Source organism: Hydrogenophaga palleronii (assembly GCF_031457455.1).
In the GTDB taxonomy this organism is placed as follows: domain Bacteria; phylum Pseudomonadota; class Gammaproteobacteria; order Burkholderiales; family Burkholderiaceae_C; genus Hydrogenophaga; species Hydrogenophaga palleronii_A.
In genome coordinates this window covers 160,001-378,934 of the sequence record NZ_JAVDWU010000005.1, presented here as the reverse complement: position 1 = coordinate 378,934, position 218,934 = coordinate 160,001, and the positions used below count along the sequence as shown (strand labels likewise).

General features: G+C 64.2%; 212 protein-coding genes, 2 rRNA genes and 1 pseudogene. 93 read left to right on the top strand and 122 right to left on the bottom strand.

Features of this window, described 5'->3' with window-relative positions; all coding sequences use genetic code 11:
- The 5 genes from J2W49_RS14435 to J2W49_RS14415 form a co-directional block, all read left to right on the top strand.
- Positions 1–431, top strand: a 431-nt coding sequence (locus J2W49_RS14435; protein WP_310317311.1) for a hypothetical protein, incomplete at its 5' end; no start/stop codon positions are given.
- A 2-nt stretch (positions 432–433) separates the two neighbouring features.
- Positions 434–1,636, top strand: a complete 1,203-nt coding sequence (locus tag J2W49_RS14430; protein WP_310317308.1) for a flagellin — start codon at positions 434–436, stop codon at positions 1,634–1,636.
- A 167-nt stretch (positions 1,637–1,803) separates the two neighbouring features.
- Entirely contained in the window at positions 1,804–3,219 is a 1,416-nt protein-coding gene (fliD, locus tag J2W49_RS14425) for a flagellar filament capping protein FliD (protein WP_310317305.1), read from the top strand.
- Between the two features lie 268 nt (positions 3,220–3,487).
- Positions 3,488–3,913 (top strand): flagellar export chaperone FliS, encoded by a 426-nt coding sequence (gene fliS / locus J2W49_RS14420; RefSeq protein ID WP_310317302.1) that lies wholly within the window; start codon positions 3,488–3,490, stop codon positions 3,911–3,913.
- 2 nt (positions 3,914–3,915) lie between these two features.
- Positions 3,916–4,206, top strand: coding sequence for a flagellar protein FliT (locus J2W49_RS14415; protein WP_310317299.1), 291 nt, complete (start codon positions 3,916–3,918; stop codon positions 4,204–4,206).
- A 300-nt stretch (positions 4,207–4,506) separates the two neighbouring features.
- Here J2W49_RS14415 and fliE read toward each other — a convergent pair whose 3' ends face one another.
- Positions 4,507–4,821: a flagellar hook-basal body complex protein FliE gene (gene fliE, locus J2W49_RS14410; protein ID WP_310317296.1), complete on the bottom strand. Its 315-nt coding sequence runs from the start codon at positions 4,819–4,821 to the stop codon at positions 4,507–4,509.
- 187 nt (positions 4,822–5,008) lie between these two features.
- Between fliE and fliF the strand changes: the two genes are divergently transcribed.
- From fliF to fliR, 13 genes are all read left to right on the top strand, one after another.
- Positions 5,009–6,682 (top strand): flagellar basal-body MS-ring/collar protein FliF, encoded by a 1,674-nt coding sequence (gene fliF, locus J2W49_RS14405; RefSeq protein ID WP_310317293.1) that lies wholly within the window; start codon positions 5,009–5,011, stop codon positions 6,680–6,682.
- A 170-nt stretch (positions 6,683–6,852) separates the two neighbouring features.
- Positions 6,853–7,848, top strand: a complete 996-nt coding sequence (fliG, locus tag J2W49_RS14400) for a flagellar motor switch protein FliG (RefSeq protein WP_310317290.1) — start codon at positions 6,853–6,855, stop codon at positions 7,846–7,848.
- A 173-nt stretch (positions 7,849–8,021) separates the two neighbouring features.
- Entirely contained in the window at positions 8,022–8,720 is a 699-nt protein-coding gene (locus tag J2W49_RS14395) for a FliH/SctL family protein (RefSeq protein ID WP_310317287.1), read from the top strand.
- 189 nt (positions 8,721–8,909) lie between these two features.
- Complete coding sequence (fliI, locus tag J2W49_RS14390) at positions 8,910–10,379, top strand: flagellar protein export ATPase FliI (protein ID WP_405001026.1); 1,470 nt, start codon at positions 8,910–8,912, stop codon at positions 10,377–10,379.
- A 62-nt stretch (positions 10,380–10,441) separates the two neighbouring features.
- The gene (gene fliJ / locus J2W49_RS14385) at positions 10,442–10,918 is read left to right on the top strand and encodes a flagellar export protein FliJ (protein ID WP_310317285.1); all 477 of its coding nucleotides are present in this window, start codon (positions 10,442–10,444) and stop codon (positions 10,916–10,918) included.
- 56 nt (positions 10,919–10,974) lie between these two features.
- Positions 10,975–12,342, top strand: a complete 1,368-nt coding sequence (locus J2W49_RS14380; protein WP_310317282.1) for a flagellar hook-length control protein FliK — start codon at positions 10,975–10,977, stop codon at positions 12,340–12,342.
- Between the two features lie 314 nt (positions 12,343–12,656).
- Positions 12,657–13,235 (top strand): flagellar basal body-associated FliL family protein, encoded by a 579-nt coding sequence (locus J2W49_RS14375; RefSeq protein ID WP_310317279.1) that lies wholly within the window; start codon positions 12,657–12,659, stop codon positions 13,233–13,235.
- Between the two features lie 44 nt (positions 13,236–13,279).
- A complete protein-coding gene (gene fliM / locus J2W49_RS14370) occupies positions 13,280–14,284 on the top strand; it encodes a flagellar motor switch protein FliM (RefSeq protein WP_310317276.1) in 1,005 nt (334 codons plus the stop codon).
- Complete coding sequence (gene fliN, locus J2W49_RS14365) at positions 14,274–14,711, top strand: flagellar motor switch protein FliN (RefSeq protein ID WP_310317273.1); 438 nt, start codon at positions 14,274–14,276, stop codon at positions 14,709–14,711. Before fliM ends, fliN begins: the two co-directional genes overlap by 11 nt.
- 179 nt (positions 14,712–14,890) lie before the next feature.
- Entirely contained in the window at positions 14,891–15,241 is a 351-nt protein-coding gene (locus tag J2W49_RS14360; RefSeq protein ID WP_310317270.1) for a FliO/MopB family protein, read from the top strand.
- 125 nt (positions 15,242–15,366) lie between these two features.
- Positions 15,367–16,221: a flagellar type III secretion system pore protein FliP gene (fliP, locus tag J2W49_RS14355; protein ID WP_405001030.1), complete on the top strand. Its 855-nt coding sequence runs from the start codon at positions 15,367–15,369 to the stop codon at positions 16,219–16,221.
- An 8-nt stretch (positions 16,222–16,229) separates the two neighbouring features.
- Positions 16,230–16,499, top strand: a complete 270-nt coding sequence (gene fliQ / locus J2W49_RS14350) for a flagellar biosynthesis protein FliQ (protein ID WP_304914015.1) — start codon at positions 16,230–16,232, stop codon at positions 16,497–16,499.
- Between the two features lie 206 nt (positions 16,500–16,705).
- Positions 16,706–17,473 (top strand): flagellar biosynthetic protein FliR, encoded by a 768-nt coding sequence (fliR, locus tag J2W49_RS14345; protein WP_310317266.1) that lies wholly within the window; start codon positions 16,706–16,708, stop codon positions 17,471–17,473.
- Positions 17,474–17,495: 22 nt separating this feature from the next.
- On the opposite strand, the gene J2W49_RS14340 is transcribed toward fliR, so the two are convergent.
- The 4 genes and pseudogenes from J2W49_RS14340 to J2W49_RS14325 all read right to left on the bottom strand — a co-directional run bounded on the left by J2W49_RS14340 (position 17,496) and on the right by J2W49_RS14325 (position 20,482).
- Positions 17,496–18,077 carry a hypothetical protein gene (locus tag J2W49_RS14340; protein ID WP_310317263.1) on the bottom strand — a complete coding sequence of 194 codons (582 nt, stop codon included), beginning with the start codon at positions 18,075–18,077 and terminating at the stop codon, positions 17,496–17,498.
- An 85-nt stretch (positions 18,078–18,162) separates the two neighbouring features.
- The gene (locus J2W49_RS14335; protein ID WP_310317259.1) at positions 18,163–19,074 is read right to left on the bottom strand and encodes a fatty acid desaturase; all 912 of its coding nucleotides are present in this window, start codon (positions 19,072–19,074) and stop codon (positions 18,163–18,165) included.
- 406 nt (positions 19,075–19,480) lie between these two features.
- Positions 19,481–20,020 (bottom strand): annotated as a pseudogene (locus J2W49_RS14330) (sulfite exporter TauE/SafE family protein); the annotation flags it as partial.
- Positions 20,021–20,029: 9 nt separating this feature from the next.
- On the bottom strand, positions 20,030–20,482 hold the full coding sequence (locus J2W49_RS14325) for a hypothetical protein (protein ID WP_310317253.1): 453 nt from the start codon (positions 20,480–20,482) through the stop codon (positions 20,030–20,032).
- 209 nt (positions 20,483–20,691) lie between these two features.
- On the opposite strand from J2W49_RS14325, the gene J2W49_RS14320 reads away from it, so the two are divergent.
- A complete protein-coding gene (locus J2W49_RS14320) occupies positions 20,692–22,242 on the top strand; it encodes a class I adenylate-forming enzyme family protein (RefSeq protein WP_310317249.1) in 1,551 nt (516 codons plus the stop codon).
- An 856-nt stretch (positions 22,243–23,098) separates the two neighbouring features.
- The gene (locus J2W49_RS14315; RefSeq protein WP_310317367.1) at positions 23,099–24,172 is read left to right on the top strand and encodes an ABC transporter substrate-binding protein; all 1,074 of its coding nucleotides are present in this window, start codon (positions 23,099–23,101) and stop codon (positions 24,170–24,172) included.
- Positions 24,173–24,344: 172 nt separating this feature from the next.
- Here the strand turns inward: J2W49_RS14315 and J2W49_RS14310 are convergent, their stop codons facing one another.
- Complete coding sequence (locus tag J2W49_RS14310; protein ID WP_310317247.1) at positions 24,345–24,917, bottom strand: LuxR C-terminal-related transcriptional regulator; 573 nt, start codon at positions 24,915–24,917, stop codon at positions 24,345–24,347.
- Between the two features lie 119 nt (positions 24,918–25,036).
- Between J2W49_RS14310 and J2W49_RS14305 the strand changes: the two genes are divergently transcribed.
- On the top strand, positions 25,037–25,846 hold the full coding sequence (locus tag J2W49_RS14305) for a 3-hydroxybutyrate dehydrogenase (protein WP_310317245.1): 810 nt from the start codon (positions 25,037–25,039) through the stop codon (positions 25,844–25,846).
- Positions 25,847–25,971: 125 nt separating this feature from the next.
- On the opposite strand, the gene J2W49_RS14300 is transcribed toward J2W49_RS14305, so the two are convergent.
- The 8 genes from J2W49_RS14300 to J2W49_RS14265 all read right to left on the bottom strand — a co-directional run bounded on the left by J2W49_RS14300 (position 25,972) and on the right by J2W49_RS14265 (position 30,052).
- The gene (locus J2W49_RS14300; RefSeq protein WP_405001025.1) at positions 25,972–26,451 is read right to left on the bottom strand and encodes a low molecular weight protein tyrosine phosphatase family protein; all 480 of its coding nucleotides are present in this window, start codon (positions 26,449–26,451) and stop codon (positions 25,972–25,974) included.
- A gap of 103 nt (positions 26,452–26,554) precedes the next feature.
- Positions 26,555–27,034: a HugZ family pyridoxamine 5'-phosphate oxidase gene (locus tag J2W49_RS14295; protein ID WP_310317359.1), complete on the bottom strand. Its 480-nt coding sequence runs from the start codon at positions 27,032–27,034 to the stop codon at positions 26,555–26,557.
- 2 nt (positions 27,035–27,036) lie between these two features.
- Positions 27,037–27,351, bottom strand: a complete 315-nt coding sequence (locus tag J2W49_RS14290; RefSeq protein WP_310317242.1) for a VOC family protein — start codon at positions 27,349–27,351, stop codon at positions 27,037–27,039.
- A gap of 20 nt (positions 27,352–27,371) precedes the next feature.
- Positions 27,372–27,677, bottom strand: coding sequence for a hypothetical protein (locus tag J2W49_RS14285; RefSeq protein WP_310317240.1), 306 nt, complete (start codon positions 27,675–27,677; stop codon positions 27,372–27,374).
- A 143-nt stretch (positions 27,678–27,820) separates the two neighbouring features.
- The gene (locus J2W49_RS14280) at positions 27,821–28,147 is read right to left on the bottom strand and encodes an excalibur calcium-binding domain-containing protein (protein ID WP_310317356.1); all 327 of its coding nucleotides are present in this window, start codon (positions 28,145–28,147) and stop codon (positions 27,821–27,823) included.
- 179 nt (positions 28,148–28,326) lie between these two features.
- Entirely contained in the window at positions 28,327–28,743 is a 417-nt protein-coding gene (locus J2W49_RS14275; protein ID WP_310317237.1) for a DUF1579 family protein, read from the bottom strand.
- Between the two features lie 117 nt (positions 28,744–28,860).
- Positions 28,861–29,442 carry a dihydrofolate reductase family protein gene (locus tag J2W49_RS14270; protein WP_310317234.1) on the bottom strand — a complete coding sequence of 194 codons (582 nt, stop codon included), beginning with the start codon at positions 29,440–29,442 and terminating at the stop codon, positions 28,861–28,863.
- A gap of 133 nt (positions 29,443–29,575) precedes the next feature.
- On the bottom strand, positions 29,576–30,052 hold the full coding sequence (locus J2W49_RS14265) for a GNAT family N-acetyltransferase (RefSeq protein WP_310317232.1): 477 nt from the start codon (positions 30,050–30,052) through the stop codon (positions 29,576–29,578).
- A gap of 348 nt (positions 30,053–30,400) precedes the next feature.
- Between J2W49_RS14265 and J2W49_RS14260 the strand changes: the two genes are divergently transcribed.
- Both J2W49_RS14260 and J2W49_RS14255 read left to right on the top strand, forming a co-directional pair.
- Entirely contained in the window at positions 30,401–31,303 is a 903-nt protein-coding gene (locus J2W49_RS14260; protein WP_310317229.1) for a CPBP family intramembrane glutamic endopeptidase, read from the top strand.
- Entirely contained in the window at positions 31,291–32,178 is an 888-nt protein-coding gene (locus J2W49_RS14255) for a DUF6920 family protein (protein WP_310317226.1), read from the top strand. Before J2W49_RS14260 ends, J2W49_RS14255 begins: the two co-directional genes overlap by 13 nt.
- Positions 32,179–32,191: 13 nt before the next feature.
- Here J2W49_RS14255 and J2W49_RS14250 read toward each other — a convergent pair whose 3' ends face one another.
- Positions 32,192–32,893 (bottom strand): hypothetical protein, encoded by a 702-nt coding sequence (locus tag J2W49_RS14250; RefSeq protein WP_310317223.1) that lies wholly within the window; start codon positions 32,891–32,893, stop codon positions 32,192–32,194.
- A 214-nt stretch (positions 32,894–33,107) separates the two neighbouring features.
- On the opposite strand from J2W49_RS14250, the gene J2W49_RS14245 reads away from it, so the two are divergent.
- The 4 genes from J2W49_RS14245 (at position 33,108) to J2W49_RS14230 (ending at position 36,206) form a co-directional block, all read left to right on the top strand.
- Positions 33,108–33,461, top strand: a complete 354-nt coding sequence (locus J2W49_RS14245) for a hypothetical protein (protein ID WP_310317220.1) — start codon at positions 33,108–33,110, stop codon at positions 33,459–33,461.
- Between the two features lie 232 nt (positions 33,462–33,693).
- Positions 33,694–34,533, top strand: a complete 840-nt coding sequence (locus J2W49_RS14240) for an undecaprenyl-diphosphate phosphatase (RefSeq protein ID WP_310317217.1) — start codon at positions 33,694–33,696, stop codon at positions 34,531–34,533.
- Between the two features lie 45 nt (positions 34,534–34,578).
- Positions 34,579–35,904 carry a hemolysin family protein gene (locus tag J2W49_RS14235; RefSeq protein ID WP_310317214.1) on the top strand — a complete coding sequence of 442 codons (1,326 nt, stop codon included), beginning with the start codon at positions 34,579–34,581 and terminating at the stop codon, positions 35,902–35,904.
- Positions 35,901–36,206, top strand: coding sequence for a hypothetical protein (locus J2W49_RS14230; protein WP_310317212.1), 306 nt, complete (start codon positions 35,901–35,903; stop codon positions 36,204–36,206). The genes J2W49_RS14235 and J2W49_RS14230 overlap by 4 nt, the downstream gene beginning before the upstream one ends.
- A gap of 21 nt (positions 36,207–36,227) precedes the next feature.
- Here the strand turns inward: J2W49_RS14230 and J2W49_RS14225 are convergent, their stop codons facing one another.
- From J2W49_RS14225 to J2W49_RS14215, 3 genes are all read right to left on the bottom strand, one after another.
- Positions 36,228–37,826: an MFS transporter gene (locus J2W49_RS14225; protein ID WP_405001029.1), complete on the bottom strand. Its 1,599-nt coding sequence runs from the start codon at positions 37,824–37,826 to the stop codon at positions 36,228–36,230.
- 127 nt (positions 37,827–37,953) lie between these two features.
- Positions 37,954–38,583 carry a response regulator transcription factor gene (locus J2W49_RS14220; RefSeq protein WP_310317207.1) on the bottom strand — a complete coding sequence of 210 codons (630 nt, stop codon included), beginning with the start codon at positions 38,581–38,583 and terminating at the stop codon, positions 37,954–37,956.
- Complete coding sequence (locus J2W49_RS14215) at positions 38,561–39,700, bottom strand: hybrid sensor histidine kinase/response regulator (RefSeq protein ID WP_310317204.1); 1,140 nt, start codon at positions 39,698–39,700, stop codon at positions 38,561–38,563. Before J2W49_RS14215 ends, J2W49_RS14220 begins: the two co-directional genes overlap by 23 nt.
- 155 nt (positions 39,701–39,855) lie before the next feature.
- Between J2W49_RS14215 and J2W49_RS14210 the strand changes: the two genes are divergently transcribed.
- From J2W49_RS14210 to J2W49_RS14165, 10 genes are all read left to right on the top strand, one after another.
- Positions 39,856–40,326 carry a hypothetical protein gene (locus J2W49_RS14210; protein WP_405001024.1) on the top strand — a complete coding sequence of 157 codons (471 nt, stop codon included), beginning with the start codon at positions 39,856–39,858 and terminating at the stop codon, positions 40,324–40,326.
- 60 nt (positions 40,327–40,386) lie between these two features.
- Complete coding sequence (locus J2W49_RS14205) at positions 40,387–40,749, top strand: response regulator (RefSeq protein ID WP_304914627.1); 363 nt, start codon at positions 40,387–40,389, stop codon at positions 40,747–40,749.
- A 135-nt stretch (positions 40,750–40,884) separates the two neighbouring features.
- Positions 40,885–42,993: a chemotaxis protein CheA gene (locus tag J2W49_RS14200; RefSeq protein WP_310317201.1), complete on the top strand. Its 2,109-nt coding sequence runs from the start codon at positions 40,885–40,887 to the stop codon at positions 42,991–42,993.
- A gap of 81 nt (positions 42,994–43,074) precedes the next feature.
- Entirely contained in the window at positions 43,075–43,956 is an 882-nt protein-coding gene (locus tag J2W49_RS14195; RefSeq protein ID WP_405001028.1) for a CheR family methyltransferase, read from the top strand.
- Positions 43,957–43,996: 40 nt separating this feature from the next.
- Positions 43,997–44,629 (top strand): chemoreceptor glutamine deamidase CheD, encoded by a 633-nt coding sequence (gene cheD, locus J2W49_RS14190; protein ID WP_405001027.1) that lies wholly within the window; start codon positions 43,997–43,999, stop codon positions 44,627–44,629.
- Positions 44,630–44,647: 18 nt separating this feature from the next.
- On the top strand, positions 44,648–45,751 hold the full coding sequence (locus J2W49_RS14185) for a protein-glutamate methylesterase/protein-glutamine glutaminase (protein ID WP_310317193.1): 1,104 nt from the start codon (positions 44,648–44,650) through the stop codon (positions 45,749–45,751).
- A 183-nt stretch (positions 45,752–45,934) separates the two neighbouring features.
- A complete protein-coding gene (locus tag J2W49_RS14180) occupies positions 45,935–46,447 on the top strand; it encodes a putative pterin-binding protein (RefSeq protein ID WP_310317190.1) in 513 nt (170 codons plus the stop codon).
- Positions 46,444–48,729, top strand: a complete 2,286-nt coding sequence (locus tag J2W49_RS14175) for an ATP-binding protein (RefSeq protein WP_310317187.1) — start codon at positions 46,444–46,446, stop codon at positions 48,727–48,729. The genes J2W49_RS14180 and J2W49_RS14175 overlap by 4 nt, the downstream gene beginning before the upstream one ends.
- 336 nt (positions 48,730–49,065) lie before the next feature.
- The gene (locus J2W49_RS14170) at positions 49,066–50,973 is read left to right on the top strand and encodes a sensor histidine kinase (protein WP_310317184.1); all 1,908 of its coding nucleotides are present in this window, start codon (positions 49,066–49,068) and stop codon (positions 50,971–50,973) included.
- Between the two features lie 299 nt (positions 50,974–51,272).
- Positions 51,273–52,841 carry a methyl-accepting chemotaxis protein gene (locus J2W49_RS14165; RefSeq protein WP_310317181.1) on the top strand — a complete coding sequence of 523 codons (1,569 nt, stop codon included), beginning with the start codon at positions 51,273–51,275 and terminating at the stop codon, positions 52,839–52,841.
- A 153-nt stretch (positions 52,842–52,994) separates the two neighbouring features.
- On the opposite strand, the gene J2W49_RS14160 is transcribed toward J2W49_RS14165, so the two are convergent.
- The 9 genes from J2W49_RS14160 to J2W49_RS14120 all read right to left on the bottom strand — a co-directional run bounded on the left by J2W49_RS14160 (position 52,995) and on the right by J2W49_RS14120 (position 62,745).
- Complete coding sequence (locus tag J2W49_RS14160; RefSeq protein ID WP_310317178.1) at positions 52,995–53,645, bottom strand: hypothetical protein; 651 nt, start codon at positions 53,643–53,645, stop codon at positions 52,995–52,997.
- A 112-nt stretch (positions 53,646–53,757) separates the two neighbouring features.
- Positions 53,758–54,294, bottom strand: a complete 537-nt coding sequence (locus J2W49_RS14155; protein WP_310317175.1) for a VOC family protein — start codon at positions 54,292–54,294, stop codon at positions 53,758–53,760.
- A gap of 25 nt (positions 54,295–54,319) precedes the next feature.
- Positions 54,320–54,544, bottom strand: a complete 225-nt coding sequence (locus tag J2W49_RS14150) for a DUF2783 domain-containing protein (protein WP_310317172.1) — start codon at positions 54,542–54,544, stop codon at positions 54,320–54,322.
- 23 nt (positions 54,545–54,567) lie between these two features.
- Positions 54,568–56,280: an FAD-dependent oxidoreductase gene (locus J2W49_RS14145; protein WP_310317169.1), complete on the bottom strand. Its 1,713-nt coding sequence runs from the start codon at positions 56,278–56,280 to the stop codon at positions 54,568–54,570.
- Positions 56,281–56,473: 193 nt separating this feature from the next.
- Complete coding sequence (locus tag J2W49_RS14140; protein WP_310317164.1) at positions 56,474–56,917, bottom strand: universal stress protein; 444 nt, start codon at positions 56,915–56,917, stop codon at positions 56,474–56,476.
- A 322-nt stretch (positions 56,918–57,239) separates the two neighbouring features.
- The gene (locus J2W49_RS14135; RefSeq protein ID WP_310317163.1) at positions 57,240–57,671 is read right to left on the bottom strand and encodes a response regulator; all 432 of its coding nucleotides are present in this window, start codon (positions 57,669–57,671) and stop codon (positions 57,240–57,242) included.
- Positions 57,668–60,316, bottom strand: a complete 2,649-nt coding sequence (locus J2W49_RS14130) for a PAS domain-containing protein (protein ID WP_310317160.1) — start codon at positions 60,314–60,316, stop codon at positions 57,668–57,670. The genes J2W49_RS14135 and J2W49_RS14130 overlap by 4 nt, the downstream gene beginning before the upstream one ends.
- Entirely contained in the window at positions 60,313–61,386 is a 1,074-nt protein-coding gene (locus J2W49_RS14125; RefSeq protein WP_310317158.1) for an ABC transporter substrate-binding protein, read from the bottom strand. The genes J2W49_RS14130 and J2W49_RS14125 overlap by 4 nt, the downstream gene beginning before the upstream one ends.
- Positions 61,387–61,623: 237 nt before the next feature.
- Complete coding sequence (locus J2W49_RS14120; RefSeq protein WP_310317155.1) at positions 61,624–62,745, bottom strand: ornithine cyclodeaminase; 1,122 nt, start codon at positions 62,743–62,745, stop codon at positions 61,624–61,626.
- 174 nt (positions 62,746–62,919) lie between these two features.
- On the opposite strand from J2W49_RS14120, the gene J2W49_RS14115 reads away from it, so the two are divergent.
- Entirely contained in the window at positions 62,920–63,339 is a 420-nt protein-coding gene (locus J2W49_RS14115; RefSeq protein WP_310317153.1) for an Lrp/AsnC family transcriptional regulator, read from the top strand.
- Between the two features lie 40 nt (positions 63,340–63,379).
- On the opposite strand, the gene J2W49_RS14110 is transcribed toward J2W49_RS14115, so the two are convergent.
- Both J2W49_RS14110 and J2W49_RS14105 read right to left on the bottom strand, forming a co-directional pair.
- Positions 63,380–64,507: a sensor histidine kinase gene (locus tag J2W49_RS14110; RefSeq protein WP_310317147.1), complete on the bottom strand. Its 1,128-nt coding sequence runs from the start codon at positions 64,505–64,507 to the stop codon at positions 63,380–63,382.
- A gap of 217 nt (positions 64,508–64,724) precedes the next feature.
- The gene (locus J2W49_RS14105) at positions 64,725–66,437 is read right to left on the bottom strand and encodes a long-chain fatty acid--CoA ligase (protein WP_310317144.1); all 1,713 of its coding nucleotides are present in this window, start codon (positions 66,435–66,437) and stop codon (positions 64,725–64,727) included.
- A gap of 102 nt (positions 66,438–66,539) precedes the next feature.
- Between J2W49_RS14105 and J2W49_RS14100 the strand changes: the two genes are divergently transcribed.
- Entirely contained in the window at positions 66,540–67,022 is a 483-nt protein-coding gene (locus J2W49_RS14100; protein ID WP_310317141.1) for an acyl-CoA thioesterase, read from the top strand.
- Between the two features lie 300 nt (positions 67,023–67,322).
- Here the strand turns inward: J2W49_RS14100 and J2W49_RS14095 are convergent, their stop codons facing one another.
- From J2W49_RS14095 to J2W49_RS14085, 3 genes are all read right to left on the bottom strand, one after another.
- Positions 67,323–68,174, bottom strand: a complete 852-nt coding sequence (locus tag J2W49_RS14095; RefSeq protein ID WP_310317138.1) for a hypothetical protein — start codon at positions 68,172–68,174, stop codon at positions 67,323–67,325.
- Positions 68,175–68,374: 200 nt separating this feature from the next.
- The gene (locus tag J2W49_RS14090; protein WP_310317136.1) at positions 68,375–69,124 is read right to left on the bottom strand and encodes an SDR family oxidoreductase; all 750 of its coding nucleotides are present in this window, start codon (positions 69,122–69,124) and stop codon (positions 68,375–68,377) included.
- Between the two features lie 69 nt (positions 69,125–69,193).
- The gene (locus J2W49_RS14085) at positions 69,194–69,985 is read right to left on the bottom strand and encodes an IclR family transcriptional regulator (protein ID WP_310317133.1); all 792 of its coding nucleotides are present in this window, start codon (positions 69,983–69,985) and stop codon (positions 69,194–69,196) included.
- Between the two features lie 194 nt (positions 69,986–70,179).
- On the opposite strand from J2W49_RS14085, the gene J2W49_RS14080 reads away from it, so the two are divergent.
- Both J2W49_RS14080 and dctP read left to right on the top strand, forming a co-directional pair.
- Positions 70,180–70,638 carry a type II 3-dehydroquinate dehydratase gene (locus J2W49_RS14080; RefSeq protein WP_310317129.1) on the top strand — a complete coding sequence of 153 codons (459 nt, stop codon included), beginning with the start codon at positions 70,180–70,182 and terminating at the stop codon, positions 70,636–70,638.
- A 47-nt stretch (positions 70,639–70,685) separates the two neighbouring features.
- Positions 70,686–71,675: a TRAP transporter substrate-binding protein DctP gene (gene dctP, locus J2W49_RS14075; RefSeq protein ID WP_310317126.1), complete on the top strand. Its 990-nt coding sequence runs from the start codon at positions 70,686–70,688 to the stop codon at positions 71,673–71,675.
- A gap of 17 nt (positions 71,676–71,692) precedes the next feature.
- Here the strand turns inward: dctP and J2W49_RS14070 are convergent, their stop codons facing one another.
- Both J2W49_RS14070 and J2W49_RS14065 read right to left on the bottom strand, forming a co-directional pair.
- A complete protein-coding gene (locus J2W49_RS14070) occupies positions 71,693–73,267 on the bottom strand; it encodes a hypothetical protein (RefSeq protein ID WP_310317124.1) in 1,575 nt (524 codons plus the stop codon).
- Positions 73,268–73,293: 26 nt separating this feature from the next.
- On the bottom strand, positions 73,294–74,637 hold the full coding sequence (locus J2W49_RS14065) for an SPFH domain-containing protein (RefSeq protein WP_310317122.1): 1,344 nt from the start codon (positions 74,635–74,637) through the stop codon (positions 73,294–73,296).
- A gap of 165 nt (positions 74,638–74,802) precedes the next feature.
- Here J2W49_RS14065 and J2W49_RS14060 point away from each other — a divergent pair, with 165 nt between their 5' ends.
- From J2W49_RS14060 to J2W49_RS14035, 6 genes are all read left to right on the top strand, one after another.
- The gene (locus J2W49_RS14060; RefSeq protein WP_310317119.1) at positions 74,803–75,492 is read left to right on the top strand and encodes a response regulator transcription factor; all 690 of its coding nucleotides are present in this window, start codon (positions 74,803–74,805) and stop codon (positions 75,490–75,492) included.
- A gap of 187 nt (positions 75,493–75,679) precedes the next feature.
- Positions 75,680–77,824: a sensor histidine kinase gene (locus tag J2W49_RS14055; protein WP_310317116.1), complete on the top strand. Its 2,145-nt coding sequence runs from the start codon at positions 75,680–75,682 to the stop codon at positions 77,822–77,824.
- 92 nt (positions 77,825–77,916) lie between these two features.
- Positions 77,917–78,351, top strand: a complete 435-nt coding sequence (locus J2W49_RS14050) for an FKBP-type peptidyl-prolyl cis-trans isomerase (RefSeq protein WP_310317114.1) — start codon at positions 77,917–77,919, stop codon at positions 78,349–78,351.
- Between the two features lie 3 nt (positions 78,352–78,354).
- Entirely contained in the window at positions 78,355–78,831 is a 477-nt protein-coding gene (locus tag J2W49_RS14045; RefSeq protein ID WP_310317110.1) for a hypothetical protein, read from the top strand.
- A 66-nt stretch (positions 78,832–78,897) separates the two neighbouring features.
- On the top strand, positions 78,898–79,242 hold the full coding sequence (locus J2W49_RS14040; protein ID WP_310317106.1) for a single-stranded DNA-binding protein: 345 nt from the start codon (positions 78,898–78,900) through the stop codon (positions 79,240–79,242).
- Between the two features lie 424 nt (positions 79,243–79,666).
- On the top strand, positions 79,667–81,187 hold the full coding sequence (locus J2W49_RS14035) for a peroxidase family protein (RefSeq protein ID WP_310317105.1): 1,521 nt from the start codon (positions 79,667–79,669) through the stop codon (positions 81,185–81,187).
- Between the two features lie 391 nt (positions 81,188–81,578).
- Here the strand turns inward: J2W49_RS14035 and petA are convergent, their stop codons facing one another.
- Positions 81,579–82,190 (bottom strand): ubiquinol-cytochrome c reductase iron-sulfur subunit, encoded by a 612-nt coding sequence (petA, locus tag J2W49_RS14030; protein WP_310317103.1) that lies wholly within the window; start codon positions 82,188–82,190, stop codon positions 81,579–81,581.
- Between the two features lie 337 nt (positions 82,191–82,527).
- On the opposite strand from petA, the gene J2W49_RS14025 reads away from it, so the two are divergent.
- Positions 82,528–83,883: a sigma-54 interaction domain-containing protein gene (locus J2W49_RS14025; RefSeq protein ID WP_310317100.1), complete on the top strand. Its 1,356-nt coding sequence runs from the start codon at positions 82,528–82,530 to the stop codon at positions 83,881–83,883.
- Positions 83,884–83,918: 35 nt separating this feature from the next.
- Here J2W49_RS14025 and J2W49_RS14020 read toward each other — a convergent pair whose 3' ends face one another.
- Genes J2W49_RS14020 through J2W49_RS14005 form a run of 4 tightly spaced genes read right to left on the bottom strand, consistent with a single transcriptional unit; the run spans position 83,919 to position 86,882 of the window.
- Positions 83,919–84,632 carry a Crp/Fnr family transcriptional regulator gene (locus tag J2W49_RS14020; protein WP_310317096.1) on the bottom strand — a complete coding sequence of 238 codons (714 nt, stop codon included), beginning with the start codon at positions 84,630–84,632 and terminating at the stop codon, positions 83,919–83,921.
- Between the two features lie 37 nt (positions 84,633–84,669).
- Positions 84,670–85,497: a TlpA disulfide reductase family protein gene (locus tag J2W49_RS14015; RefSeq protein ID WP_310317093.1), complete on the bottom strand. Its 828-nt coding sequence runs from the start codon at positions 85,495–85,497 to the stop codon at positions 84,670–84,672.
- Between the two features lie 28 nt (positions 85,498–85,525).
- Positions 85,526–85,975, bottom strand: a complete 450-nt coding sequence (locus J2W49_RS14010) for an OsmC family protein (RefSeq protein ID WP_310317090.1) — start codon at positions 85,973–85,975, stop codon at positions 85,526–85,528.
- Between the two features lie 31 nt (positions 85,976–86,006).
- On the bottom strand, positions 86,007–86,882 hold the full coding sequence (locus tag J2W49_RS14005; protein WP_310317346.1) for an MBL fold metallo-hydrolase: 876 nt from the start codon (positions 86,880–86,882) through the stop codon (positions 86,007–86,009).
- 98 nt (positions 86,883–86,980) lie between these two features.
- Here J2W49_RS14005 and J2W49_RS14000 point away from each other — a divergent pair, with 98 nt between their 5' ends.
- From J2W49_RS14000 to J2W49_RS13990, 3 genes are all read left to right on the top strand, one after another.
- Positions 86,981–87,313 (top strand): ArsR/SmtB family transcription factor, encoded by a 333-nt coding sequence (locus tag J2W49_RS14000; RefSeq protein ID WP_310317087.1) that lies wholly within the window; start codon positions 86,981–86,983, stop codon positions 87,311–87,313.
- 175 nt (positions 87,314–87,488) lie between these two features.
- Positions 87,489–88,139: a hypothetical protein gene (locus J2W49_RS13995; RefSeq protein WP_310317084.1), complete on the top strand. Its 651-nt coding sequence runs from the start codon at positions 87,489–87,491 to the stop codon at positions 88,137–88,139.
- 72 nt (positions 88,140–88,211) lie between these two features.
- Positions 88,212–89,057 carry a protein NO VEIN domain-containing protein gene (locus J2W49_RS13990; RefSeq protein ID WP_310317081.1) on the top strand — a complete coding sequence of 282 codons (846 nt, stop codon included), beginning with the start codon at positions 88,212–88,214 and terminating at the stop codon, positions 89,055–89,057.
- 113 nt (positions 89,058–89,170) lie between these two features.
- Here J2W49_RS13990 and J2W49_RS13985 read toward each other — a convergent pair whose 3' ends face one another.
- The 14 genes from J2W49_RS13985 to J2W49_RS13920 all read right to left on the bottom strand — a co-directional run bounded on the left by J2W49_RS13985 (position 89,171) and on the right by J2W49_RS13920 (position 102,912).
- Positions 89,171–89,692 (bottom strand): hypothetical protein, encoded by a 522-nt coding sequence (locus tag J2W49_RS13985; protein ID WP_310317078.1) that lies wholly within the window; start codon positions 89,690–89,692, stop codon positions 89,171–89,173.
- A 110-nt stretch (positions 89,693–89,802) separates the two neighbouring features.
- On the bottom strand, positions 89,803–90,285 hold the full coding sequence (locus J2W49_RS13980; RefSeq protein ID WP_310317073.1) for a thioesterase family protein: 483 nt from the start codon (positions 90,283–90,285) through the stop codon (positions 89,803–89,805).
- 50 nt (positions 90,286–90,335) lie between these two features.
- A complete protein-coding gene (locus tag J2W49_RS13975) occupies positions 90,336–91,499 on the bottom strand; it encodes an acyl-CoA dehydrogenase family protein (protein ID WP_310317070.1) in 1,164 nt (387 codons plus the stop codon).
- A gap of 1 nt (position 91,500) precedes the next feature.
- Positions 91,501–93,456 carry an acetyl/propionyl/methylcrotonyl-CoA carboxylase subunit alpha gene (locus J2W49_RS13970; RefSeq protein WP_310317068.1) on the bottom strand — a complete coding sequence of 652 codons (1,956 nt, stop codon included), beginning with the start codon at positions 93,454–93,456 and terminating at the stop codon, positions 91,501–91,503.
- 14 nt (positions 93,457–93,470) lie between these two features.
- The gene (locus tag J2W49_RS13965) at positions 93,471–93,596 is read right to left on the bottom strand and encodes a hypothetical protein (RefSeq protein ID WP_310317064.1); all 126 of its coding nucleotides are present in this window, start codon (positions 93,594–93,596) and stop codon (positions 93,471–93,473) included.
- Positions 93,593–94,390, bottom strand: a complete 798-nt coding sequence (locus J2W49_RS13960; RefSeq protein ID WP_310317061.1) for an enoyl-CoA hydratase/isomerase family protein — start codon at positions 94,388–94,390, stop codon at positions 93,593–93,595. Before J2W49_RS13960 ends, J2W49_RS13965 begins: the two co-directional genes overlap by 4 nt.
- Before the next feature lie 175 nt (positions 94,391–94,565).
- Positions 94,566–95,738, bottom strand: a complete 1,173-nt coding sequence (locus J2W49_RS13955) for an acyl-CoA dehydrogenase family protein (RefSeq protein WP_310317057.1) — start codon at positions 95,736–95,738, stop codon at positions 94,566–94,568.
- Positions 95,739–95,760: 22 nt separating this feature from the next.
- Complete coding sequence (locus J2W49_RS13950) at positions 95,761–97,431, bottom strand: acyl-CoA carboxylase subunit beta (protein WP_310317054.1); 1,671 nt, start codon at positions 97,429–97,431, stop codon at positions 95,761–95,763.
- Positions 97,428–98,333 (bottom strand): SDR family oxidoreductase, encoded by a 906-nt coding sequence (locus J2W49_RS13945; RefSeq protein WP_310317051.1) that lies wholly within the window; start codon positions 98,331–98,333, stop codon positions 97,428–97,430. Before J2W49_RS13945 ends, J2W49_RS13950 begins: the two co-directional genes overlap by 4 nt.
- 56 nt (positions 98,334–98,389) lie before the next feature.
- Positions 98,390–99,076: a TetR/AcrR family transcriptional regulator gene (locus tag J2W49_RS13940; protein WP_310317048.1), complete on the bottom strand. Its 687-nt coding sequence runs from the start codon at positions 99,074–99,076 to the stop codon at positions 98,390–98,392.
- 246 nt (positions 99,077–99,322) lie between these two features.
- Entirely contained in the window at positions 99,323–100,834 is a 1,512-nt protein-coding gene (locus tag J2W49_RS13935; RefSeq protein WP_310317045.1) for an amidase, read from the bottom strand.
- Positions 100,835–101,860, bottom strand: coding sequence for a Bug family tripartite tricarboxylate transporter substrate binding protein (locus J2W49_RS13930; protein ID WP_310317042.1), 1,026 nt, complete (start codon positions 101,858–101,860; stop codon positions 100,835–100,837).
- Entirely contained in the window at positions 101,857–102,519 is a 663-nt protein-coding gene (locus J2W49_RS13925) for a TetR/AcrR family transcriptional regulator (protein ID WP_310317041.1), read from the bottom strand. Before J2W49_RS13925 ends, J2W49_RS13930 begins: the two co-directional genes overlap by 4 nt.
- A 123-nt stretch (positions 102,520–102,642) precedes the next feature.
- Positions 102,643–102,912 (bottom strand): hypothetical protein, encoded by a 270-nt coding sequence (locus tag J2W49_RS13920; protein WP_310317039.1) that lies wholly within the window; start codon positions 102,910–102,912, stop codon positions 102,643–102,645.
- A 16-nt stretch (positions 102,913–102,928) separates the two neighbouring features.
- Between J2W49_RS13920 and J2W49_RS13915 the strand changes: the two genes are divergently transcribed.
- Entirely contained in the window at positions 102,929–103,078 is a 150-nt protein-coding gene (locus J2W49_RS13915; protein WP_310317037.1) for a hypothetical protein, read from the top strand.
- A gap of 84 nt (positions 103,079–103,162) precedes the next feature.
- Here J2W49_RS13915 and J2W49_RS13910 read toward each other — a convergent pair whose 3' ends face one another.
- Positions 103,163–104,698 (bottom strand): hypothetical protein, encoded by a 1,536-nt coding sequence (locus J2W49_RS13910; RefSeq protein WP_310317034.1) that lies wholly within the window; start codon positions 104,696–104,698, stop codon positions 103,163–103,165.
- Positions 104,699–104,947: 249 nt separating this feature from the next.
- Here J2W49_RS13910 and J2W49_RS13905 point away from each other — a divergent pair, with 249 nt between their 5' ends.
- Positions 104,948–108,136, top strand: a complete 3,189-nt coding sequence (locus J2W49_RS13905) for an AfsR/SARP family transcriptional regulator (protein WP_310317030.1) — start codon at positions 104,948–104,950, stop codon at positions 108,134–108,136.
- Positions 108,137–108,166: 30 nt separating this feature from the next.
- On the opposite strand, the gene J2W49_RS13900 is transcribed toward J2W49_RS13905, so the two are convergent.
- The 5 genes from J2W49_RS13900 to J2W49_RS13880 form a co-directional block, all read right to left on the bottom strand.
- Positions 108,167–108,682 (bottom strand): YqhA family protein, encoded by a 516-nt coding sequence (locus tag J2W49_RS13900; protein ID WP_310317028.1) that lies wholly within the window; start codon positions 108,680–108,682, stop codon positions 108,167–108,169.
- Positions 108,683–108,792: 110 nt separating this feature from the next.
- Positions 108,793–109,359 carry a DUF1569 domain-containing protein gene (locus J2W49_RS13895; RefSeq protein ID WP_310317025.1) on the bottom strand — a complete coding sequence of 189 codons (567 nt, stop codon included), beginning with the start codon at positions 109,357–109,359 and terminating at the stop codon, positions 108,793–108,795.
- 148 nt (positions 109,360–109,507) lie between these two features.
- Entirely contained in the window at positions 109,508–111,049 is a 1,542-nt protein-coding gene (locus tag J2W49_RS13890) for a tripartite tricarboxylate transporter permease (RefSeq protein ID WP_310317022.1), read from the bottom strand.
- A gap of 22 nt (positions 111,050–111,071) precedes the next feature.
- On the bottom strand, positions 111,072–111,503 hold the full coding sequence (locus tag J2W49_RS13885) for a tripartite tricarboxylate transporter TctB family protein (RefSeq protein WP_310317020.1): 432 nt from the start codon (positions 111,501–111,503) through the stop codon (positions 111,072–111,074).
- Positions 111,504–111,618: 115 nt separating this feature from the next.
- Positions 111,619–112,611, bottom strand: coding sequence for a Bug family tripartite tricarboxylate transporter substrate binding protein (locus J2W49_RS13880; RefSeq protein ID WP_310317017.1), 993 nt, complete (start codon positions 112,609–112,611; stop codon positions 111,619–111,621).
- Between the two features lie 190 nt (positions 112,612–112,801).
- Between J2W49_RS13880 and J2W49_RS13875 the strand changes: the two genes are divergently transcribed.
- Positions 112,802–113,503 carry a response regulator gene (locus J2W49_RS13875; protein WP_310317014.1) on the top strand — a complete coding sequence of 234 codons (702 nt, stop codon included), beginning with the start codon at positions 112,802–112,804 and terminating at the stop codon, positions 113,501–113,503.
- Complete coding sequence (locus J2W49_RS13870) at positions 113,500–114,948, top strand: sensor histidine kinase (RefSeq protein ID WP_310317010.1); 1,449 nt, start codon at positions 113,500–113,502, stop codon at positions 114,946–114,948. Before J2W49_RS13875 ends, J2W49_RS13870 begins: the two co-directional genes overlap by 4 nt.
- A gap of 255 nt (positions 114,949–115,203) precedes the next feature.
- Here J2W49_RS13870 and J2W49_RS13865 read toward each other — a convergent pair whose 3' ends face one another.
- Entirely contained in the window at positions 115,204–116,163 is a 960-nt protein-coding gene (locus J2W49_RS13865) for a Bug family tripartite tricarboxylate transporter substrate binding protein (RefSeq protein WP_310317007.1), read from the bottom strand.
- A 119-nt stretch (positions 116,164–116,282) separates the two neighbouring features.
- Between J2W49_RS13865 and J2W49_RS13860 the strand changes: the two genes are divergently transcribed.
- Entirely contained in the window at positions 116,283–117,530 is a 1,248-nt protein-coding gene (locus J2W49_RS13860; protein WP_310317005.1) for a saccharopine dehydrogenase family protein, read from the top strand.
- 138 nt (positions 117,531–117,668) lie between these two features.
- Here J2W49_RS13860 and J2W49_RS13855 read toward each other — a convergent pair whose 3' ends face one another.
- Positions 117,669–119,222: a methyl-accepting chemotaxis protein gene (locus J2W49_RS13855; RefSeq protein WP_310317002.1), complete on the bottom strand. Its 1,554-nt coding sequence runs from the start codon at positions 119,220–119,222 to the stop codon at positions 117,669–117,671.
- A 197-nt stretch (positions 119,223–119,419) separates the two neighbouring features.
- On the opposite strand from J2W49_RS13855, the gene atzF reads away from it, so the two are divergent.
- From atzF to J2W49_RS13780, 15 genes are all read left to right on the top strand, one after another.
- Positions 119,420–121,183 carry an allophanate hydrolase gene (atzF, locus tag J2W49_RS13850; protein ID WP_310316998.1) on the top strand — a complete coding sequence of 588 codons (1,764 nt, stop codon included), beginning with the start codon at positions 119,420–119,422 and terminating at the stop codon, positions 121,181–121,183.
- Between the two features lie 70 nt (positions 121,184–121,253).
- Positions 121,254–122,282 (top strand): ABC transporter substrate-binding protein, encoded by a 1,029-nt coding sequence (locus tag J2W49_RS13845; RefSeq protein ID WP_310316994.1) that lies wholly within the window; start codon positions 121,254–121,256, stop codon positions 122,280–122,282.
- 132 nt (positions 122,283–122,414) lie between these two features.
- Positions 122,415–123,251 (top strand): ABC transporter permease, encoded by an 837-nt coding sequence (locus tag J2W49_RS13840; RefSeq protein WP_310316991.1) that lies wholly within the window; start codon positions 122,415–122,417, stop codon positions 123,249–123,251.
- Complete coding sequence (locus tag J2W49_RS13835; protein ID WP_310316988.1) at positions 123,248–124,072, top strand: ABC transporter ATP-binding protein; 825 nt, start codon at positions 123,248–123,250, stop codon at positions 124,070–124,072. The genes J2W49_RS13840 and J2W49_RS13835 overlap by 4 nt, the downstream gene beginning before the upstream one ends.
- Positions 124,073–124,082: 10 nt before the next feature.
- Positions 124,083–124,286 carry a DUF4089 domain-containing protein gene (locus J2W49_RS13830; protein ID WP_310316984.1) on the top strand — a complete coding sequence of 68 codons (204 nt, stop codon included), beginning with the start codon at positions 124,083–124,085 and terminating at the stop codon, positions 124,284–124,286.
- A 14-nt stretch (positions 124,287–124,300) separates the two neighbouring features.
- Positions 124,301–125,704: an AtzE family amidohydrolase gene (locus J2W49_RS13825; protein ID WP_310316981.1), complete on the top strand. Its 1,404-nt coding sequence runs from the start codon at positions 124,301–124,303 to the stop codon at positions 125,702–125,704.
- A complete protein-coding gene (gene hpxZ, locus J2W49_RS13820) occupies positions 125,701–126,087 on the top strand; it encodes an oxalurate catabolism protein HpxZ (protein ID WP_310316978.1) in 387 nt (128 codons plus the stop codon). The genes J2W49_RS13825 and hpxZ overlap by 4 nt, the downstream gene beginning before the upstream one ends.
- 45 nt (positions 126,088–126,132) lie before the next feature.
- Positions 126,133–127,239, top strand: coding sequence for a BMP family ABC transporter substrate-binding protein (locus J2W49_RS13815; protein ID WP_310316975.1), 1,107 nt, complete (start codon positions 126,133–126,135; stop codon positions 127,237–127,239).
- A gap of 13 nt (positions 127,240–127,252) precedes the next feature.
- Positions 127,253–128,323: an ABC transporter permease gene (locus J2W49_RS13810; RefSeq protein ID WP_310316972.1), complete on the top strand. Its 1,071-nt coding sequence runs from the start codon at positions 127,253–127,255 to the stop codon at positions 128,321–128,323.
- Positions 128,324–128,384: 61 nt separating this feature from the next.
- Entirely contained in the window at positions 128,385–129,305 is a 921-nt protein-coding gene (locus J2W49_RS13805; RefSeq protein WP_310316969.1) for an ABC transporter permease, read from the top strand.
- Positions 129,306–129,314: 9 nt separating this feature from the next.
- The gene (locus tag J2W49_RS13800) at positions 129,315–130,358 is read left to right on the top strand and encodes a formamidase (RefSeq protein ID WP_310316966.1); all 1,044 of its coding nucleotides are present in this window, start codon (positions 129,315–129,317) and stop codon (positions 130,356–130,358) included.
- Positions 130,359–130,362: 4 nt separating this feature from the next.
- A complete protein-coding gene (gene biuH, locus J2W49_RS13795; protein WP_310316963.1) occupies positions 130,363–131,052 on the top strand; it encodes a biuret amidohydrolase in 690 nt (229 codons plus the stop codon).
- Positions 131,049–132,611: an ABC transporter ATP-binding protein gene (locus tag J2W49_RS13790; protein WP_310316960.1), complete on the top strand. Its 1,563-nt coding sequence runs from the start codon at positions 131,049–131,051 to the stop codon at positions 132,609–132,611. The genes biuH and J2W49_RS13790 overlap by 4 nt, the downstream gene beginning before the upstream one ends.
- Positions 132,612–132,613: 2 nt before the next feature.
- On the top strand, positions 132,614–133,294 hold the full coding sequence (locus J2W49_RS13785; RefSeq protein ID WP_310316957.1) for a cysteine hydrolase family protein: 681 nt from the start codon (positions 132,614–132,616) through the stop codon (positions 133,292–133,294).
- A gap of 54 nt (positions 133,295–133,348) precedes the next feature.
- Complete coding sequence (locus J2W49_RS13780; RefSeq protein WP_310317342.1) at positions 133,349–134,014, top strand: GntR family transcriptional regulator; 666 nt, start codon at positions 133,349–133,351, stop codon at positions 134,012–134,014.
- Between the two features lie 129 nt (positions 134,015–134,143).
- Here J2W49_RS13780 and J2W49_RS13775 read toward each other — a convergent pair whose 3' ends face one another.
- Complete coding sequence (locus J2W49_RS13775; RefSeq protein ID WP_310316954.1) at positions 134,144–135,439, bottom strand: tetratricopeptide repeat protein; 1,296 nt, start codon at positions 135,437–135,439, stop codon at positions 134,144–134,146.
- A gap of 158 nt (positions 135,440–135,597) precedes the next feature.
- Between J2W49_RS13775 and J2W49_RS13770 the strand changes: the two genes are divergently transcribed.
- Complete coding sequence (locus J2W49_RS13770; protein WP_310316951.1) at positions 135,598–136,650, top strand: GlxA family transcriptional regulator; 1,053 nt, start codon at positions 135,598–135,600, stop codon at positions 136,648–136,650.
- 31 nt (positions 136,651–136,681) lie between these two features.
- On the opposite strand, the gene J2W49_RS13765 is transcribed toward J2W49_RS13770, so the two are convergent.
- Complete coding sequence (locus tag J2W49_RS13765) at positions 136,682–137,152, bottom strand: DM13 domain-containing protein (protein ID WP_310316948.1); 471 nt, start codon at positions 137,150–137,152, stop codon at positions 136,682–136,684.
- 220 nt (positions 137,153–137,372) lie between these two features.
- On the opposite strand from J2W49_RS13765, the gene J2W49_RS13760 reads away from it, so the two are divergent.
- Positions 137,373–139,319: an ATP-binding protein gene (locus tag J2W49_RS13760; RefSeq protein ID WP_310316945.1), complete on the top strand. Its 1,947-nt coding sequence runs from the start codon at positions 137,373–137,375 to the stop codon at positions 139,317–139,319.
- Between the two features lie 58 nt (positions 139,320–139,377).
- Here the strand turns inward: J2W49_RS13760 and J2W49_RS13755 are convergent, their stop codons facing one another.
- The 9 genes from J2W49_RS13755 to J2W49_RS13715 form a co-directional block, all read right to left on the bottom strand.
- Positions 139,378–140,145 carry an alpha/beta hydrolase gene (locus J2W49_RS13755; protein ID WP_310316942.1) on the bottom strand — a complete coding sequence of 256 codons (768 nt, stop codon included), beginning with the start codon at positions 140,143–140,145 and terminating at the stop codon, positions 139,378–139,380.
- A 170-nt stretch (positions 140,146–140,315) separates the two neighbouring features.
- On the bottom strand, positions 140,316–141,578 hold the full coding sequence (locus tag J2W49_RS13750) for an RNA polymerase sigma factor (RefSeq protein ID WP_310316940.1): 1,263 nt from the start codon (positions 141,576–141,578) through the stop codon (positions 140,316–140,318).
- An 87-nt stretch (positions 141,579–141,665) separates the two neighbouring features.
- On the bottom strand, positions 141,666–142,076 hold the full coding sequence (locus J2W49_RS13745) for a VOC family protein (RefSeq protein ID WP_310316937.1): 411 nt from the start codon (positions 142,074–142,076) through the stop codon (positions 141,666–141,668).
- Positions 142,077–142,106: 30 nt separating this feature from the next.
- The gene (locus J2W49_RS13740) at positions 142,107–142,544 is read right to left on the bottom strand and encodes a YciI family protein (RefSeq protein ID WP_310316934.1); all 438 of its coding nucleotides are present in this window, start codon (positions 142,542–142,544) and stop codon (positions 142,107–142,109) included.
- A gap of 33 nt (positions 142,545–142,577) precedes the next feature.
- The gene (locus J2W49_RS13735; protein WP_310316932.1) at positions 142,578–143,093 is read right to left on the bottom strand and encodes a VOC family protein; all 516 of its coding nucleotides are present in this window, start codon (positions 143,091–143,093) and stop codon (positions 142,578–142,580) included.
- A gap of 127 nt (positions 143,094–143,220) precedes the next feature.
- A complete protein-coding gene (locus tag J2W49_RS13730) occupies positions 143,221–143,667 on the bottom strand; it encodes an SRPBCC family protein (protein WP_310316930.1) in 447 nt (148 codons plus the stop codon).
- Positions 143,668–143,937: 270 nt separating this feature from the next.
- The gene (locus J2W49_RS13725; RefSeq protein WP_310316928.1) at positions 143,938–144,240 is read right to left on the bottom strand and encodes a DUF6958 family protein; all 303 of its coding nucleotides are present in this window, start codon (positions 144,238–144,240) and stop codon (positions 143,938–143,940) included.
- The gene (locus J2W49_RS13720; protein WP_310316925.1) at positions 144,230–144,796 is read right to left on the bottom strand and encodes a GFA family protein; all 567 of its coding nucleotides are present in this window, start codon (positions 144,794–144,796) and stop codon (positions 144,230–144,232) included. Before J2W49_RS13720 ends, J2W49_RS13725 begins: the two co-directional genes overlap by 11 nt.
- Positions 144,797–145,290: 494 nt before the next feature.
- Positions 145,291–145,644 (bottom strand): YciI family protein, encoded by a 354-nt coding sequence (locus J2W49_RS13715; protein WP_310316922.1) that lies wholly within the window; start codon positions 145,642–145,644, stop codon positions 145,291–145,293.
- Positions 145,645–145,770: 126 nt separating this feature from the next.
- On the opposite strand from J2W49_RS13715, the gene J2W49_RS13710 reads away from it, so the two are divergent.
- Both J2W49_RS13710 and J2W49_RS13705 read left to right on the top strand, forming a co-directional pair.
- Complete coding sequence (locus tag J2W49_RS13710; protein ID WP_310316920.1) at positions 145,771–146,376, top strand: hypothetical protein; 606 nt, start codon at positions 145,771–145,773, stop codon at positions 146,374–146,376.
- A gap of 8 nt (positions 146,377–146,384) precedes the next feature.
- Entirely contained in the window at positions 146,385–147,053 is a 669-nt protein-coding gene (locus tag J2W49_RS13705; protein WP_310316917.1) for a glutathione S-transferase, read from the top strand.
- 27 nt (positions 147,054–147,080) lie between these two features.
- On the opposite strand, the gene J2W49_RS13700 is transcribed toward J2W49_RS13705, so the two are convergent.
- The 6 genes from J2W49_RS13700 to J2W49_RS13675 form a co-directional block, all read right to left on the bottom strand.
- Positions 147,081–148,280 carry a tetratricopeptide repeat protein gene (locus tag J2W49_RS13700; protein WP_310316915.1) on the bottom strand — a complete coding sequence of 400 codons (1,200 nt, stop codon included), beginning with the start codon at positions 148,278–148,280 and terminating at the stop codon, positions 147,081–147,083.
- A 75-nt stretch (positions 148,281–148,355) separates the two neighbouring features.
- Complete coding sequence (locus J2W49_RS13695; protein ID WP_310316910.1) at positions 148,356–149,585, bottom strand: Tm-1-like ATP-binding domain-containing protein; 1,230 nt, start codon at positions 149,583–149,585, stop codon at positions 148,356–148,358.
- Positions 149,582–150,025 (bottom strand): SRPBCC family protein, encoded by a 444-nt coding sequence (locus J2W49_RS13690; protein WP_310316907.1) that lies wholly within the window; start codon positions 150,023–150,025, stop codon positions 149,582–149,584. Before J2W49_RS13690 ends, J2W49_RS13695 begins: the two co-directional genes overlap by 4 nt.
- A gap of 26 nt (positions 150,026–150,051) precedes the next feature.
- On the bottom strand, positions 150,052–150,882 hold the full coding sequence (locus J2W49_RS13685; RefSeq protein ID WP_310316904.1) for a phosphoenolpyruvate hydrolase family protein: 831 nt from the start codon (positions 150,880–150,882) through the stop codon (positions 150,052–150,054).
- A gap of 40 nt (positions 150,883–150,922) precedes the next feature.
- Positions 150,923–151,876: a branched-chain amino acid ABC transporter permease gene (locus J2W49_RS13680; RefSeq protein ID WP_310316902.1), complete on the bottom strand. Its 954-nt coding sequence runs from the start codon at positions 151,874–151,876 to the stop codon at positions 150,923–150,925.
- Complete coding sequence (locus J2W49_RS13675) at positions 151,873–152,766, bottom strand: branched-chain amino acid ABC transporter permease (protein WP_310316898.1); 894 nt, start codon at positions 152,764–152,766, stop codon at positions 151,873–151,875. Before J2W49_RS13675 ends, J2W49_RS13680 begins: the two co-directional genes overlap by 4 nt.
- Positions 152,767–152,789: 23 nt before the next feature.
- Here J2W49_RS13675 and J2W49_RS13670 point away from each other — a divergent pair, with 23 nt between their 5' ends.
- Positions 152,790–153,638 (top strand): helix-turn-helix transcriptional regulator, encoded by an 849-nt coding sequence (locus J2W49_RS13670; RefSeq protein ID WP_310316894.1) that lies wholly within the window; start codon positions 152,790–152,792, stop codon positions 153,636–153,638.
- 116 nt (positions 153,639–153,754) lie between these two features.
- Here the strand turns inward: J2W49_RS13670 and J2W49_RS13665 are convergent, their stop codons facing one another.
- From J2W49_RS13665 to J2W49_RS13655, 3 genes are all read right to left on the bottom strand, one after another.
- Positions 153,755–154,447: an ABC transporter ATP-binding protein gene (locus tag J2W49_RS13665; protein WP_310316891.1), complete on the bottom strand. Its 693-nt coding sequence runs from the start codon at positions 154,445–154,447 to the stop codon at positions 153,755–153,757.
- Between the two features lie 109 nt (positions 154,448–154,556).
- Positions 154,557–155,354: an ABC transporter ATP-binding protein gene (locus J2W49_RS13660; protein ID WP_310316887.1), complete on the bottom strand. Its 798-nt coding sequence runs from the start codon at positions 155,352–155,354 to the stop codon at positions 154,557–154,559.
- Between the two features lie 139 nt (positions 155,355–155,493).
- Positions 155,494–156,717 (bottom strand): ABC transporter substrate-binding protein, encoded by a 1,224-nt coding sequence (locus J2W49_RS13655; protein WP_310316885.1) that lies wholly within the window; start codon positions 156,715–156,717, stop codon positions 155,494–155,496.
- A 220-nt stretch (positions 156,718–156,937) separates the two neighbouring features.
- Between J2W49_RS13655 and J2W49_RS13650 the strand changes: the two genes are divergently transcribed.
- The 4 genes from J2W49_RS13650 (at position 156,938) to fusA (ending at position 161,760) form a co-directional block, all read left to right on the top strand.
- The gene (locus J2W49_RS13650; RefSeq protein WP_310316882.1) at positions 156,938–157,729 is read left to right on the top strand and encodes a helix-turn-helix transcriptional regulator; all 792 of its coding nucleotides are present in this window, start codon (positions 156,938–156,940) and stop codon (positions 157,727–157,729) included.
- Between the two features lie 21 nt (positions 157,730–157,750).
- The gene (locus tag J2W49_RS13645; RefSeq protein ID WP_310316880.1) at positions 157,751–158,650 is read left to right on the top strand and encodes an EamA family transporter; all 900 of its coding nucleotides are present in this window, start codon (positions 157,751–157,753) and stop codon (positions 158,648–158,650) included.
- 111 nt (positions 158,651–158,761) lie between these two features.
- A complete protein-coding gene (locus tag J2W49_RS13640; protein ID WP_310316877.1) occupies positions 158,762–159,271 on the top strand; it encodes a DUF1993 domain-containing protein in 510 nt (169 codons plus the stop codon).
- Between the two features lie 428 nt (positions 159,272–159,699).
- On the top strand, positions 159,700–161,760 hold the full coding sequence (gene fusA / locus J2W49_RS13635) for an elongation factor G (RefSeq protein ID WP_310316874.1): 2,061 nt from the start codon (positions 159,700–159,702) through the stop codon (positions 161,758–161,760).
- Between the two features lie 760 nt (positions 161,761–162,520).
- Here fusA and J2W49_RS13630 read toward each other — a convergent pair.
- From J2W49_RS13630 to J2W49_RS13610, 5 genes are all read right to left on the bottom strand, one after another.
- Positions 162,521–162,613, bottom strand: coding sequence for a DUF4113 domain-containing protein (locus tag J2W49_RS13630; RefSeq protein WP_310316871.1), 93 nt, complete (start codon positions 162,611–162,613; stop codon positions 162,521–162,523).
- Positions 162,614–162,658: 45 nt separating this feature from the next.
- Positions 162,659–163,387, bottom strand: a complete 729-nt coding sequence (gene traT / locus J2W49_RS13625) for a complement resistance protein TraT (RefSeq protein WP_310316869.1) — start codon at positions 163,385–163,387, stop codon at positions 162,659–162,661.
- 1 nt (position 163,388) lies between these two features.
- Positions 163,389–165,602, bottom strand: a complete 2,214-nt coding sequence (locus J2W49_RS13620) for a S1C family serine protease (protein ID WP_310316866.1) — start codon at positions 165,600–165,602, stop codon at positions 163,389–163,391.
- Between the two features lie 545 nt (positions 165,603–166,147).
- Entirely contained in the window at positions 166,148–166,678 is a 531-nt protein-coding gene (locus tag J2W49_RS13615) for a DUF6933 domain-containing protein (RefSeq protein ID WP_310316863.1), read from the bottom strand.
- An 89-nt stretch (positions 166,679–166,767) separates the two neighbouring features.
- A complete protein-coding gene (locus J2W49_RS13610) occupies positions 166,768–168,333 on the bottom strand; it encodes a sensor histidine kinase (protein ID WP_310316860.1) in 1,566 nt (521 codons plus the stop codon).
- Positions 168,334–168,723: 390 nt separating this feature from the next.
- Between J2W49_RS13610 and J2W49_RS13605 the strand changes: the two genes are divergently transcribed.
- The 3 genes from J2W49_RS13605 to J2W49_RS13595 all read left to right on the top strand — a co-directional run bounded on the left by J2W49_RS13605 (position 168,724) and on the right by J2W49_RS13595 (position 171,840).
- Positions 168,724–169,362: a Crp/Fnr family transcriptional regulator gene (locus tag J2W49_RS13605; protein WP_310316857.1), complete on the top strand. Its 639-nt coding sequence runs from the start codon at positions 168,724–168,726 to the stop codon at positions 169,360–169,362.
- Between the two features lie 288 nt (positions 169,363–169,650).
- The gene (locus J2W49_RS13600) at positions 169,651–171,216 is read left to right on the top strand and encodes a methyl-accepting chemotaxis protein (RefSeq protein WP_310316854.1); all 1,566 of its coding nucleotides are present in this window, start codon (positions 169,651–169,653) and stop codon (positions 171,214–171,216) included.
- Between the two features lie 135 nt (positions 171,217–171,351).
- On the top strand, positions 171,352–171,840 hold the full coding sequence (locus tag J2W49_RS13595) for a GNAT family N-acetyltransferase (protein ID WP_310316851.1): 489 nt from the start codon (positions 171,352–171,354) through the stop codon (positions 171,838–171,840).
- Positions 171,841–171,854: 14 nt separating this feature from the next.
- Here J2W49_RS13595 and J2W49_RS13590 read toward each other — a convergent pair whose 3' ends face one another.
- Positions 171,855–172,763, bottom strand: coding sequence for an AraC family transcriptional regulator (locus tag J2W49_RS13590; RefSeq protein WP_310316848.1), 909 nt, complete (start codon positions 172,761–172,763; stop codon positions 171,855–171,857).
- A 116-nt stretch (positions 172,764–172,879) separates the two neighbouring features.
- Between J2W49_RS13590 and J2W49_RS13585 the strand changes: the two genes are divergently transcribed.
- On the top strand, positions 172,880–173,665 hold the full coding sequence (locus tag J2W49_RS13585) for an SDR family oxidoreductase (protein WP_310316846.1): 786 nt from the start codon (positions 172,880–172,882) through the stop codon (positions 173,663–173,665).
- A gap of 17 nt (positions 173,666–173,682) precedes the next feature.
- Positions 173,683–174,600: a patatin-like phospholipase family protein gene (locus J2W49_RS13580; RefSeq protein ID WP_310316842.1), complete on the top strand. Its 918-nt coding sequence runs from the start codon at positions 173,683–173,685 to the stop codon at positions 174,598–174,600.
- Positions 174,601–174,644: 44 nt separating this feature from the next.
- Here J2W49_RS13580 and J2W49_RS13575 read toward each other — a convergent pair whose 3' ends face one another.
- The 20 genes from J2W49_RS13575 to J2W49_RS13480 form a co-directional block, all read right to left on the bottom strand.
- On the bottom strand, positions 174,645–174,986 hold the full coding sequence (locus tag J2W49_RS13575; RefSeq protein ID WP_310316839.1) for a bacteriocin: 342 nt from the start codon (positions 174,984–174,986) through the stop codon (positions 174,645–174,647).
- 179 nt (positions 174,987–175,165) lie between these two features.
- Positions 175,166–175,930 (bottom strand): enoyl-CoA hydratase, encoded by a 765-nt coding sequence (locus J2W49_RS13570; RefSeq protein ID WP_310316836.1) that lies wholly within the window; start codon positions 175,928–175,930, stop codon positions 175,166–175,168.
- A 256-nt stretch (positions 175,931–176,186) separates the two neighbouring features.
- Complete coding sequence (locus J2W49_RS13565) at positions 176,187–177,395, bottom strand: acetyl-CoA C-acyltransferase (RefSeq protein ID WP_310316833.1); 1,209 nt, start codon at positions 177,393–177,395, stop codon at positions 176,187–176,189.
- 8 nt (positions 177,396–177,403) lie between these two features.
- Positions 177,404–177,847 carry an endonuclease domain-containing protein gene (locus J2W49_RS13560; protein ID WP_310316830.1) on the bottom strand — a complete coding sequence of 148 codons (444 nt, stop codon included), beginning with the start codon at positions 177,845–177,847 and terminating at the stop codon, positions 177,404–177,406.
- A gap of 4 nt (positions 177,848–177,851) precedes the next feature.
- Positions 177,852–180,251: a 3-hydroxyacyl-CoA dehydrogenase/enoyl-CoA hydratase family protein gene (locus tag J2W49_RS13555; protein ID WP_310316827.1), complete on the bottom strand. Its 2,400-nt coding sequence runs from the start codon at positions 180,249–180,251 to the stop codon at positions 177,852–177,854.
- A 31-nt stretch (positions 180,252–180,282) separates the two neighbouring features.
- Entirely contained in the window at positions 180,283–180,711 is a 429-nt protein-coding gene (locus J2W49_RS13550) for a DUF2147 domain-containing protein (RefSeq protein ID WP_310316825.1), read from the bottom strand.
- Between the two features lie 109 nt (positions 180,712–180,820).
- Positions 180,821–182,617, bottom strand: coding sequence for an acyl-CoA dehydrogenase C-terminal domain-containing protein (locus J2W49_RS13545; protein ID WP_310316823.1), 1,797 nt, complete (start codon positions 182,615–182,617; stop codon positions 180,821–180,823).
- Between the two features lie 42 nt (positions 182,618–182,659).
- The gene (locus tag J2W49_RS13540) at positions 182,660–183,370 is read right to left on the bottom strand and encodes a TetR/AcrR family transcriptional regulator (RefSeq protein WP_310316821.1); all 711 of its coding nucleotides are present in this window, start codon (positions 183,368–183,370) and stop codon (positions 182,660–182,662) included.
- A gap of 174 nt (positions 183,371–183,544) precedes the next feature.
- Entirely contained in the window at positions 183,545–184,198 is a 654-nt protein-coding gene (slmA, locus tag J2W49_RS13535) for a nucleoid occlusion factor SlmA (protein WP_310317339.1), read from the bottom strand.
- 138 nt (positions 184,199–184,336) lie between these two features.
- Complete coding sequence (locus J2W49_RS13530; RefSeq protein ID WP_405001023.1) at positions 184,337–185,824, bottom strand: ATP-binding protein; 1,488 nt, start codon at positions 185,822–185,824, stop codon at positions 184,337–184,339.
- Positions 185,808–186,500 carry a response regulator gene (locus J2W49_RS13525; RefSeq protein ID WP_310316818.1) on the bottom strand — a complete coding sequence of 231 codons (693 nt, stop codon included), beginning with the start codon at positions 186,498–186,500 and terminating at the stop codon, positions 185,808–185,810. Before J2W49_RS13525 ends, J2W49_RS13530 begins: the two co-directional genes overlap by 17 nt.
- Positions 186,501–186,630: 130 nt before the next feature.
- Positions 186,631–187,536 (bottom strand): acetylglutamate kinase, encoded by a 906-nt coding sequence (gene argB / locus J2W49_RS13520; protein ID WP_310316816.1) that lies wholly within the window; start codon positions 187,534–187,536, stop codon positions 186,631–186,633.
- A 138-nt stretch (positions 187,537–187,674) separates the two neighbouring features.
- A complete protein-coding gene (locus J2W49_RS13515) occupies positions 187,675–188,802 on the bottom strand; it encodes an acyl-CoA dehydrogenase family protein (protein WP_310316814.1) in 1,128 nt (375 codons plus the stop codon).
- 19 nt (positions 188,803–188,821) lie between these two features.
- Positions 188,822–189,490 (bottom strand): SDR family oxidoreductase, encoded by a 669-nt coding sequence (locus J2W49_RS13510; protein WP_310316812.1) that lies wholly within the window; start codon positions 189,488–189,490, stop codon positions 188,822–188,824.
- A complete protein-coding gene (locus tag J2W49_RS13505) occupies positions 189,487–189,879 on the bottom strand; it encodes a VOC family protein (protein ID WP_310316808.1) in 393 nt (130 codons plus the stop codon). Before J2W49_RS13505 ends, J2W49_RS13510 begins: the two co-directional genes overlap by 4 nt.
- 16 nt (positions 189,880–189,895) lie before the next feature.
- A complete protein-coding gene (locus tag J2W49_RS13500) occupies positions 189,896–191,086 on the bottom strand; it encodes an acetyl-CoA C-acyltransferase (protein WP_310316805.1) in 1,191 nt (396 codons plus the stop codon).
- A gap of 37 nt (positions 191,087–191,123) precedes the next feature.
- Positions 191,124–192,935, bottom strand: a complete 1,812-nt coding sequence (gene aceK / locus J2W49_RS13495; protein WP_310316802.1) for a bifunctional isocitrate dehydrogenase kinase/phosphatase — start codon at positions 192,933–192,935, stop codon at positions 191,124–191,126.
- Positions 192,936–192,967: 32 nt separating this feature from the next.
- Positions 192,968–193,627: a carbonate dehydratase gene (gene can, locus J2W49_RS13490; protein WP_310316798.1), complete on the bottom strand. Its 660-nt coding sequence runs from the start codon at positions 193,625–193,627 to the stop codon at positions 192,968–192,970.
- A gap of 114 nt (positions 193,628–193,741) precedes the next feature.
- Positions 193,742–194,923, bottom strand: coding sequence for an isovaleryl-CoA dehydrogenase (locus tag J2W49_RS13485; protein WP_310316794.1), 1,182 nt, complete (start codon positions 194,921–194,923; stop codon positions 193,742–193,744).
- A 33-nt stretch (positions 194,924–194,956) separates the two neighbouring features.
- The gene (locus J2W49_RS13480; protein WP_310316791.1) at positions 194,957–195,418 is read right to left on the bottom strand and encodes a PaaI family thioesterase; all 462 of its coding nucleotides are present in this window, start codon (positions 195,416–195,418) and stop codon (positions 194,957–194,959) included.
- Positions 195,419–195,580: 162 nt separating this feature from the next.
- Here J2W49_RS13480 and J2W49_RS13475 point away from each other — a divergent pair, with 162 nt between their 5' ends.
- Entirely contained in the window at positions 195,581–195,913 is a 333-nt protein-coding gene (locus J2W49_RS13475) for a YciI family protein (RefSeq protein WP_310316789.1), read from the top strand.
- A gap of 28 nt (positions 195,914–195,941) precedes the next feature.
- Entirely contained in the window at positions 195,942–196,559 is a 618-nt protein-coding gene (locus J2W49_RS13470; RefSeq protein ID WP_310316787.1) for an IMPACT family protein, read from the top strand.
- On the opposite strand, the gene J2W49_RS13465 is transcribed toward J2W49_RS13470, so the two are convergent.
- The gene (locus J2W49_RS13465) at positions 196,542–197,138 is read right to left on the bottom strand and encodes a TetR family transcriptional regulator (RefSeq protein ID WP_310316784.1); all 597 of its coding nucleotides are present in this window, start codon (positions 197,136–197,138) and stop codon (positions 196,542–196,544) included. The genes J2W49_RS13470 and J2W49_RS13465 overlap by 18 nt on opposite strands.
- 66 nt (positions 197,139–197,204) lie before the next feature.
- Here J2W49_RS13465 and J2W49_RS13460 point away from each other — a divergent pair, with 66 nt between their 5' ends.
- Complete coding sequence (locus tag J2W49_RS13460) at positions 197,205–197,633, top strand: VOC family protein (RefSeq protein ID WP_310316781.1); 429 nt, start codon at positions 197,205–197,207, stop codon at positions 197,631–197,633.
- 17 nt (positions 197,634–197,650) lie between these two features.
- On the opposite strand, the gene J2W49_RS13455 is transcribed toward J2W49_RS13460, so the two are convergent.
- Complete coding sequence (locus tag J2W49_RS13455) at positions 197,651–198,016, bottom strand: DUF1304 domain-containing protein (protein WP_310316777.1); 366 nt, start codon at positions 198,014–198,016, stop codon at positions 197,651–197,653.
- Between the two features lie 53 nt (positions 198,017–198,069).
- Positions 198,070–198,489 carry a MerR family transcriptional regulator gene (locus tag J2W49_RS13450; protein ID WP_310316775.1) on the bottom strand — a complete coding sequence of 140 codons (420 nt, stop codon included), beginning with the start codon at positions 198,487–198,489 and terminating at the stop codon, positions 198,070–198,072.
- A gap of 125 nt (positions 198,490–198,614) precedes the next feature.
- Between J2W49_RS13450 and J2W49_RS13445 the strand changes: the two genes are divergently transcribed.
- Entirely contained in the window at positions 198,615–199,724 is a 1,110-nt protein-coding gene (locus J2W49_RS13445) for an MBL fold metallo-hydrolase (RefSeq protein ID WP_310316772.1), read from the top strand.
- A gap of 27 nt (positions 199,725–199,751) precedes the next feature.
- On the opposite strand, the gene J2W49_RS13440 is transcribed toward J2W49_RS13445, so the two are convergent.
- The 9 genes from J2W49_RS13440 to J2W49_RS13400 all read right to left on the bottom strand — a co-directional run bounded on the left by J2W49_RS13440 (position 199,752) and on the right by J2W49_RS13400 (position 209,592).
- Positions 199,752–200,777, bottom strand: a complete 1,026-nt coding sequence (locus tag J2W49_RS13440; RefSeq protein WP_310316770.1) for a M48 family metallopeptidase — start codon at positions 200,775–200,777, stop codon at positions 199,752–199,754.
- A gap of 115 nt (positions 200,778–200,892) precedes the next feature.
- Positions 200,893–201,627 carry a lysophospholipid acyltransferase family protein gene (locus tag J2W49_RS13435; RefSeq protein WP_310316767.1) on the bottom strand — a complete coding sequence of 245 codons (735 nt, stop codon included), beginning with the start codon at positions 201,625–201,627 and terminating at the stop codon, positions 200,893–200,895.
- 6 nt (positions 201,628–201,633) lie between these two features.
- Entirely contained in the window at positions 201,634–202,248 is a 615-nt protein-coding gene (gene gmhB / locus J2W49_RS13430; protein WP_310316764.1) for a D-glycero-beta-D-manno-heptose 1,7-bisphosphate 7-phosphatase, read from the bottom strand.
- Between the two features lie 45 nt (positions 202,249–202,293).
- A complete protein-coding gene (glyS, locus tag J2W49_RS13425) occupies positions 202,294–204,426 on the bottom strand; it encodes a glycine--tRNA ligase subunit beta (RefSeq protein ID WP_310316761.1) in 2,133 nt (710 codons plus the stop codon).
- A 16-nt stretch (positions 204,427–204,442) separates the two neighbouring features.
- Positions 204,443–205,357 (bottom strand): glycine--tRNA ligase subunit alpha, encoded by a 915-nt coding sequence (gene glyQ / locus J2W49_RS13420; RefSeq protein ID WP_310316758.1) that lies wholly within the window; start codon positions 205,355–205,357, stop codon positions 204,443–204,445.
- A gap of 90 nt (positions 205,358–205,447) precedes the next feature.
- Complete coding sequence (gene lnt, locus J2W49_RS13415) at positions 205,448–207,229, bottom strand: apolipoprotein N-acyltransferase (RefSeq protein WP_310316755.1); 1,782 nt, start codon at positions 207,227–207,229, stop codon at positions 205,448–205,450.
- A gap of 118 nt (positions 207,230–207,347) precedes the next feature.
- Positions 207,348–208,214, bottom strand: coding sequence for an HlyC/CorC family transporter (locus tag J2W49_RS13410; protein ID WP_310316752.1), 867 nt, complete (start codon positions 208,212–208,214; stop codon positions 207,348–207,350).
- Positions 208,215–208,305: 91 nt separating this feature from the next.
- Positions 208,306–209,016, bottom strand: a complete 711-nt coding sequence (locus J2W49_RS13405) for a GNAT family N-acetyltransferase (protein WP_310316749.1) — start codon at positions 209,014–209,016, stop codon at positions 208,306–208,308.
- Between the two features lie 102 nt (positions 209,017–209,118).
- On the bottom strand, positions 209,119–209,592 hold the full coding sequence (locus J2W49_RS13400; protein WP_310316746.1) for an Lrp/AsnC family transcriptional regulator: 474 nt from the start codon (positions 209,590–209,592) through the stop codon (positions 209,119–209,121).
- Positions 209,593–209,709: 117 nt separating this feature from the next.
- On the opposite strand from J2W49_RS13400, the gene hppD reads away from it, so the two are divergent.
- The gene (gene hppD, locus J2W49_RS13395) at positions 209,710–210,846 is read left to right on the top strand and encodes a 4-hydroxyphenylpyruvate dioxygenase (protein ID WP_310316743.1); all 1,137 of its coding nucleotides are present in this window, start codon (positions 209,710–209,712) and stop codon (positions 210,844–210,846) included.
- A gap of 44 nt (positions 210,847–210,890) precedes the next feature.
- Here hppD and J2W49_RS13390 read toward each other — a convergent pair whose 3' ends face one another.
- Positions 210,891–211,796, bottom strand: a complete 906-nt coding sequence (locus tag J2W49_RS13390) for an esterase/lipase family protein (protein WP_310316741.1) — start codon at positions 211,794–211,796, stop codon at positions 210,891–210,893.
- Positions 211,797–211,945: 149 nt separating this feature from the next.
- Here J2W49_RS13390 and J2W49_RS13385 point away from each other — a divergent pair, with 149 nt between their 5' ends.
- The 3 genes from J2W49_RS13385 (at position 211,946) to J2W49_RS13375 (ending at position 215,475) form a co-directional block, all read left to right on the top strand.
- Positions 211,946–212,686, top strand: a complete 741-nt coding sequence (locus J2W49_RS13385; RefSeq protein ID WP_310316738.1) for an FFLEELY motif protein — start codon at positions 211,946–211,948, stop codon at positions 212,684–212,686.
- A gap of 111 nt (positions 212,687–212,797) precedes the next feature.
- Positions 212,798–214,492: an AMP-binding protein gene (locus J2W49_RS13380; protein WP_310316733.1), complete on the top strand. Its 1,695-nt coding sequence runs from the start codon at positions 212,798–212,800 to the stop codon at positions 214,490–214,492.
- Positions 214,493–214,530: 38 nt separating this feature from the next.
- Positions 214,531–215,475, top strand: coding sequence for an MBL fold metallo-hydrolase (locus J2W49_RS13375; protein ID WP_310316731.1), 945 nt, complete (start codon positions 214,531–214,533; stop codon positions 215,473–215,475).
- A gap of 118 nt (positions 215,476–215,593) precedes the next feature.
- Here J2W49_RS13375 and rrf read toward each other — a convergent pair.
- A 5S ribosomal RNA gene (gene rrf / locus J2W49_RS13370) occupies positions 215,594–215,706 on the bottom strand.
- A gap of 165 nt (positions 215,707–215,871) precedes the next feature.
- Positions 215,872–218,750, bottom strand: a 23S ribosomal RNA gene (locus J2W49_RS13365).
- Between the last annotated feature and the right edge of the window lie 184 nt (positions 218,751–218,934).

The following is a 218,934-nucleotide window of genomic DNA, read 5'->3' as shown; positions in this document are numbered from 1 at the left end:
CAGGCCAACCAGATCCCGCAGGGCGTGCTCTCCCTGCTGCGCTGATCGAAGCAAGAAGACAACCCCAGCATGCGCTGCACCCACGGGTGTGGCGCCTCAGGCGGCGAAAGCGGCAGAAGCGGTGGACAACCGCTTCTGCCGCTTTTTTTTGTTCCCTGGCCTTGCAATCCCTGAAACAGCACCCGGGAAGCCCGCCTTTTCCGGGCGATGAAAAACGGGGTGGCGTTGAAGAATACGCCAGGGCCACCGAAATCGAACTCAACGGACTTCTAAAAAAGGTTCGTCGTCCGGCAAGTGAATGCGGCGAGACGGTCAAAGCCCCAGGGCCCAGCCGGCGCGAGCATTCCTGCCCCGGTCATGGCAGCCGGCCGTTGTGGCCGGTGTCGAGATTGGCAGCGATGCCGGATTGCCTTTTTATTTTTAGGAGTTAGTCATGACCACCATCAACACCAACGTGATGTCGATGAACGCACAGCGCAACCTGCAATCCTCGCAGGGCTCGCTGGCCACTTCCATGCAGCGCCTGTCTTCGGGCCTGCGCGTCAACAGCGCCAAGGACGACGCCGCCGGCCTGGCCATTGCAGAGCGCATGAACGCTCAGATCAAGGGTCTGAGCGTGGCCGCCCGCAACGCCAACGACGGCATCTCGCTGGCGCAGACCGCTGAAGGCGCGCTGGGCAAAGTCGGCGACATGCTGCAGCGCATGCGCGAACTGTCCGTGCAGTCGGCCAACGCCACCAACAGTGCCGACGACCGCAAGGCCCTGCAGGCCGAAGTCAAGCAGCTCACCGACGAGATCGACCGCGTCTCGCAGCAGACCTCGTTCAACGGCAAGAAGATCCTGGACGGCTCCTTTACCGCCGCCACCTTCCAGGTCGGCGCCAACGCCGGTGACAACATCACCATCGGTTCGCTGGCCAACACCACGGCAGCCAACCTCAGCACCGTGGCCTACGCCGAGCTGACCGAAACGGTGGACCCTGCCGACATCACGGACTATGCAACCGAGATCGACGCCGGCACGCTGACCATCGCGGTGGGCGCAGGCGACGACGTCGATCTGGGCGCCATCGGTGCGGCCAGCTCCGAGACCGCGCGCCTGGGCCAGGTCATTGAAGCCATCAACCGCAAGACAGGTGAGACCGGTGTGTCCGCCTACCTGGTGACCAACAACGACGGCACCTTCGACGTGGAGATCCTCTCATCCAGGCTGGATGAAGACGGTGAACCTGAAACCATCACCCTCACCGGTTTCAGCGCCGCCACCACCGGCATTGCCGACGACGGCAGCGGCATCGTCGCCGCCACCGATGACCTCACCGGCATCTCCAGCGTGGACGTGACCAGCGAAAAGGGTGCCTACATCGCCATCAAGAAGATCGATGACGCCCTGGACCAGGTCAACGGCGCCCGCGCCACCCTGGGTGCGGTGCAGAGCCGTTTTGAGAGCGCCGTGGCCAACATCCAGATCGGTGTGGAGAATCTCTCTGCTTCGCGTGGCCGCATCATGGACGCCGACTTCGCCAAGGAAACCGCCAACCTCTCGCGTGCACAGATCCTGCAGCAGGCCGGCACCGCCATGGTGGCCCAGGCCAATCAGGTGCCGCAGGGCGTTCTGTCACTCCTTAAAGGTTGACGGTTTCTTGCCGATAGAACCTTCATACCCGTCTGCCTGACGGGTCTCTGAAGGCGTCACACCCGAGCGGCCAAGGCGGTTCACAGCCCCTGCCGCTGCGGGTCTTGTGGAATGCGCACAGTGCATGCAAGCCGCGTGCGCTGCGCACATCCCGGAAAGGACATCCCATGGCCATTTCATCGCCAGGCCTTGCCAGTGGCATCGACATCCAGGGCATCGTGTCCAAACTGGTGGCGCTCGAACAAGCGCCGCTGATCCCGCTACAGCAGAAAGCCGCCTCCCTCCAGAGCAAGCTCTCTATCTACGGCAGCATCAAGTCCATGGTCTCCGGTCTGGCCGACGCGGCAGCCAAGCTCTCAGCTCCCAGCGCCTGGACCAGCGTGCGTGGCATGACCTCCATGCCCGACGCAGTGAACATCAGCGTGGCCCCCGGCACCGCCGCCACCTCCATGGCCATTGAAGTGCAGAGCCTGGCCAAGGCCCAGTCGGTGGCCTCCGGTGCCGTGCCTGTAGGCACCGCCATGGGCGGCGGCAGCCTGAGTATCCAGATCGGCAACTGGTCCGGTGGCAGCTTCGCACCCGGCAGTGCGACCGCCGTGCCCGTGGACATTGCACCCGGCGATACGCTCAGCCAGATTGCCACCAAGATCAACGCAGCCGGCGCGGGCGTGAACGCCACCGTGTTGCGCGACGCTTCCGGCGAGCGGCTGCTGGTGCGATCCAACACCACCGGTGAGGTCAACGGCTTCCGGATTCAGGCCACCGACGACGATGGGGACGACACCGATGCGGATGGGCTCTCGCGCCTCGCATTTGATCCCGGCACCGCCAGTGGCATGACGCAGAGTCAGGCCGGATCGAACGCACAGGCCACGGTCAACAATGTGCCCATCACATCGGCCACCAACACGATCACCGACGCCCTGCCCGGTATCACGCTCACACTGTCCAAGGCCACAACCGGTCCGGCAGAAGTGTCGGTGGGGGTGGACAGGGAGTCGATGCGCAAGAACATCCAGGCCTTCGTCGACGCGTACAACACCATCAACAACATGCTGGCCACGGCCACCAAATACGACCCCGACACCAAGGTGGCGGGCTCCCTGCAGGGCGACAGCACGGCCGTAGGCCTGCAGAACGCGCTGCGCGGCATGATGCGCTCGGTCACGGCCAGCGAACCATATTCGCGCCTGATGGACGTGGGCATCGAGATGAAGACCGGCGGTGTGATGTCCATCAACACATCCAAGCTCGATGCCGCACTGCAAAGACCCCAAGCCCTGCAGTCACTGTTCGCCCAAACCAGCAGCGTGGCCACCGAGCGCGGTTTTGGCCTGAAGGTGAAAGCGTTTGCCGATGGCCTGCTGTCCGTCAACGGTCTGGTGAGCACGCGCACCGAAGCCCTCAAGAGCGCCGGAACGCGCAACACCAAGGAAATGGAGAAGGTGAGCGACCGCGCGGCGCGTGCCGAGGTTCGCTACCTGGCGCAATACAACGCGATGGACGCCGCGGTGGGCCAGCTCAGTGGGCTCAATGCCTTCGTGACGCAGCAGATCACGTTGTGGAACAACATCAAGCGCTGATACAGCCCCTTTTCCCCCTGACCCGACCGATGCAAGGGACTGCCGGGGAACGCCTTTATTGCCGCCGGGCCGCCCAGGCAAAGCACCCATCAGGGGACAGCGACCCGCGCAGCGGTGGAGCACGGGGGGCATTCTTCGGGGCGCGCGCTGCATCAACATTCAGGAGGAAAAGAGCATGGCATTTCCAACCCAAACAGATGAACGGATACCTACAGTCCCTGGCACATATGCCGATAAAAAAAGGCATCAGGTACAAGGAAACCAAGCCATGTTCACACCCGTCAGCACCCGCGCAGCATCTGCCTACAAAACCGTCGCAGCCGAAACCGGCGTGCAGGGTGCCGATCCGCACCAGCTCGTCAACCTTCTGTTCGATGCACTGTTGCAAGCCATGAATCAGGCGCGTGGCGCTTTGGAGCGCGGCGACCTGGAAACCAAAGCCAAGGCACTCAGCAAGGCCGTGCGCATTCTGGAAGAAGGCCTCAGAGTGGGGCTCAACCTGCAGGAAGGTGGCGAGCTCGCACATCGCCTGCAGGCCGTCTACGCCTACAGCGTGCAACGTCTGACCATCGCCAACATGCGCAACGATGGCACCCTCATCACCGAGGTGACAGACCTGATTGAACCGGTGGCGCAATCATGGAAAGACATCCGCGCCACCGCCCTGCAGCCCGCAACGGGCCCTGGAGCCTGATCATGGAGCACACCTTGCTGGACTACTACCGCGCCATCGACGACGCCAGCCAGAAGATGCTGCAGGCTGCGCAAAGCGAAAACTGGGACCAGGTGGTCCGCCTGGAAGGCGCCTGCGCCGTGCTGATCGCCCAGCTGCGCAGCAAATCACGCACCGACCAACTCGCCCCCGCCGAGCGCAAGGAAAAGACCAAGATCATGCAACGCATCCTGCGCGCCGACGCCGAAATCCGTTGCCTGGCCGAACCCTGGCTGAACGATCTGGAAGTGCTCATGGAGACGAAGGTCCATTGACCCCCCCGCGCCGCGCCAGAGGCGCGTCACCCCCCAGGGGGCGATACCAGCCGTCCGGCAAAGCCGGCCCGGCGGTATCACTGGAATGAGACACGCACTCCGGAAGCGCGGGAGAAAAACGAGATACGAAGAGACAGCAGGAGGGGAGCGCAAGCAAGCCAGCGCAGCGAAGATCAAAAGCGAGCGGCGAAGCAGTCCAGGGATGTCGAAGATCCGGCTTTGCCGGTCAGAGACATCGCCCCCCTGGGGGGGTGACGCCGAAGGCGGCGCGGGGGGGAGCAGTGATGAACAGGAACGTCGTCAGACGTTCATGTTCATCACATCCGTATAAGCCTGGACCATCCGGTTGCGCACATGCAGGGTGGCCTGGAAGCCGATCTGGGACTTCTGCATGGCCAGCATGGTTTCTTCCAGGCTGACGTTGGGATTGCCCAGTTGAACCTGGGTCTGCAGGCGGGAGGCTTCGTTCTGGCTGGCACTGACCGATTGCAGGGCGCTCTTGAAGCTGTCGGTGATGCCCGGGCCTGCGGCGGCGCCGGCGCCAGGACGCTTCAAGGCGTTGGCACCCACGCCGGTGAGGGCTTGACTGGTCAGGGGGCTGATGCGCATGTCCATGGCGGTGTCCTTCAACTTCAAATGATCACATCCCAATGCTAGGGAGGGTGCTTCGGGGCCGCTGGGGAATAAGGGGGACAAACCCGGTCCTTTTCGTCGGTATGGCGCAGACGCCGGACCCGAATAATCGGTCGCAACAGGGGGCCTTTCCCCTGCCAGACATCCCTTATTCGACCCACCTCGACCCATGAGCACCTCTGTCGCCGAACTGGATCTGCAACCCGTGCGTCGCCCCAATGCGCTGGCCGATGGCTTTGCGCGCATGGACCCGGCGCAGAAGATCAAGCTGGGTCTGGGCATGCTGGCCCTGCTGGGCATCGTGGCTGCGTTCTTCTTCATGGGGCGCCAGGCCGAATGGCGGGTGCTGTATTCGAACCTGAGCGACCGCGACGGCGGCGCCATCGTGGCCCAGCTCACGCAGATGAACGTGCCCTACAAGCACACCGAAGGCGGCATGGCCATCATGGTGCCGGCCGACAAAGTGCACGACACGCGCTTGCGCCTGGCTTCACAAGGCCTGCCCAAGGGTTCGGTGGCCGGCTTCGAGCTGATGGAGTCCAACCGCTTCGGCATGACCCAGTTCCAGGAACGCCTGACCTTCCAGCGCGGTCTGGAAGGCGAGCTCACCCGTTCCATCCAGTCGCTCTCTTCAGTGCAGAGCGCGCGTATTCACCTGGCGCTGCCCAACCAGAACGGCTTCTTCCGCGAACAGCAAAAGCCCAGTGCCTCGGTGCTGCTCACCCTGCACCCCGGGCGCGTGCTCGACCGGGCGCAGGTGGCCGGCATTGTGCATCTGGTGGCCTCCAGCGTGCCGGAAATGAATCCCAAGGCGGTCAGTGTGGTCGACGACGCCGGCTCCCTGCTCTCCAGCAACACCGACGGCCCCTCGCAGGGTGCAGACACCCAGAAACTGCAGTACGTCCAGCAAATGGAACAGGTCTACACCCGGCGCATCCTGGACATGCTGGAGCCGCTGGTCGGTGTGGGCAACGTGAAGGCACAGGTCAGCGCTGACGTGGACTTCTCGCTGGTGGAATCCACATCCGAACAGCACCGCCCGAACCAGAGCGGCGAACCGGTGACCATCCGAAGCCAGCAGACCGTGGAAGACGGCGCAGGCCCGACCACCCAGCCCGCAGGCGTGCCTGGCGCAGTGACCAATCAGCCGCCCGCCGTGGGCCAGGCGCCCATCAACGGCGACCCCGGCCAGCTGGGCGTCGCAGGGGCGGCCGAGAAGGCCGGTGCCATGCGCCGCGAATCGGTGGTGAACTACGAAGTCGACAAGACCGTGAAGGTGGTACGCGAAGCCAGTGGCCAGGTGCGTCGCCTCAGCGCGGCCGTGGTCATCAACCATCGCACCAGTTTGGACCGTTCCGGCAAAGAAACCTCCACCCCGATTCCGCCCGAACAGATCGAGCAGATGACGGCGCTGGTGCGCGAGACCATTGGCTTCAACCAGGGTCGCGGCGACTCGGTCAATCTGGTGAACGTGGCCTTCAACACAGTCAAACCGCCCGAAGAAGCACCCGTGGCCTGGTGGAAGCAGGTGGAGAACCACGAGCTTGCCCGCTCGCTGGCCTGGCCCTTGGGCATGGTGATGCTGGGCCTGCTGGTGGTGCTGGGCATGGTGCGCCCCGGCCTGAAGCTGATGCGCTCACCTGCGACCGAAACCCGCAAGGTGCAACCCCTCAACGCCCTGGTCAACGAAACACCTGAGCGCCCCGGCCTGCCCATGCCGAGCCCGCAAGAGATCACGGCCGAACAGACCCGCATGTCGGACGCCAAACGCCTTGCGCTGGAGAACCCGGTGGCGGTGGCGAACATCGTCAAGGGGTGGGTGAATGGTGAGTCTCCAGCATGACTGTGAAGCACCCCCTGCGCCGCTTCGCGGCTTCCCCCTCTCTCGCCTTCGGCGGCAGGGGGACGGCACCTGAGGCCCGGCAAAGCCGGCTCCTCGGTGCCCCTGGACTGAGGCATCGCGCTCCGGTGTGTGCCTTTTGTTTCGCATAGAGATAGTCAAGGAAGAAGAACATGGAAGACCAGGGCATACACGACGCGGCGATTTTTTTGATGTCGCTGGGTGAAGAAGAAGCGGCCGAGGTGTTCAAGCATCTCAGCCCGAAGGAAGTGCAGAAGCTGGGCGAGACCATCGCCAAGACGCGCTCGGTCTCGCACGAGCGGGTGGATCAGGTGATGCAGAAGTTCACCAGCGCTGCCGCGTCCCAAAGCCTGCTGGTCTCCGACACCGACAACTATGTGCGTGCCGTGCTCAAGCGTGCGCTGGGCGACGACAAGGCCGCGCTGCTGATCGACCGCATCCTGCAAGGCGGCGATGTGTCCGGCATTGAAAGCCTGAAGTGGATGGACCCGTTCTCCATCGCCGAGCTGCTGCGCAACGAGCACCCCCAGATCGTGGCGGCCATTCTGGTGCACCTCGAGGCCGACCAGACCGCTGCCGTGCTGAAGAACTTCACCGAGCGCACACGCAACGAGGTCATGTTGCGCATCGCCACCCTCGAGGGCATTCAACCCACGGCCTTGAAAGACCTCAACGAAGTGCTGTTCAAGGTGCTCGCCGGTGGCGACAAGATCCGCAAGACCTCGATGGGTGGCGTGAAGACGGCCGCCGAGATCATCAACATGATGGGCACCCAGATCGAGAACACGGTGATCGAGTCGATCCGCGAGTTCGATGCCGAACTGGCGCAGAAGATCATGGACAAGATGTTCGTCTTCGAAGACCTGCTCAAGCTGGATCCGAAGTCGGTGCAGATGGTGCTCAAGGAAGTGTCTTCCGATTCGCTGGTGATCGCGCTCAAGGGCTCCACCAACGATCTGCGCGAGCTGGTGCTGGCCAACATGTCCACGCGTGCCGCCGAGGCCCTGCGCGAAGACCTGGAGTCGCGCGGACCGATCCGCCTGTCCGAGGTCGAGAACCAGCAGAAGGAGATTCTGAAGATCGTGCGACGCCTGTCTGACGAAGGCCAGATCGTGATCGGGGGAGCGGAGGATGAAAGCTTTGTCTGAACACGACTACCCCCCGCGCCGCAGGAAGGTAACCCCCCCCGCGCCGCTTCGCGTCACCCCCCCAAAGGGGGGCGATACCTTGGACCGGCAAAGCCGGATCTTCGGTATCCCTGGATGGGGACACGCGCTCCGGTTCAGCCTGTGGTTTCCCGCACCTCTGCAGGGAGCGTCGCATGGTCAATAAGAACAACCCCCATTCCCGCTTTGTCCCGCGCGAGGAGATCGACGGTGTGTCTGCCTGGCAATTTTCTGCGGTGGACGGCAGTGAAGACCATGTGACGCTGGGGAGTGACGGCGATGCGGCGCCGCTGATCGATGAAGCCGCATTGAAGCAGGCGGCTGAGGAGGCTTATGCCGAGGGTTATGCCCACGGTCGTGAAGCGGGCGGCCGTGAAGTGCGTGATGCGCTGGAGGCCACGGTGCGCAAGGCGGCCGAAGAGACGGCTGTTCGCATGGCGCAACTGCTGCACAACACCCGCGACCATCTGCAAAAGAGTGAAGACCAAATTTCTCGCCACATTCTGGAGCTGGCCTGCGACCTGGCGCGCCAGGTGGTGCGTCAGGAGCTGCACAGCGATCCTGGGCACCTCAAGCCTGTGATCGCCGAGGCGCTGGCTCAGTTGGTTGAAGACGGCCTGCCCGCCACCGTGCGCATGAACCCTTCTGACCTGGCGCTGATGCAGGGTGCATTGAACGAGAACATCGGCAAGTCGCCACCGACCTTCGTGGCCGACCCCAACATCACGCCGGGCGGCTGCATGGTCGAATCGCCCAGCACCTCGGTGGACGCCACGATCGAGAAGCGCTGGGCCCGTGCGGTGGGCAACCTGGGCATGGAAGTTGAATGGAATCCGGGGAATGCTGATGTGTGACTTTGAAGCACCCCCCGCGCCGCAGGGCTGGGATTCACCCCCCGCGCCGCTTCGCGTCACCCCCCTCAAGGGGGGCGATACCAGAGGCCCGGCGAAGCCGGTTCCTCGGTATCTCTGGAACAAGTCACTTCACTCCGGAGCTGGGCTTGTGTACTCCTTGCAAAACTGCATGCACATGAGGACCACACCATGAACGACAGCACCTTCGAGGGCGCCAGCCGCTGGGGGCATTTCATGGAAGACCTGCGGGAGAACGCCGCTGTGCACACGCCGCTGGAGGTGAGGGGCACGCTGACGCGGCTGGCGGGGCTGGTGCTGGAAGCCGTGGGGTTGAAGGTGCCGGTGGGGTCTCAGTGTCTGATTGGCAATGGTCCCAAGGACCCTGTGCTGGCGGAGGTGGTGGGTTTCTCGGGTGACCGGGCTTACTTGATGCCGGCTGGCGACACGCATGGGCTGTCGAGCGGTGCCAGTGTCACGCCGCTGGCGCCTTACCGGCCGGTGCCTCGCATGGGCCAGGCGAACAAGCCGCCTTCGCCTGACGACCGGGGCGCGCTGCGTTTGCCGCTGGGTGCCGGGCTGCTGGGCCGGGTGGTGGATTCGCATGGTCACCCGCTGGATCACCAGGGGCCCATCATCAATGTGGACATGGCGCCGATGGACCGCCAGCCCATCAATGCCATGGACCGCGACCCGGTTCGTGAACCGCTGGACACCGGCGTGCGTGCGATCAATGCCTTGCTGACGGTGGGGCGCGGCCAGCGCATCGGCCTGTTTGCCGGCTCCGGCGTGGGCAAGAGCGTGCTGCTGGGCATGATGGCGCGTTACACCCGGGCCGATGTGATCGTGGTGGGCCTGATTGGCGAGCGCGGTCGCGAGGTGAAGGAATTCATCGAGGACATCCTCGGCCCCGAAGGGCGCCAGCGCTCGGTGGTGGTGGCCGCTCCGGCCGATGCACCGCCGCTGGTGCGCATGCAGGGCGCCAGCTACGCCACGGCGATTGCCGAACGTTTTCGCGACGACGGCCTGGACGTGCTGTTGCTCATGGACTCGCTCACCCGCTACGCCATGGCGCAGCGCGAGATCGCACTGGCCATTGGCGAACCACCGGCCACCAAGGGCTACCCGCCGTCGTGCTTTGCCAAGCTGCCGCAGTTGGTGGAGCGCAGCGGGAACGGTCTGAACGGCGTGGGATCGATCACCGCCTTCTACACCGTGCTCTCTGAGGGTGACGACCAGCAGGACCCGATCGCCGATGCCGCGCGTGCCATTCTGGATGGCCACATCGTGCTGTCGCGCTCGCTGGCCGAATCGGGCCACTTTCCGGCCATCGACGTGGAGGCATCGGCCTCACGCGTGATGCAGAACGTGGCCAAGCCGGCGCATCTGGAACTCGCGCGGCGCTTCCGTGCGCTGTATTCACGTTTCATGAAGAGCCGCGACCTGATCCAGCTCGGTGCCTACATGGCCGGCAGCGACCCGGAGACCGACCGCGCGATCGCACTGTACCCGGCGCTGCAGCGCTTCCTGATGCAGGGCATGTTCGATGCCTCCACCATGGAGGCCAGCCTGACCGAACTCGAAGCCGCCCTGCAGGACGAAGGCAAGCCCGCACCCGCAGCGCAAGGCCGCCCGCAGCGCGCACCGAACCGCCATGTCTGAACGCGCAGCATCACGATCGTCCACCCCTTCTCCAGTGAAAACCAACCCAAAGAGGCCCACGCATGACCACCATTCAGACCTTGAACAAAGTGGTGGAGATCGCCGAACGCCGACGCGATGTGGCGCTGGCGGCCCTTGCCCAGTTGCAGCGTGAAATGCAGATCGCCCAGGACCAGATGGATCAGCTCGAAGCCTATGCGCGGGAAGCACAACAACGCTGGAGCGCGCGCAGCAGCACCGGCATCGACGCCGCGCTGCTGCACCACCACCGCCACTTCCTGCAGAAAATCGAACACGCCATCGAGTTCCAGCGCGGCGTGCTGAGCAGCCGCGAGGACATGATCGCCCAGCACCAGGAACAGGTGCGCGTGGCCGAGCGCGATGTGGCCGGCCTGCGCAAGTTCACCGAGAAAAAAATCCAGGCACAGGCCCAGGTGATGGAACGCAGGGAACAGAAGCACACCGACGAAATGGCCCTGACCATCCACTTGCGCCAGCGACTGGCGCAGGCGCAGGCACACGCGCGCTCCGGCGCCTGACCCGCCCCTGCGTCGACCTCGCCCCCTCTTCCGAACGACCCCAGGACACGCCCCCCATGAGCTCCACTTCCGCACCCGCCTCCCAGACGGCGTCGTCATCCACCAGCCAGACCGCTCAGGCCAACCGCGCAGGTCAGCCCGGTGCTCGCCGGGCGACCGAACCCGGTGCCGACAACAGCCTGTTCGCCAACCTGCTTTCCCTGCTGGCCGACACCCACGAACAGGCCCTGCCCGAGCTCGGTGCCGAGCTCACCACTGGCGCGGAAGAAGACCCGTCGCTGCCGGGCGCCGAGGAGGCACTCGAAGACAATCCGTTGGCTGCCCTGGCCGGCTGGCCGGGGTCGCCGGTGCCGGCCGAGACAGGCCACGTGGCCTCTTCGGAAGCACAGCGGGTCGACGCCCCGATCGACACAGCAGCCGACGTCGATCCATCGATGCAGGCCGTCGATGAGCCCGCCCCCGAAATCGACATGGCCACCGATCGTGCGGCCCACGAATCGCCTCAGGATCCGGCCGCCGCCAACCAGCGGCCACAGGCCTCACAAAAAGGCCTTTCCGCCACGGCCCTGGCCCAGGCACAGCCCATCAAGACTGGCACTGCAGCCCACGCAGCCGCTGCGGCCGTGCAGCGACCGGACGGCAACGGCATGGTGTGGCGGCGCACGGGCGGCGGTGCGGCCGAAGGCATGCCCCTGTCGGGCACCGCGCAACTGGCAGGCGTGCGCAGCACCGTCACCCTCAACGACCGCTTTGGCCACCACCTGGCGGGTCAGGGTTTGAGCCCCGTCGTGGCACGCGAGGCCGTTGCCACCGGGTTCGCGTCGGTTCAGGCCAGCAGCGGCACGAATGGCACCACCGGCGTGGTCTCGGTTTCGGGCGCGGTGGGCGGCGCAGATGCCAGCCTGGCCGCAGGCAGCGCCAGCGGTGCAGACACCGCCGGTGGCGGTGACCATGCCGATGACGCACACAACGCCGAAACGGACAGCCAGAACCCGGATGCCTCCGAGGCGTTCACCGAAGCCGAAGGCCAGCAGATCAGCCACTGGGGCACGCAGAACCTGCGCCACGCCAGCCTGCGGGTGGGCCAGGGTGGACAGGATGCCATCGACATCCAGCTGTCGGTCAAGGGCCAGGAAGTGCAAGTGGATTTCCGAACCGACAACACCGACGCCCAGGCCTCGCTGAAGAACAGCGCCGACGAATCGCTGGCCGAGATGCTGCAACGCAGCGGCATTCACCTCGCTGGGGTGTCGGTGGGCGCGCAGGGTCAAGGATCCGAGCGCAAGGCATCGACGAGCGAGTCCGGACCAGCGCGTGCCAACCGCGCACCTCAGCGGGTGGACGACACGCCCATGACACCCGTGGTACCACGCAGCGCGCCGCTGCGGCCCGACGGCAGCCGCCCGCTCGATCTTTTCGTTTGACGGGGTACACCCCCCTGCGCCGCTGCGCGGCTTCCCCCCCTCTGTGGCGCGCCTGCGGCGCTTCGAGGGGGGACGCACCCTGTGGCCCGGCGAAGCCGGTTCCACGGGTGCCCTGGAATTGGACACTTCGCTCCGGAGGGCAAAGCACTCCCCTGCGCTGCTTTACGTGGGTCTGAGTCCCGCGAATAAGCAGCTTTTCCGGTGCTTTTCTGCCGAACGGTGGCAGGGGTGGCGCTCAATAATTCCTCCGAACCGACACGCTTTTGGGGCGTGTCCAGCGCCCCAATCCCGGGGCGGACCCACAGAGGAATTCCATGTCAGCTGCCGCCGCCGCCGCCACCGCCCCCGAAGCCGCCGCTCCTGCGAAGCCCAAGAGCCGAAAGCTGCTGTACATCCTGCTCGGGGTGGTCGTCATGGGCCTGCTCGCTGCGGGCGGCGCGCTCTATCTGCTGAAAAAGAACACCGCCGATGACGAGCTCTACGACGACGAAGAGATCGTTGAGTCGACGCCGGCACGCCCGGAGACCCCACCCGTGTTCCTTCCCCTGGAAAACATGGTGGTCAACCTGGCCGACCCCGGTGGCAACCGCTTCGTTCAGATCGGCATCTCGCTGCAGATCCAGGACAAGAAGACCGGAGAAGAAATGCAGGCATACATGCCGAGCATTCGCAGCAGCGTGCTGTTGCTGATTTCCCAGCGCACCTCCGAGGAGCTGCTGCAGCTGGCCGGCAAAGAGAAACTCGCCAACGACATCGTGGCCAACATCTCCCGGATCATGGGCTACCGCCTGCCCGAAGCCGCACCGGTCAAAGGTGAACAACCCAAGCGCAAGTCCCAGCTGCCGCCCAACCCGGTGCAGGCGGTGCTGTTCTCCAGTTTCATCGTGCAGTGACCGCTGCGCACTGAACGACCACCCTCCGCAGACAGGCCCACACCATGTCCGATTCGTTTCTCTCCCAGGAAGAAATCGACGCCCTGCTCGAAGGCGTCACCGGCGAAAGCCAGAAGCTCGAAAAGGAAGACACGCCCAAAGGCGGGGTGCGCGATTACAACCTCTCCAGCCAGGAGCGCATTGTGCGCGGGCGCATGCCCACCATGGAAATCGTCAACGAGCGGTTTTCGCGCAACCTGCGCCTGGGCCTGTTCAACTTCATCCGCCGCAGCCCTGAGATATCGGTGGGCGCGGTCCAGGTGCAGAAATACAGCGCCTTCCTGCGCGAGCTGGTGGTGCCCACCAACTTCAACATCATGGCGATCCGCCCGCTGCGCGGCAACGGCCTGGTGGTGTGTGAGCCCACGCTGCTGTTCGGCGTGATCGACAGTCTGTTCGGCGGCACCGGCAAGTTCCACACCCGCATCGAAGGGCGTGACTTCTCACCGACCGAGCAGCGCGTGATCAACCGCCTGGTGGACGTGGTGGCCGAGGAGTACAAGAAGGCCTGGCGCGGCGTGTACCCGATCGAGCTGTCGTACCAGCGTTCGGAAATGCAGCCGCAATTCGCCACCATTGCCACCCCCAGCGAGATCGTGGTGTCGACCAGCTTCACGCTGGAGATAGGCGACATCACCGGCTCACTGCATCTGTGCATTCCCTATGCCACGCTGGAGCCGATCCGCGATGTGCTGTATTCCAGCGTGCAGGGCGACGCCATCGAGGTGGACCGCCGCTGGATCAAGCTGCTGAGCCACGAGATCCAGGCCGCCGAGGTCACGCTGGTGGCCGAACTGGCCAAGACCGATGCCACGGTGGAACAGTTGCTGGCCATGCAGGTCGGCGACTTCATCGAACTCGACCGCAACCCGGCGATCCAGGCCCACGTGGACGGGGTACCGATCGTTGAGTGCCAGTACGGCACCCACAAAGGCAAGTACGCCCTGCGCGTGGATCGCAACCTGCGCGGACCCGATACGACCTGGCTTGGAGATTCCTATGTCCACTGAGAGCACCGACACCATGAACGATTCCGTGAGCGACGACTGGGCACAGGCCCTCGAAGAACAAGCCAGCGCCGAACAGGCCGACAGTGCACCTGCCTTCGACAGCAATGCCGCACCGCTGACGACCCCGCCCAGCGGTGGCGCTGGTGCCGCAGGCGCGCCGGTGCAGGACATCCAGATGGTGCTGGACATTCCGGTGCAGCTCTCGGTGGAACTGGGCCGCACCCGTGTGCCCATCAAGTACATCCTGCAGCTGGCCCAGGGCTCCATCGTCGAACTCGATGCCCTCGCCGGTGAGCCCATGGACGTATTAATCAACGGCTACCTGATCGCCCAGGGTGAGGTGGTGGTGGTGAACGACAAGTTCGGTATTCGGTTGACGGACATCGTGACGCCTTCTGAACGCATGAGAAGGGTAAGCCGTACCTGAGGTACGGCACCCCCCCGCGCCGCCTTCGGCGTCGCCCCCCTGGAAGGGGGGCGATACCAGAGGCCCGGCAAAGCCGGTTCCTCGGTATCTCTGGATTGACTTCCCCTCGTTCGTTGCATCTGTTCTTTTTCCGCTTCACTTTTTTGTTCTCACTTCCCTACCGCTTCGGCTGACCCCTCATGCTTCAAAACGCTGCCCCCGCCATTGCGCTGCTGGTCATCATGGTCGTGATGGCTCTGGTGTTGCAGCGTTTCCGCCGCCACATCCCGGGTGCGGCCTTGCACGGTGGCCCGAAGCTGCAGGTGCTGTCTTCGTTGTCGCTGGGTCCTCAGCAGCGGGTGGTCACGGTGCAGGTGGGTCAGGGTGATGATGCGGTGTGTCTGGTGCTGGGCGTGGCTGCCGGCGCTGTGCAGGCGCTGCACCAGATGCCGCTGCCGCCCGAGGCGTTGAACCCCACTGAGACCGCTGCGCCCACCGGCTTTGCTGCCCGACTGGCCCAGCTGGCACAACCGCACAAGGTCACCAAATGATGGACTTGACCCACCCCCGCCGCGATACGCGCGTGCCCCTTGAAGGGGGCGGCGGCAGCGGTGCGACCATGACCGTTTCGCGTCGCACCTGGAACAATCCGCCCTTCGTGAGCGATGAGGAACTCATGTCCCGCCCGCGCCGCACCGCGCGCGTCGCCCCTCAACGTGGCGGGTTTGCACACCGCCTGTGGCACCTGTTGACCACCCATGGCGCGGGCAGCTTCGTCCGGCTGGTGCTGGCCGCCAGTGTGTTGCTGCTGGCCACGGACGTCTGGGCCCAGGCCGCAGCAACGCCCGGTGCCACTGGTCCCTCTCTGCCCCTGATGGTGGGCCAGGGTCCGAACGGCAACTCGTACTCGGTGCCGATCCAGACGCTGCTGTTCTTCACCGCGCTGTCGTTCCTGCCGGCCATGCTGCTGCTCATGACCGGCTTCACCCGCATCGTCATCGTGTTGTCACTGATGCGCCAGGCGCTGGGCACCCAGTCGGCGCCGCCCAACCAGGTGGTGGTGGGTCTGTCGCTGTTCCTCACCTTCTTCGTGATGGGCCCCACGCTCGACAAGGTCTACCAGGACGCCTACGCTCCCTATTCGCAGAACGCCATCAGCTTCGAAGTGGCGCTCGAGCGCGGCCAGGCGCCCATGCGCGCCTTCATGCTCAAGCAGACACGGCAATCTGACTTCGAACTCTTTGCCAACCTGGCCCGCCTGCCCAACGACGTGACCGCCGAGACCGCACCCTTTCGCGTGCTGGTGCCAGCTTTCGTCACCAGCGAACTCAAGACGGCCTTTCAGATCGGGTTCATGATCTTCATTCCCTTCCTGGTGATCGACATGGTGGTAGCCAGCGTGTTGATGTCGCTGGGCATGATGATGCTGTCGCCGGTGCTGGTGGCGCTGCCGTTCAAGCTGATGCTGTTCGTTCTTGCGGACGGCTGGAATCTGTTGATCGGCTCTTTGGCCGCATCATTCGCCCAGTAGGAGAAAACATGGATCCCCAAGCCGCCCTCACGATGGGGCAGAACGCCCTCTTCCTGCTGCTCATGGTGGCCGCGCCCGTGCTGGCCACGGTGCTGGGTGTGGGTCTGACGGTGAGTCTGTTCCAGGCCATCACGCAGATCCACGAAGCCACGCTGTCTTTTGTGCCCAAGCTGATCGCGGCCATTGCGGTTTTCGCGATTGCCGGCCCCTGGATGATGACGACGATGGTGGAGTTCATCCGCAACACCATCTTGTCGATCCCCAATTTCGCTGTATGAGGCCCCCCCCCCCTGCGCCGCTGACGCGGCTTCCCCCCTCTCTGGCGCGCCTGCGGCGCTTGGAGGGGGGACCGCAGCTTGGGCCGGCAAAGCCGGACCCTCGTTGCCCCTGGTCCTGGCTCCCCCTCGGTGACAGATTTGACCGTTCATTCAGCTTCGCCGCGATTCAGCGCGTCTCGACTGCACGGGTATTGGGGGCGTAGACCATGCCCACCTTCACCGAAGCCGACATCATGGCCTGGGTCATGCCGGTGTTCTGGCCGTTTCTGCGCATCCTGGCGGTGTTTTCGAGTGCGCCGATCTTTTCTTCCCGCTCGGTGCCGGTGCGCACGCGGGTGGGGCTGGCGTTCGTTGTGGCGGTGTGTGCGCAGGCCGGTTTGCCGCCGCAGCCGCTGATCGGGCTGACCGATCCCATGGCTTTTCAGGTGGTGTTGCAGCAGGTGGTGCTGGGTGTGGCCATAGGCCTGGCGGTGCGCATCGTGTTTGCTTCTGTGGAGCTGGCGGGTGAGTTGATCGGCCTGCAGATGGGCCTGAACTTCGCGGGCTTCTTTGACCCCACGACCAACTCGCAGACCAGCACGGTGGGCCGCTTCTTCGGCAACATGACCATGCTGCTGTTCGTGGTGCTGGGTGGGCACCTCATGCTGCTACAGGTGGTGGTGGCCAGTTTCGAGACCTTCCCCGTGGGTGGCAACGCGTTCGAGTCGATCAACCGCCTGCGCCTGCACGAACTCGGCGCGGTGATGTTCCGCTATGGGCTGTGGATCGCGCTGCCCATGATCGGCATGCTACTGTTCATCAACATCGTGCTGGGTATCGTCTCGCGCATCGCGCCCCAGATGAATGCCTTTGCTATCGGCTTTCCACTCACCCTCTCGGCCGGCCTGCTGGGCATTGCCTTTACCCTGCCCATGCTGGACACGCCGGTCATCGCATTGATGCGCCTGGCCACCAGCATCTTCACGGGCGGGTGAACGGCGCTGCGCACCTTCAGGCTCACAGGAGCTGCGACACGCTCTTCAACAGCGGCAGCGGGGTGGCGCGCCAGAGAGCCCCGAAGCGCGCCAGCGGAATCTGGCCGCGCAGGATGACGCCGTAGTTGAGTGACGGCACGTGGGGAAAATAATCCCTCTGTATGGAGACAATCTGGCGGAATCCCTTGCGGTGGTAATAAGCAAGCTGCGGGTCGGTCGGCTCGCCGCTGCGCCGCCTGCGTCTGGCATGCACATACGACCAAATGGGCATGCCAGCATTCTTTTCCAAGGCTTTGCGAAGACCCGGGATGGGTGATCCCAGATAGATGTCCCGCCATCCACCTTTGAGCAAGTACGGATACAGGAAGGCGAACATCGCTTCGACCGCCTGGGGCTGGATGCTGCTCAGGCTCACGCCGAACAGCGAGCGTGTGGGTTGCTCAGGGGCCACGTCCACGGCGGCGCAATCCTGCCATTGCACCGGTGCGGTGAACATCGCAGGCGCGACCGGGCGCAGAAAGAGTGACGCCAGCGCGCGGCCCGAATCGACGCAGAAGGCGCCAACGCTCAGTGAAGGATGGGCGGCGATCCGGCGCTTGAGCATGTCTGCACTCGCTGCCTGACCGGGCTCCCACTTCGCTCGTTCGAGAGCGAGCAAGGCAGGGACGTCGTCCGCCGTCAGGAAGCGGCTAGACAGCATGGGTGACAGCGGTGGCTTGGGGCTTGGGCCCGCTGACCTCATCGATCAGGCCCGACAGGTAGCCCCGCGTGATCACGGCATGCTCGCTGTAGGCCTGGAGAGGCAGGAGGAGCCGGTGCAGCCGCTTCAAACGGAAGAACGGAACCGCAGGAAAAAGATGGTGCTCGGCATGAAAGTTGACACCGTTCTGCGCGATAAGAAGGCGCTCCACCCATCCGGCCAGAACGGTGCGCGACCCGAGGATGCCCGCCGCAGGCATACCGTAGTGTTCGCCAATGTCACGCAAGTACAGAATCGCCATCAGGAAGGTCGCCAACGGCAGCAACCAGTAGAGCAACATCGCCACCCAAAGATCGAAATACGTGGCCAGGCCGGCCACTGCGATCCAGAACAAGGCGCGCGTGATGCGCACGGCTCGTGGCAACTCAACGGCCATGCCGGCGTCGACCGTGTAGCGCTTCAATTCCGCCAAGGTATAGAAGCCGATGCAATGCTTCAGCACCTCGACCCACACCTGCGTCCGCGACATGGGGAACTGGTAGCGCGCTCTCTTCAGCGATGACACCCAGTTGGGGTCGAGGTCCGTGGCCACATGGGCGTGGTGCTGAAAGTGGTTTCGGCGAAAACCATGCACCGTGATGAAAAAAGGCAGCGCCGTGAGCACATCGCCCAGCACATCGTTGAGCGCGCGTCGTTGGCGGCTGAACTGATGATGCGAAAAGTCGTGCATCAGCGTGAGCAGGGCATGCTGCCGCGTCGCGATAAGCAGCATGCAGGCCACGCTGACGGGAACACTGGCGATCTCCATGGCCACGCCAGCCAGCGCGAAGATGCACAACCACTCCAGCAGCGTCTGCAACAACAAGCGCAGCGGCGCCGGCCGCACAAGCCGTGCGAGCACCTCTCGGTCAAGTTGAATGCCCTGTGGGCGTCGTTCCCAACACGTGGGACGTACATCGCTCATGAACTGCCCTCTTGGTTACAAAGGCGGCGATGCTAGAGAACGAATGTGGCAACCGCGTGACACCGCCATGCCATGGCAACGACGATGGCATTCGCGCCTGGGGCAAGGTGCGCACCGCAGCCACCACCGCGCCGTTCATGATCAACCCGCAATCGAGCGCTCCAGGAGCCTGCGCAGCCTTCACTCCCCCTTCTGGTCGTAGCGCTTTCACGCCCAATCAAATACGAACCCAAGAGGGTGAGATGACGAGGGCGCTACAAGCACACGCGTATCAGTCCACCAGTCCGTGTTGGAACCTGGCGAATCACAACCTAGCCAGCAATTGCGGCACCGCCGCCACCAGCATGGTGAACGACAGGGCCGCGAGGTTGAAGTTCTGCACGATGGCGCGATGCGCATCCTTCTCCATGCCGCGCAGCGTGCACCACAGCGTGGGCACCACGCCGGTGAAGCCCCCGATGCCGCCCATGAAGCCCCCTGCCCCGCCGGCCACGCCATCGGCCAGACGCCCTCCGCGCGTCACCCGGGGCAAACGCGACGACACCAGCATGGCCGGGCACCAAACCACCAGCACGCAACCCAGTGTCAGCTTGAAGAGATCGGCATTGAGGTGCGGCAGCACCGCGACGCCAACGGGAACGCCCACCGCTCCACCGGCCAGAAAGGGCCACAGCGCCGGCCAGCGAAAGCCCCGCCGGGTAGTGAATACGGCCACCAGTTGCCCCGTGAGCGAACCGAACACCGCCAACACCGCAGCCACGCGCGGCTCAATGCCCCAGACCCAGAACGACATGGCCACCATGCTGAAGGCAAAACCCGAGAGGCCCTGCACGAAACCGGCCACGACCGCGCCGACCACGATCAACCAGAGTTCAGGTGTCATCTCAACCACTCATTCCCACTTCAGGTCGTAGAGCTTCCAATCGTCGTCCACCAGCCGCCATTCCATGCGCACGGTGTAGGGCGAAGCGCGTTCGGGGATCAGGCCCTGGGCACCGGTCACCAGCACCTGTGCGTCGGTGTAGCCCGTCAGCTTCGATGCCGGGTCGATGCGGGTCTGGTGGCCCACGGCAAACACCTTGATGTTGGCGTAGCGGTAGAAGATGGCCATCATCGTCTTGCGCGCCAGCTCGGCGTCCAGATCGCCCTGCATGCGAAACCGCGTGTCCACCAGGTCCATCACAGCCCCTGCGTCCTTGGCCTCAATGCTTGCCTGAAGCTGGCGCACGGTGGCTTCCAGCCGGGCCTGCGGATCGGACTTGCTGCAGGCACCCAGCAGCAAGGCCGTGCCCATGACCCAGGCCATCAGCCCACGCATCACCCATCCAGATTTGTTCAGAACCACCGGGCACTCCCCATCAGAAGAAGCTGCCACTGTAATCGCCCCTGCCGCGCGGGCATTGGCGCCTCAAGGGTATTCCCATGGGTACTTCTACCGTATAGGCAAAGGGCAATGCACCCACTATCTTTCGGCTGCGAAAGTCTTCCTCGCCAAACGACGAGGCGGGCCTGCCTGCGCTTCCCATTCCATTCCAAGAAAGCGTCACTCCCGTCATGAGCCTGGTCCACCTGCTGCTGAGACACGCCACCCTCCACCCCGAACGACCCGCCATCCTGTACGGCACCGAGCACTGGGTCAGCTACGGGCAGTGGACCGCTCGCAGCGCCGGCCTGGCGCAGCGCATGCAGGCCGCCGGGCTGGTGCCGGGCGACCGCGTGCTGATCTTCATGCGCAACCAGCCACGCTACCTGGAGATTCTTTGGGCGGCCTGGTGGGCCGGGCTGGTGGTGGTACCGGTCAACGCCAAGCTGCATCCGCGCGAAGTCGAGTGGATTGCGGCCGACGCGCAAGCCCGCTGGGCCTTTGTGACGCACGACGTCGCGGTCGCGCCGCTGGCCGGTCTGGAACGCCAGATCGACGTGGAATCGGACGCCTGCGACGAGCTGCTGGCGCCGGTGAGCGATGCCCTGGCCGTGCCAGTGGTGGAGCGCGATCCGAATGACCTGGCTTGGCTCTTCTACACCAGCGGGACCACCGGCCGCCCCAAGGGCGTGATGCTCACGCACCGCAACCTCATGACCATGGGCCTGACCTATTTCATCGACGTGGACCCGGTGGCCGCCGTTGACGCCATCGTCTACGCCGCGCCCATGTCGCATGGGGCCGGCCTGTACGCCATACCCCATGTGATGGCCGGCGCCCGGCATGTGATCCCCGCCTCCGGGGGTGTGGAGCCGGTCGAGCTGTTTGAGCTGGGGTGGCAGGTCGGTCCGCTGTCAACCTTCGCCGCACCCACCATCGTCAAACGCCTGGTGGACCATGCCGAACACCACGGCATCGACACATCACGTTCCGCGCAGGCCTTCAAGACCATCGTGTACGGCGGCGCGCCCATGTACGCGGCCGACATCCGGCGCGCCCTGCAGGTGATGGGGCCGCGCTTCGTGCAGATCTACGGACAGGGTGAAACCCCCATGGTGGCGACCGCCCTGTCGCGCGCGCAGCTGAGCGACACCACCCATCCGCGCTGGCTGGAGCGCATCGCGTCGGTGGGCGTGGCACAAACACCGGTGCAGCTGCGCGTGGCCGACGCTGAGGGCCAGCCGCTGCCCACCGGCGAAGTGGGCGAGGTGCTGGTCAAAGGCGACAGCGTGATGGCCGGCTACTGGAACAACCCATCGGCCACGGCCGCTGCGGTGCGCGACGGCTGGCTGTTCACCGGCGACACGGGCTGCCTGGACGCCGACGGCTTCCTGACATTGAAGGACCGCAGCAAGGACCTGATCATCAGCGGCGGCTCCAACATCTACCCGCGCGAAGTGGAAGAGGTGCTGTTGACCCTGCCCGGCGTCAACGAAGTGGCGGTGGTGGGCACGCCCGATCCGGAATGGGGTGAATCGGTGGTGGCCTTCGTGGTGCTGCAGCCTGGCGCAAGCGTCACGGTCGACGCACTGGACCAGCACTGCCTGGCCCGGATGGCCCGGTTCAAGCGGCCCAAGCGCTACGAGCTGGTGAGCGAACTGCCCAAGAACAACTACGGCAAGGTGCTCAAGACCGCGCTGCGCGAGAGACTGCGCGACGCACCGACGCTGCCAGCAGCCTGAGGGGCGTGCCGGGCGGTGCCGAAAGCTGTCGAAAGGCTGACACCTCCCCGTGTGATACGTCACGAAAGACACCAGAACAGACCCTCACTGAATCTTCAACCGGGCAGCCACCTTGCCTGCAGGTGATGGGGTTCATGCAGGCCAGAACGTCGAAGTGCACGGCCCTTCTGATCGGCGGCGCGCAGCGCTCCAGTCGCCTTGAACAAGACTCCACCGGATTTCCCAGTGGTTGATTCCGTCAGCCAGAAGCCGCCATGCCACTGGCGAACGTGCTGCAAATTCAGGAACAGAACCGACGGTGCCGTCAGCAAAAAGAGGCGTCAACGCACAGCCTTTGGACGGGCTTCAGCGGTGTCTCCATCGCATGCCGTGCGGCATGCAAAGGGTTCATGTCGTCCGTGGCCAGCCCTCTCAAAGGGCCGCCCTTGCCGGCCTGTAGCGTAGAAATACCTCATGGATTGCCCGGCTGCTTCGCCAGCCGGCCCACCCCACCATTGCGCCTCCTACTAGGGCCTGTTCACACCATTTTTCCAAGTGCGAATGGATTGAAAACAGCGCCAATCTAGGCGCGCGACTACGGCCAGACTGGATGTCTGGCCTAGGAGTGCAACAACGAGTGGCGCTGTTTTCAACCCATTCCCTTCGGGTTGCGGCCAAAAAGGCCATGCGCCGTGTTGCGAAGCCTTGCCGGGGGGCGACCCCGGCGGCGTTTCGCGCCTTGCGCATGGCCTTTTTGATCCGCAACGCATCTTGGAAAAATGGTGTGAACAGGCCCTAGCTTCCCAAAACAACGGAGATCCGCATGAACACCTTCAAACAATCCCTCTGCACGCTGACCCTTCTCTGCCTGCACGGCATGACCTCGGCCAACGACATCGTCATCAGCCAGATCGCGCCCCTGACCGGCGTGCTGGCCAGCACCGGCAAACAGATGGTGGTGGGTGGGCAGATCTACTTTGACCACATCAACGCCACGGGTGGCGTCAATGGCCAGCAGATCCGGCTGGAGGTGGCCGACGACGGCTACAAGGTCGATGAGACCGTGCGCCTCACCAAGGAAGCGCTGGCCAACCCGGCCGTGGTGGCCCTGTTCGGGTTCGCCGGCACGGCCAATGTGGGCAAGCTGCTCACCGACGGCGTTCTGACCCAGGGCGGCGCCGCGCTGGTGGCGCCCTACACCGGTAGCGAACCCCTGCGCACACCGTTCAACCCCTGGATCTTTCACGTGCGTGCCGGCTACGGCGACGAGACCGAACACATGGTGCAGCAGGTCACCACACTGGGCATGAAGCGCGTGGCCGTGATGTACCAGGACGACGGCTTCGGTAAGGCCGGCCTGCAGGGCGTGGAGCGCGCACTGGCCAAACGCGGGTTGACGCTGTCTGCCGCCGCACCCTACGAGCGCAACACCGACCAGGTGGACGAAGCCGTGAAAACCATCCGCGCCTCCGACGCGCAGGCGGTGATCATGATCTCGGTGAACCGGCCCACCTCGGCCTTCATCCAGCGCTACCGCGAAGCCGGCGGGGGCGCGCAGCTCTACAACATCTCTGTGGTCGACCCGGCAGAGATCGTCAAGCTCGCCGGGCTCAAACACGCGCACGGCCTGGGTGTGAGCCAGGTGGTGCCCTACCCCTTCATGCCGGCCATGCCCGTGGTGCGTGAGTACCAGCAACTGCTGAAGAAATACGCGCCCAGTGAACTGGTGAACTACACCAGCTTCGAGCAGTTCCTGGGCGCCAAGGTGCTGGTTGAAGGCCTCCGCCGTTCCGGCCCCAAACCCACGCGGGCCGGGGTGATCAAGGCACTGGAGACCATGGGCAACTTTGACCTGGGCGGCACCGTGGTTCGCTACGCACCCGACAACCGCATTGGTTCGCGCTACGTTGAAGTGACGGTGATCGGCGGTAACGGAAAACTCTTGAAATGAAGAGGTAAAGAATCACCCCCTGCGCCGCTTACGCGTCTTCCCCCTCTCTGGTGCCTTCGGCTTGGAAGGGGACGGCGCCTTGGGCCGGCGGAGCCGGACCCTTGTCGCCCCTGGTCGGGGGATCTTCCGTTTGTTGTGTCGCGCACACCGGCTACATGCCCATGAACCAGCCTCAGACATGCCCCAGCAGCTTCGCCACCAACTCACCCTGCGTGGCCGCCTTGTGCTTCGTCATCAGGCGCGCGCGGTGGGCCTCCACCGTGCGTGGGCTGAGGTCCAGCACGCGTGCGATCTGCTTGCTGGTGAGCCCTGCCACCAGGTGCTTGGCCACCTCGCGCTCGCGCGGGGTCAGTGGCGTGGTCACCGGTCGGCGCTGCGAGATGTCTTCAAACATCCACACCGCACAGGCAAACGGGTCGGCGCGGTCGCTGGCCCGGCCCGACGCGTGGCACCAGAACAAGGAGCCGTCGCGCCGCCGCATGATGCGCTCGTCACTGTACAAGCCGGTCTCGCGCATCACGGCCTCGCCCTGTTCGCCAATGTTGGCGAACTCGTCCGGCGTGGGGTACAGCATCGCAAACGGTGCGCCCAGCAGATCCGGCACCTCGTACCCGAACTGCCTCGCAAACACGTCGTTGCAGAACACCACCACGCGGTGGCGGGACACACACAGCCCCACCGGCGCCAGGTCAAAAGCCATCTGCATCGCTTGCAGCGATTCGGTTTCGGTCACGGTATGGGGCATGGCCCCGCATTGTGGCGGCGAGGCCAGATGCCTGTGAGCGTGAAGACTCTCTTGACAGGTCGGCCGCCGCTCGCCTTCCCCCCTCAACATTCCCAACCCCACCTCAGGAGCTTTACCCCATGACAACCCCTCCCCTGCACAACCGTCGCGCCCTGGTCACCGGTTCGGTGCAAGGCATTGGCCTGGCCATGGCACAGGAGCTGGCACGCGCCGGTGCCCAGGTGGTGCTGCATGGCCTACCCGACGACGCCGTGCACGCCGCTGCCCGTGAAGCCCTCAGTGCCATCACGGCCCAGCCCGTGGTGTCGCTCTCGCACGACCTGGCCGACCCGGCGCAGGTGGCCCGCATGATGGAAGAAGTGCTGGCCACTGGCCCGCTCGACATTCTGGTCAACAACGCCGGCATCCAGCACACGGCCGCCCTGCAGGACATGCCGCGCGCCCGCTGGGACGCCATCCTGGCCATCAACCTCTCGGCCGCTTTCGACACCATGCGCCTGGCCCTGCCCGGCATGGTTGAGCGGGGCTACGGCCGCATCATCAACATCGCATCCGTGCACGGGCTGGTGGCGTCAGTGAACAAGGCGCCCTATGTGGCGGCCAAGTTTGGCCTGGTGGGACTCACGCGCGTGGCGGCACTGGAGGCCGCGCAGGCCGGGAGCCGCGCCAGCGGCGGCGTGACCGCCAACTGCATCTGCCCAGGCTGGACCGAAACCGCCATCATCGAACCACAAATCCTCGCCCGCGCTGAACAGTTCGGCGGCGACCGTGAGGCTGGCATCCGCGACCTGCTGAAGGAAAAACAACCCACCGGCCGCACATCCCTGCCTGAAGAAATTGCCCGCACCCTGGTCTGGCTCTGTGACCCGGCGGCCCACAACCTCACCGGCGCGGCCATTCCCATCGACGGGGGGTGGACAGCGCAGTGATTGAGGTGGTACCCAACACTGCGCGATGAGCATCCACGATATCCCGGGCACCGCAGGCTACGGCGCCCGCGTCCCTCTTCAGAGAAACGCCTGGGACTTATCTACACCAACCAGTGTCGTGACGGCTATTCAAGGCGAAGAATGGCTCCTACAGAATCGCGAAGCAGGTCAACCAACTCAGGCGCCATGTACTTGTAATCGTCCGGAATATCGAGAACGTGAATTGTCTTGTTCTCGATCACTCGCCTGTATTCGGCGAGCAGGCGGGATTTGTGCTTCTCTTCCATAACGAAGATGACCTGTGCCCAATGCAGATCGTTTACAGAGACGCGGTGTCTTGCATTCGGGCTGGTTCCCTCTGAGCGGACGGACAGAGCGGGGTGTTTCCGCCAAACCTGCTCTGCTGTCGGGCTGCGCCATTGATTTCGGCTACAGACGAACAGGACATTTGTTTGACTTGGCTTCGGCAAGTCCTCTGGCTCCTGCGTGAGTTGGGCTTCAGTGACCCGCGGGTATTCGACCCCGAGTTGCCTTGCGCGGGCGAGCTTGACTGACCTCGTGTAGAGGTGCTTCCAGTTCTTTTCGCGTTTCGGTTCGGTTGGCATGACTTGTAGAGTGATTAACCCATCATGAGTTGGGCGTTCAGAACCGGTGAGACGATATGGCGGTGGTGGGCAGATCGAGCTGCGGGCCTTGGCTTCGCGCTCCTCACTCCGCGCCCTTCATGATAGACACGAACTCACCGGCCAGAATGGAAGTGGCGCGCGCAAAGCCGCCAACAAACCGAACGGAGCGTGGTTCGATGACGAAAAGTTTGAAGTCAGAGAACGAGAATGTCTGCTCGCTGGCGGGAAACCGGGCCACGTAGAGCGCTTTGGCGTTTGCGTACTCAGCAGACTCAGGCGGTAACTGCCTGGCCCAGCCCTGCACACTGGCGCGTACCAGCTCCTGTGGCGATGCCGCTGAGCCTGCGGGTGCAACCACGAGCAGGCTCACGGCTGGGTTGGCCAGCATGTCTGCTGTGTGCACGGCGAGGCGGCTGACGTGAATGACGAAACCTTGGCCCTCTGGCAAAAGGGCGTAAGGCACCATGGAGAGCGCTGGTTCACCCTTGTGGAGGGTGGCCAGTGCGGCCGTCTGTTGCTCAAGAAGCAGCGACCGCAAGGTGGCAGCGAGGTCGGGCTTCATGCTCACGGAGATCGCGGTGTGTGAGTGTGCGCTGCCTGCGGCAGCTGCCGCTCGAGGTGAGCCGTCCACGACAGGTACTCGACCACACCCACCCGAAGTGCGACAGTCGATCGACAGGGCTGCGCGTGTCGTTCGAACAGCGCGAGATGCACGCTGCCTGACCCGTTCTGAAGGGTCAGCGGCCCGCCGTCTTTGGCCCAGAACGCAAGTGCCTCGCATCGGAACAAGCCGAGAACCTTGCTGTACCAGCTTTCCGCCTTGTCTCGGTCCGGGACATAGACATGGACATGATCGATTGCCTGTAGCTCAGGGAGCATGACATCTGCTCCGTCAGGTATCAAAGATCGCGCCACAAGGCAATGAGACCATAGGCGTGCACCAAGCCAATGCAGCCGCAGATACCAGATGAAACCCACCAGAAGGTGTTTGAGTTCTCCGGGAATGCTGGCTTGAGTAAAGGAAAGGCAACCGCTCTGGCGAGATAGATGGCGCAGATGAGAACCAGCGCCAGCTTGGTAAGGGGAAGAAGATCAATGACGCCGGCCCCGGAGAGCGCATAAGCCGACCAGATCAACAACACGCCAGAGATGGCCAGCGTGACCAGCGTGGGGCGAAGCTTGCCGGCCTCAACGGCACGGGCCATGCGCTCACCAGCACCCATGAGCCGGTATGCCGGTGCTCCTGCGAAGATGCAAACCAGATGTGCTGCGGCAGCCACCGCACTGAGCAATGCACCGATGATGAGAGCTTGAGCGCCTGTGAGCATGAGGCTTCCTGAAGTTGGTGCTAGCGAGAGCACCATTGTTCCTCGCAAGGAATCCCATCCCTGTCACCGTCCATCTTGACGTCGGGACAATTGGCGAGGAAGTAGTGGGCCTCTTTGCATGACCTCATTTGAGAGCAGTGCTGCCGTCCATCACAGCTGAAGCCGCTGGACGCGGCAGTTGGCGAACGAGCAGCTTCCCTGGGGGCCGCCGCAGCGGGAGCGGCAGCAGGACGTCGCTTCTTCTCCGCGGCGTTCAGTTCTTCGATCGTGGGATCTTTTCGAACCTGATTCGAAGGGCAGGGAGCCTGTTGATACGTGACAGTGCCGTCCACGACACATTTGTTCATCGGTGCAGCCTCGACTGCAGAGACGGCGCCCAAGAGAGCCACAGCCGCGATGAAGGTTGGTGATATGTTGCGCATGGTGGTGGAGCCTGATGTTTGACCTGCGGGAGGCCGCGCGACACAGCCCTTGGACGCCCTCTCGGTGGAAGGATCAGGGGCCGATGTTGCCCGAACCCCGCTATTCATGCTCGAACCAGTTTGAGCTTGATCCAGGGCTGCCAACCTGCTTTGCCTGCCTTGAGCTCCCACAACCCCGTGAGGCAATTTTTCTCAGCGTCAAACCTCCCGTTGAATCGGACTGTTTTTCCCTCGATGCTGAAGCGACGCCCTTTGAGTTCCAGTACAAAGGCTTCAGTTGAACCTTGATCGTCATACGACCTGGCGAAGTGCTGCTGCTTGGTGCTATCGAATCCCAATACTTCCATGGATCTCGCGGGTTGTCCATCAAAGCGGGCATCCACGCTATGAACGATGAAGTGCTTTCCCGGAAGCCATTGGTAGGTGTCCGTTGCAGACAGGGTGCCCGCCGGACTGGTTTGCGTTTCAAGCACTTCGCCAGTCGTGTTCCATACCCCGATAAAGACTTCGAACTTTGACATTCGGTTTGCTGGCAAGGCGTTCTCCTGTATTTGACGGCATACCGACTTGGCGGCGCCTGACATCCGCGCTCACCGGCAGGCCAAGGAACACGAGGCCCTTCCGAATGCAGCGCGCTGTCAGGCAACACGACCCATCTCCGAGTCAGCGCGCGCGCCGGTAGTGCATGGCGACCGCGCCGCAGCGGAGCGGCTTCGCCGAAACAAGTTCGAGCCGTCGCGGCTGGGCAGCCCGCTCTGGTACAGCGTCGGGCCATGGCCGGCGATCCTGGGGTGGACGAGCAGTTTGTACTCGTCGATCAGATCCAGCCGGTCCAGCTCGGTCGCGAGCTTGCCGCTACCGAGAAGCACGCCGGCAGGCGTCGCGTCCTTCAGCTTCTGCACGCCCGCGCGCAGGTCGCCGGCGATGTGGTGGCTGTTGGTCCACGGGAGGTCCTTTCGCGTCGCGGGAACCACGTACTTTGGCTTGGCCTCCAGCTTGACCGCCCACTCGCGCATCGCCGGCGGTGCCTCCGCGTCGCCGCGGGCGACCGCTGGCCAGTGGCTCTCCATCATCTCGTAGGTGACACGGCCCCACAGCATCGCCCCGCTCTCGTCCATGAGGCGGGTGAAGAAGGCATGTGTCTCGTCGTCCGCGACTCCTTCCTGATGGTCGACGCAGCCGTCCAAGGTGACATTGATACTGAAGATCAAGAGTCCCATGGCGGCGCGTCTACTCCTAATTGAGGGTGACCAATGAACTGTCGCTTGGCGAAGAGTACCTCGGAGCGGCTAGCGTTTGACATGAGGAACGTCCAAGGGCGGTAGCCCTTGGACGTTCCTCCCGTTGGAAGGGCTAGGCGTCACTGGCTGCTGGGCACTGCAATGCGAGCTCTCTCAACTTTTGCTCTGAAAGCCTAAAGCTGAGCCGCTCAACCACCTGCTCCGCGCCAACGCCTTTGTAGAAAGCAATGCCCTTCGCATTCGATGCCTTTACTGGCCAGTCGATCCGGTGGCACCCGTTCTCCGCAGCATGACGCGCTACCCAAGACATCAACGATCGCCCGGCCCCTTTACTTCGCATCGATGATCGGACGTACAACTCTTTCAATTGGCAGTGTTTGCGCTTTTCAGGGGCGAAGTCAACCAGCGAGTAAACCATTGTGATTGCAGCGAACCCTATGACGATGCCGTGATCGAGAGAGCAAACCACCAATTGATGCGGTGAACTCGGCGACAACAAGTTTTCAACCAGGTGCTCTCGAATTACTTCTCGGGAGATCGCTGCCCCCTCTGTGTAGTAGGCGTGAATATCGGCAAGAAGATCGATCATCGACTCGTGCTGATCTTCACGTAGTAGCTGTACTCGCATAGATGGTGAATTGGTGACGCCTAACGAATGAAAGGGACTTTCCCGTCCCGAGTGATCCGCGCAGTTGCGAGATACGGCAGCGAAGCGCCACGATGGGCAGTGCGATCTCTCATCAACTCACTCTATTTTTGGAAGGGGAAGTCCATGGCAATCGTATCCGTTGGCATCGATCTGGCAAAGAACGTTATTGCCCTCCAACCTGCCCCTTCCTTACATGCCAGCGGCGACGCATGAGACATGACACACGTCAACCCCGGCCCTTCCCGCATGTCCTAATGTGAGCGTTTGTGGACAACGCGAAGGCAAGTCATGCAAACCGGTTCCGCACGAGCAGCGCAAAGGCGCATGCCGTCATCGGCGCTGTGGCCCTTCCTCCTGATCGCTTTCGGCTGGGCATGGGGTTTGATCGCCCTGTTTGTCTTTCTCCCCAACCAGATGACACGGTGGTTCGGCCCGCTCACCGGTCACCATCCCTTGTTCATCCTGGCGGTGTATGCACCGGCGATGGCGGCGCTGGTCGTCGTCGGGTACCACGTGGGTTGGATCGGTGTTCGGCGCTATCTCTCGCGGCTGCTGTTGTGGCGCTGCCCTCCGGCCTGGATGGCCTTCATTCTGTTGGGTATGCCTCTGCTGTTTTATGCGGGCGCTGCGGTGAAAGGCGATCTCTTCCAGGAACCGTTTCCCTTTGATGGCCTGGCGCCGATGCTGGGTGCGCTGGCACTGACGCTGGTGATCGGCCCGGTGGAGGAGCTTGGCTGGCGCGGGTTGGCGTTGCCACTGCTGCAGCGGCATCTGGCGCCACTGTGGGCCGGCCTGCTTCTGGGCCTGGTGTGGAGTGTGTGGCACGTCCCCGCCTTTCTCCTGAGTGGCACGCCGCAGGGGGCCTGGTCGTTCATGCCGTTTCTGGTCGGCGCCACCGCCATCAGCGTGATCGTCACGCCCTTGTTCAACACTTCACGCGGCAGCATCCTGTTGCCGGCGCTGATTCACTTCCAGGCCAACAACCCGCTGTGGCCAGACGCTCACCCCTACGACACCTGCTTCTTCGTGGTGGCTGCATTGCTGGTGGTCTGGCTCAATCGGCAGACCATGTTCACCCGGCACGGAGCGGTGACCATGGTCGTGCCAGTCATCGAAGACGAGGCCACCAAGGTGCTGCCTCGTCCGCCTTCCACCGCAACGCATAGTGAGAAACAGCCATGGGATTCTTGAAGATCGCATTGGGCATCCTGCTGATCAGCGCGCTGGCATTTGTCGCGCTCACGGTGTTCGGCGAGTGGAAATGGCGTGGCTTGACCGAGTCCCTGATGGATCGGCTGGAGGTGGCAAAGCTGGCGCCCAATGCCGCGCGATTCGATGCGCAAGAGATCCAGAACCTGCCACCGGTGGTGCAACGCTACTTCCGTGCTGCACTGCGCGACGGTGTGCCCATCGTCACGGCCGCGTCGGTGGATCACACCGGCATGTTCAACATGGGTGAGAGCGTCGACAACTGGAAGCCGTTCACATCCCTTCAGCGCGTGGTGACACGGCGGCCGGGCTTTGTGTGGGATGCCCACATCAAGGTGTTGCCGGGACTGGGCGTGCGGGTGCACGACGCCTACATTGCCGGCGAAGGCATTCTGCATCCCGCCATGCTCGGCCTGTTCACACTGCTGGACTTGCGCGGTACAGGTGAGGTGGCTGAAGGCGAGCTGATGCGCTTCTTTGCCGAAGCGGCCTGGTACCCCACCGCCCTGCTGCCGAGCCAGGGCGTGTTGTGGGAAGCGGTAGACGAACAATCTGCCAGAGCTACCCTGACCGACGGCGCGCTGGCGCTCACGCTGACTTTCACCTTCAATGCACAAGGTTTGATCGAATCGGTGCGGTCAGAAGCACGCGGACGAACGGTGGGCGGGAAGATCGACATGCGACCGTGGGAAGGCCGATGGTCAAACTACCAGGAGCGTGACGGCATGCAGATTCCCCTGACGGGTGAAGTGGCCTGGCTGCTGCCGCCTGAAGAAGGCGGTCGTAAACCTTACTGGCGCGGAACGATCCAGTCGCTGACCTACGAGTTCACTTCGGTGCGCCAGCTTCCCCGTTGAAGCGATTCAAGTTTCAGCTCGTGTCGCCCACCCGGCTGGTGCCTGCTGCCGACGCAGCACCCTCGGTGCCCACGCCCACACCGATCCCCATGCCGGCACCACCTCCACCAGCACCCCCGCCACCTCGCCCGCCGCGTGCTTCGGCACCTCCACCGCGCCGGGCGCTACCCCCGCCTGCATTCACTCGCAATGGCCCCTGGTTGGGAACCACAGTGCCAGGCGGCACAGGGGTCAGATCAAGGGCCTGGCGGATGAAATCCCGGAGTGAGACCACCAGCGCAGCCACCTCAACATTGCGCCCCATCACCATTTCGTTGGCGGCATGTGCTGCAAGCTGCACCTGTTCTTCGGTGCCCAGCAGGATGACATCAGAGAGCGCTGCCTCGACCGAATCGCGTATGCGTCTGCGGCGTTCTGACGCGCTGGCGATGGTGTCCAGATCCGTCCCGTCGTCCGGGGCAACACCTTGTCGCAGGTCCCGCAGGTGCGCCGGATCCACCGTCAAGACACCGGTGAACGATCCACCCAGGGTCTTGTAGGCAGCGATCAGCACCTTCAGACGCTCGTTGATCTGGCGGTTCTCGCGTTCGCGGCGACGTTGAAACGTCTGCATGAACAAGAGGCGAATGCCAACAAACACAAGGGACACCAGCACAAGGCTGAGCACCGTGGTCAGCACAGTGGACCACGAACTGAAATCGAGCATGCCGCGCATGGGGTACCTCTGAGAGTGGTCGATGACGGGCCAGTATGGCACCCCTCAACGCCTGAAACTCCCGGCCCACTGTTGATGCAAATCGCACCACCAGCCACCCTGCAGGCACCCCAGTGCACACATCGCTCTGCCAAAAGGGGAGCAGGGCAAGCTGCAATCGTTCTGTCGGCCTGCAACGCGCGGCCCAGGGGGCCTTGGCTATACTGCAACAACCATGCACCGCTGGCTCATTGCGTTCTTCGCGCTCCATTTCGTTCTGAATGTGAGCGCGTTTTCTTTGGGCGAAGCTGCCCCGCAGGCAACAGCGCAGGCCACATGGATCGCTGCGTCGTCGTCTGCGTTGGCACCGGAATTCTGCAGCGGCGCCCATGCTTCGACATCTGCTCCGCTGCCATTCACGCATGGGCTGATGGATGATCTGCCCGATCTGCCCGACACCCTTCCCCGTCTGGTGTCGGTCCTGCGCCAGCCGGTAGAGCCTGGGCGCGCCATCCAGTATCTGGCTGCGCACAGGGCGCCCCCTTCGCTGGACACCCCATTGCGGCCACCCAGGGCAACCGGCGCCTAAACGCTTGCACGCGCCCTGCCCCGTAGGGCGCCACTGCCACCTGGCCACACCACCGAGCCGACCAGCTCACGCGGCCGGTGCCCCAGAGCAGACGCGATGGCACCTCGTTCCTTTCCTTGTCCAGCCATTCCTCGCAACCCACCATGAAGCCACCCCGAACACGCACCAGGTTCCACCTGCTCGCACCGCCTGAACCCATACACTGTGTCCTCCCAACGGCACCGCTTGTGCCATGAGCGGCCTACAAGCATGGGCAGAAGCGGCCTTTCTGGGGTTGATCCAGGGCCTGACGGAGTTCCTGCCGATCTCTTCCAGCGCGCACCTGCGCATCATTGGCCCGCTGCTGCCCTCAGGCGGCGATCCCGGCGCCGCTTTCACCGCCATCACACAGATCGGCACGGAAGCGGCGGTGCTGCTGTACTTCCGCCACGACATCGTGCGCATCTTCCTGGCCTGGTGGCGTTCGCTCACACAGACCCGGGGGCCGCGAGACCCGGATGCCCGCATGGGCTGGCTGATCATCGTCGGCACGCTGCCCATTGCGGTGCTGGGGCTGGTGTTCAAGGATGCGATCGAAACCCACCTTCGCAACCTGTACATCACCGCGGCCATGCTGATCGGCTTCGGGCTCATCCTCGGCCTGGCCGACCGTTTCAGCGCGCGCGAACGGCATTTGAATCAGCTCACCTGGGGTCATGGCCTGCTGTTCGGCCTGGCACAGGCCATGGCGCTGATTCCGGGCGTTTCCAGGTCTGGCGGCACCATCACGGCCGGCCTGCTCATGGGCTACACCCGCGAGGCGGCCGCACGCTACTCGTTCCTGCTGGCCATCCCCGCCGTGCTGGCATCGGGCTTCTACCAGCTCTACCGCAGTTGGGAACACGGCAGCCCCATCGCCCCCGGGCCCACCGCGCTGGCCACGGTGGTGGCATTCGTTGTCGGCTATGGCGTCATCGTCTGGTTCCTCAAGCTGGTGTCCACACGCAGCTACATGCCCTTCGTGGTCTATCGCATTGCGCTCGGTCTGCTGGTATTCGGGTTGCTGGGCGCGGGCATCCTCAGCCCGGTCTGACCACCTTTCATCGCCATATTCACCTGCTCACTCACCCTCACCATCATGGAAATTGCCATACTGTTCGCGCTGATTCTGCTCAATGGCCTGTTCGCCATGTCGGAGTTGGCGCTGGTTTCCGCCCGCAAGGTGCGCCTGCAAAAACTTGTTGACGAAGGCGACAAGTCGGCCGTGGCCGCCGTCAAGCTCGGCGAAGACCCGACGCGTTTTCTCTCCACCATCCAGATCGGCATCACCTCCATCGGTGTGCTCAACGGCATCGTGGGAGAGGCGGCGCTGGCCGCACCGCTGGCCACGTGGCTGACCGTCATCGGCGTCCCCACTCCGTACAGCGCCTACGCCGCCACCGGCCTGGTGGTGGTGGTGATCACCTACTTCTCCATCGTGGTGGGTGAACTGGTGCCCAAGCGCATCGGCCAGTCGCACCCGGAGACGCTGGCCCGTTGGGTGGCCCGGCCCATCGACTGGCTGGCCATTGCCACCAAACCCTTTGTGCTGCTGCTCTCGATCTCCACCAAAGGTTTGTTGCGCCTGCTCGGTGTGAAGGAATCAAGCGGCAGCGCTGTCACGGAAGAAGAGATCCACGCCATGCTCGCCGAAGGCACCACCGCCGGCGTGATCGAGTCGCACGAACACACCATGGTGCGCAATGTGTTCCGCCTGGACGACCGGCAGATCGGCTCGCTGATGGTGCCGCGCAGCGACGTGGTCTTGCTGGATCTCGACGAGACGTTCGAGGTCAACATGGCCCGCGTGGAAGCTTCGGACCATGCGCGGTTCCCGGTGGTTCGTGGCGACATGAACAACCTCACGGGCGTGGTCAATGCCAGAAAGTGGCTGTCCCAGGCGCTGCGCGGCGGCTCACGGGACCTCTCTGACCAGCCCCTGCAACCGCCACTATACGTACCCGAGACCATCACGGGCATGGAGTTGCTGGACAACTTCCGTCAGTCCGACGTGCACATGGCGTTCGTGATCGACGAGTACGGCGAGGTTCAGGGCATCGTCACGTTGCAGGACCTGATCGAAGCCATCACCGGCGAGTTCAGCCCCCGCGACCCGGAAACCTCCTGGGCGATGCAGCGCGAAGATGGCAGTTGGCTGCTCGACGGCCACATTCCCGTGCCCGAACTCAAAGACCGCCTGATGCTGGACGCGGTGCCCGACGAAGAGCGTGGCCGCTACCACACCCTCAGCGGCATGATGATGCTGCTCACCGGGCGCCTGCCCAAGGTCACCGACACGGTCACCTGGGAAGGCTGGCGGCTGGAGATCGTGGACATGGATGGTCGCACCATCGACAAGGTGCTGGCCACACCGCTGGCATCGGTGGAAGACCAGATAGACACCAGGGATCACAACGCGCCGTGAGCACCGCTCCCGCACCATCGATGGCGGCGTTCGTGCAAGATCTTTGGCACGCGCGCGTGCCGCTGCGCGTCTTGCTGTGGCGTCACGTGCTCGTCATCGGTTCGCTACTCAACCTGCTGGGCAGCCTGGGCGCACTGGCGCTGCTGGCCATGGGCGTGAGTGCGGTCTGGGCCGTGGCCGTGCACTTTGCCCCACTGCCCTGGAACTGTCTGCTGCTGGCGGCGGTGTGGCGCCATCCAGAGAGTTCTCCGGGATGGAAGGTGGTGACGCTGGCCTGGTTTGTGGGGATGCTGGTGCTCTGAGGCCCCGCCCCCACACTGTCGTCAGCGCTCGGCCACGTAGTGCGACATCAGCGCCCGCTCGCCGGGTGCCAAAAAGGCGCGAACGTCCAGCTCGATGGCGCGGTCAGCCATGGTGGCGCGGGCGCGCTGGTGAAGGTAGTCGGCCCAGGAAGTGACGATGAAGCGCTCCACGTAGCGCGAGGGTTCGCCCAGGTCTTTGTAAACACGCCAGAAGGTGGCGCCGTCGCGCCGCCGTGGCGCTTTCATCCGGGCGATGGTGTCCAGGAAGGCTTTGTCTTCGCCCGGGCGGATGCGGTAGCCCACCTCCACCGCCACAGGGCCGGCCTCGGGGCTGGGTTCGGCTTCCAGGAACAGCTCGTCCCAGGGCGTGCCCTGGGTCACTTCATGGTCGGCCCCCACGCGCAGCGGAAACGGCCGCACCAGCAGCAGGCCGGCGGCCATGAGCACGCCGGCGATCACCAAGGCCGGTGTCAGGCCGACGATGTCGGACACCGCGCCCCAGAACGCCGAGCCGATGGCGAATGCGCCGAGCGCCGAGACGATGTGCAGCGCCACCGCGCGCGAACGCACCCACGGTGGCGCGCTGGCCTGCGTGGCCGTGTTGAAGGTGGACATGGTGGCCATCCACGCCGCACCGCCCACAGCCATGGCTACGTACACCAGCCAGGGCAGGCTGACGAACGCGGCCACCCCCATCACGGACGCGAACGCCACGCAGCTGCTGGCCACGATGCTGTCCAGCGAGAAGCGCGCACGCAACCGGCCAATCACCAGACCGGAGGCCACCGCGCCGGTGCCCAGGCAGCCCATGAGCAGGCCGAAACCTTCGGCCCCGGTGCCCAGCTGGCGCTGCGCGATCACCGGCAGCAGCGCCCACAGGGCCGAGCCGGCGGCGCTGAACGCCATCACCCGCACCAGTTGCGCCAGGATGATGCGCGAGTGCCAGGCAAACCGCAGGCCGCTGAGCGTGCCACCCCACAGGCGTTCGGGTGGCAAGGTGGATGGTGGGTGCGCCTTGGGCGGCCAGCGCCGGATCGACTCCCACATCACCAGCGTGGTGAACACCGTCACCATGAACACCCAGCCGGCACCCAACCGCGCAAACAGCAGACCGGCCAGCGTGGGGCCGATGGCGCGGGCCGCGTTGTAGGCGATACCGATGGCGGTGATGGCCTGCGGCCATTCAGCGCGAGGCACCGGGTCCACCACCGAAGAATTCCACGCCGGCGTGATGGCCGCCGTGCAGCAGCCACAGACGAACACCAGAAACAGCACCGAAGCCGGCCCGCCCCAGCCGGCCAGCACCAGGATCGCCAGCAGGGCACAGGCCGCCACTTGTGCCAGCAAGGCGCCGGAAATCAGCCGCCGCCGATCGGTGGTGTCGGCCAGCACACCGGCGGGCAGCGCCAGCAGGAACATGGGCAAAAACACCGCCGTCTGCACCAGTGCGGCCAGGAAGGAAGACCCCGTGAGTTCGACCATGAGCCACGCAGCCGCCATGGTCTGCATACCCGCCCCGATGAAGAACACCGCCCCACAAAGCCACAGCCCGCGAAAGGCGGGCTGTCGAAGGGGGCTCCAGATCGATTGGGAAGAAGACATCGCCTGATTATTGAGCAGGTGCTGTCTTCTTGCCGGGCGGCGCCTACAGGCGTTGAAGTTGCCACCTCGCTGGCGGGCCCCTCACCCCCGCCCTCTCCCCAAAGGGGCGAGGGAGCAAGACCCGGCCACTAGCGAGGGGGAGTTCTTAGACAATTCCGTTGCGGATGGCATAAACCGTCAGCTCGGCGTTGTTCGCCAGGTGCAGTTTTTCCAGCACGCGGGCGCGGTAGACGCTGACGGTTTTCGGGCTGAGCATCAGTTCTTCGGCAATTTCAGAAAGCTTCTTACCGGTGGCGATCTTCTGCAGGGTCTGCAGTTCGCGCTCCGACAGGCTGGCGTGCAGCTCTTCGTCTTCCGGTTTGTTCAGGGTGTCGACCAGCATCTGCGCCACTTCGGGCGTGACGTACTTTCGGCCTTGCTGCACGGTGCGGATGGCCGCCACCAGTTCGGCCGGCTCGCCTGCCTTATTCACGTAGCCCCGGGCGCCTGCGCGCAGGCAGCGGATGGCGTACTGGTCTTCGGGGTACATGGAGACCACCAAGGTCTTCACGGTGGAGCCCTCTTCCTTCAACGCGGCCAGCACTTCCAGGCCACCGCGCCCGGGCATGTTCAGGTCCAGCACCAGCACGTCGCAGGGGTTCTTGCGCATCTGCTCGCGCAGTTCGGGGTAGCTGCCGGCCTCGCCGATCACCTGGATGTCCACGGCTTCAGAGATGGTGTCGCGGATGCCACGACGCACCACCGCATGGTCGTCACACAAAATCACTTTGATCATGAGGCTCCTGTAAGTTGTGATCGTTCTCACCCGGCATCGCGTCTGACGTCAGGGGAACCGAAAGAATCAGCGCCGTCCCACTGGGGGAAGAGCTCACATCGAGCCAGCCACCCACTTTGGCGGCACGCTCCCTCAAACCCAGCAGCCCGAACGACTTGGCCTTGCGCAGCGCATCCGGGCCCATGCCGCAGCCGTTGTCGGTGACTTCGAGGGTGAGCACACCTTCGCGATCACTGAGATCGATATCGACATGGCTGGCCTGCGCGTGCTTGCTGATGTTGGTGAGCCCTTCCTGAGCGGTGCGGTAGGCCACCAGTTGCACTGCATGGGGCACGTCGATGTACTCGGATGAGCGTCGCACCACCACGGGCAGACCGGTGCGGCGCTCGAAGCTCGATGCCAGCCACTGCACCGCCGCCACCAGCCCCTGATCAAGAATCGGCGGGCGCAGGTTCATCATGATGCGCTGGCTCGCGCCCAGGGCGTGTTGCAGCATTTCCATGGCGGTGTTCACATGGCTGAGGGTGTCTTCGTCGCGGGCGCGCCGCCCCACCCAGGCCAGATCGAGCTTCACGGCGGCCAGCGCACCGCCAATGTCGTCGTGAATCTCACGCGCGATGTCGGCCCGCTCCTGTTCGATGGATGCCTGCAGGTGTTCGGCCAGTTCGGCCAGCCGTTGGCGCGAGTCGGCCAGCTCGGCATCGGCCTGGGCCTTGGCGCGGCGGGTCTGGCTCACTTCCAGAGCCCGCTCGATCACATGCGAGAGCCGGTGCATGCTGTCTTTCAGCAAGTAATCACTCACCCCCCGGTGCATGGCTTCCACCGCCGCCGCTTCACCAATGGCGCCAGAGAGGATCACGAAAGGCAGGTCGCTGCCTGTCTCACGGGCGCGGTCCCAGGCATCCAGTCCGGTGAATCCGGGCAGGTGGTAGTCGGCCAGCACGATGTCGTAGTTGCCCGTGGCCAATTCCCGCAGGAGATCGTCCAGCGTGTCCACCAGGGCGAGTTCACAGGCCAGCTGGCTGCGCTGCAAGGCGAACTTCACGAGCGCGTGGTCCACCCGGGAGTCTTCCAGATGGAGGATGCGGACGGTGGGTTTGTCGCTTGTCTCGCTCATACCGCTCTAGGGCCTGTTTGGGGGAATGAATGGACCGCCGCAGAACGCTGTCAATCGCGTTGTCCTGCGCCTATGCGCAGAGATGCCGCTGAATTTGGCCGGTTATCTGCCGATACAGCGACAACCAGTTGCAGAAAATTGTACTGCCCACTCCAATGACCGAACCACACCAGCACACCATGGACCCGTCACCGATGCAGCAGTCCTTGCCGTCCGTCAGCTTGCCTGTGAGCGTGGTGGCCGACCTGCAAGACGCCCTGTTCATGGCCATGACCGACCTGAACCGGCTGGAAGGCCTGCTCGATCACGCCACCACCAACCTGCTGGAACGCTTTGGTGCAGCAGAAAAGGCTTTGGGGCATTTGGCCATGGATCAGAACGACGATGTCAGTCAGATTCGCCTGAAGTTGCACCAGGCCGTGACGGAATTGCAGTTTCACGACATGGCCACCCAACTGCTGGGACACACCGGCAAGGTGCTGGAAGGCTGCGCCTGGCGCCTGGCCGAAGAGGTCATGGAACCCGAAGCAGACGAAATTCCGATGGCCAGTCTGAATCCCATGCCCGATCGCCCCAGCCCGGTGGCCCAAAACGAGATGGACGCCGGCTCCATCGAACTGTTTTGACCCGGAAACGTTCAAGTTCACCCAGATTCTGTCGATATTTATTCGAAATTCGGAGGCTCCATGCTATCGATCCTTGCCGTAGACGACTCGGCTTCCATGCGCAAAATGGTTTCTTTCACGCTCACGGGAGCAGGTTTCCACGTGGTGGAGGCGGTGGACGGTCAAGACGCCTTCGAGAAGGCCCAAACCCACACGATTGATCTGGTGCTCACCGACCAGAACATGCCTCGTCTGGACGGCCTGGGTCTGACGCGCAAACTGCGCGATCACCCCAAATTCAAGGCCACCCCGATCCTGATCCTGACCACCGAGTCCAGCGACCAGATGAAGCAGGCCGGCCGCAGCGCCGGAGCCACCGGCTGGTTGGTCAAGCCTTTTGATCCAAGCCGGCTGATCGAAGTGATTCAAAAGGTGATCAGATGACCCCCCGCGTCGCCTTCGGCGCCACCCCCCTGGAAGGGGGGCGACACCTGAGGCCCGGCAAAGCCGGTTCCTCGGTGTCTCTGGACAAGACCTTTACACACGCGCGTTTCCGCAAAGCAGCCAAGGAGCTTCACCATGGGTGAAATGATGAACGAAGGTCAGGCCGCTGGCGACGACTTCGACCTGACCCAGTTCTACCAGATCTTCTTTGAAGAGGCGGGTGAGAACCTGGACCAGATGGAGCAGATGCTGCTCCAGCTCGACCTGGAAAAAGCCGACGACGAAGAGCTCAACGCGATCTTTCGCTGCGCACATTCCATCAAGGGCGGGGCCGCGACCTTCGGTTTTGCCGACGTGGCCGAGCTGACGCATCAGATGGAGTCGCTGCTGGACAAGCTGCGTCGCCATGAATTGCAACCCACGGCCGCCATGGTTGACGTGCTGCTGGAATCGTCGGATGCCTTGCGCCTGCTGCTGGCCCGCCACCAGGGGCGTGATGTGCAGACGCCCGCCACACACGATCTGGTCAGCCGAATCAGCGCCCTGGCCAATGGCGGCCCGTCTGATGAAGTGGAAGTGCTCCAGCCCGTCACGCTGGCCATGCCTGCACCAGCTCCCGCCCCAGTGGCGGCCGCAAAGCCCGCCAGCTCAGCCCGCCACCTGGAAATTCACATCGGCCCGGTGGACAACCTGTCACAGGCCGACGGCATCGCCGAACTGTTCCGCGATATTCCCGGCCTGGGCACGATCGAGACCTTGCCCTGCGACCAGACGGACAAGCGTGTCTTCCGCGCGCAGACCACCGCCAGCGACACCGACCTGCTGGACCTGTTCACCTTCCATGTGAGCCGCGAACAGATCCGCATCGTGGATGCGAGCGCGCCCGCCGACTCCGAGACCCTGGCCACTGAAGCGGCAACCCCTGCCCAGGAAGGCAAGGACTTTGGCTTCTTTGACGGCGCACCAGGCGTGCCTGCCGCTGGAGTGCCCGCAGCCGCGGCCGCCCATGCCACCGCCAGCGACGTCGCCAAGCCCACCGCCAAGGCAGAACCACGAGCCGTGGCGCCACCTGCCCAGCTCGAATCGAGCACGCTGCGCGTCTCGGTGAGCAAGGTCGACCAGCTCATCAACCTGGTGGGCGAACTCGTGATTACCCAGGCCATGCTGGCGCAAAAAAGCCGTGCGCTCGACAACGGTGCCAACCAGCCGCTGCTGGCCGATCTGGCCGACCTGGACCGCAATACCCGGGACCTGCAGGAAGCGGTGATGTCGATCCGCATGATCCCGATGTCGGTGGTGTTCAACCGCTTCCCGCGCATGCTTCGCGACCTGGCAGCCAAGCTGGGCAAGAAAGTTGAACTCATCACGCACGGTGAATCCACCGAACTCGACAAGGGCCTGATCGAAAAGATCACCGACCCGTTGACCCACCTGATCCGCAACAGCTGCGACCACGGCATTGAAATGCCCGAAGACCGCCGGGCACGCGGCAAATCGGATCACGGCACCATCACGCTCTCGGCCAGTCACCAGGGTGGCAGTATCCTCATCGAGGTGCGTGACGACGGCAAGGGCCTGTCACGCGAGAAGCTGCTGAGCAAGGCGCGCGAAAAAGGCATCGACGCACCCGACAGCATGAGCGACAACGAGGTCTGGAACCTGATCTTCGCGCCCGGCTTCTCCACCGCCGCCGAGGTCACCGACGTGTCTGGCCGTGGCGTGGGCATGGACGTGGTGAAGAAGAACATCACCGCGCTCAATGGCACGGTAGAGATCGACTCTTCTGAAGGTTTCGGCATGAGCGTGAAGGTGCGCCTGCCGCTCACCCTGGCCATCATGGACGGCATGTCAGTACGGGTGAGCGAAGAGGTCTACATCCTCCCGCTGGCCAGTGTGATCGAGTCGTTCCAGATCAAACCCAGCGACATCAACACCGTGGCCCAAGGCGCCCAGGTGGTGAAGGTGCGCGACGAATACATGCCGGTGATCGAACTGGAGCGCGTGTTCCAGGTGCCGCGCTTCGAATTCAACGGCACCAGCCCGATCATGGTCGTGGTCGAAGCCGATGGCTCGCGCGTGGCGCTGATGGTCGACGAGCTGCTGGGCCAGCAACAGGTGGTGATCAAGAACTTGGAGTCGAACTACCGCAAGGTTCCCAATGTCTCCGGCGCCACGATCCTGGGCGACGGCAAGGTCGCGCTCATCCTCGACACCTCCGGTCTGATTCGCCGCTCAAGACATTGATGGTCAAGGCAAGCCACCACGATGCCAGCAACAGTTGCATCCGTTCCAGCCAGCCTCCACAACAAACAGGATCCTTCGATGCTGCAGCAGACTCCCTCACCCCGGCGGGCGCCCATCGTGGCGCCCCGACAGGCCCTGGCGGAAGACGGTCCGCTGGTGGAAGGCCGTGAGTTCGTATGGAGCGATGCCGATTTTTCGCGCATCAAGGCGCTAATTTACAAGAAAGCAGGCATCAGCCTGCACGACGGCAAGCACGCCATGGTGTACAGCCGCGTATCGCGCCGCCTGCGCGAAACCGGTCACGCCAGCTTCAAGACCTACCTGGACTGGCTGGAACAGCACGACGGTGCCGAGTGGCAGGAATTCATCAATGCGCTGACCACCAACCTGACCGCCTTCTTTCGCGAACAGCACCATTTCAGCATCCTGTCTGAGCTGCTGGCGGCCAAGCGCACACAGTCGTGGCGCATCTGGTGCTCGGCCGCCTCCACCGGCGAAGAGCCCTATTCCATCGCCATCACCGCCACCGAGGCGCTCGGTGCCAGCGGCACGTTCCAGATCGTCAACAGCGACATCGACACCAAGGTGCTGGCCACCGCCGCGCGCGGCATTTACAAGAGCGAAGGCGTCAAGGGCCTCTCGCAGGAACAGCTGCAGCGCCATTTCATGCGCGGCAAGGGCACCAACGCCGGCTTCATGCGCGTGAAGCCCGAGTTGCAAAAGCACATGGAGTTCCTCACGGTCAACCTGATCCAGGACCTGCCGTTCCGGGAGCCCTTTGATGTGGTGTTCTGCCGCAACGTGATGATCTACTTCGATGCCGCCACCCAGCGCCAGGTGCTGGAGCGCATCCACCGGGTGATGAAACCGGGCGGCATGCTCTTCGTTGGTCACGCGGAGAACTTCAGCGACGCGCGCAATCTGTTTGTTCTGCGCGGAAAGACCGTCTATGAGCGCGTTTGAGTCGGCCTCTGCCCTGGCCAACCACCGCATGGGTAACGGCATGCCCACCGCTGCGAGAACCACGCGGCTGGACGTCTTGAAGGCGCGTACCCCCAAGCCGGGGGAGGCCTCGTTTTTTTATCACGACCATCACTTCCACCACGACGCGGTCAAGGTGCTGCCGGGCGAGTATTTCGTCACCACGGACGACATGCTGATCATGACGGTGCTGGGCTCGTGCATCGCCGCGTGCATCTGGGACCCGCGCGTGCGCGTGGGTGGCATGAACCATTTCATGCTGCCTGAAGGCGGTGGCGACACCTCCGGGCGTTATGGCTCCTACGCCATGGAGCTGCTGATCAACGAGATGATGAAGCTGGGCGCACGTCGCGAGCACATGCAGGCCAAGGTGTTCGGTGGCGGCCAGGTGATGCACACCTTCACCACCATGAACGTGGGCGAACGCAACACCCAGTTCGTGCTGGACTACCTGCAGACCGAGCGCATCGCCATCATTTCCAAGGACGTGCTCGACATCCACCCGCGCAAGGTGTGCTACTTCCCCGCCACCGGCAAGGCCATGTGCAAACGGCTGGCGCATTCGCACCCCGAAACACTGGAAACGCAGGAACGCAAGGGCAGCGCAATCACCGTGGCCAAGACCACATCGGGTGGTTCCGTGGATCTCTTCTAAATCGAGGAAGACAAAAAAATGGCCAAGATCCGAGTGGTGGTGGTGGACGATTCTGCGCTGGTGCGCAGTCTGCTCACCGAGATCATCAACCGCCAGCACGACATGCAGTGCGTGGGCGCTGCGTCCGACCCGCTGGTCGCGCGCGAGATGATCCGCGAACTCAACCCGGACGTGATCACGCTGGACGTGGAAATGCCGCGCATGGACGGGCTGGAATTTCTTTCCCGCCTCATGCGCCTGCGACCCATGCCGGTGGTGATGGTCTCCACGCTGACCGAACAGGGTGCCGACATCACACTGCGGGCGCTGGAAATGGGCGCGGTGGATTTTGTGGCCAAGCCTCGCATCGGCGTGAGCAGCGGTCTGAACGAACTGGCGGGCGACATCGTCGACAAGATCCGCGTGGCCGCGGCCGCCCATGTGCGGCGTCTGGCCACCCCGGCGGCCAGCGCAGCGAGCACACAGACCACCCCGGGCAGCAGCGCGGGTACGGAGCCCCCACGTGCGCCGTTGCCGCGCATGTCCACCGAAAAAATCATCTGCATTGGCTCGTCCACCGGTGGAACCGAAGCCATTCGCGAGGTGCTGGTGCCCATGCCGCCCGATGCACCTGCCATCGTGATCACCCAGCACATGCCGCCGGGCTTCACCACCAGCTTCGCGGCGCGCCTGAACGGGCTGTGCAAGATCCGCGTGGCCGAGGCACAGGACGGCCAGCGCATCCTGCCCGGTCATGCCTACATTGCCCCCGGCGGGCGCCACCTGCGCATCGACCGGAGTGGCTCCAACTACGTGGCCGTGGTGGAAGACAGTGAGCCGGTCAACCGCCATCGACCATCGGTGGAGGTGCTGTTCAAGTCGGCCGCCCGCGTGCTGGGACCCAACGCCCTGGGCATCATGCTCACCGGCATGGGTGCTGACGGTGCACAGGCCATGCGCGAGATGAAGGATGCGGGCAGCTACAACTACGTACAGGACGAAGCCACCTGCGTGGTGTTTGGCATGCCGCGCATGGCCATCCAGTACGGCGCGGCCCACGAGGTGCTGCCGCTGCAGCAGATCGCGCCGGCCTTGCTGAGTCGCCTGGCAAGCAACCCGTCGGCCGTAAGGCATCGGATTTGACTTCCCCCGCGCAGGACAGGACGCCCCCCCGCGCCGCCTTCGGCGTCACCCCCCAAACGGGAGGCGCACCCAGTGGCCCGGCAAAGCCGGTTCCACGGGTGCCCTGGAAAGCGGTTGTCTTACTCATCGGGTTTTTGCGCTCCGGCTACTTAAGTTCAGCGTTTTTATAGTCCCGCGTGTCACATGAATACCCGTCGCACCCTTCTTCTCGTTGCCGCGCTGACCCAGTCCGGCCTGCTGTGCGCCTCAGCCTACGCACTGGACGCCCCCACCGAACGGCCCGTTTTGACCATCTCTGGTTCCATCGGCGTCAAGAATGCCGGTGAGGTGGCGCGGTTCGACATGAAGATGATCGAAGCGTTGCCACAGCACAGCTTCACCACGCGCACGCCCTGGTTTGATCGGCCTGTGCAGTTCACCGGTCCGTTGCTGGCGGATGTGCTCGCGGCCGTCAAGGCCCGGGGTGGCTCGATCCGCGCTTCGGCCATCAACGACTACACCATCACCATTCCGATGGCCGACGCCAGTGCACACCAGGTCATCGTGGCGCGTCTGCTGGACGGCAAGCCCATGGCCGTGCGCGACAAGGGTCCGCTGTTCGTGATTTATCCGTTCGACCGCGATGCCGCGCTGCGCACCTCCGTGTACTACGAGCGCTCCATCTGGCAACTCAAGTCCCTGGACGTGCGACCGTGACTTTCCGGTGGAACACGTCGACGTGGCGCCGCCGCCAATGGGCCATGGTCGTCACCGCGGTGGTGTTCATCACGCTCACGCCACTGGCCTGGATCCAGTGGCAGCAGGCGCGCATGATCGAAGACGTTTCCCGCCACCAGTTCGAGTCCATGATGTGGCAGTCTTACCAGCTCGGCTACGAGCTGAACCGCCTCGACGACAGTCTCCAGAAGGCGTCCATTCCAGGATCGACCGTGAGCGGTGCGGATCTGCTGGAGCGCTACGAGGTGTTTTTCAGTCGCATCCAACTGGTCACGGACATGCCGCGCAAGGATTTGCTGGAGGCCTCAACCACCTACGCACGGGCCACGGAGCAGGTGAACGCGTTCACCGCGTTGGCCGACCCGCTCTTTGCGCATTCCGACACCTTGCCGACCAATGCCGACGCACTGCAGGCCCTGCGCGAGAGCGCCGAACGGCTCAAGCCCAGCTTGCATGCGCTCACGCAGGAGGCCAACCGCGCAGTGGCCCGTTTCGTCGACGAGCGCAACCTGCAGCTCAGGCACCAGAGTATTCTGGTGATCGTCCTGTCCACCTTGCAGGCCGGCTTGCTGATGGTGTTGGTCGCCGCTCTGGTGCACCACGTGCGGCGCCAGAAGCAGGAAAACAGCAAGCTCAAGGAGCTCAGCCAGGCGCTGGAGGTGGCACGCGATGAGGCCGAGGCGGCCAACCAGGGCAAGAGCGTTTTCCTGGCCAACATGAGCCACGAGATCCGCACCCCGTTTCAAGGACTCATGGGCATGCTGAGTCTGCTCGACGACGCCCGGCTGAACGACCAGCAGAAGGACTACCTGCACACCGCCCGCGACTCGGCCATGCACCTGCTGGGCGTGCTCAACGACATCCTGGATGTCTCCACCATGGAGTCGGGCACCCTCAAGCTCTCGCCAGGTCCGACCCATCTGCGCGATCTGGTGCAGGAGGTCGAGGGTCTCATGCGGGTGGCTGCACGCGACAAGGGTCTGACCCTTCTGGTGTCGGTCGCCAACGATCTGCCCGTCTGGGTGCAAGCAGATGCCACGCGAGTGCGTCAAATCATGTTCAACCTGCTGAGCAATGCCATCAAGTTCACCACCGAGGGCAGTGTGATCGCAGAGATCAAGCGTCAGCGTGAGAGCAGCGATGGCATTGCCATCCGGGTACGCGACAGCGGCATGGGCATGGACGCCGACACGGTGCAGAACCTGTTCACCCGTTTCTACCAGGCGGACAACTCGCTGCGCCGGCGCGCTGGCGGTACCGGCCTGGGACTGGAGATCTCGCGCAATCTCGCCCGCATGATGCAAGGCGACATTGCGGTGAAAAGCAAGCCGGGCGCCGGATCGATCTTCACCGTCACGTTGCGCCTGCCGGTGTGCGCCCCACCCGGCAACGCTGCGCTGGTTCCTCTGGTCGAGAGCCCTCACCATCGACGGCTGCGCATGTTGGTGGCTGAGGACCATGCCATCAACCTCAAGTACATGAGCATCCTGCTCGAGCGCATGGGACACGATGCCGTGTTCTGTGAGAACGGACAGGAAGCCCTTGAAATGCTGCAGAAGCAGCCGTTTGACGTGGTGCTGCTCGACTACCACATGCCGGTGCTCGACGGCCTGGCCACCACAGAGGCGATCCGGGCAATCAAGGGGCCGGCGGCCCGTACCAAGGTGATTCTGGTCACGGCCGATGTGGTGAACGACACCCGCAAACGTGCCATTGAAGTGGGCGTGGACGAGTTCACCAGCAAGCCATTGCAGGCGAGCGATCTTCACCTGGCCCTGCTGCACTGTGGACTGCTTGAGCCAGACGACATACCCTCCGACTCAAGCATTGTGCAGGCTTTCCGCCACTCATCGCCCTTTCCGGTGTCGGCCTCGGAGTTGCCTGTTCGCATGGCTGAAAACCTCCCGCAGGACCCGCCAATTGACCGCGAGTCGTTCAACGAAATCGCTTCGCTCATGCTCGAAGAGACCTTGCTCGAGCTAATGGGCACACTGTTCAATGAGCCTCAAGGGACGATACCGGAGTTGCTTCGCGCCTTGCAGGGCGACGATCTCAGCGCCATTGCCTACAGTGCTCACAAGCTCAAGGGAACCACCACGCTGATCGGCTTCCGGGCCATTGCGAAGACGGCCGGTCTGATCGAAGGCCTGACCCAGAAAGGTCAAAAGCCAGATGCACACATCCTGTGTGAACAATTGCGGCGCGACAGCGAGTCGACCCAGCAGACCATGCACCAGATTCTCGATCGCAAGCTTGCCTGATGAGCACCCGGTGCGCACCGAAGCTCTGCCAACTGCACCCATCACCCGCCAGGCACATACGAACCACTGCATCCTCTGGTGCCGGCTCGTACCTTCGTACTGCTATCCGTGGTATGCAAAATGCTACCCTCGTCGAAGCGTTTTTCTTGTGCTGTGGAACCGGTGATCCACCTGTGGCTCTACCCTTCGCTGTCTCGTGACCTGCGGCACCCATCGGACTTTCAAGCGCCTTAATGAATCAACTTTGCCGCTGCCACTCTGCCGCATGGCCCCACCGGTTCCTGGTGGTGTCTGCCTGCGCGCACGTCGGCGCTGCGATCGACCCGAGTGGGTGCCATGGGTAAGGTCTTGAACATGGCGCGCTGGCGGGGCCGCCACTGGGCTGCCGCCCTGGCCGTGCTGCTGGCGCTCACCCTGCTGCCATGGGCATGGGTGCAGTGGCAGCAGGTCCAGTTGATGTCGCAGGCGTCTGATCAGTTGTTGGAGACCCACCAGCAACAGGTGCAGCGACTCGCGACACTGGAATGGCTGCTCGTCGGTCTGATGGTGCTGGGCACGACCGGCCTGGGTGCACTGGCGGTGCTTCACATGCGCCGCCAGTTCCGGCAGTTCCAGAAGCTGCAAAAGCTCAGCAACCGGCTGGCGCATGCCCGTGACGAGGCCGAGCAGGCGAACCACGGCAAGAGCGTGTTCCTGGCCAACATGAGCCACGAAATCCGCACCCCGTTCCAGGGGCTTCTGGGCATGCTCGACCTGCTGGACGAACCCAACCTGACCGGCCGGCAGCGCGACTACATTCAGACCGCCCGGGATTCCGCGCTGCACCTGCTTGGTGTGCTCAACGACATCCTCGATGTGGCCACCTTAGACTCCGGCACGCTCAAACTCTCGCACACGCCCATCCATCTGAAGAGCCTCGTTCAAGACGTGGAAGCGCTGATGCAGGGATCGGCCCTGGACAAAGGGCTGGACCTGAACGTCTACACCGCCAGCGACCTGCCCGAATGGGTGCTCGCCGACGCCACCCGGCTGCGCCAGATCCTGTTCAATCTGCTGAGCAACGCCATCAAGTTCACTTCGTCAGGGAGCGTGATCGCGGAGGTCGCGCGGGTCCCCGACAAGCGCGATGGCGTGGTCATCACCGTGCGCGACACCGGTGCCGGCATGGATGACGCCACCCTCGAGCAGTTGTTCTCACGCTTCTACCAGGCCGACAGTTCGCTGCGCCGTCGCGCAGGGGGCAGCGGACTGGGCCTCGAGATCTCACGCAGCCTTGCCCGCATGATGGGTGGCGACATCGAGGTGCAGAGCCAGCCTGGCGTGGGGTCGGTGTTCACGGTCACGCTGACCCTTCCGGAAACGGTGGCGCCGCCTCTGGATACCCCCGACCAGCCGAAGGCGCGCCGATCCGCCTCATCCCTGCGTGTGCTGGTGGCCGAGGACCATCCCATCAACCTCAAGTACATGAGCATCCTTCTGGAGAACATGGGGCACAGCGCGGTGTTCTGTGAAAACGGACAGGAGGCGCTGGACCTGCTTGGGCAGGAGCGCTTTGACGCGGTGCTGCTCGACTACCACATGCCGGTGCTCGACGGACTCGCCACCACCGAGGCCATCCGTGCCCTCGACGGGCCGGCGGCGAGCACCAAGGTGATCCTGATCACCGCCGATGTGGTCAACGACACGCGCAAGCGTGCCAGCGAGGTCGGTGTCGACGCCTTCACCAGCAAGCCGCTGCAGGCCGAAGACCTGCAACGGGCGTTGCAGCATTGTGGGCTGCTGGAACTGGAGACCGCCGAAGCCGAGGGCGCCGGACTGCACTCGAGCCTCGGCGGCCTGTTTCCGATTTCGGCCTACGAGCTGCCCGTGCGCCTGCCCGACGAGCTCGACCCTTCCACCCTGATCGACTCCGAGTCGTTCACCGACATCGCCTCCCTGATGCCGGAGGACACGCTCGCCGAACTGCTCACCACCCTCTTCAAGCCCCCTGAAGGCTCGGTGCATGTGTTGCTCACGGCGCTGGAGAACCACGATCTCGCGGCGGTGGGTTACAACGCCCACAAGCTCAAGGGCACCGCCATGCTCATGGGTTTCCGGGCCATCGTTCGAACCGCGGCCCGAATCGAAGAGATGGTGCACAAGGGGGAGGATCCTTGCACCGGCGGCCTGAGCTTCCAGCTCCGGCACGACATGGAGCACACACAGAAAGCACTGGGTCAGTTCGGCGTGCGCGAAGTGCGTTGACGCCGGGTTTCGCGTCACCGCCTGATCCCCTCTCGAAGGGTGGAGTCCCCTTGGCCAGGCGCTCGGGGGCTGCGCAAGCACACCGCGCAAGCAAAAAAATGCGGGTCAACAACGCGTCATTTTCAACTTTTGGCTTTCCGCAAGCTCGCCGACACTGACAGTGAGTCCATCCTCCCGCTGACCCGGCCCGGGTCCGGAGATCCACTCACAAGAACCCGAGGTGGGACGGTATCCCATCGACAGAGGGCATGTGCCCCTTGAAGGCGGCCCTCATACCGGCAACCCACCAAGGAGCAGAAATGCGAATCATCTCAAATCTCAAGATCGGTAAACGGCTCGGCCTGGGCTTCGGCGTGATGCTGCTGCTTATCGGGGGCATGGCAGCCACCGGCTTCATGGGCGCGGCCAAGCTGTTTGCAGAGGTAAAAACGATCTACGAAGACCGCACCGTACCGCTCGGCGAGTTGGCCAGCATCAACAACCTGATGATGCGCAACCGTGTGCTTGTCATGGACTCGATGCTCGACCCGAACACCCTGGAACAGAACCAGACCCAGATCCAGACCAACGCCACACGCATCGGCCAGATCTGGGATACCTACATGGCCACTCACCACACCCCGGAGGAGGCGCAGTTGGCCAAGGCCTATGCCCCAGCCCGCGACGCCTTCGTGAAAGATGGCTTGCAGGCCGTCTTGGCAGCGGTGCGAGGTGGTGATCTGGATGGTGCCCGGCAGGTCTACAGCGACAAGCTCGACCCCCTGGCCCAGACCGCCATTGGCTTGTCCGACAAGCTCGTCCAACTACAGATCGACGTGGCTGCAAAAGAATTCAAGCTGGCCCACGAACTCGAAGTGCTTGTCGAGATCGTGATGGTGGCTGCCACCGTCTTTTCGATACTGCTGGGCATTGGCATTGCCATCGGCATCACGCGCTCCGTCACCCACCCCATCAATGAAGCGCTGAAAGTGGCCGAGACCGTGGCCGCCGGCGATCTGACATCACAGATCACGGTCCACGGCAAAGACGAAACCGCCGATCTGCTGCGCGCGCTCAAGACCATGAACGACAGTCTGGTGAAAGTGGTGGGGGAAGTGCGAGGCAACGCCGAAAGCGTGTCCACCGCCAGTGCGCAGATCGCTCAGGGCAACGCCGACCTGAGTCAGCGCACCGAAGAACAGGCATCGGCTTTGGAGGAAACGTCTGCTTCCATGGAACAGATGGGCTCAACCGCGAGCCAGAACGCCGACAACGCCCGTCAGGCCAATCAGCTGGCATCCAGCGCCAGCACCGTGGCCCGTGAGGGCGGCACGGTGGTTGGGCAGGTGGTACAGACCATGCGCGACATCAACGACAGCAGCCGCAAGATCAGCGACATCATCGGCGTGATCGACGGCATCGCCTTTCAGACCAACATCCTCGCGCTCAACGCTGCGGTGGAGGCCGCCCGGGCCGGAGAGCAGGGTCGCGGCTTTGCCGTGGTGGCCGCCGAGGTGCGCAACCTGGCCCAGCGCAGTGCCGAAGCGGCCAAGGAGATCAAGGCGCTGATTGGTGCCAGCGTGGAGCGTGTCGAACAAGGCACGGTGCTCGTCGATCAGGCCGGTGTCACGATGCAGGAGATCGTCACGTCGATTCAGCGGGTCAGCGACATCGTCGGCGAGATCAGCAGCGCCAGCGTCCAGCAAAGCGCTGGGGTCGGCCAGGTCGGCGACGCCATCGTTCAAATGGATCAGACCACGCAGCAAAACGCCGCGCTCGTTGAAGAGTCTGCGGCGGCAGCGGCCAGCCTCAAGACACAGGCACAGCTTCTCGTGCAGGCGGTGGGGCATTTCAAACTGTCCGGCAGCAACACGCTCGCCGCCCACTGAGCCTGCTGCCGACGCCAGCCGGGCCTTCCCTCGCCGCCTCATCAGGCGGCAGGTGCGAAGAGCCATGCCAGGGAAGCGTTCGAGCCCTCAAGGCACCTGCTTCCATCGGTCAAGAGGACGTGGTCGTTTGCCTTCAAGCAGCAGCTGACGGCATCACACCCGCTGGTCAACGAGACTTCCAGCCTCGTGAGGCGGCACGCTGCCATTGCCGTGCTCGTCGTAAGCTACCACATCGGTCATGGGCACGGGCTGCCCGGAACCTGACAAAGCAGGGCTGGGGTCTGGCGCGGGCGACGGTGCTGGCAACAAGGCGGGGCGAGCCGTCAGCGAAGCGGCCACGGTCGACAGTGCAGACGATGTGCCCGTTGACGATCCGGGTGCCTCACTGGCGGGGTCGCGCCCCAGCGCCCGGTCCACCACCGCGGCGCTGGCCTGCCACACATTGGACAGCACCTCCCGCAGGCGCCGGTGGATTTCTTCCTTGTCGCTGGCGCGCTGCTCGGCTTCCTTCGCAGCGACCTCCTGTGCCTCACGTTGGGCCAACACATCACCCTCCCGGCTTTTTCCAGCCTGTCCCTGGACTGAAGGATCGGCTTCTCCGGGCAGTTGTGACGCGCCTTGCGGGTGGCCGCCGGCCTTGGGCTGGTATGCGGCTTGTCGATTCTGACCAAAACCCAGCCCGGCCTGGGCGTCGCGGCCAGCACCCTGCGCAGGTTGCACGGGCGCGATGGGCGTCACCGCGGGCACGGCGGTGCTCGGCGGTGTCGGCCAGGACACGGCTTGGGAAGCGGAAAAGTTCAACATGGCATCACCCTCGACAAGAGGCACGCGGCAGACAAGCCGGGTGTTCTGGCCGTTGTTTCGACCGAATTGGGCGGAACTTGAGGGTTTGTTTGGCCGTTTACCGAAAGTTTTTTCAGGTAGCAAACGCCTTTTCGTGCATCCAGGCGGCGTGTTTGGGTGCGCGCTTGGTCTGGCTCCATTCGTTGAGCATGTCCCACTTCACGTCGTCGAGCCTTTGCATCATTTCAGGCGTGGCGGTGTTGGCCGCCAGTTCCAGGCGGTGGCCATTGGGGTCGAAGAAATAGATGCTCTTGAAGATGGTGTGGTCGGTGAGGCCGATCACCGGGATGCCGGTGGCCTCCAGCCGGGCCTTGGTGGCTTCGAGTTCTTCGACCGTGTCCACCTCCAGCGCAATGTGCTGCACCCAGTCGGGCGTGTTGGGATCGCGACCCATGGCCGGTGAATTCGGCAGCTCGAAGAAGGCCAGGATGTTGCCGCCACCAGCATCCATGAACAGGTGCATGTAGGGGTCGGGCGCGTGGGTGGACGGCACCTGATCCTCGGCAATGGCCAGCACAAAGTTCATACCCAGGTGCTTCTGGTACCACTCGACGGTTTCTTTGGCGTCCTTGCAGCGGTAGGCGACATGGTGGATCTTGCGGATGTTCATGGAGTGCTCCTTCGGGTGTGGGGTGTCAGATGCCCTGGCGTGCGGTCGCCATGGCCTGTTTGAGCACGGCGATGTCGCCCACCTGATTGGCCAGCAGCAGGATGAGCTTGGCGTTGAGCAACTGGCTCTGCTCGTCGCTCAGGTCGCGATGTGTGTCGATCAGGGCTTCGTAGAAGTCGTCGCCAGGCGTGAAGTCTCGGAAGTAGCGCTGGCCGGGTTCGGCGAGGTTGGGCTGGCTTTGCAAGGGCATGGTGTCTCCTCGTTGGGTGGGGTTCAGGCGGCGGCCGTCTCAAGGGCGGCGTGGCGTGTGGCTGCCGAAGCGATGTCCTGCGCGGCGGCGCGGGCCAGCGCGCGCTGCACGGCGTGCAGGTCAAACCGGCGCCAGCGGGCGGCCACGTGCTGGTCGGGGCGCATCAGGTAGACCGTGCCCGGACGCGCGTTGAGCCGCTGGGCCACCAGGCCCTCGCGGTCGTGCAGCACTGCCATGCCGGCCGTACCGTTCCCAGCGCGGGCGGTGACCGCCACGGTTTCCACCGGAATGGCCGCGTCTGCCAGCTCCGCCGCCTGAGCGCGCAGGGCCGGGTCGATCTGCTCCACGCTGTCGGCAAAGACGAGCAACTGAAACCGGTTGCCCAGTTGGTCCAGCAACCAGGCGTCCTGGCCGTCCACACGGACCGGCGCGTCGTCCAGGGGCGCGCCAGGCACCATGTTGCCTTCGAAGGTGTCTGCGTCGGGCGTGTTCAGTGCCGAGTTCACCAGAAAAGCCGGCACACTCAGCCGCCCGGAATTCACCAGCTTGCGGGCGAATGGCTGGGTGCGTGCCAGCTCCAGCGCCGCGTTGCGGAACAACTTGCTGACCGCGCTCTTGGGGGTGATGAAGTCGGTCGAGCGAGTGGAGTTGCGGATGTTTTCGTCGGCCGCGTAGGTGCGGTCGGCGTCATACGTGTCCAACAGGGCGTCGGGCGCCAAGCCCTTCATCACCAGCGCGAGCTTCCACACCAGGTCGTCGGTGTCCTGGAAGCCGGAATTGGCGCCGCGCGCACCGAAGGGCGACACCTGATGCGCCGCATCGCCCACGAACAGCAGGCGGCCATGCCGGAAGTTCTTCATGCGCCTGCACTGGAAGGTGTAGATGCTGGCCCATTCCAGGGCGAACGGGCGTTCGTCGCCCAGCATGGCCTTCACACGGGGAATGATGTTCTCGGGCTTCTTCTCTTCTTCCGGATCGGCGTCCCAGCCCAGCTGGAAGTCGATGCGCCAGACGTTGTCGCTCTGCTTGTGCAGCAACACGCTCTGGTTGGGGTGGAACGGCGGGTCGAACCAGAACCAGCGTTCGGCGGGATAGTCGGCCTCCATGATCACGTCGGCGATCAGGAAACGGTCCTTGAACACATGGCCTTCGATGTCCAGGCCCAGTTGCCGACGCACGTTGCTGCGCGCACCGTCGGCCACGATCAGCCAGTCGGCATCGATTTCAAAGGCGCCATCTGGCGTCTCCACGCTCACCCGGCCACCGTTTTCCAGCGGCTGGACGCCGGCCACCTTGTACTTCCAGCGCAGGTCCACCCCGAGTTCGGTGGCGCGCTTCACCAGCGCCTCTTCCAGGTGGTACTGCTGCAGGTTGATCATGCCCGGGCGCTTGTGACCGGGTTCGGGCACCAGATCGAAGTGGTAGACCTCCTCTTCGCGCAGAAAGGTGCGGCCCACGTTCCAGCCCACGCCCTTGTCGACGATGGGATCGCCCACGCCCAGGCGGTCGAGGATTTCCAGCGCGCGCTTGGCGTAACACACGGCGCGCGAACCGAACGACACGCTGTCCTCTTCGTCGAAAAGCAACACGTCCAGACCGTGCAGCCGTGCATCAATGGCAGCGGCCAGCCCGACCGGGCCGGCGCCAATCACCACCAGTGGCTTACGCTGGGGCGCGGTCTGCATCAGGTCGTGGGGAGGATGGTAGGGGAAGGTGGGGTAGGTGTACGTGGCCATTTGTGCTCCTCTGGGAATGGCGCGACTGTACCCAATAATTCACTATTGGTAAATTGATTCCTCTATTCGTAATGTTTTACTCGGGAATCGAAGGCCGATCTACCGGCGGTCGGTGCGGGTTTTGCGAATGAAAGGCTCAGAAACGACTTGGCCGGACTGCGTCCGGCCAAATCAGGAAAAACCCGGGGGCGTCTCAGTCGTCGGCGTCGGCCGGCGGCTTGACCAGGGTGACGGGCACCGGCGAAATCTGCACCATTTCCTGCGACACGGAGCCCAGCACAGCCGCGCGAAGCCCACCGCCCCGCGTGCTCATGATCACCGCATCACAGGCGTGCCGCTCCACCGCCTCGACCAGCATCTGCGCCGGATCACCACTGCTCACATCCGCCTCCACCTGCTGGGCAGCCGCAGCCAGCAACCCCATCGCCGGGCGCACCAGGTCACGCCCCGCGCCCTCGCTCACCTTCTGCAGCACGTCGGGATCGTGCGCCACCACCAGCTCGTACAGCGTCGCGCTTTCTTGCACATTGGCCACGACAAAACGCGCCTTCAAACCCGCGCCCACCAGCCTGAGCGCATGGTGCACGGCCAGCAAGGCGTGTGGGGAGCCATCGGTGGGAATGAGAATTTTCAACATGCGGGGATCCTGGAAATGAATTGAACCGAAGCCCGTTCATACCACGTTTGTTCTGAGTGAGCGCCCTCTGCACCGTGTGGTCGGGCTGAGCAGCGCAAGGTCGCCCTCCGGAGCGAAATGCCCCATCAAGCAACACCAAGGATCCGGCTCCGCCGGTCCAAAGGTGTGCCCCCTTGAGGGGCGCGCGCGCAGCGCGGCGGGGGTATTCCCAGCACGTTCCGGAGCGAAGTGCCTCATTCCAGAGATACCGTGGAACCGGCTTTGCCGGGCCACTGGTATCGCCCCCTCGAGGGGGCGACGCGAAGCGGCGCGGGGGTGCTTTCTAGTACGGCCGCTCGTTGAGCACACACCAATAGAGCTCGATGTGATCCGCCACCTCCATGAACTTGCTGAAACTCACCGGCTTCTCGATGTAGGAATTCACACCCAGATCGTAGGCCGCCTTGAGGTCCCGGTCTTCGCGGGATGAGGTCAGCATCACCACCGGGATGCGGCGAAAACGTTCGTGTGACTTGAGCTGGCGCAGCACTTCCAGGCCGCTGACCTTGGGCATGTTGATGTCCAGCAGGATCACCGCCGGGACCGGATCACCGTTTTCCCAGCGCGCAAGAAAGGCCAGCGCCTCTTCGCCGTCGCGCGCGACGAGGATGTTGTTGCCGAAGCGCTTCTTGCTGAATGCCCTCAGGGTGAGGTCGAGGTCCATCGGGTTGTCCTCCACCAGCATGATGGGAGGCATTTGGGGAGACGGGTTCATACAGGAAACTCCAGATAGAAAGTGGCTCCCTGGCCCAGTTCACTTTGGGCCCATACGCGGCCGCCCATGCGCTGCACTGCCTTGGACACCAGCGCCAGCCCGACGCCGGTTCCGGGGTAGTCTTCGGCGCGGTGCAGCCGCTGAAAAATACCGAAGATGCGGTCATGGTATTGCATATCGAAGCCCACGCCGTTGTCTTTGACCCAGATCAGGCAGCTTTGCCCTCGCTGGCTCACGCCAATTTCGATACGCGGCGCGCTGCCACTGCCGCTGAATTTCAATGCATTGCCGATCAGATTGCGCAGCGCCAGCTTCAGGCCCTCCCGGTCCAGCCGCAGGGTAAGGGGCTCGACCTGCTGCACCACCTCGACGCCATGGCGTTCGATGTCGGGTGCGAACAGCTCCAGCAACCGCTCGATCAGGGACTGCACCTCCACCGCATCCGACCCCATGGTCCGGCGGTCCAGATGGGAGTAGTCGAGCAGATCCGAGATCAGCTCGCTCATCTGCGACACACCAGCACGCACGCGCTCCACAAAATGCCGCCCTTCGTCGTCCAGTTGCGGACCGTATTCCTCCAGCAGCAACTGGCTGTAGCCATCGATGCCACGCAGCGGCGCCCGCAGATCGTGCGACACGGTGTATGAAAACGCCTCCAGCTCATGATTGGCGTCACTCAGCTGCGCCGTGCGCTCTTTCACGCGCTGCTCCAGCGCCTCGTTGGTGCGCCGCAGCAGTTCTTCCGCCTGCTTCACTGGCGTGATGTCGAGCATCGTGCCGGTATAGAGCGGCAGCTGGGACACATCGCGCTCCTGCCTGCGCACGGTACCCTGGAACCAGCGCACTTCGCCGTGCGCCGGATTGGTCCGGAAGACGACATCGCCCACCGACTCCCCGCGCGTCATGTGCTGCATGTCGGCAGCCACGATGGCCCGATCATCCGGGTGCAGGCGCTCCAAGAACCCCTCGAAGTCAGGCGCCCCATCGGAGGGGTCCAGGCCCAGGTTATGGAACATCTGAGAAGACCACCACCCTTGCTGGGTGTCGGGGTCAAATGTCCAACTGCCCAGGCGGGCCAATGCTTCAGCCCGGGCCAGCCGATCCATCTGTTCACTCAGCTGTGCATTGGCGCGAAGCCGATCGGTGATGTCCTGCACAGTGGTGAACAGGTGAAGAATGCTGCCGTCCGGATTGCGCAGGGGCCTGACGTTGATCTCGGTGTCCACCACTTCGCCATTCTTGCGCACGAACCGCTTCTGCATGCCGTAGCTGTCGATCCGGCCTGCTGAGAGGTCATCGAACAGGTTCAGGTTCGGCTTCAGATCGTCCGGGTGGGTGATGTCAGTCCACGGCAGTTCGAGCAGCTCTTCGCGCGGGTAGCCGAGGATTTCGCACAAGCGGTCGTTCACCTGCAGCCACCGCTTGTCTGCTGTTGAAGAGATGGCCATACCGATGAACGGCAACTCGTAGAACAGCCGCAGTGTCTGGGCCTGCGCCTGCTGGGCCAGTTGTGCTTCCTTCTGCACCGTGATGTCCAGCAGGATCCCGCTGATGCGCACCACCTCACCGGCCTCGTTGCGTTCCAGGGCAGTGCGGTCGTCCACCCACACCCAGCTCCCATCGGCACATCGCAAGCGGTATTCCTGCTGGTATTCGTCGGGGCCATGAGCAAAGTAGTGAGCGATTTCAGCGTTGACGCGCTGCACATCGTCGGGATGGAAGAGGTCGTTGTATTGAATCCGCCCTTCCATCAGATCTACCGGCGCATAACCCCAGAGGCGCAGCGAATCGCTCACATACGACACCGGCCAGCCCGGCGCATTGCGCCACTCGATCACCACCAGCGGCGAGCGATCGACCACCTGTTTCATCTTGCGCAAGCGCTCCCGGTCGGCACTCAACCGCTCGGCCATGCGATCCGCCTGCGCGCCAATGAGCGCCAGCTCATCGCGCCCGGAAATGCCCGTGCGCACCGAGAGATGCCCCGCCCCCATCTCGCCCAGGGCCTGCGCCAGCCTTTCTGCCCGCCGAAACCAGATCAGATGCAGCAGCACCGCCAGCAACGCCGCTGTCGCCAGCATCACCAGCCCTTCGCGCATCAGCTCCGATTGCACCCCTGCCCGCCGGACCGCCAGTGACCTGGAGGCGTTCACCACCACCACAAGGCGGTCGCCGGTCTCGATGGGCACCAGGCCCGTCAGAATGGGCGCGTCCCCGAAGCGCTCGACCTCGATCACCTTGCTGGACGGCCGGGTCAGCACCTGACGCAGGGCCAGATCGGCGCCATTCATGCGTTCCATCACCTTTTCGATGGGCAACCCCAGGTCGCGGCGTGACAGCGATGCCAACACCCTTCCGCGCTGATCAAGCAGCAGCGCATGTTCGATCCCGCTGTGAAGCCCCAGCCCGCCCACCACCCGGCGAAACAGCAGATCCCGTCCCAGGCTGGCCTGACGATCCAGGCGGGTCTGCTCGGTGTTGAGGCGCTCGCGCAGACGCAGCGTCTCCTCCGCCATCACGGACGCCTCTGCCTGGTCCATCTCGTGCCCGTAGCGCAACGACAGCGCCGCCAGTGCCACCAGCAGCAGGAACATCGGTACCAGCCAGCGCGTGGTCAAAGGCAAAAGCCAGTTCGAAAGACTCAAGACGGTTTCTCCGCATTCATGACACGTCGAGCCGGCTCTGGATCGATGAGGCGCCCCCAGTCTGGCGCCTGGTCGAGCAGCCCCGCCGAGATCAGGGTTTGCACCAGGCGTTCTGCGCCATGCACCAAGGGGGGTGGCTGACCCGTGAGCTGCTTCAGTGAGGCCGCAGGCTCGTAGAAGGCAAGGCCACCCAGGGTATCCACGTATTCCTCGGGTGTCATGTCGGTGCCTCTGGCCATGTCGGCGGCCGTCGCTGCCCTGTCGCGCTCCAGTGCCCTCAAGCCCTCGCGCCAGCCTGCGATCAACGCGTCGACCTGCGCGGGCCGCTCCCTCAATGCACTGGCGCGCACCACCAGCACGTCGAACAGTTCGTCACTCAGACCGGCACTGTCGAAGACCACATGGAAGCCGGCCTTCTTCAAAGCGCTCGCCAGCGGTTGATAGGAAATGGCGGCCCCCGCCTTGCCGTCGCGCAGCGCGTCCAGATGCAGACTGGCTTCGAGATTGAGCACATTCACGTCGGCCGGCCGCAGCCCGGCTTTTTGAAGCAGCCGCGTCAGCATGAGCGCCCCCACGGCTGATCGCTCCACCGCAATCGTTTCGCCCCGCAGCGCCTGCAGCGTGCCAATTCCTGAGCGGGCCAGCACCACATCAGCGCCGGCGGAAGCATCGAGCAGTGCCACCAGGCGCAAGTCCTGCCCTTCGCCGGCCAGTCGCAATGCTTCGTCCAGGGTGAGGGCTGCCGCGTCGATCAGTCCGTTGCGAAAGCCACGCATGGTCTCCGAGCTGGAGGAGAGTTCCACCACCTTGATCTGCGCAGTGTCGATCATGTCGCGATCACGGGCCAGCACCAGCGGGTCGTACCCGACCCAGCTGTTCACGCCCAGCACCAGGGGTGGGGGTGGAGGCGATTCGCAGGAGCCCAGGACCAAGCTGAAGGCGAGCAACGCCAGCGAGCCAATGCGCCTGGCCCAGGCACCCGCGGCAGGGTCAGCCAGGTTCTGGCCCCACCCCGTTCTCAGCTCCCTGGATACCTGCTCCCGCGCAGGGAACGCTGCCGATTGCAACATGTCCAGCCCTCTGTGTTCGGTTGCATTCTGTCACCACTTCATCTCCACGGGTCTTCAACGCAGGCGGTGTTCCTTGATTTCGTTTCGGTGATATTTCCCTTGCAGGGCAAAATCAAGCTCCCGTCAAGGGAACCCTTTTGTCGAATGCCCTGCGATCATCCTCCACGATTTGCCGGGAAACTGAAAGCCCCAGCCCCCCTTCAAAGGGGTTCACTCTGGCGAATCGGGAGGCCTGCCTCAGGCAGGTTGCAGATGGGTAGGCGATGTACCCAACGAGACCGGGCGCAGCGAACCGTAGAGATTCTTCGGGTCGGCCAGCCGGGGGATCAGATCGATGCGCTGACCCAGGCCCAGGCGGACGGCGCTGTCCATCATGAAGCGCAGGGCAGAGAAGTCTTCCAGTGCGAAGCCGACCGAGTCGAACACGGTGACCTGCTCGGTGCTGTCGCGTCCGCTGCGTTCACCGACCAACACCTGCCACAACTCGGTGACAGCAAAGTTCTCCGGCTTGTGCTGGATCTCGCCTTCGATGCGCGACTGCGGCTCGTACTCGACGAACACCTTGGCGGTGTCCAGGATGTCGCCGTGCAACTCCGTTTTACCGGGGCAGTCGCCCCCCACGGCGTTGAGGTGCATGCCGGGCGCGATCATGTCGGGGGTGAGGATGAGGGCGTTGCGCTTGTCGGCGGTCACCGTGGTCACGATGTCGGCACCGGCCACCGCCTCGGCCGTGCTGGAGCACACCGTGACCTGCAAGCCGCTGCGCTGCAGATTGAACACCAGTTTGGCAGTCGCGGCGGGGTCCACGTCGAACACACGGAGCGAGGTAATACCCACCAGATCTCGGAAAGCAAGGGCCTGGAATTCGCTCTGGGCACCGTTGCCGATCAGCGCCATCGTGCGGCTGTCCGGTCGGGCCAGCACCTGGGCGGCCAGAGCCGACATGGCGGCCGTGCGCAGGGCCGTGGTGAGGGTGAGTTCACTCAGGAACAGCGGCGCGCCGCTGTCCACATCGGCCAGCACACCAAAGGCCATCACCGTGGGCAGGCCGTGGCGGGTGTTGCCCGGGTGGCCGTTGACGTACTTGAAGCTGTAGCGGTGGTCGTCGGCGACCGGCATGAGCTCGATCACCCCGCCCTGCGAATGCGAGGCCACGCGCGCCGTCTTGTCGAAATCGGCCCAGCGCAGAAAGTCGGCGCGGATGTGCTCGGCCAGGCGGCCCAGGCAGTGCGTCAGTCCCAGGCGCCGCACCAACTCGGCGGCTTCGGGGGCACTGAGGTACAGGGTGCCTGTTGTCGCGAAACGCGCCAGGTCGGCTCGCGCGGTGGCGTGTTGGGTGTGTGTGGAGGCGCTTTTCATGGGGTTTTCCAGTGTCTCAAGGTGCAGCGAGGGCGGCGCCCAGGTGTCTGGGCCCCAAATCCTCTCAAGCATGAGAACCAGTTTGCCGGTGGCACGTGGCAATGAAAAGCGCCAAAAAGGTAGAGATATGGCAGAAAATCCAGCAGAACGACAACACCTTTTGGCGTTTTGCACATGGACCAACTCGATCAGCAACTCATCGCCACCCTGCGCCAGAACGCACGCCTTTCTGTGGCCGACCTCGCCCACAAGCTGAAGGTTTCGCGCGGCACGGTGACCAACCGGCTGCGCAAACTGGAAGACAGCCAGGTGATCGTGGGCTACACGGTGCGCCTGCGCCCGGAGGCACAGCCCGAGCGCATCCGGGCCTGGATGGGAGTGCTGGTGGAGGGCAACCAGTCGCGGCGCGTGCTGGCCAGCCTGCTGGGCGAACCGGCCGTGGCCGGTCTGCACGACACCAACGGCCGCTGGGATCTGCTGGCCGAGATCGAGGTGGGTTCCATGGGCGAGCTGTCGCAGGCGCTGGAGCGCATCCGCCTGATCAGCGGCATCCGCGGCACGGAAACCAGCATTCTGCTGACCAGCTATCGGTAAAACCACTGCAATGCTTGTTGAAAAGCAGTGCTGGTGGGTGCTAACTGAGCGTCCTGCGCGGAAGCCTGATGGTGAAGATGCAACCCGTACCGGGCACATCCCGCACGGTCAAGGTGCCGCCGTCCGCCTCGACATTGCGCTTGGCGATGGTCAGACCCAGCCCCATGCCGCTCTTGTTGTCGCTCGCTTGAACAAACGGCTGGAAGATGCTCACGGCCGAACCTGGTGGCAGGCCGCCGCTGTGGTCCCTGACCTCCACCAGCACCTGCCCTCCTTCCGCATAGGCACACAACGCGACCTCCGTGTGCGCGCGGGTGAACTTGAATGCGTTCTGGAGCAGGTTGTTCAATGCAGCCATCAGACGCTCCCGGTTGCCAGCGATACCGAGTGTCGGGTCCACTTCGTCGACCGAGAAACTGCAGCCTTTGTCACTTGCGTCGAGACAGGCGGCGTTCCTGGCTTCAGCAACAAACAGCATGAGCGAAAAAACACCCGAGTGCGGCGCCTCGGCGGCGACACTGACCGCCGACTGAGACAGGTTGAGCAAGGTCGCCAGGGAAGACAGACTCCGCTTCATGACAGCCCCTGTCGCCCCCCCGATCGGCAGCTTCCCGGATTCCAGGGCGGCGAAGGCCAGCGTGGCCGTGTTCAGGTAGTTTCGCAATTCATGCACCAGCATGCCCAGACGCTCGTATTCCACCGCGGCCTGTTTCAGGGCAACACTGGCGTCGCGCTCCATGGCGAATTCGGTGACCGCGTCGGCGATGGCGTTGTCCAGGCACCTGTTCAGCGTGCGGAATTCTTCAACGGAGAATGGCTCTTCGCGCTCGACGGCCAGATCGGTGATGGCCTGGCAAAGGTCGCCATAGTCGTGCACCACCTGGTCCACAGAGAAACCGAGTCCAAGAAGCTGCTTGCCATGCGCTGCGGCGCTCTCACCCATTTCGGACAGGTTGGCCGCGTCACCGCCTGAAGCGCCGGAAATCCTGAAACTCTCTTCCAGATCGCCCTTGTCTTGTGCCTGCAGGGTTCTCATCAGCTGGTCGAGGAACATCGGAATGCCATTGGCAAGCTGGGCCGCAGTGGCCGCCCGCCTGGGCCTTTGTGCGACCTTGGCCTTGCACCGTTCGATGAGTTCGCCCCGGTTGTCCGCTAAAAATTGATGCATGTCTTCTTCCATCGGTGACTCCGGTGTAGCCACGGTGCGTTTGAAGAAGAGGGCCGGTGTCCGTTGTGTCTTGCGGTGTGGAACCATTGCGCCACAGTGTGCCTCGACGGTATGTGCGCTACCGTACATGGAGCGACACCAAACACCCCAGAAAGCCTCTGAGACGGCCGCCGCACCCGCCGCCCGCCTGACCTGACTGGCCGGCCTGTGCAGCCGATCAGGCCCCGGGTGAAAGGCTGCTGGCGCCCGCGTCTGCCTCGGCCTGGCGCTCCTGCAGCTCGCGCCACATGATCTTGCCGGTACCGGACTTGGGCAGGCTTTCCACAAAGCTCACCAACCGCGGGCTCTTGTAGGCTGCCATGTGCTCACGCGCCCACGCCACGATGTCCTGCTCGCTCACCTGGCCCCTGTGCTCGGGCTTGAGCACCACCACCGCCTTCACGGTTTCACCGCGCTTGTCGTCCTGCGCGCCGATCACGCAGACCTCGTGGATTGCCGGGTGGGCGTACATCAGCGCTTCCACCTCGGCTGGCCACACCTTGTAGCCGCTGGCGTTGATCATGCGCTTGAGCCGATCGGTCATGAAGAAATAGCCGTCTTCGTCCACCCGGGCCAGATCGCCCGTGCGCAGGAAGCGCTGGCCGTCGATGTCGATGAACGCCTCGGCAGTGGCCTTGTCATTGCGCCAGTAGCCCTGCATCACCTGCGGCGCGTGCACCACGACTTCACCCGTTTCGCCTTGCGGCACTTCCTGCAAGGTCACGGGATCGAGGATGCGGGCGTCCACTCCGAACACCGGAATGCCCAGGCACTGCGGCTTGGGCCGGTGCGGCGGGTTGATGTGGGTAGCGGCCATGGTTTCTGACATGCCGTAGCCCTCCACATAGTCCAGCCCGGTCAATGCCTTGAGCTTGGCTGCCACCGCTTCGGGCATGGCGGCGCCACCGCCGCGGATGCCGTTGAGGGCAGACAGGTCGACTTCATCAATGCGCGGATTGGCCAGAAAGTCCACCACCATGGTGGCGATGGCCTGCCAGCTGGTCACCCCGTGGCGCTGCATGAGTTCGGCGGCGGTCTCGCGGTCCCAGCGCGACATCAGTACCACCGAGGCACCGACCAGCAAGGGACCGTTCATGCCCCCGGTCATGCCGGTCACATGAAAGAGCGGCAGCACCGAGAGCATGACGTCGTCCTGCGTGCGGGCGAACCAGTGCATGCCACCCACCGCGGTGCACATCACGCTGCGGTGCGTGTGCATGCAGCCCTTGGGGTGGCCGGTGGTGCCTGACGTGTAGGGCATCACGCACAGATCGTCGGGCCCGGCGGTATGTGGTCCAGGCGCACGGTGGGCGGCCAGCGCATCGTGCCAGGCGTGCAGGCCCGCACCTTGGGAAACCCGGCGGGGATCGGTCACGAAGTCGGGCAGCCGCAGGCCTTCGGGTTGGCCCAGGTAGTCGCTGTAGGTGGCCACCACCAGGTGATCGATCGCGGCCTCGCCCGTAGCGCCGTGGGTCCGGTGGTGCGGCAGCGCTTGCGGCAACAGGTCTTGAGCCACCAAGGCCACGCGGGCGCCGCTGTCGGCCACGTAGTGCGCCAGTTCTTCGCTCATGTTCATGGGGTTCACCGGCACCACCACCGCGTTGGCACGCAAGATGGCGTAGTAGCCCAGCATCCACTGCGGGCTGTTCTGCAGGTACAGCAGCACGCGGTCGCCAGCCTTCACGCCGCAATCGTGCTGCAGGTAGCCGGCCAGGCGCGTGGCTTCGTCGTGAAAGCGGGCGAAGCTCAGTGGCTCGCCGTAGTACAGCAGAAAAGGCTTGTGGGGAAACCGCCGGGCCGACACCTCGGCGTTGTAGAACAAGCTGGTCTCAGGCAGCGTGAGCCGGCGCGGCAGGTTGGGTGGCCAATGGGGATCGTGCGGCATGGGCATGCGGCATTCTGGACCCGGGGCGTGCGGCTGTCTGTCCCCGGCGTGCGCCGTTTCCTTCATACTTCGCCACTTTCCGTCCCTCTTTCACTGTCATTCCGCACCATGAACCTGCCCTCACACCAACTGACCATGACCGTCTTGATGACGCCCGACATGGCCAATTTTTCCGGCAAGGTCCATGGCGGCTCCATCCTCAAGCTGCTGGACCAGGTGGCCTACGCCTGTGCCAGCCGATACGCCGGCCGTTATGTGGTCACGCTCAGCGTGGATCAGGTCATGTTCAGACAGCCGATTCAGGTCGGTGAACTGGTCACCTTCCTCGCCTCCATCAACCACACCGGCAACTCATCGATGGAAGTGGGCATCAAGGTGGTGGCCGAAGACATCCGCGTGCAGTCGGTGCGCCATGTGAACAGTTGCTTCTTCACCATGGTGGCGGTCGACGACGATGGCAAGCCGGCCACCGTACCCGTGCTGGCGCCGGCCACCCCCGACGAGCGCCGCCGCCATGCAGCCGCCGAAATCCGCCGCGAGATGCGACGTGAAATGCAGCGCCGCTTTGCCGCCATTCACGCTGGCGACTGAACCCGGAAACACCCCCGCGCCGCTTCGCGTCACCCCCTCGAGGGGGCGGCACTGGCCGTCCGGCAAAGCCGGCCCGGCGGTGCCCCTGGACTGGACCACCTCACGCGTCGTGGGTCGCGCGCTGGAGCAACCGACCGAAGCGCAGGGCCGCCCCAAGCAAGGTCAGCCCCCTCGGGGGGCAGCGACCCGCGCAGCGGCGGAGCGTGGGGGCCTTCGAGCCTGCCGCCGGGCCGCCCCAAGGCAGGCTCAGCCCCCTCGGGGGGCAGCGACCCGCGCAGCGGCGGAGCGTGGGGGCCAACCTTATGGCAGCGGCAGGTCGTCGTCGTCGTCCAGCACCTGGCTCACCATGTAGGGCAGCACCTTCAGGATGAACACCTCGCCCACCCAGTGGCGAAGATCAGGATCTGAAAGCCCGGCCTCCGAGGTCAGCACCATGCTGCTGAAGCTGCCGATGCCGTCGTCCATGGCAATGCCTGCAGGCACGGGTGAGGCAAACAAGGCGCCGCCACGGGGAGATGTCGTTTCCCTTTGCCAGACGCGGTCAAAGCGGTCGAAATAGCCCACCGTTCCGCGGCGCCAGACATCGGCCACGTAAAAATGCCAGGCATCTCCGTGCTCGGCCACGAAGCCCCACGAGAACTCATGCACCTGCGCGGGCGCCACGTCGAACACGCCGATCTCGATCACGTCTTCCCGGGCGGCGTACTCGGCATACAGGGGCCCAGGACCGCCAGGTGCCGCATCAATGAAGCGCTGGATTTCCTCAGGCAGTGAACTGAAATGCGGTTCAGGCTCGCCCGGTGTGCGCTTGGCCCGGCGCAGCAGCCGCGCCGTGGCGTCCACGGTTTTCTGGGCGGCGATGATGCGGTCCATGAAGGTCTTTCGGCCTTCGGGCGTGGACAGCATCTCCACCGTTTCGTCGAAGGCCACGTCGTCCTGCAGATGGCCGTCTTCACGCAGGCGCAAGGCGATGTCGAGCATGGCGTTGCGCGTGATGTGTTCGAGCATGTAGGCCATGTCGCCGCCCTCGTAGTCCATCATCGACTGCCGGACCCAGGCCACGGTTTCTTCCTGGGTCAGCCCCTCCGGTGCGCGCGGCATGTCGTTGAAGAGTGCCCTCAGCACCCTGACCGTGTCCAAATCGCTCGCCATGTGTTCTCCGCCGGTGGAATCCGTCAATTCGGTCGCGCTGGCATCAGCCTTGCCCCGCCACACGCGCTTCGCCAAGCATAGTGCGGTTCGGGACCCGCATGAAGCCGTCTGACGCCAACTCCGTCACGCAAGGGGGCTCCCCATGGTCGCAGGCGACCGCGCGCCGCGGCGTCCTGGTCGGGCACTGGCTCACCACATGGTCAGCCGCGCCCGATGTAGGGCATGTTGGTGGCCATGACCGTGGTGAACAGCACATTGGCCGACAGCGGCAGGCGTGCCATGCCCATGAAGGTGTCCACCACCGCCTGCAGGTCCATGCGCGGCTCGGGGCGGATGCTGCCGTCGGCCTGGGGCACGCCGTCGACCATGCGGGCGGTCATGTCGCTCGCGGCGTTGCCAATGTCGATCTGCCCCACCGCAATACCAAAAGGGCGGCCGTCGAGTGCGGCGGTTTTGGTCAGACCGCTGACGGCATGTTTGGTGGCGGTGTAGGCGATGGAACCCGGGCGGGGCGCATAGGCCGAAATGGAGCCGTTGTTGATGATGCGACCTCCCATGGGCGTCTGCTCTTTCATCAGCTTGAAGGCCTGCGAAAGGCAATAGAACGCACCGTTCAGGTTCACGTCCACCACCTGCCGCCATTCGGCCGCCGACACCAGATCGGGCGTCTTCGCCGTCAGTCCGCCACCGGCGTTGTTGAACAGCAGATCCAGCCGGCCGAAGCGCTCCCGAACTGCGGCAAAGGCGGTGGCCACGGCCTCGTCGTCGGCCACGTTGCACGGCAGCACAAACGCGTTGGCGGCCTTGTCTCCTGCGGCTTCGGCGGTGGCCTGCAGCGCGTCGAGCCGCCGACCCATCAGGGCCACGTGCCAGCCTTCGGCCAGCAGGCCCAGGGCACAGGCGCGGCCGATGCCACTGCCGGCGCCGGTGACGATTGCGTATGAGGTCATGGAGCGGATTCCTTCAGGTGGGATGAAAAGATGAGGCACTGTGCCACAGCTGGCTGGCGCGGAACCCGCTCACCCCTTGCCCAGCGGCGGCCGGCCGAACAAGCTCGATCCGTTGCTGATCGGACCCAGTTCGGCGGCCGCGGCCAGCAACGTGGGTGCCAGGGTGTGCATGCGCTCACTGGTGAGCCGGATGCGCGGCCCGGCGATGCTGAGCACACCGATCGCTTCGCCCCGGCGCATCACCGGTGCCGCCATGGCGCTCATGCCCGGGGCAAACACCTCGTCGATCATGGCGTAGCCGCGCACGCGCGCGGCATGCAGATAGCCCAGCAAGGCCTTGACGGTGGTGGGCGCCTTGGGGCCGTACTCGGCAGGCGAGCCAAAGCCCTGGCGGGTGACCAGGTCCAGCGCGCGTTCGTCGCTCAGCGTAAGCAACCAGGCGTGGCCCGACGCCGTACACGACAGGCGCGCGTCCATGCCCATGTCGGGGTCGTAGCGCAGGCCCTGGCGCATGCCTTGCGCTTTGGCAATCCAGGTCAGGTGGTCGTCGTCCACGATCGAAAGCCGCACCAGTTCACCCGAGCTGTGCGCGAGCCGTTCCAGCAAGGGTTCGGCAATGTCGACAATGCCCGCCGTGCTGAGGTAGCCCAGCCCCAGCGAGGCCAGTTTGGTGGTGAGCAGGTAGTCGCCCTGCGCGCGCACCTGCCGCACATAGCCGCGGCGCTGCAGGTCTTCCAGCAGCCGGTGGCAGGCACTCAGCGGGATGTCCAGCTCGGCCGCCATCTGGGCCAGCGGCAAGCCACCGGGGTGGGCCGCCATGTGCTCCAGCAGGGAAAGTCCACGGTCCAGTGCAAGGTTCATGTCTGTTTTTCTGTATTGCGGGATGGGTTTCCAGTTTGGAAAGTCTTTCCTGGTCCAGATCAAGAATCGGCGGCAAGAACCCATCTGCTCCCGATGACGACCTGAAAACCCCTGGCGCCAATGTAGGCGCCTTCACGCGAATTGACCAGCCATGCCGCCGGCGCAAGCGGCCCACCTGACTGACCTGCTTGGACATGAACGACACCATCCACATTCTCAACGGACCCAACCTGAACCTGCTCGGCGTTCGCGAACCCGCGCTTTACGGCCGCACCACCTTGGCCCAGGTCGAGCAGCTGTGCCGCCGCGTGGCGGCCGAGCTGGGGCTGGGCTGCGAATTTCGCCAATCCAACCACGAAGGCGTGCTGGTGGACTGGCTGCACGAAGCGCGCGAACAGGCCGCCGCCGTGGTCATCAACCCGGCCGGGCTGTCGTTCCGCTCAATCCCGCTGCTGGACGCTCTCAAGGCGCTCGACAAGCCCATCGCCGAAGTGCACATCACCAACATCCACCGCCGCGACGAGCTGTACCAGAAGTCCCTGATGTCGCAGGCGGCCACGGGCGTGATCTGCGGCTTTGGTGCGTTCGGCTACGAGCTGGCGATCCGCGCCGTGCATGAGCGCCTGTGCGCCGCAGCCCCGGCCGCCACCTGAAGCTTTGTTTGTTTGTTTTTCACCCCAACCCAGAGGAGACATTTGCCATGACCCATCACATCAACCGCCGTTGTGCCATCGCTGCCGGCGCCGCCCTGGCCTCCGCCGCGCTCGTGCCCGCCTGGGCGCAGGGCACCACACCGTTGCGCTTCGCCGCCGTGTTCTCCGACCGCGACATCCGCGCCGACATGATGAAAATGTTCGGCAAAGACGTGGAGGCCGACTTCAAGCTGGAGGTCTACCTGAACTCCACCCTGTACCGTCAGGGCACCGAACTGGTGGCCCTGCAGCGCAACAACCTCGACATGGGCAACATCGGCCCGCAAGACATCGCCAAACAGGTGCCTGCCTGGTCGCTGCTCACCTCGGCCTACCTGTTCCGTGACGCCAACCACCTCGGGGCCTTCTTCGCCAGTGACATGGGCACCGAGATGAAGAAGATGGTCGAAGACCAGTTGAAAGTGAAGATCCTGGGACCGACCTTCTTCGGCACGCGCCAGGTCGGCCTCAAGCCAAAGAAGAAGATCAACGTGCCGGCCGATCTGGCGGGCATCAAGCTGCGCATGCCACCCGGTGAGAGCTGGGCTCTGCTGGGCCGTTCGCTGGGCGCCAACCCCACGCCCATGGCCTACGCGGAAACCTACACAGGCCTGCAGACCGGCGCCATCGACGGCCAGGACAACCCGCTGCCCAATGTGCAGAACATGAAGTTCTTCGAAGTCATGTCGCAGATCGTGCTGACCTCCCACCTGGTGGGCTACGACCTGCTCACGGTGAACATGAAGATCTGGGAAAGCATGTCGCCTGCCAAGCAGCAGGCCTTTCAGGCTGCCGCCGACAAGGCCATTGCCTGGAGCACGGCCGAGCACCTCAAGCGCGAGAAGGAGCTGGCCGACAGCTTCCGGCAACAGGGGCTGGACGTCTACGAGCCCAACATCGATGCGTTCCGCGAGCATGCGCAGAAAATCTATCTGGCGTCCGCCGAAGCCAAGCAGTGGCCAGCGGGCATGCTGGACAAGATCAATGCGATGAAATGAGGCTGGCCTGAACGGCTTTAGCGCAGCGCCAGCGACTGCCCTTTCCAGCCGGCATCGGACCACCGGTTGAAAGCCCCCAGCGCATCGGGCCTGAAAGCGGTGCGTTCCGGAATCAGCGTGTCCAGGCTCACCACCTCGAATCGGCGAATGGTTCGGCCTTCGGCCACCGCCTCCCGGGCCACGAGCATGCTTTTGCCGCCAGGCACCCAGCCGGCAAACTCGGCGAAACCCACACCCGGCAGCAACGCTGCCGGCGGCTGCACCAGCACCTCCCAGCCCTGGCGTGTCTGGCGAAACACCCAGAGTTCGCGCCAGCCGTCGATGGGTTGCACCGCGAGCACGATGGCGTTGCGCTCACGGTTGCGCTGGGCTGACGCCGCCCACACCTGGCCCCAGGTGCAACGCTCGACGAGCGTTTCCCGGGGGCTGTCGGTGACCAGCTTCATGGCGGCCTTGCCGTCAGGCCGCTTCTTGGAGGGCACGTCGGCGCGCGGATCCTCATGCAGCCTCACGCAGGTCTGCCCGTCGGCCTGGGTGTGCACGGTCAACGGCAAGCCTGTCGCCACGGTGGTGGCAGAAGGCATGGCCGCCCAGCGGACCGCGTTGGTGCGCAGCAACGCCTCGCGGTGGTCGCGCTGGTCGACCTCCGACAGGTCGTCGAGCGAGACGGCGGTGAGGGCATCCAGGGCCAGGCGGGCGGCGGCACTGGCGGCGCTGGCGTCACCGCGCCGGGCGGCGGCAAAGGCCAGCCGGCTGAGCACCTCGGCCTGCCGGACCTTCAGCCGGGCGGCCCAGTGCGCTGACAGTCCCTCGATGCCGATCTGAGCCAGCACGGCATCCCGCTGCTGATCCAGGGCTTCTCGTTCGGCGGGCCGCACAGGTTCGGCCACACAGTCCGGGCGCGTGAGCGACAGCGCCGCGCGGGCCCGCTGATCCGGCGTGGCATGCCGGTTCGCCAGCAGGCGGCGGTAAGCATCGCCGTCGTAGCAGAACACCACGGCATCGCCTGAAGCCACGCTGAGGTAGCGCACGCCTTGGCGGGCCGCAATGTCCAGATGCGCGGTCAGGGTGGTCTGTTGGCTGCTGCGCTCACCGGCGCCTTGCGACGCCCTTTCCGCGAGCCGGTCGGCCTGCCGGCCGATGGCGTCGAGCACGGCGGCCTCGGCGGGGCCCTGCAGGTCTTGCGGGGGCAATGCCTGGATCACGGCGGCCGCCAGCGCCAGGCCCAGCGTCTCGGCGCCCGGCTGGTCGCTCACGAAAGCCAGCAGCGCCTGCAGGCCGGGCACGTTGGCCGCCGAAGTTTGCAGGGGATGCAGCTGCTCGCGCAACACGAAGCCACCGCGCTCGCGGTGGTGGTCCCAGACCTGCGCGTAGTCGCCCCGCAAGCCCCGCACCTCCAGCAGCTCGCCGCGCCAGAGCACACTGGAGCGCGCGGCCGACGCGGCCGGCGCAGCGCGCAGCGGCGCCATGTCGCGCGTGACCACGGCCACTGTCAGAGAAGGTGCGGGTGCGGCGGCCATCGACACCGCGCAGGTGAACGCCAGCACCACGGCGAGTGCGAAAGCCACCAGTCTTGAGGTTGTGCATGTCATTTCCCTGGCTCCGTTGTGAATCGAGCTCATCGTTCAACCACCCGGTGCTCGTCTTCCAGATACGTCACCTGCCGGCCACGCGGTGCGGGTGCCGCTGCGGTGTGGGTGCCCAGCAGTTGGTCGCCAATGAAGCCCCCGCTCTGCGGCGGCGAGGCGATGATCACCTGCACCTTGTCGCTCAGGCGGTCGGCCATGGTCTTCTGGATCAGCAGCGGGTGGCGGGTGATGAGCGCGCCTTCCACCGCCATCTGCTCGGCCTGCACCTTGCCCAGGCTGGCCTGGCGGTAGGCTTCGGCGTCGGCCAGCTTGCGGCGCGCATCGGCTTCGGCTTGGGATTCGATCTCGCGCGCCTCGGCGTTGGCCTTGGCCTGCTGCACCCGTTGCACGCGGGCGGCTTCGGCTTCGAGCTTGCGCTGTTCGATCTGGCGCTGCTTGAAGGGCAGCACGTGTTTCATGGCCTCTTCCTGCGCCTTGGCGGCGATGATCTGTTCGCGCGCCGCGGCCTCGGCGGCGATCTCGCGCCGCGCCTTGTCGGCATTGGCCTTCAGCTCGCCTTCGCGCACCTGCTTCTCGCGCAGCTCCAGCGTGTAGCGCATCTTCTCGGCCTCCAGGCCCTCGGTCAGCAGCACCTCCATGCCGCGCCGGTAGTCGGCAGGCAGGTCGATCTGGCCAATGTGCAGCGAGCGCAGCACCAGGCCGTCGCGCGCCAGCCGGGTGCCGATCTCGCGCACCATCGCCTCTTCGATCTGACCGCGTTGCGACGAAAAGATCTCGCGCACCGTGTGCCGGGAAACTATTCTGTAGACCGTGGCCTGCACCGCCGGCTCCACGATCTGCTGGTCCAGGTTGGCGGGCAGGCTGTGCAGTTGAGCGCCCGAACGTTGTTCCACATCGATGGCGTAGCGCAGCTTGAGCGCAATACCGATCGACAGGCCCTCCACCGTCTGCGCCGGCTCCGGCCCGTCGGCGCGGGCCATGGCGGTGGCCTCCCAGTGGCGGTCGTGCAGGTCGTGCACCGTGACGCGGTGGATGCCGGGCCAGGCCCAGAGGCTGCCGCTGCGCCAGACCGTGGTGTCGCCGGTCAGCTGGTTGCTGCGCACCGCCAGCTCGCCAGGCACCAGTTGCCGCACCGGCGGGTACTTGACCATCACCCAGGCGGCTCCGACGACCAGTGACACCACCAGCACACCCACCACCAGCGGCTGCAGATCGACCCGGGGCATAGGCATGGGGCGGTAGGGTCTCGCGCTGGCCGTGGCAGGTGCGCTGGCGGAAGGCGCGAATTCGGTTTCCGGCGCGTCTGGCACTGGCTCGGGTGGCTGGCCTCTGAGGCGGCGCCAGGCGCGGGACAGGGCATCGAACAAAAGCATGGTGGTTTCTCCTGCGGTGGTGGGCGCCACCCCCAATGGGCAGCACCATGACCGCAATGGTCCGCACATGCCCCGGAAGCCGCCAGGGTGCTCGCGACCGTGTTTCTGCCCGCCCGGGAAGAAAAACTCACAGGGCCACCTCAGCCGCCCCTCGATAATCCGCGCATGGACAAAGTCGCCGTGATTGAAGACGACCGCCCGACCAGCAACCAGCTGTGCGGCTGGATCCGTGCGACCCGTCCGCACATGCAGATCGACCAGTGGTTCGATCGCGACAGCGCCGAAGCCGCGCTGGCCCGGGAGCGCTACGACCTGGTGGTGCTCGACATCGAGCTGGGGCGCGAGCGCCATGCCGGCGTGGCCATCATCAACACCATCAACAAGCTGCACCAGGGCACGCCGGTGCTGGTGGTCTCGGCCATGCCGGCGGCCATCTACCGCAGCATCATGAAAGCGCTTGATGCCTGGGACTACCTGCAGAAGACGACGTTTGAAGAAGCCGAATTCGTCGAAACCTTCCTGGACATCCTGCGCACCGCGCGCCAGCGGCAGGCGGACGCGCCGCCCGTGCCGGCAGACGAACTCTGCCTGGACCCGCTGTGGCAACGCAGCCCCACCTGGCGCGGCCAGCGCATCAACCTGCCCTTGACGGCCCAGCGCATCCTGGCCACGCTGGTGCAGCGCAAGGGCGAGGTGGTGAGCTACGAGGAGTTGTTCGAAGTGGTCAAGAGCGGACGCAACCGCGACAACGTGCGCAAGCACGTGAGCAGCATCCGAGAAGCGTTTCGCGACGTGGACCCGGGTTTTGATGCGGTGGAGAACGTGCCCATGCGCGGCTTTCGTTGGAGTAGATGAATCACCCCCTGCGCCGCTTCGCGTCTTCCCCCTCTCTCGCCTTCGGCGGGAGGGGGACGCACCCTGTGGCCCGGCAAAGCCGGTTCCACGGGAGCTCTGGAATTCGGACACGCGCTCCGGAGAAGTGGTGCCACCCTCTGCGCCGCTGTGCGCCGGGACTGGGTCAATTGCGCGCCGGAGTCGCTGTATGAAGCTCGGGCCCTTGGATGTGCCTGCCCTGCCCCCGCTGGCGCTGCCGCGCCTGCCGCTGGCGGCGTTTCGGCGGCGCCTGGTGTTCCATGGCGCCTTTGTGCTGCTGGCGCTGGCCACGCTGGCGCTGGCCGTGACCCTGCTGACCGAAGAGCGCCAGCGCAGCCGCGACCGTTACGAAGCCGGCTTTCACCAGCGCCTCTCCAGCATCAGCGCGCAACTGCGCCACCCCACCGGTCAACTCGCCCTGATCAACGCGCATGCGCCGGTGCTGGTCAATGGCGACATCACACCGGTGGTGCTGCCGTTTTCAGCGCTGGATTTTGGCGACCCCTTCAAAGCGCGGCAAGCGGTGGAAATGAGCGGCTGCGCCTTGCGCTGGCCCGATGGTCACCAGCTATGTGTGGCGGTGGGCAGCCAGGCCTACGCAGGCGCTTTTCTCTACCTGGTGGCCGATCTGGTGCTGCCGCCCGGCCAGCCCCGCCAACGCGGCCAGACCGACCTGCTGCCCGTGAGCCGGGCGCGGGTCACGCTGACTGTGGATGGCAAGTCGCACGAATGGGTGGCGCCGTTTGAGGCCGGGCGCGGCGTGCCGGTGGATGCGGGGCGGGCCGGGTTGAGGGGCCGCCTCACCGGCTTTGCGGGCGACGGTGCAACGCTGCACCGGCTGGCCCGGCCGGTGCGCGATTTCCGGGGCTGGCTCTGGCAGGACGGTGAATGTGCCGAAGTCACCGACAGCCTGCCCCTCTGCGACCGCCGTTCGCTGGTGTCGATCCGCCTGCCGGTGGAGGCCTGGCGCGACCAGCTGTTTGCCGAAGGCCGGGCACCCTGGCCCCCGGCCAACCTGAACGCCACGCGGGTGCGCCTGCAGTGGCTGCCCGAAGGTGAAACCCCGGTGTTTGACAGCGCGGAGGCCGGCGCGCTCAAGCCTTTTTCGCTGGACGAGTTGACCGGGGCCCTGGCGCCTGGCGAAGTGCTGCGCATAGAGCGTGTGCGCATCGCAGGCAACCTGCCCGTGACCGAACTGGCCGGCTTGGCGCACAACGAAGAAACGGTCGCACCCTGGATCACCCGGCTGATGCAGCGCCTGCCACCGGTGGACGACCGCGCCACCAGCGTGCGGCTCAGCGCGCAAGACACCGTGACCACGCCGGCCGGGCGATACCGGCTCATCCTCACCGGCGACCCCACCAGCGTGGACCGCCATCTGGGCGCCACCGCCACCCGCATGAGCTGGTACGTGGGCGCCATGCTGGTGGCCATTGCGCTGACCTGGCTGCTGATCGAAGTGGGGCTGATGCGGCGCATCACCCTGCTCACTCGCCGTGCCGCCGCGCTGCGCTACAACATGCAAGACCCTCAGGTGGACCGCCGGCTGGGCGAGCTCGATGTGAAAGACCTGGGCGGCAAGGACGAGCTCGGCATTCTGGCCAACACGCTGGCCACGCTGCTGGAACGGGTGAAAGACGGCGTGCGTCGCGAACACATCCGCGCCGAGCAGGAGCGCGACATGTGGCACGCCGTGGGGCACGAGATCATGTCGCCGCTGCAGTCGATGATGGTGCTGCACCCTGATGCACAAGACCCCAGCCACCGCTACGTGCAGCGCATGCAGCAGGCGGTGCGGGTGCTCTATGGCACGGCCTCGCCCAGCGAGGCGTTTTCTGCCGCGCCACTGCAACTGGAAACCCTGGACCTGAACGCGTTTCTGGCGCTGGTGGCGGGCAACGCGCCGCACGCCGGCATTGCCGACGTGAGGTACGACGGCACGGCCACGCCGGTGTGGGTGGGTGCCGACGAACATTCGCTGGAAGACGTGGTCACCCACGTATTGCGCAACGCGGATCGCTACCGCACACCTGACACGCCGGTGAAGATCCAGTTGCGCACCGACGGCGCCATGGCGGTCGTGGCCATCACCAACGAGGGACCGCTGATCGACGTCGCGCTCATCGACCGCATCTTCGAATACGGCGTCTCGGACCCGAACACGCCACAGACCGGCGACCAACGCGGCCAGGGCCTGTACGTGGCCCGCACCTACATGGCCAAGATGGGCGGCACGATACTGGCGATCAACACCGCCGACGGTGTCTGCTTCGAGCTTCGGCTACCCTTGCGGGTTTCGGCATCGGTCGCCTGAACGCCAGATCGGCCGCAGCCCACCGGCCAGCCGTTCTTGAACTTCAGCAGGGCTGCCTGCTCACACACCCTCCATCGCCACTCACCAACCACATGAAACACCACTACACCCTTGCCGCCCTCGTTGCCGCCGCCCTGGCTGCCTTTGCCTTCTCTGCCCAGGCCCAGACCACCACGCCCCTGCCCGCCGACAAGCTGCTGCCCTCCGGCGTGTCCATGAAGTGGACCGCCAGTGGCAATGGCCCCCAGCCCAAGGCCACCGACACGGTGCAGGTGCACTACCGGGGCACGCTGCTCGATGGCACCGAGTTCGACAGCTCCCACAAGCGCGGCCAGCCCGCCAGCTTCCCGCTGAACCGCGTGGTGCCGTGCTGGACACAGGCGGTGCAGGAAATGAAGGTGGGCGATACGGCCGACCTCACCTGCCCACCCGCCACGGCCTATGGCGAGCGCGGCATTCCCGGCGTGATTCCGCCCAACAGCACCTTGAAGTTCCAGGTGCAGCTGCTGGCGGTGCAAAGCCGCTGAACCATGAACCACGACACCCACGAGCCCGTGCGCGAAGACCGCGTGTGGAGCGACGAACACTGGACCGCCCGCGTCATCAAGAACGAAGACGACGACGGCTGGGCCGTGGCCATGTACCTCGACGGCGAGGCCGAGCCCGCCCTGGTGGGGCCCTGGACCATGGGTCGCGACAAGAAGAACCCCAAGCCGCTGGACACCGCCGCCTTCAACACTCTGGTCAAGACGGCCAGGGAGGTGATCCGCCGTTCCGAACAGCAACGCCATGCCGAACTCAACAAGAACGTGAGCGTGCCGGTCGATGGCAAGCGCATCCGGGTGGAGATGGCCATCGTGCCCGACGAGGAAGGCGCCACCGCCACTCTGACCGCCGTGGACGAATTCGAAGAGCTGGTGGCCAGCGTGCCCGTGCCGCCCAACTTCAAACTGACGGTGAGTAGCGCGCAGGCCTGGATCGCTTCTGGGTTTGAGAAGCCGCGTTGATGTACGCCGACACCCACCCTCGGGCGCATGCTCCTCACCCACCTCGTCACCTGAAACGGCACACACATGATTGACGGATTGATTGCAGGTCGTTTGATGGGCGATGCCTCAAGGCGCGTGGACAAGACGGGTCGCTCGTACATCGTGGCCCGGGTGCTGGCGCGCAACAAGGCCGACGAAGAGCACATCGTCAACGTCATCGCCTTTGATGATGCCCCCTGCGCCGCGTTGCTCGCCCTCGGCGATGGCGATGCCATTGCCCTCTCAGGCTCCCTCACCCCCAAGGTCTGGACCGATAAGCAGGGCAACCACCGCCCCAGCCTGGACATGATTGCGGTCCACGTGCTGACGGCCTATCACGTGGGCCACAAGCAGGCGGCGGTGGGTGGTAGCGGATCGGAACCGGCCTGATCAAACCCGAGAGCACGGCCACCCTTTCCGTGCCCTTTCCCAGATGCCTCTCGGCTTCTTCCCCCGATTTTTGGCCGGCGCTCCCACACCTTTTTTGTGTGCGCATGTATCTGGCGGAAATCCGTCCGTAAGCCCACGCCCTGGAGCGCAGCCATGGCGCCGGAGCCAGTCAACCCGTTGTGGCACCGCTGCCTTAGTGATCGACCTTGCGTGATCCCTCAATCGGAGGATTCACGCTGCAAGTCGCAGGCATACCATCGCCGCCGCGGGAAGAAATCGCCACAGCGCGGTCGCCCGACAAAGCGGCGGATGATCGACAGCAGCACTGCATCGGAATCTGGTCGTTGGGAAGCAGCCAGTCGCATAGTGAATCTGCCATTCCATGTCTGAGCGGACCGCGTCCGCGCTTGTCAGGAGTTTCACGATGGACCACAAACCCCACGCCCGCAGCCACGGGTACAGCACCGAGAACGCCAACCCCACCCGAAGCAATCTGCAAAAACCGGGCCGCTTCGGTCTGCTCTTCCCCGAACTTGCCGCCGTGCCATGGACCACCGGCGACCCGGTGAAGGACGATGCGGTCCTTCGGGAGCTGGGCGCGGCCATGCACGTCGCCGAACGCAAGGACGGCCTCATTCCAGCCGGCTTCACCTACTTCGGCCAGTTCGTTGACCACGACATGACCTTCGATCCCACGAGCCTGGGCGAGAACGCCGTGGACGTGGACGACCTCGTCAACTTCCGCACGCCGGCACTCGATCTGGACAGCATGTACGGCTCAGGCCCGCGCGACCAGCCCTATCTCTACCAGCGCAACACCACCACCGCATCGGCGCTGATGCTGGTGGGGCCTGTCCAGAGCGTTCCCACAGCCGCGCCGGGTGGGGGCGATGCCCAGGTGCAGGCCATGGACGGCGAGCTCTACGACCTGCCCCGCATTGCCGACGGCCTCTCAGAAAGGACAGCCGTGCTGGGCGACAAGCGCAACGACGAGAACCTCATCGTCGCGCAGCTTCACCGCACGATGCTTCACTTCCACAACGCGGTCAGCCTGACATTCCCTGAACTCTCTTTTGCCGATGTGCGAAAGGTGGTGACACACCACTACCAGCAGATCGTGCTGCACGAGTACCTGCCGTTGGTGGCAGGGCCCCAGAATGTGCAGAACGCGCTTGATGAGTTGAAGCACTACCTGATCGGCCCGGGCTATCTGGCCCGTTCGCCCTACATGCCGCTGGAGTTCGCAGGCGCCGCCTACCGCTTTGGCCACAGCATGGTCCGTCCCGCCTACAACTTCAACAAGGTGTTCAATTTTGCCGCCGGCCCACAGCTGGCGGACTTCCGGCTGGCGTTCACCTTCACCGGTGATGGCGGCTTTCTAGGAGGCACACGCTACCCCACCAATTGGCTGCTCGACTGGCGGCAAATGTTCGATGGGCTGGGCGCCACGGCGCAAAAGGCTTTCGCCATCGACGCCGCACTCACCGATCGCCTGCGCATCGGCAACAGCGACGACTCACCGTTCCTGGCCCAGCTCAACCTGGTCCGCGGCGCCAAGCACTACAAGCTGCCATCGGGCCAGGCGGTGGCTGCCCGCATGGGCATCGCACCGCTCTCCGTCCAGCAACTGGAAAGCGGCACCGGGGGTGACGTGATCAAGAAGCACGCGCTGGGCCACCAGACGCCGCTGTGGTTCTACATCTTGAAAGAAGCCGAGGTACTTGGCGAGGGCATGCACCTCGGCCCGATCGGGGGCACCATCGTGGCCGAGGTCATCGTCGGGCTCATCAAGGACGATCCGGAAAGCGTGCTCAACGCTGGCACACCGCGCACGCTGCCCAGGGCGGGAAACCACTTCACCATGGCCGACCTCTTCAAGTTTGTGGAAAGCATGAAGGGCCAGGGCAACATCCCTGCTGCGGGCGTGATCAATCCATTGGGTTGAATTGCAAGACGGCTAGGGCCTGTTAACACTATTTTTCCAAGATGCGTTGCGGATCAAAAAGGTCATGCGCAAGGCGCGAAACGCAGCCGGGGTCGCCCCCCCGGCAAGGCTTCGCAACGCGGCGCATGGCCTTTTTGGCCGCAACCCGAAGGGAATGGGTTGAAAACAGCGCCACTCGTCGTTGCACTCCTAGGCCAGACACCCAGTCTGGCCGTCGTCGTGCGCCTAGATTGGCGCTGTTTTCAACCCATTCGCACTTGGAAAAATAGTGTGAACAGGCCCTACTTGTGAGTCGTCTGCACCAGCGCCCCTATGGCAGCGGTCAAGATGAATCGGCTTTCAACGACCAACCGCCAAGGCACCCCCCTGGGCCGCACGACCGGCGTACCGTTCAGGCTTCGTCGCTGCCGATCTGGATGCGCGCAGCGTCGACATACCGGTGCGGCGGGATCTCCAGGTTCGTCGGCGCCGGCTTGCTCTTGAACACCCGCCCGGCGCCGTCGAAAGTGGAGCCATGGCAGGGACAGAAAAAGCCGCCGGGCCAGTCTGCTGGCAGGCTGGGGTTGTTGCCGCCCTGGGGAGCGTTGCTGGGCGAGCAGCCCAAGTGAGTACAGATGCCGATGGTGACAAAAACCTCGGGCTGAATCGCGCGCTCTGGATTGCGGGCGTACGCCGGCTGCTGCGGCTTGTCCGACAGGGGGTCGGCCAGGTCGGCGTCGTGGCCTTGCAGGGCAGCCAGCATCTCGGGCGTGCGCCGCACCACCCACACCGGCTTACCACGCCACTCCACGACCTTCATGTCACCCGGGGCGATGTCGGCGATGTCCACCTCCACCGGCCCACCAGCAGCCCTGGCCCGCTCGCTGGGCGCCAGGCTCGATACGAAGGGCACGGCCGTGGCCACGGCGGCGATGCCGCCCGCTGCGGCGGTGGCCAGCAGCCAGACGCGGCGTTCAGGATCACCGGGTGCCAGGAGCGGTGGATGTTTCAGGCTTGCGTCCATGGTTTGACTCCGTGGGGATCGATGTGGTGGCAGATGCCCTTCACTGATCAAATCCCGTGCCACGGGTGGGCAGTGGAAAAGCCCAAACAAATCAAGCGTCTTTGGCCCACCTGTGAGGTCAACTGCCAGCCTTGGCAGTTGTTCGCTCTGCCAGAGTGGCCGCTTGACTGCCAAACTGGCAGCCTGGTCTGGCAGACAGCCGCCGGATCGACGGCATCAGAGGGAGGAAGAAGAAGGGATAAACATCAGCGTAGACTGATGTACTCGACACACCCGAGCCGGCCAGGCCTGCACACCCGGCACTGAAGAAAGACCTGCTTCCGAAAGACCGATCCCCATGGCCAATGTGTTGCCCGAACTGCTGTCGTACCTGGAGGCCCTGCCGGAGCCGCACATCCTGCTGGACCGTCAGTACAGGATCATTGCCGCCAACGTGGCCTACCGCAGCCAGTTCAGTCCCCGTGCCTCGGTGATCGGGCGCACCTGCTACGAGGTGTCCCACCACTTCAGCGTGCCGTGTGACAAGGCGGGAGAAAGCTGCCCGCTCGGCCGCGCCCGCGAGTCGGGCCAGCGCGAACGGGTATTGCACCTGCACCACACGCCCCAAGGCGAGTCGTACGTGAACATCGAGCTGGTGCCGTTGCGCGATGCCAGCGGCGAACAAGCCTATTTCATCGAGAAGATGGAGCCACTGCGCGTGGCACAGGGTCGGCCCGCCGGGCAAGGGCTGGTGGGGCGATCGGCCGCCTTCCAGCGCATGCTGGAGCTGGTGGCCCGGGTGGGGCCGTCGCAGGCCAGCGTGTTGCTGCTCGGTGAATCGGGGACCGGCAAGGAACTGGTGGCACAGGCGATTCACGATGCGAGCCCACGGGCGGCCCACCCGCTCGTGGTGGTCGACTGCGCGAGTCTGCCGGAGACTCTGTTTGAGAGCGAACTGTTCGGCCATGAGCGCGGCGCCTTCACGGGTGCCAACACCAGCAAGTCCGGGCTGGTGGAGGCCGCCAGCGGCGGCACGCTGTTTCTGGACGAGGTGGGCGACATCCCGCTGGCCATGCAGGTCAAGCTGCTGCGCCTGCTGGAGAGCGGCACCTACCGCCGCGTGGGCAGCACCGAGCTGCGACGAACCGACGTGCGCGTGATCTCGGCCACACACCGCAACCTGAAGGCCTTGGTGGCCGATGGCCGCTTCCGGGAAGACCTGTACTACCGACTCAGCACCTTCCCCATCGCCTTGCCGGCGCTGCGGGAGCGGGCAGACGACATCCCGCTGCTGGCGGCGGCGCTGCTGAACCGCGTGGCCCCCCAGCGGCGACTGAGCCTGTCTGCCGGCACGCTGGATCTGTTGAAACGCTACCCGTTTCCAGGCAATGTGCGCGAACTGCGCAACGTGCTGGAGCGAGCGGCCCTGATGGCCGATGGCAGCAGCATCGACCCCGTGCACGTGGAACGGGCACTGGAAACCGCGGTTGCCGCCTGCCCTTCGGTGGAAGACCAGAGCACACTGGCCACGGGGCCAACGCACACCACACCAGGCCCGGGTTCCTCCTTGCGCAACGTGGCGCGCGCCACCCTGCAGGCCGAACTCAAGGCCCACCAGGGCAGCCGCGCCGAACTGGCGCGCAAGCTCGGTATCAGCGAGCGCTCGCTTTACCGCAGGCTGCGTGAGATTGGTGGAGATTCCGAGCCCACTTGATGCGTTGATCGCGGCAGACGCCTCCGGGGTCGGGATCAGTGTCCCGTCGACGGCTGCAGCATGGCTTCGTCCACGATGCGATAGAGGCGCCCTTGTTTGTCGATGGGCTGGATGGCACCTGCCTTCACCAGGGCAGAGACCTCCCGGCTCACCGTTTCGAGCTTCAGGTCCATCATCGCCCCCATGTCTTCGCGCGAGAAGAGCGTGAAGATCCCCGGGTCGGTGGCGTGGCGCATTTTCAGGATGAACTGGCACACCCGCTGGTGCGCCGTGCCGAAGTTGATGGAAGCCAGCCAGTCGTCGGCCTCGCGCAGCGTCTTCTGCCATTTGTGGAGCAGGCCGGCGTGCATGCGCGACGACTGCTGGCTCAGCCGGTGCACCACATCGGTGGGAATGCGGCACAGCGTGGCGCTGGTGAGTGCGGAGGCTTCGCTGTCGTAGCGGCCCGTGGCCAGCGCCTCCAGGCCGACCACATCACCCGGGCGCAGCAAGCGGAGGATGCGCCGCCGACCGTCGCCCGTGACGCGCGAGAGTTTCAGCATGCCGGAGCGCAGCGTGAAGATGCCGGTGGCCTCCTCGCCTTCGACAAAGAGGGTCTGACCCGCCCGGTAAGCCAGGTCGTCGATCGGCGCATGAATGCGAGCGAAGTCTTCTTCGTTGAGGCTGGAGAACAGCGCCAGGTCACGCATGGCGCAAGATCGGCAATCGGAGGTGCCGCGCCAGGCGGACTGTGTCTGGATGGGGATCATGTCGGGTACGAGTGGGTGCGCGGGAAGGAGGCAGCGGTCATCGAGAGGGGCGATGCCGGCGCAAGCGACTCTCGAGCGCGGCCGCGTTGAGAATGCCGAAGTGCGCGTCCACCTGCCTGCCTTGGGCGTCGTAGAAAAGCGTGACGGGAATGCCGCGCGAACCGATGGCTTCACCGAGCTTCGATCCGCTGTCCAGCAGCACTTCGCGCAATGGCAGTCCTTCCTTGCGCAGGTAGGTTTGCACGGCAGCTTGCGTTTCGCCCTGATTGACGAAGAGAAAGCCCACGGCCGCCTCACGCTGTTGCGCGGCGGCCAGCATCGGCATCTCCACGCGGCAAGGAGCGCACCAGGTGGCCCAGAGGTTGACGACCAAGGGCCGCCCTTGTGCTGCCTGCGAAAGGGTGATGGCCTTGCCTCCCTCCAGTTCGGCCAACTCAACAGCCGGGATGGACGGCGAGCCAGCCAGACCCACCGCGGTGGATGCGAGCCACCAGACGCTCACGCCGGCCAGGCTGCTCACCAGCCAGGTTTTTTTCAACCTGGGCCAGCGCAGGCTGCGCCATGCCAACCAGGCCAAACCAGCAACCAGTCCCGCAGGTGCATACCAGCCGCCGTCACGCACGTCCAGCGCCGACAAGGGTGACGCGAGGTAGGCATCGGCATGGATGAACAGGTAGGCCAGGCGCGCTGCAAGCAAGCCGAACAGCGCGGCGTGGAACACCGTGTTGCCAGCCACCTCGCCCTGAGCCGCGTCTTCGCCCTTGCGCGCCAGGCGAGCAGCGAGAAAGGATGTGCCCCAGACGGCGCCCAATAGCACCAAGGGTGCCACCGGCAGAGCGATCGGGCCTAAGGAGAGGGACAACATGGGTCAGTGGACTCCGCTGTGGGGCTTGTCAGCTCTGGTCACGCAACGTGACCCCCTCGGCATCGATCACGGCGACCCTCACCGGGATGGCCTGCCGGACGCTCTGGGTGACGGTGCAGAATTCTTCGAACTGCGCCAGAGCCCGGTCCAGATGTTCCAGCGCGCTCGCGGCCACGCCCAGGTGGATGGTGGCATGGAGACCAAGAATCCGCAGCCGGCCTTCCGGATTGCGCCCCACCTCGGCCTGCACCTCGGCACGCAAGGGCTCGGGCGCCTGCTTGAACTTGCGCAAGGCAAACAGCAGCGAATCGCTCAGGCAGTTGCCCACCGAGGCACACAGCAGCTGGGCGGGCGAAGGCCCCTCCCCTTTGCCCAGGGGCGCGGGTTCGTCGGCGACCAATGCAGGGATGTCGTCGCCGAAACGGATCTCGAAGCGGTAGTCGGCTTGCTGCTGGAGTGAAACGGAAACGGTGGTCATGGTGCTGCCCGGGATGAATTCAGGTGGTGGATCAGAGTGCGTTCAGAGGAATCTTCAGGTAGGCCACGCCGTTGTCTTCCTTGGGCGGCATCGCACCCGCACGGATGTTGATCTGCACGGCCGGCAGGATCAGCGTGGGCATGTCCAGGGTGGCATCGCGTCGGGTGCGCAGGGCCACGAAGTCGTCCAGGCTCACGCCGTCGTGCACGTGGATGTTTTTCGCGCGCTGCTCGGCCACGGTGGTTTCAAACGCCACCGGGCGGTCGTCGGGCGGATAGTCGTGGCACATGAACAGCCGGGTGTCAGGCGGCAGGCTCAGCAGCTTGCGAATGGAGGCGTAGAGCACGCGGGCATCGCCGCCGGGGAAGTCACAACGCGCGGTGCCCACATCGGGCATGAACAAGGTGTCGCCAACGAACACCGCATCGCCAAAACGGTAAGCCACGCAAGCGGGCGTGTGCCCCGGCACGCACATCACTTCGCCTTGCAGCGCACCCAACGAAACGGTCTCACCTTCCTTGAAGAGATGGTCAAACTGCGAGCCATCGGGCCTGAACCCGGGCTCCAGGTTGAAGAGGCCCTTGAACACCTTTTGCACCTGGGTGATGTGGCCCCCTATGCCGATCTTGCCGCCCAGCTGGGCGCGCAGGTAGGGCGCGGCGGTGAGGTGGTCGGCATGGGCGTGGGTTTCCAGAATCCACTGCACCCGCAGGCCGTTGGCCTTCACATAGTCGATCACCTTGTCGGCCGAGGTGTGCTGTGTGCGCCCGGACTTGGGGTCGTAGTCGAGCACCGAATCGATGATGGCGCAGTCGGTTCCAGGGCCGGCGTGGACCACGTAGGTCACGGTCCAGGTGGCGGGTTCGAACATGCCATGCACCTGGGGTTGGGTGATCTTGATCGGCATTGCGCTCATTGAATCCTCCGTTGACACGTTCAACAATAATATATTGACAAACAATATATATCTCAATATATTGTTTGTCAAACCCGCCAATCAACCCGATGAGCACGCAGATGGAAAAAGTCTCGATGGATCTGGAAGAGATGCAGTCCGCCGCTGGGCGCGCCTGCCGTCTGATGAAGGTCTTGTCCAACCCCGACCGGCTGCTGATCCTGTGCCAGCTGTCTCAGGGTGAACGCCGCGTGGGTGAGCTGGAGGAACTGCTGGGCATCGTGCAGCCCACCCTGTCGCAGCAACTCACGGTGTTGCGCGACGAGGCCCTTGTGAGCACGCGCCGCGAGGGCAAACACATCGTCTATGGCCTGACCAGCCCCAAGGCGCTGGCCGTGATGCAGGTGCTGTACGAACAGTTCTGCGTCTGTGAAAAGCCATAGGGCCCTCGGAGTTCATTCCGGTCTCGGGCATTCAATCTCTCGGCCGCGTTCCGCCCGGATGCGCCCCACGGTTAAGTCATTGGTGGCAAAGGTACATCTGCTGACAAATGCTCGCGCTTCTGCAAGGGCACCGGGCCTAGCATGGCCTCTCTCATAACCGTCAGGAGAACAACATATGCAACCCCACATTTCTCAGCTTCTTCGCACCCTGATGGCCGGTCTGGCATTCACCACCCTGGCTGCTACGGCCCAGGACGTGGTGGTGGTGGTTGGCCCGGTCGATCCGGTGGCCGAGCCCCTGATCCACCCGCAGAAGAAGCCGACCTTCACTTCCCTCATTGCGTCCGCCAGCCTGGCGAAGCAAGGCGTGACCCACCCCAGCGACGCCGAACTGGGTGCGGCCGAGGCCAATGTGCAGGCCATGCGCGACAGCGGCATGGGCTGGGGCGAGATTGCCAACTCCATGAACATCCGCCTGGGCGATGTGGTGAGCGCCGCGAACAAGTCGCCACGCGCCATCAAGACCAGAACTGACACCGACACCGACACCGAAACCATCGCAGACCGTATGAAGCGCACCCCTGGGGGCGACAAGCGAATGGCCGCGGCGGGCGACACGGCCACCACGCGTGGTCTGGGCGCCGGCAAGTCAGGCAGCCAGGGCGGCGCCAGCAATGGGGGCTCAAGCGGCGGCGGCAAAGGCGGTGGTGCCGGCAACGGTGGCTCAGGCGGTGGCGGCAAGGGCGGTGGCAACAGCGGTGGCGGCGGCAAAGGCGGCGGCAATGGAGGTGGCAAGGGCGGCGGAAACGGTGGCGGCAAACGCTGATCAGCCGCCATCCTCCCTAACCTGAATGGGGCTGTGCCCCTGGGTGGCCCCGCTCAGGCGACAATCTGCTCCATGACAAAAAGAGATTGGAGTCGGAAAGAAGTCGAGGCAACTGTCCAAGACTATTTGTCCATGCTTTCGTCCTGGTTGGCGGGAACTCCGTTCAGCAAATCAGCCCATCGTCGTGCATTGCTACCGATCCTGAATGAACGTTCGGAGAAATCCATTGAATTCAAGTACATGAATATCAGTGCGGCTCTGATCGATGCCAACTTTCCTTACCTTCCCGGATACGCGCCGTTGCACAACTACCAAGGCTTGGTGACCGAGGTACTCGCGGAGTTGCTTCCAACCAATTCACCATTGCTTTCACTCGCAGTAGCGGACGCTGATGCACCCATCGTCGTACCGGAAGTGGAAGACATTCTTTCGGTCCTCACACGCAAGCCCACCGCGCCACATGAGCTTGAAAAGGTGCGTGAGGATGTACCGCCACTCGTACGGCTCACGACCAATTATGTCGAAAGAGAGGCGCGCAATCGATCACTCGGCACTGCTGGTGAGCAGTTCGTGCTGAACTATGAAAGAGCGCGACTCATCCATCTGGGCAAAGAGTCTCTTGCGTCACGAATCGAGCACACATCTGTGGTCAAAGGGGACCATGAAGGGTTTGATGTGCTGTCCTTTGAGGAGTCCGGGGCCGAGCGATTGATTGAGGTCAAGACGACGAAGTATGGCGTTCAAACGCCCTTTTTTGTCACTCGCAATGAAATGGCCAAATCAGAGGTTCGGTCAAGTCAATATCAAATTTACAGACTCTTCGAGTTTAAAAACTCGCCTCGCCTGTACATACTGCCTGGCGCGATCCGTACAAGTTGCACTTTGACAGCCAGCACATTTCTTGCTCGACCAAGGTAGAAAGCGATCTAGCGGTGACACTCTAGCCAAAAGTCATCTGCGCAGCCCGGCCGCAAGCCATAAAGCAGTGAATTCCACCTGCTGTCGGCCAAGCGCTGAGCAAAAAGCTCCGCCTAGGTCGAAGGCGAACCACCCACGATGTGAAGAGCGTCTTCGTAGTCGCCGCCGAAGCTCACGCGAGTAATCTCTCGAAAAGAAAAGTCAGTGGGGTTTTCATCCCATTGAGCGTCCGGCCCGATGAGCAGAAAACGCACGCGCTTCGCTTTGACTGAGACCACCTTGCCTATATGGCACACGTCTGGGTCTACCTTCTCTCGGTGAATCGTCACCAGTGGAAAAGCCTGTGCAGCTGTCAGCAGCATCTCTTCCTTTCCCTGAAGCGATATCTTTGGTTTTCTCGGCTTCCGTTCAGCTCGAAGCTTCAAGGCAGCCTCTGAAAAATCAGCGTAGGGATCGTGCTTCAGGCCTTTTACATCGGCTATGCGGAAGCACTCAAAGCCGTTGAACCACTGGCGATCACTCACCAAACAAAAAAGAAAGAACTTTGGCCCAACGTCCATCACGTACCCCCGAACGGGGGTGCTTTCGAAGCGACGATGCACTCGCACAAACCGCTTGTCTTGCATGGCATCCAACAGTTGGGCTCGGTTTGAAACACTCATTTGAATAGACTCCCCCTCTGGGCAGAAGCAGGAATTCTGCGCCAATTGCGTGAGCCGCCGCCCCGCCGAATTCTTTCCTGGCGTCACGACACGATGTAAGCCCCCGCTCCGGTAGACAACAGCTTTCCATCCGCCCCCCTGAACTCCATGCGGGTGCTGGCCACGCGCGAACCCAGGCGCATGACTTCGGCGTGCAGGTCGAAGTACTCGCTGATACCAGGGCGCAGGTAGTCGATGCGCAGATCGATGGTGCCGAGCTTGGCGAAGCGGTGCAGGCGTTGCTCGGGCGCTTCGTCCATGTGGCGCGCGCCGATGGCGGCCATGCAGGCCAGGCCGCCCATGGCGTCGAGGCAGGCGCTGATGACGCCACCGTGCACACGGTTGTGGCTGTAGTGGCCGACCAGCTGGTGTTTCATGTCGATGCGCCCGGCAACGCGGTCGGGCAGCAGGCTGGTGATCTTCAGGCCCAGGACCTGGTTGAACACAATCTTTTCTTCGAAGATGGTCTTGAGGCCGTTGATGAACTCGGCTTCGAACTCGGCGGGAGGCGGGGTGGTTTTGCTCATGGTGGGTTGATTGTGGGGGGACGGGGCCGACGCGACTGTCAGGTCGCGGCTCAGCCCAGGCCCAGCTGCCTGGCGGCGAGTTCTTTCATGATCTCTTCGGCACCGCCGCCGATCATCATCACCTTCACTTCGCGGTAGACCCGCTCGCTCACGGTGCCACGCATGTAGCCCATGCCGCCCAGGGTCTGCACGGCAGCATCGGCACAGAACTGCATGGTCTGGGTGGCGTGGTTTTTCAGCAGGCACACACCTGCAACCCAATCAGGCCCTGTGTCTCCCGCGTCGGCACGAGCACCCAGTTCGTCCACCCAGGCCTGGGTGGACCGGATGCGCATCTGCATGTCCATGAGCTTGTGGCGGATCACTTGGTGTTCCACCAGGGCAGCGCCAAAGGTCTGGCGTTGTTGTGCCCATGACAGGGCCTCGTCGAAGCAGGCTTCGGCGAAGCCCAGTGCCATGGCAGACATGGCCAGGCGTTCGCCGTTGAAGTTGCCCATGATGATGCGAAAGCCCTTGCCCTCCTCGCCCAGCAGGTAGCGCGCAGGCACACGCACGCCGTCGAATCGCAGGTGGGCGGTGTCGCTGCAGAGCCAGCCCATCTTGTGCAGCCTGGTGCGCGAGATGCCGGGCAGATGGCAGGGCACGGCGATCATGCTGATGCCACTGGCTCCCTTGCTGTTCAGGTCCGTCCTGACCGCGAGGGTGATCCAGTCACAGCGCATGCCCGAGGTGATGAACACCTTCTCGCCATCGATCACAAAATCGTCGCCGTCCCGTCGCGCGGTGGTGCGCAAGGCAGCCACATCGGAACCGCCACCGGATTCGGTGATGCCGAGGGCCGCAATCTGCTCCCCGCGCAACACGGGTGGGATGATTTCACCCTGCAGCTCGGGCGTGCCGTGCGCCAGCACGGGCGGCAGCCCGATGTTGTGGCTGAACAGGCTGGCCATGAGACCGCCACTCCCGCCGAAGCGGGCCAGCGTTTGCGACATGGCGTTGCGCACGCTCCAGGGAGCTGGCGTGCCGCCCAGCGCTTCCGGGTAGCCCAGGCCGAGCAGGCCCAGCTCAGCTGCCTGCGGGTACAGGGTTCGAGGAAACTCACCGGCTTCGTCCCATGCACTCACGTTCGGTGCGATGGCTTCGCGCGCGAAGCGCTTCACCGTGTCAATGAGTGCGGTGCGGTCTTCATGGGTGAAGTCGGGGTGATCGGTCATCTCATTTCTCAAAGGTGACGATGATCTGACCGGGCGCGACCTGCTGCCCAGACGCCACAGGCACCGCATCAACGCGCCCGTCGCGGGGGGAAATGATCTGGTGTTCGAGCTTCATGGACTCGATCACGAACAGCGCTGCACCCTTCTGCACGTCGGCGCCGGCCTGCGCATGCACGGCGACGAGCTTGCCATTGAAGGGGGCGCGCAGCTCGCGCGCGGCAGCGGCACCGCATTCGCGCTCGCGCGGCGTGTGGCTGAGATCGCGCAGCGTCAGCGTGTATGCCCCGGCCTGAATCTGCCAATGATGCCCATCCAGGTCGCCACCGAGCGACACGGCATTCACCCGCCATGCCCATCCGTCGATGCTCACGCTGCCTTGAGCCACGCGCGCCTGAACGACGCGCTCGCCCGCCGTCACGCTCAGGACGCCTTGCCCGTGCTCCAGCACCGCCAGTTCCAGCGTGTGCCCGGCGTGCTGCCAGCGCAGCGGGCGCGCAAAGGGGCATGGCAGGGCCGTGGCGGGGATCAGCGCATGAAAGGTGGCGGCAAGCACCCCTGCCAGCACCGCCTCGGGCGGGGGTTGCAGCTGCTCGCGCAGTGCGTCGCCGTGTTCAGCGAGAAAGGGAATGCGAGCGTCGCCAGCCCCGAACACCGGGTGGCGCAGGCAGGCCGCCAGAAAGGCGCGGTTGGTAGGCAGGCCTAGCACGGTGGTCGCGTCGAGTGCGTGAGCCAGATGTTGTATGGCTTCAGCGCGGGTGGGTGCGTGGGCGATGAGCTTGCCCAGCATGGCGTCGTAGTGGGGTGTGATTTCGCTGCCAGTTTCCAGCGCGTGGTCAAAGCGCAGGCCTGGAATGAGTGGCGGCGGCTGGAAGGCTTGCACCGCGCCGGTGTGCGGAGTGAAATGCTCATCTTCGGCGCAGAGTCTCACTTCGATGGCGTGGCCGTTGAAGGTGATCTGGTCTTGCCTGAGCGGCAGCGGTTCGCCGCGTGCAACGCGAATCTGCCACTCCACCAGGTCCAGTCCGGTGAGCATCTCGGTCACCGGGTGCTCCACCTGCAGCCGTGTGTTCATTTCCATCAAAAAGAAGCGGGCTGGGGTGGTGGCTTCTACGGCATCTGCTTCTTCAAGCAAGAACTCCACCGTGCCCGCTCCCACATAGCCCGCCGCCTGCGCCAGCGCCACGGCGCAGCGACCCAGTTCTTCGCGCAGAACAGGCGACACGGCCGGGCTGGGCGCTTCTTCGATAATCTTCTGATGGCGGCGCTGCACCGAACAGTCGCGCTCGCCCAGGTGCACGCAATGGCCATGTGCATCGGCGAACACCTGCACCTCCACATGGCGCGGGCGCAGCACGGCGCGCTCGATCAACAGGTCGCCATGGCCAAAACCGGCAAGCGCTTCGGAACGCGCGCTCTTCAGAGCGGCGAGCAGATCCTCCAGGCGCTTCACCAGTCGCATGCCGCGCCCACCGCCCCCGGCCACGGCCTTCACCATCAAGGGGAAGCCGACGCGTTCGGCCTCGGCCATGAAAGTGGCGTCGCTCTGGTTGGCTCCAAAGTAGCCCGGCAAGACCGGTACGCCGTGCTGCAGCGCCAGCGCCTTGGCGGCCGACTTGCTGCCCAGCGCACGGATGGCGGCCGGTGACGGGCCGACCCAGGTCAGACCGGCGTCGATCACGGCCTGGGCGAATTCGGCGTTCTCGCTGAGGAAGCCGTAGCCGGGGTGCACCGAATCGGCACCGGTGACGCGCGCAGCGTCCAGCAGCCCGTCGATGCGCAAGTAAGAGTCGGCCGAGCTGGTGCCGCCGAGTGCGAATGCGGTGGTGGCTTCGCGCACATGAAGGGCCCGGGCGTCGGCTTCGCTGAACACCGCCGCGGTCTCGATGCCCATGGCATGCGCCGTGCGGATCACCCTGCGGGCGATTTCGCCGCGGTTGGCGATCAACAGTTTCTTCATAAGTACCTCGCGGCTCATCGCCCTGCACGCTTCGCGTGCCAGGCCATTTGGCGATCGCCGAACATGCGCTGTGCGCACATGTGGGCGATCCCCCGCGCCAGGGCGCGAACGCCGCGGTTGGCGATCAGCAAGCGTTTCATGGCTGGTCCATCCAGGGCGCTGGCCGCTTCTTGGCGAACGACTCCAGACCGGCTGCCGCTTCCGGGCCGCGCAGGGCTGCGGCGAAGGCCCGTGCTGCTTCGTCTCGCAAATCGGGCATCTTGTCGCGCAGGCGGTGCAGCAATTGCTTGGTCGCGGCCACCGCACCGGGCGCCGCACGCCTCAATGCCTGCGCGGCTTCGGCCACAGCGGTGTTGAGCGCGTCGTCATCCACCACCCGGTTCACCAGGCCAGCGGCTTGTGCCTGGGTGGCGCTCCAGCGCAGGCCACCCAGAAGACAGTGCCTTGCAGTGGCATCGCCCAGGCGCTGCCAGACAAAGGGGGCGATCTGTGCCGGTGGCAGGCCGATGGTGACTTCAGGCGTACCGAAGCTGGCACGCTCGGTGGCCACCACGATGTCGGCACAACACACCAGACCAAATCCGCCCCCCATGGCCGGGCCGTCCACTGCGCACAGCAGCCACTGTGGCAACTCGGTGAGGGCATGCAACACGTCGCCAAAGGCGCGGTTCAAGGCAATCAGCGGGTCGGTCTCGCCAGGCGGCAGAGGCTGGCCAATGACCCCCGCCAGGCTGCTCAGGCTGCCGCCGGCGCAGAAGGCACCGCCTGCGCCGGTGAGCACGATGCCGCGCAACGAGGCGTCGGCTTTGGCGCGCACACAGGCTTCAAAGAGCCCCAGCACCATGGTGTCGGAGAGGGCGTTGCGCGTGGCGGGGTCGTTGAGCGTCCAGGTTTCGATGTCGCCCTGGCGTTCGATGGTGAGGGGTGGGGTCATGGTTGGGCTCCTGTGGCGCCCTCACCCCTACCCTCTCCCGCAAGCGGGAGAGGGAGCAAGGCACGGGCCTTCGGTTGTGTGACATGGGAAATCGTGCTGATGCCAGTGCGAGAGGATTCCAGCCCCTTCTCCCTCTCCCGCTTGCGGGAGAGGATTGGGGTGAGGGTCGAGGCACTCATCGTGGCACCTTCTTCGCAATCCCCATGGTCTTGCTCAATATCCCCAACATCACCTCATCCGCCCCACCCCCAATCGACGCCAGCCGCCCATCACGGAACATGCGGGACACCTTGTTTTCCCAGGTGAAGCCCATGCCCCCCCAGAACTGCAGGCAGGTGTCTGGCACGGTGCGGTTGAGGCGGCCAGCCTTGAGCTTGGCCATGGTGGCCCATTCGGTCACGTCTTCGCCGGCGATGTAGCGTTCACATGCCAGGTAAGTCAGCGCCCGCAGGGATTCGATTTCGGTCTTGAGTTCGGCCAGCTTGAACTGCACCCACTGCTGGTCGGCCAGGCTGGCGCCGAACAGTTTGCGTTCCTGCGCCCACTCCACCGTCCACTCGATGCAGTTGCTGAGGCTTTGCAGCGTGCTGGCGGCGCACCACAGGCGCTCTTCCTGGAACTGCTGCATCTGGTAAATGAAGCCGGCGCCCTCCTGACCGATGCGGTAGCGCTGGGGCACGCGCACTTCGTCGAAATAGATCAGCCCGGTGTCGCTGCTGTTCATGCCGATCTTGCGGATCTTCTGCGCCACCTCGATGCCCTTGGTGAGCTTGCCGTTCTCGCGCATGGGCACCATCACCAGGCTCTTGTTCTTGTGCGTGGGGCCCTCGCTGGTGTTGACCAGCATGCACATCCAGTCGGCCTGCAGGCTGTTGGTGATCCACATCTTCTGGCCGGTGATCACGTAATCGTCGCCGTCCTTGCGGGCCACGCTCTTGATGGCCGACACGTCACTGCCGGCGGCTGGTTCACTCACGCCGATGCAGCCCACGGCGTCGCCGGTGACGGCAGGCGCCAGGAACTGGGCCTTGAGCTCTTCGCTGCCAAAGCGGGCCAGCGCGGGCGTGGCCATGTCGGTCTGCACGCCGATGGCCATGGGCACGCCACCACAGTGGATGTGGCCCAGCGTTTCTGCCATGGCCATGCCGTACGAATAATCGAGCCCGGCACCGCCATGGGCCTCAGGCTTGGTCAAGCCCAGCAAGCCAAGCTTGCCCAAGCCTTTGAAGATCTCATGGGCCGGCATCATCTCGGCCGCCTCCCACTCGTCCACATGGGGATTGATGTGCTCGTCGATGTAGCGCTTGAGCGTCTTCTGGATTTCGCGGTGTTCGTGGGTGAACTGCATGGTTTGTCTCCTGGGCTTTCTCTTACATGCGCGCCACGCCGAATGGCAACGGTCGCGGCAGGTGTCGTGCGGCTTCGGCACAGGTGTCCAGGCAGAACGCGAGCACGGCGCGCGTATCGCGCGGGTCGATCACGCCGTCGTCCAGCACCAGGCCGCTGGTGTGGAAGGCATCGGCCTGGCTTTCGAACACATTGACGATCTGGTCGAACTGCTGCTGCATTTGTGCCTCGTCGCGCTTGATGCCTTTGCGCGCCATGCCGGCTTCGGCCACGATGCGCATGGTGCGCGCGGCCTGTTCGCCTCCCATCACGGCGGTGCGGGCGTTGGGCCAGCTGAACAGGAAGCGTGGGTTGAAGCCGCGGCCGCACATGCCGTAGTTGCCGGCACCAAATGAAGCGCCGCACTGGATGGTGATTTGCGGCACGGTGGCGCCGGTCACCGCCTGGATCATCTTGCTGCCATGCTTGATCATCCCGCCCTGCTCGCTGTCCTTGCCCACCATGTAGCCGGTGGTGTTCTGCAGGTAGACGATGGGATGACCGAGCTGGCACATCCACTGGATGAAATGCGTGGCCTTGTTGGCACCGGCCACGTCGATGGGGCCGTTGTTGCTGATGAGGCCAACGGCATGGCCACCGATGCGGGCCTGCACGCACAGCGTGGCGGGGCCGTACAGAGGCTTGAATTCGAGCAGATCCGACCCATCGACGATGCGGGCCATGACTTCGCGCATGTCCACGGGTTCGCGATGGTGGGAGGGCATGAGGGCGAGCAGGTCTTCAGTGGGGAGGGAGGGTTCGCGGGCACCCTCTCCCGCGCGCGGGAGAGGGTGCGAATGCCCTTCCTTGACCCGTGTGTCCTGCTCCCACTCCCGCTTGCGGGAGAGCGTTGGGGTGAGGGTAGCCACCACCCGCCGCGCCAGGCCCAGCGCCTCGCGGTCATCCTCGGCCAGGTACTCGCCCAGGCCAGACACACTGGTGTGCATCTCGGCCCCACCCAGTTCTTCCTCGCTCGCCACCTCGCCCGTGGCCGCCATCAACAACGGTGGCCCGGCCAGAAAGGCCCTTGATCGCCCGCGCACCATGATCACCACATCACTCAGGCCCGGCATGTAGGCACCGCCCGCCGTGCCGGACCCATGCTGCACGGTGATCACCGGCAAGCCGGCCGCGGAATGCCGCGCCAGGTTACGGAACAGCGCGCCGCCGTGCACGAAGCCTTCGACCTTGTACTTGGTGAGGTTGGCGCCTGCGCTTTCCACCAGGTGCACGAACGGCAGTTGGTTGTCCAGCGCCAGTTCCTGCACGCGCAGGATCTTTTCGAGCCCGCGCGCCTGGATGGCGCCGGCCTCGATGCCCGAATCACTGGCCACCACCATGCAGCGCACGCCGCTGATGAATCCGATGCCGGCCACCACCCCGCCGCCGGGGACGGATTTGTCAAGGTCCTTCGTGTCCTGCCCGAAGCCAGCGATCGTGCACAGCGGTAGCCAGCGGGCACCAGGGTCCAGCAGCAGCGCGATGCGCTCTCGCGGCAACAACTGGCCACGCTTGTCGAACACCGGTTTTGATTGGGCCGACTTCGTGGCCGCACGGTCTTCGAGCGCGCGCAGTTCGGCGATGCGGTCCAGCATGGCGGCGCGGCGCTGCTGGGCAGCTTCGGTGTGGGGATTGAAGGCGGTGCTGAAGCTCATGCAAAGACTTTCGGCACCACGTACCGATGAAACCCCTCAAACGGCTTCACCGCGTCGCGCCCCTGCACTTCCACCGGCGCCACCCCCTGGCGCCAGCCCATGCGCATCTGGGGCCGGGCGCCGTCCACCCGCAGCACGCTGCCGCTGATGAAGCTGGCCGCCGGGCTAAGCAGGAACACCACGGCCGCACTGGTTTCGGCTTCGTTGCCGAAGCGCCCCAGCGGCACAGTGTTGCGCATCTCGCGCAGCATCGGGCCGGCTTCTTCGGGGTAGTGGTCCATACCGCTGGACGCGATGTAACCCGGCGCCACCGCGTTCACGCGCACGCCATGTCTGGCCCATTCCAGTGCCGCGGTTTCGGTGAAGTTCACCATGCCGGCGCGGGCAGCGCCACTGTGGCCCATGCCGGGCATGGAGCCCCACATGTCGGCCACGATGTTGACGATGGCGCCGCCATGCGCCGCCATGCTTTGCAGATAACACTCGCGCGCCATCAGGAACCCACCGGTGAGGTTGGTGTCGATCACCGCCTGCCAGCCCTTGGCGCTGATCTTCTCCAAAGGCGTCATGTACTGGCCGCCCGCGTTGTTCACCAGGCCGTCGATGCGCCCGTGCGCCACCACGATGGCCGTGACCAGCGCCTGGACATCGGCTTCACCGCGGATGTCGCAGCTGTGAAAACTGACGCGACCACCGTCGCTCACGATTTCGGCGGCGACGTCCTGCAGCTTCTGCAGGTTGCGCCCCACCAGCACCACGTGCGCGCCCAGGCTGGCGAGTTCGTGCGCCGTGCAGCGGCCAATGCCCGAGCCACCGCCCGTCACGACAACCACACGACCCGCCATCAGGCCTGGCGCAAAAACCGATCGGTATCCTTGATGAGGTGAATTCGATAGGCTCATCTTGTCTCTCCAGGGTTGTCAACCAGAGCTCCCGCAGCACAGCGGCGCAGGGGGGATCAGGTCGTCGTTTTCAGAAAGAGCTGCAACACCGACCGGGTCAGGTCGTCCAGCGTGGCCTCTCGTGCCGGGTCGTACCACTGCGCCGACCAGTTCAAGGCGCCAAACAACATCATGCGCGCCAGCCCCGGTTCACCCTGCAATTCGCCACTGGCATGCAAGGCCTTGAGCACCGGCACCCAGACGGCCTCGTAGTCGTCCTTGAGGCGGTTGACTTCGCCGCGTTGCTCGGGAGAAAGCGATCGCCATTCGTAGAGCATCACAGGGATGAAGTCGCTGTCAGGGCCCAGCAGCACCTCGAAATGGCTGCGAACGAGCACCCGAAAACATTCGCGCGCACTCAGCGTGTGGCCTTGTGCCGCCGCAAGATCGACGGCCGCAGCCATGGCCGCGGCCTGGCGCTGCAGCGCGCTTTGCATGCCCTCCTGCATCACGGCGGCCAGCAGGGCTTCCTTGTTTTCGAAGTGGTAGAAGGGCGAGCCGGACCGCATGCCGGCGGCACTGGCGATGTCGCGCGTGCTGGTGGCAGCAAAACCCTGCTGGCGAAACAGCCGCGCCGCCACTCGCAGCAACTCCTGCCGGCGATTGCCGTCATCGCGCTCGTGCACGGCTTTGCGGGGTCTGCCCCTGGCGCGGCGCACAGGCTCGTGCAGTGAGGGTTCTGACAATTCGGTGACGATGCTCATGGCTTCGCACCTTAGCAGGCCAGTTTATTTTCAGCAAGCAAATGCTTTGTAAAAATAAGGCCGCCTGTCGCGTCGCGGACAGAATCAGGGCTTGCAGCGGGGAGTACGGGAGTCCTTCGGAGCGAAGTGTCGCGATCCAGGGCACCCGTGGAACCGGCTTCGCCGGGCCACAGGGTGCGTCCCCCATCCCAGCGCCATAGGCGCGCCAGAGAGGGGGGAAGCCGCGTCAGCGGCGCAGGGGGGGAGTTACCTTCTTCTGCTGATACCCGTGGCGTACAAGGGCGGGTCAGTCACCATCCGGGTGAGCGCAGGGTTCGCCTTGAGCAAGGCTTCAATGCCCGGCCGGGGCCGGCGCGTGGCGGCGTCGGCCTGGAAGGCCTGCTCCATGGCCTGCGCGGCGGCCAGCAGGGCCGCGTCGCCGCGCAAGGGGCCAATCACCTGGAGCCCAAACGGCATGCCACGCGCGTCCACCCCGCAAGGCAAGGCAATGGCGGGATTGGTGGCCAGCGTGACCACGTAGGTCAGCGACAGCCACTCGTAGTAGTTGCGCATGGTCTGGCCGTCCACACGCTCCGCATACAGCTGGGTCCAGGGGAAAGGCGACATCGGTGTGACCGGTGCCACGATCAGGTCGCAACGCGACAAGGCGTGCGCAAAATGGCGCGCGATGCGGGTCTGCTCCCGGTGCGCCCAGGCGATGTCCGCCAGGGTAAAACTGGCGGACATTTCCAAGTTGGCCACCACATTGGGCCCCAGCGTTTCGGGCGCTGTCTGGTAGGTTTCACCATAGGCGGCCAGAAAGGCTTCCGAGCGCAGGATGTCGAATGCGCGGTGCGCGTCATCGGTGAGGCTCAGATCAATGGTTTCGCAGCTGTGCACCTGCGCGGTCAAGCGCTTCACGCGATCGCGAAAGGTCTTGCGAATGTCTGGCTCCACCGCGCAGAAGCCAAAGTCCTCCACCACGCCGATGCGCAGGCTGGACAGATCCACTTCGGGCAGTGGCCAGTAGGCATCACCCGACACGTCGCGGCTGATGGGGTCGTAGGGGTGCGAACCCACGCTGGCGGCCATGAAGAAGGCAGTGTCCTGCACGCTGCGGGCCATGGGCCCCAGCACCGACAAGGCCGACCAGCCCAGCGCGCGGTGGTCGTTGGCGATCAGGCCCGGGCTGGGACGCAAGCCCACCACGCCACAGAGAGACGCCGGTATGCGCAGTGAGCCCCCGGTGTCAGACCCGGTGCACAGGGGCAGCATGTCGGTGGCCAGGGCTGCGGCCGAACCGCCCGACGAGCCACCGGCATTGAGCTGGTTGTCAAACGGATTGCCGGTGGCGCCCCAGACCGGGTTGCGGGTGTTGCCGCCGGCACCCATGTCGGGCACGTTGGTCTTGGCGGTGATGATGGCGCCGGCATGGCGCAGCCGCGCCACCAGGGCGGTGTCTTCGGTGGGCACATGGCCGCGCAGACCCACGTTGCCACAGGTGGTGAGCAGGCCGGCGGTGTGTTGCAGGTCTTTGACCCCGACAGGCAGGCCATGCAGCAGGGGCAAGGGCTCTCCGCGCATCACCTGGGCTTCGGCCTCGCGAGCCTGAGCCAGCGAGCGGTCGAAGTCGGTGGCGGCGATGGCGTTGACGCCGGGGTTGAGCGCCTCGATGCGATCGATGCACGCCTTCATCAGCTCGACGGGGGAGATTTCGCGCCGGCCAATAAGCCGGCGAAGTTCAAGCGCTGAACGCGCGGTCAGGTCTTTGTGTCGCAATTACTGCACCGGAATGTTGGCTTTGTGAACATAGGCGCGCAGCAGCGGCAGCTCCCGCGCGACTTGATTGTCATAGACCGAACCGGGTTGCCAGGCCACATCGAGGCCAGTCTTTTGTAACGCTTCGCGTACGACCGGATCGGTGATCACCGCCTTGAGCGCATCGGACAGGCGCTTGCTCACGGCAGGGGGCAGACCACGCGGCGCGACCACCACCACCCAGGGCACCATCTCATAGTCAGGGTAGCCGGATTCGGCCACGGTGGGCACGTCGGGCATGGACGGCGAGCGCTGGCGCGAGGTCACGGCCAGGGCCTTGACCTTGCCGGCGGCGATCTGAGGCATGGCCGCTACGGTGGTGTCGAATGTCAGCGGGATCTGGCCGCCGATGAGGTCGGTCATGGCGGGCGCACTGCCCCGGTAGGCCACGTGCAGCAAGTCGGTGCCGGTCATGACCTTGAAAATCTCGCCCGCCAGGTGGGCTGTGGTGCCGACACCAAAAGAGCCGAACGACAATTTGCCAGGCTGTGCCTTCAATAGCGCCACCAGCTCTTTCACGCTGGACGCCTGCACCGACGGATGGGCCAGCAACACCAGCGGCGAGGTACCGATCAGCCCGACGGCCTCGAAGCTCTTGAGCGGGTCGTACGGCAGGCTGCGCTTGAGCGCGGCATTGACGGTGAAGGTGGTGTTGGAGCTGATGAGCAGCGTGTGGCCGTCGGGCTCAGCCCTGGCCACCGCCGTGGCGCCAATGGCGGTGCCGGCGCCGGGCTTGTTGTCCACGATGACCGGTTGACCGAGGCGTTGACTCAGGGCGGTGTTCAGGATGCGGGCCAGCGTGTCGGTGGCGCCGCCCGGCGGGTACGGGACCACCAGAGTGATGGGCCGGTCAGGGAATTCCGCTGCGTGTACCGGGACCGACAAGCTGGCTGCGCCAGCGAGTACGGCGACGGCCAGTGCCATGCCCACCGTGCGGCGACGGGCCATGACTTGAGGGTGTGAGAAAGAGATGGAGGTGGGTTTCATGATGGCCTTCTTTTGCGAAGAAAAGGGATGCCCGAAGACGGCGGCTGGCACCGCTCCATCAGCAGATCGATCAGGGCTTCGAGCTGGCCGGCGGCCTGGGGGTTGTCACCAAACATGCGTATCAGGCCCAGCCCCCGCAGCGCGCTCAGGATCAGGCTCACCTGGGTCTGGGCATCGGCACGGCGGGCCAGCTCCGGAAACGTCTCCATGAAACGATCGGCAATCAGCTTGCCCGCGCCGGCTCTCATCTGCCGCATGCGCTCGAGCAGCACTGGGTCCGTGGCGCAGCCGAAGTACACCTGCCAGGCCACCAGGAAGCGGTCGGGTTCGTACACCGCATGCCACAGCCCCTCAATGGTGGTGCGGGCCCGTTCGGGCAGCGGCCGGCTGCTGTCCGGCCAGCGCATGGTGCCGATCTCGTCGCCTCGCAGGATTTCTTCCACCACCTCCATCATCAACTCGGCCTTGGAGCCAAAGTGGTGCTGAAAGGCGCCGGGAGTCACGCCCGCCGATTTCGACACCTCGGCCACCGAAGCGCCATGGAAGGACCGCTCCCGCACCACGTCAATGGTGGCCGAGATCAGCTGATGCCGGGTGGTTTCGCTGCGGTCCGCCTGTGTGCGCCGGGCCACCTTGTCGGGGAAGATGCGTTGGGTCATGAGACCTATGGTTTCACGTTACAACCGTAATGTAAATTGAGGTGAAACCCGTAGGGCGACAACAGAAACGCAAAACCCCAGCACCTGGCAGGGAAGGCGAATGAAGCCCCCACCGGGGGTGCTTTAGGCCGCGGCTGTCTTGCGTCGCAGAAACCGCACCGTATGCGCAACCGCCACACCAAAAACGAGGTGAACGACCAGACTGGGAACCACCACCGACCAGCCCAGGCGCCAAGGCAACTCGTCACCGAAGTAGATGGGCACGGCCAGGGCGTTGATTGCGGCGTAGTACAGAACGCCATACGCAGAACCTGCCAGCGAAACCGCGAAGCCACGCATTCTGCGCAGCGTCAAGAGCACCAGCGGCACAGCAGAGAGCCAACCCAGAACCATGTGTATGTCGAGCCGTATGCATCCCGCTCATGACCTGATCGGTTTGGCCAGCGCTTCGGATGTGCCCTCGGCCGAGATCCAGACGCTGTCAGTGCTGGCCTTCTTCTCGGTCCTGATGGCCTCAACCGGTGTTTGCCACGGCCAGCCGGAGACCCATACCTCGTGAAGGGGGAAACCAATGCCATTGTGCACCGCCTGACAACTCTTCCATGATGGCCTCGCCTCCGGCACAGCAGGCCGCGCCTGGATCTCAGCAGTCCGGCAATGCAGCCACCTCCTCTGAACAGACTTCGTCCGAGTCCGGAAACTGCGAGCACAGCTTCTTCCAGAAGTTGCCGACCGTCGGGCAGTACTTCTCAATGTCCTTGCCTTCCTTGAACAGGGCATCCCAGAACTTCACCATGTCTTTCAGCTTCTTTGCGCTGTTGTCCTTGAACAGCTTGTCCACATCCACCGGCTTCGGGCTTGGACCAGTGTCCTTGATGAAATCGATTTCAGAATTCTGTTCGAGCTGAATGGCCAGGCTCATGTTGGGCAAGGGCTCGAACGGTCCCTGCGTGGTGAAGGGGAACGGAAACACCCATGGCTTCTGCGTGTCTGCGCAGCCCAGCATGGGTCCGGCAAAGTGAACGCCCCCCAGGTGGAACTCAGAGCCCAGATCGGACACGTCTTCTATCGCGTTGAACGGCGGCGTCGTGACCTGAGGGTTTCCCGGCACTTGCCAGAAGATCGAGTCGGCCTTGCGAACCAGCAGGCCGCAGGCGTCGTCGGGCAAGATGGGCGTGCCGTCTTCCGTGCGGGGCAGCCAATCGGGCAGTGCAAAGCTCGGCAGGGTGAGCCGGAAGGGCACTTCGTTGATCTGCTCCTGGAATTCAAGGCGCAGGATCTGCCCATCCGTGAAGTCCACATGGGCCGGGTTGTCGGGCATGGGGGGCGGGTGGTGAGGGTCTGCTCCGCCTGAGCCCGGGGTCGGCGTTGCCACGCTCACGAACTCGAAGCTGATGGCGCGTTTGCGGTTGTTGAACTGGGACTGGGCCAGGGCAAACTGCGCGGCGAATCTGCGGGGGCTGGTGATCTCTGCCAGCGCGTTGCCGCTGCGAAACACACCCACCACGCTGCGGCCGGCGTCAATGCGTTCCATGTCGACCAGCTCCAGTCCTTCATTGTGTCTTTGGGCCAGCGATGCACGGAACTGGGCCAGCGGCATCGGCGTGGTCAGAATGTTGCTCCCGGCGCCTGTCCTGAACAGGCCGCTGTACAAAAGCCGCCCGCCCACCCGCTCCACCTCCACATCCACCAGACGCAAGCCGTCGTTGGTGAGGCGCGTGCCACGGGCCAGAAAGGCATCTTGCTCCATGGGCCCGGTGAGTATCTGCTCACCGGAGCCTGGCCGCCAGACGCCAACGTAGCGGCGACCGCCGTTGGCGATCCGGAAGATTTCGAAGTCGACCAGCCGCAACCCCTGCGCACTTCGGCGCGTCATGGCCTCGCGAAACGGGATCGGTCCCATCGGGCCCTCGAAGATGGTGGAACCAGTGCCCCGTGTCCAAAGGCCGGCGTAAAGCCGCTGGCCGTTGCGGATACCGGTTTCCAAGTCGATGAGCACAAGGCCGCTTTCCGCCAGCTCCTGCCCGGTCTTCTGAAAGGACTGAAGCGAGAGCGGCGCGGTGTGGAGGCTGGTCGCCTCTCCGTCGACCCAGATGCCTTCGTAGTGCAGATCATCAGCGCGCGCAACGCCGATGACCAGCCACAGGATCGTCAAGATGGAAAGAGCGAAACGAGTCATGGTGAACCTCCAGAACAAGCGCAAAGAAACGTGGTGAGACCAGACACCGTCATGAGGCAGACGGGTTTTTCGCCCGGTGTGTCTGGAAACCAGTGTGTTTGGGGAAGCCCTACAGCCTTCCTACAGATCGGGCGCTTTGCTCATCAAGCCAGGGGACACATGACCAACATTCAGGGGCCGTTCGCGCGCGATCTGCGTTAGAACCGAATGGCACTCTTCTCTCCATTCCACCCACACCCGGTCACTGCCATGGCCCAGAGAAGGAACACGCCCGCTCCGCTGGCCAAGCTCACGGCGCCCACGCCGTTGCCCAGCACGCTGATCAGGCCGCACCTGCTGCAGCGCATGGCGGCGGCGCCCGCCGGGCTTTGGGTGGCCAGCCCGGCCGCGAGTGGCAAGACCGTGCTGGCGGCCACTGCGCTCCGGGCGTTGCAGCGACCCGCCTGCTGGTTGCAGCTGGATTCGGGCGACGCCGATCCGGGCAGCTTCTTTTACTTCCTGGCCCAGGCTGCAGCCAGCTGGCCAGCGCGGCGCGGCACACCACCGCTGCCCGTCTACAGCCGTGAGGTGGTCGCAGGGCTGGACGACTTTGCCCGTGCCTGGTTTCGTGCGCTGGCGGCCCGGTTGCCCCAAGGCTTTGTGCTGGTGCTCGACGACTGGCACCGCATGGCAGAGACCAGCCCGCTGCAGTCTGCGCTGGCGCTGGCGCTGGACGAACTGCCCCAGGGTGCGGCCATCTGGGTGTTGAGCCGCCATGCCCCACCGCCCCCGTTCGATGCGGCACGGGTGCGGGGCCGTCTGGCCACGCTGGACTTTTCCGATCTGGCACTGAGCGGCGATGAAGTCCGCTCCTTGCTGGCCTTGCATCCTTCAGCGGCGAAGCGCAACCTGGACAAGCAGGCTGCGCACTGGCACCAATGGTGCGAAGGCTGGGTCGGGGCACTCACATTTGCCCTGGCCATCGACCGGCGCGAGCCCAGCAGCCTGCCTCAAGTGGTGCCCAGCGGTACGGCCAGCACGGTATTCGGCTTTCTGTCGGCGGAGCTGTTCGAGCGGCTGCCAAGCGAACTGCAAGCCTTCATGCTGACCAGCGCATGGCTGCCTCAGGTGTCGGCCAGGCTGATGCGCGAGGCGCTGCCGCAGGTGGATGTGGCTCGGGCCATCGCCGAGCTTTCCCGCCGTTCACTGTTGCTGAGCGTGGACACGGGCCGCGAACCCTTGTGGCGCTACCACCGCCTGCTGCGCGAGTTTCTTCGCCAGCGCTCGCTTGAGGTCTGGGGCCAGGAGCAATTGGGCGCCCATCTCCGGGCGCTGGCGCGGAAGGTTCAAGAAGAGGGTCTGCCCGAGGCTGCGGCGAGTCTGTTCATGGCCACGGGGGATTTTCCCGGGCTGGAGGCTCTGGTGCAGAAGGAAGGCCCGCGCCTGTTGCGCGAGGGGCGCTTTCTCACGCTCATGGCTTGGGTGAAGGCTCTGCCTGAGCACGACCGCAAGCCCTGGGTTCGCTACTGGCATGCGAGCGCATTGCTGGCGCAGGATGTGCGCGCCAGTGCCCGCGAGTTCGAGCACGCCTACCAGGGCTTCACGGCAGAAGAAAACACCGAAGGCCTGTACCGGAGCTGGTGCGGCGCGGTGGAGGCCAACACCTTTGCCTGCGACGACTTCCGCGTGCTGGAGACCTGGCTGCACCGCCTGCGTGAACTTCGCCGCCGTCGGGGGCCGGCTCCCACGTTCGTCTTGCGCGCCCAGGTGTGGGTCTATGGGTTTTCTGCCGTGTTTTTTTCCGATCCCCAGACGCCCGAGTTCGCAGCCTGGTTGCGCAACGTGAAGCGGCTGTACCGGCTGGCGCCCCGACGCAACGACCGCTTGGCGGTGGGCGGCTTGCTGGGGCTCTACCACGCGTCCATGACCGGCATGGGAAGCTTGCGGGCGCACATGCTGGCATTGCGCCCGCTGCTGGACGACGAGCGGCTCTCGCCCTTTCACCGCCTGGTGGCCATGCTGCCCGACGCGATCCAGCATTGGATCGGGGGGCAGACCGAAGACGCGCTGCAGTGCCTGCAACGCTATGCCGCCCTGGCACACGAAACAGGTGCCCACGCCATGGACCACCAGATCGCGTTTCAAAGCGCTTACGTGCACGGCGTGCGCGGCGACCTGGCCGCACTGGATCAGCAACTGCAGTCGCTGGAACCCCGTCTGCCTGCGTTGGGGCGGATCGACGGGGCGCAGTACGACTTTCTTGCAGGCTGGCGAGCGGCCCTGGCCGGCCGGCTGCCCGAAGCCTTGCATCTGCTGGAACGTTCGGTGGACAACGCCCAGCGCCACCGCTTCGCTTTTTTTGAAGCCATTGGGCAGGGGCTGCTGGCCGAACTGAGGGCGATGGCAGGCGATTTTGAGGCCGCGCGCCTGCAGGCCGAGGAGGCGCTTGCTGTGGGCCGGCGCCTGAACAGCGTGACCGCGCTGGTGGCCTGCCACATGCAGCGCGCCATCGTGGCCGAACTGGGGGCAGAGGATGAGTCAAGGCTGCGGAGTCTGCTGCAGGTAGCCATCGGCTATGCAAGGCAACATGGCCACTGGGCCTGGGGCGGGTTGATGCCCAACAACCTCTCGCGGCTGGCGATGCGTGCCCTGAGCCTGGACGTGGAACCCGCCTACGTGCGCGAGCTGATCGTGCGGCGCCGGTTGAGCCCGCGTTGCAGCCCTGCGGCCCATACCGCCTGGCCGTGGCCCGTTCGGGTGCAAGCTTTGGGCGTGCTGACGCTGAGCACCAGCGCACCACACACCGAAGGCGCGTCAAGCGCCAACGCCCAGCGCCCCATGGATCTGTTGCGCGCCCTGGTGTGCATGGCACCCGCCCCGCTGCCGGTGCAGACCGCCATCGACTGGCTCTGGCCAGAGTCCCAAAGCAGCGACGACCGCAAGCTGTTCGACGTGACGCTGCACCGATTGCGCAAGCTGATGGGCGATGAGCAGACGCTGCGGCTGGAGGGCGGCAAGCTGGCACTGGAAGCAGACCGGGTGTGGACCGATCTGGGCGCCTTGTCTGTCTTGATGGAGCACGCAGAAGGCACAGCCGCCACCAGAGCAAAAGCACTGTGCGCCCTGGCGCGCGGGTGTTTTCTGGCCGGTGACGACGCGCCCTGGGTTCGGCTGGCGCGCGCGCGGTGGCGCCGTCGGGTGGCCCAGGCAGCACAACAGATCGCTCAGGAACTGGGCGACGCCGAGGCAGAGTTGACCCTGATGGAAGTTCTTTTTGATACCGATCCTGCCTCGGAGCCGCTGATGCGCCGGCTGGCTGATCTGATGATCCAGCGGCACGATCAGCGGCGAGCGCAGGAGGTGGTGAATCAATGCAACGCCACCCGGTTGCTGGAAATGGATGGGCCAACCGGGGGCGAATATTCAAATGTGCGCCGCCTCGCGCAAGGGCGGCGCTGAGAGTGACTCATCCGCAAGGCGAGTGGGTACCTACTTGCGCTGGTCGGAAATCCAGTCAGCCAGAGCGAACAACAGACCCGAAACGACGAAGGTCAGGTGGATCGCGATCTTCCAGCCCAGCTGCTCACCCGTGAGCGTGGTGCTGACCAGAAAGGCCTTGAGCAGCTCCACCGCTGAAATGGCCACGATGGCGCCGATCAGCTTCATCTTCAGGTCCGAGAAGCCCACTTTGCCCATCCAGGCCGGCCGGTCTTCGTGGTCGCCGATGCTCAGCTTCGAGACAAAGTTCTCGTAGGCGCTGAACACGATGATCAGCAGCAGCACCGCAATCAGCGCCGTGTCCACCAGCGTCAGGATGGAAATGACCGTGTCGTGCTCGATGATGCCCAGCGCGCCCTGAATCAGCAGCCCCATCTCCTTGAAGAACTTGATCAGCAGCACCAGCATGCTGACGATGAGGCCGAGAAAAAACGGCACCAGAATCCAGCGGCTGGAGAAGATGAGTTTTTCCAGTACCAGTTCGACTTTGTTGGGCTTAGGGGACATGGTGTGGGAGAGCGTGCGGGTGGTGATCAGCGGCGGTCGAGGCAGCAAGCATAGCGAAAGACGGGGCCTGGTTGAGGTGGGTGGCTGAACGTCCCCGCGTGATTCACAAGTCAGGTCTTCTGCCGGAACGCGGAGAAGTGATTCGCCAGGTGCATGGCATGCGCTTGCTCGTACTCGGACTTGCTCAGCTCGCCGTAGGCGAAGTGGGGTCGAAGCGGTGCATTCCATTGGGTGAATGCCCGCACCGCCCGCTTCAAGCGGTCCATGGCTTCTTCGGTGTTGCTCGCGTCCAGCGAAGGCGCACCCGGGATGGGTTCACCGAGATCGTGCGTCATTCGACCGCGCCAGGCGAACACCTTGAACGCAGCCGTGCCCACCGTGCGCTGGAACACCTGGGACTTGGCCTGCGGGAAACCGGTCATCGAGTACTCGACGCTCTGCGCACAGTGTGCCAAGGTCTGCCCCCAGCCCCACACGGTTGCGGGTGGCAACGCTTCGGGCTGCGTCAGGCGATCCAGCTCGCCCAGCGCCTGATCCAGGGTCGTGAAGACCAGCCGCCGATCATTGGCTGGCGCCTGCGAACACCCGGCCGCACCGGCGGCGAGCAAGCCGACAGGCGCCGCGCTGGCCGCAAGCAGGAGATGGCGCCGACGGGGCGAGCCGAGTGGTGGGTTCACTTATGTGCCTCCTTCAGTTCAACGGGGCGAGCGCCCGGTGCTGGGGTGAGATGCGTTCATGCAAAAAAAAGCGACAGGCCGTCGACCATTGTCGCCGCACCTGCCGCCCCTGCCCGCCTTTTCTGGCGGACCTGCATCGCCTGGAAGATCAGTCCGACGTGCCGTCGTTGTGCGTCTCCGCCTTGATCTTCTTGAAGTTCACATAACGGCTCACAAAAATGGGCGCCACAAAGCCGACCACCGCCACCGTGAGGAAACCGACCGCCAGCGGTGATCCATACAGGATGGACAGATCCCCATCGGAGATGGTGAGCGCACGGCGCAGGTTCTTCTCCATCAACTCGCCCAGCAGCACGCCCAGGATCACCGGCACCATGGGAATGTTGAGCTTGCGAAACACCCAGCCCAGCGCACCGAAGCCGATCATCAGCATCAGATCGAAGGTCGAGTTGGTCAGCGCGTAGATGCCGATGAACGAAATCATGGCCACGGCCGGCATCAGGTAGTACGGTGGCACGCGCAGCACGCGGGTGAACATGCCCACCATGGGGATGTTCAGCAACAGCAGCATGATGTTGCCGATGAACAGCGCAGCGATCAGCCCCCAGACCACATCGGGGTTGTTGGTGAACAGCAGCGGCCCGGGCGTGATGTCGAGCGCCAGCAGCATGGCCAGCAGCACGGCCGTGGTGCCGGAGCCGGGCACACCCAGCGCCAGCATGGGCACCAGGGCGCCACCGGCAGCGGCGTTGTTGCCGGCTTCAGGTGCAGCCACACCGCGCGGATCACCCTTGCCGAAATTGCCCTTTTTGCCCAGCCATTTCTTCTCGAGTGTGTAGGCCAGGAAAGAGCCCAGCGAGGCACCTGCACCCGGCAACACACCGGCGATGAACCCCAGCACCGTGCCGCGCCCCATGGAACCACTGGTCTGCTTGAGCATGGACCACGGCGGCGTGACGCGGCCCAGTTCGGTCACCGGTTGGGTGCTGTGGCTGTGGGCCTTGCCACGCTCTTCGATGAACACCAGCACTTCAGACAAGGCAAACATGCCCACGATGGCGATCAGGAAGTCAATGCCGTCGTAGAAGTGCACATTGCCACCCGTGAAGCGTGGCACGCCGGTCTGCCCGTCCACCCCCACGAAGGCCAGTGCCAGGCCAATGGCCGCAGCAAACGCCGCCTTGGCCTGGTTGGAACTGGTGACGCCGCCCAGCGTGGCAAAGGCCAGGGTGAACATGGCGAAGTACTCGGCCGGGCCGAACAGCAGGGCCACGTTCACAAGCTGAGGCGCCAGGAACACCAGGCCCCAGGTGGCAAAGAAGGCGCCCACGAACGATGCAATGCCGGAGATGGCCAGCGCTTCACCGGCCTTGCCCTGGCGCGCCATGGGGTAGCCGTCGAGCGTGGTCATGAGCGCCGGTTCGTCCCCCGGGATGTTGAGCAGGATGGACGAGATGCGCCCACCGTACATGGCGCCGTAATACACGCTGGTGAGCAGGATGAGTGCGGGCGTGGCGCCCAGCCCCATGCTGAACACCACGGGAATCAGGATGGCCACGCCGTTGGACGGGCCCAGGCCCGGCAGCGCGCCGATCATGGTGCCCAGAAGACATCCCACGAAGGCCAGCAGCAGGTTTTGCCAGGTCAGCGCGACGGCAAAGCCATCGGCAAGAAGGTTGAGACTTTCCATGTCGAATTCCTGTTCGTGGGGCTCAGAAACCCCAGGGGCCTTTGGCCAGGTTCAGTCCCAGCAAGAAGTGGAAGACCAGGTAGATGCCCACCGCAATGGCGAAGCCCCCCACGATCGCCTGACGCGGCTGGCCGCCCAGGCGCCACACCAGAAAAGCGGCGGCAAAAATGGTGGCAACCACAAAGCCGGCGATGGGCAGCATCTGCGCGTAGGCGATGAACACGCCCACGGTGGCCACCAGTTCCAGCACCTTGTACAGGCCGGGCCATTCGGGCTCGCTGTCGGGCTTGAAGAACATCACCACCGCCGAGATCGCCATCACACCGGCAATCACCAGCGGAAAGGCCTTGGGGCCCAGCGGGTCCTGGATGAAACTCTCTTCGATGAGCGTGGCGGCCCACATCATCAGCAACGACACCGTCAACACGATGCCGGCAAAAATTCGGTCGCTCATGACCACTCCCTCGATCAGGTGCCTGGGAAACGGAAGGTGCCTGGTGACGGCTGCCATGCAACCGTCAGCAGGCCAGGGAACGGGCGCGGCACGGCCCGCCCCTGGCAGTCACCACTTACTTGACGATGCCGATCTTTTTCGACAAGTCCTGGATCTCGCCCACGGATTCCTTGACGAACTTCTCGAAGGCTTCGCCGCGCAGGTTCAGCGGGGCCATGCCCTGCTTGGCCATGATGTCCTTCCATTCCTTGGAGTCGTACACCGTGCCGATGCTCTTGACCCAGAATGCATAGGCCTCGTCGCTCATCTTGCCGGGGGCATAGAAGCCGCGCCAGTTGGCGCCCACGGCGTTCAAGCCCTGCTCGCGCGCGGTCGGAAACTTGGCAAATTCACCCTCCAGACGCTCGGGCGCCAGCACGGCCAGCACCTTGATCTTGCCGGCGTCGACGAAGCCCTTGGCTTCGGAGATATCGCCCGTGAAGGCCTGGATCTTGCCGGCCAGCAACTGGGTCACGGCCTCACCGCCGCCGTCAAACGCCACGTACTTGATCGTGCGCACGTTGGTGATACCGGCCTTCTGCGCGGCGATCAGCACTTTCAGGTGGTCCCAGCCGCCCACAGCGGATCCGCCGGCGAACGAGATCGAGGTCGGATCGGCTTTCACCTTGGCCATGAGTTCCGGCAAGGTGTTGAAAGGCGAGTCGGCAGCGACCGCGATCATGCCGTAGTCGGCGCCCACGGCCCCCACCCAGCGCACCTGCGTCATGTCGTTGCCGGGGTAGGCGTTCTGGCCGAGGCGGGCGGCCGTCGCCGTGGAGGCCGCCACGATGAGGTTGTTCTCGGAATTGCGCTTGTTCACCACTTCGGCATATGCCGCGCCACCGCCGCCGCCGGCCTTGTTGAGCACCTGCATGGTGCCGGGAATGAGCTTCTGGTCCTGCAGGGCCTTGCCCACCAGGCGGCAGGTCATATCCCAGCCGCCGCCTGCGCCAGCCGGCGCAATGCACTCGGTGCTGCCGGGCTGGAAAGCCCATGCCGGACTGGAAAGCACGGCCATGGACAGTCCGGCGGGAGCAGCCCAGCGGGCCAAAGTGGAAATGTGTGTCATGAAAGTCTCCTGGGTGAACCCGCTATTGCTTGGCGGGTGGTGGGAACATGGCCTCGGGCTTTGACAGCAAAATGCAAGGCCTCAACCATTTAATGGCCGACAGGCTGGAAGCCGCCGGACACGTGCCAATGGTGGTCCGCCTAACTGTCAAACGCCTGTCCACATTCCTAGGGTTGACCCTAGGTCGCTCATGAAACTGCTGCTGATTGAAGACGACCCCACCCTGCAAGCCACGCTGGTGCGCAGCCTTTCCCGGCGCGGATTCGACATCGCCACCTGCAGCGATGGCGGCGAGGCCCTGGATCAGTGGGCGGCCTGCCAGCCCGACGTGGTGGCGCTCGACCTCACCCTGCCCCACATGGACGGCCTGCAGGTGCTCACGCTGGCGCGCCAGCGCGGCTGGAAGACGCCGGTGCTCATCCTGACGGCCAGGGGCACGGTGGGCGACCGTGTCATCGGCCTGAACACCGGTGCCGATGACTACCTGGCCAAGCCTTTTGACCTCGATGAGATGGAGGCTCGGCTGCGCGCACTGGTGCGTCGCAGCGCACCGGCAGCCAGCGAGGGCGACATGGTCAACAGCCACATGCCTTCCATCGGCGCGCTGCAACTGGACCGCGAGAGTGGTGCGGTGCACTGGGGATCGCAGGTGCTGGACCTGCCGCCCCGTGAGCTGGCGCTGCTGCAGGCGCTGATGGGCCGTCCGGGTCGGGCCGTGTCCAAGGAGCGCCTGTTCGAGCTGGTGTTTCCGGGCGAGCAGGACGTGCAGTACGAAGCCATCGAGGTGGTGGCCTACCGCCTGCGCAAACGCCTCGCAGGCACCGGCGTGGAGCTGGTGACCTTGCGCGGCCTGGGCTACTTGCTCCGGGTGCAAGGCGCAGGTCATCCATGAGACTGGCGGAAGAGGCACCCGCCCTCTCCGGCGAATCGCCGGCGCGCAGGACGTCGCTGCGCCGCTACCTGCTGATGGGCATTCTGCTGCCGGTCCTGGGCCTGGTGGGCATCAACTCGGTCAGCCACTATCGCGAAGCGCTGGAGGCTGCGAACACCGCCTACGACCGCACGCTGCTGGCCTCGGCCAAAACCATCAGCGAGCAGCTGGATGTCAAGAGCGAGGACGACGGGGTCCGCCTGATCGCCCGAGTGCCCTACGCGGCGCTGGAAGCCTTCGAGGCCGACAACCAGAGCCGCATGTACTACAAGGTATCGACACCGGGGGGCGTCATGGTGTCAGGCTACGAAGACCTGCCCGAGTGGCAGGGCAAGGTGCCGCTGCACACACCGTATGCCGCTCTGGTGGACTTCTACGACGACCAGTACCGTGGAGAACCGGTGCGGGTGGCCGCATTGCTGCAGCCGGTGGCCAGCATTGGCGGCCAGGGCATTGCCCTGATCCAGGTGGCCGAAACGCTGGAGCTGCGCGAAACCCTGGCCCGGCAGTTGCTGGTGAACACCTTGTGGCGACAGGGCTTGCTGGTGCTGGTGATCGCCTTCGTGGTGGTCATGGTTGTCCAGCGCGCCACCTTGCCGGTGCGCACCTTGTCTGACCACTTGAGCCAGCGCCCGGAAAACGACCTCACACCCATCGACAGTGAAAGCGCCCCGCGCGAACTGTGGCCGCTGATCAACGCCACCAATCAAGTCATGGCGCGGCTGGCCCACCTGCTGGAACACCAGCGCCGGTTTGTGCGCGACACCTCTCACCAGCTGCGCACACCCCTGGCGGTGCTCAAGGTGCAGGTGCAATCGGCGCTGCGGGGCGATCAACCACCCGAAGTCGCACTGAACGAGATTGAACACACCGTGGACCGCGCCACCCGCATGGCCAACCAGATGCTGGCGCTGGCCAAGGTGGAACAGCTGCGCGAACAGGCACAGGCCAGCGCCACCAGCCTGAATGCCGCGGTGCGCGAAGTGGCGCTCGATGTGGCGCCGCTGATCGCCGAAAAGGGCATCGACTTCGACATCGACACCGAGCCCACCTGGGTACGCGCCCACGAATGGATGCTCAGTGAACTCACACGCAATCTGCTGCACAACGCCGTCAAGCACACACCGCGCGGCGGCCGCCTGAGTGTGAAGGTGCACGTCGACGCCTCTTCGCAGGGCTTGCTGCGCGTGAGCAACGACGGTCCGGCCATCTCAGACAGCCAGCGCGAGCGCCTGTTCCAGCCGTTTGCTGCCATGGGCGGCCAGATGGGCGCCGGGCTCGGTCTGGCCATCTGCCGCAGCATCGTCGACGCCCTCGACGGCCGCATCGACGTGCGCAACCGAGCGGCTCAGGCAGACGACCCCGGGGGCGTGGACGTGCTGGTGTGGTTGCCGCTCAGAGGCTGACCGTTCGTGCGTCTTGAGGGCCTGGCGCACAGCGAGGCGGGGGTGCTTTCAAACACCTCCGGAGCGAAATGTCTCAGTCCAGAGATGCCGAGGATCCGCCTCTGCCGGTCCGAAGGTGTGCCCCCTTGAGGGGTCTGAGGGCTGCGGCTCCAAGCCTGCCTGCGCAGGCTTGGACAGCCCGAAGTGGCTGCGACTCTGGCGCGGCCGCGGCCGCAGCCTGCAAGGCACGCGCGAAGCGCGGCGCGGGGGTGGTCCTCAACCTAATCCGGCCTTGACCAGCACGGCGCGCATGCTCTCGAATTCCGCGGCCACAAAGGCCTCGAACGGCTCGCCCAGCAAGGGCTCCGAGATCCAACGGTGCTGAGCCAGCGAGGCGTTCCAGCTGGGAGAGGCCAGCGCGAGGCGCACCCGGTCGATCAGTGCCACACGCTGCTCGACCGTGAGACCGATCGGCGCGCAGACGCCGCGCCAGTTGCCGATCACCACGTCCTGACCCACTTCACGCAGCGTGGGTACGTCCAGGCCGGGCAGACGCTCGGGCGAGGTGAGCGCCACCGCACGCATGCGGTTGCTGGCGATGTGTGGCAGGAATTCGCTCAGACCACTGCCGCCGACGCTGAGGTAACCCGCCATGAGGGCGGCTGCGGCCTCCCCCCCGCCCCGGAACGGCACATAGTTGATGCGGCGGGCGTCCACGCCCATGGCGCGCGCCAGCATGTGCACCGTCACGTGCTCGGTGGAGCCGCGCGAGCCGCCACCCCATTTGATGCTGCGCGGATCGTTGCGAAACTGCACCAGCACCTCCCGCATCGACTCAAAGGGCGACTGGGTCGGCAACACGAAGACGTTGTATTCGTTGGTCAGGCGGGCGATGGGCCGCACCTTGGACAAACCCACCGGCGGCTTGCCTGTGATGATGCCGCCCAGCATGACCGCCCCCATCACCATCAGTGCGTGCGGGTCGCCGCCGTAGGCGTTGGCAAACTGGGCCAGGCCAATGGCACCGGCCGCGCCGCCGCGGTTCTCATAGCTCATCGAAGCGGCCTGTCCCGAGCTGACCAGCGCCTCGCCCAGCGCACGGCCCGTGAGGTCCCAGCCCCCGCCGGGATTGGCGGGAATGAGGAGCTTGAGAACCGGCAGCTCGGCGGCGCGCACGGGCAAAGCGTGCAGCAGGCCGCCCAGGAGCAGCGTTTTCAGAAAGGCATCGCGGCGCATGATCGGGCGACATTACCACGGCTGATCGACGGCGCAAGAGGGTTGCGCGATGGGCCGACGCGCCCCCCTCCTGCGCTGCGGCGGACAGAATGGACAGAGAATTTCTGAGAACATGAGCCATGCACACACATCGCCAGCGTCCTTTTGATCTCATTGTTTTTGGCGCCACCGGGTTCACCGGCCGGCTGGTGGTCGAGTACCTGCACAACAGCTACGGCGTCAGCGGCCCGGTGAAATGGGCCATCGCCGGGCGCAGTGCACGCAAGCTGGCCGCCCTGCGCGACGAACTCGGCATCGCGGCCGAGCTGCCCTTGCGCGTGGTGGATGCAACCGACGCCGACGCGCTGGATGAACTGGTGACACAAACCCGGGTGGTGATCACCACTGTGGGACCGTATCAGCTGCACGGCCAGACCCTGGTCAACGCCTGCGCGCTGGGGGGGACCGACTACGTGGATCTCTGCGGCGAGCCCGGCTGGATGGCGAAGATGATTCCGCTGCTGCAGGGCCCGGCGCAGAACAGCGGTGCGCGCATCGTCTTCTCCTGCGGCTTCGACTCCATCCCCTTCGACCTGGGCGTGCTCTACCTCCAGCACCACGCTCTGCAGAAGTTCGGCAAACCCCTGACCCGGGTACACGGCCGCGTGAAAGTGATGAAAGGCGGGTTCTCCGGCGGCACGGCGGCAAGCCTGCTGGCCACGCTGGAACAGGTGCGCACGGACCCGCAGCTGGCGCACGCGCTGATGGATCCGTTTGCCCTCACGCCCGGCTTCCGCGGCCCGCCACAGCCGGACGACGAGAGGGCCGCCTGGGACAGCCTGGCCGAATCGTGGACCGCGCCCTTTGTGATGGCGCCCATCAACACCAAGAACGTGCACCGCACCCACGCTTTGCTTGGACACCCCTGGGGCACCGGTTTTCTCTACAGCGAACGCACGCTCACTGGCAAGGGCAGTGAAGGCGAACACCGCGCCAGGAAGCTGGCCCGTCAGCACCGGCTGCAGAACGCCATGCTCGGCTTCGCCCCCACCCGCGCCCTGATCCGGCGCTTTGCCCTGCCCAAGCCGGGCGAAGGCCCTTCGCTGGAGCAACGAGAACACGGGCACTACGAGCTGCAGTTTGTGGGCCGCACCGACGACGACAAGGTGCTGAGCGCCACCGTGACGGGTGACCGCGATCCCGGCTACGGTTCCACCTGCAAACTCATCAGCGAGACCGCCTTGTGCCTGGCCCAGCAGGTCGACCTCGACCAGACGCCGGGCGGTGTCTGGACACCCGGTGCCGCCATGGGCATGACGCTGATCGAACGACTTCAGACCCGCGCTGGGTTGACGTTCGCGCTGGACCGCCCTGACCCGATGAATTGAAGCCGATGGATTCATGCCCCGGGCGTAGCGCAATCCTCGAGCGCAGCGGGTGCGATTGCGTGCCTGTGCAACGCACCCGTCGGTGTGAGCGCAGGCGGCCGTCAACTGCACGCAACGTGCATGGCAGCACGCTGGAATTCACTCGAACCGGAACACCGCCACCGCCGCGGCCAGCTGGCGCGCCTGTTCCCTGAGGCTGTCGGCTGCGGCCGACGTCTGCTCCACCAGCGCGGCGTTCTGCTGCGTCATCTGGTCCAGCTGGGTCACGGCCACGTTGATCTGGCCCACGCCGCCGGCCTGTTCGGCGCTGACCGCCATGATCTCGCCCACGATGCTGCTCACCCTTCGGGCGTTGTCCACCACCTCGGCAATGGTGCCACCGGCCTCCTGAACCAGGCGCCTGCCGTCCTCCACCTGGGCGTTCGAGGCCTGGATCAGTTGCTTGATTTCCTTGGCGGCCTGTGCGCTGCGCTGGGCGAGCCCGCGCACCTCGCCGGCCACCACGGCGAAGCCCCGACCCTGTTCGCCGGCACGCGCCGCCTCCACCGCGGCGTTGAGCGCCAGGATGTTGGTCTGGAAGGCGATGCCGTCAATCACGCCAATGATCTCGCCGATGCGACCGGAAGACTGGCTGATGTCACCCATGGTCTGTACCACCTGGCCCACCACCTCGCCACCGCGGCGGGCCACGTCGGCCGACTCACCGGCCAGCCGGTTGGCCTGGGTCGCTGAGGAACTCGACTGCTGTACCGCGGTCGTCATCTCTTCCATGCTGGCCGCGGTCTCTTCCAGACTGCTGGCCGCCTGTTCGGTGCGGTTGGACAGGTCCTGCGAGCCTTTGGCCACCTCGTTGCTGGCGGTGGCGATCTGGTCGGACGCCTGTCGCACGGTGCCAAGCACCTCGCGCAGGCGAGCGGCCATGGTGTCAAGCGAGCGCAACACTCGCTGCGGTTCGCTCTCTCCCTGGGCCTGCAGGCGCAGCGACATATTGCCCGCAGCCATCTGTTCCACGGCCCGCAGCGCCTCCTGGCTGCTGCCGACCAAGCCCCGGGTGATGGCATAGCCCAACCAGGCCAGCGACAGAATGGCCGCCAGCCCCAGGGCCGCCACCCATCCCATGGCCTGTTGCGTACCGGCCAGCAGGACTTGGTGGTCCTGCTCCGCGTGCTCGGCCTCGAACAACAGCAAGGCGGCCACGGCGCCCTCCAGGCGCTCCAGCAAAGGCCGGCACTTCTCGATGATCAGGGCAGCGGCCTGGTTCATGTCGCCACCGGCCGCGATCTGCGTGATGTTCAGGGCCACCGGGCCGTAGTCGGCTTCGGCCGCCACCACCGCATCCACCAGCCGCTTTTCATCCGGCCCGCCGTTCACGACGAGCTGCTGGAGTTGCGCCAGCGCGGTCTGCGTGGCCTCGTGGGCCTGTTTGACCCGGGACAGCTCCTGGCCACTCACCTCGGGGCTCGTGGCCAGCGTCAGGTTGCGCGCGGCCACCGCACGGGCGTTGACGGCCTGGATCAGCTCGTTGGCGACCCGCTGGCGCGGCACATTGATGTCGTGGCTCTGCCGGGCCATCTCGGCACTGTGCATCAGGCCCCAGGCACCGACACCTGCCACGCAGGCCAGGAACAGAACGGCAACCGCCAGCAAGGCCGACAACTGCGTGCGAATGGGCCGCCGCGAAAGCTGAAACATGGACACCTCACCTGAAAAGTTTTTTCGGACAACTGCGGATCGGCAGCCTGCGCAACAACTTGACGGAAAAGGGGAACATTACCCAAATCTCGGGCGGAGCCCATCCGACCAGTGGCGGCCAACACCGCATCAAAGGGAGGTCGCATGCTGGCACTCAACTTGCATGTGTTCTTGTATCCAAGATGGAATGCTTGAACATGGTGCAAGAAACAATCCCTACCGAAGCGACACTTTCTGGCGCGACCCTGCCTGTGCCCGCCGGGGCCGCAGCCCCTGCGCTGGCGCCCCAGGCCTGGATCCATCGCCCTGACGAACCTCTGGCAGGCGCGGCAACCGGCCCCCTCGCGGGCCTGCGCTTCGCCGTCAAGGACAACATCGACGTCGCCGGCTGGCCCACCACCGCCGCCTGCCCGGCGTTCGCCTACACCGCCGGCGCACACGCCAAAACGGTGCATCTTTTGCTCGATGCTGGTGCATCGCTGGTCGGCAAGACCAACCTCGACCAGTTCGCCTGTGGTCTGAACGGCACGCGCTCGCCATATGGTGCGGTGCCCAATGCCATCAACCCCCTGTACGTATCGGGCGGCTCCAGCTCGGGCTCTGCCTATGCGGTGGCCACCGGCCAGGTCGACTTCGCCCTGGGCACCGACACCGCCGGTTCTGGCCGTGTGCCGGCCGGGCTGAACAACATCGTGGGGCTGAAGCCCTCGCGCGGCCTCATCAGCGCGCGCGGCGTGGTACCGGCCGCGCAGTCGGTGGACTGTGTGTCCATTTTTGCCACCACGGTGGCGCGCGCGGCCCAGGTGCTGGCGGTGACCATGGCGCACGACCCGGCCGACCCATACTCGCGCAGCCTGCCCATGATCACAGAGCCTCTGGGACAGCGGTTCCGCTTCGGCGTGCCCGACACCCTCGGCTTCTTTGGCGACGATGCCGCAAAAGCCGCCTTCGACCAGGCGGTGGTGCAACTGGCGGCCATGGGCGGCGAGGCCGTGACCATCGACTACGCCCCTTTGGCCGAATGCGCCGACATGCTCTACGGCAGCGCGCTGGTGGCGGAACGCTACGCCGCCGTGCGCGACTTCGTCGACACGCACGAAGACGCCCTCATTGAACCCGTGCGGAGCATCCTGGCATCGGGCAAGCAGCACAGCGCCGCCGACCTGTTTGTGGCCCAGACGCAGCTGGCTGCACTGGCACAGCGGGCCAACACCATGTGGGAAGGCATCGACCTGCTGGTGGTGCCCACCGCCCCCACGCACTACACCATCGAGGCCATGCAGGCCGACCCCGTGGCGCTCAACCGCAACCTGGGCGCCTACACCAACTTCGTCAACCTGCTCGACTACGCCGCCCTGTCGGTGCCCGGCAGCCTGCGTGCCGATGGCCTGCCATTCGGCATCACGCTGATCGGCCGCTGCGGCAGCGACTGGCAACTGGCCGAACTGGGCCAGCGCTTCCACCACGCCACCGGCCTGCCGCAAGGGGCCACCGGCGTGCCGTTGCCACCGATGCAGACCATTCCCGGGTTGAAGACCGCTCCCTCGCCCAGCGTGCGCGTGGCGGTGGTGGGCGCCCACCTCTCCGGCATGCCGCTCAACAGCCAGCTCACCGAACGCGGCGCCACCCTGGTGGCCCGCACCCACACCGCCGCGCTGTACCGGCTGTACGCACTGCCCAACACCACGCCGCCCAAGCCCGGCCTGCTGCGCGTGGCGCCCGACGAAGGCGAAGCGATCGAGATCGAGGTGTGGGACATGCCGCTGGCGCACTACGGCAGCTTCGTCGCACTGGTGCCCTCACCGCTGTCCATCGGCACGCTGCAATTGGCCGACGGCGGCAGTGTGCAGGGCTTCCTGTGTGAGCCCCTGGCGCTGCAGGGCGCGACCGACATCACGCCGCTGGGCGGCTGGCGGGCCTACATCGCCTCCATCACACCACAGCAACTGGCGTTTCCCTGATCCCGGGCCATTCCCACTCCGTTCTTCCTTCTTTTCTTCCTTTTTTCTCTCAACCTTGCAGGAGCCCCTCATGAAGCCATCCCTCCACGCCACCGCCGTCACGCCCTCGCTGGCCTCACCGCGCCGGCGCAATGTGCTGCAGATCGGTGCCGCCGGTGCGGCCCTGGGCCTGCTGGGTGCGCCTGCCCTGCTGCACGCCCAGACCGGCCCCAAGATCCGCATCGGCTACTGGCCCATCGCAGCCGGCCTGCCCTTCTACTCGGCCATTGAACTGGGTTACTTCAAGGAAGCCGGGCTGGACGTGGAAGCCCTGAAATTCGCCGGCGCGCAGCAGGTGATGGAGGCGGTGCTCTCCGGCCGCGCAGATGGCACCTCCAACGGCACCGGTTCGGCCAACATCGCCATCGGCGAGATCGCCCAGCCCGGCACCTTCAAGATCTTCTGCTCCAACCCGAGCAACGTGGACAACGTGCTCGACGAAATCATCGTGCCCGTGGCCAGCCCGGCCAAGACCATCGCCGACCTGAAAGGCAAGCGCATCGCCTCGGGCCCCGGCATCCAGAACGTGACCCTGGCCAAAACCGTGCTGGAGCGCGGTGGCGCCACCGGTGCCACCGTGGTGGAACTGCCCATTGGCCAGCATGTGGCCGCCCTGGCCGCCGGCCAGATCGACGGCGCCTACACCCTGGAGCCCACCGGCACCATCGGCCGCATGAACGGCACCAGCCGCGTGCTCGAACCCGGCGTGATCGCGCACTACGTGCTGGGCGACCCCAAGGCCCCCTGGTTCGGTGGCTCGGCCTCACTGTCTTCGGACTTCATCAAGAAGCATCCGGAAGAAGCGAAAAAATTCGTCGCCGCTTACGGCAAAGGCGTGGCCTATGTGCGCAGCAAGGCCACAGAGGCGCGCCAGTACCTCAAGGGCTACACCGCCATCGAAGGTGCACTCACCAGCGAAGTGCCACTGGCCGCGTACACCATGTACAACGAATTCACCCCGGCCGACGTGGCGCACTTCCAGAAGTTCTTCGACCTGTTCTCGGACAAAGCCATCTTCAGCAAACGGCTGATGGTCGACAGCATGCTCTACAAGGGTTAAGCCTGAACCACCCCCGCGCCGCTTCGCGTCACCTCCTCAAAGGGGGCGGCACTGGCCGTCCGGCAAAGCCGGCCCGGCGGTGCCCCTGGACTGGACCGTTTCATGCGCCATGGAACAACTACGTTGAAACACATGACCACACCGAATACCACTCAAGACGCCCCCAAGGCCTGGGCGCCGCCGGCCTCAAGCGATGCGTCTGCCGCGCCGCGCAAGGCCGACTGGGGCCGGGCCCTGCCCTTCGTGGGCCCGGTCGTGCTCTTCATCATCTGGGATCTGGCGGTGCGCCTGGGCTTCATCAAGCCCATCCTGCTGCCGCCGCCATTGGACGCCATGGGCGCCCTGATCACCGGCCTGGCCGGCGGCCCGCTGCTCACCGACTTCATGGTCACCGTCTGGCGCACCGTGCAGGCTTTCATGATCGCCGCCGTGGTGGGCATGCCGCTGGGTGTGCTGCTGGGCAGCAACGAAAAAGCCTACCGCAGCGTGGAGTTCCTGATCGATTTCTTCCGCTCCACACCGTCGTCGGCCTTGATCCCGCTGTTCCTCATGATCTTTGGCGTGAGCGACATCAACAAGGTCGCCATCGCGGCTTTTGGGGCGTTGCTCATCGTGGTGTTCAACAGCGCGTATGGCGTGATCAATGCGCGCAAACAGCGGGTGATGGCGGCCAAGGTGATGGGCGCCACACGCTGGCAGGTGTTCAAGGACGTGCTGATCTGGGAAAGCCTGCAACCCAGCTTCGTGGGCCTGCGATCTGCCGTGTCGATGGCGCTGGTGATCGTGATCGTGGCCGAGATGTTCATCGGTGCCGACAGTGGATTGGGCAACCGCATCATCAATTCGCAGCAGGTGATGAATGTGAAGGACATGTACGCGTCGATCCTCGCGGCTGGTGCGCTGGGCTACGCGCTGAACGTTCTCTTTCTTGTTGTCGAACGCCGCATCGTGCACTGGAGCGGAAGATGAACGCAGTCCTGAATGAACCCGTCTACGACGCCGACGTGCCCGTGCCCGAATTCAAACCCGGCCCGGCCGGCACACACATCACCATCCGCGGCCTGACCAAGTACTTCGCGGGCTGGCCTCTGTACGAGAACTTTGATCTCGACATTCCCAAGCACAAAATCGTCTCGGTGTTCGGCCCCAACGGCTGCGGCAAGAGCACGCTGATCAACATGATCGCGGGCCTGGTGCCCATCGATTCGGGCGAGATCCTGTTCGATGGCAAGTCGCTGAAGGACACCAAGATCGGTTACGTGTTCCAGAACTACCGCGAAGCGATGTTCCCCTGGATGCGCACCATCGACAACATCGCCTACCCGCTCAAGCTCGAAGGCAAGAGCAAGGCCGAGGTGGACCGGCGCGTGGCCGAACTGGTGGCCAGCTTCGATGTGAAGTTCGATCTCAACCGCTACCCCTATGAACTCTCCGGCGGGCAGCAGCAAACGGCGTCCATCATGCGCGCGCTCGCACCCAACCCGGAGGTGCTGTTCCTGGACGAACCCTTCTCGGCGCTGGACTTCGAGATGACGCTGTTCATCCGCGAAAAACTGCAAGAAGTGTTCATGCAGACCGGCACCACCATGATGCTGGTCTCGCATGATCTGGAAGAAGCGGTCTACCTGGCCGACCAGGTGCTGCTGCTCACCAAGCGCCCCACCAAGGTGGCCGAGATCCTGCCCTACGACGACCCGCGCCCGCGCACCGTGGCCACGCTGTCCGAGGCCAGCTTCATTGCGGCCAAGAAACGCAGCCTGGAGGTGTTCCAGCGCGAAGTGCGGCGGTGAGGGGACGGCGATGAACGAAGCACAGACCCTGGCCTACGTGCAGGCCGCCGCCGTGGCGGTGGACCTGCCACTGGACGACGCACAAGCCGCGCGCGTGGCCGTGCACCTGCAGCGCACCGCCGGCATGGCTGCCCTGCTCGACGCCTTTCCGCTGGAAACACACGACGAACCGGCCGAGCTGTTCCACCCCGCTCCTTTCGACCAGCCGCGCTGACCTGAGACCAGCCCATGCCCACGCTTTCACTTTCTCAAATCGCGCAGGCTGTGACCAGTGGCGAGCGCAGCGCGACCGAGGTGCTGGAAACCTTCATCACCCGCATCGAAGCCACTGAAGCCCGCGTGAACGCCTTCACCGGTACCCGTTTCGAAGCGGCGCGCACACAGGCTCAGCGCGTCGACACCCAGCGCGCACGCGGCGAACCGCTGGGCCCATTGGCCGGTGTGCCGTTCGCCGTGAAGAACCTGTTCGACATTGCCGGTGAAGTGACACTGGCCGGCTCCAAGGTGAACCGCAGCCATCCCCCGGCCACCACCGATGCGGTGCTGGTGCAGCGCCTGCAGATGGCTGGCGCGGTGCTCGTGGGCTCGCTCAACATGGACGAATACGCCTACGGCTTCACCACTGAGAACACCCACTACGGCCCCACGCGCAATCCGCACCAGCTGGACTGCGTGGCGGGCGGATCGTCTGGCGGTTCGGGCGCGGCGGTCGCCGCTGGCCAGGTGCCGCTCACGCTGGGCTCGGACACCAACGGCTCCATCCGCGTGCCCTCATCGCTGTGCGGTGTGTGGGGCCTCAAGCCCACGTTCGGCAGGCTGTCACGGCGGGGCAGCTTTCCGTTCGTGCACAGCATCGACCACCTGGGCCCGTTCGCCAGCGACCTGCCTGGCCTGGCCCTGGCCTACGACGCACTGCAAGGCCCCGACCCGCTGGACCCGGGCTGCTTCGCCACTGCCGTTGAACCCGTGTCCCATTCATTGGGACAGGGTGTGCACGGCCTGCGCATCGGCGTGCTGGGCGGCTACTTCATCGAGCACGCGACACCACCGGCGCAACAGGCCGTGGCCATGGCGGCCGAGGCCCTGAGGGCACACACCGCCGTTCACGACGGCGTGGAGTGGCCCGACGCGGCGCAAGCCCGTGCGGCCGCCTTCATCGTCACCGCCAGCGAAGGCGGCAGCCTGCATCTGCCCGCGCTGCGCACGCAGGCGGTCGATTACGAACCCTTGTCGGTGGACCGGCTGATTGCCGGCGCGCTGCAGCCCGCCACTTGGTACGCCCGCGCACAGCGTTTCCGTCGCGTTTATCGCGACAAGGTCAACGCCCTGTTCCGCGACTGGGACGTGCTGATCGCGCCCGCCACGCCGTTGGCCGCCACACCCATCGGTACCGAGTGGATCGACATCAACGGCACACGCTTCCCCTGCCGCCCCTCCATGGGCCTGCTCACACAGCCGATCTCGTTCGCCGGCTGCCCGGTGGTGGCCGCGCCCCTGTGGCCTTCGGGTACGGATGGTCTGCCCATTGGCACGCAACTGATTGCCGCCCCCTGGCGCGAGGATCTGGCACTGCGCGTGGCGCAGGTACTGGCGTCGTCGGGCGTGGCCCGCGTGAAGGAGGCACCTTTGTGAGCCCGACTCCAGAAATCAACCTGCCTGAAGTGCTGGCCGAAGTCACAGGCGCCTTCGAGCGCTACGAAGTGGCGCTGGTGACCAATGACGTGGCCGTGCTGGACGAGCTGTTCTGGAACAGCCCGCACACGCTGCGCTACGGCGCCACCGAAAACCTCTACGGCTACGACGCGATCCGCGAATTTCGCGCCAACCGCCCGTCAGCCGGCCTGGACCGCACTCTGGGGCGAACCGTCATCACCACCTACGGCCGTGACTTCGCCACCGCCAACACCGAGTTCGTTCGCGCCGGCAGCGACCGCACCGGCCGCCAGAGCCAGACCTGGCTGCGAACGCCCGAGGGCTGGCGCGTGGTCGCTGCGCACGTGAGTCTTCTTGCCTGAGTCCACTTTCCATCCTCCCTTCCACCCACCCCCAGGAGCCTTCCCATGAACCTCGCATTCCCCAACCGCCGCGACACCCTCAAGACCCTGGCCGCGCTCGGCGCTGCGGCCTCCAGCCCGCTGGCCTTCGCCCAGAAGACCATCACCGTGGGCGTGATCTATGTGGGCCCGCGTGACGACTACGGCTACAACCAGGCACACGCCGAAGCCGCGGCCATGCTCAAGAAGATGGCGGGCGTGAAGGTGGTGGAAGAAGAGAACGTGCCCGAAACCGCGGCCGTGCAGCGCAGCATGACCGGCATGATCGCGCAGGACGGTGCCGAACTGGTGTTCCCCACCTCCTTCGGCTACTTCGACCCGCACATGCTGGCCGTGGCCGGCAAGTTCGACAAGGCCCGCTTCGCCCACTGCGGCGGCATGTGGACCGAGGGCAAGCACCCCAAGAACACCGCCAGCTTTTTCGGCTACATCGACGAGTGCCAGTACCTCAACGGCGTGATCGCCGGGCACATGAGCAAGAGCAAGAAGATCGGCTTCATCGCTGCCAAGCCGATTCCCCAGGTGCTGCGCAACATCAACGCCTTCACCATGGGCGCGCGCTCGGTCGACCCCAGCATCACCACCAACGTGATCTTCACCGGCGACTGGTCCATGCCGGTCAAGGAAGCCGAAGCCACCAACAGCATGGCCGACCAGGGCGTGGACGTGTTCACCATGCACGTGGACGGCCCCAAGGTGATCGTGGAGACCGCGGCCAAGCGCGGCAAGATGGTTTGCGGCTACCACGCAAGCCAGGCCAAGCTCGCACCCCAGGCCTACCTCACCGGCGCCGAATGGAACTGGCTCACCGCCTACACCGCTTTCGTGGAAGCAGCCCGCAGCGGCAAACCGCACCCCAACTTCGTGCGCGGCGGCCTGAAGGAAGGCTTCGTCAAACCATCGGCCTACGGCCCCATGGTGACCGATGCCGCCAAGAAGCAGGCCGACGGCATCAAGGCGCAGATGGTGGCCGGCAGCTTCGACATCTTCAAGGGACCGCTCAAGGACAACAAGGGCGCGACCATCATCCCGGCGGGCAAGGCGTTCAAGCAAACGGACCTGGAGCTGGAAAAAATGAACTACCTGGTCGAAGGCGTTCAAGGCACGGTGTGAAGCCCATCTAGCCATGCGCAACATCCTCCTGCCCACCGGCGCCATCCTCGCGGCCTTGCTGCTGTTTGGCCTGTTCGTGTCCTTCGCTGGCGTGAACCCGGTGGAGGTGTGGGTGCTGCTGTTTAAGGGGGCGTTTGGCGACTGGTATTCGTGGCAGAACACGCTGCAGCGCGCCGCACCGCTGATGCTCACCGCCTTGTGCGTGGCCATTCCGGCGCGCGCGGGTCTCACCGTGATTGGTGGCGAAGGTGCGCTGGTGCTGGGTGGGCTGGCCTGTGCGGCGCTGGCGCACGCGGTGCCCTTGCCGGCTGACGCGGTGGGCACGGTGGCGGTGTGTGTGGCGGGTGCGTTGGTGGGTGGCCTGTGGATGGCACTGGCGGGCTGGTTGCGACAGTACCGGGGCATCAACGAAACCATCAGCAGCCTGCTGCTGGCCTATGTGGCCATCGGCCTGTTCAAGCATCTGGTGGAAGGGCCGCTGCGCGACCCGGCCAGCCTCAACAAGCCGTCCACCCCGGCGCTGGATGAGGGCCTGCTGATCGGCACCATCGCTGGGTCCGACGTGCACTGGGGCCTGGTGATCGGTGTGGTGGTGTGCGTGGTCGCGGGGCTGTGGCTCAAGCTCACACCCTCGGGTTTTGCGGTGCGTGTGGTGGGGGGCAACCCGCGCGCCGCACAACTGGTGGGCCTGCCCGCCACGCGCCTGGTGGTGCTGGCCTGCGCCCTGGGTGGCGCGGCCGCCGGACTGGCCGGGGCGATTGAAGTGGCTGCGGTGCACACGAGTGCCAACGCGGCCCTGATCGCCGGCTATGGCTACGCCGGCATCCTGGTGTCGTTCATTGCGCGGCACAACCCGCTGGCTGTCGTGCCGGTGGCCATCGTGTTCGGTGGCTTCGGCGCCGCCGGCAGCCTGCTGCAACGCCGCCTGGGGCTGCCCGATGCTTCCGTGCTGTTGCTGCAAGGCATCGCCTTTGTGCTCATCCTGGCCAGCGAAGCGCTGCGCGACACCGACTGGAAGGCACTGTTCGCGCGCCTGGCCCGCATCCAGCCGGTGGAGCCGGTACCTCAGGGAGAAAAGCCATGACCGAAGCGCCGGGCCGCCCCAAGCAAGGTCGCACCGCAGCGCGAAGCATGGAGGTTTCCGAATGACCGCAGACCAGTTGATCATCTTCCTCAGCGGCATCGTCGGTGGCGCGCTGCGCGTGGGCGTGCCCTTTCTGTTCGTGAGCCTGGGCGAATGCCTCACGGAAAAATCGGGCCGCATCAACCTGGGCCTGGAAGGCGTGCTGGTGCTCTCGGCCATGACGGCCTTCGGTGCAGCCTACCTCAGTGGTTCGCCCTGGATCGGCGTGCTGGCCGGTGCCTTTGCGGGCGCCCTGCTGGCGGCGCTGCACGGTGTGCTGTGCTCGCTGCCGCGCGTGAACGACATCGCCACCGGCATCGCCCTTATGTTGTTGGGCATGGGTCTGGCCTTCTACCTGGGCAAGCCGCTCATTCAACCGCAGGCGCCGCAATTGCCGGCGCTCTCGCTGGGCGGCTGGAGTGACTCGGCCGCCGTGCGTTCCGCGCTGGAAGTGAACGCGCTGCTGCCCATCGGCCTGGTGATGGCCCTGGTCATGGCCTGGGCCTTTTCCAACACCCGCCTGGGCCTGCTCGTGCGCATGGCCGGCGACTCGGCCAACGCCACGCGGGCGCTCGGCTATTCTGTGTCCGGCATCCGCATCGCGGCCACCACCGCTGGTGGTTTCATCGCCGGGCTGGGCGGCGCCTCGCTCACCTTGTTCTACCCCGGCAGTTGGAACGAAGGCATCTCCAGCGGTCAGGGCCTGATCGCGGTGGCGCTGGTGATCTTCGCGCGCTGGAGCCCTTTGCGTTGCGTGGGCGCGGCCCTGCTGTTTGGTGGTGCGGGCGCCATCGGGCCGGCGCTGCAGTCGGTGGGCATCGGCTGGGGCTACCACCTGTTCAACATCGTGCCGTATGTGCTCACGTTGTTGATCCTGGTGATCACCTGCAAACCCGGCGTGGTGGTGCCCGGCAGCCCCGGCGAACTCTCTTCAACCAAATAGGAGCAACGCATGAGCGGATTGGGCGGTCTGAACAAATCGAAGCACGGCGTGGTCGTGGGCCTGGTGCAGTTGCAGTTGCCAGTGGTGGAAACCCCCGCGCAACTGGCGGCGCAGACGCAGCGCATTTGCGACATGGTGGCCAAGGCGCGGCGTAACCAGGGCACCATGGACCTGGTGGTGTTCCCGGAATACGCGCTGCATGGCCTTTCCATGAGCACCGCGCCCGAACTCATGGTCTCGCTCGACGGCCCGGAAGTGGCGGCCTTCAAGCAGGCTTGCGTCGACAACCACATCTGGGGCTGCTTCTCCATCATGGAGGCCAACCCCGGTGGCAACCCGTACAACAGCGGGCTCATCATCGACGACACCGGCGCCATCCGCCTCTACTACCGCAAGCTGCACCCCTGGGTGCCGGTGGAACCCTGGGAACCCGGCAACCTGGGCGTGCCGGTGTGCGATGGTCCCAACGGCAGCAAGCTCTCGCTCATCATCTGCCACGACGGCATGTTCCCGGAAATGGCGCGCGAGGCCGCGTACAAAGGCGCGGAAATCATCCTGCGCACCGCGGGCTACACGGCACCCATCCGCCACGCCTGGAAAATCACCAACCAGGCCAACGCGTTTCAAAACCTGGCCATCACCGCCAGCGTGTGCCTGTGCGGCAGCGACGGCACGTTCGACTCCATGGGCGAAGGCATGTTCTGCAGCTTCGACGGCACCGTGATCACCGAAGGCGGTGGACGCGTCGACGAGATCATCACCGCCGAACTGCGACCCGACCTGGTGCGCGAAGCGCGCCAGGGCTGGGGCGTGGAGAACAACATCTACCAGCTCTACCACCGGGGTTACGTGGCGGTGAAAGGAGGCGCGCAAGACTGCCCCTACACCTACATGCATGACATGGCAGCCGGCACCTACCAGTTGCCCTGGAAGGTCGACGTGACCGACGGCACCTCCTGCGGCTTCGACGCCCCCACCCGCAACTACCAAGGCCCCGAGGCACACCCGCTGGTGCCCGACACGGCCGTGTCATCAATCAAAAAAGCCGCCTGAAACCATGGAACGCTTCATCGACGCCAACCCGTATGCCTGGCCGTACAACGGCGACCTGCGGCCAGACAACACCGCGCTGATCGTCATCGACATGCAGACCGACTTCTGTGGCGTGGGTGGCTACGTGGACAAGATGGGCTACGACATCTCGCTCACGCGCGCACCCATCGCCCCCTTGCAGACGCTGATGGCCGCGATGCGAGGCGCCGGCTACACAATCATTCACACCCGCGAAGGCCACCGACCCGACCTTTCCGACCTGCCGGCCAACAAGCGCTGGCGCTCGCGGCAGATCGGTACCGACGGCGTGGGCATTGGCGACGACGGGCCTTGCGGGCGCATCCTGGTGCGCGGGGAACCGGGCTGGGAAATCATTCCGGAACTCGCCCCCCTGCCAGGTGAGGCCATCATCGACAAGCCGGGCAAGGGCTCGTTCTACGCCACCGACCTGGAACTGCTGCTGCGCACGCGCGGCATCAGCAACCTCATCCTCACCGGCATCACCACCGACGTGTGCGTGCACACCACCATGCGCGACGCCAACGACCGCGGCTTCGAGTGCCTGCTGCTCTCCGACTGCACCGCCGCCACCGACCGGGGCAACCACGAAGCCGCGCTGAAGATGATCACCATGCAGGGCGGCGTGTTCGGTGCCCACGCCAGTTCGACGGCCGTTCTGGAAGCACTGGCATGAACGAGAACGCGGCCATCGGCGGCCTGCCGACCCCTACCGGCGCCCTGGCCCTGGACACCTACGACCTGGGCATGCGCTTCGGCAGCTTCCAGGCGCTGCAGGGCGTGAGCATGAAGGTGGCGCCCGGCACGGTGCACGCCCTGCTGGGCGAAAACGGTGCAGGCAAGAGCACGCTGGTGAAGTGCGTGGCGGGTTTCCAGCGCCCCACGTCGGGCAGCATCCTGATCGACGGGCGCGAACAGGCCATTCCCAACCCGGTGGTGGCGCGCACCCTGGGCATTGGCATGGTCTACCAGCATTTCACGCTGGCGCCGGGCATGACCGTGGCCGAAAACCTGCTGCTCGCTGGCGGCAAGACACCGGCCATCATCGACTGGAAACAGCAACGCGCCGACCTGGCAGCGTTCCTGAAAACCACGCCCTTCCAGCTCGACCTGGACGCACGCCCGCAGGAACTGGCCGCCGGCGAAAAACAGAAGCTGGAACTGCTCAAGCAGCTCTACCTGAAGCCCCGCCTGCTGATCCTGGACGAACCCACTTCGGTGCTCACGCCGCAAGAGGCGGACGAAGTGCTGGGCCATGTGCGCGAATTTGCGCGCAGCGGCCAGTGCACCGTGCTCATCATCACGCACAAGTTCCGCGAAGTGATGGCCTATGCCGACGACGTGACCGTGCTGCGGCGCGGCCAGGCGGTGCACCACTGCGCCGTGGCCGGCACCACACCGGCCTTGCTGGCGCAGGCCATGGTGGGCGATTCAACAGCGGCCAGCGAAAGCACGGCCGGGAGAGCTGCAGACGCAACAAACGCTGCGGCAACCGCTTCCCTGGTGGTGAATGGCCTGAAAGTGATGGGCGACCGGGGCGCACTGGCGGTGCAGGACCTGAGCCTGGCGGTGGCCGCTGGCGAGATCCTGGGCGTGGCCGGCGTTTCAGGCAACGGCCAGCGCGAACTGGTGGAGGCCCTGGTGGGACAGCGCGCCCGCACAGGCGGCAGCGTACAAGTGCAAGGGCAACCCTATGCGGCCCGGCGCGAAGAGAACCACGCGCTCAAGGTGCGCAGCCTGCCCGAAGAACCGCTGCGCAACGCCTGCGTGGGCGACCTGTCGGTGGCCGAAAACATGGCCCTGCGCGATTTCGACCGCCCCCCGCTGTGCAGCGCCGGCCGGCTGCGGTTTGGCCACTGGCGCAGCCGGGCGCGCGCATGGATCACCGACTACGGCATCAAGACCCAGGGCGAGAACGCGCCCATCCGCAGCCTCTCGGGCGGCAACGTGCAGCGCGCCGTGCTGGCGCGCGAGCTGCACGGTGACATCCACGTGCTGATCGCGGCCAACCCGGTGTTCGGCCTGGACTTCGCTGCCGTCAAGGAAATCCACACCCGCCTGCGCGGCGTGCGCGACCAGGGCGGCGCGGTGCTGCTCATCAGCGAAGACCTGGACGAATTGCTGGAACTGGCCGACCGCATCGTGGTGATGAGTGAGGGGCGCATCGTGTTCGAGACACCAGCAGCCCAGGCAGAGCGCCATGTTCTCGGCGCACACATGGGCGGAGGCCACTGACCATGCAAATACCCGCCCAACCCTTCCCTTTTGATTTCGAGCTGGCGCACACCGCGCTGGTGATCATCGACATGCAGCGCGATTTCGTCGAGCCCGGTGGCTTTGGTGAAACGCTGGGCAACGACGTGTCGCTGCTGCAGGCCATCGTGCCAGCGTGCCAGGGGGTGCTGCAGGCCTGGCGCGTGGCCGGTGGGGCGGTGGTGCACACGCGCGAGGCGCATGCGCCGGATCTGTCGGACTGCCCACCGGCCAAGCGCCTGCGCGGCAACCCCAGCCTGCGCATCGGCGATGCGGGGCCGATGGGGCGCATTCTGGTGGCGGGTGAACCGGGCAACCAGATCATCGCGGCACTCACGCCCGAACCGGGCGAATGGGTGATCGACAAACCGGGCAAGGGTGCCTTCTACGCCACTGGCCTCCATGAAACGCTACAGGCGGCGGGCATCACCCACCTGCTGTTCATGGGCGTGACCACCGAGGTCTGCGTGCAGACCAGCATGCGCGAGGCCAACGACCGGGGGTACGACTGCCTGCTGCTGGAAGACTGCACCGAAAGCTACTTCCCGCACTTCAAGGCCGCCACCGTAGACATGCTGCGCGCGCAGGGCGGCATCGTGGGCTGGACCGCACCCAGTTCCTCGCTGTTGGCCGCACTCGCCAAAGTGGCGCACCAAGACTGCTAGAGTTTGAACGTGCACAACTCCACATTCAACCTTCATCCCGTCAAACCCGTCCCCATGCAGCCCTCACGCGCCGAAGAGGTTTACGTCCAGCTCAAGAAGGACATCGCCGACTTCCGCCTGGTGCCCGGCGACCGCTTCAGCGAACACGACATCTGCAACCGCCTGGCGGTCTCACGCACGCCGGTGCGCCAGGCGCTGTTTCGCCTGCAGCAGGAAGGCCTGGTGGAGGTGATGTTCCGCAGCGGCTGGCGCGTGCTGCCGTTCGACTTCGACAAGTTCGACCAGCTCTACGACCTGCGCATGGTGCTGGAAACCACCGCCGCGCAGCGCCTGTGCCAGCAGGAAGCGGGCGATTCTTCACCGCTGCTGGAAGGCCTGAAGGAACGCTGGCTGGTGCCCGCCGCCGAACGCAGCAGCGATTCCACCGAGGTCGCGGCCTGGGACGAAGCCTTTCACGAAACCCTGGTGAAGGCCGCCGGCAATGCCGAGATGGCGCGCGTGCACCACGACGTGACCGAGCGCATCCGCATCATCCGCCGGCTGGACTTTTTGAAGCAGATGCGCATCGACGCCACCTACGACGAACACGCCAAGATTCTGCGCGCCATCATCGCGCGCAAGGCCGACCGGGCCGAGTTGCTGTTGCGCTCGCACATCCAGTCCAGCCAGGTGGAAGTGCGCAAGATCACGCTGCACCAGGTCTACATGGCAAGGAAGTAACCCCCCGCGCCGCTTCGCGTCACCCCCCAGGGGGGCGATACCAGTCGTCCGGCAAAGCCGGCCCGACGGTATCTCTGGAGTGGGACACTTCGCGCCGGTGGTTCCGGAGTAAATCCCACGCCACTGCCTTCAGGCGACCACACTCTCCCGCCGTTCGGGTTGCCGCTGCCGCGCCAGCGCTTGTCGTTCCTGCTCCAGGGCGCGCACCAGCGCTGCCTGGCCACTGCGCTGCGCGGCCGCGATCAGGGTCAGTTCGATCACGTCGCGTTGTGCATGGCTGCCACCAAAACGGTGGGACTGGCTGCGCACCGGGCGCAGCAGCGCCACCGTGCGCGCCCAGTCCTGCTGACCGTAGGCAATGAAGGCGCGGGTGGCGGCAAAGCCCACTTCGCTGGTGAAGGCGGCGTTGTCGTCGTTGCGCGTCATGGCATCGGCCTGTGCCTGCAACAGCGTCTGCAGCAGGTCTTCGCGCCCGGCGCCCACGAAGGCCATGGCCGCATGCCAGTCGCTGAAGGCGTAGTGGCCGTCGCCTGCAAACGGCGCCCAGCGTTCGGCCAACGCCGACCAGCGCGTGCCCACGTCGGCACCGGCCAGCGTCAGGCGCCACAGCAGCGCGCTCGCGTCCACCAGCTCCACATGGATCTCCGGGCGGTGCCCGTGGATGGGGCCGTCGTAGAGCGCAAGCACTTCCGTGCTGTCACCCTGCGCCAGGTGGTACAGCGCCAGGTGCCAGTTGTGCACCGCCAGGAAGCTGTCGGCCTGCCAGCCTTCGTTGCCCCGCATCCATTCAATGCCTTCATCGCGCCGGCCCTGCATCTCCAGCACGTGGGCCACGGCGTGTTGTGCCCAGGCGTCGTTGGGCTGCAGGTCCACCGCCTGGCGGCCCAGCCGTTCTGCGCGCAGGTAGTCGCCGGTTTCTTCCAGGCCAAAGGCCTGCATGCCCAGCACCGCGTGCCAGCCGGGCATGCCTGCGGACCACGCCGGCAGGGCGCGCGCGATGCGGTCGCGCAGCATGCGGGAGTCGCCCACGAAGAAGTCGATCTGCTGACCCGCCTGCAAGGCCAGCGCATCCAGCGGGTAGTGAGCGCTCAGGTCTTCCATCGTGAGGGCTGCGGCGCGCCATTGGCCGTCGCAGAGTTGGGCGATGGCGCGCAGGTGCCACGCTTCGCGTTCGTTGTGCGGCAGCTCGCGGGCGGCAGCCAGTGCTTCGCGTGCCGGTGCCACGGCGCCGGCTTCTGAAGACAGCAGGTAGAGCCAGGCGCGCAGCACCTGGGCCATCACCAGATCGGGCGCTTCGGCCAGCGCGGCCTCGGCAGTGGCGACCGGGTTGCCGGCAAAGCAGCGGAATTCGTGCAGGGCCTGTTCCAGCAGGTCGATGGCGCGGGCGTTGCCGCCCGAGAAGGTGTATCCGACAGCGTCTTTCATGGGTGCTCCAGTCAGGGTGGGTGGAAGGGTGAGGTGACAAAAGGAGGCGAGCAAGAGGTGCATCCCTTGAAGGGGCCTCCTAAAATCGCTCAGGCACTGTAGGCCGGAGGCCCCATTTCCCCTGCAGCCAAATCCGACAGCTACCCGACAAAACCGCCATGTCCGAATCCGACGGCGCCCCTCCCGTCACCACCGTGGCCATCCTGGCGCTGCCCGAGGTCACGGCCTCGGTGCTGTTCGGTTTGAGTGACATGTTTGTGGGTGTCGGGCGCGACTGGCCCCTGGTGGTCGAGGGCCGGCCGGGCAGCTCCACCTTGCGGGTGCAGATCGTCTCGGCCGACGGGCAACCGCTGACCATCGCCAACGGCATCCACGTGGTGCCTGACGCATCCATTGCCAATGCAGCGCCACCGCAGGTGATCTGCATCCCGGAGGTGTTTCTGCTGCCCACCGCAGAGATCCAGGGCCGCTTTCAGGTTGAAGCCGCCTGGTTGCGTGAGTCGCATGCGCGGGGCGCCGTGGTGGCGGCGGCGTGTTCGGGTGCACTGCTCATGGCAGAAGCCGGCCTGCTCGAGGGCGAAGACGCCACCACCCACTGGGCCTATTGCGACGTGCTGGCACAACGCCACCCGGGCATTCGCCTGCACAAACGGCGCGCGCTGGTGACGGCGGGCGAAGGCCAGCGCCTGGTCATGGCGGGCGGTGGCACGTCCTGGCAAGACCTGGCGTTGTACCTGATCGCCCGGCTGGTGAACCTGGACGCCGCCATGCAGATGGCGCGCCTGTACCTGATCGACTGGCACGAGAGCGGCCAGCAGCCCTTTGCCCGCCTGTCAGCGAGCCGGCAAACGGACGACGCCGTGATCACGCGCTGCCAGCTCTGGGCGGCCGAGCACTACCGGGCGCCCAGCCCGGTGGCGGCGATGACACAACTCTCGGGCCTGGCAGAAAGGTCCTTCGTGCGCCGCTTCCAGCAGGCCACCGGTATGTCGCCGCTGCAGTACGTGCATCACATCCGGCTCGAAGAAGCCAAGCAGTTGCTGGAAGCGAGTGACGACGCCATTGAGGCCGTGGCCGAGCAGGTGGGCTACGAAGACGCCGGCTATTTCGCGCGCCTGTTCAAACGCGAGGTCAACCTCACGCCGGCCCAGTACCGAAAGCGCTTTGCCGGCCTGCGCGAAGTGCTGCGGCAAGGCCGCTCGTCCTGGTGAGTCAACCTCCGCCAGCGCGTCTGCCAGGGTCTTAGCGGTACTGCGCTGCCGTGATGAACTGGCTGAAGGTTTCGCACCAGACGATCACGGTGTTGTGGTCCGATGGATTCACGTTTTCAGGCACCGGCACCAGGAAATTGTTGAAGGTTTTCACATCGCCCACGCGCACCATGCGGTCCTTCAGACGCAGGAAGTCGGCCTTGGTTTCAACGAACTCGGGCGACAGGTAGAGCTTGTAGTCCGGTCCCGGCGCCAGCCTGCCCATCAGGCCGATGGTTTTTGCGCCCACGGACACCGTGCCCTCGCCCCAGTGCAGGGGATCGCTGCCTTTCAGATCGCGCCGGAATTGCCCCTGGTAACGGGCCTCGGCCGTCTGGGCCACCACCGCCTCGGCACCGGGCGCCGGGGGCGCGACCAGAATGGGCAGTGCATAGATGCCGATGGCGAAGCCCACCAGCAGCACGGTGGCATGGGAGGCGATGAGCAGCAGTGTCTTCTTCATGGCCATGAGTCGTCACCCGTTGGCGAATCTTTCAATTTCGAGGCACCAGGCCCCGCGCCCAGGCTTTGCCGGGGCCCATGAGTTTGCCTGTTTCGTGTGTTCTGGCACAGGCCCAAGGGGATTCGGCGATTGACTGCATTAGGAAGCCTCACTGATACTTGTAAACAATTCGTTGCAATCTTCCCCGTTTTCCGTCCAGGCACCAAGACCGAGACATGCAATGACATACAAAGCCTGTCCACAGGAAAAATCGCGCAGTCCGTGCCCGCTGCGCCTTGCTTTCAGCAAGCTGGTTGCGTTGCTGGGCTGGGTGATTGTTCTGATGCTGGCGCCGGCCACCGGCCATGCCGAGACACACATCCTCGATCGCGAACATGTGCTCGTTCTTCACTCCTACGGCCCGGACTTCGCCTGGACTCAATCGCAGCAGGAAGGCATTGACGCTGTCTTCGGCCCGCTTGCCTCCCGGTACGACCTTCGGATCGAGTACCTGGACGCGATCCACAGCCCTGGCCTGCTGAAGGGGCCGCTGCTTCTTGAACTGCTGCGGAACAAGCTCTCGAAGCAGGCGTTCAAGGTGGTTCTGACCTCGGACAACGCGGCTTTCGACTTCGCCCGGGCACACCGGGCCGATCTGTTCCCGGAAGCTTCCATCGTGTTCATGGGCCTCAATGGCTTTGAGGACGCCATGCTCAAGGGCGAACGCGGCATCACCGGGGTGGCCGAAGACGGCGACATGTTCGGCACGCTGCAGGTGATTCAGCAGCTCGCGCCGCAGACCCGGCGCATCGTTTTTCCCGGCATGGCCGACGATCTCACCTACCGCGGTATCCGCACGACGGTCGAAAAGGACCTGGCGGTGCTTCCCAAAAAAATCGAGGCGGAGTTCCGCGAGTATCCCCACGTGGACGCGCTCCTTGATGACATCAAGACCCTCCCACCCGACGCCGCGCTCTACACCATCGGCAACATGCGCACGCGCGACGGCAAGGGCATCAGCAGCCAGCGCGCGGCCGAACTCATGTCATCAACGGCCTCGGTTCCACTGTTCACCAGTTGGGACTTCCTGGTCGGCCATGGCGCCGTGGGGGGAAGCGTCATCAGTGGCGTCGAGCAAGGGCGCCTGGCGGCAGAGATGGCGGTGCAGGTGCTGCACGGCGTGCGGGCGGAGTCCATCCCGGTGCGGCGCGGGGCGGGCAAGGCCCCCATGTTTGACCACCGGCAACTGGTCCGTTTCAACATTCCGGTGTCCGACTTGCCACCAGACGCCGTGGTCCGCTTCTTGCCGCCGAGCACCTTCAGCATTTCCAAGGAGGCGGCCTGGATCGCCGGGGTGTCGTTCGTGCTGCTGCTTGGTGTGAGCGCCTCGCTGGTGGTCGCCGTGGTGCAACGCCACCGCTCCGAGGAGCAGGTCCGCGCGCTCAACCAGGAACTCGAGCAGCGGGTCGCCGAACGCACCTGCGCGCTGGAACAGGTGAACAAGGAACTGGAGTCTTTTGCCTATTCCGTCTCGCACGATCTGCGCGCCCCGCTGCGCCACATCGACGGCTTTCTGGCGCTGCTCAAGGAACGCGTGGATCCGGCACTCGACGACGAAGGCCAGCACTACATGAGCACCATCGCCGATGCAGCCCGTCGCATGAGCACGCTGATCGACGATCTGCTGGCCTTCTCGCGCATGGGGCGCCAGGAAATGAGCAAGGCCCCGGTGGACCTGAACGGCCTGGTGACGGACGTGATCCACGAGCTGGAGCCAGAGGCCGAAGGCAGGGACATCGACTGGCAGATTGCCAAACTGCCGGTGGTGGCCGGTGATCGCGCCATGTTGCGGGTGGTGCTGTTCAACCTGATCTCGAATGCGCTGAAGTACACCAGCAAACGCCAACAGACCCGGATCGAGATCGGCACACAGCCCGGCGAGGCCGGTGACATCGTGGTGTTTGTGCGGGACAACGGCGCCGGCTTCGACATGCGGTTCGAAAACAAGCTCTTCGGTGTCTTTCAGCGCCTGCATCGCGCCGACGAGTTTGAGGGCACCGGCATCGGACTGGCCAATGTCTCGCGGATCATCGCCCGCCACGGCGGCAAAGTGTGGGCACAGGGGCAGGTGGACAAGGGTGCCACGTTCTATTTCTCGCTTCTCTCAAGCCCTCTCACCGCGAGGTAGGCGTCGGGACAAGCGCTTTCGAAGAACGGAACAGCGAACCGCAGCAGGCTGATGGCCCTCAGAATCCGCCCTGCAGCAAGGGCAGGTACATCCGGTTGTCGGAAATGGTGTTGTGGCCCGTGCCCGGGAGCACGTGAAAGCGGGCCACACCGGGCGCAAAGTGGGCATGCAGCGCATCCGTGCTGGCGCGCGGAATCACGCCGTCATGCTCTGCCGCGATGAGTGTGGTGGGTGCCGTCACCTTCGGCGCGTGGCGCCAGGATTCGTAGCGGTCCTGCAGCAGCCAGTTCACGGGCGCCCACGGAAACTGCTGCCGTGCCAGCGCCAGAATGCTGTGGTACGGCGTGACCAGCACCAGCCGCGCCACTGGCCGTTCACTGGCCAGGCGCACCGCCACACCACTGCCCAGGCTGCGGCCCACCACCAGCACGCGTTCGTGGTCGCGGTGCACGCGATCGAACAACTCAAAAGCGTCGGCCACCAGCGCGTCTTCAGAGGGCTGCCCCCCGCTGCCGCCATAGCCCCGGTAATGCATGAGGTGGATCGCATGGTCCGGAAACGCCGCCGCCAGCGCCGGCAACTGGTGCGACACGTCTTCGGCATTGCCGCCAAAGTAGATCAGCGCGTCGGGCCCCAGATTCGGCCGCACCGTGACATTCACCACCGTGCCATCCCGCATCGTCAGCACCACCGGCTCCACCCCCAGCTCCACCGCGCGAGGCTGCGGATAGTAGATCAGCGAGCGCTGGAAAAAATACAGCGCCGCGCACAGCAGCGCATAAGCCAGCAGCACGAATCCACCGAAGATCACCATCTTTCTCAGCATCACAACATCACCGTCTCACCAGGCCGGAGCGAAAACACAGATCGCAAGAGGCGACCCCATCCAGGGGCACCGAGGATCCGGCTCCGCCGGTCCCAGGTACCGCCCCCCTGGAGGGGGGTGGCGCCGAAGGCGACGCGGGGGGTGTTGCAAAACCCCTCGCAGGGGGTGCTTCATCCCCCTGCTCTCTCCAGCAACAACGCCCGCTCGCGCTCATTGCCCGCCAGTTGCGCCGCCTGCGTGAACGCCTCGCGGGCTTCGTCGCCACGCCCCAGGCGCGCCAGCAGATCACCCCGCACGCTGTGCAGCCACTGGTAGCGCTGCAGAGCCTTGTCGCCGCGCAAGGTGTCCACAATGGCCAGCGCCGCTGCCGGTCCTTCGTGCATGGACACGGCCACCGCGCGGTTGAGTTCCACCACCGGTGAAGGCTGCACGCGCCCCAGCTCGGCATAGAGCGATGCAATGCGGGCCCAGTCCGTGGCGTCCACCGACACCGCGCGGGTGTGGCAGGCCGCGATGGCCGCTTGCAGTTGGTACGGTCCTGGTGGTGGGCCCAGCGCTTGGGCGCGCGCCAGCGCGGCTTCGCCGCGGCGGATCAGCAGCGGATCCCAGCGGCTGCGGTCCTGGTCACCCAGCAGCACCGGGCGACCCTCGGCGTCGGTGCGCGCGGCGGTGCGCGAGGCCTGGATTTCCATCAAGGCCACCAGCCCGTGCACCTCTGCCTGCTTTGGCGTCAGTTCGGCCAGCATGCGGCCCAGGCGCAGGGCCTCATCGCACAGCGCGGGGCGCATCCAGTCGGCGCCGGCGGTGGCGGTGTAGCCTTCGTTGAAGATCAGGTAGACCACCTCGAGCACCGAGGCCAAACGCTCGGCCAGATCCTCGCCGCGAGGGACTTCGAACGGCACCTTTGCTTCGGTGAGGGTGCGCTTGGCGCGCACGATGCGCTGCGCCACCGTGGCTTCGGGCACCAGGAAAGCCCGAGCGATCTCGAAGGTGGTGAGGCCACCCAGCAGCTTGAGCGTGAGCGCCACCCGGGCATCGGACGACAGCACGGCGTGACAGGCGGTGAAGATCAGGCGCAGCAGGTCGTCGCCGATCTCGTCCTGGCGGGCAGCGTCCAGGGCGTCCACAAAATCAGGCTGCACATCGGCGCCAAGCGCCTGCAGGTCGGCGGCGATGTCTTCGTGGCGCGCGTCGGCCATCTGCCGGTGGCGCAGGTGATCGAGCGCCTTGCGCAAGGCGGTGGTCATGAGCCAGGCCCCCGGGTTGTCGGGCACACCGCCGCGCGGCCAGTGCTCCAGGGCCGCCACCAGGGCGTCCTGGGCAATCTCTTCGGCCACGCCAATGTCGCGCACGCGGCGCGCAACCGCGCCCACGATCCGGGCGGACTCGATGCGCCAGACGGCGGCGATGCTTTGATGGACGCTGGAATGCACGGGTGCGAGCTTACCGGGCCTTGGTTCGGGTGAACAGACCCAGGCTCACGACACCCACCCGATCCTGACCGCACAGCGCCGCCAGCATCACATCTGCGCCGGCGCAGCAGCCTCATCCATCCAGAACACCTCCCACTGGTGGCCATCGAGGTCCGCAAAACCATGCTGGTACATGAAGCCGTGGTCCATGGGTGCATTCGGCGTGGTCGCGCCGGCCGCTACGGCCTTGGCCACCATGTCGTCCACCTCGGCACGGCTGTCACAAGAAAGCGCGATCAACACCTCGGTGGCCTTCTTCGCGTCGGAAATGGGCAGCTTGGTGAAGCCTTGGAAGAAAGGCTCCACCAGCAACATGGCGTAAATGTTGTCGGCAATTTGCAGACAGGCGCCCTGCTCGTTGGTGAACTGCTGGTTGAACGTGAGGCCCAGCGCCTTGAAAAAGGCCTGCGAGCGGGCCATGTCCTTGATGGGCAGGTTGACGAAGATCTGGCGAAGCATGAGGAGTCCTTGGTGTGATCGATGGGAAGTTCAAGACAGGCCAAGTCTCTGGTCGAGGCCTTTCATCTTGTCCAGCGCTTCACTGGGCGTGAAGTCTTCCAGCTCATACAGCTGGCGCACCTCCACGATGGCCTCGGCCCCTTCGCGCACCGGATTGGGAAAGCGCCGGCTCCACTCCAGCGCCTCTTCCCGGCTGCGCACCTGGATCAAGGTGTAGCCGGCGATCAGTTCCTTGGCTTCGGCAAAAGGTCCGTCCACCACCCGGCGCGAAGGCTTGCCGTTGTCGGCGCCGTAGTGGATGCGCCAGCCCTGGCGGCTGGGGCGCAGACCGCTGCCATCCAGCAACACGCCGGCCTTGGCCAGCTCTTCGTGGTAGCTGGCCATGGCGGCCATCACCTCCGGGTCCGGGTCTGGTTGGACCTCGGCTTCAAATTCCGGGCAGGACTTGACGATGATCATGAATCGCATGGGGTGCTCCTCGGACGATAAAACTTCAAAACTTCAACTGGCCGGGCAGTCTTCGCCGGGCATGTCGGGCTGGATGATGCTGTTGTGGTTGCCTTCGGTGTCCTGGAACACCACGTACTGGCCCACACCGGGAATGGCCATGGGTTCGCCGATCACCGCACCGCCTGCGTCGCGGATGCGCTGCATGGCGGCGCCAACGTCTTCCACCCCAACCACCACCGAAGGGTGCTGCATGGGCAGGTGCGCCCGGTACGGAAAGAAGCCGCCGTGGATGGCGCCCAGGGAAGCTTGGGGTGGCAGCCCGGGTCGCTCACCGGGCGGTGCCGTGGTCACCAGCATGTAGTCCCCCATCTCCGGCCCCAGCATCTGAGGCACCCAGCCAAAGGCGGCGGCGTAGAAGCGGGCAGCACGTTCGCGGTCCTTGTAGGGCATTTCAAAATGCACCACGGGGCACATGGGCGTGGCTTTGGCAGGGGCGGTCACTGGCGTACCTTCGCCCTTCGGGCTGCGGTGCGAGCTTGCTTGGGAACGGCCCGGTGCGGCGCTCATTGGACTACCCTCCGTGCTGTGCACTGCGGGGCTGAGCGCCTTCGGAACGGCCGGGCGGCGCTCACTAGACTACCCTCCGTGCTGTGCACTGCGGGGGCTGAGCGCCTTCGGAACGGCCGGGCGGCGCTCATGCCGATTTCCCTTCGCAAAGCGCCTTGAGCTGCGCAAGGGCACGCGGCCAGGTCTCGGCCATGAAGGCCTCATAGTCACCGAACACATCGCTGTCCACCTTCAGGCGGGTACCCCCGGCTTCGTCGGAGAAGGTGTATTTTTCGTAGCAGGGCGCCCAGGCCTTGATGGCGTCGCTGGTGGTGTCCTCCACGCCGTTTTCGATAAAGCCCAGATGGCGGATGGAGACAAACTCGGCCGGCCGGTGTTCGGCAATTTCGGCCACCATGCCCGCACCCTTGGGGTCCAAGAACCGGATCTTCGACCCTTGGTCCCAGGAGCCCTCAAAGCGCGAGCCTTCACAGAAGGCGGCTGTCCATTGCTCGTAGGTGGCGGGCTGCAGCATGGTGGTCCACACGTGCTGGCGGGGCGCGTTGATGAAGATGTCGAAATGCTGGGTTTTCATGCTTGCTCTCCTTGAGGTTTGGGTCGTCCGAATGCGTGTACCCGGGCCAAGGCGCTGACCACACGGGGCAAGCTGCCGGGTGCGGGTTCTGGCTTGGGCGCCTGAACACACGACGAAACAGGGGCCGTGATTTCGACAATGGCGCCCGCATTTTTTGTCTCTTGTGCAGCAGACCCCTCAGGCCTTGCGCTCGTGTTCAGCCCATGAGCCCCGCGACAAGGTACAGCACACGGAAATGATGCATCCAGAGCAGTGGCCCTCCAAGGCCTATCATTTCAACCGGCGGATTCTCAGCGGCTTGGTCTGCTCACGCTGAATCACACGCTTGGCTTCGAGGTCGAGTTGCGTGGCTTTCAACCACCAACCCGCCTTGGCGCCATCAGGAAACAGCGTCTGCGGCAGCCGCGGGAGCAATGCAAGCTTGGCCTCGGCCACCGTCAATCCTGGTGACGCATGGGGCAACACCGACAGCAATGCCTCCTTCATGGCCAGGTACTTGGCCCTGTCCACGCGCTCCACGCGTCCCGGCACATTGACGTTCTCGATTTCCACCTTGTCGGCATCACTTCGCATGCAGTCCTCCCTGGACAAAATCGATCCTGGGCGCCCGGAAGCGCATGGCGGCCCAGGCCGCGAGCAGTCTCGCGTAAAAGGTGAAATTGTGCGTATCCGGATTGGGCACGTCATCCGGTAGCACGACCCCCACCGGTCTGCTGCGGGTCATGGTTCTGATCTCGAGCGCGGGCAGATCCGCAGCCCGCCAGAGGTGGCCGTAGATGCTCAGCCAATGGCCATCTGAAAATTCCAGAAACATGGGCGTGTTGCAGCACACGGCAAGCACACGACGCGTCTTGGAGGCAGTGGTCAGGCGATGCTCACGCAACCGATCCTGCCCGCTCTCGCACGCCACCCGGTCTTTTCGGTACAGCTCAAACCGCGTGGCTCCGCGAGGGTCCAACAAGGCGGGCGCACCAGGCAGCGCCTGCAGTTGCGCTCCTGCGCGCTGGCAATCGGCGCAAAGGCACTCGGCACTGATGATGGGCCTGCCCTGAACGCCCAGGCGCACCTGACCACAGGCACAGCTCAAGCGCACGGAACGGGTTTTCTGGTCGACATGGCGAAGGTTCATGGAGGGGGCTTTCCGTTCAGGAGGGGTCGAAGGCCCATTGCAGGCGGCCATGTCCAGTCGACCCATGGCGGTGGCGGTCAAGCCGCCAGGGGCGGATGCGGTGCTTCATGGACAACGTGTCTCCAAGGGGGGTGTCGACCGGGTTTGCCGGTTTTCAAACAGCGTCACGAACTGCAGCGCTTGGAGATACGACGAGGCAGCACGGCGCTTTTCGACAAGCCCGATGTGTTTTTTTCAGATTTCTCAGGAAACTGCCAACCACCTCCATCGCGCGGCAGGTCTTCACGTTTCAAACGCTCAGACGCACGGGCGTTGAAGCACTGAGTTGGCTCGGAAACAGGCCCCCACCTCACCCCTCCTCCACAGAGGGAGTGAGTCAGAAACCGCCACCAGCGAGGGGAAGTTTTTCCAGGGCACCCGTGGAACCGGCTTCGCCGGGCCACCAGGTGCGCCCCCCTTCCAGGGGGTGACGCCGCAGGCGGCGCGGGGGGTCGTCACATAAAACACGGCGCCAGCGCCCGCACCTCCACCGTGGCCCATTCGGCCGCCGGGCAGCGCTGTGCGATGGCCAAGGCTTCGTCGCGATTCACGCCGTCGAGCAGGAAGAAGCCGCCGATCATTTCCTTGGCTTCGGCAAAGGGGCCGTCCAGCAGTTGTGCCTTGCCGCCACGCGTGCTCACCCGCACCGCATCGCGCTGAGACGCCAGCGACTCCACCGCCTTGAGCTTGCCCTCTGCTTTCAACGACTCGCCGAAGCGCTGCATGCGGGCATACACCTCGCGCCCTTCGACTTCGGTGCGGGTGGCGCGCTGTTCCGTGGGTTCGATGATGAGAAGCATGTAGGACATGGAGGTGTCTCCCTCAGTTGTTGGGTGCTGGGTGTTGGGTCTTGGCAAAGGCCACATGCTACACAGACCGGGTGGCATCTGCACACGTTCAGGGAAGGCCCCGGACCCAACGGCGACAATACCCGCATGGACCTTTTGATCGGACTTTTTTTCATCGCCATTGGCGTTCATGCCGTCAAAACGGCGGAACAGCGCAATCGCATTGCCCTGCTGGGCAGCCATCTGCAGAAGTTCCAGCTGGAAAAGCACATGGAACAGCTCATCAGTGGCTACTTGCGTGCCCTGGGCGAGAAGGACCCGGAGCGCAGCGAGCCCATCTGGCGCAATCTGGAGGGCATCGAGGCCACGGTGAACGAGCAGTTGGCACAACTGGCACGCGACCTGCACGAGGTGTGGAATGAACGCACGCGCGTGAGCCGCTGGCCGCTGGCGGTGCCCTTTTCCACCCGCCTGTTTCCCGCCAGCACGTTTGATCTGCGCACCCTGCTGGAGGTGCATGCCAAAGGGTTCGAGACCGCGCTGCGCAACGATGACGGCCTGTCCCGTCGTGACCAGGCGTTCCGGCTCACGGCCGAGCTGCTGCTGTTCCAGCACAGCTGCCACTGGTTCTGCCGCTCGAAATCGGTGGCGTCGGCCCGGCTGCTGGCCTTGCACAAGACGGCCTACGAACAGGTCGTGGCCGCCGTGTCGCCCCAGACCCGCCAGGCCTACCTCGCACTGGTACGAGGCTGAAAACGCCCATGCCTAGCACCCTGCCCGTGCTCTATTCGTTCCGGCGCTGCCCGTACGCCATCCGGGCGCGGCTCGCGCTGTGCTGCTCGGGCACCCCCGTTGAATTGCGCGAGGTGAATCTGAAGCGCAAACCCGCAGAGCTGCTGGCGATTTCGCCCACCGCCACGGTGCCGGTGCTCGACCTGGGGCAAGGGCGGGTGCTCAAACAGAGTCTGGACATTCTGCACTGGGCACTGCAGCAGAACGACCCTGAAGGCTGGCTGCAACACGGCGACCCCGCCTTCAACCAATGGCTGGTCGACACCACCGATGGCGCGTTCAAGCACTGGCTGGACCGCTACAAGTACGCCGAGCGATTTCCCGAACGCAGCGCCACCGAATGGCGCGACGACGCCGTGCGCTGCCTCATTGAACCCCTGGAGGCGCGGCTGGCGGCGCAGGCCCAGGTGGGCGGTCAGCAAGCCTGCTGGGCCGATGCGGCAGTGTTCCCCTTTGTGCGGCAGTTCGCCGCTGTGGACCCGGCCTGGTGGGCTGGCTCACCCTGGCAGCGGACGCGGTGCTGGCTGCAAGGCTGGTTGACGAATCAGCACTTTCTTGCCTGCATGCACAAAGCGCCGGTGTGGTCACCTGGTGCACCCGTGCAGCGGTTTCCGCCCCCGGCCACCCCGGCGGCATGAGCCTCGCCTTGGCGACACTGTGCCGCTTCACTCCGCAGGTGCGAGGTGGAAGTACAGCCCCATGACCGGGCGGCGCTGGTCTTCGCGCAGGGGCGCTTCCCACCGGCGCACCACACGAAAACCGGTTGCATTCGCCAGGCGTTCCACATACGCGCCGCCATGCGCGTAGCGCAGACTGGGCAGCAGCACCAAGTCTTGCCCCGCATCGGCCAGTTCCACTGAAAACGCAAAACATCCGCCCGGCGCCAGGCGCTGGCGCACCGCGGCAAACACAGCCTCCAGCGCGCCCACGTAGATGAACACATCGGCCGCCATCACCAGGTCGGCCGGCTCTGTGCTCGCACGCAAGAAGGCCAGCAATTCACCATGAACCACCTGCCGGTACACACCACTGGCCCGCGCCTGCGCCACCATGGCGCCGGACACATCCACACCATCCACGGTTTCCGCTTGCGGGCGGATCAGCTGACCGCACAGCCCCGTGCCACAGCCCAGGTCCAGCACCCGTGAAAAGCGCGCGCGACTCTCCACCAAGGGGGCCAGCAGGGTCCGATGCGCCTGGTAGTTCAGGGCTTGGACCAGATGGTTCTGGAAGTCGTTCGCGTATTCGTCGAACAAGGTTTCCACATAGGCCAGAGGGGGTCGCTCGGGCACCGGTTGTTCGGTCACCGAAGCGAGGTAGAAGCGGTTCAGCTCATCGTCTCCGCCATGCTTCAAAGCCTGCTGAAAGCTGCGTGCGGCTTCAGCCAACTGCCCAGCGTCGCGCAGCAGGCTGCCGCGCTGGCTCCAGGCCTCGGCCAGCGTGGCATCCAAGGTCAGCGCCTCTTCATATGCCCGCAATGCTTCGGCCGGCCGCTCCAGGCGCAATTGGCAACGCGCCAGCGCCAGCCACAACGCCGCCGTGGACGGGCCCAGCGGCAGCGCCTGCTGCAGGGCTTGCACCGCTGGCGCCCACTGCTGAAGCTCCTCTTGCGCATGGGCCAGTGCCAGCCAGGCGTCGCGGTTCGATGGATCTGCCTGTGTCGCTTGGGCCAGCGTGTCCAGCGCCGCCGCCCATTGCCCCAAGCGCACCTGCGTGATGCCCAGGTTGGCCAGAATGGAGGGTCGCCCTGGCGCCAAGGACAGCGCAGCCTGGAAACTGTGCAGCGCGTCTGCAAGCCGGCCGGCTTCAAAGTGGGCGTTGGCTTCCAGGAAACGGGCTTTGGCTTGTTCGAGGGGGTCGGTCATGGGAGGCATGGTGCTGCAACGCGGCCGGCTCACCGGCGGTAAGGCCATCTACGGCCGCGTTCTTCGGGCGACACATTACATCACCACGGCCCTCACCTCGTCCGCCACGACCGCCGCAAACGCCGGGTCGTTGATGTGGTACGGCAGCCTAGTCAGCCTGTGCGTGTCGCTGACCACGAACAGGCGTTCCAGCGCATCAAACAGCACCGCGTCGGCGGCCGGGTCGTGAAAGGGCTGGCCAGGGGCGTCGATCATGGACAGGCCGCCCATGGGCAACAACAGACGCACCGGGCCGCTCGCGCGGTTGAGCTGTTCGGCGATGCGGTGGGCGGCGGCCTCCAGTTCCTGGGCATTGCTGCGCATCAGCGTCACGTTGGCGTTGTGCACGTGAAACAGGCGCTGGCGGTGCCGTTCGGGAATGGTGGCCGGCGCTCCCCAGTTGATCATGTCCAGCGCCCCCACGGAACCGATCCACGGCAAACCGTAACGAGCGGCGGCGTCCAGACGGCCAGGCCCGGCGTCGCACACACCACCGGCCAGATGCTGGCCCACTTCGGTGGTGGTGAGGTCCACCACGGCGTTCAGCAGCCCAGCTGCGGCCAGGGTTTCCAGCGTGCGGCCGCCGGCGCCGTTGGCGTGGAACACCTGGGCGTCGAAGTCAGCCTGCAGCAGGTCGCGCACCGCCTGCACGCACGGCGTGGTCACACCGAACATGGTCAGGCCAATGGCGGGTTTGTCCTGCGCGTGGTCCACCGGCGCGTGGTGCAGCAACATGCCCACCAGCGCGTGCGCCGCGTTGGCCAGAATGGTGCGTGACAAGCGGTTCAGCCCGGCGATGTCGGTCACCGGGTACATCAGCGTCATGTCCACCACGCCCACATAAGCCGACACATCGCCCGCCGCCATGGTGGACACCAGCAGCTTGGGATAGCCAATGGGCAACAGGCGCATGGCCGGCGCGATCATGGAACTGCCGCCCGAGCCTCCCACGCCCAGCATGCCCTGGATCTCGCCGGACTCCAACCGTTTGCGCGCCAGCGCGCTCAACGCCACGCTCATGGCAATCACCGCCTCGCCGCGGTCAGAAGGCTCGAACACGGCAGCGGCTCCGCGCGGGTGGTGCGCGGCCACGGCGGCAGAATCAATGTCGGCCACGCCAGCGGCGCTGCGCGTGCCGATGTCCACCGTGACCACGCGCACGCCCGCCGCGCGCACCAGCCCGGCCAGGTAGTTGAGCTCGTCTGCCTTGGTGTCGAAGGTGCCCACCACCCAGGCTGTGGGCTGCCGGTGGTTGGCTTGGCTCATTTCCGGCGCTCGTGGTGCGCGTTCACGCACTCAAAGAACGTGCGAAAAGTGCCTTTCACACGCTCCATGGCCTCGGCCTCCTCATCGGCAGGCACATCCCACTCGGCCCACCATTCGCCAAAGCAGCGGTTGCCTTCGGTCACAGGCAGCAAGTGCATTTCGGCCACGTAGTTGGTCCAGGGTGCGTCGATGTGCAGGATCTTGTAGCGGCAGCGGTGCTCGTCGTCAGACAGCGCCAGCAACTGCTCGCGCAAATAGCCACCCCCATCGCGCACGGAGAAGCGGCGCACGCAGCCGATCTGGTCCGACGGCTTGCCGTCTTCAATGAATGAGTTCTCAAAGAACGGGTGGTACTTGCCCAGCGCACCGAAGTCGCGCAGGTAAGCCCATGCCTCATCGAGGGTGGCGTTCATCACCATGCTCACGTATACCCTGGCCATGTTTCGTCTCCTGTTGTTTTCGGGGTTCAGAAGCTCACTTGTTTGTAGCGCTCCACGTGCGCCTTGATCGCAATCTCCGTCGGCAACCGTTCCATGCTGCTGGCGCCATAGAAGCCGTTGCAATGGGTGCTGTGCTTGAGCACGTACGACACGTCTTCCGGGCTGGAGATGGGGCCACCGTGTGCGATCACGATCACGTCCTTGCGCACCTGGCGCGCCGCTTCACCCCATTCGTCGATCAGCTTCACCGATTCGGCCAGCGACTTGGACGTGGTGGCGCCGATGGTGCCGCCGGTGGTCACGCCCATATGCGGCACGATGAAGTCGGCACCCGCCTCGGTCATGGCGATGGCTTCCTCTTTTGAGAACACGTAGGGGGTCGTCAGCAGGTCGATGGCGTGGGCCTCGCCGATCATTTCCACCTCTGTGGCGTAGTTGATGCCAGTCTCCTCCAGGCTCTGGCGGAAGGTGCCGTCAATGATGCCCACGGTGGGGAAATTCTGCACACCGGAAAACCCCAGTTCCTTGAGCTTTTTCAGGAACACCGGCATCACGATGAACGGGTCGGTGCCGTTCACCCCGGCGATCACCGGTGTCTTCTTGGCCACCGGCAACACCTCGCCGGCCATCTCCAGCACGATGTCGTTGGCGTTGCCATAGGCCAGCAGCCCGGCAGACGAGGCACGTCCGGCCATGCGGTAGCGGCCGGAGTTGTAGATCACGATCAGGTCGATGCCCGCGGCCTCTTCGCACTTGGCGGAGATGCCGGTGCCGGCACCCCCGCCAATGATGGGCTGGCGGTCGCGGACCATGGCCTGGAATTTCGCCATCAGGGCCTGACGTTCAAAACGGGGCATGAAAATCTCCTTGAAACGGGAAGCAGGAAAAAGGGGTGGATCAGGGGGTGCGCCCTGGACGGGACCTGAGCGCCTGCACGGCGCCTGCAATGCCGCTGCGGAACGACAGCACACACACCATGAAGATCAGGCCGGTGACCAGCGTCACCCAGCCCCCAAAGGCATCGAGGTAGTACTGCAGGCCCACCACCACGGCCGCGCCAATGGCCGGGCCAAACACGGTGTGCATGCCACCCAGCAAGGCCATGAGCACCACGTCGCCCGACATGTGCCAGTGCACGTCGGTGAGTGCGGCCACCTGGAACACCAGCGCCTTCATCGAGCCGGCCAGGCCGGAGAGAGCGGCCGACAGCACGAACAGCATCAGCTTGTAGCGCTCCACCGGGTAGCCCAGCGAACGGGCGCGCGGCTCGTGCTCGCGAATGGCCACCACCACATGGCCGAAAGGCGAATGCACCACGCGGTGGATCAGCCACAGCCCGGCCAGCGTGATCAGCAGAACCAGGTGGTACATGGCCATGTCGCTGCGCAGATCGATGAAGCCGAAGAGCGTGCCGCGCGGGATCTGCTGCAGGCCGTCTTCCGCGCCGGTGAAGGGCAGTTGCAGAAAAATGAAATACACCATCTGCGCCAATGCCAGCGTGATCATGGCCAGGTAGATGCCCTGGCGGTGGATGGCCAGTGCGCCAAACACCGCCCCCAGCCCGGCCGCAAACAGCGTGCCCGCCAGCAGGCCCACTTCGGGCGGCAAGCCCCAGTACTTGGTCACCAGGCCGGTGATGTAAGCCGCGCTGCCAAAGAAGGCCGCATGACCAAAAGACATCATGCCGCCGAAGCCCAGCAGCAGGCTGTAGGCACAGGCAAACAGCGCCATGCACAGCAGCTTCATCACCATGACCGGGTACACCACCTGCGGCATCCACGGCACCGCCAGCAGGGCCAGCACCACCACAAGCATGAAGATCTTTTGCCAGTTGGGCATCGTCGTGTTCATGCGGCCCCCTCTTTTCCGAACAGGCCGCGCGGGCGGAACAGCAACACCAATGCCATCACCACAAAGATCACCGTGGTGGAAGCCTCCGAGTACCAGACCTTGGTCAGCCCCTCAATGACGCCAATGCCCAGCGCCGTGACGATGGAGCCGAAGATCGATCCCATGCCGCCGATCACCACGATGGCGAACACGATGATCACCAGGTTCGAGCCCATGCCCGAATTCACATGCAGGATGGGCGCGGCCAGCACGCCGGTGAACGCCGCCAGCGCAATGCCCCCCGCGTAGGTGAAGGTGAGCAGCAAAGGCACGTTCACACCGAACGACTGCGTGAGCTGCGGCTTCTCCGTGGCGGCGCGCAGCCGGGCGCCCAGCGAAGTGCGCTCGATCAACCACCAGGTGATGAAGCAGGCCGCCAGCGCCGCCACGATCACCCAGGCGCGGTAGATGGGCAGGATCATGAAGCCGAGGTTGATCACGCCCTGCAACTGGGTGGGCACCGGGTACGCTTGGCCTGAGGTACCAAAGGCCACCCGAAAGCCACCCTCCAGAACCAGCACCACACCAAAGGTGAGCAGCAGGCCGTAGATCGGGTCCAGCCCGTACAAGCGGCGCAGCAGCGTGCGTTCAAACACCCCCCCCAGCGCACCCACGATCAAGGGCACCGCCAGCAGCGCGACCCAATAGCCCAGCCCCAGAAAGCTCTGCAGCATCCAGGCACCGAAGGCACCGGTCATGAAGAACGCACCATGCGCAAAGTTGACGATGCGCAGCAAACCGAAGATCACCGCCAGCCCAAGACTGAGCACCGCATAGAAGCAGCCATTGACCAGCCCCAGCATGATCTGCCCGGCCAGCACCTGGATCGGCATTCCAAAAATGTCCATCACGCCGCCCCTATGATGAGCAAGCCATGTCGATCAAGCATCCCGATATCTCCCAAGAAACCCATGTGCTGGGCGATGACACCGTGCAGACGGTGGTGCGTGCGGAGCATTGCGATGCGCTGGCGGTGCGCCACATTGCGCACGTGGCGGTGGTGGACGCGGCTGCGCCCTACACCATCGTTCGTACCCACCTCAGCGGCGCCTTCATGCAGGTGTGCCTGTCTGGCGAGGGGCAGACGCTGCTGGACGGCCGCTGGTACCCGCACAAGCCGGGTACCGTGAGCTTTGCGCCGGCGCACGTGCTGCACGCCTTCCACTGTGTGCCCGCCAAGCGCTGGCGCCTGGCCTGGGTGCGCTTCCGGCCGGACTCCATGCGTTCGGTGGACGGCGCCATGGCCCCCACCATGAGCCCCTTCGACGGCCAGGTGCTGGAACACGCGATCCTGGGTCTGGCCGGCGAGATGCAGGGCGCGGCCGACCCCGGCACCTGCGCGGTGTGGGTGGACGTGATCGAACGCTACGTCTCGCGCATCCTGGAGCCGCTGCAACGCGAACCGCGCCTGGTGCCGGTGTGGAACGCGGTGAAGGCCGACCTGGCCCGCGACTGGACCCTGGCGGATCTGGCCGCTCTGGCCAACACCAGCGAAGAACACCTGCGGCGCCTGTGCCAGAAGAACCTGGGCCGCAGCCCCGGCAAACAGCTGGCCACATTGCGCATCGCCCACGCCGCCCACCTGCTGGCCACCACCACCGACAAGATCGAAGCCATTTCCCACAGCGTGGGCTACCTCAATCCGTTCGCGTTTTCCAATACGTTCAAACGGCTGACGGGTTTCCGGCCCTCCGACTACCGGTCGAAACCCAGAGCCACCTAAAAATGCTTCCGGCGCGAACTGCCCGAGTCCAGGAACACCGCGGAGCTGGCTCTGCCAGGCCGCAGGTGTTGCCCCCTTGAGGGGGTCGTGCGAAGCACGGCGGGGGAGTTTCATTTCTATACGCCGATCCTGGAAGTGATCGCATCAAAGTCACGCATCAAGGTCGCCGCGTCAAACGTGTCCGTGATGCGACCCGACTCCATCAGACAATGCCGGTCCGCCAGCTCTGCGGCGAAGTGCACGTTCTGCTCCACCAGCACGATGGTGTAACCACGGCCTTTCAGCTGACGAATGAGTTCGCCGATGCGGTCCACGATCACGGGGGCCAGTCCTTCGGTGGGTTCGTCGAGCAGCAGCAGGCGCGCGCCGGTGCGCAGGATGCGCGCGATCGCGAGCATCTGCTGTTCGCCGCCTGAGAGGTGCGTGCCGGCCGACTTCGCGCGCTCTGCCAGGTTGGGAAACAGCTCGAACAGCTCGGCCTCGCTCATGCCTCCCTCAGCCACCACCGGCGGCAGGCGCAGGTTTTCGCGCACGGTCAGCGATGCATAAATGCCACGGTCGTCGGGGCAAAAGGCCACGCCCAACCGACCGATGTGGTGCGGCGCCAGGCCCATGAGCTCTTTGCCCTTGAAGCGGATGGAGCCCTGGCGCTTGTCCATCATGCCCATGATCGACTTCAGCAGCGTGGATTTGCCCGCGCCATTGCGACCCAGCAAGGTGAGCAACTCGCCCTCGTGCAAATCCAGGCTGGCGCCATGCAGCGCCTGGCTGGGCCCGTACCAGGCCTTCACATCGCGCAGCGACAGCAAAGGTTCAGAACGATTTGCGTTCTCCAAAGAACCCGTTCGCACTGAGCTTGTCGAAGTGCTCGCACCGCGCAGGGCTTCGACAGGCTCAGCCCGAACGGAATGGGATACATCAGCCATGGCTCGGCTCCCCTGCCACAGCGGTGTTGTGCTTGCGCTGACCAGCATGGCCATGGCCCAGGTAAGCCTCCACCACGAGCTCATCTTTCGACACCGTGGCGTAATCGCCTTCGGCCAGCACCTCGCCGCGCGCCAGCACGGTGATGCGGTCACACAGATCGGCCACCACAGACAGGTTGTGTTCCACCATCAACACGGTGCGCCCGCGCGCAGCCTGACGAATCATCGCGGCGGCGTGGGCAATGTCCTCCGCGCCCATGCCGGCCATGGGTTCGTCCAGCAGCAGCACCTTGGGCTCCAGTGCCAGCGTGGTGGCCAGCTCCAGCGCGCGCTTGCGGCCGTAGGGCAGCTCGCCCGCGAGGTGGTTGGCCCAGTCAGACAAGCCGCCTTCGGCCAGCAGTTCGTGGGTGCGCTCTTCGTAGGCGGCCAGCGAGCGGTCGCTGCGCCACCAGTCCATCGAATGCCCGCGGCGGCGCTGCAGCGCCAGGCGCACGTTCTCGAACACGCTCAGTTGACCGAACACAGCCGAGATCTGGAACGAACGCACCAGCCCCATGCGGGCCACCGCGTCGGCTGGGGTGCGGGTGATGTCTTGCCCCTGAAACTGAATGCGGCCGGCCGTGGCGTCGATGAAGCGCGTGAGCAGGTTGAAGCAGGTCGTCTTGCCCGCGCCGTTGGGGCCAATGAGGGCATGGATGCTGCCTTCCTGCACCGACAGGCTCACGTTCGAGACGGCGTGAAACCCGTGGAAGGTGCGGGAAAGCCCCTGCGTTTCAAGGATGTAGGACATGATGGATGCAAGGTCGCGAGGTGGATGCACGCAGCGGCTTCAGACCAGGGGCCGCCGCGCACGGCCGCCCGAAGCGGCCGGCCCGCCCCCCAGTGGGGGGGATGCGGCTACACGCAGTGAGCAAGCAACGGGGGGCGTCTTATTTCTTGACCAGGTAGCAGCTGCTCTGCGCCAGCGGCATGAAGGCCTGGTCGGCCGGAATCGTCTTCACCGGCTTGAGGTAGTCCCAAGGGCCTTTGGATTCGGCCGGCGACTTCACTTCCCACAGGTACATGTCGTGCACCATGCGGCCGTCTTCACGGATCTTGCCGGCCTTGGTGAACATGTCGCTGATGGGCATTTCGCGCATCTTGGCCGACACGGCATCCGGGTCGTCGGTGCCCGCTGCCTGCACGGCCTTCAGGTAGTGCATGGTGGACGAATAGTCACCCGCGTGCGCCATATTGGGCATCTGGCCGCCCACGCGTTGCTGGAAGCGCTTGGCAAACGCACGCGACTCGTCGTTCATGTCCCAGTACCAGGCGTTGGTGAGCTGCAGGCCCTGCGCGGTGGGAAGGCCCAACGCATGCACGTCCTGAATCCACAGCAACAGCGCCGCCAGCTTCTGGTTCTTAGTGATGCCGAACTCGTTGGCCGCCTTGATGGCGTTGATGGTGTCGTTGCCGGTGGACGCCAAGCCCACGATCTTGGCTTTTGAAGCCTGCGCCTGCAGCACATAGGAAGAGAAGTCCGTGGTGCCCAGCGGATGCCGCGCGGCGCCCACCACACGGCCCTTGTTGGCCCGCACCACATCGCCCACCTGCTGTTCCAGGCCAATGCCGAAGGCGAAGTCCACTGTCAGGAAGAACCAGGTGTCGCCACCCGCTTCCGCAATCGCCTTGCCGGTGCCGTGCGCGAGCGAATAGGCATCGTAAGCGTAGTGCACCGTGTAGGGCGAACACTGCGCATTGGTCACGCCCACGTTGGACGCGTTGTTCACGATGGCGTGGCGTTTCTTCTCTTTCGCCACCCCGGCCACGGCCAGGGCCACGCCGGAATTGGCCAGGTCGTTGATCAGGTCCACGCCACCGTCGTACCACTCGCGCGCCTTGGCGGCACCCACGTCGGCCTTGTTCTGGTGGTCAGCGAAAACCACCTCAATGGGCTTGCCGAACATGGACCCGCCAAAGTCCTCCACGGCCATCTTCACGGCTTCCACCGCACCCTTGCCCGAGATGTCGGCGTACACGCCGGAAACGTCGGTCAACACACCGATGCGCAACACATCGTTCGAGAGTTTGCCTTGCTGGGTGTTCTGCGCCTGGGCCACGCCCACGCTGGCCGCAGCGACGACGGATGCGACTGCCCACAGTTTCAGTTTCATGTCTTTGTCTCCTGTTTGGTTTTCGCCCCGAACGTGGTGTTCGAGTCAGACCAATGCTAGGAGACGGCATCGCCGGCAACCATGGGTGGGAGACACAGGGATCTACTCAAAATACACATTTCGACTAGGGTTTTCCGGGGGTAGCAGCTGCGAGTTGCGCGGCGTTATCCAGCAACTCACCTGGACCCGGCCTGACTCGTCACTTACGATCACCACCGCCATGCCGTACCGCCGAGTGATCCATCTGCAAACGCCACTTGTCGAATGGCACGACGTCACCCTTCTGGAACGGCAACCCGACTGGAGCGAAAGCTACCGCGCACCCACACACAGATTGCTGATACCTCGCAATGGCTGGATCGATTGCGAGACGGATCACCATCGTGGCGTGTTCGATGCGGTAAGCCCGCTTTGGCTGATGCCCGACATACCGTACCGCATTCGCCAACCCTGCTCCGGGCAGCGCAGCGTGCTGGCGGTGTTCAGCGAAGTGCCGCCTCAGACCGCAGATCGCCTGTCGGCAAGCTCGCTGCTGACCTTGGCACACCTGGGTGCAGCCATCGAAAGCGGCAAGGCGGACACCTTGCAGATTGAAGAGACGCTACTGGCCGCCGTGCAGCCAGCCATCGGCGAAACGTCGCCATCTCGCCACCAGCGAGCGCGACGCGCCGTCTTGTTGGCACAGGAATTCATTGCTTCACACCCGTCTGGATCCCAGAGCCTTACCGATATTGCGGCGGCGTGTCATGTGTCACCGTTTCATCTGGCGCGCCTGTTTCGCAGCAGCACCGGGCTCAGCCTGCACGCCTATCGCACGCGGCTTCGCATGGCGTTGGCACTGGATCTGTTGCGCCAATCCCATTCGAGCCTGAGCGAGATCGCCTTGGATCTCGGCTATTCGAGCCACAGCCATTTCAGTGCCGTGTTCCATCGCCACTTTGCGTGCGCGCCGAGTGAAGTGCGCACGAATCTGATAGCAGCAAGCCAAAGCCAACGACACACTGCCCCCTGACCAACACAGGGAGCTGACAGCGTGTTTAACATTCACAAGGCTTGGGGCCTTCTGATGGGCTTGGCGGCGGCCATCATCGGCGGCGGCTGGCAAGTGGCCACGCGCCATGCCACTGCAACTGGCTTGTCACCGATAGCACCAGACGATCTGATCATCTTGCGTTACGGCGTTCCGGCGCTATTGCTGTTGCCGATCATCTGGCGCTCAGGCTTGCTCCCACGCCATGTGGATCGCCGCATGTTGCTGTTGATGTTGGTCGGCGCCGGCGTGCCGTTCGGCTTTGCCGCAATGAGCGGGACACGCTTTGCGCCGACTTCGCACATGGGTGTCTTGATGGCCGGAGCCTCTCCACTGATCGCAGCCGGACTGGCTTGGTGGGTCTGGCGAGAAATACCCAACGGCACGCGCCGCATGGGCATGGCCTTCATGTTGGCTGCCGTCATGCTGCTCGGAGCTCAAACCTTGGTTGATTGGTCTGCCTCGACATGGCGAGGCGATCTGTTGTTTTTGCTGGCGGCGCTGCTTTGGGCTGGCTATGCAGTGACCTTCAAGCGCACCGGCTTGTCGCCATGGCACGCGGCCGCACTTGTCAACGTGTGGTCGTTCCTGCTTGTCATCGTATGGATCGCTGCACGGGGAGGCACACAGTTGCTGAGCGCTCCCATGAGTACGCTCGCATGGCAAGTGATCTGGCAAGGGTTGTTGGCTGGAGTCCTTGGCCTGTGGGCATACTCCGTCGCCATCGAACGCCTGGGTGCGGCCCCTGCAGCCGCGTTTGGTGCGTTGGCACCGGCCATCTCAGCGGTGGGCGGATGGTGGTGGCTTGGCGACTCGCTGACCGCACTGGACTTGGTGTCGGTGTCTGCGGCAGTGATAGGCGTCGTGCTCGCGAGTGGCGTCTGGCCGGCTTATCGACGCTGATCAACGGCGGCACACGCGATGGCTGGCCCAATGCTGTTAGCCTCACGTGGTCGGCAGGGCCTCTGCCATGCCAGCCCCGGCAATCGCGCCCAACTTAAAAATGAATTCACCATGACCAGCCCCCTGTACAACGCCTCCGTTCCCGTCCTGCAGCAGATGCTGCGCGCCTTGTCAGACGTGCTCAAGAAAGCCGAAGACCACACGACGCAAAAGAACATCGATCCAAATGCTCTGCTCCAGGCGCGGCTGTTTCCCGACATGTTTCCGTTGATACGTCAGGTACAGATCGCCGCAGACTTCTCCAAGGGCATTTCCTCCCGCCTGGCTGGCGCCGAGGTGCCGTCCTGGCCCGACACTGAAGTCAGCTTCGCAGACCTGCAAGCATTGATCGCCAAGGCTTTGGACCATATCGGTTCGTTCAAGCCTGAGCAATTTGATTCAAGTGAGAGCCGCGAGATCGTATTGCGCCCCGGCACCCCTAAGGAAAAAAAGCTGATCGCCAGCGCATACCTTCTGCACTATGGCCTGCCGCAGTTTTTCTTCCACGTGACCACCGCCTATGCCATCTTGCGCCACAACGGTGTTGAGGTCGGTAAGCGCGACTACATGGGTGCTTATTGACACTGCACAGACGACTCGATGGGGATGGTTCTGGTTTGTGAATGGGGGTTTTGCAGGGATTGCTGCCGGTGGTGTGCGCTCTGTCAATTCACGGTGACGGCCGCAGTGCAGTCGTTGAAAGCGTTCGACACATGTCGAGCGCGATGACTTGTCGCCGGCAATGACATGCAGAGTCGACGGTGACAGTGGTCATGACGGGCTCAGAGAGTTGTTGTTGAGACATCTTGAGTGTGAGCCCATGTCTCAGCACGCTGGCAACAAGGGGGAGGTTAACGCGGCATGCATGCCGGTCAGGTATTGGAAATCGGCGGCGCAATCAATTTGCGTTAGCGCGGTCAATCCCGTACGCTGTCCCGACGTCCACACGCCACGCCCGAGCCCATGCGGACCGCCGGGCCGGCCTTCCGGACGTGCAAAGGAGTCCAACCATGCCAAGCCGATCGAACGGCCTCACGGCCGAAATGAAAGCCGTGCGAACATTGGCGCTCGTGGGCGCCGCGGTCGCCGGCAAGACCTCGCTGGCCGAGGCCTTGCTGTACAAGGCGGGCGCCATCGGCGCGTGCGGCAGCGTCGAGCGCGGCAGCACCGTTAGCGACCACGACCCGCTCGAGCGCCGCATGCTGCATTCGCTCAACGCCTCGGTGATGCACCTCACGCATGCCGGCACGCGCATCTACCTCATCGACACGCCCGGCGGACCCGACTTCCTCGGCCAGAGCCTGCCGGCGCTGGAGGCGGTCGAGACGGTGGCGGTGGTCATCAATGCCGCCACCGGCATCGAGCCGATGGCGGTGCGCATGATGGAATACGCAGCCTCGCGCCGACTTGCCCGCATGATCATCGTCAACAAGATCGACGCGCAGGGCGTCTCGCTGTCGGGTCTGCTGGCCGACATCCAGGCCACCTTCGGCCGCGAATGCCTGCCGCTGAACGTGCCTGACGGGGTCAACCGGCAGGTGATCGACTGCTTCTTCAACCGCTTCGGACGCTCCGACTTCGGCCCCGTCGAAGCGGCGCACCGCGCGCTGGTGGAGCAGGTGGTCGAGGTCGACGCGGCCTTCGTCGACCGCTACCTCGAGAAAGGCGACGTCCACCCGTCGGAGCTGCACGCGCCGCTGGAGCAGGCGCTGCGCGAAGGCCACCTGATCCCGGTTTGTTTCGCCTCGTCGCGCAGCGGCGCCGGCGTGGCCGAGTTGCTTGACGTGATCGTCAAAATCCTGCCCGATCCGACCGAAGCCAACCCGCCGAGCTTCATCGTTGGCGAGGGCGCTGAGGCCATGCCCATGGAGGCCAAGCCTGATTCGACGCTGCACGTGCTGGCGCATGTGTTCAAGGTCACGATCGACCCCTATGTCGGCAAGATGGGCATCTTTCGTGTGCACCAGGGCACGGTCACGCGCGACAGCCAGCTCTATATCGGCGACGGCCGCAAGCCGTTCAAGGTCGGGCACCTGTTCATGCTCCAGGGCAAGGACCACGTCGAGGTGTCGCACGCGCTGCCCGGAGATATCGTGGCGGTGGCCAAGGTCGACGAGATCCATTTCGATGCCGTGTTGCACGATGCGGCCGAAGACAGCCATGTGCACCTCGCTCCGCTGCCGTTACCGGTGCCGGTGTACGGCCTGGCCGTGGAGCCCAAGCGGCATGGCGACGAGCAGCGCGCCTGGGAAATCCTCGGCAAGCTCGCGGCCGAGGACCCGTGCCTGCGCATCGAGCATGTGGCCGCGACCAACGAGACGGTCCTCTACGGACTCGGCGAGCTGCACCTGCGCATCGTGCTCGAACGCCTGCGCGAGGTTTACCGCTTCGATGTCCAGACTCGGCCACCGCGCATCGCCTACCGCGAGACCGTGACCGCGCCGGCCGAGGGCCACTACCGCCACAAGAAGCAGAGCGGCGGTGCCGGCCAGTTCGCCGAAGTCTTCCTGCGCATCGAGCCGCTCGCGCGCGGCGCGGGCTTCGAGTTCGCCGACGAAGTAAGGGGCGGTGCGATTCCGGGCCAGTTCATCCCCGCGGTTGAGAAAGGCGTGCGCGAGGTTTTGGCGTATGGCGCGATCGCCGGCTTCCCCGTGGCCGACGTGCGCGTCGTCGTGTACGACGGCAAGCACCACAGCGTGGACAGCAAGGACATCGCCTTCGCGACCGCCGGCCGCAAGGCCTTCATGGCGGCGATTCGCGAGGCCCGGCCGGTTGTGCTCGAGCCGATTGTCCAGATCGAGATCGCCGTGCCCGAGCATTCCGTGGGCGACGTCACGAGCGACCTGTCGTTGCGGCGCGGCCTGGTCACAGGCACATCGGGCCTGGGGGCCGGCACCGTGGCCATCGGTGCTCATGTGCCAGAGGCCGAGCTGGCCGACTACCAGTCGCGGCTCAATGCGATAACCAGCGGCCAGGGGCGCTACACCGTCGCGTTGTCACACTACGAGGCCGTTCCGCCGGCCATCCAACAGACGTTGATGGGGCGGTACCGGGTGCGCGAAGAAGACTAGGAAAAGCGCAGCGTCCATGCTCAGCTTGCACGCGCGTTGCCGAGCAATCGACTTGGGCGTACAGTGAGATCAAAATGCTCCCTCGCCCGGCGATTGCGATCACCCCAATTCTTGTGGCAAATGTCCGACAAGCAGCGGAGGCCGTCGGTCGCGACTGGAAGCCAGGTTCACGGGGACTGGCAGGAAGCTGTCATCAGCAAACCCGGTAGTGCGGCAACATCGATGACCGGTATCGAACGGGCTGCAGTCATCCGGCTTGCCTGGGCCATAGGTTGCCGGTCAAACCGCTCAGGCGCTGGGAGACCAGTCGGGTTTGCCGGATCTGCTAAACCTGTTCGCGCATCCAGGATGTTGTAACGGCCAGCTTTGTTTGCCCGATCGCGTGGTACTGCACGGTCCGCGCCAAAACGCCTGCTGCGTACTGGGCAAACCTGGGGTTGTTCGCAGGCCCTGTTCTCGGCCTTTTCCTTGTTGCCGAACTCGCCGGCTTCAACACCGGCCTCAGCACGTCGCCGCCATCTACGCAGATGGGTTCCAAGTTTCGAGCAAATGTTCGGGCAAATGCCGCCATTGCGGCGCGGGGAACGGTGGTGGCAGGCGCTGAACCCTCTTGATCCTCCGTTCAAGGACTTCAGCGGGTGAGAGTGGGCAGCCCTGGCCATTCTCGCTGCTTATTCCTTGGCGCTCGGCGCCGCCGGTATTTCCGCCAGTCCCGTTTTGTGGGCCGCCCAACCGCGCAGTCGAGGGGGACGCGCGCCCCTCAATGTGGACGTTGGCCCCCGGTTTTGCCTGTGGACGCCGCGTCTACAGCGCCCTTGCCGTAGCGGCCATTGATGGCGTCCAGTGCTCCCATGAGAGCCGACCGGTCCGAGGCGTTTCCCGGCACCCCGATAAGGCATCAGAGGAGGTTCGCCACCATTCGCGAGAGCCTGTCCTGCATGGCCTGAATCACGTAGCCGTGGTTCTCCCTACGGTCGCCGGCATAGACCGCAACTTTGACGGTCTCACGCAAGGCGAAGGAGTCGAAGGTTGCGCGCTCTTCTTCCTCTTTGTGCTCAATGCGGTTGCCCCCAATGACGAAGCTGTCCCGTGACTTACTCTCCTGCCTCACGACGCCCAGGTTCACGTCACACAGGACCAGGTAAGAGTCGTACTCGTTATGCGCCCGCACGACTTCCTGCAGAGTCGCGCCTGCAACGGCTCCCAGAATTGCGCCTGACACGGCCGAGACGCCTCCAGCGCGGCGGCCTGCTTCGTAGCCGGTCACCCCGCCCAACAACGCCCCCACCTCGTTGCCAGCACGTTGACGTCCGCTTGCCACGTTGCCCATGAAGTACAGGTTGACGTCCATCACTATCCCGGCGCCTTCTCCGCCAACGGAGTAGCCCGCAGAACGCAAGCCGCTTTCAACGCTTGTCCTCATCTTCGCCATGTCGATGGACGGGTCTCCCGACGAGTTGCGCAGCCGCAGACGAACCTCTTTGTTGGCAAATTGACTGGACGAAACAAACAGGTTTTTTGACGTCGCACTGCCGATACGGAAGCCAGGAGTCTGAAAGGTTGCCGCGCACCCAGGGAGCGTGGCGGCAGCCAAGGCCGCCAAGACAAAGTGAATTCGGCTGCGCATGCTATCGGGCCTGGAATCTGTTGAGGTAGGTACGTATTTCATTGAAGGAGACACTGAAGTTCAGGTTCTGGGAGCCCTTGTCAACTCGAATCCAGTCATTGACTCCAATCACCACATCCTTGAGGAGAAGGGGCCCGCCTGAGTTGCCGGGACTGATCGGAGTATCCGTCTGCACAAACTCCACAAGGTTCGCCGAAGAAATGGTTGCACTCTTCTGCTTGCGAACCGCGCTGATAACGCCGCGCGTGATGGTGAACTCATAGCCCTTGGGGTGGCCGATTGCTTCTACGGTCTCACCCAGGCGCAGCGGACCCTCGTGAATCCTCAACGGCTTCCCGGTGGCTTGTGGCCGCACAAGTGCGAGGTCCAGGCGAATGTCGTGGTCCACCACTCGACCATAGGACTTTGTCCCGTCGTAGAACACAATTTCTACCAGCGAGCTGCCGTCCACGACGTGAAACGCCGTCAGGATAAGGTCGGGTGTCACATAGAATCCGGTGCCCCCTGCCTTCGAGGTGCGCACAACGACGATGCTGTCAAATCGCTCATCTGCAATCGTCTGTGCCGATGCCGGGCTGGAAGCCGAAGTGGCCACCATCGCCGCAGGCCCCATGGTGCTCGAACTCGAAGATGCGTAAGTCGGGCTCGAGGGGGCGTACGTTCGAGTGTTGAGCGACTGAAGGAATGACTGAACATCGTTGAAAGGTTGGCGGGTCGCCGTCTTCAATCCATCTGGGCCGAAGAGTGCCGACAAAGACACCGGCATGGGGCGCTTTTCCCAATCGGTGACCTCCTGCTCGTTGGTCAAATTGCGCGTGATGCTGGATTTGTCCGGGTCTTCATCGCGGACGTTGTAGGCAACGTTGAATGACTCTCCGTCGTTGACCGCAAAACTGTTCCTCAAGGTCTGCCCGGCTTTGACGTCGATGACGAAGTAGTCCACCTGAGCCGTCTTTGTTGTCTTGATGTCGACGGCTTGATAGGCGTACTCGGAGTACACCGGAATGGTCAGGGTTTGAGGCGTACCGGCCAGTGCGGCCGAGGCTTGGTCCACTTGGTTGCGCGCTGATGAAGAGGCAACCCCATCAGCAATGCCTTGAAGCACGCAGCCCCAGCCTTGGCATGCTTTGGGTATCGCGCTGTTGATTTGCACGCGCTGATACTGTGCCATGGCAGTTTGATAGTTCGTCATGGCTCCCACGTAATCGGGGTTGGCCGTTTCTCTGGTGCCCGACTGAAAGCGACTCTTGATTTCCTGGCGGCTCTTGAACTCTCGAGCAACCTTGGCAGCTGACAGGTCGGTGACGAAGACGAAATCGAACTTGTTCAGGCTACCGTCGGTGAAGATGGCCTCAGTCGCTGGCTCAAAGGAGGATTCGATGTCTTGCTTGAATGCAATCTCAAAATCGAACACGTTCCGGTTCTTGAAACTCGCGCTCGTCAAATCCACGTAGCCAATCTTCACCAGGGATTTGAGCTCCTGGGCAGCAGAGCCAAACGGGGGCTTGGCGGAGCTCAGTGCGCCGACTTCCTCGAGCGTGATGCGCCCATCTGCGTAGAGCTGGCGGCGAACTCTCTCTACGTAGGCGCGGTCTGCGGCCTCTTTACTCTGGGGGCTCAAGTACTTGGCCAGCAACTTGATTCGGCTCTCATATTCCTGGGTGCTCGCCAAGCCCTGCGCCGACTTGAGGGCTTCTTCCTGAAATGCAGGGGAGCTCACGAAATCCTCGTGCACCAAGGCCACCGTGCCGACGTACTCGGCGTCGTGCTTGCCCGAGTCAATTACGGAGGCGGTCACGGCCTGCACAGCCTGCGGCTTGGCGGCCAGCGCCAATGCCGCTACCCGCGCCATGCCTGCGAACAGCGCTTGCGATTGAGCCGCCCCTTGCTTGGTTAGTCGAAGCAGCCGGTCCTCCTTCAGCGCCGACACCACCAGAGAGGCCCCATTGAGCTTGGCCGCCACGCTTGGCCATTCCCCGGGGGCAGGGATTGCCGTCACTGAGCCTACGTCTTCGAGCGCCGCTGCGACCTTGGATGCGTATCGGGTCTCCCACACATGCTCCGCCAGGCGAGTGAGCTCCGGGAGCATCGGGTTGCCCCCTTCCTTGTACCGTTCCACAAAGAAGGTCGCGTTGCGATTGAAGTAGTCATCCGCCTCTGCCAGTTTGGAGGCCCCCACCAAGGACTTTAACTCTCGCACATGGGTGCTGAACACGTCGCTCAGCCCACTCAGCGTCAGCCCAAATGGAGCGGGGCTGGAGGATGAAGAAGGAGAGGCGTTCCCCGCCCCAGAGGGCCCTTGCATTGTGACGCAGCCCGTCAGGAAGGTCGCACTCACAAGGACAGCGCCCAACCGAGGCAAGACGCTCAAATGCTGCGCAGGCGTCCGAGGTATGCAGGAGACACTGGTTTGGCGGGTTTTTGCGTGAGGCATGAGTTGTCCTTGTTTTTGAGCTCAAAACACTCTATCACGTCTTGTTACATTTCAGGCTTCAGTAGGAGTGACCGATATCACGCGAAGGGAGGCACCGTGTTGCCACGGGACCTTGGAATTTCCCGTTCCGTGGACCTTAGCGCCATCCATTTTCGAGTACCCGGACAATGTAATGAAGCTGTCGCTTGCGAGGTCAATCAATGAATGACCGCTGACCACCCTCGCAACTGTTCATCACCGCCGTCCACGAGTGACTCAGTGCAGCCTTCACCTGACCTAGCTCGCGAGTAAATGACCTCCCGCAATGGCCGATAAGGGGAGTTCGCTCACAGGACGGAATCCCGTTCATGCCTCAACACCACCTCCACCAGATCCCAGGATGCCCGCCCATCCAGCGTCCTCTGGGGCATATCGTTCATCTTCATGATGATGTCCGTGAGGTTGCATGAATCCAGCCCGCCTTCGAACTCCACCGCAGCGGTGTAACACCACACCAGATCATTCATGCAGCCCAGCAGCTTGCGGCTGTCGGTTTTCGCAAACAAACCCGTTTGGTAGGCCTGCAGCGCCCGGTCAATGCGCGCTGGCTCAAAACCCTTCATGGCCAGCAACTGGGTCAGCCCAGCCATGAGCATGTTGGGCAGAGTCTGCACGGTCACGGGCTTCTTTCCCTGGTACAGCACGAACGACAGCAGGTTCGATTCGCTCATGAACAGGAAGAACTTGGTGCGCCCGATCGGAAACCGATGCACATACCAGTTGCCCAGTGGTGCCGTCACGGCCTGTGCTTCAACCAGGTCTGTCTTGCGCAGCCCGATGGCTTTCTGGGCTTCGCCGGTGCATTTGAGGTACAGCATGGAGCCGCACGTTACCACCGCACGCTGGGCGATATTTCCACCTTACCGGCCATCTCCCCCTGGCACAGTAAGAACGGCTGCAGGCGACGTCAGACAGGCCCGACGCTTGGCGTCGGTGTGGCGATGGGCAGAAAGACAAAGAAGGTTGAGCCTTCACCCGGTGCGGACTCTGCCCATATACGGCCGCCGTGCGCCAGGACGATGCGCTGGCACATTGCCAGGCCAATGCCGTCGCCAGCGACCGCCTGGTCCGGGTTGGCCCGGCCGAACATCTGAAAGATGTGTGACTGCATCGCGGGGCTGAAGCCGCAACCATTGTCCCGCAGGGACAGCGTCCAGCCCTCGTCTGTGGTGGCACACGCCAGTTCCAGCAGGATCAGATCACGACCGGCGCTGTACTTGAAGGCGTTGTCCACCAGATTGGCCCACACCTCGCGAATCAGAACGGGGTCGGCCCACACGCGGGGGAGTGTTTCCATCCCCCCAACGCGGAACCGCAGCTCCGGAAACGATGCCGCCGTTTCACCCACGCAGTCGCAGAGCATGTCTGCCATGGCAACCCATGAAGGTTTGAGGCTGCGCCGACCCAGGCGCGAAAACGCCAGCAAACCGTCCATCAGCGCCCGCATCTGGGTGCCGGCCGTCACCAGCTTCTTGCAATACGCTTGGGCGGAGTCGATGTCGCCGGCGGCCAGCGACTCCTGCACGATCTCCGCATAGCTCGTCATGTGCCGAACCGGTTTCTTCAGGTCGTGCGACAGAGCGTGACTGAACGCTTCGAGCGAGCCGTTGGCCTCCTCAAGATGCTGGGTGCGCTCCCGCACCATCGCCCGCAACTTGTCGTTCGTCAGGCGCTTCTGCTCTATGAGCTCCCGGTAGACAGTGATGTCCTGAATGGTCCAGGTTCCCGGTGGACCGAATCTGTCGCCCTGCCTTTCAGGCACGCCACGGCAGCGCACCCAACGGCGTCGCCCATCCCGGGTTGAGATGGGCAGTTCGTGGTCAAACGCTTCCCCGCTCTGCAGGACCCGTGTCAATCGCTGCTGAAAGTCCTGGTGATTCTCGGGGCTGACAAACGCAAAGAACGATTCACAGGTCTTGGGCGATTCGTCAACAGGAAGATCAAGGATGTCGTACACCTCGCAGGACCATCGCATCATTCCCGTTCCGGTGTCGACTTCGACGCGGCCGAGCCGGGCCAGCCGCTGGGCCACCTGCAGGTGATGCTGAAGCTCGACATTGGCTTTTTCGAGTGCCCGCTTCTCGCTGATGTCGCTCTGGATGGAGAAGTAGGCCAGCACTTGGCCCTGGCTTCCGCGGATGATCTCGATGTTCAACAGCGCCAGGTAAGGTTCTCCGTTCTTGCGATAGTTGACAATTTCGACGCCGGCCACAGACTGGCCCTGACTAAGCCGCTCGCGCAATTGCTGTCTGATCCGCTTGTCTGTCAATGGCCCCTGCAGTTGCTCGCCGGCGCGTTTGCCCTGCACTTCCCCCAATGTCCAGCCGGTGACTTTGGTATAGGTTTGATTCACCCAGTGAATGCGCTGCGAAGCGTCGGCAATCACCACCATGTTGGCACTCTGTTCCACGACCTTCTCCAGAATGCGCAGCCAGGAAGCCAGGTCAGTGAGCTCGTCAGTCGTATCCAGCATGGAATCCTTTCTCATCAACAGGATTGGGCTTCAGCGTGCTCCCGCAACCCTTCATCGGATTGCGTGTGTGTCCCGGCATCTTTCTTGACATTCATCATCGGCATGAATCGGTGATCTGCTTCAATAACCTGCAGGCTTAGTGATCAGACTCACAGACGCTTGCTGCATGCGGCAAGGCCAACAGGTTTGGCTCGGTAGCATCGGCTGCGCCGGCATCGCTGGCCCAACTCAGGTGGAGGTTCTCAATTCGGCGGCACCATGCATGCGGCCGTACAAGCATTGCCGAGCAACTCCATGCACGTGAGCAAAAGCAGCCAGCGGTCAATCGAACCAGCCACGAGGCCACGCTGCGAACACTGCTCTACAAAAACCCGTTGCCTTTTCTCCACCATGTCTCATACAGAGCATGAGCCATTCTGGTCGTTCGTTCGCGAGCGCTCCGTAGCTGTGGGGGAAACGCTGGAAACCCAGGGCGCACGCGGCCAGACGCTGGGCGTGGTCAAGGTCGGACTGCTGAAGGGTCTGCGAAAGGGGCCCGGCGAAGTGGACAAGCCCATCGTGTTGATGGGCAAAGGGCGCTTGATTGGATTCACGCAGCCTTTCGGTCAACCGGCAACCTTGCGTCTGGTCACCATCACGCCCACGCGCGTTTGCGAAGTTGAAATCCAGGCGATCCGGGAGATCGCCATGCTCCATGCTCCGTTCCAGCAAGCGATATACAGAACCATCGCCGATTTCATTGGCTGCATCGCCGACTGGTCGAACCTGCTGCGTCAGGAGAGCTACCTCACCAAGGTATGTGTCGCCCTGCATCTGATCGCAGCTGAAGAGGGCAGCCAGGCGTTTCGCATCCCCAGCCATACCGAACTGGCCAATGTGCTGGGTGCGCGGCGCGAGACCATTGCCAGGCACATCGCGCTGCTGATCGACAAGGGCCTGTTCAAGAAGATCGACCGCTGGCATGGCGTGCTCACCACGGTTGATTGCAACGCACTCCTGAATAGCACAGGCGAAGAACGCCACCCTTAAGACGGGGGTGGTTTCAGCCCTCCTTCACAGCGCCTTGCGAGCAGGCTTGGCGCTCTTCGTTCTCCGGGAGGATTCAGGTGCATCTCACCGACGACGCTGTCGGCAGCTTCTGATCGCATTTCGATTGAGGAAGCTCCATGCGACCGTCTGCTCTTGCGCGTTTCGTCACTTAGCTCGCAGTTTTTCGGCATTCACCCGGATATCGCCGCCATTTCTTCGTTTAGACCGCTGCCGAATATCCCGATGCTTCGCACATCGCATGTCCGAACAACGCAAATGGAGAACCCCATGAATTTCACCAAAAGCCTCAGGATCAGCACCCGTCTGGCAATCGGTTTCGGCACCATGCTGCTGCTCATCGTGGGCATGGCAGCCACGGGTTTCGTGGGCGCGGCCAAGTTGTTTGCAGAAGCCAAAACCATCTACGAAGACCGTACTGTGCCCTTGGGAGACCTGGCCGCCATCAATCAGCTGATGACGAGCAATCGCGTGCTCGCCATGGACGCGATGCTCGAACCGAACGACGTTGAGCAGAATCAGGCGAAGGTTCAGGCCAACGCCGAGCGGATCAGCAAAATCTGGGAGGGCTTCATGGCCACCCACCACACCCCGGAAGAAGCCGAGTTGGCCAAGGCCTATATTCCGGCCCGCGCTGCCTTCGTCAGCGAAGGTTTGCTGCCCGTCTTGGCGGCGGTACGCAATGGTGACATTGAGAGCGCGCGGCTCATTTACAACAACAAGCTCGAACCGCTGTCCCAAGCCGCCATTGAACTCTCCGAAAAGCTCACCCAGCTCCAGATCGACGTGGCCGCACAGGAGTTCAGGCGGGCGCACGAGCTCGAAATGCTGGTCGAGATCGTGATGGTGGCTGCCACCGTCTTTTCGATGCTGTTGGGCGCTGGCATTGCCATCGGGATCACACGCTCCGTCACCCGCCCCATCAATGAAGCGCTGAAGGTGGCCGAGACCGTGGCCGCTGGCGATCTGACATCACAGATCACAGTCCACGGCAAAGACGAAACCGCCGATCTGCTGCGCGCGCTCAAGACCATGAACGACAGCCTGGTGAAAGTGGTGGGGGAAGTGCGAGGCAACGCCGAGAGCGTGTCCACCGCCAGTGCGCAGATCGCTCAGGGCAACGCCGACCTGAGTCAGCGCACCGAAGAACAGGCATCGGCTTTGGAGGAAACATCTGCTTCCATGGAGCAGATGGGCTCAACCGCGAGCCAGAACGCCGACAACGCCCGTCAGGCCAATCAGCTGGCATCCAGCGCCAGCACCGTGGCCCGTGAGGGCGGCACGGTGGTTGGGCAGGTGGTACAGACCATGCGCGACATCAACGACAGCAGCCGCAAGATCAGCGACATCATCGGCGTGATCGACGGCATCGCCTTTCAGACCAACATCCTCGCGCTCAACGCTGCGGTGGAGGCCGCCCGGGCCGGAGAACAGGGTCGCGGCTTTGCCGTGGTGGCGGCCGAGGTGCGCAACCTGGCCCAGCGCAGTGCCGAAGCGGCCAAGGAGATCAAGGCGCTGATTGGTGCCAGCGTGGAGCGTGTCGAACAAGGCACGGTGCTCGTCGATCAGGCCGGTGTCACGATGCAGGAGATCGTCACGTCGATTCAGCGGGTCAGCGACATCGTCGGCGAGATCAGCAGCGCCAGCGTCCAGCAAAGCGCCGGGGTCGGCCAGGTCGGCGACGCCATCGTTCAAATGGATCAGACCACGCAGCAAAACGCCGCGCTCGTTGAAGAGTCTGCGGCGGCAGCGGCCAGCCTCAAGACACAGGCACAGCTTCTCGTGCAGGCGGTGGGGCATTTCAAACTGTCCGGCAGCAACGCCGGCGCCGCATGAGCAGTTCGCTGCGTGGAGCAGAAGGGCCAAGCCCTACCAAAGGGTTGATGGGCCTGCTTGTGAAGAGCGAGCAGGATTCGTGCACCATTCAACATTTAGCGCCGCTGCCCAAAATCCCCACCAGAAAACACCCGCATGCTCACCATCCGTCCCGCCACCCCTGCCGACGAAGACAGCCTCTGGCAGATCATGGAGCCGATCATCCGCGCGGGCGAAACCTACGACTTCCCACGCGACACCACCCGGGCCGACGCACTGGCCACATGGCTGGCGCTGGGCTTCCAGTGTTTTGTGGCGGAAGACGCGCAGCAACGCGTACTGGGCACCTACGTGCTGCACCCGAACCGCAGCGGCGGTGGCTCACACGTGGCGAACTGCGGCTACATGACGGCGGCGGATGCCAATGGCAAAGGCGTGGCACGGGCCATGTGTGCGCATTCGCTGGACATTGCGCGGGCCCAGGGTTTCCGGGCGATGCAGTTCAACTTCGTGATCGCCAGCAACCACCGCGCGGTGAAGCTGTGGACCGGCATGGGGTTTGAGACCGTGGGCCGCCTGCCCAGGGCATTTCTGCACCCGGTGCATGGCTATGTTGACGCCCTGGTGATGTTCCAGACGCTCTGAGGCCCCGCGAGTGTTCAACCCGCCGGGCTTTGCTGGCGCGCGTAGCGGCCCGGGGGCAGGCCCACGTGGCGGCTGAAGGCGGTGCTGAAGGTGCTGGCCGACCCATAGCCCACGCGCTCGGCCACCTCGGCAATGGCCATCCCGGTGCGGCTCAACAAGTCCTTGGCCAGCGCCATGCGCCACACCAGCAGGTACTCCATGGGCGGCAGGCCCACGGCGCGTGAAAAGCGTTCAAAGAAAGTGGAGCGCGACAGCGCGGCTTCCCTGGCCAGTGCATCCACCGTCCAGGTGTGGGCCGGGGCGCCGTGCATCAGGCGCAGGCCCACAGCTACGCGCGCGTCGGCCAGGCCGCGCAGCAGCCCGGGCGGCGCATGGTCTTGGGGATGGGAGCGCAGGGCTTCGATCAGCAACACCTCCACCAGGCGGGCCAGCACCAGTTCACGGCCGGGCCGCGCTTGAAGCGACTCGTCCCTGACCAGCTTCACCAGCAGCGACAAGCTCTCGACACCGCGCACGTGCAACAACACGGGCAGCAGCGAGACAAGCAGCGCGGCGTCAGGCGAGTCGAATTCGAAGTAACCGCCCAACATGCGCACATCGGCGTCACCGGTCTGCCGGCCATGACGCAGCTCGCCCACGGTGCCCTGTGTGGCGCTGGGGTCTAGGAACACCGGCACGGCGGGCTCCGGGCTTGAAAGCGTGAAACCGGGTGTGGCGGGCATGAGCACGAAATCGCCCGCCTCCAAGGTCACGGGTGGCTGCTGGTGCACCGCCAGCACGCACTGCCCTTGCAACATGGTGCAGAAGCTGGGCTGGCCAAACGCCGAATAGCGCACGGCCCAGGCGCCGGCGCCGCTGATCACCTTCGAATACACCGCGCGCGGTTTCAGCAAGGCAATGACTTCCGCCATCGGATCGACCATGGTCGGACTCCTGCAAATATTTTATGGACTATTCATTGTATTAAATCCGGCTTTGCGTGGGTATCGTTGCGTTGTCCCTTCAACAACCCAACCCACCTATCCCAAGGAGTTCTGCAATGAAAACCGTTCTGATCACTGGCTGCTCATCCGGCTATGGCCTCGAAACCGCCCGCCATTTCCACGCCCAGGGCTGGAAGGTGTTCGCCACCATGCGCACGCCCCGCACCCAGCTCCTGCCCTTGTCTTCAACCTTGCACGTGCTGCCGCTGGACGTGACGCAGCCTGAGAGCATCGCCCGCACGCTGGAAACAGTGGGCCCCATCGACGTGCTGGTGAACAACGCCGGCCTGGGCCTGTTCGGCGCCTTTGAGGCCACGCCCATGGCCACGGTGCGCGACATCTTTGAAACCAACACCTTCGGCACCATGGCCATGACGCAGGCGGTGCTGCCGCAGTTGCGCGCCCGCCGCGCCGGCACGGTGATCAACGTGACCTCCAGCGCGACGCTGGCGCCCATGCCGCTGGTGGCGGCCTACACCGCCAGCAAGACGGCGGTGGAAGGTTTCACCGAATCGCTGGCCTTTGAGCTGGAGGCGTTCAACGTGCGGGTGAAGCTGGTCGAGCCGGGCTACGCGCCAACCACCCGTTTCGCCGCCAATGGCGCCGACCGCATGCAGGGCCTGGTGACGCCTGCGTATGCGCCCTACGCCCAGTCGGTGTTCGCCATGTTTGCCCAGCCGGCCGCCGCCACCAGCGAACAAGACGTGGCAGAGGCCGTGTGGCAAGCCGCGAACGACGCTACGCAACGGCTGCGCTACCCGGCCGGCGCCGACGCAGTGGCGCTGGCGGCACGCCACCCCTGGTTTGGCGAGGTGGGCCACAGCCCCGCCGTGGCGGCGTGACGCCCGGACCAACCACCATGAAAACCCTTCTGAATACCCAACGCAGGTGGGCACCGGCGCTCGCGGCGCTACTGCTCTCGGGTTGTGCTGCCACCGAGCCAATGCAGCCAGACCTTTACCCCCGCACGCTGCCGGACGTGCAGCGCAGCGACTCTGTCCGCGGGAAGTCTCCCGTCATCGCGCTCGCGCTGGGCGGGGGCGGGCTCCGCGGTTTTGCGCATGTGGGCGCCCTGCAGGCGCTCGAAGAAACCGGCATGCGGCCACACATCGTGGTGGGCACATCGGCCGGTTCGGTGGTGGGGGCGGCTTACGCCAGCGGCATGAGCGTGGAGCAGATCCGTCAGGCGGCGCTGGCGGTGAAGGTGTCTTCCCTGCTGGATTTCACCTGGCAGGCGGGCGGCTTCATCAAGGGCGACAAGCTCTCAGCCTGGGTCAACACCGTGGTGGGCGACGCGCGCATCGAAACCTTCCCCATCCGCTTCGCGGCCGTGGCCACAGACCTGCAGAGCGCGCAACCCGTGCTGCTGGAAAGTGGCGCCGCAGGGCGGGTGATTCAGGCGTCTTCCGCGGTGCCGGGGGTTCAGGTGCCGGTGGCCTACGCGGCAGGTCACCTGATTGATGGTGGCATCACCAGCCTGGTGCCGGTGAAGTTCGCGCGGGCCATGGGGGCCGATGTGGTGATTGCCGTGGACATCTACTGCCAGGGCCGCCAAGCCACTGCGCTGAACGTGCCGGCTGTGCTGGGCAAGGTCATGCAGGCGCAGAGTTGCCTGATCGCTGCACCGGAAATGGCCGGGGCCGATGTGCTGGTCGCGCCCGCGGTGGACATGCCCAGCATGTCTGACCGAGCCGCGCAAGAGCGCGCCATTCAGGCAGGGTACACGGCCACGCACGCGGCGCTGGCAAAGTGGCGCTCAAGCGCCACCAGCCGGTGACCGCCTCCCCGCGAAGCGAATGCACGCGAACACCGCATGGACGCTCATCCGCGCTCTTTTTCGGCCTTCGGCTCTTTCGGGTTCACCGCACTTCCAGCGGCGCTGCCACCCAGCACGCCGGCCACGCCGCCTATCGTGCCCCCCACGACCACGCCCACTGGCCCGGCCACACCAGCGCCTATGGCGGCACCTGTGGCGGCACCGATCATCATGCCGCCACCGGTCATCACCGACTGGGCTTCACGCTCGGCTTCTTCAGAGTCGATGGGTACTTGTGCGGCGGGTGCCGGATCTTGTGACGGAATGCCATGGCCCGGACGGGCCTGTTCGGCCAGATCCTGGTCGACAGGCACAGCTATCAGGGATGGAGAAGAAGTTGCATTCATGGTGCGCTCCTTGGAAATCCATGCATTGATGAGCCCAACCCATCCATGCACGACTTTCTTTTAGCGCCCGCACAAATTCGCATGGGTCGTCCCGCAGGCCGTGTGCTTGTAGGACAACGCCCCATAGAGGAAAGCCGGAGGCTGCGCACCGGCTGCCCGCCCACCCCCAGTGGCGGCGATCACACCTTGGAGAAGTCCGGCTTGCGGCGCTCCATGAAGGCACCAAAGGCTTCTTTGGCGGCCGGCTCCTGCAGCATGCGGCCGAAGCTGGCGCCCTCTTCGGCCATCACGGCCATCACCTGCTGGGTCTGGCCTTTTTTCATGAGTCGCTTGGTTTCAATGAGTGAGCTGATGGGCTTGGCCGCCAGCTTGTGCGCCACGCCTTGTGCGTAGCCTGCGGCTTCCATGGGCGGCAGCACGCGGTTGACCAGGCCCACTTCCAGCGCGGCTTCGGCCATGAAGGGCTCACCCAGCAGCAGGGCTTCTGCCGCGCGGTGGTAGCCCAGCATCTGCGGCACCAGCAGGCTGGAGGCCGCTTCAGGGCACAGGCCCAGGTTCACGAAGGGCATGGAGAACGCGGCGTTGTCACCGGCGTAGACCAGGTCGCAATGAAACAGCAGGGTGGTGCCGATGCCCACGGCGGGGCCGCAGACCGCCGCAATCACGGGCTTGGGAAACTGCGCAATGCCCCGAAGAAAACGGAACACCGGCGACTCTGCCGTGGCGGGTGGGTTGTTGAGGAAGTCGCCGATGTCGTTACCGGCAGAGAAGATGGCTTCGTTGCCCTGGAACACCACGCAGCGCACGCTGTCGTCGGCTTCCGCGGCAGCCAGTGCGTCGGCCATCGCGCCGTACATGGCTGCGGTGATGGAGTTCTTCTTGTCCGGGCGGTTGAAGGTGAGGGTGCAGACGCCGGCTTCGGTGTGGACGAGGATGTCGCTCATGGTGTGGCTTTCAGAAAGCGCCCCCGGGGGCAAGTGAGTTGCGTCAAAGGATTCGAAAATTACCATGGATGGTCACGGCGCCGTGTCATCGGGAAGACGTACCCCCCCATTTGAAGACACGACGTCACAGGCAGCGCTGGTGACAGCAATCCATCCGGAGCAGAGTGCCACCTTCCAGAGATGCCGTGGATCCGGCTCCGCCGGGCTGCAGGCATCGCCCCCCTGGTGACGCGAAGCGGCGCGGGGGGGTGGGTCGTTAGACCCTTTCGATAATTCCGGCAGCGCCCTGCCCCATGCCCACACACATCGTCACCATGCCGTACTTCTTGTTGTGCCGGCGCAGCGCATGCACCACCGTCGCGGCACGGATGGCGCCGGTGGCGCCCAGCGGGTGACCCAGCGCGATGGCACCACCCATGGGGTTGACCTTGGCCGGGTCCAGGCCCAGGGTGTTCATCACGGCGAGCGACTGGGCAGCGAACGCTTCGTTGAGTTCGAACCAGTCGATGTCGTCCTGCTTCAGGCCGGCGTACTTCAACGCAGCGGGAATGGCCTCAATGGGGCCGATGCCCATGATGTGCGGCGGCACGCCCCGGCTGGCGTAGCTCACGAAACGGGCCAGCGGCGTGAGGTTGTAGCGCTTGAGCGCGGCCTCGCTCACCACGATCAGCGCGCCCGCGCCATCGCTGGTCTGCGAGCTGTTGCCGGCCGTCACCGAGCCGCGCGCGGCAAACACCGTGCGCAGCTTGGCCAGGCCTTCCAGCGAGGTGTCGGGCCGCGCGCCTTCGTCCAGGCTCACGGTGCGCGTGGTCGTGCTCACCTCGGCACTCTCCAGGTCCACGCTGCGCTCGGTCACTTCCACCGGTGTGATCTCGTCGGTGAACTCGCCGTTCTTCATGGCCAGCACGGCGCGCTGGTGCGACTGCACCGCAAACGCGTCCTGTGCGTCGCGCGACACCTTCCACTGCTGCGCCACCTTCTCTGCAGTGAGGCCCATCCCGTAGGCGATGCCGTAGCTCTCCACGTCGTCGGTGTTGCTGAAAATGCTGGGCGAGAGGCTGGGCGAGTTGCCCATCATGGGCACCATGCTCATGCTCTCGGTGCCAGCAGCGATCATCACGTCGGCCTCACCCACGCGAATGCGGTCAGCGGCCATCTGCAAGGCAGAAAGGCCGGAGGCACAGAAGCGGTTGACCGTGATGCCCCCCACGCTGTTGGGCAGGCCGGCGAGGATGGCGCCAATGCGCGCCACGTTCAGGCCCTGCTGCGCTTCCGGAATGGCACAACCGCAGATCACGTCTTCCACGGCTTTCGGGTCCAGCCCCGGCACCTGGGCCATCGCCGAACGCAGGGCGTGGGCCAGCAGGTCGTCCGGGCGCAGGTGCTTGAAGGAGCCCTTGTGCGAACGGCCGATGGGGGTGCGGGTGGCGGCGACGATGTAGGCGTCTTGAATCTGTTTGCTCATGGTGGTTCCTAAGTGTCTTGCTCCCTCTCCCGCTTGCGGGAGAGGGTTGGGGTGAGGGTCTGCAACGTCTGCCAGATCTTCTCCAGCACGGCAGGGGTTTCATTCATCACTTCATGGTTCCAGAACCTGATCACCGTCAGGCCCTGGGATTCAATCAAAGCGGTTCGCGCCTGGTCATAGTCTTGTTGCTCCGCATGCTGGCCGCCATCAATCTCAATGACAAGACCGACTTCAAGACAAACGAAGTCGAGGATGTAGGGACCGAGCGCACGTTGGCGGCGGAACTTGAATCCCTGAAAACGCCGGCCTTTGAAGTGCTGCCAGAGCAAGGACTCAGCGTCTGTCATCTGACCGCGCAACTCACGCGCTTTCACCTTGGCGCCTGCCCTCACCCCAACCCTCTCCCGCACGCGGGAGAGGGGGTAAGTCACGTCGGCCTCGGCAGTCTTCATCACTTCAATTCCGAACCGGCTTCCCGGTATTCAACATCCCCAGAATCCGCTCCTGCGTCTTCGGATGCACGATCAGCGAACAGAAAGCCTGCCGCTCCAGCGTCATCAGGTAGTCCTCGTTCACCAGCGTGCCCGCCTCCACGTCACCCCCGGTCACCACGTTCGCGATCAGCGACGCAATGTGAAAGTCGTGTTGGCTGATGAAGCCGCCGTCGCGCATGTTGACCAGGCTGCCCAGGATGGTGGCCTTGCCATCGCGGCCGACCACCGGGAACAGGCGTTTGTGCGGTGCGCGGTAGCCACCATTGAACAAAGCCTTGGCCTCGTTGATGGCCACAAACAGCAACTCATCCTTGTGCGGCACGATCACGTCGGAGTGCAGCACATAGCCCAGCTTGCGCGACTCCAGCGCGCTGGTGCCCACTTTGGCCATGGCCGCGGCGGTGAAGCCTTCGGTCAGGAAGGGCAGCAGGTCCTTGCCGGTGGAGGTCTCTGCATTCTCGGCCGCGCGGCGCGCGATGTAGGTGAGACCACCAGCGCCGGGCACCAGGCCCACGCCCACTTCCACCAGGCCGATGTAGCTTTCCATGTGCACCACGCGGCGCGCGCTGTACACGGCCAGTTCGCAGCCGCCGCCCAGCGCCAGGCCGCGCACGGCCGACACCACCGGCACGTTGGCATAACGCAGGCGCAGCATGGTCTGCTGCATGAAGCCTTCGGCGTCTTCGATCGCGCTCACGCCCACCGCCATGAAGGCCGGCAGCATGGCCTGCAGATCGGCGCCGGCACTGAACGGCTCGTCGCCCGACCAGACCACCAGTCCCTGGTATTCCTTCTCGGCCAGGTCCACGGCGGCCATCAAGCCCTCGCACACTTCCGGGCTGATCGCGTGCATCTTGGTCTTGATGCTGGCGATCAGCACCTGCTCGTCGAGCGTCCAGATGCGGATGGCATCGTTCTCTTCGATCGTGGTTCCAGCCGTTTCGAACTTCGGCCCGGCTTCGCCCAGCAACAGCTCCGGGAAGTGCTGGCGCTGGTACACCGGCAGTTGCAGGCGGCCTTCGAATTCGCCCTTGGTGGGGTTCCATGAACCTTGTGCGGTGTGCACGCCACCGGCCTCGGCCACGGGGCCCTTGAACACCCACTCCGGCAGGGGTGCTTTGCTCAACGCTTTGCCTGCGGCTATGTCTTCCTGGATCATCTTCGCCACTTCAAGCCAACCGGCTTCCTGCCAGAGCTCAAACGGGCCTTGCTTCATGCCAAAGCCCCAGCGCATGGCCTGGTCCACGTCGCGCGCGGTCTCGGCGATGGTGGCCAGGTGCACCGCAGCGTAATGGAAGCTGTTGCGCAGGATCGCCCAGAGGAACTGGCCCTGCGGGCCTTCGGCGTTGCGCAGCAGTTGCAGGCGCTCGGCGGCCGGGCGCTTGAGCATGCGGCCATAGACCTCGTCGGCCTTTTCGCCAGCGGGCACGTATTCGCCACTGGCCAGATCGAAGCGCAGGATGTCGCGGCCCACCTTCTTGAAGAAGCCGGCCTTGGTCTTTTGGCCCAGGTTCTTGAGCTCCAGCAGTTTGGCCAGCACCGGCGGCGTGCCGAAGCTGCCATAGAACGGGTCGGTCTCCAGGTTCAGGTTGTCCTGCAAGGTCTTGACCACATGGGCCATGGTGTCCAGGCCCACCACGTCGGCGGTGCGGAAGGTGCCGCTGCTGGCGCGGCCCAGGCGCTTGCCGGTGAGGTCGTCGACCACGTCGTAGGTGAGCCCGAAGTTCTCCACCTCCTTCATCGTGGCCAGCATGCCGGCGATGCCGATGCGGTTGGCCACGAAGTTGGGGGTGTCCTTGGCGCGCACCACACCCTTGCCCAGGCCGCTGGTGACGAAGGTCTCCAGGTCGTTGAGGATCTGCGGCTCGGTGGTGGGGGTGGCGATCAGTTCCACCAGCGTCATGTAGCGCGGCGGGTTGAAGAAGTGGATGCCGCAGAAGCGCGGCTTGATTGCTTCGGGCAGCACTTCAGACAGCTTGGTGATCGACAGGCCCGAGGTGTTGGACGCGACGATGGCGTGTTCGGCGATGAAGGGCGCGATCTTGGTGTACAGGTCCAGCTTCCAGTCCATGCGCTCGGCAATGGCCTCGATGATCAGGTCGCAGTCGCGCAACTGCTCCATGTGTTCTTCGTAATTGGCCTGACCGATCAGATCGGCATCGCTGGCCACACCCAACGGCGAAGGCTTGAGTTTCTTCAGGCCTTCCACGGCACGGGTGACGATGCCGTTTTTCGGGCCTTCCTTGGCTGGAAGATCGAACAGCACCACGGGTACCTTGACGTTGACCAGATGCGCAGCAATCTGCGCGCCCATGACGCCTGCGCCGAGCACGGCGACTTTTTTCACTTGAAATCGGTTCATTGGTTTTCCATGAAAGTGGTGTGGATCGCGTTCACTCGACCCTTGTCCAGACTTGGGTGCGGTAGAACGGACCGATGTAGCCACGGATCTGCAGCTTCTTGCCTTCTTCCTGCAGCGTCATGCGCAAGGTGTATTCCTTGCCGTTTTCGGGGTCGAGGATCTTGCCGCCTTCCCACAGCGCTTCGCTGGCGTTTTTCTTCGCACCCCGGATGATTTCCATGCCCAGCTTGGGTTTGTCCTTGCGGTCACCGGTGCACAGCGTGCAATTAGGTTCGCTGCTCTCGGTCAGGGCCTTTTCGATCCTACCGTTCAGAGCACCCGAAGGCGTGGCCGCGATACGGATCTCCGCCTTGGCCTCACCCGTCTTGTCGTCCACGTTGCGCCAGAGACCCTCGGGGGTCATTTGTGCAAAGGCCATCGTCGAGGCCAACGACAGCAGGACTGGCAGGGTCTTGATCATGAAAATCTCCTTGGAGCGAAATGTCTGAAGCCAGTAACACCGCGGAACTGGCTCTGCCAGGCCGCAGGTGTTGCTCCCTGGGGGGAGGCGCCGAAGGCGCTTCGGGGGGTTACGCAAGCGCTGCGTCGGTGTCCATCAACACCTTGCTGCCGGCCCGTGCCGTGCGCATCAGCGTCGCCGTCTCAGGGAACAGCTTGGCGAAGTAGAAGCGTGCGGTCTGCAGCTTGGCCTGGTAGAACGGGTCGGTGTTGCCAGCAGCGATTTCACGCAGTGCCACCTGCGCCATGCGGGCCCAGAAGTAGCCGAACACCAGATGGCCCGCCACGCGCAGGTAGTCCACGGCGGCAGCGCCCACTTCGTCTGCGTTCTGCAGGCCCTTGAAGCCGATTTCGGTGGTGAACTTGGTGATCTGTTCACCCAGCACGGCCAGCGGGTTGATGAACTCGGCCATCTTTTCGTTGACGCCCTCTTCCATCACCAGCGCACCCACCAGCTTGCCGAACTTCTTCAGCGTGGCGCCGTTGTTGCCCAGCACCTTGCGGCCCAGCAGGTCCAGGGCCTGGATGGTGTTGGTGCCTTCGTAAATCATGTTGATGCGGGCATCGCGCACAAACTGCTCCATGCCCCATTCCTTGATGTAGCCGTGGCCACCAAAGACCTGCTGACACATGGTGGCGGCCTGGTAGCCGTTGTCGGTAAGGAAAGCTTTGGTGATGGGGGTGAGCAGCGAGAGCATGTCGTCGCTGTCCTTGCGCACTTGCTCAATCGGGTGGCTGTGCACCTTCTCCAGCAGCACCGAACAGAACATGGCCAGTGCGCGGCCACCTTCGGCGTACGCCTTGGCGGTGAGCAGCATTTTGCGCACGTCGGGGTGCACGATGATCGGATCGGCCGGCTTGTCCTTGGCCTTGGGGCCAGTCAGGCTGCGCATCTGGATGCGGTCCTTGGCGTAGGCCAGGGCGTTCTGGTAAGCCACTTCGGTCAGGCCCAGGCTCTGGTTGCCCACGCCCAGTCGTGCGGCGTTCATCATCACGAACATGCCCTGCATGCCCTTGTTGGGCTGGCCCACCATGGTGCCGATGGCGCCATCGATCACGATCTGCGCAGTGGCGTTGCCGTGGATGCCCATCTTGTGCTCCAGGCCGCCACAGTAGATGCCGTTGCGCTCACCCAGCGTGCCGTCCTTTTTCACGTTGAACTTGGGCACGATGAACAGGCTCACGCCCTTGATGCCGGGAGGCGCATCGGGCAGGCGAGCCAGCACCAGGTGGATGATGTTGTCGGCCATGTCGTGTTCACCGGCGCTGATGAAGATCTTGTTGCCGGTGAGCTTGTAGGTGCCGTCGGGTTGTGGATCGGCCTTGGTGCGCATCAGGCCCAGGTCGGTGCCGCAGTGGGGCTCGGTCAGGCACATGGTGCCGGTCCATTCGCCGCTGGTCATCTTGCGCAGGTAGGTGGCCTTCTGCTCGTCGGTACCGAAGGTGTGCAGCGCGGCGTAGGCGCCGTGCGTGAGGCCGGGGTACATGGTCCAGGCCTGGTTGGCCGAGTTCATCATTTCGTACAGGCACTGGTTCACCACCAGCGGCAGGCCCTGCCCACCAAACTCGGGATCGCAGCTCAGCGCGGCCCAGCCGCCTTCCACATAGGTTTTGTAGGCTTCCTTGAAGCCGGTGGGTGTGGTGACCTCATGTGTCTTCTGGTCCAGCTTGCAGCCTTCGGTGTCGCCGCTGATGTTGAGGGGGAAGATCACCTCGGACGCGAACTTGCCGCCTTCTTCGAGCACCGCGTTGATGGTGTCCACGTCGATCTCGGCGTGCTGGGGGAAGGCCTTGAAGTCTTCCATCACGTTGAGCACTTCGTGCATCACAAACTGCATGTCTCGCAGGGGCGGGTTGTAAACGGGCATGGGGAATCTCCTGTGCTGGGTTTGTGAAAAATGAAAGGGCGTTCAGGCGGCTGCCAGCGGGCCTTTGCGCCTGCGTGTGGCTCGCGCCGCTGCACTCGGTGGCAGATCGGTCTGGCTGTATCGGGACAAGATGCTTTCGAACGCCTGCGTTGCGCGACGCAATGAGTCGGGGCTTCGCAGAAAACGCGCTTCGTAGTGCAAGGCAAGAATCAGCGCATGCACTTCGAAGGCCATTTGCGCTGCGTCGGTATCGGCACGCAGGTGGCCTTCTGCCACGGCCAGTTCCACGGCGCGGCGCATGGCGCTGAGCCAGGTGTTGACCGAACTGGCGAGCGCGTCGCGCACCGGACCGGGGCGGTCGTCGAACTCCACCGCGCCGCTGATGTAGATGCAGCCGGAATCGATCTCGACCGAGGTGCGCTTCATCCAGTTGTCGAACAGCATGCGCAGTCGCGGCAGGCCGCGCGGCGCATTCATGGCTGGGTAAAACACCTCGTCCTCGAACCGGGTGTGGTACTCACGGACCACGGAAATCTGCAGTTCCTCGCGCGAACCAAAATGCGCAAACACGCCCGACTTGCTCATCTGCATCACCTCGGCCAAGGCCCCGATGGACAGGCCCTCAAGACCGATCTGCGTCGCCAGCCCCAGTGCGGCGTCCACGATCGCGGCCTTGGTCTGCTGACCTTTCTGCAAGGGCTTGCGGGAAAGCTCTTCGGTGCGGCTGCGCTTGTGCAGGGGTATGACACTCATGGGTGGGGTTCTCGGGTGAACAAAAACAAGACCGCTCGAATAATCGAACGGTCGTGCTATTTTTACACCAAAGCGAAGCCGAAGGGGCGATTGCCCGGAGATAAATCCGGAATATGTTTAGGGACCACGCCCTAAATCACGGAGCAGGTGCGCGGCGCTCCCTCCGACAGGTCATCAGAGATGCGTGACCGGCAGCAACAAAGCCAGGCTGTGTTCCAGGTGTTCGCTGGGTGAGCGCTTGAACCCGCTGCGTGCAAAACGCTGCAGGCGCCCGACGCAGAAGGCGGTGATGGCCGAAGCGTCGGCCTGGGCATCCACCGTGGGTGTGGCCACCTGTGCCACCAGGGCCACTTCACGCAGGTTCTGCCGAAGTGCGGACTCGATCTTGTCGAAGAACAGGTTCATGCGTTGCTGCAGGCGCTCGTTTTCGTGAACCAGTGCGTCGCCCACCATCACACGCGTCATGCCCGGGTTCTTTTCACCGAACTGCAGCAGCAAGGTCACCAGCTTGCGCGAACGCGCGTTGCCGTCGGGCTCACGCTCCACCAGCTGGTTGACCAGACCGAACACCGATTGTTCGATGAACTCGATCAGGCCCTCGAACATCTGCGCCTTGCTGGCAAAGTGCCGGTACAGCGCGGCCTCGCTCACTTCCAGCCGGGCGGCCAGTGCGGCCGTGGTGACGCGCTCGGCACCGGGTTGTTCCAGCATGGCCGCCAGCGCCTGAAGAATCTGCACGCGGCGTTCACCCGGTTTGGGCCGCTTTCGCCCGTTGCCTTCAGTCGCAGCCGCCGCTTCCGCAGGGCTGTCGGGGGCGATGTCGGCCATGGGCATGTGCTCAGGTGCGCTGGAGGTCATGGGCAGTCGGTCCGTCGGTTGTCTGCTGGCGGGCCAGATGTGCGCCCGGTTTCTTTTGTCATCCCTTGTTTCATTTTCGCACAGGCTTTCCCGGTTCCAAGGGAGCACTCATGCGACGGCGGCAAACACCACGCGCACACGCAGCCCATGCCCCATGGCGCCCACGGCAAGCTGGAGTTGCGTATGGTGCGCGCGAGCGATTTCATCTGCAATGGCCAGGCCCAGTCCGTTGCCCTCGCCCACGGTGCCCGGTACGCGGTAAAAGCGTTGCAGCACCCGCTCCTGCTCATCACAGGGAATGCCCGGGCCATCGTCTTCGACCTCCAGCCAGGCGCTGCGTTCGTCAGGCGATTTCGTCTGGCCGCAGCGCAGGGTGACGCGGCCGCCCACCGGGGTGTAGCGGATGGCGTTGTCCACCAGGTTGATAAGCAGCTCGCGCAGCAACCAGGCATGTCCCCGCACCTGCGCTTCCCGGGTTTCAAGGCCCAGATCGATCTGTCGGTCCGCCGCGGCGTCCAGGTAGAGCGCCAGAATGCTCTCGCACAGGTCCTTGAGGTCGACCTGCTGCTCAGGCTGGGCTTCCACGCTGACCGTGTCGGCACGCGACAAGGCCAGCAACTGGTTGGCCAGTTGCGAGGTTCGGCGTGTGGCATCGCGCATGCGGCGCACCTGATCCACCCGCAAGGGCAAGAGTTCTCCGGTGGACATGCCGCGCGCCGCCTGCGCCCAGGCTTCCACCTGGGCCTGCAAGCCAGCCAGCGGCGTGCGCAACTGGTGTGCCGCATCGGCCACAAAGCGGCGCTGCGCCTCCGTCTGCGCATTGACCAAGCCAAACAGCCGGTTGAGCGAAGCCACCAGCGGGCGCACCTCGGAAGGCGCACTGTCGGTGACGATCGGGCTGAGGTCACGCGGGGAGCGGCGCTCAACCGCCTGCTTGAGATCGATCAACGGCTGCAAGGCCCGCGCCACCGCCCAGGTGACGGCGATGGCGGCCAGCACCAACAGTGCGACGTTGGGCAGCAGCACCCGCAAGAGCACCGTCTGCAACCAGTTCTGCCGCGCGTCCGATCCATCGGCCAGCATCACGATCAGGTCACCCGCCGAACTGCTGCTGCGCTGCGCCACCACCCGGTAGGTGATGCCGCCTTCCACCACGCTCAGGAATTCAGGATCGCCGGTCGCTGGCAGCACGGTGGGGAACCAGGACTCACCCAATAAGGGCGTGCCTTGTGCATTGAAGATGCCGTAAAAGGCCACGCCTTCCCGCTCCTTGAGGAACTCGTCCACCGGCGGCGCCAGCAGCAGGGCCAGGCCGGGCTGGGTCTGAGAGAGGGCGCCTTGATTCAGAAACGGTTCGGTGGCGCTGTCGACTGCCTGGCGACGCTGGGTGGTCACCACCACCGAATCCACCAGCAACGGCACCAGGCGCAGCAATTGTTGGTCTTGTTGCAAGGCGGCCGTGCCCGCTCGTTGGTAGTGCAAATACACACTGACCAGCGCCACCACACCCAGTGGCAGCATCAGCAGCACCAGCAGGCGGCGCTGCAAACCCCAGATCATGCCCTCGGGGGCACTGCGATCAGGAAAGAGGCGCATCGCTGCCGGTCGAGCGCAGTTCGAGACGGTAGCCAAACCCGCGGATCGCGCGCAACGCCACACCCGCCGGGTCCAGTTTGGCTCGCAGCCGCGAGATGTAGACCTCGATGGCGTTGGGCGTGATCTCTTTGTCCCAACCGGTGAGCGCCTGCAGCAGCTTGTCTTTTGCCGCCGGCTTGGGCGCCTGCATCAGCAGGTACTCCAGCACCGACCACTCACGCGGCCCCAGCTCCATGGTCTCCCCTGACAAGGTGGCGCGCCGGTGGGCCGTGTCCATCTCGATCGGGCCAAAGGCCAGCACCGCCGACGTGGCAGCCTGTGAACGCCGGAGCAAGGCGCGCAGGCGGGCGAGCAATTCTGGCAGTTCGAAGGGCTTGACCATGTAGTCGTCTGCCCCGAGGTCGAGGCCTTGTACGCGGTCCTGTAAGGCATCGCGCGCGGTCAGGATCAGCACCGGCATGGCCAGGCCACCCGTGCGAAGGCGCCGCGTCAAGGTGAGTCCATCAATGCCGGGCAGACCGATGTCAACGATCGCGAGATCGAAGCTGTCGCTCTGCAAGGCCACTTCTGCCCGCTCGGCGCTGCCCACCCAGTCCACGGTGTAACCAGCATCACAAAGCCCCAGCTTGATGCCACTGGCCACCATCACATCGTCTTCGACCAAAAGCAACCGCATCTAGAGACTCCCCCTGCCGCGCTTCGCGCGATCCCCCTGAGGGGGACGCACCCTGGGACCGGCAAAGCCGGATCCTCGGGTGCCCTGGACAACTGCCCCTTCGCCGGCAGCGGGCTTGGCGGCCAACATTTCAGTGTGATCTGATCATGGTGCCGAAGGGCTGGTCACCTAAGACCTCGAGCAGCAGCGCGTGCGGCACGCGACCGTCCAGGATGTGCACGGCATTCACACCGCTCTTGGCCGCATCCAGTGCACCGGCAATCTTGGGCAGCATGCCGCCGGAGATGGTGCCGTCTTCGCACAGTTCGTCGATGCGGCGCGGCGTGAGTTCGGTCAGCAGTTGGCCGTCCTTGTCGAGCACGCCCGGGATGTTGGTCAGCATGAGCAGTTTCTCGGCCTGCAGCACGGTCGCCAGCTTGGCGGCCACCACGTCGGCATTGATGTTGTAGCTCTCGTTGCTGGCGCCAAAACCGATGGGGCTGACCACCGGAATGAAGGCATCGTCTTGCAGGGCCTGCACCACACCCGGGTCGATGCTTTCAATGTCGCCCACCTGTCCCACGTCGTGTTCCAGGCTGGGGTCTTTCGCGTCGGCCATGCGCAGCTTGCGTGCCCGGATCATGGCGCCATCGCGCCCGGTGAGGCCCACCGCCTTGCCACCGGCCTGGTTGATCAGGCCCACGATGTCCTGTTGCACCTGGCCCGCCAGCACCCACTCCACGACCTCCATGGTCTCTTCGTCGGTGACGCGCATGCCCTGAATGAACTGGCCCTGCTTTCCCAGGCGCTTGAGCAGCGTCTCGATCTGCGGGCCGCCGCCGTGCACCACCACCGGGTTGATGCCCACCAGCTTGAGCAAAACCACGTCTTCGGCAAAGGCCTGTTGCAAGAGAGGGTCGGTCATGGCGTTGCCGCCGTACTTGATGACCATGGTCTTGCCGTGGTACTTGCGGATGTAGGGCAAGGCCTGCGCAAGCAGTTCGGCTTTTTCGCGGGGCTTGATGTGGGAAATATTGACGGCGGCAGAAGTGGACATGCTTCAGGTTCCCGGTGAAGGCTTGACGGTGCGCAAATTGTAGGCCGCGCCGCCGGGGTCCCCGCGCACCCCGCCCCCGGGTACCCAATCCGATCAGAAGCTGAGGTTTTCGAGCGTGAGCAAAAGACGCTCAGCCTCTCAGCTCAGCGCGCGCTGGATGATGATTTTCTGCACATCCGACGTGCCTTCGTAGATCTGGCACACCCGCACATCGCGGTAGATGCGCTCCACCGGAAAGTCGCTCACATAGCCGTAGCCGCCGTGGATCTGGATCGCGTCGGAACACACCTTTTCCGCCATCTCGCTGGCAAACAGTTTGGCCATGGCCGCTTCCTTCAGGCAGGGCTGGCCGGCGTCGCGCAAGGCGGCGGCGTGTTGCACCAGCGCGCGGGCGGCCTCGATCTGGGTCGCCATGTCGGCCAGCCGGAAGCCCACGGCCTGGTGGTTGAAGATGGGCTGGCCAAAACTTTCCCGCTCCTTGGCGTAGCTGAGCGCACACTCAAAAGCGCTGCGCGCCATACCGATGCTCTGCGCCGCAATGCCGATGCGCCCACCCTCAAGCGCGCTCAGGGCAATCTTATAGCCCTCGCCTTCGGCGCCAATCAGGTGGTCTGCCGGAATGCGGCAATTGTCAAAATTGATCTGCGCGGTGTCGCTGCTGTGCTGCCCCAGCTTGTCTTCCAGCCGCGCCACCACATAGCCGGGCGCGCTGGTGGGCACGATGAAGGCACTCATGCCCTTCTTGCCCGCGCCCTTGTCGGTCACCGCGATCACGATGGCCACGTCACCGTTCTTGCCACTGGTGATGAACTGCTTCACGCCGTTGATCACGTATTCGCCGCCCTGTTTGACGGCGGTGGTGCGCAAAGCGGATGCATCCGAACCCACATGCGGTTCGGTCAGGCAGAAGGCGCCCAGCATCTGCCCGGCCGCCAGCGGCCGCAGCCACTGTTCCTGCTGCTGTGGGTTGCCATAGCGCATGAGGATGGCGTTGACCGGGCAATTGGTCACCGAAATCACCGTGCTGGTGCCACCGTCGCCGGCGGCAATTTCTTCCAGCACCACGGCCAGGGTCGCGTAGTCCAGCCCCGCCCCACCCAGCGCCTCAGGCACGCAGATGCCGTAAGCCCCCAGCTCGGCCAGGCCCTTGTGCACGTCTTTGGGGAAGTGGTGTTCCTTGTCCCATTTGGCCGCATGTGGCCACAGCTGCTCCTGGGCAAAGGCGCGCACCGCGTCGCGGATCATGAGTTGGTCTTGGGTCAGCATGAAAGGTCCAGAAAAAGAACTACCAATGATCGGCACGCCGGCCGTCGAAATGCAGCAGGCAGCCGTTGTCTTCGGGTGTGAGATTGGCGATCACTTTGCGCAGCCCGCTCACGCTGTCTTCCAGCGACACTGGCGCCGCTGCACCACCCATGTCGGTCTGCACCCAGCCAGGGTCCAGCGCCACCAGGCGGGCCGCCGGGTAATCAAAGCGCGCGCTGCTCAGCGCCATGTTCAGCGCTGCCTTGCTCACGCGGTACAGCCAGGCATTACTCGCGGGCACGCTGGCGATCTGGCTCATGCGGCTGGAGAGCACACCGAACACGCCCTGCGCGGCTTCCACCATCGGCAGCACCTGGGGCGTCACCTGCATGGCACCCAGCACGTTGGTGTGCATGACCCGGTCAAACGCTTCACGCGTGGGCGGCGTGGTGGCACTGGCGCGGTCCATCACGCCAGCCACGTAAAGCGCCACATCCAGCTTCTCGCCGTCAAGCTGCCAGGCCAGGCCGCTCACGCTGGCCGGGTCGCTCACGTCCACCCGCAGCACTTCGGCACCGAGGGCTTTCAGCCGCGCCACACCGGCATCGTTCCGCGCCGTGGCGATCACGCGCCGGCCTTCGGCCAGGTACTGCCGAACCAGTTCGAGACCAATGCCTCGCGAGGCGCCAACGACGAGAACCGCGTTCATGAGGGTTCGTGGCAAGCCACGGCCAGTTTGTTGCCATCCGGGTCCCGGAAGTAGGCGCCATAGTAGTGGGCGTGGTATTCGGGCCGCAGACCGGGTGGGCCTTCGCAACGCCCACCCTGCGCCAGCGCTTCCCGGTGCGCCGCATCCACAGCAGCCCGGCTACTGGCCATGAAGGCCGTCATTTGGCCATTGCCCGCTTGGTGCGCTTCGCCGTCGTGTGGATGCGCAATCACGAAGTACGGGCGTTGGCCACCAGCGCTGTGCCAGCCGGCCCAAGGTCGCGCAGGCTCGCAAAAGCGCAGCGTGTGGCCCAGACAGCCCATCACCGCGCTGTAGAAGCGCAAGGCACGATCAAAGTCGGACACACCGACGAAGACATGGGACAACATGCTCAAACGCCTCGGCTCACAACATTTCAATGGCCATCGCCGTGGCCTCACCACCGCCAATGCACAAGGTGGCCACGCCCTTCCTGCCGCCGCGTGCCTGCAGCGCATGCAGCAGGGTGACCAGAATGCGTGCGCCACTCGCGCCGATGGGGTGGCCCAGCGCGCAGGCGCCGCCGTTCACGTTGACCTTCTCATGCGGAATGGACAGTTCGGTCATCAGCGCCATGGGCACCACGGCGAACGCTTCGTTGATCTCCCACAGATCCACGTCGGCCACGCTCCAGCCGGTTTTCGCCAGCAGCTTCTGGGTGGCGCCCACGGGGGCGGTGGCGAACCAGTTTGGCTCCTGCGCGTGGGTGGCATGGGCCACGATGCGGGCCAGCGGCTTCAGTCCCTGGGCCTGCGCGGTGGACTGGCGCATCAGCACCAGCGCGGCCGCGCCGTCGTTGATCGAGGAACTGGAAGCGGCGGTGATGGTGCCGTCTTTCTTGAATGCTGGTTTCAGGCTGGTGACCTTGTCGAGCTTGACCTTGCCCGGGCCTTCGTCCACAGACACCACACGTTCACCGCTGCGGTCCTTCACGGTCACCGGCGCTATCTCTTTCGCAAACGCACCACTCTCCGTGGCGGCCTTGGCGCGCGTGACCGAGGCAATGGCGAAGGCGTCCTGCTGTTCGCGGGTGAAGCTGTATTTGGCGGCGCAGTCTTCGCCGAAGGTCCCCATCGAGCGACCGGCTTCGTAGGCGTCTTCCAGACCGTCGAGCATCATGTGGTCGTAGATCTTGTCGTGGCCCATGCGGTAGCCGCCACGGCCCTTGAGCATCAGGTAAGGGGCATTGGTCATGCTCTCCATGCCACCAGCCACCATCACGGTGGCGCTGCCGGCCATCAGCATGTCGTGCGCCAGCATCGTGGCCTTCATGCCGGAACCGCACATCTTGGACAAGGTGACCGCACCGGCCGACAGCGGCAAGCCGCCCTTGATCGCTGCCTGGCGCGCGGGCGCCTGACCTTGGCCGGCCATGAGGCAGTTGCCGAACAGCACTTCGTCGACCAGCGCCTTGTCCACGCCTGATCGCTCAACCGCAGCCTGGATGGCCACACCGCCCAGGTCGTGCGCGGACTGGCTGGCGAAATCGCTCTGGAAAGAGCCCATGGGGGTGCGGGCGGCCCCGACGATGACGATGGGATCGGTGGTGTTGCTCATGTAAACGCTCCTGAAAAAAAGGGGTCAAGGGAGGCCGTCAGGCCAGTGTGTGTGAAAGGAAGCGGCGGTCCCGCTCGTAGGGGAAAACGTCGTGCACATGCCCGGCGGCAATGCGTTCCTTGTGCGACTGCCAGAAATCGCGGTCCAGCAGGTCGGCGTGGTGCTTCATGAATTCCTCGCGCACCAGCGGATTGCCCAGCAGAAAGGGGCCGAAGGTCTCGGGAAACACGTCGTGCTTGCCCACCGAATACCAGACCTCGCCTGACATCTCGTCTTCTTCATTGCGCGGCGCGGGCACGCGGCGGAAGTTGCAGTCGGTGATGTATTCGATCTCGTCGTAGTCGTAGAACACCACCTTGCCGTGGCGGGTGATGCCGAAGTTCTTCCACAACATGTCGCCGGGGAAGATGTTGGCGGCTACCAGGTCCTTGATGGCGTTGCCGTACTCCACCACCGCGCGCTTCAACTGGGCACGGGCGGGCGCGTCGTCGGCCTTGGCTTGCAAGGTGTCGAAGGCTTCCTGCAGGTAGATGTTGAGCGGAATCATGCGCCGCTCGATATAGCAATGCTTGACCACGACCTCGATGTCGCCGTCGCCGTTGCGGTCGGAGATTTCCAGCTGGCTGGGGGCGAACTTCTGGATCTCTTCGATCAATTCGTCGGTGAAGCGGTCACGTGGGAAGCCCACCTCGGAGAACTCCAGCGTGTCGGCCATGCGGCCCACGCGATCATGCTGTTTCACCAGCAGGTATTTGTTGCGGATCTGCTCGCGCGAGGTGTCCTTCTGGGGCGGGTAGTAGTCCTTGATGACCTTGAACACGAACGGAAACGAAGGCAGATCGAACACCAGCATCACCATACCCTTGATGCCGGGGGCAATGCGGAACTTGTCGGTGCTGTGCCGCATGTGAAACAGGAAGTCGCGGTAGAACAGCGTCTTGCCCTGCTTGGCCAGGCCGAGCGCGTTGTAGAACTCGGCGCGCGGCTTGCGCGGCATCATGCTGCGCAGGAACTGCACATAGGCGCTCGGGATTTCGATGTCGACCATGAAATAGGCGCGCGCAAAACTGAACAGGATCAGCAGGTCGTCCTCGCCGAACAGCGCCGCATCGATCACCAGTTTGCCGTCGGCGTTGTGCAGGATGGGCAGCGCGAAAGGCACTTCCTGGAAGCCGTTGATGATCTTGCCCACCACGTAGGCGCCCTTGTTGCGGAAGAATAGGCTGGACAGCACTTGGAACTGAAAGTTCGCGCGCAGCTTGACATGGTCAAAGTGACGCTTCATGGCGGCGAGCACCAGACCGGCGTCGCGCTCCAGGTTGTCGAACGGCACACGCAGGTCGAAATCCTGGATCATGCGCAGCGCCTCGGCCTGCATGTTCTCGGCCGTGGGGTAGTAGCAGCGGTAGGTAGGGCTGGCGGTGGGCTCTTCGTTTTCGATGTATTCGGTGGACACCGCCGGCCGCACGAAGATGAAGTCGTTCTGGAAGTAGGCGCGCTTGAGGATCTTGGTGGTGACCGAATTGAAGAAGGTTTCGGCCAGCTCCGGCTGGTGGTGATTCACCAGCAGGCCGATGTAGTGCAGCTTGACCTGCTCCCACACGTTCATGGGCTGCTCATCGGCTCTGAACTCCTTCATCAACCGCTTCACACACTCATTCACACGCAGGTCATAGAACTCGATGCGCTCGCGCTGGGCGCGCTGCTGGCCGCGCCAGTCGCGCGTTTCAAAACGGTGTTTGGCGCGGGCCGACTCGGTCCGGAACAACCGGTAGTGGCGGTTGAAGCCATCCATCATCGCCTTGGCGACGTCGTAAGCCACGGTGGAGTCGAGACGCTGGGGAAACATCAACCGTGGTCCTGGAAAAGACTCTCAGTCTCTCAGGCCGCACGTTCGGCGGACACGCCGGCAACGGCTGCGCGGTAGATGCCATCCAGCCCCTCGGCGCCGTCGGCGGTCATGAGCAGATCCTGCAACAGGCCGTCCCGCAGGCCGTACACCCAGCCGTGCAGGGTGAGCGGCTGGCCACGCGCCCACGCATCCTGCACCACGGTGGTCTGGGCCACATTCATCACCTGCTCGATCACGTTGAGCTCGCACAAGGCATCCACGCGATGGGCTTCGGGTGTGGCCTCGATCAGCGCAGCGTGGCGGTCGCGCACGTCCTTGATGTGGCGCAGCCAGTTGTCGGCCAGACCCACCCGGGTATCGTGCAGCGCGGCAGTCACGCCACCGCAGCCGTAGTGGCCGACCACCATGAGGTGTTCCACCTTGAGCTGGTCCACCGCGTACTGAATGGTGGACAGGCAGTTCAGGTCGGTCGGCACCACCACGTTGGCCACGTTGCGGTGGACAAACACCTCGCCAGGCGCCAGGCCCGTGATCTGGTTCGCGGGTACGCGACTGTCAGAGCAGCCGATCCACATGTACTGCGGGCTTTGCTGGGCGAGAAGGTCGGTGAAGAAGGTCGGCTTCTGCGCCACCATCTCGGCGGCCCAGGCGCGGTTGTGTTCAAACAGGTTCTGAAGGACTTGGGACATGTTGCGGGCTCTTGTGGCGGGAGGAACGCCACCGCCCTGAGGGGCCAGGTGGCGCGCCAATTGTGTCATCGCAGGGCCGGGACAGGCCAATGACCCGCCCGGTGCACGGCCACTTCAGCAGGTTTCCGCAAACAGCTCCCGCCCGATCAGCATGCGACGGATTTCACTGGTGCCGGCGCCGATCTCGTACAGCTTGGCATCGCGCCACAGCCGGCCCAGCGGGTATTCGTTGATGTAACCATTGCCACCGAAGATCTGCACCCCCTCGCCCGCCATCCAGGTGGCCTTCTCAGCGGTCCACAGAATGACCGAGGCGCAGTCCTTGCGCACCTGGCGCACGTGCTCGGTGCCCAGCAGGTCCAGGTTCTTGGCCACGGTGTAGGCAAAGCTGCGTGCCGCCTGCAGCACGGTGTACATGTCGGCCACCTTGCCCTGGATCAGCTGGAATTCGCCAATGCTCTGGCCGAACTGCTTGCGGTCGTGGATGTAGGGCACCACGTTGTCCATCACCGACTGCATGATGCCCAGTGGCCCACCGCTGAGCACCGCGCGTTCGTAATCAAGCCCGCTCATCAGCACCTTGGCACCCAGGTTCAGGCCACCCAGTATGTTCTCTGCCGGCACTTCCACGTTGTTGAACACCAGCTCGCCGGTGTGGCTGCCGCGCATGCCCAGTTTGTCCAGCTTCTGCGCAATGCTGAAGCCCTTCATGCCCTTCTCGATCAGGAAAGCCGTGACGCCGCGCGCGCCCAATTCGGGCTCGGTCTTGGCGTAGACCACCAGCGTGTCGGCGTCCGGCCCGTTGGTGATCCACATCTTGCTGCCGTTGAGCAGGTAGACCCCGCCCTTGTCTTCGGCTTTCAGCTTCATGCTGATGACGTCAGAACCCGCGCCCGGCTCGCTCATGGCCAGCGCACCCACGTGCTCACCACTGATCAGCTTGGGCAGGTATTTTGCCTTCTGCTCGGGCGAGCCATTGCGGTTGATCTGGTTCACGCACAGGTTGCTGTGCGCGCCGTAGCTCAGGCCCACGGACGCGCTGGCGCGGCTGATTTCTTCCATGGCCACCATGTGCGCCAGATAGCCCATGCCGGCGCCGCCGTCTTTCTCGGGCACGGTGATGCCCAGCACGCCAAGCTCGCCCATCTTGCGCCAACAGTCCATGGGGAACTGGTCGCTGCGGTCGATCTCGGCCGCGCGCGGCGCGATTTCGGCCTGGGCGAATTCGCGCACCGCATCACGCAGGGCGTCGATGTCTTCACCGAGCTGGAAGTTGAGGCCGGGCAGGTTGGTCATGAATAGTCTCCTGAAAAAGTAGGGGTACGGGCATCAGCCCTGGATGTTGTCGCGTCCGAACACGGCCATCAGCGTGCAGCCCATGGTGGCAATCAGTTTTTCCTTGCCACCGTCGATGGCATACGCATGGCCTTCGCACACCGTCACCGTGCGCCCGGGTTTGATCACGATGCCCACCATGCGGAAATGCTCACCCTTGGCCGGCGCCAGCAGGTTGATCTTGAACTCGATGGTGAGCACCGCAGCCTCCACCGGCATCAGCGAAAACCCGGCATAGCCGCAGGCCGAATCCAGCGCCGTGGACACCATGCCGGCGTGCAGAAAGCCGTGCTGCTGTGTGAGCGCCTCAGCCCATGGCAGCGTGATTTCCACCTGTCCGGGCCGCACCGCCGCCAGCGTCGCACCCAGGGTGCGCATGGCCGCCTGGCGGTTGAAACTGGCGTGCACGCGCTCTATGTAATCCGGGTCGCGGGGTTCAAAAGTGGGCGGATTCACGGTCTGTCTCGCTGACGATGTTTAATTGACGTTTACGTAAACGTCAATTATGGACGAAACGGCGCATCGCCAGCAAGCGAGGAGAAATACGCAGCGCTCCAGCGTGTGGGATGGTGCCCGCTAAGCTTTAGGTTTGGCACCACTCCCTCCCAGAGAATCACCATGCTGTTCATCGTCCATTTTGAAGACATCTACGCTGACCAACCCGAGCGCCTCGCAGACCGCGCGGCGCACATGGACGCCCACTTGGCGTTTCTGTCTGCGCTGGGCGACCGCGTGGTCGCTTCAGGCGCACTGCGAGAGACTGAAAATGGCGTGCCGCAGGGTGGCCTCTGGATCGTGAACGCCACGAACAAGGCGGAGGTTGAAGCTTGGGTGCAGGAAGACCCTTTTTGGAAAGCGGGCCTGCGAAAGTCGGTTCGTGTCAGCGTGTGGGCCAAGGCGGTTTGGTCCCCCGCCTTTGCCGACTGCATCAACGTCATCAACCGGTCCTGATTCCACCGCCAGCGCTCCCTACAGCCCCATGCCCTACAGCCTGCGCGCCCCGGTTCACAGCGAACTGATCATCAAAAAGAGCCGTTTCATCGGTTGCGTCGAGTCCGTGCCCGACCGCGCTGCGGCGCTGGTCCGTGTGGCTGAGTTGCGGGCCGAGCACCCCACGGCCACCCATGTCTGCTGGGCTCTGATGGCCGGCGGCCATTCGGCAGCCAATGACGACGGCGAACCTGGCGGTACGGCCGGGCGCCCGATGCTGGAAGTGTTGCGTCACCAGGAACTCGAAGGCGTGTTGGCCACAGTGGTGCGTTACTACGGTGGCACGCCCCTGGGCGCCGGCGGGCTGGTGCGCGCCTACACCGACAGCGTGGCCCAGGCGCTGCTGCAGGCTGAAAAGATCCCGGTGATTCACCACGTCACGCTGTGCTGCGAGCTGCCGTATGCGCTGGAGGGCTGGCTGCGCCGCGAGCTGCCGGCTCATGGGGCGTCGTTGCAGGAAGCCCGCCACGGCGACGGCGTTTCAGTGACCATCCAGCTGCCGGCGTCACAGGCGGCCGCGTTCATCAAGCGGCTGAACGACGCTGGTCAGGGTCGGGTGGTCTGGCCGGACCCAGACCGCGATTCCGATTCAAGCGATCAGACCTGACAACAGCAGGCGAATGGCCTGCTGGTAGGGCCCGGCTACCTCGCCCCGCGCAATGGCCAACGCCGCTCGGTCGAACGCCGCTGACATCACCACGCTGAGTTCATGCAGCGGTACCGAATCGCCGCGCCCGTGGCCCAGCGCCTCCGCCAAGCCTTCTTTGAGGGCGCCGAAGCCGGCGACGTCGCTCAGTGCCATCAACTGTTCGGCTGAGAGCACGGCTGGCGCCTCCAGCAGCAGCAGCCGCGCGCGCCCGGCCTCGGCCATGGCCGCGAAGTAGGCGTTGGCGCCATTCACCAAGGCGTTCAGTGGCTTCCGGGTTTGCCGGGTTTGCAGCTCAATTTCATCGGCCACCTCTTGCGCCAGTTGCTGGCACACCGCATGAAACAGCGCGGTCTTGTCGGCAAAGTGGTGGTAGAGCGCGCCCCGCGTGACCTGTGCAGCGGCCACGATCTCCGGCGTGCCGGTGGCGGCGAATCCCTGTTGTTCAAACAGGGCGCGTGCGGCAGCGATCAACGCGGCCCGCGTGGCGTCGGTGCGTTCGCCCTGAGAGCGTCGAGAAGGCGAGGTAGTCTTTGGCATACATACAGCCTGTATGTTATATTGAAATTACATGCACATTGTATGTAACCATTCAGGAGCCCACTCATGAAATCCACCCAGTACTACCCAGTCCTCATGACCGACCGTGTGGCCGACACGGCCCGCTACTACGAGCAACACTTCCGGTTCACCCGCCTGTTCGACAGCGACTGGTATGTGCACCTTCAATCGCTTGAGGACACCGGCGTGAACCTGGCCATTCTTGACGGCGATCACGCCATCATTCCAGAAGCCGCGCGCGGCGGCCGTGCTGCAGGCGTGCTGCTGAACTTTGAAGTCGAAGATGCCAGCGCGGAATACCAGCGGGTGCTGGATCAGGGTCTGGATGTGCAGCTCGCCCTGCGCGACGAAGCCTTTGGCCAGCGCCACTTCATCGTGAGAGACCCCAACGGCGTGCTGATCGATGTGATCCAGCCCATTGCGCCGGACGAGGCCTTTCTGGCCCAGTACGCCGCAGGCGCAGCCGCCAGCTGACTGCGCCCGGCCGCCGATCAGCCCGCGCGGGTGAGGTACACCAGCACCAGTCCCACGGCAGCCGGCAAGGCCTGCACGTAAAGGATCTTGCGGCTGGCCGTGGCAGCGCCATACAAGCCAGCCACCAGCACACAGCCCAGGAAGAACACCTTCACGCCAAAACCCTCCGGCCCCAGCCACAGACCCCATAGCAGGCCGGCCGCCAGGAAGCCGTTGTAAAGCCCCTGGTTGGCCGCCAGCACCTTGGTGGCGGCAGCCCGCTCCGGTGTCTGGCCGAAGGCGCGCATGCCGGCGGGTTTGTCCCAGAGGAACATTTCCAGCACCAGGAAATAAATGTGCAACAGGGCCACAAGCCCCACGATCACTGCGGCCAGGACGGTCATGGTTTCTCCTCGTTATTGGAATCGCTGCCGCCCCTGTGGCGGCGCGTGCCGGATTATCCCGTGCCGCCAGCCTTGCTGCCTTTTTCCACCTTGTCCAGCAGCGCCCGGGCCTCTTTCTCGTGCACCTTGATCTCTTCCAGATTCGCCACCAGATCGGCCATCTGCTCTTCCAGCTGCCGGCGGTGACCGGCCAGCACGGTCAGGAACTTGCGAAGCTGGGGCCCGGTGTCGCGCGGGCTGTCGTAGGTGTCGATGATGTCGCGCGCTTCGGTGAGCGAGAGGCCCAGGCGCTTCGCGCGCAGCGTGAGTTTGAGGCGCGTGCGGTCGCGCGCACTGTAGACCCGGTTACGCCCGCCCGGGCCTTCGCGCTGCGGTTGCAGCAGCCCCATGTCTTCATAAAAGCGAATCGCGCGCGTGGTCAGGTCGAACTCGCGCGCCAGGTCGCTGATGGTGTAGGTCGGGTTCGTCGCCATGAAGTCGGGAAGGCCTTGTCGGGTTGCAGACAGTGGGCGGCGGCGCCGCTCCGTAGAATGCCCTGAACATTGACGTTTACGTCAACGTCAATAACTCGCTGGCATCTTAACGGAATCCCGACCCCATGACCCTCTCTCGCGAACAGCTCGAAGCCCACCTCCACTACCCCCTGGGTGACGCGCTCCCCGCCCCCGGCGCCAGCCTGGTGGTGGCACCAGGGGTGAAGTGGATTCGCATGGCACTGCCCTTTGCGCTCGACCACATCAACCTGTGGCTGCTGCGCGACCAGATTGACTGCCGCGACGGATGGACCGTGGTGGATTGCTGCATTTCGCACGACGCGGCCAAGGCGCAGTGGGAAACGGTGTTCGCGAACGAACTGGAAGGCTTGCCTGTGCTGCGCGTCATTGTCACGCACATGCACCCGGACCACATCGGTCTGGCGGACTGGCTGTGCACCAGATGGTCCGGCGCAGAGGCCGGTGGACACACCTGCCGTCTGTGGATCAGCGCCACCGACTACACCATGGCGCGTATCGGTTCACAAAGCACCACCGGCTTCGGCGGCGATTCAGCTGCAGACTTCTTTGCTTCGCAGGGTCTGACCGATCCGGACAGCCTGCAGAAAATCCGCGGCCGAGCCAGCTACTACCCCAGCCTCGTTCCCTCGGTGCCCAATCAGTACCGCCGCCTCATCGATGGTCTGGTGGTGTCCATCGGCGGGCGCGACTGGCGCTGCATCAGCGGGTTTGGTCATGCGCCTGAGCACATCGCCCTGCATTGCGCCGAACTGGATGTGCTCATCAGCGGCGACATGGTGCTGCCCCGCATTTCCACCAACGTCAGTGTCTATGACCAGGAGCCCGAGGCGGATTCGCTCGCGCTCTTCCTCGACTCGCTGGAGAAGTACCTGCCCCTGCCGGTGCACACCCTGGTACTGCCTTCACACGGCAAACCGTTCACCGGCCTGCACGAACGCATCCAGCAACTGCAGGACCACCACCGCGACCGGCTGGCCGAAGTGATGGCCGCATGCAGTGAAAAGGCGTGCAGCGGTGCCGACATCCTGCCGGTCCTGTTCCCACGCGCGCTCGACCTGCACCAGACCACCTTCGCCATGGGCGAAGCGGTGGCGCACCTGCACCGGTTGTGGATGACGGGCGAGCTGGTGCGTGAGCGTGATGCAGCGGGTGTGTGGCGCTTCACGTGCGCGCCTGCACTCACCTCGTCCTGATCTGCAGGCCCGGGCTGGGCCGGGGCCTCACTCGCCCAGCGGCACCGCCGCCTGCTTCAGCGCACGGCGGCGCTGCGCATGGTCGGGCATGACGCTGGCCACCACGTCCCAGAACTGCGGGCTGTGGTCCATGTGGCGCAGGTGGCTGAGTTCGTGCACCACCACATAGTCGATCATGTCCATGCGCAAATGCACCAACCGCCAGTTGAGGCGGATCGTGCCGTCCACACTGGCACTGCCCCAGCGCGTGCCAGCGCTGGAGAGGCGAAGCCGTTCGTAGCGCACACCCAGCTGCGGCGCGAACAGGTCCAGCCGCTCGGCAAAGATGCGTTTCGCCTGCCGCATCAACCAGGCCTGTGCGGCGTCGCGGATCTGCACCTCGCTCGCGTTGTGGGCCAGCCCCAGCTTCAGCGTCGGTATCTTGGCGGCTTCCGCGTTCCCCTCCGACGCCAGCAGCACGGCACCCACCTCTGCAAAGGCATGGGTCGGGTCGAGCACCAGCCGCACACGCTGCCCCAGAAAGTCGAATTCAGCACCGTTGGCCCAGACGGTGCGCGCCTGAGCCAGCTCACCGGCACGGTCGCGTGCGCGCTGCAGCTTTTCCAGCACCCAGTCCGACTTGTCACAAAGCAGTGCCTCCACCTCGCCCACCGGCGTCCAGCGCGGTGCACTCACGGTCAGCCCTTCCGGACTCACCGACAGGCCGATGGTGCGACGCTTGCCCCGCTTGAACTCGTAAGCCACCTCACAAGCCCCCAGCCGACACGAGCGGTTCGCGCGCGGGTGGTGCCAGGTGGTGGGTGCGAACACCTGGGACAGCGACTCGGCAGGCTGTGTCGGTCCCGCAGCCGGAGGACGATCAGGCGGCACCAGAGCGTCAGCGTCCTGCACTTGCTCAGGACCAGGAAACAGCGAATCCGGCATCGACGAAGACACCGGCGAAACCACCCGACGCGGCGAACGTACCCGCCGCACCGGCGCGGGCGCAGCCGGTGCAGCCCCGAACAGATCAAACGCGAGTTGCACAAACCGCTGCACGACTGCTACCTGCACAACATATTGCTTGCCGGCGCGAAATGCCTCCATCCAGCAGACACCGAAGATCCGGCTCCGCCGGTCAAAAGGTGTCGTCCCCTTGAGGGGAAGACGCGAAGCGGCGCAGGGGTGGTCATGTGTACGCCTCAGGGTCCAACCGCCGCATCTCACCCTCGATCCAGTCCTCCACCTCGCGCATCAGCTCGTCCGGTTCACGCCCCGCGCTCGGAATCGGTTTGCCGATCGAAAACTCCACCACGCCAGGCTTCTTGATCAAGGCCTTGCGGGGCCAGCATTTGGCCGAGGTCACCGCCACCGGGATCACCGGCGCGCCGGTCCGGATCGCGAGTCGGGTGCCACCGCTTTTGTACGTGCCCTTCTGGCCACGCTCGATCCGGGTGCCCTCGGGAAACATGATCACCCAGGTGCCTTGATCCAGCAGTCGCTGCCCTTGCTGCACCACTTTGGCAAAAGCGCGCGCCCCATCGGCACGGTCGATGTGGATCATGTCCATGCGGGACATGGCCCAGCCGAAGAATGGCACACGCAGCAGCTCCTTCTTGAAGACAAAGGCCAGCGGGTGCGGCATCAAGGCTGGCATGCAAAAAGTTTCCCAGGTGGACTGGTGCTTGACCAGAAGCACCGCAGGCGCCTTGCTGCCCACCGGCAGGTTCTCGAAACCGATCACGTGGTTGCGGATGCCCAGCATCCACTGGCCGCTGTTGACCGCCAGCTTCAGCCAGCCAGCACACATCCAGTAAATGCGGTTGCTATCGAGGAACGGTGCGGCCACCAGCACAGCCAGCGCCCAAGGCACCACCGTCACCGCCATGAACACAATGTGAAGCAGGGAACGCAGCAAGTTCATGGTGGGTCAGTTCGGTGCCGGCACAGTGGCCGTGAGGGACTCGGAATCGTGGGCCAGCAGCCAGTCGGCGAATGCGGCAAGGTCGTCATGTACCTGGGTACCGGCAGGCAGCTCGGGCACCAGCACCGCCATGTCGGCGTCTGCCCCCATGCCCACCCGGTCTCTCAGGTGCTCGGACTTGCCGGTGAGCAGCAAATGAGGGGCACAGCCCGCCACCGCGGCCGCCTGCACATGGCGCAAGGCGTTGCCCGCAGCAGGCAAGCTGCCCAGGGGCGCGCCAAAGCGCTCGGCAATCTGCAGAAACAGCCCTGGCGCAGGTTTGCGGCAGGCGCAGTTGTCTTCTGGTGCATGGGGGCAGAAAAACACCGCCTCCACGCGCGCACCCACCGCCGCCAGTTGCCGGTTCATCTTGGCGTGTATCGCGTTGAGCGAAGCCATGTCGAACAGGCCCCGCCCGATGCCGGACTGGTTGGTCGCCAGCACCACCCGCCAACCGCCCTGGTTGAGCCGTGCCACTGCCTCCAGCGCCCCTGGCAGGGCCTCCCACTCATCCGGCGAGGCCACGTAGTCGTCGCGGCAGCGGTTGAGCGTGCCGTCGCGGTCGAGGATAAGCAGTTTCATGCGGGTTTCCTTCGAGGTTCCGGGACGGCTTGATCGCAGGCAGGCTTATGCAGCCAGGCGAGAAAGGTCGGCCACGCGGTTCATGGCTTCGTGCAAGGACTTCAGCAGCCCCAGGCGATTGGCCTTGAGCGCGGGATCGTCGGCGTTGACCATCACACCATCGAAGAAGGCATCCACTGGCGGGCGAAGCGCGGCCAGGATCATCAGCGAGGCGGTGTAGTCGCCGTTGGCGAACTCGGCGTCGGCCGCCGGCACGGTTGTCTGCATAGCAGCAAACAAGTCTTTTTCGGCGGACTCCGTCAAACGGGACTCCTGCACCGCGGTGCCCTCGCCTTCGGACTTCTTGAGGATGTTGCCGATGCGCTTGTTGGCCGCCGCCAACGCTGCGGCAGCGGGCAACGCGGCAAAGGCGCGCACCGCCTGCAGACGCTTCGGTACTTCGCCCAAGCGCTGCGGACGCAAGGCCAACACAGCATCTACTTCCTGTGCACTGGCGCCCTGATCGCGAAGCGATCCAGCGAGCCTATCAAACAAGAATGACTGAACCAACTTGATGTTCTCCGCCGGATACATCGAGATTTCGAAAGGAAAAGCCTTGAATGCCGAAAGGAGCAACTCTGACAAATCAAGTGGCAGATCCTTTTCCACCAACATCCGGATCACACCCAACGCATGCCGACGCAGCGCAAACGGGTCCTTGTCACCAGTCGGCAAGTTGCCAATGCCGAACATGCCCACCAGCGTTTCCAGCTTGTCGGCCAGCGCCACCACCACGCCAGTCATGTTGCGCGGCAACTCATCTCCGGCAAAGCGCGGCTTGTAGTGGTCTTCGATCGCAAAGGCAATCTCTTCGCTCAGGCCGTCGTGGCGCGCGTAGTAGCCGCCCATGATGCCCTGCAGCTCCGGGAACTCGCCCACCATGTCAGTCAGCAAATCGGTCTTGGCCAGTTGGGCGGCGGTGTCCGCACTCTTGGCCAGCACATCACCGCCAAGCTGCTGCCCGATCGCCCGGGCAATGGCGCGCACGCGCTCCACCCGCTCGCCCTGCGTGCCCAGCTTGTTGTGATACACCACCTTGCCCAGGCCTTCGACGCGGCTTTCCAGCGTCTTTTTGCGATCCTGGTCAAAGAAGAACTTGGCATCGGCCAGACGCGGGCGAACCACGCGCTCGTTGCCGCCGATCACCGCGCTGGCGTCGTCAGGGTTGATGTTGCTGACGACCAGAAATTTGTTCGTGAGCTTGTTCTGCGCATCCAGCAGCGGAAAGTACTTCTGATTGGCCTTCATCGTGAGAATCAGGCATTCCTGCGGCACGTCCAGGAACTGTTTTTCAAACTCGCAGATGAGCACATTGGGCCGCTCGACCAGCGCAGTCACTTCGTCCAGCAACGCGTCGTCTTCAATCGGCTTGCAGCCACCGCCCACCTTCGCTGCCGCCGCCGCGAGCTGCCGCGTGATCTCTGCCTTGCGTTCAGCGAACGAGGCGATCACAGCGCCATCCTTTGCCAGCGTGGTGGCGTAGCTGTCGGCGTCGGGCAGCACCACCGGGTCCACGGCGGCTTCAAAACGATGACCGTGTGTGGCATTGCCAGCCGTCAGCCCGAGCGCCTTCACCGGCACCACAGCGCTGCCATGCAAGGCCACCAGGCCATGTGCGGGTCGCACGAAGTTCACGCTGCTCCATCCGGGAAATTCGCAGTCGTTTTCGAGCTGGTAGCTCATCACCTTGGGGATGGGCAGTTTGGCAATGGCCTCATCCAATGCCTTCTGCAGGCCGACGGCCAGTTCAGCGCCAGGCTGCACGCTGTCGAAAAACAAGGCCTCAGCCTTGCCGTCCATGGCGCGCTTGAGGCCGGCCACGACGGACGCATCGGCGCCCAGCCCTGCCAGGCGCTTCAGCAGCGCGGGGGTTGGCTGGCCGCTGGCATCCAGCCCCACGCTCACCGGCATGAGTTTCTGCGACACGGCCTTGTCGGCGGCGCGCTCGGCCACGCCGGTCACATGAGCCGCCAGGCGGCGAGGCGAGGCGAACGCGGTCACGGTGGCGTCGGCGGGTGCGAGCCCCTGGGCCTTGAGCTGGTCGGCCAGCACAGTGGCGAAAGCATCGCCCAGCTTTTTCAGCGCCTTGGGCGGCAGCTCTTCTACAAACAGTTCGACGAGGAGGTTCTTTGTTGTCATTGTTTCTTATCCTGGCTCACGCGGCCTTCTTCGGGTCTATCCACTCTCGCGGCGCCATGGGGAAACCCAGGCGCTCCCGACTTTCAAAGTAGCTCTGTGCCACGCCGCGTGCCAGGTTGCGGATGCGCCCAATGTAGGCGGCGCGCTCGGTCACGCTGATGGCGCCGCGCGCGTCCAGCAGGTTGAAGCTGTGCGCACACTTGAGCACCTGCTCGTAAGCCGGCAACGCAAGTTGCTGCTCCATCAGGTGCTTGGCCTGCTTTTCGTGGGCGCTGAAGGCGGTGAACAGGAAGTCGGCGTCGGCGTGTTCAAAGTTGTAGGCCGACTGTTCCTTCTCGTTCTGCAGGTACACATCGCCATAGCTGAGCTTGGCGCCATCGGCGCCCCGGGTCCACACCAGGTCGTAGACGTTGTCCACGCCTTGCAGGTACATGGCCAGGCGTTCCAGGCCGTAGGTGATTTCGCCAGTGATGGGTTTGCAGTCGATGCCACCCACCTGCTGGAAGTAGGTGAACTGCGTGACCTCCATGCCGTTCAACCACACCTCCCAGCCCAGGCCCCAGGCGCCCAGCGTGGGATTCTCCCAGTCGTCTTCCACGAAACGGATGTCGTTCTTTTTCAGGTCGAAGCCCAGCGCTTCCAGGGAACCCAGGTACAGCTCCAGGATGTTGCTGGGCGCAGGCTTGAGCACCACCTGGTACTGGTAGTAGTGCTGCAGGCGGTTGGGGTTCTCGCCGTAGCGGCCGTCCTTGGGGCGGCGGCTGGGCTGCACGTAGGCGGCCTTCCAGGGTTCCGGGCCCAGTGCGCGCAGGAAGGTGGCGGTGTGGCTGGTGCCGGCACCCACCTCCATGTCGTAGGGCTGCAGCAGCGCGCAGCCTTGGGCGTCCCAGTAGGACTGCAGTTTCAGAATGATTTGCTGGAAGGTCAACATGCGGGCAAGGCCCCGGTGCGAAGCCCGGGCCCAAAGTGGCAAAACAAGGGAGGCCGACGGCCGGATGGGCGCGCCAGTAAACCGCTGATTTTACGGGGCCGAAGAATGGCGGCGGGCCAGGTGCCGGCCGGCGATCACAAGGATCACCGCCGCCAGGCAGCCACCCCACAGCGGCCACAAGCCCCAACGTGAAGCCCAGCGGGCAAACGGGGTGAGCCCGGAGCGCCCCTGCACGCTGGCTTCCAGCCGCCCGCGCGTGAGCCGCGGCAGCTGGTGGGTGACCTGGCCGAGGTGGTCGATCACCGCCGTGGCGCCTGTGTTCGTGGCACGCAGCATGGGTCGCCCCAACTCCATGGCGCGCAGGCGAGAGATGTGCAGGTGCTGGTCAATGGCCACCGTGTCACCGAACCAGGCGATGTTGCTCAGGTTGACCAGCACGGTCGGTGCGCGCTGTGGGTCACGGAACGACGCGGCCAGTTCTTCGCCAAACAAGTCCTCGTAACAGATGTTGGGCGAAAGTCGCTGCCCGGCCACTGTCCATGCAGGCTGGCCGAGACCGCCTCGGTCAAAGTCGCCCAGGGGGATGTTCATCATGTCGATGAACCAGCGAAACATCGGTGGAATGAATTCGCCGAACGGCACCAAGTGGTGCTTGTCGTAGCGGAAGGTGCCCTCAGTGGCACCCCCGGTGCGTTCCCAGGCAGCGGGCAACTGGCCGCCCTGCAACCCCTGCAGCGCCAGCGCAGCCGACTGCGGCGTGATGCCCCATGCGGAGTTCGTGTAGCCCTGCGAAAAACTGCCCAGGGGCAAGCCCATCAAGGCGCTGACGGCAGGGGTCTCGGGTTGCTGCGCCAGCCCTTGCAGCAAGGGTCGCCAGAAATCGGCATTGAGCTGCTGGGGCAGCAAAGGCAAAGCGGTCTCGGGCGCCACCACCAGTTGCGGCGCCGCGCCAGCACCTGTTGCTGCGGACCTGAACGCCTCGGCCAGCTGCGCCGGATACCAGTCAAGCGCTTGTGCCATCCCGGTACCGGGTTCAAATTTTTCGTCTTGCGCGATGTTGCCCTGCAGCAGCCAGACCCGCAAGGTGCCCGCGTCACGGGTCGATTGCTGAGCGAGGCTGCGCCAGCGTTCGGCGCCCGGTGTCATGCTGAAAAGCAAGGCCCCCAACGACGCGAGCGCCATGAAGCCGATGGCCAGGCCACTCGCAGTGATCGACCGCAACGCGCGTCCTCCGGTCCGGTGCTTGGCCTTGTTCGAACGCGACAGTGGCGCCAGCACCCACCTGCTGATCACCCGCAGAATGCCGTTGACAAAGGAGGCCAGCACATACGCCAGTACCGCAGACAGCAGGCCCATGCCGTACACACCCACCCACGGTGCCCAGGCCGCCAGCAGATCCACCTGGGCATACCCCCCTGCACCCCACGGGAAGCCGGTGAACCAACTGCCACGGATCAGCTCAGCCAGCGTCCACAGCGCGGCGAACAGCACCGCCTGGCCCACCCGCGACGCGGGTGCCCAGACGCACAAGATGGCTGCCGCCACGGCATACGGCAAGGCCAGCCAACTGGCCAGCGCCAGCACCGCAAGCACAGCCATCCAGGCCGCCAGCCCACCGTAGATGTGCATGGACACGAACAACCACCAGAAGGTGCCCGCCAACCACACGGTGGCAAACAACCAGCCGCGCCAGAGTGCCTGCCCGGCTCGGTCGCTGTTCTGCAAAGCCAGCACCAGCAAAGCCAGCGAAGCGATCTGCAGCCAGCCATCGGGCTGGCCTGGCGGGGTTCCCGTCAGGCTCCAGGAAGCAATCGGCCAGGCCAGTGATGCCGCCTGCAACCACCCGCCGGCGATGCACAGCAACCACCACATACCGCTGCGATGCCCCGCACTGCGCCCCGGCGGCCGACCGCTGAGGGGCGAGAAACTCGAAGGCGTGTGTAGCGACCCGAACAGGCTGCGCATGTTGGACCAGGCAAGGCGCCCGCGGTCAGGTCTCGACCACGCGAGGCATCACCTTGAACCACTTCACCGCACCGCCCTTGGTGTGCAGGACGACGAAGTTCAAGCCATCGACCTCGTGCACTTCGCCTCGCTTGGGCACGTGGCCCATGGTGTGGGCAATGAGCCCGCCGATGGTGTCGAAGTCTTCTTCTGACAGTTTGAGTCCGAAGGATTCGTTGATGCGTTCGATCGAGGTGTCGCCGCTCACGCGCCAGGTGCTGTCGGCCAGGGCAAAGATGTCGCCCTCGTCTTCATCTTCATCGAACTCGTCCTCGATCTCGCCCACGATCTCCTCGAGCACGTCTTCGATGGTGATGAGGCCGGCCACCCTGCCGAACTCGTCGATGACGATGGCCAGGTGATTGCGGTTGCCCCTGAATTCGCGCAGCAGGTCGTTGAGGCCCTTGGTTTCCGGCACGAAGGTGGCCGGGCGCAACAGGGCCCGCAGATTGAGCTCAGGCGCGCGCTGCAGTTTCAGCAGGTCCTTGGCGAGCAGAATGCCGATGATGTTTTCACGCTCACCGTCGTACACGGGAAAGCGCGAGTGCGCCGTGTCGATCACGATGTGCAGCAACTCGTCGTAAGGGGCGTGGATGCTGAGCACATCCATGCGGGGTGCGGCCACCATGACATCCCCGGCGGTCATGTCCGCAATGCGGAGCACCCCTTCGAGCATCACCCGCGATTCGGCGTTGATGATGTCGTTGTCCTCTGCCTCGGCGAGGGTTTCGATCAGTTCGTCCTTGGAATCCGGCCCGGGGTGGATGAACTCCGCAAGCTTTTGAAGGAAACCACGTTTGTCGACATGCCGCAGGCTGCGCTGCGGCCCAGGACTGGGAGGGGATTCGGCCACTGAAGGGGGAATGTTGTTGAAACAGTTTGCAAGGATAACGCAAGCCCCGGAAGCAATGCAAAGGCGTCCCTCCCTGAAACGCCGGTCCGGGCTATTCCACTTTGGCTTGCTCGCCCTCTCGACGATTTTGCAAGCGGGACAACAAGCCCCAGAACTGCTTGGCCTGGGCTTTCAGGTGGTAGTCGGTGAAGGCCATGTGCTGGTTCACCATTTCGGTCACTCTTGAATCGAAATCGGCTGGCGGCAAAACCAGATGGGCCTCGCTCTCCGAGCCGTCTCGCTCGATGACGGCTCCCGCGTTGCGCGCGATCTTGAGCATGGCGGTGTTTTCCGTCAGCGCGTGTATGAACAGCATCATCACCCCTTCATTGCGCGCGTGCATCACCGCCCGTTCGAACAAGCGCCCACCAAACCCGCGTCCGCGCGCCGCCTTGGCCACCGACACGCCGAACTCAGCGCAACTGTTGTATTGCGGATCCACCGAAAACGCCAAGTGGGCCAGGGCAATCAGGTCCAGCTTGCGATTGAAAATGCCAAACAGCTCATCCCGGTCGAAATTGATCTGATCCACATAGCGGCGAATGTGTTCGTCGCTGGCGGCGTATCCGAACCGCAGATAGCGGTCATGCGGCTCCAGCGCGAGCAGGTGCTCGACCACACGGTCCACCTGCGCCGGGCCGATGGAGCGAATGGGCACCACTGCCGTCTTCTGCTTGGCAGGCTCGGGAGGTGCGCCGGCAGCGCCCGTGAGCGCCTCGACCGAGGGCGCTCCAGGCTTGAACCAGTGAAGGGGATTGACCATTCAACGAATGTAAGGGTTTTCCCTAAATCGCCAAGGATGCATTCCTCTAAAGGGGGCATCGGTCCGACAGGCGGAGTCAGCTCACTCCACCTAAGCAAGCACTCACACCGGCAGTGCCGTCGTGCTCTTCAGGCGATCCATCACAAAGCTGGTCTTGCAGTCCTGCACACTGGGATGCTGAAGCAAGGTGTCCATCATGAAGCGGGAATACGCCGCCATGTCGGCCACGACCAACCTCAGCTGGTAATCCATTTCGCCCGTCAGCGCGGCGCACTCCACCACTTCGGGCCAGGCCATCACACTGGCCCGGAAGAGATCCATGGGGTTGCGCTTGCTGGCTTCGGTGTGCTTTTCCAAGCGCACGTTCACATAGGCGGTAAGTCCCAGACCCACACTTTCCGGCTTGACCAGTGCCACGTACCGATCGATGACGCCCGCCTCTTCCAGACGCTTCACGCGCCGCAGCACGGCACTCGCCGACAGCCCCACCACCTCCGCGATCTGGTCGTAAGTGGCCCGGCCATCGGCCTGGAGGCTGCGCAAGATGTGTCGATCGAGCTTGTCAAGTGCTTGCATGGTCGCCATTTTGCAGGTTTTCTGCAATCCAGACAAACGGTCCGCCACAAAACGCCGGAATCGTGACACGCTGCGCCGATACAGTGGCGCATTCACCCCACACCGATGGAGACAACCATGAACGCCAGCCTGCCAAGCCAAACCCCGACCATCTGGGAAAACCCCATGGGCACCGACGGATTCGAATTCATCGAGTACGCCGCACCCGATCCCGTGGCCATGGGCACTTTGTTCCAGCGCATGGGTTTCAAACCCATCGCCAAGCACCGCCACAAGGCCGTCACGCTCTACCGCCAGGGCGAGATCAACTTCATCATCAACGCCGAGCCCGACAGCTTTGCGCAGCGCTTCGCCCGTCTGCACGGCCCCAGCGTCTGTGCCATCGCCTTCCGCGTGCAGGATGCCAAGGCCGCTTATGAGCGCGCCATTTCGCTGGGCGCCTGGGGCTACGCTCAGGCTGCTGGCCCTGGCGAACTCAACATCCCCGCCATCAAGGGCATCGGCGACTCGATCATCTACTTCATCGACAAATGGCGCGGCAAAAACGGCGCCCAGACCGGCGACATCGGCAACATCGGGTTCTACGACGTGGACTTCGAGCCATTCGCTGCCGACTCCAGCGCCGATCTGAGCCCGGTCGGCCACGGCCTCACCTACATCGACCACCTCACCCACAACGTGCACCGAGGCCGCATGGACGAATGGGCCGGCTTCTACGAACGCCTGTTCAATTTCCGCGAGGTGCGCTACTTCGACATTGAAGGGCAGTCCACCGGCGTCAAGAGCAAGGCCATGACCAGCCCCTGCGGCAAGATCCGCATTCCCATCAACGAAGAAGGCAATGAAAAGTCTGGCCAGATCCAGGAGTACCTGGACCGCTACCACGGCGAGGGCATCCAGCACATCGCCATGGGCTCGACCAACCTCTACGAGACCGTCGATGCGCTGGAGCTCAGCGGCGTGAAATTGCTCAGCACCAGTGACACCTACTACGAGCTGCTCGACAAGCGCATTCCAGGCCACGGTGAGGATGTGGAAGCCCTGAAGCAGCGCAACATCCTGGTAGACGGCCACCCAGGTGAATTGCTGCTGCAGATCTTCAGCGAGAACCAGCTCGGCCCGATCTTCTTCGAGTTCATCCAGCGCAAGGGCAATCAGGGTTTTGGTGAGGGCAACTTCAAGGCCCTGTTTGAAACCATGGAGCTGGACCAGATGCGCCGCGGCGTGCTGGCGCCGGTAGCCAAAGAGGCCTGACCTGACAACCCCTGCGTAGGTATCAAAGGGGCGCGTCAGGCACGCTAGGCCTGGGCGTTGACCAAAGCCATGGTGTCAGTCATCACCACCGGATGAAAAGCCATCGCCACGTGCGCCGCGCCGGCCACCAGCCGGTTGTCGGCGCCGGGCAGGGTGGCGGTAGAAGCTGGAAACACAATGTTGTCGGTGTTCGAGTACCAGCAGACAAAGTGGGCATAGGGACACGGGCTCTGCGCCTGCTCCAGTTTTTCGAGCGCCGCGAGCCAGTCACAGCCCGGCTGCATCTGCCGCCCATTGGTCACACGGCTCAGGCGTCCCAGCCAAGTGCCCCGGTGCGGCGTGCCAATGGTGATCACAGCTTCCACTCGCGACCGGACGGATTGCCGGGCCAACCAGGCGCGCACGGCCAATCCACCCATGCTGTGACAAACCACAATAGGTGGACGACCAGTCATTCGTTCGGCACGAGAGACGGCCTCTTCGATGAGGGTGCCATAGGCATCAATGCTGCCGAAAACGGGCTCCAGGTTGACAGACACATACGGGAGTTGTTGCGCGCGCAAGGCTTTCATCCAGGGCACCCAGAGGCCCCGGTTGCAGACGAAACCGTGCACCAGCACCACCGCAGCGGACCCCATGCCAGCGGCCGGTGCTTCGTTGTCCGGCAGATGGCGCCAGCAGAAAGGTTGCCTCCAGGCAAACACCATGGGCGCCACCCGCGTCTCAGACCACCATGCGCCCAACCATGCCCTCCACCCTGCCGTTGGGGCCGGATCCGATCGGTTGATCGCGGCAGCGACCACACATTCGATCGCCAGGACCACGGCGTGTGCAGACAGGAAAGCCACCGCGCCAGCGATGACCCATCCGGGGTGCGGCCAGAACCACCACATCCAGAGCACGGCCCCGCACATGGCCGCAATGACCAGGGCCTGCTGAAGAAGGGCCAATGCTGAACCTGTTGGAGGCTTTTCTGTCATGGATACTTGGGGCCTGTCGTTGGGCACAGTCTGAACTATCGCATGCCAAGCATGGCTGACAAGACCGCTTGCCTGGCACAAACAGACATCCCTGCACAACCGCACAAACTGCCATCGAGATGAACACCTCCCGTAGCGCCGCTGATGCCATCCGTCTGCACCTTGCACGTGTGGGCGAGCTGCGCGATCGTGCCCACCAGCAGGGCCTGGCACAAGCGGTTCATGCCATCAAGCGTTTGCAGGCCCAACGCTTTAGAGGGACCTATGCGGATTTTCTGGCCAGGCCACCATTTGCACCCGCCACACGCTTCTTCCTTGAAGAGCTCTATGGTGAACACGATTTCTCCGAGCGCGACCGGCAGTTTGGCCGCATCGCCGGCGCCCTGGAGAGGATGTTCCCGGCAGCGGTGAGTTCGCTCGCCGTCGATCTGGCCGAAACACACGCACTGACTGAGGTGCTCGATCATGAGCTGGCCTCCCACTGGATGACACAACCCGAGGACGCCCCTGCAGCACTTCGGTACGTGAACAGTTGGCGCCGGACAGGCGCTCACGAAGATCGGCTCCGGCAACTCACCGTGGTGCAACACATGGGCAGCGAGTTGCAGCGCCTGACCCGCAACCCCTCGCTGCGACTGGGTCTGAAGATGATGCGGCGCCCCGCGCAGTTGGCCGGGCTGTCCGCGTTGCAGGGTTTTCTTGAGAGCGGATTCGACTCCTTCGCGGCCATGCGCAATCCGGACGAATTCATGCAGGCCATCCAGATGCGCGAACGCCACTGGATTGATGCGCTCTTCGAGACGGACATTTCCGTGGTGGCCGCAGAGCTGCAGGCCGAGATTCAGCGCGGCTTGGCCTGAATACTCTTTCTATTTGTGCTTTCGGCGACACCTTCCTAGGGGTCGCCCTGTGTTCGTGCTTGCATCGCCAAGACAGAATCCATGACGTCGTCAACCTTTCCATCCCGACCCATGACCCGTCCCTGGCTGTCCCACTATCCCGCTGGCGTTCCGCATGACGTGGACCCTGACCAATACCGGTCGTTGGCGGCCCTGCTTGAAGGGTCGTTCAGAAAGCACGCACGTCAGCCTGTGTCGGTCTGCATGGAACATTGGATGAGTTATGGCGAACTTGACGAGCACAGCGCAGCCGTGGGCGCTTGGCTGCAAAGCCAAGGCCTGGTTCAAGGCGACAGGGTGGCGGTCATGCTGCCCAATGTGCCCCAGTTTCTGGTGGTGATGGCGGCCATTGTTCGGGCCGGATTCACCGCGGTGAACGTCAACCCGCTCTACACGAGCCGGGAACTTGAACACCAGTTGTCCGATTCCGGCGCCAAGGGGATCGTGATTCTTGAAAATTTCGCCGCCACACTAGAAGAGGTGATCGACAGGACGCCTGTGAATGTGGTGGTTGTCGCCAGCCTTGGCGACATGCTCGGATTCTGGAACGGGCGGTGGCTGACCTTTGCTGTCAGGCACCTGGCAAAGATGGTTCCACCGTACAAGTTGCCGCTGTCCAGCCCGGGCGGTCACAGAACGATCACCAGTTTTCGAAAGGCGCTACAACAAGGCGCAGGCCTTTCGCTGAAACCCAGCCAGGCCAGTCTTGATTCGGTGGCCTTCCTCCAGTACACCGGGGGGACCACCGGACTGTCCAAGGGCGCCATCCTCACGCACCGCAACATCATCGCGGCCATCCTCCAGGCGGAAGCCTGGTTCCAGCCTGCGGTTGCGCGCGTGGGCGACGTACGCACTGTCAATGCGATTGCCGCATTGCCGCTGTATCACATCTTTGCGCTGACCTTGAGTCTCCTGGCTATCCGGTGGGGCTCCCACATGACGCTGATACCGAATCCTCGCGACATTCCCAAGGTCGTTGCCACCCTCAAGCGACGTCCGTTTCACATCCTGCCTGCGGTCAACACCTTGTTCAATGCGCTCCTGCAAGATCCACAATTCAGACAACTGGACTTCTCAACCCTCGTGCTGTCTCAAGCTGGAGGCATGGCCGCATCCGAAGGAACGGCGCGGCAATGGTTGGCGGTGACCGGTTGTCCCATGATTGAAGGCTGGGGCATGAGCGAGACCTGCGCCATCGGCACCAACAACCCCGTGACCCTGCAATCGTTCAGTGGCACGATTGGTCTGCCTCTGCCTGGCATCGATGTTGCCATCAAGGACGATCATGGAGCGAACGTTCCAGCGGGCGCATCGGGGGAAATCACGATCAAAGGCCCAAACGTGATGCATGGCTACTACAACCAGCCCGAGGAAACCGCCAGCGCCTTCACTCCCGACGGCTACATGCGCACAGGGGACATCGGCATCATGGACGAGCAGGGTTACACACGCATTGTTGATCGCAAAAAGGACATGATCCTGGTATCCGGCTTCAACGTCTTTCCCAATGAGCTTGAGAACGTCGTCTCGCTCTGCCCCGGTGTTCTGGAGTGCGCAGCCATTGGGGTGCCAGACGAAAAGCAAGGTGAGTCCGTGAAAATTTTTGTCGTACGCTCCGATCCCACGCTCAGCGAGGATGACGTGGCTCGATACTGTCATGACAATCTGACCGGCTACAAGCGTCCGAAGTACATCGAGTTCAGAGACGAGCTTCCCAAGACCAACGTGGGCAAGATTCTCAGGAGAGCGCTGCGAAATGCGGCCTGAAGCACGGAATCGTCCGCACCTCAATGTCCAAAGCTCACATGTTCACGATGCTGGCGGATCTTGAACAAGCAGGTATCACGGTTTTTGAGAGAGGGTGGCTGTCTTCCAACAACATCCTCATTCAGGGATCTGGTGGTCCATCCGCCTTGGTTGATTCGGGCTATGTGAGTCACGCGGAACAAACTCTCAACCTGGTTCGTTCTGCATTAAATGGTCGACCACTTGATCTGTTGTTGAATACCCACCTCCATAGCGACCACTGTGGAGGCAATTCCCTGTTGCAGTCCTCCTACCCTGACCTGTGTACCTTGATTCCACCCGGGCTGGCGTCCGCGGTCAGTGAATGGGATCCGGTTGCACTGACTTTTGAGCCCACCGGACAGTCGTGCACCCCGTTTTCGTTTGAAGAGCTTCTGCTGCCCGGTTCAACACTGCAACTCGGTTCATTGCATTGGCAGGTCCATGCGGCCCAAGGACATGACCCTCATTCGGTCATCCTGTTTCAGCCCCAATATCGAATACTTATTTCAGCCGACGCTCTGTGGGAGAACGGTTTCGGCGTGGTTTTTCCCGAACTCGAAGGCCTTGAGGCATTTCAGGATGTGGCGAACACGCTGGACACGATTGAACAACTGGCTCCACTGACAGTCATTCCCGGCCACGGTTCGATCTTCCAGGACCTGCCGACTGCGCTATCGAAAGCCAGATCCCGCTTAGCGGGATTTATTGAAAACCCGGACAAGCACAAACGTCATGCGCTCAAAGTGCTTTTAAAGTTCAAGCTTCTGGAATGGCAGCAGATTCATCGCTCAGCGCTAGCCCAATGGTGCCAGCGAACGCCCTATATCACGCGCCTTGCAAGTGATGGCAATCCCACGCCGTTGTCGGTAGAAGACTTCTCCGCATTCCTTGTTCCCCTGCTTAAAGAACTGGAGCGCAGCGGGGCGCTGCGACTTGAGGAAGACTTCGTCTTCAACAGCTGAGTTGTCACTGGCGGTCATTTCCACTGGGGTGGCCACGGCGGCTTCAAACAACCAAGCGCCAGAAAGCCCAAACCCCCAGGCACCATAAGGCACGAGGGGGTTTGGGGGGCTGGTAAGAGCCTGACGATGACCTACTTTCACACGGGAACCCGCACTATCATCGGCGCAAAGGCGTTTCACTGTCCTGTTCGGGATGGGAAGGAGTGGTACCACCTCGCTATGGTCGTCAGGCATAACTTGTTGTCCTGATGGCGCGAGCGCCACCTGAACGAATTCATAGAGCTTCGAATCAGCTGATTTTTGATTGCTGCCAACGTCGTGATCGAAGACCACGAGGGCATAACATGACTTTTCAGTCGGATGACATTCAACTGTGATCGATTTGATCAAAGTTATAGGGTCAAGCCGCACGAGCAATTAGTATCGGTTAGCTTAACGCATTGCTGCGCTTCCACACCCGACCTATCAACGTCCTGGTCTTGAACGACTCTTTAGGGGGCTCAAGGCCCCGGCAGATCTCATCTTGGAACGAGTTTCCCGCTTAGATGCTTTCAGCGGTTATCTCTTCCGCACTTAGCTACCCGGCAATGCCACTGGCGTGACAACCGGTACACCAGAGGTGCGTCCACTCCGGTCCTCTCGTACTAGGAGCAGGCTTCCTCAAATCTGCAGCGCCCACGGAAGATAGGGACCAAACTGTCTCACGACGTTTTAAACCCAGCTCACGTACCTCTTTAAATGGCGAACAGCCATACCCTTGGGACCGGCTACAGCCCCAGGATGAGATGAGCCGACATCGAGGTGCCAAACACCGCCGTCGATATGAACTCTTGGGCGGTATCAGCCTGTTATCCCCAGAGTACCTTTTATCCGTTGAGCGATGGCCCTTCCATACAGAACCACCGGATCACTATGTCCTGCTTTCGCATCTGCTCGACTTGTCAGTCTCGCAGTTAAGCACGCTTATGCCATTGCACTATTAGCACGATGTCCGACCGTACCTAGCGTACCTTCGAACTCCTCCGTTACACTTTGGGAGGAGACCGCCCCAGTCAAACTGCCTACCATGCACTGTCCCCGATCCAGATAATGGACCTAGGTTAGAACCTCAAACACACCAGGGTGGTATTTCAACGTTGGCTCCACAAGATCTAGCGACCCTGCTTCAAAGCCTCCCACCTATCCTACACAGATCTGTTCAAAGTCCAATACAAAGCTACAGTAAAGGTTCATGGGGTCTTTCCGTCTTTCCGCGGGGAGATTGCATCATCACAAACATTTCAACTTCGCTGAGTCTCAGGAGGAGACAGTGTGGCCATCGTTACGCCATTCGTGCAGGTCGGAACTTACCCGACAAGGAATTTCGCTACCTTAGGACCGTTATAGTTACGGCCGCCGTTTACTGGGACTTCGATCAAGAGCTTGCACCCCATCAATTAATCTTCCAGCACCGGGCAGGCGTCACACCCTATACGTCCACTTTCGTGTTTGCAGAGTGCTGTGTTTTTAATAAACAGTCGCAGCCACCAATTTTTTGCAACCCATTCGTGCTCAGATGTTCTCATCACACTACTAGGGCACACCTTCTTCCGAAGTTACGGTGTCAATTTGCCGAGTTCCTTCTCCTGAGTTCTCTCAAGCGCCTTAGAATACTCATCTCGCGCACCAGTGTCGGTTTGCGGTACGGTCAATTACAAGCTGAAGCTTAGTGGCTTTTCCTGGGACCTCGTTCAGTTACTTCGTGAGCAAGCTCACTCGATCGACAGCCTCGGTATATGACACGCGGATTTGCCTACGTGTCGCCTACATCTGTCTAAACCGGCACATCCAACCGCCGGATAACCTATTAAGATCCGTCCCCACATCGCACTTGTAATCGGTACAGGAATATTGACCTGTTTCCCATCAGCTACGCATCTCTGCCTCGCCTTAGGGGCCGACTCACCCTACGCCGATGAACGTTGCGTAGGAAACCTTGCGCTTACGGCGAGGGGGCTTTTCACCCCCTTTAACGCTACTCATGTCAGCATTCGCACTTCTGATACCTCCAGCATCCTTCACAAGACACCTTCACAGGCTTACAGAACGCTCTCCTACCACTTGCAATAAATTGCAAATCCGCAGCTTCGGTAACTGGCTTAGCCCCGTTACATCTTCCGCGCAGGACGACTCGATCAGTGAGCTATTACGCTTTCTTTAAATGATGGCTGCTTCTAAGCCAACATCCTGACTGTTTTAGCCTTCCCACTTCGTTTCCCACTTAGCCCGTTTTAGGGACCTTAGCTGGCGGTCTGGGTTGTTTCCCTCTTGAGTCCGGACGTTAGCACCCGGTGCTCTGTCTCCCAAGCTGTACTCATCGGTATTCGGAGTTTGCCTTGGTTTGGTAAGTCGCCATGACCCCCTAGCCAAAACAGTGCTCTACCCCCGACGGTAATACTTGAGGCACTACCTAAATAGTTTTCGGAGAGAACCAGCTATTTCCAAGTTTGTTTAGCCTTTCACCCCTATCCACAGCTCATCCGCTAATTTTGCAACATTAGTCGGTTCGGACCTCCAGTACCTGTTACGGCACCTTCATCCTGGCCATGGATAGATCACTTGGTTTCGGGTCTACACCCAGCGACTGAATCGCCCTATTCGGACTCGGTTTCCCTACGCCTTCCCTACTCGGTTAAGCTTGCCACTGAATGTAAGTCGCTGACCCATTATACAAAAGGTACGCAGTCACCCCTTTCGAGGCTCCTACTTTTTGTAAGCATGCGGTTTCAGGATCTATTTCACTCCCCTCCCGGGGTTCTTTTCGCCTTTCCCTCACGGTACTTGTTCACTATCGGTCGATGATGAGTATTTAGCCTTGGAGGATGGTCCCCCCATATTCAGACAGGATTTCTCGTGTCCCGCCCTACTTTTCGCTAGCTCAGTACCACACGTCTCTTTTCACATACGGGGCTATCACCCGCTATGGCCAGCCTTTCCAGACTGTTCTGTTAAGTGTCGTGCTATCACTAGCAGGCTCTTCCAATTTCGCTCGCCACTACTTTCGGAATCTCGGTTGATGTCTTTTCCTCGAGCTACTGAGATGTTTCAGTTCACCCGGTTCGCCTCGCATGACTATGTATTCATCATGCGATACCTACTGCTAGGTGGGTTTCCCCATTCGGAAATCTCCGGATCAAAGCTAATTTGCCAGCTCCCCGAAGCTTATCGCAGGCTATCACGTCCTTCGTCGCCTATCATCGCCAAGGCATCCACCACATGCTCTTATTCACTTGACCCTATAACTTTGACGTCTCACACGGCCTTTCAACCGAATGAAACACAAAATCACATCAAGAGAATGTCTGTCAGGTCTTTCACCTGACGCGTTATGCCGTTCCAATTTATATCGTTAGATCAAATTGAATATTCGTTGACGCAATCAAAAATTCTTGTTGCTGATGGCACGGTACGCACTAAACC

Coding starts and splice junctions, on each gene's coding strand:
- J2W49_RS14295 (WP_310317359.1), bottom strand. CDS start 27,034: ATGAAGCCCGACCTCGCTGCCACCTTGCGGTCGCTGCTTCTTGAGCAA.
- J2W49_RS13900 (WP_310317028.1), bottom strand. CDS start 108,682: ATGTCCCCTAAGCCCAACAAAGTCGAACTGGTACTGGAAAAACTCATC.
- J2W49_RS13970 (WP_310317068.1), bottom strand. CDS start 93,456: ATGAAGAAACTGTTGATCGCCAACCGCGGCGAAATCGCCCGCAGGGTG.
- J2W49_RS14125 (WP_310317158.1), bottom strand. CDS start 61,386: ATGTTGCAATCGGCAGCGTTCCCTGCGCGGGAGCAGGTATCCAGGGAG.
- J2W49_RS13400 (WP_310316746.1), bottom strand. CDS start 209,592: ATGCAAGCACTTGACAAGCTCGATCGACACATCTTGCGCAGCCTCCAG.
- J2W49_RS13785 (WP_310316957.1), top strand. CDS start 132,614: ATGCAAATACCCGCCCAACCCTTCCCTTTTGATTTCGAGCTGGCGCAC.
- J2W49_RS13995 (WP_310317084.1), top strand. CDS start 87,489: ATGCAACCCCACATTTCTCAGCTTCTTCGCACCCTGATGGCCGGTCTG.
- J2W49_RS14290 (WP_310317242.1), bottom strand. CDS start 27,351: ATGCTCCCTGAGCTACAGGCAATCGATCATGTCCATGTCTATGTCCCG.
- J2W49_RS13595 (WP_310316851.1), top strand. CDS start 171,352: ATGCTCACCATCCGTCCCGCCACCCCTGCCGACGAAGACAGCCTCTGG.
- J2W49_RS14010 (WP_310317090.1), bottom strand. CDS start 85,975: ATGACCACCGTTTCCGTTTCACTCCAGCAGCAAGCCGACTACCGCTTC.
- J2W49_RS14095 (WP_310317138.1), bottom strand. CDS start 68,174: ATGGCGAGCGATTTGGACACGGTCAGGGTGCTGAGGGCACTCTTCAAC.
- J2W49_RS13650 (WP_310316882.1), top strand. CDS start 156,938: ATGCCGTACCGCCGAGTGATCCATCTGCAAACGCCACTTGTCGAATGG.
- J2W49_RS14150 (WP_310317172.1), bottom strand. CDS start 54,544: ATGCCCTTGCAAAGCCAGCCCAACCTCGCCGAACCCGGCCAGCGCTAC.
- J2W49_RS13700 (WP_310316915.1), bottom strand. CDS start 148,280: ATGACCGACCCCCTCGAACAAGCCAAAGCCCGTTTCCTGGAAGCCAAC.
- J2W49_RS14040 (WP_310317106.1), top strand. CDS start 78,898: ATGATTGACGGATTGATTGCAGGTCGTTTGATGGGCGATGCCTCAAGG.
- slmA (WP_310317339.1), bottom strand. CDS start 184,198: ATGGCCGACATCGCCCCCGACAGCCCTGCGGAAGCGGCGGCTGCGACT.
- J2W49_RS14090 (WP_310317136.1), bottom strand. CDS start 69,124: ATGACCTCATACGCAATCGTCACCGGCGCCGGCAGTGGCATCGGCCGC.
- J2W49_RS13460 (WP_310316781.1), top strand. CDS start 197,205: ATGAAATCCACCCAGTACTACCCAGTCCTCATGACCGACCGTGTGGCC.
- J2W49_RS13845 (WP_310316994.1), top strand. CDS start 121,254: ATGAAGCCATCCCTCCACGCCACCGCCGTCACGCCCTCGCTGGCCTCA.
- J2W49_RS13525 (WP_310316818.1), bottom strand. CDS start 186,500: ATGCGGTTGCTTTTGGTCGAAGACGATGTGATGGTGGCCAGTGGCATC.
- traT (WP_310316869.1), bottom strand. CDS start 163,387: ATGCGCAGCCGAATTCACTTTGTCTTGGCGGCCTTGGCTGCCGCCACG.
- J2W49_RS13475 (WP_310316789.1), top strand. CDS start 195,581: ATGCTGTTCATCGTCCATTTTGAAGACATCTACGCTGACCAACCCGAG.
- fliG (WP_310317290.1), top strand. CDS start 6,853: ATGGAAGACCAGGGCATACACGACGCGGCGATTTTTTTGATGTCGCTG.
- J2W49_RS14250 (WP_310317223.1), bottom strand. CDS start 32,893: ATGCGCGGCATGCTCGATTTCAGTTCGTGGTCCACTGTGCTGACCACG.
- J2W49_RS14310 (WP_310317247.1), bottom strand. CDS start 24,917: ATGCCCCATACCGTGACCGAAACCGAATCGCTGCAAGCGATGCAGATG.
- J2W49_RS14105 (WP_310317144.1), bottom strand. CDS start 66,437: ATGCCCATGCCGCACGATCCCCATTGGCCACCCAACCTGCCGCGCCGG.
- fusA (WP_310316874.1), top strand. CDS start 159,700: ATGCCAAGCCGATCGAACGGCCTCACGGCCGAAATGAAAGCCGTGCGA.
- J2W49_RS13575 (WP_310316839.1), bottom strand. CDS start 174,986: ATGAATGCAACTTCTTCTCCATCCCTGATAGCTGTGCCTGTCGACCAG.
- fliP (WP_405001030.1), top strand. CDS start 15,367: ATGTCCCGCCCGCGCCGCACCGCGCGCGTCGCCCCTCAACGTGGCGGG.
- J2W49_RS14270 (WP_310317234.1), bottom strand. CDS start 29,442: ATGGGACTCTTGATCTTCAGTATCAATGTCACCTTGGACGGCTGCGTC.
- lnt (WP_310316755.1), bottom strand. CDS start 207,229: ATGTGGTGGTTGCTGTGCATCGCCGGCGGGTGGTTGCAGGCGGCATCA.
- J2W49_RS14155 (WP_310317175.1), bottom strand. CDS start 54,294: ATGAACATCCGCAAGATCCACCATGTCGCCTACCGCTGCAAGGACGCC.
- fliJ (WP_310317285.1), top strand. CDS start 10,442: ATGACCACCATTCAGACCTTGAACAAAGTGGTGGAGATCGCCGAACGC.
- J2W49_RS13975 (WP_310317070.1), bottom strand. CDS start 91,499: ATGACCGATCACCCCGACTTCACCCATGAAGACCGCACCGCACTCATT.
- J2W49_RS13815 (WP_310316975.1), top strand. CDS start 126,133: ATGAACCTCGCATTCCCCAACCGCCGCGACACCCTCAAGACCCTGGCC.
- J2W49_RS13655 (WP_310316885.1), bottom strand. CDS start 156,717: ATGAAACTGAAACTGTGGGCAGTCGCATCCGTCGTCGCTGCGGCCAGC.
- J2W49_RS14070 (WP_310317124.1), bottom strand. CDS start 73,267: ATGACATGCACAACCTCAAGACTGGTGGCTTTCGCACTCGCCGTGGTG.
- J2W49_RS14215 (WP_310317204.1), bottom strand. CDS start 39,700: ATGAGCGAGACAAGCGACAAACCCACCGTCCGCATCCTCCATCTGGAA.
- fliE (WP_310317296.1), bottom strand. CDS start 4,821: ATGGACATGCGCATCAGCCCCCTGACCAGTCAAGCCCTCACCGGCGTG.
- glyS (WP_310316761.1), bottom strand. CDS start 204,426: ATGACAACAAAGAACCTCCTCGTCGAACTGTTTGTAGAAGAGCTGCCG.
- J2W49_RS13630 (WP_310316871.1), bottom strand. CDS start 162,613: ATGGGAGCACTGGACGCCATCAATGGCCGCTACGGCAAGGGCGCTGTA.
- J2W49_RS14265 (WP_310317232.1), bottom strand. CDS start 30,052: ATGATCGATCTTCTTGCCGATATTCACGCCTACTACACAGAGGGGGCA.
- J2W49_RS13690 (WP_310316907.1), bottom strand. CDS start 150,025: ATGGCCAGGGTATACGTGAGCATGGTGATGAACGCCACCCTCGATGAG.
- J2W49_RS14085 (WP_310317133.1), bottom strand. CDS start 69,985: ATGAACCTTGCACTGGACCGTGGACTTTCCCTGCTGGAGCACATGGCG.
- gmhB (WP_310316764.1), bottom strand. CDS start 202,248: ATGAAACTGCTTATCCTCGACCGCGACGGCACGCTCAACCGCTGCCGC.
- J2W49_RS13830 (WP_310316984.1), top strand. CDS start 124,083: ATGAACGAAGCACAGACCCTGGCCTACGTGCAGGCCGCCGCCGTGGCG.
- J2W49_RS13890 (WP_310317022.1), bottom strand. CDS start 111,049: ATGGAAAGTCTCAACCTTCTTGCCGATGGCTTTGCCGTCGCGCTGACC.
- J2W49_RS13790 (WP_310316960.1), top strand. CDS start 131,049: ATGAACGAGAACGCGGCCATCGGCGGCCTGCCGACCCCTACCGGCGCC.
- J2W49_RS13550 (WP_310316825.1), bottom strand. CDS start 180,711: ATGATCAAGACCCTGCCAGTCCTGCTGTCGTTGGCCTCGACGATGGCC.
- J2W49_RS13565 (WP_310316833.1), bottom strand. CDS start 177,395: ATGAGCAAACAGATTCAAGACGCCTACATCGTCGCCGCCACCCGCACC.
- J2W49_RS13715 (WP_310316922.1), bottom strand. CDS start 145,644: ATGTCCTACATGCTTCTCATCATCGAACCCACGGAACAGCGCGCCACC.
- fliR (WP_310317266.1), top strand. CDS start 16,706: ATGCCCACCTTCACCGAAGCCGACATCATGGCCTGGGTCATGCCGGTG.
- J2W49_RS13760 (WP_310316945.1), top strand. CDS start 137,373: ATGACATACAAAGCCTGTCCACAGGAAAAATCGCGCAGTCCGTGCCCG.
- J2W49_RS13500 (WP_310316805.1), bottom strand. CDS start 191,086: ATGAGCAACACCACCGATCCCATCGTCATCGTCGGGGCCGCCCGCACC.
- J2W49_RS13640 (WP_310316877.1), top strand. CDS start 158,762: ATGACCAGCCCCCTGTACAACGCCTCCGTTCCCGTCCTGCAGCAGATG.
- fliI (WP_405001026.1), top strand. CDS start 8,910: ATGAACGACAGCACCTTCGAGGGCGCCAGCCGCTGGGGGCATTTCATG.
- J2W49_RS14180 (WP_310317190.1), top strand. CDS start 45,935: ATGAATACCCGTCGCACCCTTCTTCTCGTTGCCGCGCTGACCCAGTCC.
- J2W49_RS13710 (WP_310316920.1), top strand. CDS start 145,771: ATGGACCTTTTGATCGGACTTTTTTTCATCGCCATTGGCGTTCATGCC.
- J2W49_RS13765 (WP_310316948.1), bottom strand. CDS start 137,152: ATGAAGAAGACACTGCTGCTCATCGCCTCCCATGCCACCGTGCTGCTG.
- J2W49_RS14315 (WP_310317367.1), top strand. CDS start 23,099: ATGACCTCGGCCAACGACATCGTCATCAGCCAGATCGCGCCCCTGACC.
- J2W49_RS14415 (WP_310317299.1), top strand. CDS start 3,916: ATGGAGCACACCTTGCTGGACTACTACCGCGCCATCGACGACGCCAGC.
- J2W49_RS13380 (WP_310316733.1), top strand. CDS start 212,798: ATGACCCGTCCCTGGCTGTCCCACTATCCCGCTGGCGTTCCGCATGAC.
- J2W49_RS14255 (WP_310317226.1), top strand. CDS start 31,291: ATGGGATTCTTGAAGATCGCATTGGGCATCCTGCTGATCAGCGCGCTG.
- J2W49_RS13825 (WP_310316981.1), top strand. CDS start 124,301: ATGCCCACGCTTTCACTTTCTCAAATCGCGCAGGCTGTGACCAGTGGC.
- J2W49_RS14280 (WP_310317356.1), bottom strand. CDS start 28,147: ATGAACAAATGTGTCGTGGACGGCACTGTCACGTATCAACAGGCTCCC.
- J2W49_RS13870 (WP_310317010.1), top strand. CDS start 113,500: ATGAGACTGGCGGAAGAGGCACCCGCCCTCTCCGGCGAATCGCCGGCG.
- J2W49_RS14100 (WP_310317141.1), top strand. CDS start 66,540: ATGAACCTGCCCTCACACCAACTGACCATGACCGTCTTGATGACGCCC.
- J2W49_RS14045 (WP_310317110.1), top strand. CDS start 78,355: ATGAACCACGACACCCACGAGCCCGTGCGCGAAGACCGCGTGTGGAGC.
- J2W49_RS13775 (WP_310316954.1), bottom strand. CDS start 135,439: ATGAAAGACGCTGTCGGATACACCTTCTCGGGCGGCAACGCCCGCGCC.
- biuH (WP_310316963.1), top strand. CDS start 130,363: ATGGAACGCTTCATCGACGCCAACCCGTATGCCTGGCCGTACAACGGC.
- J2W49_RS13695 (WP_310316910.1), bottom strand. CDS start 149,585: ATGAGCCAAGCCAACCACCGGCAGCCCACAGCCTGGGTGGTGGGCACC.
- J2W49_RS14135 (WP_310317163.1), bottom strand. CDS start 57,671: ATGAACCCGTCTCCCCAAATGCCTCCCATCATGCTGGTGGAGGACAAC.
- J2W49_RS13585 (WP_310316846.1), top strand. CDS start 172,880: ATGAAAACCGTTCTGATCACTGGCTGCTCATCCGGCTATGGCCTCGAA.
- J2W49_RS14375 (WP_310317279.1), top strand. CDS start 12,657: ATGTCAGCTGCCGCCGCCGCCGCCACCGCCCCCGAAGCCGCCGCTCCT.
- J2W49_RS13885 (WP_310317020.1), bottom strand. CDS start 111,503: ATGAGCGACCGAATTTTTGCCGGCATCGTGTTGACGGTGTCGTTGCTG.
- fliD (WP_310317305.1), top strand. CDS start 1,804: ATGGCCATTTCATCGCCAGGCCTTGCCAGTGGCATCGACATCCAGGGC.
- J2W49_RS14050 (WP_310317114.1), top strand. CDS start 77,917: ATGAAACACCACTACACCCTTGCCGCCCTCGTTGCCGCCGCCCTGGCT.
- J2W49_RS13680 (WP_310316902.1), bottom strand. CDS start 151,876: ATGAACACGACGATGCCCAACTGGCAAAAGATCTTCATGCTTGTGGTG.
- J2W49_RS13470 (WP_310316787.1), top strand. CDS start 195,942: ATGCCCTACAGCCTGCGCGCCCCGGTTCACAGCGAACTGATCATCAAA.
- J2W49_RS13990 (WP_310317081.1), top strand. CDS start 88,212: ATGACAAAAAGAGATTGGAGTCGGAAAGAAGTCGAGGCAACTGTCCAA.
- J2W49_RS13910 (WP_310317034.1), bottom strand. CDS start 104,698: ATGACTCGTTTCGCTCTTTCCATCTTGACGATCCTGTGGCTGGTCATC.
- J2W49_RS13530 (WP_405001023.1), bottom strand. CDS start 185,824: ATGCGCCTCTTTCCTGATCGCAGTGCCCCCGAGGGCATGATCTGGGGT.
- J2W49_RS13835 (WP_310316988.1), top strand. CDS start 123,248: ATGAACGCAGTCCTGAATGAACCCGTCTACGACGCCGACGTGCCCGTG.
- J2W49_RS13545 (WP_310316823.1), bottom strand. CDS start 182,617: ATGCCCGTTTACAACCCGCCCCTGCGAGACATGCAGTTTGTGATGCAC.
- J2W49_RS14115 (WP_310317153.1), top strand. CDS start 62,920: ATGGACCAACTCGATCAGCAACTCATCGCCACCCTGCGCCAGAACGCA.
- J2W49_RS13510 (WP_310316812.1), bottom strand. CDS start 189,490: ATGAACGCGGTTCTCGTCGTTGGCGCCTCGCGAGGCATTGGTCTCGAA.
- J2W49_RS14080 (WP_310317129.1), top strand. CDS start 70,180: ATGAACGACACCATCCACATTCTCAACGGACCCAACCTGAACCTGCTC.
- J2W49_RS13780 (WP_310317342.1), top strand. CDS start 133,349: ATGCAGCCCTCACGCGCCGAAGAGGTTTACGTCCAGCTCAAGAAGGAC.
- J2W49_RS14055 (WP_310317116.1), top strand. CDS start 75,680: ATGAAGCTCGGGCCCTTGGATGTGCCTGCCCTGCCCCCGCTGGCGCTG.
- J2W49_RS14305 (WP_310317245.1), top strand. CDS start 25,037: ATGACAACCCCTCCCCTGCACAACCGTCGCGCCCTGGTCACCGGTTCG.
- J2W49_RS13610 (WP_310316860.1), bottom strand. CDS start 168,333: ATGCTGGATACGACTGACGAGCTCACTGACCTGGCTTCCTGGCTGCGC.
- J2W49_RS13855 (WP_310317002.1), bottom strand. CDS start 119,222: ATGTTTCAGCTTTCGCGGCGGCCCATTCGCACGCAGTTGTCGGCCTTG.
- J2W49_RS14210 (WP_405001024.1), top strand. CDS start 39,856: ATGACCGAACCACACCAGCACACCATGGACCCGTCACCGATGCAGCAG.
- J2W49_RS13860 (WP_310317005.1), top strand. CDS start 116,283: ATGCACACACATCGCCAGCGTCCTTTTGATCTCATTGTTTTTGGCGCC.
- J2W49_RS14170 (WP_310317184.1), top strand. CDS start 49,066: ATGGGTAAGGTCTTGAACATGGCGCGCTGGCGGGGCCGCCACTGGGCT.
- J2W49_RS14110 (WP_310317147.1), bottom strand. CDS start 64,507: ATGCATCAATTTTTAGCGGACAACCGGGGCGAACTCATCGAACGGTGC.
- aceK (WP_310316802.1), bottom strand. CDS start 192,935: ATGTTTCCCCAGCGTCTCGACTCCACCGTGGCTTACGACGTCGCCAAG.
- J2W49_RS13800 (WP_310316966.1), top strand. CDS start 129,315: ATGAGCGGATTGGGCGGTCTGAACAAATCGAAGCACGGCGTGGTCGTG.
- J2W49_RS13375 (WP_310316731.1), top strand. CDS start 214,531: ATGTTCACGATGCTGGCGGATCTTGAACAAGCAGGTATCACGGTTTTT.
- J2W49_RS14020 (WP_310317096.1), bottom strand. CDS start 84,632: ATGATCCCCATCCAGACACAGTCCGCCTGGCGCGGCACCTCCGATTGC.
- J2W49_RS14165 (WP_310317181.1), top strand. CDS start 51,273: ATGCGAATCATCTCAAATCTCAAGATCGGTAAACGGCTCGGCCTGGGC.
- J2W49_RS14060 (WP_310317119.1), top strand. CDS start 74,803: ATGGACAAAGTCGCCGTGATTGAAGACGACCGCCCGACCAGCAACCAG.
- J2W49_RS14275 (WP_310317237.1), bottom strand. CDS start 28,743: ATGTCAAAGTTCGAAGTCTTTATCGGGGTATGGAACACGACTGGCGAA.
- can (WP_310316798.1), bottom strand. CDS start 193,627: ATGTCCCAAGTCCTTCAGAACCTGTTTGAACACAACCGCGCCTGGGCC.
- fliN (WP_310317273.1), top strand. CDS start 14,274: ATGTCCACTGAGAGCACCGACACCATGAACGATTCCGTGAGCGACGAC.
- J2W49_RS13540 (WP_310316821.1), bottom strand. CDS start 183,370: ATGAGTGTCATACCCCTGCACAAGCGCAGCCGCACCGAAGAGCTTTCC.
- J2W49_RS13755 (WP_310316942.1), bottom strand. CDS start 140,145: ATGCTGAGAAAGATGGTGATCTTCGGTGGATTCGTGCTGCTGGCTTAT.
- dctP (WP_310317126.1), top strand. CDS start 70,686: ATGACCCATCACATCAACCGCCGTTGTGCCATCGCTGCCGGCGCCGCC.
- J2W49_RS13445 (WP_310316772.1), top strand. CDS start 198,615: ATGACCCTCTCTCGCGAACAGCTCGAAGCCCACCTCCACTACCCCCTG.
- atzF (WP_310316998.1), top strand. CDS start 119,420: ATGGTGCAAGAAACAATCCCTACCGAAGCGACACTTTCTGGCGCGACC.
- petA (WP_310317103.1), bottom strand. CDS start 82,190: ATGGACGCAAGCCTGAAACATCCACCGCTCCTGGCACCCGGTGATCCT.
- J2W49_RS13580 (WP_310316842.1), top strand. CDS start 173,683: ATGAAAACCCTTCTGAATACCCAACGCAGGTGGGCACCGGCGCTCGCG.
- fliQ (WP_304914015.1), top strand. CDS start 16,230: ATGGATCCCCAAGCCGCCCTCACGATGGGGCAGAACGCCCTCTTCCTG.
- fliF (WP_310317293.1), top strand. CDS start 5,009: ATGAGCACCTCTGTCGCCGAACTGGATCTGCAACCCGTGCGTCGCCCC.
- J2W49_RS13950 (WP_310317054.1), bottom strand. CDS start 97,431: ATGAGCTTCAGCACCGCCTTCAATCCCCACACCGAAGCTGCCCAGCAG.
- J2W49_RS13915 (WP_310317037.1), top strand. CDS start 102,929: ATGCATCCCGCTCATGACCTGATCGGTTTGGCCAGCGCTTCGGATGTG.
- J2W49_RS13905 (WP_310317030.1), top strand. CDS start 104,948: ATGGCCCAGAGAAGGAACACGCCCGCTCCGCTGGCCAAGCTCACGGCG.
- J2W49_RS13980 (WP_310317073.1), bottom strand. CDS start 90,285: ATGAGCAAAACCACCCCGCCTCCCGCCGAGTTCGAAGCCGAGTTCATC.
- J2W49_RS13955 (WP_310317057.1), bottom strand. CDS start 95,738: ATGCAGTTCACCCACGAACACCGCGAAATCCAGAAGACGCTCAAGCGC.
- J2W49_RS13465 (WP_310316784.1), bottom strand. CDS start 197,138: ATGCCAAAGACTACCTCGCCTTCTCGACGCTCTCAGGGCGAACGCACC.
- J2W49_RS14000 (WP_310317087.1), top strand. CDS start 86,981: ATGAGCACGCAGATGGAAAAAGTCTCGATGGATCTGGAAGAGATGCAG.
- J2W49_RS14340 (WP_310317263.1), bottom strand. CDS start 18,077: ATGCTCAAGCGCCGGATCGCCGCCCATCCTTCACTGAGCGTTGGCGCC.
- J2W49_RS13865 (WP_310317007.1), bottom strand. CDS start 116,163: ATGCGCCGCGATGCCTTTCTGAAAACGCTGCTCCTGGGCGGCCTGCTG.
- J2W49_RS13590 (WP_310316848.1), bottom strand. CDS start 172,763: ATGGTCGATCCGATGGCGGAAGTCATTGCCTTGCTGAAACCGCGCGCG.
- J2W49_RS14260 (WP_310317229.1), top strand. CDS start 30,401: ATGCAAACCGGTTCCGCACGAGCAGCGCAAAGGCGCATGCCGTCATCG.
- J2W49_RS14220 (WP_310317207.1), bottom strand. CDS start 38,583: ATGATCAAAGTGATTTTGTGTGACGACCATGCGGTGGTGCGTCGTGGC.
- J2W49_RS13945 (WP_310317051.1), bottom strand. CDS start 98,333: ATGAGCCTATCGAATTCACCTCATCAAGGATACCGATCGGTTTTTGCG.
- J2W49_RS13570 (WP_310316836.1), bottom strand. CDS start 175,930: ATGAGCGACATCCTCGTCCACACCGAAGCCGGCGTCTGCACCCTCACC.
- J2W49_RS13880 (WP_310317017.1), bottom strand. CDS start 112,611: ATGACACACATTTCCACTTTGGCCCGCTGGGCTGCTCCCGCCGGACTG.
- J2W49_RS14245 (WP_310317220.1), top strand. CDS start 33,108: ATGCACCGCTGGCTCATTGCGTTCTTCGCGCTCCATTTCGTTCTGAAT.
- J2W49_RS13960 (WP_310317061.1), bottom strand. CDS start 94,390: ATGACCCCACCCCTCACCATCGAACGCCAGGGCGACATCGAAACCTGG.
- J2W49_RS13560 (WP_310316830.1), bottom strand. CDS start 177,847: ATGAAGACTGCCGAGGCCGACGTGACTTACCCCCTCTCCCGCGTGCGG.
- J2W49_RS14200 (WP_310317201.1), top strand. CDS start 40,885: ATGGGTGAAATGATGAACGAAGGTCAGGCCGCTGGCGACGACTTCGAC.
- J2W49_RS13725 (WP_310316928.1), bottom strand. CDS start 144,240: ATGCGAAGTGATGCCGACAAGGTGGAAATCGAGAACGTCAATGTGCCG.
- J2W49_RS13515 (WP_310316814.1), bottom strand. CDS start 188,802: ATGCTGACCCAAGACCAACTCATGATCCGCGACGCGGTGCGCGCCTTT.
- J2W49_RS13925 (WP_310317041.1), bottom strand. CDS start 102,519: ATGACCCAACGCATCTTCCCCGACAAGGTGGCCCGGCGCACACAGGCG.
- J2W49_RS13505 (WP_310316808.1), bottom strand. CDS start 189,879: ATGTTGTCCCATGTCTTCGTCGGTGTGTCCGACTTTGATCGTGCCTTG.
- J2W49_RS14395 (WP_310317287.1), top strand. CDS start 8,022: ATGGTCAATAAGAACAACCCCCATTCCCGCTTTGTCCCGCGCGAGGAG.
- J2W49_RS14300 (WP_405001025.1), bottom strand. CDS start 26,451: ATGCCAACCGAACCGAAACGCGAAAAGAACTGGAAGCACCTCTACACG.
- J2W49_RS13735 (WP_310316932.1), bottom strand. CDS start 143,093: ATGAGCGCCGCACCGGGCCGTTCCCAAGCAAGCTCGCACCGCAGCCCG.
- J2W49_RS13810 (WP_310316972.1), top strand. CDS start 127,253: ATGCGCAACATCCTCCTGCCCACCGGCGCCATCCTCGCGGCCTTGCTG.
- J2W49_RS13940 (WP_310317048.1), bottom strand. CDS start 99,076: ATGAGCATCGTCACCGAATTGTCAGAACCCTCACTGCACGAGCCTGTG.
- J2W49_RS14185 (WP_310317193.1), top strand. CDS start 44,648: ATGGCCAAGATCCGAGTGGTGGTGGTGGACGATTCTGCGCTGGTGCGC.
- hppD (WP_310316743.1), top strand. CDS start 209,710: ATGAACGCCAGCCTGCCAAGCCAAACCCCGACCATCTGGGAAAACCCC.
- J2W49_RS13405 (WP_310316749.1), bottom strand. CDS start 209,016: ATGGTCAATCCCCTTCACTGGTTCAAGCCTGGAGCGCCCTCGGTCGAG.
- J2W49_RS13660 (WP_310316887.1), bottom strand. CDS start 155,354: ATGTCCTACATCCTTGAAACGCAGGGGCTTTCCCGCACCTTCCACGGG.
- J2W49_RS13875 (WP_310317014.1), top strand. CDS start 112,802: ATGAAACTGCTGCTGATTGAAGACGACCCCACCCTGCAAGCCACGCTG.
- J2W49_RS13385 (WP_310316738.1), top strand. CDS start 211,946: ATGAACACCTCCCGTAGCGCCGCTGATGCCATCCGTCTGCACCTTGCA.
- J2W49_RS14120 (WP_310317155.1), bottom strand. CDS start 62,745: ATGAAAAGCGCCTCCACACACACCCAACACGCCACCGCGCGAGCCGAC.
- J2W49_RS14005 (WP_310317346.1), bottom strand. CDS start 86,882: ATGCCGATCAAGATCACCCAACCCCAGGTGCATGGCATGTTCGAACCC.
- J2W49_RS13670 (WP_310316894.1), top strand. CDS start 152,790: ATGTCGATCAAGCATCCCGATATCTCCCAAGAAACCCATGTGCTGGGC.
- J2W49_RS13770 (WP_310316951.1), top strand. CDS start 135,598: ATGTCCGAATCCGACGGCGCCCCTCCCGTCACCACCGTGGCCATCCTG.
- J2W49_RS13485 (WP_310316794.1), bottom strand. CDS start 194,923: ATGACCAACCTGCCCGGCCTCAACTTCCAGCTCGGTGAAGACATCGAC.
- J2W49_RS13965 (WP_310317064.1), bottom strand. CDS start 93,596: ATGAAACGCTTGCTGATCGCCAACCGCGGCGTTCGCGCCCTGGCGCGG.
- J2W49_RS13605 (WP_310316857.1), top strand. CDS start 168,724: ATGTCTCATACAGAGCATGAGCCATTCTGGTCGTTCGTTCGCGAGCGC.
- J2W49_RS14015 (WP_310317093.1), bottom strand. CDS start 85,497: ATGTTGTCCCTCTCCTTAGGCCCGATCGCTCTGCCGGTGGCACCCTTG.
- fliS (WP_310317302.1), top strand. CDS start 3,488: ATGTTCACACCCGTCAGCACCCGCGCAGCATCTGCCTACAAAACCGTC.
- J2W49_RS14380 (WP_310317282.1), top strand. CDS start 10,975: ATGAGCTCCACTTCCGCACCCGCCTCCCAGACGGCGTCGTCATCCACC.
- J2W49_RS14065 (WP_310317122.1), bottom strand. CDS start 74,637: ATGCTTTTGTTCGATGCCCTGTCCCGCGCCTGGCGCCGCCTCAGAGGC.
- J2W49_RS14240 (WP_310317217.1), top strand. CDS start 33,694: ATGAGCGGCCTACAAGCATGGGCAGAAGCGGCCTTTCTGGGGTTGATC.
- J2W49_RS13930 (WP_310317042.1), bottom strand. CDS start 101,860: ATGAAACCCACCTCCATCTCTTTCTCACACCCTCAAGTCATGGCCCGT.
- J2W49_RS13730 (WP_310316930.1), bottom strand. CDS start 143,667: ATGAAAACCCAGCATTTCGACATCTTCATCAACGCGCCCCGCCAGCAC.
- J2W49_RS13720 (WP_310316925.1), bottom strand. CDS start 144,796: ATGAACCTTCGCCATGTCGACCAGAAAACCCGTTCCGTGCGCTTGAGC.
- J2W49_RS14205 (WP_304914627.1), top strand. CDS start 40,387: ATGCTATCGATCCTTGCCGTAGACGACTCGGCTTCCATGCGCAAAATG.
- J2W49_RS14285 (WP_310317240.1), bottom strand. CDS start 27,677: ATGGCCCGTGCCGTTGAGGCCGGCAAGCTTCGCCCCACGCTGGTCACG.
- J2W49_RS13615 (WP_310316863.1), bottom strand. CDS start 166,678: ATGCTGTACCTCAAATGCACCGGCGAAGCCCAGAAAGCCATCGGGCTG.
- J2W49_RS13685 (WP_310316904.1), bottom strand. CDS start 150,882: ATGCCCCGTTTTGAACGTCAGGCCCTGATGGCGAAATTCCAGGCCATG.
- argB (WP_310316816.1), bottom strand. CDS start 187,536: ATGTCCACTTCTGCCGCCGTCAATATTTCCCACATCAAGCCCCGCGAA.
- J2W49_RS14430 (WP_310317308.1), top strand. CDS start 434: ATGACCACCATCAACACCAACGTGATGTCGATGAACGCACAGCGCAAC.
- J2W49_RS14160 (WP_310317178.1), bottom strand. CDS start 53,645: ATGTTGAACTTTTCCGCTTCCCAAGCCGTGTCCTGGCCGACACCGCCG.
- J2W49_RS14145 (WP_310317169.1), bottom strand. CDS start 56,280: ATGGCCACGTACACCTACCCCACCTTCCCCTACCATCCTCCCCACGAC.
- J2W49_RS13455 (WP_310316777.1), bottom strand. CDS start 198,016: ATGACCGTCCTGGCCGCAGTGATCGTGGGGCTTGTGGCCCTGTTGCAC.
- J2W49_RS14140 (WP_310317164.1), bottom strand. CDS start 56,917: ATGTTGAAAATTCTCATTCCCACCGATGGCTCCCCACACGCCTTGCTG.
- J2W49_RS13840 (WP_310316991.1), top strand. CDS start 122,415: ATGACCACACCGAATACCACTCAAGACGCCCCCAAGGCCTGGGCGCCG.
- J2W49_RS14360 (WP_310317270.1), top strand. CDS start 14,891: ATGCTTCAAAACGCTGCCCCCGCCATTGCGCTGCTGGTCATCATGGTC.
- J2W49_RS13745 (WP_310316937.1), bottom strand. CDS start 142,076: ATGCTTCGCCAGATCTTCGTCAACCTGCCCATCAAGGACATGGCCCGC.
- J2W49_RS14025 (WP_310317100.1), top strand. CDS start 82,528: ATGGCCAATGTGTTGCCCGAACTGCTGTCGTACCTGGAGGCCCTGCCG.
- cheD (WP_405001027.1), top strand. CDS start 43,997: ATGCCCACCGCTGCGAGAACCACGCGGCTGGACGTCTTGAAGGCGCGT.
- J2W49_RS13740 (WP_310316934.1), bottom strand. CDS start 142,544: ATGCGATTCATGATCATCGTCAAGTCCTGCCCGGAATTTGAAGCCGAG.
- fliM (WP_310317276.1), top strand. CDS start 13,280: ATGTCCGATTCGTTTCTCTCCCAGGAAGAAATCGACGCCCTGCTCGAA.
- J2W49_RS13435 (WP_310316767.1), bottom strand. CDS start 201,627: ATGAACTTGCTGCGTTCCCTGCTTCACATTGTGTTCATGGCGGTGACG.
- J2W49_RS13555 (WP_310316827.1), bottom strand. CDS start 180,251: ATGAACCGATTTCAAGTGAAAAAAGTCGCCGTGCTCGGCGCAGGCGTC.
- J2W49_RS14235 (WP_310317214.1), top strand. CDS start 34,579: ATGGAAATTGCCATACTGTTCGCGCTGATTCTGCTCAATGGCCTGTTC.
- J2W49_RS14320 (WP_310317249.1), top strand. CDS start 20,692: ATGAGCCTGGTCCACCTGCTGCTGAGACACGCCACCCTCCACCCCGAA.
- J2W49_RS13450 (WP_310316775.1), bottom strand. CDS start 198,489: ATGGCGACGAACCCGACCTACACCATCAGCGACCTGGCGCGCGAGTTC.
- glyQ (WP_310316758.1), bottom strand. CDS start 205,357: ATGTTGACCTTCCAGCAAATCATTCTGAAACTGCAGTCCTACTGGGAC.
- J2W49_RS13805 (WP_310316969.1), top strand. CDS start 128,385: ATGACCGCAGACCAGTTGATCATCTTCCTCAGCGGCATCGTCGGTGGC.
- J2W49_RS14035 (WP_310317105.1), top strand. CDS start 79,667: ATGGACCACAAACCCCACGCCCGCAGCCACGGGTACAGCACCGAGAAC.
- J2W49_RS13705 (WP_310316917.1), top strand. CDS start 146,385: ATGCCTAGCACCCTGCCCGTGCTCTATTCGTTCCGGCGCTGCCCGTAC.
- J2W49_RS13920 (WP_310317039.1), bottom strand. CDS start 102,912: ATGGTTCTGGGTTGGCTCTCTGCTGTGCCGCTGGTGCTCTTGACGCTG.
- J2W49_RS13600 (WP_310316854.1), top strand. CDS start 169,651: ATGAATTTCACCAAAAGCCTCAGGATCAGCACCCGTCTGGCAATCGGT.